The organism is Micromonospora sp. NBC_00860, assembly GCF_045207375.1.
Lineage (GTDB): Bacteria > Actinomycetota > Actinomycetes > Mycobacteriales > Micromonosporaceae > Micromonospora > Micromonospora vinacea.
Window position 1 is genome coordinate 2,858,889 of sequence record NZ_CP108825.1, and the last position, 223,864, is coordinate 3,082,752.

The 223,864-nt window shown below is 71.6% G+C and carries 229 protein-coding genes and 6 pseudogenes (2 of these 235 only partly in view); 113 read left to right on the plus strand and 122 right to left on the minus strand.

The window, feature by feature from the left end:
• Together OH804_RS13140 and OH804_RS13145 are read right to left on the minus strand one after the other, a co-directional pair.
• Positions 1-68, minus strand: the start of a protein-coding gene (locus OH804_RS13140; RefSeq protein ID WP_196922839.1) for a zinc-binding alcohol dehydrogenase. The gene continues 1,021 nt to the left of window position 1, outside the view; 68 of the gene's 1,089 nt are visible here — the first part of the coding sequence; it begins with the start codon at positions 66-68; the stop codon falls past the left edge of the window.
• Positions 61-1,071 carry a Gfo/Idh/MocA family protein gene (locus tag OH804_RS13145; protein ID WP_406065345.1) on the minus strand — a complete coding sequence of 337 codons (1,011 nt, stop codon included), beginning with the start codon at positions 1,069-1,071 and terminating at the stop codon, positions 61-63. Before OH804_RS13145 ends, OH804_RS13140 begins: the two co-directional genes overlap by 8 nt.
• Positions 1,072-1,298: 227 nt before the next feature.
• Between OH804_RS13145 and OH804_RS13150 the strand changes: the two genes are divergently transcribed.
• The 5 genes from OH804_RS13150 (at position 1,299) to ctaD (ending at position 7,015) form a co-directional block, all read left to right on the plus strand.
• Entirely contained in the window at positions 1,299-2,282 is a 984-nt protein-coding gene (locus OH804_RS13150; protein ID WP_307788837.1) for a glucosyl-3-phosphoglycerate synthase, read from the plus strand.
• 79 nt (positions 2,283-2,361) lie between these two features.
• Complete coding sequence (locus OH804_RS13155; protein ID WP_406065347.1) at positions 2,362-3,519, plus strand: glycosyltransferase; 1,158 nt, start codon at positions 2,362-2,364, stop codon at positions 3,517-3,519.
• An 84-nt stretch (positions 3,520-3,603) separates the two neighbouring features.
• Complete coding sequence (locus OH804_RS13160; RefSeq protein WP_406065349.1) at positions 3,604-4,062, plus strand: DUF4383 domain-containing protein; 459 nt, start codon at positions 3,604-3,606, stop codon at positions 4,060-4,062.
• Positions 4,063-4,170: 108 nt separating this feature from the next.
• Positions 4,171-4,899: an ATP-binding protein gene (locus tag OH804_RS13165; RefSeq protein ID WP_196922834.1), complete on the plus strand. Its 729-nt coding sequence runs from the start codon at positions 4,171-4,173 to the stop codon at positions 4,897-4,899.
• Positions 4,900-5,023: 124 nt separating this feature from the next.
• Positions 5,024-7,015, plus strand: a complete 1,992-nt coding sequence (gene ctaD / locus OH804_RS13170) for a cytochrome c oxidase subunit I (RefSeq protein ID WP_196922833.1) — start codon at positions 5,024-5,026, stop codon at positions 7,013-7,015.
• Between the two features lie 64 nt (positions 7,016-7,079).
• On the opposite strand, the gene OH804_RS13175 is transcribed toward ctaD, so the two are convergent.
• Both OH804_RS13175 and OH804_RS13180 read right to left on the minus strand, forming a co-directional pair.
• A complete protein-coding gene (locus OH804_RS13175; protein WP_196922832.1) occupies positions 7,080-8,222 on the minus strand; it encodes a SigB/SigF/SigG family RNA polymerase sigma factor in 1,143 nt (380 codons plus the stop codon).
• 222 nt (positions 8,223-8,444) lie between these two features.
• A complete protein-coding gene (locus OH804_RS13180) occupies positions 8,445-9,887 on the minus strand; it encodes a hypothetical protein (RefSeq protein WP_406065352.1) in 1,443 nt (480 codons plus the stop codon).
• A gap of 145 nt (positions 9,888-10,032) precedes the next feature.
• On the opposite strand from OH804_RS13180, the gene OH804_RS13185 reads away from it, so the two are divergent.
• A complete protein-coding gene (locus tag OH804_RS13185) occupies positions 10,033-10,263 on the plus strand; it encodes a CDGSH iron-sulfur domain-containing protein (RefSeq protein WP_406065354.1) in 231 nt (76 codons plus the stop codon).
• A 185-nt stretch (positions 10,264-10,448) separates the two neighbouring features.
• On the opposite strand, the gene OH804_RS13190 is transcribed toward OH804_RS13185, so the two are convergent.
• Genes OH804_RS13190 through OH804_RS13200 form a run of 3 tightly spaced genes read right to left on the minus strand, consistent with a single transcriptional unit; the run spans position 10,449 to position 14,467 of the window.
• Complete coding sequence (locus tag OH804_RS13190; protein WP_406065356.1) at positions 10,449-11,546, minus strand: iron-containing redox enzyme family protein; 1,098 nt, start codon at positions 11,544-11,546, stop codon at positions 10,449-10,451.
• A gap of 49 nt (positions 11,547-11,595) precedes the next feature.
• Complete coding sequence (locus OH804_RS13195) at positions 11,596-13,350, minus strand: thiamine pyrophosphate-binding protein (RefSeq protein WP_406065358.1); 1,755 nt, start codon at positions 13,348-13,350, stop codon at positions 11,596-11,598.
• Positions 13,343-14,467: a Vms1/Ankzf1 family peptidyl-tRNA hydrolase gene (locus OH804_RS13200; RefSeq protein ID WP_196922827.1), complete on the minus strand. Its 1,125-nt coding sequence runs from the start codon at positions 14,465-14,467 to the stop codon at positions 13,343-13,345. The genes OH804_RS13195 and OH804_RS13200 overlap by 8 nt, the downstream gene beginning before the upstream one ends.
• 142 nt (positions 14,468-14,609) lie before the next feature.
• Between OH804_RS13200 and OH804_RS13205 the strand changes: the two genes are divergently transcribed.
• The gene (locus tag OH804_RS13205; RefSeq protein ID WP_196924934.1) at positions 14,610-15,158 is read left to right on the plus strand and encodes a hypothetical protein; all 549 of its coding nucleotides are present in this window, start codon (positions 14,610-14,612) and stop codon (positions 15,156-15,158) included.
• 77 nt (positions 15,159-15,235) lie between these two features.
• On the opposite strand, the gene OH804_RS13210 is transcribed toward OH804_RS13205, so the two are convergent.
• Positions 15,236-15,574 (minus strand): DUF3817 domain-containing protein, encoded by a 339-nt coding sequence (locus OH804_RS13210; RefSeq protein WP_112602008.1) that lies wholly within the window; start codon positions 15,572-15,574, stop codon positions 15,236-15,238.
• A 153-nt stretch (positions 15,575-15,727) separates the two neighbouring features.
• On the opposite strand from OH804_RS13210, the gene OH804_RS13215 reads away from it, so the two are divergent.
• Positions 15,728-17,206 carry a glutamate--cysteine ligase gene (locus OH804_RS13215; protein ID WP_406065360.1) on the plus strand — a complete coding sequence of 493 codons (1,479 nt, stop codon included), beginning with the start codon at positions 15,728-15,730 and terminating at the stop codon, positions 17,204-17,206.
• Between the two features lie 30 nt (positions 17,207-17,236).
• Here the strand turns inward: OH804_RS13215 and OH804_RS13220 are convergent, their stop codons facing one another.
• Positions 17,237-17,623: a DUF2267 domain-containing protein gene (locus OH804_RS13220; RefSeq protein WP_196922825.1), complete on the minus strand. Its 387-nt coding sequence runs from the start codon at positions 17,621-17,623 to the stop codon at positions 17,237-17,239.
• Between the two features lie 327 nt (positions 17,624-17,950).
• On the opposite strand from OH804_RS13220, the gene OH804_RS13225 reads away from it, so the two are divergent.
• Entirely contained in the window at positions 17,951-18,964 is a 1,014-nt protein-coding gene (locus OH804_RS13225) for an LD-carboxypeptidase (RefSeq protein WP_406065362.1), read from the plus strand.
• On the opposite strand, the gene OH804_RS13230 is transcribed toward OH804_RS13225, so the two are convergent.
• Positions 18,961-19,536: a GNAT family N-acetyltransferase gene (locus tag OH804_RS13230; protein WP_406065364.1), complete on the minus strand. Its 576-nt coding sequence runs from the start codon at positions 19,534-19,536 to the stop codon at positions 18,961-18,963. The two genes, OH804_RS13225 and OH804_RS13230, sit on opposite strands and share 4 nt — an antisense overlap.
• A 222-nt stretch (positions 19,537-19,758) precedes the next feature.
• Between OH804_RS13230 and OH804_RS13235 the strand changes: the two genes are divergently transcribed.
• The 6 genes from OH804_RS13235 to OH804_RS13260 all read left to right on the plus strand — a co-directional run bounded on the left by OH804_RS13235 (position 19,759) and on the right by OH804_RS13260 (position 25,055).
• Complete coding sequence (locus OH804_RS13235; RefSeq protein WP_406065366.1) at positions 19,759-20,769, plus strand: carboxypeptidase-like regulatory domain-containing protein; 1,011 nt, start codon at positions 19,759-19,761, stop codon at positions 20,767-20,769.
• A gap of 71 nt (positions 20,770-20,840) precedes the next feature.
• Positions 20,841-21,260, plus strand: coding sequence for an RNA polymerase sigma factor (locus OH804_RS13240; RefSeq protein ID WP_406065368.1), 420 nt, complete (start codon positions 20,841-20,843; stop codon positions 21,258-21,260).
• Entirely contained in the window at positions 21,191-21,352 is a 162-nt protein-coding gene (locus OH804_RS13245) for an RNA polymerase sigma factor (protein WP_406066530.1), read from the plus strand. The genes OH804_RS13240 and OH804_RS13245 overlap by 70 nt, the downstream gene beginning before the upstream one ends.
• Positions 21,339-22,541 carry a WD40/YVTN/BNR-like repeat-containing protein gene (locus OH804_RS13250; protein ID WP_406065370.1) on the plus strand — a complete coding sequence of 401 codons (1,203 nt, stop codon included), beginning with the start codon at positions 21,339-21,341 and terminating at the stop codon, positions 22,539-22,541. The genes OH804_RS13245 and OH804_RS13250 overlap by 14 nt, the downstream gene beginning before the upstream one ends.
• A gap of 79 nt (positions 22,542-22,620) precedes the next feature.
• Positions 22,621-22,983 carry an SCP2 sterol-binding domain-containing protein gene (locus OH804_RS13255; RefSeq protein WP_406065372.1) on the plus strand — a complete coding sequence of 121 codons (363 nt, stop codon included), beginning with the start codon at positions 22,621-22,623 and terminating at the stop codon, positions 22,981-22,983.
• Positions 22,984-23,003: 20 nt separating this feature from the next.
• Positions 23,004-25,055 (plus strand): glycogen debranching N-terminal domain-containing protein, encoded by a 2,052-nt coding sequence (locus OH804_RS13260; protein ID WP_406065374.1) that lies wholly within the window; start codon positions 23,004-23,006, stop codon positions 25,053-25,055.
• 8 nt (positions 25,056-25,063) lie between these two features.
• Here OH804_RS13260 and OH804_RS13265 read toward each other — a convergent pair whose 3' ends face one another.
• Together OH804_RS13265 and OH804_RS13270 are read right to left on the minus strand one after the other, a co-directional pair.
• Positions 25,064-25,600 (minus strand): hypothetical protein, encoded by a 537-nt coding sequence (locus OH804_RS13265; protein WP_406065376.1) that lies wholly within the window; start codon positions 25,598-25,600, stop codon positions 25,064-25,066.
• Between the two features lie 123 nt (positions 25,601-25,723).
• Complete coding sequence (locus tag OH804_RS13270; protein WP_196922820.1) at positions 25,724-26,377, minus strand: TetR/AcrR family transcriptional regulator; 654 nt, start codon at positions 26,375-26,377, stop codon at positions 25,724-25,726.
• Between the two features lie 79 nt (positions 26,378-26,456).
• Between OH804_RS13270 and OH804_RS13275 the strand changes: the two genes are divergently transcribed.
• Together OH804_RS13275 and OH804_RS13280 are read left to right on the plus strand one after the other, a co-directional pair.
• A complete protein-coding gene (locus tag OH804_RS13275) occupies positions 26,457-27,131 on the plus strand; it encodes a maleylpyruvate isomerase family mycothiol-dependent enzyme (RefSeq protein ID WP_406065378.1) in 675 nt (224 codons plus the stop codon).
• A 158-nt stretch (positions 27,132-27,289) separates the two neighbouring features.
• Positions 27,290-28,036 (plus strand): SDR family NAD(P)-dependent oxidoreductase, encoded by a 747-nt coding sequence (locus OH804_RS13280; RefSeq protein WP_406065380.1) that lies wholly within the window; start codon positions 27,290-27,292, stop codon positions 28,034-28,036.
• A 75-nt stretch (positions 28,037-28,111) separates the two neighbouring features.
• Here the strand turns inward: OH804_RS13280 and OH804_RS13285 are convergent, their stop codons facing one another.
• Complete coding sequence (locus OH804_RS13285; RefSeq protein WP_406065382.1) at positions 28,112-29,050, minus strand: helix-turn-helix domain-containing protein; 939 nt, start codon at positions 29,048-29,050, stop codon at positions 28,112-28,114.
• Positions 29,051-29,144: 94 nt separating this feature from the next.
• Here OH804_RS13285 and OH804_RS13290 point away from each other — a divergent pair, with 94 nt between their 5' ends.
• Both OH804_RS13290 and OH804_RS13295 read left to right on the plus strand, forming a co-directional pair.
• The gene (locus OH804_RS13290; RefSeq protein WP_406065384.1) at positions 29,145-30,158 is read left to right on the plus strand and encodes a saccharopine dehydrogenase family protein; all 1,014 of its coding nucleotides are present in this window, start codon (positions 29,145-29,147) and stop codon (positions 30,156-30,158) included.
• A 249-nt stretch (positions 30,159-30,407) separates the two neighbouring features.
• Positions 30,408-31,916, plus strand: a complete 1,509-nt coding sequence (locus OH804_RS13295; protein WP_406065386.1) for a DUF1996 domain-containing protein — start codon at positions 30,408-30,410, stop codon at positions 31,914-31,916.
• 86 nt (positions 31,917-32,002) lie between these two features.
• Here OH804_RS13295 and OH804_RS13300 read toward each other — a convergent pair whose 3' ends face one another.
• A complete protein-coding gene (locus OH804_RS13300; protein WP_406065388.1) occupies positions 32,003-32,509 on the minus strand; it encodes a hypothetical protein in 507 nt (168 codons plus the stop codon).
• A gap of 123 nt (positions 32,510-32,632) precedes the next feature.
• Between OH804_RS13300 and OH804_RS13305 the strand changes: the two genes are divergently transcribed.
• Positions 32,633-33,349 carry a carbonic anhydrase gene (locus tag OH804_RS13305; RefSeq protein ID WP_406065390.1) on the plus strand — a complete coding sequence of 239 codons (717 nt, stop codon included), beginning with the start codon at positions 32,633-32,635 and terminating at the stop codon, positions 33,347-33,349.
• Positions 33,350-33,354: 5 nt separating this feature from the next.
• Here the strand turns inward: OH804_RS13305 and OH804_RS13310 are convergent, their stop codons facing one another.
• On the minus strand, positions 33,355-34,011 hold the full coding sequence (locus OH804_RS13310) for a hypothetical protein (RefSeq protein WP_406065392.1): 657 nt from the start codon (positions 34,009-34,011) through the stop codon (positions 33,355-33,357).
• Positions 34,012-34,198: 187 nt separating this feature from the next.
• On the opposite strand from OH804_RS13310, the gene OH804_RS13315 reads away from it, so the two are divergent.
• Both OH804_RS13315 and OH804_RS13320 read left to right on the plus strand, forming a co-directional pair.
• Positions 34,199-35,386, plus strand: a complete 1,188-nt coding sequence (locus OH804_RS13315) for a DUF418 domain-containing protein (protein ID WP_406065394.1) — start codon at positions 34,199-34,201, stop codon at positions 35,384-35,386.
• 9 nt (positions 35,387-35,395) lie between these two features.
• Positions 35,396-36,487: a winged helix DNA-binding domain-containing protein gene (locus OH804_RS13320; RefSeq protein ID WP_406065396.1), complete on the plus strand. Its 1,092-nt coding sequence runs from the start codon at positions 35,396-35,398 to the stop codon at positions 36,485-36,487.
• Positions 36,488-36,502: 15 nt separating this feature from the next.
• On the opposite strand, the gene OH804_RS13325 is transcribed toward OH804_RS13320, so the two are convergent.
• The 5 genes from OH804_RS13325 to OH804_RS13345 form a co-directional block, all read right to left on the minus strand.
• Positions 36,503-36,946: a DUF5990 family protein gene (locus tag OH804_RS13325; RefSeq protein ID WP_406065398.1), complete on the minus strand. Its 444-nt coding sequence runs from the start codon at positions 36,944-36,946 to the stop codon at positions 36,503-36,505.
• Between the two features lie 14 nt (positions 36,947-36,960).
• A complete protein-coding gene (locus OH804_RS13330) occupies positions 36,961-37,614 on the minus strand; it encodes a TMEM175 family protein (RefSeq protein WP_196922808.1) in 654 nt (217 codons plus the stop codon).
• 20 nt (positions 37,615-37,634) lie between these two features.
• Positions 37,635-38,162, minus strand: coding sequence for a pyridoxamine 5'-phosphate oxidase family protein (locus OH804_RS13335; protein WP_406065400.1), 528 nt, complete (start codon positions 38,160-38,162; stop codon positions 37,635-37,637).
• 67 nt (positions 38,163-38,229) lie between these two features.
• Positions 38,230-38,976, minus strand: a complete 747-nt coding sequence (locus OH804_RS13340; protein ID WP_406065402.1) for an MBL fold metallo-hydrolase — start codon at positions 38,974-38,976, stop codon at positions 38,230-38,232.
• A gap of 33 nt (positions 38,977-39,009) precedes the next feature.
• Positions 39,010-39,414, minus strand: a complete 405-nt coding sequence (locus OH804_RS13345) for a nuclear transport factor 2 family protein (protein WP_406065404.1) — start codon at positions 39,412-39,414, stop codon at positions 39,010-39,012.
• A 67-nt stretch (positions 39,415-39,481) separates the two neighbouring features.
• On the opposite strand from OH804_RS13345, the gene OH804_RS13350 reads away from it, so the two are divergent.
• From OH804_RS13350 to OH804_RS13365, 4 genes and pseudogenes are all read left to right on the plus strand, one after another.
• Positions 39,482-40,078, plus strand: coding sequence for a TetR/AcrR family transcriptional regulator (locus tag OH804_RS13350; RefSeq protein ID WP_406065406.1), 597 nt, complete (start codon positions 39,482-39,484; stop codon positions 40,076-40,078).
• Between the two features lie 31 nt (positions 40,079-40,109).
• Positions 40,110-40,811 carry a DUF4396 domain-containing protein gene (locus tag OH804_RS13355; protein WP_406065408.1) on the plus strand — a complete coding sequence of 234 codons (702 nt, stop codon included), beginning with the start codon at positions 40,110-40,112 and terminating at the stop codon, positions 40,809-40,811.
• A 183-nt stretch (positions 40,812-40,994) separates the two neighbouring features.
• On the plus strand, positions 40,995-43,640 hold the full coding sequence (rph, locus tag OH804_RS13360) for a rifamycin-inactivating phosphotransferase (RefSeq protein WP_406065410.1): 2,646 nt from the start codon (positions 40,995-40,997) through the stop codon (positions 43,638-43,640).
• A 33-nt stretch (positions 43,641-43,673) separates the two neighbouring features.
• A pseudogene (locus OH804_RS13365) lies at positions 43,674-43,994 on the plus strand (serine hydrolase); the annotation flags it as partial.
• Positions 43,995-43,998: 4 nt separating this feature from the next.
• Here the strand turns inward: OH804_RS13365 and OH804_RS13370 are convergent.
• Entirely contained in the window at positions 43,999-44,679 is a 681-nt protein-coding gene (locus tag OH804_RS13370) for a dihydrofolate reductase family protein (RefSeq protein WP_406065412.1), read from the minus strand.
• 75 nt (positions 44,680-44,754) lie between these two features.
• Between OH804_RS13370 and OH804_RS13375 the strand changes: the two genes are divergently transcribed.
• The 3 genes from OH804_RS13375 (at position 44,755) to OH804_RS13385 (ending at position 46,465) form a co-directional block, all read left to right on the plus strand.
• Entirely contained in the window at positions 44,755-45,429 is a 675-nt protein-coding gene (locus OH804_RS13375) for a helix-turn-helix domain-containing protein (protein ID WP_196922801.1), read from the plus strand.
• A 115-nt stretch (positions 45,430-45,544) separates the two neighbouring features.
• Positions 45,545-45,802: a hypothetical protein gene (locus OH804_RS13380; RefSeq protein ID WP_196922800.1), complete on the plus strand. Its 258-nt coding sequence runs from the start codon at positions 45,545-45,547 to the stop codon at positions 45,800-45,802.
• A 33-nt stretch (positions 45,803-45,835) separates the two neighbouring features.
• Positions 45,836-46,465: a VOC family protein gene (locus OH804_RS13385; RefSeq protein WP_406065414.1), complete on the plus strand. Its 630-nt coding sequence runs from the start codon at positions 45,836-45,838 to the stop codon at positions 46,463-46,465.
• Between the two features lie 22 nt (positions 46,466-46,487).
• On the opposite strand, the gene OH804_RS13390 is transcribed toward OH804_RS13385, so the two are convergent.
• Positions 46,488-46,955 carry a DUF3592 domain-containing protein gene (locus OH804_RS13390; protein ID WP_406065416.1) on the minus strand — a complete coding sequence of 156 codons (468 nt, stop codon included), beginning with the start codon at positions 46,953-46,955 and terminating at the stop codon, positions 46,488-46,490.
• A 51-nt stretch (positions 46,956-47,006) separates the two neighbouring features.
• On the opposite strand from OH804_RS13390, the gene OH804_RS13395 reads away from it, so the two are divergent.
• Positions 47,007-47,393 carry a hypothetical protein gene (locus tag OH804_RS13395; RefSeq protein WP_406065418.1) on the plus strand — a complete coding sequence of 129 codons (387 nt, stop codon included), beginning with the start codon at positions 47,007-47,009 and terminating at the stop codon, positions 47,391-47,393.
• Between the two features lie 68 nt (positions 47,394-47,461).
• Here the strand turns inward: OH804_RS13395 and OH804_RS13400 are convergent, their stop codons facing one another.
• Entirely contained in the window at positions 47,462-48,376 is a 915-nt protein-coding gene (locus OH804_RS13400) for an SDR family NAD(P)-dependent oxidoreductase (protein ID WP_406065420.1), read from the minus strand.
• Between the two features lie 101 nt (positions 48,377-48,477).
• On the opposite strand from OH804_RS13400, the gene OH804_RS13405 reads away from it, so the two are divergent.
• From OH804_RS13405 to OH804_RS13415, 3 genes are all read left to right on the plus strand, one after another.
• Complete coding sequence (locus tag OH804_RS13405) at positions 48,478-49,143, plus strand: TetR/AcrR family transcriptional regulator (RefSeq protein ID WP_196922795.1); 666 nt, start codon at positions 48,478-48,480, stop codon at positions 49,141-49,143.
• Positions 49,144-49,319: 176 nt separating this feature from the next.
• Complete coding sequence (locus OH804_RS13410) at positions 49,320-49,505, plus strand: hypothetical protein (RefSeq protein WP_406065422.1); 186 nt, start codon at positions 49,320-49,322, stop codon at positions 49,503-49,505.
• Between the two features lie 308 nt (positions 49,506-49,813).
• On the plus strand, positions 49,814-50,698 hold the full coding sequence (locus OH804_RS13415; RefSeq protein WP_196922793.1) for a S41 family peptidase: 885 nt from the start codon (positions 49,814-49,816) through the stop codon (positions 50,696-50,698).
• A gap of 174 nt (positions 50,699-50,872) precedes the next feature.
• Here OH804_RS13415 and OH804_RS13420 read toward each other — a convergent pair whose 3' ends face one another.
• Entirely contained in the window at positions 50,873-51,205 is a 333-nt protein-coding gene (locus tag OH804_RS13420) for a hypothetical protein (protein ID WP_196922792.1), read from the minus strand.
• 116 nt (positions 51,206-51,321) lie between these two features.
• Here OH804_RS13420 and OH804_RS13425 point away from each other — a divergent pair, with 116 nt between their 5' ends.
• From OH804_RS13425 to OH804_RS13435, 3 genes are read left to right on the plus strand one after another with little or no spacing between them, the layout of a single operon-like run.
• On the plus strand, positions 51,322-51,699 hold the full coding sequence (locus OH804_RS13425; protein ID WP_196922791.1) for a DUF2089 domain-containing protein: 378 nt from the start codon (positions 51,322-51,324) through the stop codon (positions 51,697-51,699).
• The gene (locus OH804_RS13430; RefSeq protein WP_196922790.1) at positions 51,699-51,956 is read left to right on the plus strand and encodes a hypothetical protein; all 258 of its coding nucleotides are present in this window, start codon (positions 51,699-51,701) and stop codon (positions 51,954-51,956) included. The genes OH804_RS13425 and OH804_RS13430 overlap by 1 nt, the downstream gene beginning before the upstream one ends.
• Positions 51,957-51,967: 11 nt before the next feature.
• Complete coding sequence (locus OH804_RS13435; protein ID WP_196922789.1) at positions 51,968-52,390, plus strand: SHOCT-like domain-containing protein; 423 nt, start codon at positions 51,968-51,970, stop codon at positions 52,388-52,390.
• A 228-nt stretch (positions 52,391-52,618) separates the two neighbouring features.
• On the opposite strand, the gene OH804_RS13440 is transcribed toward OH804_RS13435, so the two are convergent.
• A complete protein-coding gene (locus tag OH804_RS13440; protein ID WP_196922788.1) occupies positions 52,619-52,960 on the minus strand; it encodes a GlsB/YeaQ/YmgE family stress response membrane protein in 342 nt (113 codons plus the stop codon).
• A gap of 309 nt (positions 52,961-53,269) precedes the next feature.
• Between OH804_RS13440 and OH804_RS13445 the strand changes: the two genes are divergently transcribed.
• Positions 53,270-53,824 carry a hypothetical protein gene (locus OH804_RS13445; protein ID WP_406065427.1) on the plus strand — a complete coding sequence of 185 codons (555 nt, stop codon included), beginning with the start codon at positions 53,270-53,272 and terminating at the stop codon, positions 53,822-53,824.
• Between the two features lie 62 nt (positions 53,825-53,886).
• Here OH804_RS13445 and OH804_RS13450 read toward each other — a convergent pair whose 3' ends face one another.
• Positions 53,887-54,396: a DUF523 domain-containing protein gene (locus OH804_RS13450; RefSeq protein WP_196922787.1), complete on the minus strand. Its 510-nt coding sequence runs from the start codon at positions 54,394-54,396 to the stop codon at positions 53,887-53,889.
• A 148-nt stretch (positions 54,397-54,544) separates the two neighbouring features.
• Between OH804_RS13450 and OH804_RS13455 the strand changes: the two are divergent.
• The 3 genes and pseudogenes from OH804_RS13455 to OH804_RS13465 form a co-directional block, all read left to right on the plus strand.
• A pseudogene (locus OH804_RS13455) lies at positions 54,545-54,694 on the plus strand (VOC family protein); the annotation flags it as partial.
• 333 nt (positions 54,695-55,027) lie between these two features.
• Positions 55,028-55,495, plus strand: a complete 468-nt coding sequence (locus OH804_RS13460) for a peptidase inhibitor family I36 protein (RefSeq protein WP_196922786.1) — start codon at positions 55,028-55,030, stop codon at positions 55,493-55,495.
• Positions 55,496-55,704: 209 nt separating this feature from the next.
• A complete protein-coding gene (locus tag OH804_RS13465; protein WP_406065429.1) occupies positions 55,705-56,445 on the plus strand; it encodes a hypothetical protein in 741 nt (246 codons plus the stop codon).
• A gap of 28 nt (positions 56,446-56,473) precedes the next feature.
• Here the strand turns inward: OH804_RS13465 and OH804_RS13470 are convergent, their stop codons facing one another.
• From OH804_RS13470 to OH804_RS13490, 5 genes are all read right to left on the minus strand, one after another.
• Positions 56,474-56,953, minus strand: a complete 480-nt coding sequence (locus OH804_RS13470) for a hypothetical protein (RefSeq protein ID WP_196922784.1) — start codon at positions 56,951-56,953, stop codon at positions 56,474-56,476.
• The gene (locus tag OH804_RS13475) at positions 56,878-57,717 is read right to left on the minus strand and encodes a helix-turn-helix domain-containing protein (RefSeq protein WP_406065431.1); all 840 of its coding nucleotides are present in this window, start codon (positions 57,715-57,717) and stop codon (positions 56,878-56,880) included. Before OH804_RS13475 ends, OH804_RS13470 begins: the two co-directional genes overlap by 76 nt.
• Entirely contained in the window at positions 57,704-57,865 is a 162-nt protein-coding gene (locus OH804_RS13480; RefSeq protein WP_406065433.1) for a hypothetical protein, read from the minus strand. Before OH804_RS13480 ends, OH804_RS13475 begins: the two co-directional genes overlap by 14 nt.
• Positions 57,866-57,987: 122 nt before the next feature.
• Positions 57,988-59,178 (minus strand): helix-turn-helix domain-containing protein, encoded by a 1,191-nt coding sequence (locus tag OH804_RS13485; protein WP_196924926.1) that lies wholly within the window; start codon positions 59,176-59,178, stop codon positions 57,988-57,990.
• Between the two features lie 102 nt (positions 59,179-59,280).
• Positions 59,281-59,859: a hypothetical protein gene (locus tag OH804_RS13490; RefSeq protein ID WP_196922783.1), complete on the minus strand. Its 579-nt coding sequence runs from the start codon at positions 59,857-59,859 to the stop codon at positions 59,281-59,283.
• 1,113 nt (positions 59,860-60,972) lie between these two features.
• On the opposite strand from OH804_RS13490, the gene OH804_RS13495 reads away from it, so the two are divergent.
• Entirely contained in the window at positions 60,973-61,764 is a 792-nt protein-coding gene (locus OH804_RS13495; RefSeq protein ID WP_196922782.1) for an SDR family NAD(P)-dependent oxidoreductase, read from the plus strand.
• A 152-nt stretch (positions 61,765-61,916) separates the two neighbouring features.
• On the opposite strand, the gene OH804_RS13500 is transcribed toward OH804_RS13495, so the two are convergent.
• Entirely contained in the window at positions 61,917-62,108 is a 192-nt protein-coding gene (locus tag OH804_RS13500; RefSeq protein ID WP_231392632.1) for a hypothetical protein, read from the minus strand.
• A gap of 193 nt (positions 62,109-62,301) precedes the next feature.
• On the opposite strand from OH804_RS13500, the gene OH804_RS13505 reads away from it, so the two are divergent.
• Positions 62,302-63,042: a hypothetical protein gene (locus OH804_RS13505; protein ID WP_196922781.1), complete on the plus strand. Its 741-nt coding sequence runs from the start codon at positions 62,302-62,304 to the stop codon at positions 63,040-63,042.
• A gap of 143 nt (positions 63,043-63,185) precedes the next feature.
• Positions 63,186-63,476: pseudogene (locus OH804_RS13510) on the plus strand (transposase family protein); the annotation flags it as partial.
• A 105-nt stretch (positions 63,477-63,581) separates the two neighbouring features.
• On the opposite strand, the gene treZ reads toward OH804_RS13510, so the two are convergent.
• From treZ to glgX, 3 genes are read right to left on the minus strand one after another with little or no spacing between them, the layout of a single operon-like run.
• Positions 63,582-65,306 carry a malto-oligosyltrehalose trehalohydrolase gene (gene treZ / locus OH804_RS13515; RefSeq protein ID WP_406065436.1) on the minus strand — a complete coding sequence of 575 codons (1,725 nt, stop codon included), beginning with the start codon at positions 65,304-65,306 and terminating at the stop codon, positions 63,582-63,584.
• Positions 65,303-67,609: a malto-oligosyltrehalose synthase gene (treY, locus tag OH804_RS13520; protein ID WP_196922779.1), complete on the minus strand. Its 2,307-nt coding sequence runs from the start codon at positions 67,607-67,609 to the stop codon at positions 65,303-65,305. Before treY ends, treZ begins: the two co-directional genes overlap by 4 nt.
• A 1-nt stretch (position 67,610) precedes the next feature.
• The gene (gene glgX, locus OH804_RS13525; RefSeq protein WP_196922778.1) at positions 67,611-69,728 is read right to left on the minus strand and encodes a glycogen debranching protein GlgX; all 2,118 of its coding nucleotides are present in this window, start codon (positions 69,726-69,728) and stop codon (positions 67,611-67,613) included.
• A gap of 315 nt (positions 69,729-70,043) precedes the next feature.
• Between glgX and OH804_RS13530 the strand changes: the two genes are divergently transcribed.
• Both OH804_RS13530 and OH804_RS13535 read left to right on the plus strand, forming a co-directional pair.
• The gene (locus OH804_RS13530; protein WP_406065439.1) at positions 70,044-71,483 is read left to right on the plus strand and encodes a glycosyltransferase family 4 protein; all 1,440 of its coding nucleotides are present in this window, start codon (positions 70,044-70,046) and stop codon (positions 71,481-71,483) included.
• 515 nt (positions 71,484-71,998) lie between these two features.
• The gene (locus tag OH804_RS13535; RefSeq protein WP_406065441.1) at positions 71,999-72,643 is read left to right on the plus strand and encodes a maleylpyruvate isomerase N-terminal domain-containing protein; all 645 of its coding nucleotides are present in this window, start codon (positions 71,999-72,001) and stop codon (positions 72,641-72,643) included.
• 327 nt (positions 72,644-72,970) lie between these two features.
• Here the strand turns inward: OH804_RS13535 and OH804_RS13540 are convergent, their stop codons facing one another.
• From OH804_RS13540 to OH804_RS13555, 4 genes are all read right to left on the minus strand, one after another.
• Positions 72,971-74,254, minus strand: a complete 1,284-nt coding sequence (locus tag OH804_RS13540) for a citrate synthase (protein WP_091408199.1) — start codon at positions 74,252-74,254, stop codon at positions 72,971-72,973.
• 209 nt (positions 74,255-74,463) lie between these two features.
• The gene (locus OH804_RS13545) at positions 74,464-76,467 is read right to left on the minus strand and encodes a sulfatase-like hydrolase/transferase (RefSeq protein ID WP_406065444.1); all 2,004 of its coding nucleotides are present in this window, start codon (positions 76,465-76,467) and stop codon (positions 74,464-74,466) included.
• The gene (locus OH804_RS13550; RefSeq protein WP_406065446.1) at positions 76,460-77,890 is read right to left on the minus strand and encodes a class I SAM-dependent methyltransferase; all 1,431 of its coding nucleotides are present in this window, start codon (positions 77,888-77,890) and stop codon (positions 76,460-76,462) included. Before OH804_RS13550 ends, OH804_RS13545 begins: the two co-directional genes overlap by 8 nt.
• A gap of 18 nt (positions 77,891-77,908) precedes the next feature.
• The gene (locus OH804_RS13555) at positions 77,909-78,058 is read right to left on the minus strand and encodes a hypothetical protein (protein WP_165947858.1); all 150 of its coding nucleotides are present in this window, start codon (positions 78,056-78,058) and stop codon (positions 77,909-77,911) included.
• Between the two features lie 200 nt (positions 78,059-78,258).
• On the opposite strand from OH804_RS13555, the gene OH804_RS13560 reads away from it, so the two are divergent.
• Complete coding sequence (locus tag OH804_RS13560; protein ID WP_406066532.1) at positions 78,259-79,107, plus strand: arginase family protein; 849 nt, start codon at positions 78,259-78,261, stop codon at positions 79,105-79,107.
• Between the two features lie 12 nt (positions 79,108-79,119).
• Here the strand turns inward: OH804_RS13560 and OH804_RS13565 are convergent, their stop codons facing one another.
• From OH804_RS13565 to OH804_RS13585, 5 genes are all read right to left on the minus strand, one after another.
• On the minus strand, positions 79,120-80,367 hold the full coding sequence (locus tag OH804_RS13565) for a glycosyltransferase (RefSeq protein ID WP_406065449.1): 1,248 nt from the start codon (positions 80,365-80,367) through the stop codon (positions 79,120-79,122).
• Positions 80,364-82,580, minus strand: a complete 2,217-nt coding sequence (locus OH804_RS13570) for an ArnT family glycosyltransferase (protein WP_406065451.1) — start codon at positions 82,578-82,580, stop codon at positions 80,364-80,366. The genes OH804_RS13565 and OH804_RS13570 overlap by 4 nt, the downstream gene beginning before the upstream one ends.
• 44 nt (positions 82,581-82,624) lie before the next feature.
• The gene (locus OH804_RS13575; RefSeq protein ID WP_406065453.1) at positions 82,625-84,130 is read right to left on the minus strand and encodes a sensor histidine kinase; all 1,506 of its coding nucleotides are present in this window, start codon (positions 84,128-84,130) and stop codon (positions 82,625-82,627) included.
• Positions 84,108-84,848: a response regulator transcription factor gene (locus OH804_RS13580; RefSeq protein WP_372433046.1), complete on the minus strand. Its 741-nt coding sequence runs from the start codon at positions 84,846-84,848 to the stop codon at positions 84,108-84,110. The genes OH804_RS13575 and OH804_RS13580 overlap by 23 nt, the downstream gene beginning before the upstream one ends.
• Positions 84,849-84,967: 119 nt before the next feature.
• Entirely contained in the window at positions 84,968-85,198 is a 231-nt protein-coding gene (locus OH804_RS13585) for a hypothetical protein (protein WP_091408172.1), read from the minus strand.
• A 200-nt stretch (positions 85,199-85,398) separates the two neighbouring features.
• Here OH804_RS13585 and OH804_RS13590 point away from each other — a divergent pair, with 200 nt between their 5' ends.
• The 3 genes from OH804_RS13590 (at position 85,399) to OH804_RS13600 (ending at position 88,096) form a co-directional block, all read left to right on the plus strand.
• Positions 85,399-86,346: a serine/threonine-protein kinase gene (locus tag OH804_RS13590; protein ID WP_406065455.1), complete on the plus strand. Its 948-nt coding sequence runs from the start codon at positions 85,399-85,401 to the stop codon at positions 86,344-86,346.
• 70 nt (positions 86,347-86,416) lie between these two features.
• On the plus strand, positions 86,417-86,842 hold the full coding sequence (locus OH804_RS13595; protein ID WP_196922768.1) for an OsmC family protein: 426 nt from the start codon (positions 86,417-86,419) through the stop codon (positions 86,840-86,842).
• Between the two features lie 405 nt (positions 86,843-87,247).
• Positions 87,248-88,096 (plus strand): hypothetical protein, encoded by an 849-nt coding sequence (locus OH804_RS13600; protein ID WP_406065457.1) that lies wholly within the window; start codon positions 87,248-87,250, stop codon positions 88,094-88,096.
• A gap of 24 nt (positions 88,097-88,120) precedes the next feature.
• On the opposite strand, the gene OH804_RS13605 is transcribed toward OH804_RS13600, so the two are convergent.
• The 5 genes from OH804_RS13605 to OH804_RS13625 all read right to left on the minus strand — a co-directional run bounded on the left by OH804_RS13605 (position 88,121) and on the right by OH804_RS13625 (position 92,536).
• Positions 88,121-88,636, minus strand: a complete 516-nt coding sequence (locus tag OH804_RS13605) for an ATPase (RefSeq protein WP_406065459.1) — start codon at positions 88,634-88,636, stop codon at positions 88,121-88,123.
• 113 nt (positions 88,637-88,749) lie between these two features.
• Positions 88,750-89,196: a response regulator gene (locus tag OH804_RS13610; protein WP_196922765.1), complete on the minus strand. Its 447-nt coding sequence runs from the start codon at positions 89,194-89,196 to the stop codon at positions 88,750-88,752.
• 84 nt (positions 89,197-89,280) lie between these two features.
• Positions 89,281-89,628: an STAS domain-containing protein gene (locus OH804_RS13615; RefSeq protein WP_196922764.1), complete on the minus strand. Its 348-nt coding sequence runs from the start codon at positions 89,626-89,628 to the stop codon at positions 89,281-89,283.
• Between the two features lie 116 nt (positions 89,629-89,744).
• On the minus strand, positions 89,745-90,782 hold the full coding sequence (locus OH804_RS13620; protein ID WP_406065462.1) for a cobalamin-dependent protein: 1,038 nt from the start codon (positions 90,780-90,782) through the stop codon (positions 89,745-89,747).
• Positions 90,779-92,536 (minus strand): PP2C family protein-serine/threonine phosphatase, encoded by a 1,758-nt coding sequence (locus OH804_RS13625; RefSeq protein WP_406065464.1) that lies wholly within the window; start codon positions 92,534-92,536, stop codon positions 90,779-90,781. Before OH804_RS13625 ends, OH804_RS13620 begins: the two co-directional genes overlap by 4 nt.
• A 221-nt stretch (positions 92,537-92,757) precedes the next feature.
• Here OH804_RS13625 and OH804_RS13630 point away from each other — a divergent pair, with 221 nt between their 5' ends.
• Complete coding sequence (locus OH804_RS13630; RefSeq protein ID WP_196922761.1) at positions 92,758-93,096, plus strand: STAS domain-containing protein; 339 nt, start codon at positions 92,758-92,760, stop codon at positions 93,094-93,096.
• 73 nt (positions 93,097-93,169) lie between these two features.
• Here the strand turns inward: OH804_RS13630 and OH804_RS13635 are convergent, their stop codons facing one another.
• On the minus strand, positions 93,170-93,484 hold the full coding sequence (locus OH804_RS13635; protein ID WP_196922760.1) for a hypothetical protein: 315 nt from the start codon (positions 93,482-93,484) through the stop codon (positions 93,170-93,172).
• A 201-nt stretch (positions 93,485-93,685) separates the two neighbouring features.
• On the opposite strand from OH804_RS13635, the gene OH804_RS13640 reads away from it, so the two are divergent.
• The 3 genes from OH804_RS13640 to OH804_RS13650 all read left to right on the plus strand — a co-directional run bounded on the left by OH804_RS13640 (position 93,686) and on the right by OH804_RS13650 (position 96,717).
• Entirely contained in the window at positions 93,686-94,663 is a 978-nt protein-coding gene (locus OH804_RS13640) for a DUF2267 domain-containing protein (RefSeq protein WP_406065467.1), read from the plus strand.
• 115 nt (positions 94,664-94,778) lie between these two features.
• Positions 94,779-95,573 (plus strand): spermidine synthase, encoded by a 795-nt coding sequence (locus OH804_RS13645; RefSeq protein WP_406065469.1) that lies wholly within the window; start codon positions 94,779-94,781, stop codon positions 95,571-95,573.
• Positions 95,574-95,631: 58 nt separating this feature from the next.
• Positions 95,632-96,717, plus strand: a complete 1,086-nt coding sequence (locus OH804_RS13650) for an AI-2E family transporter (protein WP_406065471.1) — start codon at positions 95,632-95,634, stop codon at positions 96,715-96,717.
• Positions 96,718-96,764: 47 nt separating this feature from the next.
• Here the strand turns inward: OH804_RS13650 and OH804_RS13655 are convergent, their stop codons facing one another.
• The 3 genes from OH804_RS13655 to OH804_RS13665 all read right to left on the minus strand — a co-directional run bounded on the left by OH804_RS13655 (position 96,765) and on the right by OH804_RS13665 (position 100,896).
• Positions 96,765-98,066, minus strand: coding sequence for an NAD(P)/FAD-dependent oxidoreductase (locus tag OH804_RS13655; protein WP_406065473.1), 1,302 nt, complete (start codon positions 98,064-98,066; stop codon positions 96,765-96,767).
• Between the two features lie 54 nt (positions 98,067-98,120).
• The gene (locus OH804_RS13660; RefSeq protein WP_406065475.1) at positions 98,121-100,274 is read right to left on the minus strand and encodes a glycogen debranching N-terminal domain-containing protein; all 2,154 of its coding nucleotides are present in this window, start codon (positions 100,272-100,274) and stop codon (positions 98,121-98,123) included.
• Between the two features lie 94 nt (positions 100,275-100,368).
• A complete protein-coding gene (locus OH804_RS13665) occupies positions 100,369-100,896 on the minus strand; it encodes a GNAT family N-acetyltransferase (RefSeq protein ID WP_406065477.1) in 528 nt (175 codons plus the stop codon).
• A 172-nt stretch (positions 100,897-101,068) separates the two neighbouring features.
• On the opposite strand from OH804_RS13665, the gene OH804_RS13670 reads away from it, so the two are divergent.
• Positions 101,069-102,451 (plus strand): RNA-guided endonuclease InsQ/TnpB family protein, encoded by a 1,383-nt coding sequence (locus OH804_RS13670; RefSeq protein ID WP_406065479.1) that lies wholly within the window; start codon positions 101,069-101,071, stop codon positions 102,449-102,451.
• A gap of 11 nt (positions 102,452-102,462) precedes the next feature.
• Here the strand turns inward: OH804_RS13670 and OH804_RS13675 are convergent, their stop codons facing one another.
• On the minus strand, positions 102,463-103,185 hold the full coding sequence (locus OH804_RS13675) for a VOC family protein (protein ID WP_406065481.1): 723 nt from the start codon (positions 103,183-103,185) through the stop codon (positions 102,463-102,465).
• Positions 103,186-103,282: 97 nt separating this feature from the next.
• A complete protein-coding gene (locus OH804_RS13680; protein WP_406065483.1) occupies positions 103,283-104,047 on the minus strand; it encodes a group II truncated hemoglobin in 765 nt (254 codons plus the stop codon).
• A 71-nt stretch (positions 104,048-104,118) separates the two neighbouring features.
• Between OH804_RS13680 and OH804_RS13685 the strand changes: the two genes are divergently transcribed.
• The 4 genes from OH804_RS13685 to OH804_RS13700 all read left to right on the plus strand — a co-directional run bounded on the left by OH804_RS13685 (position 104,119) and on the right by OH804_RS13700 (position 106,625).
• Positions 104,119-104,463: a winged helix-turn-helix transcriptional regulator gene (locus tag OH804_RS13685; RefSeq protein ID WP_406065485.1), complete on the plus strand. Its 345-nt coding sequence runs from the start codon at positions 104,119-104,121 to the stop codon at positions 104,461-104,463.
• A 77-nt stretch (positions 104,464-104,540) separates the two neighbouring features.
• Positions 104,541-104,948 (plus strand): pyridoxamine 5'-phosphate oxidase family protein, encoded by a 408-nt coding sequence (locus tag OH804_RS13690; protein WP_238682779.1) that lies wholly within the window; start codon positions 104,541-104,543, stop codon positions 104,946-104,948.
• A gap of 23 nt (positions 104,949-104,971) precedes the next feature.
• Positions 104,972-105,616 (plus strand): hypothetical protein, encoded by a 645-nt coding sequence (locus tag OH804_RS13695; protein WP_406065487.1) that lies wholly within the window; start codon positions 104,972-104,974, stop codon positions 105,614-105,616.
• Between the two features lie 79 nt (positions 105,617-105,695).
• Entirely contained in the window at positions 105,696-106,625 is a 930-nt protein-coding gene (locus OH804_RS13700; RefSeq protein ID WP_406065489.1) for an alpha/beta fold hydrolase, read from the plus strand.
• A 66-nt stretch (positions 106,626-106,691) separates the two neighbouring features.
• Here OH804_RS13700 and OH804_RS13705 read toward each other — a convergent pair whose 3' ends face one another.
• From OH804_RS13705 to OH804_RS13735, 7 genes are all read right to left on the minus strand, one after another.
• A complete protein-coding gene (locus OH804_RS13705; protein WP_406065491.1) occupies positions 106,692-107,078 on the minus strand; it encodes a hypothetical protein in 387 nt (128 codons plus the stop codon).
• Positions 107,079-107,154: 76 nt separating this feature from the next.
• Positions 107,155-107,805 carry a hypothetical protein gene (locus OH804_RS13710; RefSeq protein ID WP_406065493.1) on the minus strand — a complete coding sequence of 217 codons (651 nt, stop codon included), beginning with the start codon at positions 107,803-107,805 and terminating at the stop codon, positions 107,155-107,157.
• Positions 107,806-107,886: 81 nt separating this feature from the next.
• A complete protein-coding gene (locus tag OH804_RS13715; protein WP_196922747.1) occupies positions 107,887-108,180 on the minus strand; it encodes a DUF6510 family protein in 294 nt (97 codons plus the stop codon).
• A 35-nt stretch (positions 108,181-108,215) separates the two neighbouring features.
• Positions 108,216-108,995 (minus strand): ferredoxin reductase, encoded by a 780-nt coding sequence (locus OH804_RS13720; RefSeq protein ID WP_406065495.1) that lies wholly within the window; start codon positions 108,993-108,995, stop codon positions 108,216-108,218.
• A complete protein-coding gene (locus tag OH804_RS13725) occupies positions 108,988-109,587 on the minus strand; it encodes a sulfite oxidase-like oxidoreductase (RefSeq protein WP_091408112.1) in 600 nt (199 codons plus the stop codon). Before OH804_RS13725 ends, OH804_RS13720 begins: the two co-directional genes overlap by 8 nt.
• Positions 109,588-109,662: 75 nt before the next feature.
• The gene (locus tag OH804_RS13730; RefSeq protein ID WP_196922745.1) at positions 109,663-110,688 is read right to left on the minus strand and encodes a TerC/Alx family metal homeostasis membrane protein; all 1,026 of its coding nucleotides are present in this window, start codon (positions 110,686-110,688) and stop codon (positions 109,663-109,665) included.
• A 217-nt stretch (positions 110,689-110,905) separates the two neighbouring features.
• The gene (locus OH804_RS13735) at positions 110,906-111,316 is read right to left on the minus strand and encodes a DUF2267 domain-containing protein (protein ID WP_406065498.1); all 411 of its coding nucleotides are present in this window, start codon (positions 111,314-111,316) and stop codon (positions 110,906-110,908) included.
• A 155-nt stretch (positions 111,317-111,471) separates the two neighbouring features.
• Here OH804_RS13735 and OH804_RS13740 point away from each other — a divergent pair, with 155 nt between their 5' ends.
• A complete protein-coding gene (locus OH804_RS13740) occupies positions 111,472-111,744 on the plus strand; it encodes a DUF2795 domain-containing protein (protein ID WP_030332551.1) in 273 nt (90 codons plus the stop codon).
• A gap of 42 nt (positions 111,745-111,786) precedes the next feature.
• The gene (locus OH804_RS13745) at positions 111,787-112,452 is read left to right on the plus strand and encodes a DUF1345 domain-containing protein (RefSeq protein WP_196922743.1); all 666 of its coding nucleotides are present in this window, start codon (positions 111,787-111,789) and stop codon (positions 112,450-112,452) included.
• 267 nt (positions 112,453-112,719) lie between these two features.
• Here OH804_RS13745 and OH804_RS13750 read toward each other — a convergent pair whose 3' ends face one another.
• The 6 genes and pseudogenes from OH804_RS13750 to OH804_RS13775 all read right to left on the minus strand — a co-directional run bounded on the left by OH804_RS13750 (position 112,720) and on the right by OH804_RS13775 (position 118,257).
• On the minus strand, positions 112,720-113,376 hold the full coding sequence (locus OH804_RS13750; protein WP_406066534.1) for a hypothetical protein: 657 nt from the start codon (positions 113,374-113,376) through the stop codon (positions 112,720-112,722).
• Between the two features lie 63 nt (positions 113,377-113,439).
• Complete coding sequence (locus OH804_RS13755; RefSeq protein ID WP_406065500.1) at positions 113,440-114,414, minus strand: pirin family protein; 975 nt, start codon at positions 114,412-114,414, stop codon at positions 113,440-113,442.
• A gap of 100 nt (positions 114,415-114,514) precedes the next feature.
• Complete coding sequence (locus tag OH804_RS13760; RefSeq protein ID WP_406065502.1) at positions 114,515-115,402, minus strand: hypothetical protein; 888 nt, start codon at positions 115,400-115,402, stop codon at positions 114,515-114,517.
• Between the two features lie 379 nt (positions 115,403-115,781).
• A complete protein-coding gene (locus tag OH804_RS13765; RefSeq protein ID WP_406065504.1) occupies positions 115,782-116,366 on the minus strand; it encodes a hypothetical protein in 585 nt (194 codons plus the stop codon).
• Positions 116,367-117,103: 737 nt separating this feature from the next.
• Positions 117,104-117,892: pseudogene (locus OH804_RS13770) on the minus strand (IS5 family transposase).
• Positions 117,893-117,933: 41 nt separating this feature from the next.
• Positions 117,934-118,257, minus strand: a complete 324-nt coding sequence (locus tag OH804_RS13775) for a MazG-like family protein (protein WP_406065506.1) — start codon at positions 118,255-118,257, stop codon at positions 117,934-117,936.
• A gap of 250 nt (positions 118,258-118,507) precedes the next feature.
• On the opposite strand from OH804_RS13775, the gene OH804_RS13780 reads away from it, so the two are divergent.
• The gene (locus OH804_RS13780; protein WP_406065508.1) at positions 118,508-119,878 is read left to right on the plus strand and encodes an alpha/beta hydrolase family protein; all 1,371 of its coding nucleotides are present in this window, start codon (positions 118,508-118,510) and stop codon (positions 119,876-119,878) included.
• 66 nt (positions 119,879-119,944) lie between these two features.
• Here OH804_RS13780 and OH804_RS13785 read toward each other — a convergent pair whose 3' ends face one another.
• Both OH804_RS13785 and OH804_RS13790 read right to left on the minus strand, forming a co-directional pair.
• Positions 119,945-120,658, minus strand: a complete 714-nt coding sequence (locus OH804_RS13785; protein ID WP_406065510.1) for a hypothetical protein — start codon at positions 120,656-120,658, stop codon at positions 119,945-119,947.
• A gap of 527 nt (positions 120,659-121,185) precedes the next feature.
• Positions 121,186-121,674, minus strand: a complete 489-nt coding sequence (locus OH804_RS13790) for a VOC family protein (RefSeq protein ID WP_406065512.1) — start codon at positions 121,672-121,674, stop codon at positions 121,186-121,188.
• 62 nt (positions 121,675-121,736) lie between these two features.
• Here OH804_RS13790 and tsaA point away from each other — a divergent pair, with 62 nt between their 5' ends.
• Complete coding sequence (gene tsaA, locus OH804_RS13795; RefSeq protein WP_406065514.1) at positions 121,737-122,159, plus strand: tRNA (N6-threonylcarbamoyladenosine(37)-N6)-methyltransferase TrmO; 423 nt, start codon at positions 121,737-121,739, stop codon at positions 122,157-122,159.
• A gap of 67 nt (positions 122,160-122,226) precedes the next feature.
• Here the strand turns inward: tsaA and OH804_RS13800 are convergent, their stop codons facing one another.
• Positions 122,227-122,856 carry an MBL fold metallo-hydrolase gene (locus OH804_RS13800; RefSeq protein ID WP_406065516.1) on the minus strand — a complete coding sequence of 210 codons (630 nt, stop codon included), beginning with the start codon at positions 122,854-122,856 and terminating at the stop codon, positions 122,227-122,229.
• Positions 122,853-123,941: an S-(hydroxymethyl)mycothiol dehydrogenase gene (locus OH804_RS13805; RefSeq protein ID WP_406065518.1), complete on the minus strand. Its 1,089-nt coding sequence runs from the start codon at positions 123,939-123,941 to the stop codon at positions 122,853-122,855. Before OH804_RS13805 ends, OH804_RS13800 begins: the two co-directional genes overlap by 4 nt.
• A 184-nt stretch (positions 123,942-124,125) precedes the next feature.
• Between OH804_RS13805 and OH804_RS13810 the strand changes: the two genes are divergently transcribed.
• Together OH804_RS13810 and OH804_RS13815 are read left to right on the plus strand one after the other, a co-directional pair.
• Positions 124,126-124,545 carry a hypothetical protein gene (locus tag OH804_RS13810; protein ID WP_196922732.1) on the plus strand — a complete coding sequence of 140 codons (420 nt, stop codon included), beginning with the start codon at positions 124,126-124,128 and terminating at the stop codon, positions 124,543-124,545.
• Positions 124,546-124,570: 25 nt separating this feature from the next.
• Entirely contained in the window at positions 124,571-125,743 is a 1,173-nt protein-coding gene (locus tag OH804_RS13815) for a low temperature requirement protein A (RefSeq protein WP_406065520.1), read from the plus strand.
• A 6-nt stretch (positions 125,744-125,749) separates the two neighbouring features.
• On the opposite strand, the gene OH804_RS13820 is transcribed toward OH804_RS13815, so the two are convergent.
• From OH804_RS13820 to OH804_RS13835, 4 genes are all read right to left on the minus strand, one after another.
• Positions 125,750-126,661 carry an SDR family oxidoreductase gene (locus OH804_RS13820; RefSeq protein WP_196922730.1) on the minus strand — a complete coding sequence of 304 codons (912 nt, stop codon included), beginning with the start codon at positions 126,659-126,661 and terminating at the stop codon, positions 125,750-125,752.
• A 22-nt stretch (positions 126,662-126,683) separates the two neighbouring features.
• Complete coding sequence (locus OH804_RS13825; protein ID WP_406065523.1) at positions 126,684-128,192, minus strand: flavin-containing monooxygenase; 1,509 nt, start codon at positions 128,190-128,192, stop codon at positions 126,684-126,686.
• Between the two features lie 73 nt (positions 128,193-128,265).
• On the minus strand, positions 128,266-128,721 hold the full coding sequence (locus OH804_RS13830) for a hypothetical protein (RefSeq protein WP_406065525.1): 456 nt from the start codon (positions 128,719-128,721) through the stop codon (positions 128,266-128,268).
• The gene (locus OH804_RS13835; RefSeq protein ID WP_196922727.1) at positions 128,721-129,200 is read right to left on the minus strand and encodes a hypothetical protein; all 480 of its coding nucleotides are present in this window, start codon (positions 129,198-129,200) and stop codon (positions 128,721-128,723) included. The genes OH804_RS13830 and OH804_RS13835 overlap by 1 nt, the downstream gene beginning before the upstream one ends.
• Before the next feature lie 44 nt (positions 129,201-129,244).
• Between OH804_RS13835 and OH804_RS13840 the strand changes: the two genes are divergently transcribed.
• From OH804_RS13840 to OH804_RS13870, 7 genes are all read left to right on the plus strand, one after another.
• Positions 129,245-130,222, plus strand: a complete 978-nt coding sequence (locus OH804_RS13840) for a helix-turn-helix transcriptional regulator (protein ID WP_406065527.1) — start codon at positions 129,245-129,247, stop codon at positions 130,220-130,222.
• A gap of 92 nt (positions 130,223-130,314) precedes the next feature.
• On the plus strand, positions 130,315-130,947 hold the full coding sequence (locus OH804_RS13845) for an ATP-binding cassette domain-containing protein (protein WP_406065529.1): 633 nt from the start codon (positions 130,315-130,317) through the stop codon (positions 130,945-130,947).
• Positions 130,944-132,221, plus strand: a complete 1,278-nt coding sequence (locus OH804_RS13850; RefSeq protein WP_406065531.1) for a hypothetical protein — start codon at positions 130,944-130,946, stop codon at positions 132,219-132,221. Before OH804_RS13845 ends, OH804_RS13850 begins: the two co-directional genes overlap by 4 nt.
• Positions 132,218-133,984, plus strand: a complete 1,767-nt coding sequence (locus tag OH804_RS13855; protein WP_406065533.1) for a hypothetical protein — start codon at positions 132,218-132,220, stop codon at positions 133,982-133,984. Before OH804_RS13850 ends, OH804_RS13855 begins: the two co-directional genes overlap by 4 nt.
• Positions 133,981-136,365 (plus strand): hypothetical protein, encoded by a 2,385-nt coding sequence (locus OH804_RS13860; RefSeq protein WP_406065535.1) that lies wholly within the window; start codon positions 133,981-133,983, stop codon positions 136,363-136,365. Before OH804_RS13855 ends, OH804_RS13860 begins: the two co-directional genes overlap by 4 nt.
• Positions 136,366-136,405: 40 nt before the next feature.
• Positions 136,406-137,029, plus strand: coding sequence for an ABC transporter ATP-binding protein (locus OH804_RS13865; protein ID WP_196922721.1), 624 nt, complete (start codon positions 136,406-136,408; stop codon positions 137,027-137,029).
• Positions 137,026-138,447, plus strand: coding sequence for a DUF6297 family protein (locus tag OH804_RS13870; protein WP_406065537.1), 1,422 nt, complete (start codon positions 137,026-137,028; stop codon positions 138,445-138,447). The genes OH804_RS13865 and OH804_RS13870 overlap by 4 nt, the downstream gene beginning before the upstream one ends.
• Before the next feature lie 30 nt (positions 138,448-138,477).
• On the opposite strand, the gene OH804_RS13875 is transcribed toward OH804_RS13870, so the two are convergent.
• Positions 138,478-139,509, minus strand: a complete 1,032-nt coding sequence (locus OH804_RS13875) for a PHB depolymerase family esterase (RefSeq protein ID WP_196922719.1) — start codon at positions 139,507-139,509, stop codon at positions 138,478-138,480.
• 385 nt (positions 139,510-139,894) lie between these two features.
• Between OH804_RS13875 and OH804_RS13880 the strand changes: the two genes are divergently transcribed.
• Positions 139,895-140,473: a dihydrofolate reductase family protein gene (locus OH804_RS13880; RefSeq protein WP_406065540.1), complete on the plus strand. Its 579-nt coding sequence runs from the start codon at positions 139,895-139,897 to the stop codon at positions 140,471-140,473.
• On the opposite strand, the gene OH804_RS13885 is transcribed toward OH804_RS13880, so the two are convergent.
• The 3 genes and pseudogenes from OH804_RS13885 to OH804_RS13895 all read right to left on the minus strand — a co-directional run.
• On the minus strand, positions 140,455-141,165 hold the full coding sequence (locus OH804_RS13885; RefSeq protein ID WP_406065542.1) for a helix-turn-helix domain-containing protein: 711 nt from the start codon (positions 141,163-141,165) through the stop codon (positions 140,455-140,457). The two genes, OH804_RS13880 and OH804_RS13885, sit on opposite strands and share 19 nt — an antisense overlap.
• A gap of 41 nt (positions 141,166-141,206) precedes the next feature.
• On the minus strand, positions 141,207-142,205 hold the full coding sequence (locus OH804_RS13890) for a PLP-dependent aminotransferase family protein (RefSeq protein ID WP_406065544.1): 999 nt from the start codon (positions 142,203-142,205) through the stop codon (positions 141,207-141,209).
• Between the two features lie 193 nt (positions 142,206-142,398).
• Positions 142,399-142,623 (minus strand): annotated as a pseudogene (locus OH804_RS13895) (GntR family transcriptional regulator); the annotation flags it as partial.
• Positions 142,624-142,685: 62 nt separating this feature from the next.
• Here OH804_RS13895 and OH804_RS13900 point away from each other — a divergent pair.
• Together OH804_RS13900 and OH804_RS13905 are read left to right on the plus strand one after the other, a co-directional pair.
• Positions 142,686-143,306 (plus strand): LysE family translocator, encoded by a 621-nt coding sequence (locus tag OH804_RS13900; protein ID WP_406065546.1) that lies wholly within the window; start codon positions 142,686-142,688, stop codon positions 143,304-143,306.
• A 7-nt stretch (positions 143,307-143,313) separates the two neighbouring features.
• Positions 143,314-144,054, plus strand: a complete 741-nt coding sequence (locus OH804_RS13905; protein WP_406065548.1) for a B3/4 domain-containing protein — start codon at positions 143,314-143,316, stop codon at positions 144,052-144,054.
• On the opposite strand, the gene OH804_RS13910 is transcribed toward OH804_RS13905, so the two are convergent.
• Positions 144,027-144,629: an MBL fold metallo-hydrolase gene (locus OH804_RS13910; protein WP_406065550.1), complete on the minus strand. Its 603-nt coding sequence runs from the start codon at positions 144,627-144,629 to the stop codon at positions 144,027-144,029. The two genes, OH804_RS13905 and OH804_RS13910, sit on opposite strands and share 28 nt — an antisense overlap.
• Positions 144,630-144,708: 79 nt before the next feature.
• On the opposite strand from OH804_RS13910, the gene OH804_RS13915 reads away from it, so the two are divergent.
• Positions 144,709-145,515 (plus strand): SDR family oxidoreductase, encoded by an 807-nt coding sequence (locus tag OH804_RS13915; protein ID WP_406065552.1) that lies wholly within the window; start codon positions 144,709-144,711, stop codon positions 145,513-145,515.
• A 19-nt stretch (positions 145,516-145,534) separates the two neighbouring features.
• On the opposite strand, the gene OH804_RS13920 is transcribed toward OH804_RS13915, so the two are convergent.
• Entirely contained in the window at positions 145,535-146,143 is a 609-nt protein-coding gene (locus OH804_RS13920) for a hypothetical protein (RefSeq protein ID WP_406065554.1), read from the minus strand.
• A 181-nt stretch (positions 146,144-146,324) separates the two neighbouring features.
• Between OH804_RS13920 and OH804_RS13925 the strand changes: the two genes are divergently transcribed.
• From OH804_RS13925 to OH804_RS13935, 3 genes are all read left to right on the plus strand, one after another.
• A complete protein-coding gene (locus OH804_RS13925; RefSeq protein WP_406065556.1) occupies positions 146,325-147,422 on the plus strand; it encodes a DUF5919 domain-containing protein in 1,098 nt (365 codons plus the stop codon).
• 73 nt (positions 147,423-147,495) lie between these two features.
• Positions 147,496-148,377 carry a pentapeptide repeat-containing protein gene (locus OH804_RS13930; protein ID WP_406065558.1) on the plus strand — a complete coding sequence of 294 codons (882 nt, stop codon included), beginning with the start codon at positions 147,496-147,498 and terminating at the stop codon, positions 148,375-148,377.
• Positions 148,378-148,449: 72 nt separating this feature from the next.
• The gene (locus OH804_RS13935) at positions 148,450-148,686 is read left to right on the plus strand and encodes a preprotein translocase YidC (RefSeq protein WP_196922708.1); all 237 of its coding nucleotides are present in this window, start codon (positions 148,450-148,452) and stop codon (positions 148,684-148,686) included.
• A 7-nt stretch (positions 148,687-148,693) separates the two neighbouring features.
• Here the strand turns inward: OH804_RS13935 and rnhA are convergent, their stop codons facing one another.
• A complete protein-coding gene (rnhA, locus tag OH804_RS13940; RefSeq protein ID WP_196922707.1) occupies positions 148,694-149,167 on the minus strand; it encodes a ribonuclease HI in 474 nt (157 codons plus the stop codon).
• 10 nt (positions 149,168-149,177) lie between these two features.
• Complete coding sequence (locus OH804_RS13945) at positions 149,178-150,458, minus strand: lycopene cyclase family protein (protein WP_406065561.1); 1,281 nt, start codon at positions 150,456-150,458, stop codon at positions 149,178-149,180.
• 123 nt (positions 150,459-150,581) lie between these two features.
• Between OH804_RS13945 and OH804_RS13950 the strand changes: the two genes are divergently transcribed.
• The 7 genes from OH804_RS13950 (at position 150,582) to OH804_RS13980 (ending at position 156,094) form a co-directional block, all read left to right on the plus strand.
• Positions 150,582-151,409: an ArsR/SmtB family transcription factor gene (locus OH804_RS13950; protein WP_406065563.1), complete on the plus strand. Its 828-nt coding sequence runs from the start codon at positions 150,582-150,584 to the stop codon at positions 151,407-151,409.
• Positions 151,410-151,741: 332 nt separating this feature from the next.
• Positions 151,742-152,227, plus strand: coding sequence for a hypothetical protein (locus OH804_RS13955; RefSeq protein ID WP_406065565.1), 486 nt, complete (start codon positions 151,742-151,744; stop codon positions 152,225-152,227).
• Between the two features lie 86 nt (positions 152,228-152,313).
• Positions 152,314-152,925, plus strand: a complete 612-nt coding sequence (locus OH804_RS13960; protein ID WP_196922704.1) for a class F sortase — start codon at positions 152,314-152,316, stop codon at positions 152,923-152,925.
• Between the two features lie 152 nt (positions 152,926-153,077).
• Positions 153,078-154,178 carry a magnesium and cobalt transport protein CorA gene (locus OH804_RS13965; RefSeq protein ID WP_406065567.1) on the plus strand — a complete coding sequence of 367 codons (1,101 nt, stop codon included), beginning with the start codon at positions 153,078-153,080 and terminating at the stop codon, positions 154,176-154,178.
• Positions 154,179-154,383: 205 nt separating this feature from the next.
• On the plus strand, positions 154,384-154,800 hold the full coding sequence (locus tag OH804_RS13970) for a YchJ family protein (RefSeq protein WP_196922702.1): 417 nt from the start codon (positions 154,384-154,386) through the stop codon (positions 154,798-154,800).
• A gap of 188 nt (positions 154,801-154,988) precedes the next feature.
• Positions 154,989-155,711, plus strand: coding sequence for a hypothetical protein (locus tag OH804_RS13975; RefSeq protein ID WP_406065569.1), 723 nt, complete (start codon positions 154,989-154,991; stop codon positions 155,709-155,711).
• Positions 155,708-156,094 (plus strand): VOC family protein, encoded by a 387-nt coding sequence (locus OH804_RS13980; protein WP_406065571.1) that lies wholly within the window; start codon positions 155,708-155,710, stop codon positions 156,092-156,094. Before OH804_RS13975 ends, OH804_RS13980 begins: the two co-directional genes overlap by 4 nt.
• A gap of 46 nt (positions 156,095-156,140) precedes the next feature.
• Here OH804_RS13980 and OH804_RS13985 read toward each other — a convergent pair whose 3' ends face one another.
• The 3 genes from OH804_RS13985 to OH804_RS13995 all read right to left on the minus strand — a co-directional run bounded on the left by OH804_RS13985 (position 156,141) and on the right by OH804_RS13995 (position 159,557).
• A complete protein-coding gene (locus OH804_RS13985) occupies positions 156,141-157,466 on the minus strand; it encodes an MFS transporter (RefSeq protein ID WP_406065573.1) in 1,326 nt (441 codons plus the stop codon).
• A gap of 228 nt (positions 157,467-157,694) precedes the next feature.
• Positions 157,695-158,726 (minus strand): mechanosensitive ion channel family protein, encoded by a 1,032-nt coding sequence (locus tag OH804_RS13990; protein ID WP_406065575.1) that lies wholly within the window; start codon positions 158,724-158,726, stop codon positions 157,695-157,697.
• 360 nt (positions 158,727-159,086) lie between these two features.
• Positions 159,087-159,557, minus strand: a complete 471-nt coding sequence (locus OH804_RS13995) for a DIP1984 family protein (protein WP_196922698.1) — start codon at positions 159,555-159,557, stop codon at positions 159,087-159,089.
• A gap of 207 nt (positions 159,558-159,764) precedes the next feature.
• Between OH804_RS13995 and OH804_RS14000 the strand changes: the two genes are divergently transcribed.
• The 4 genes from OH804_RS14000 to OH804_RS14015 all read left to right on the plus strand — a co-directional run bounded on the left by OH804_RS14000 (position 159,765) and on the right by OH804_RS14015 (position 164,016).
• Complete coding sequence (locus OH804_RS14000; protein ID WP_406065578.1) at positions 159,765-160,874, plus strand: peptidoglycan-binding protein; 1,110 nt, start codon at positions 159,765-159,767, stop codon at positions 160,872-160,874.
• Positions 160,875-160,962: 88 nt separating this feature from the next.
• Complete coding sequence (locus OH804_RS14005) at positions 160,963-162,537, plus strand: FMN-binding glutamate synthase family protein (RefSeq protein ID WP_406065579.1); 1,575 nt, start codon at positions 160,963-160,965, stop codon at positions 162,535-162,537.
• A 373-nt stretch (positions 162,538-162,910) separates the two neighbouring features.
• Positions 162,911-163,432 carry a GNAT family N-acetyltransferase gene (locus OH804_RS14010; RefSeq protein ID WP_406065581.1) on the plus strand — a complete coding sequence of 174 codons (522 nt, stop codon included), beginning with the start codon at positions 162,911-162,913 and terminating at the stop codon, positions 163,430-163,432.
• Complete coding sequence (locus OH804_RS14015) at positions 163,429-164,016, plus strand: GNAT family N-acetyltransferase (RefSeq protein ID WP_406065583.1); 588 nt, start codon at positions 163,429-163,431, stop codon at positions 164,014-164,016. Before OH804_RS14010 ends, OH804_RS14015 begins: the two co-directional genes overlap by 4 nt.
• On the opposite strand, the gene OH804_RS14020 is transcribed toward OH804_RS14015, so the two are convergent.
• Complete coding sequence (locus OH804_RS14020) at positions 163,908-164,885, minus strand: helix-turn-helix transcriptional regulator (protein WP_406065585.1); 978 nt, start codon at positions 164,883-164,885, stop codon at positions 163,908-163,910. The two genes, OH804_RS14015 and OH804_RS14020, sit on opposite strands and share 109 nt — an antisense overlap.
• Positions 164,886-164,946: 61 nt before the next feature.
• Between OH804_RS14020 and OH804_RS14025 the strand changes: the two genes are divergently transcribed.
• The 3 genes from OH804_RS14025 (at position 164,947) to OH804_RS14035 (ending at position 167,153) form a co-directional block, all read left to right on the plus strand.
• On the plus strand, positions 164,947-165,417 hold the full coding sequence (locus tag OH804_RS14025) for a VOC family protein (protein ID WP_406065587.1): 471 nt from the start codon (positions 164,947-164,949) through the stop codon (positions 165,415-165,417).
• A gap of 57 nt (positions 165,418-165,474) precedes the next feature.
• Positions 165,475-166,662: a DNA polymerase IV gene (gene dinB, locus OH804_RS14030; protein ID WP_406065589.1), complete on the plus strand. Its 1,188-nt coding sequence runs from the start codon at positions 165,475-165,477 to the stop codon at positions 166,660-166,662.
• Positions 166,663-166,784: 122 nt separating this feature from the next.
• The gene (locus OH804_RS14035; protein WP_196922691.1) at positions 166,785-167,153 is read left to right on the plus strand and encodes a hypothetical protein; all 369 of its coding nucleotides are present in this window, start codon (positions 166,785-166,787) and stop codon (positions 167,151-167,153) included.
• 29 nt (positions 167,154-167,182) lie between these two features.
• On the opposite strand, the gene OH804_RS14040 is transcribed toward OH804_RS14035, so the two are convergent.
• Positions 167,183-168,604 (minus strand): nitrilase-related carbon-nitrogen hydrolase, encoded by a 1,422-nt coding sequence (locus OH804_RS14040; protein WP_406065591.1) that lies wholly within the window; start codon positions 168,602-168,604, stop codon positions 167,183-167,185.
• 109 nt (positions 168,605-168,713) lie between these two features.
• On the opposite strand from OH804_RS14040, the gene OH804_RS14045 reads away from it, so the two are divergent.
• Both OH804_RS14045 and OH804_RS14050 read left to right on the plus strand, forming a co-directional pair.
• Entirely contained in the window at positions 168,714-169,823 is a 1,110-nt protein-coding gene (locus tag OH804_RS14045) for a sensor histidine kinase (protein ID WP_406065594.1), read from the plus strand.
• Complete coding sequence (locus OH804_RS14050; protein ID WP_406065596.1) at positions 169,823-170,476, plus strand: response regulator; 654 nt, start codon at positions 169,823-169,825, stop codon at positions 170,474-170,476. Before OH804_RS14045 ends, OH804_RS14050 begins: the two co-directional genes overlap by 1 nt.
• A 55-nt stretch (positions 170,477-170,531) precedes the next feature.
• On the opposite strand, the gene htpG is transcribed toward OH804_RS14050, so the two are convergent.
• Positions 170,532-172,460 carry a molecular chaperone HtpG gene (gene htpG / locus OH804_RS14055; RefSeq protein WP_406065598.1) on the minus strand — a complete coding sequence of 643 codons (1,929 nt, stop codon included), beginning with the start codon at positions 172,458-172,460 and terminating at the stop codon, positions 170,532-170,534.
• 150 nt (positions 172,461-172,610) lie between these two features.
• Between htpG and OH804_RS14060 the strand changes: the two genes are divergently transcribed.
• Entirely contained in the window at positions 172,611-173,309 is a 699-nt protein-coding gene (locus OH804_RS14060) for an SDR family oxidoreductase (protein ID WP_196922686.1), read from the plus strand.
• A 60-nt stretch (positions 173,310-173,369) separates the two neighbouring features.
• Here the strand turns inward: OH804_RS14060 and OH804_RS14065 are convergent, their stop codons facing one another.
• Positions 173,370-174,824: a M28 family peptidase gene (locus OH804_RS14065; protein ID WP_406065601.1), complete on the minus strand. Its 1,455-nt coding sequence runs from the start codon at positions 174,822-174,824 to the stop codon at positions 173,370-173,372.
• A gap of 196 nt (positions 174,825-175,020) precedes the next feature.
• Between OH804_RS14065 and OH804_RS14070 the strand changes: the two genes are divergently transcribed.
• The gene (locus tag OH804_RS14070; RefSeq protein WP_406065603.1) at positions 175,021-177,804 is read left to right on the plus strand and encodes an ATP-binding protein; all 2,784 of its coding nucleotides are present in this window, start codon (positions 175,021-175,023) and stop codon (positions 177,802-177,804) included.
• A 14-nt stretch (positions 177,805-177,818) separates the two neighbouring features.
• Here OH804_RS14070 and OH804_RS14075 read toward each other — a convergent pair whose 3' ends face one another.
• On the minus strand, positions 177,819-178,577 hold the full coding sequence (locus tag OH804_RS14075; protein ID WP_196922683.1) for a hypothetical protein: 759 nt from the start codon (positions 178,575-178,577) through the stop codon (positions 177,819-177,821).
• Positions 178,574-179,074, minus strand: a complete 501-nt coding sequence (locus OH804_RS14080; protein WP_196922682.1) for a SigE family RNA polymerase sigma factor — start codon at positions 179,072-179,074, stop codon at positions 178,574-178,576. The genes OH804_RS14075 and OH804_RS14080 overlap by 4 nt, the downstream gene beginning before the upstream one ends.
• A gap of 138 nt (positions 179,075-179,212) precedes the next feature.
• Between OH804_RS14080 and OH804_RS14085 the strand changes: the two genes are divergently transcribed.
• Entirely contained in the window at positions 179,213-180,043 is an 831-nt protein-coding gene (locus OH804_RS14085) for a DUF3152 domain-containing protein (protein WP_406065605.1), read from the plus strand.
• Between the two features lie 21 nt (positions 180,044-180,064).
• On the opposite strand, the gene OH804_RS14090 is transcribed toward OH804_RS14085, so the two are convergent.
• The 4 genes and pseudogenes from OH804_RS14090 to OH804_RS14105 all read right to left on the minus strand — a co-directional run bounded on the left by OH804_RS14090 (position 180,065) and on the right by OH804_RS14105 (position 184,120).
• Positions 180,065-180,712: a hypothetical protein gene (locus tag OH804_RS14090; RefSeq protein WP_406065607.1), complete on the minus strand. Its 648-nt coding sequence runs from the start codon at positions 180,710-180,712 to the stop codon at positions 180,065-180,067.
• A 126-nt stretch (positions 180,713-180,838) separates the two neighbouring features.
• Entirely contained in the window at positions 180,839-181,528 is a 690-nt protein-coding gene (locus OH804_RS14095) for a S1 family peptidase (protein ID WP_406066536.1), read from the minus strand.
• Between the two features lie 18 nt (positions 181,529-181,546).
• Positions 181,547-181,903 (minus strand): annotated as a pseudogene (locus OH804_RS14100) (snapalysin family zinc-dependent metalloprotease); the annotation flags it as partial.
• A gap of 336 nt (positions 181,904-182,239) precedes the next feature.
• Positions 182,240-184,120 carry an FG-GAP-like repeat-containing protein gene (locus OH804_RS14105; protein WP_406065609.1) on the minus strand — a complete coding sequence of 627 codons (1,881 nt, stop codon included), beginning with the start codon at positions 184,118-184,120 and terminating at the stop codon, positions 182,240-182,242.
• Between the two features lie 385 nt (positions 184,121-184,505).
• On the opposite strand from OH804_RS14105, the gene OH804_RS14110 reads away from it, so the two are divergent.
• Complete coding sequence (locus OH804_RS14110) at positions 184,506-185,069, plus strand: hypothetical protein (protein WP_196922677.1); 564 nt, start codon at positions 184,506-184,508, stop codon at positions 185,067-185,069.
• Between the two features lie 77 nt (positions 185,070-185,146).
• Here OH804_RS14110 and OH804_RS14115 read toward each other — a convergent pair whose 3' ends face one another.
• The 5 genes from OH804_RS14115 to OH804_RS14135 all read right to left on the minus strand — a co-directional run bounded on the left by OH804_RS14115 (position 185,147) and on the right by OH804_RS14135 (position 188,318).
• On the minus strand, positions 185,147-185,725 hold the full coding sequence (locus OH804_RS14115) for a dihydrofolate reductase family protein (RefSeq protein ID WP_196922676.1): 579 nt from the start codon (positions 185,723-185,725) through the stop codon (positions 185,147-185,149).
• Positions 185,722-186,921, minus strand: a complete 1,200-nt coding sequence (locus OH804_RS14120; RefSeq protein ID WP_406065612.1) for an RNA polymerase sigma factor — start codon at positions 186,919-186,921, stop codon at positions 185,722-185,724. The genes OH804_RS14115 and OH804_RS14120 overlap by 4 nt, the downstream gene beginning before the upstream one ends.
• Positions 186,922-186,937: 16 nt before the next feature.
• Entirely contained in the window at positions 186,938-187,291 is a 354-nt protein-coding gene (locus tag OH804_RS14125) for a YciI family protein (protein ID WP_406065614.1), read from the minus strand.
• 39 nt (positions 187,292-187,330) lie between these two features.
• A complete protein-coding gene (locus OH804_RS14130) occupies positions 187,331-187,744 on the minus strand; it encodes a DUF6069 family protein (protein ID WP_196922673.1) in 414 nt (137 codons plus the stop codon).
• Between the two features lie 259 nt (positions 187,745-188,003).
• Positions 188,004-188,318 carry an L-rhamnose mutarotase gene (locus OH804_RS14135; RefSeq protein ID WP_307788683.1) on the minus strand — a complete coding sequence of 105 codons (315 nt, stop codon included), beginning with the start codon at positions 188,316-188,318 and terminating at the stop codon, positions 188,004-188,006.
• 165 nt (positions 188,319-188,483) lie between these two features.
• On the opposite strand from OH804_RS14135, the gene OH804_RS14140 reads away from it, so the two are divergent.
• The 6 genes from OH804_RS14140 to OH804_RS14165 all read left to right on the plus strand — a co-directional run bounded on the left by OH804_RS14140 (position 188,484) and on the right by OH804_RS14165 (position 194,734).
• A complete protein-coding gene (locus OH804_RS14140; protein ID WP_196922671.1) occupies positions 188,484-189,164 on the plus strand; it encodes a response regulator transcription factor in 681 nt (226 codons plus the stop codon).
• Between the two features lie 13 nt (positions 189,165-189,177).
• Positions 189,178-190,647, plus strand: a complete 1,470-nt coding sequence (locus OH804_RS14145) for an ATP-binding protein (protein ID WP_406065617.1) — start codon at positions 189,178-189,180, stop codon at positions 190,645-190,647.
• On the plus strand, positions 190,644-191,540 hold the full coding sequence (locus OH804_RS14150; RefSeq protein WP_406065619.1) for a Gmad2 immunoglobulin-like domain-containing protein: 897 nt from the start codon (positions 190,644-190,646) through the stop codon (positions 191,538-191,540). The genes OH804_RS14145 and OH804_RS14150 overlap by 4 nt, the downstream gene beginning before the upstream one ends.
• Before the next feature lie 136 nt (positions 191,541-191,676).
• Positions 191,677-192,306, plus strand: a complete 630-nt coding sequence (locus OH804_RS14155; RefSeq protein ID WP_196922668.1) for a TetR/AcrR family transcriptional regulator — start codon at positions 191,677-191,679, stop codon at positions 192,304-192,306.
• Positions 192,307-192,339: 33 nt separating this feature from the next.
• On the plus strand, positions 192,340-193,833 hold the full coding sequence (locus OH804_RS14160) for an MFS transporter (RefSeq protein WP_196922667.1): 1,494 nt from the start codon (positions 192,340-192,342) through the stop codon (positions 193,831-193,833).
• 109 nt (positions 193,834-193,942) lie between these two features.
• Positions 193,943-194,734 (plus strand): maleylpyruvate isomerase family mycothiol-dependent enzyme, encoded by a 792-nt coding sequence (locus OH804_RS14165; protein WP_406065622.1) that lies wholly within the window; start codon positions 193,943-193,945, stop codon positions 194,732-194,734.
• A 41-nt stretch (positions 194,735-194,775) separates the two neighbouring features.
• Here the strand turns inward: OH804_RS14165 and OH804_RS14170 are convergent, their stop codons facing one another.
• Positions 194,776-195,975, minus strand: a complete 1,200-nt coding sequence (locus OH804_RS14170) for an RtcB family protein (RefSeq protein ID WP_091406679.1) — start codon at positions 195,973-195,975, stop codon at positions 194,776-194,778.
• 378 nt (positions 195,976-196,353) lie between these two features.
• On the opposite strand from OH804_RS14170, the gene OH804_RS14175 reads away from it, so the two are divergent.
• Positions 196,354-197,361, plus strand: a complete 1,008-nt coding sequence (locus OH804_RS14175; protein WP_406065624.1) for a helix-turn-helix transcriptional regulator — start codon at positions 196,354-196,356, stop codon at positions 197,359-197,361.
• On the opposite strand, the gene OH804_RS14180 is transcribed toward OH804_RS14175, so the two are convergent.
• On the minus strand, positions 197,356-198,666 hold the full coding sequence (locus OH804_RS14180) for an RICIN domain-containing protein (RefSeq protein ID WP_307788682.1): 1,311 nt from the start codon (positions 198,664-198,666) through the stop codon (positions 197,356-197,358). The genes OH804_RS14175 and OH804_RS14180 overlap by 6 nt on opposite strands.
• 159 nt (positions 198,667-198,825) lie before the next feature.
• Here OH804_RS14180 and OH804_RS14185 point away from each other — a divergent pair, with 159 nt between their 5' ends.
• On the plus strand, positions 198,826-200,013 hold the full coding sequence (locus OH804_RS14185; RefSeq protein ID WP_406065627.1) for a spore photoproduct lyase family protein: 1,188 nt from the start codon (positions 198,826-198,828) through the stop codon (positions 200,011-200,013).
• An 18-nt stretch (positions 200,014-200,031) separates the two neighbouring features.
• On the opposite strand, the gene OH804_RS14190 is transcribed toward OH804_RS14185, so the two are convergent.
• Positions 200,032-200,538: a DinB family protein gene (locus OH804_RS14190; protein ID WP_406065629.1), complete on the minus strand. Its 507-nt coding sequence runs from the start codon at positions 200,536-200,538 to the stop codon at positions 200,032-200,034.
• Positions 200,539-200,594: 56 nt separating this feature from the next.
• On the minus strand, positions 200,595-201,437 hold the full coding sequence (locus tag OH804_RS14195; RefSeq protein WP_406065631.1) for a M15 family metallopeptidase: 843 nt from the start codon (positions 201,435-201,437) through the stop codon (positions 200,595-200,597).
• A 321-nt stretch (positions 201,438-201,758) separates the two neighbouring features.
• On the opposite strand from OH804_RS14195, the gene OH804_RS14200 reads away from it, so the two are divergent.
• Positions 201,759-202,796 carry a LacI family DNA-binding transcriptional regulator gene (locus OH804_RS14200; RefSeq protein WP_196922661.1) on the plus strand — a complete coding sequence of 346 codons (1,038 nt, stop codon included), beginning with the start codon at positions 201,759-201,761 and terminating at the stop codon, positions 202,794-202,796.
• 126 nt (positions 202,797-202,922) lie between these two features.
• Here the strand turns inward: OH804_RS14200 and OH804_RS14205 are convergent, their stop codons facing one another.
• From OH804_RS14205 to OH804_RS14215, 3 genes are all read right to left on the minus strand, one after another.
• Positions 202,923-203,771, minus strand: a complete 849-nt coding sequence (locus OH804_RS14205; protein WP_406065633.1) for a peptidylprolyl isomerase — start codon at positions 203,769-203,771, stop codon at positions 202,923-202,925.
• A 70-nt stretch (positions 203,772-203,841) separates the two neighbouring features.
• Positions 203,842-205,050 (minus strand): D-alanyl-D-alanine carboxypeptidase family protein, encoded by a 1,209-nt coding sequence (locus OH804_RS14210; protein WP_406065635.1) that lies wholly within the window; start codon positions 205,048-205,050, stop codon positions 203,842-203,844.
• A 47-nt stretch (positions 205,051-205,097) separates the two neighbouring features.
• Complete coding sequence (locus tag OH804_RS14215; protein WP_406065637.1) at positions 205,098-205,826, minus strand: MerR family transcriptional regulator; 729 nt, start codon at positions 205,824-205,826, stop codon at positions 205,098-205,100.
• A 165-nt stretch (positions 205,827-205,991) separates the two neighbouring features.
• Between OH804_RS14215 and OH804_RS14220 the strand changes: the two genes are divergently transcribed.
• Positions 205,992-208,286 carry an ATP-binding cassette domain-containing protein gene (locus tag OH804_RS14220; protein WP_406065639.1) on the plus strand — a complete coding sequence of 765 codons (2,295 nt, stop codon included), beginning with the start codon at positions 205,992-205,994 and terminating at the stop codon, positions 208,284-208,286.
• 62 nt (positions 208,287-208,348) lie between these two features.
• On the opposite strand, the gene OH804_RS14225 is transcribed toward OH804_RS14220, so the two are convergent.
• The 5 genes from OH804_RS14225 to OH804_RS14245 all read right to left on the minus strand — a co-directional run bounded on the left by OH804_RS14225 (position 208,349) and on the right by OH804_RS14245 (position 213,113).
• Positions 208,349-208,768, minus strand: coding sequence for a protein-tyrosine phosphatase family protein (locus tag OH804_RS14225; protein ID WP_406065641.1), 420 nt, complete (start codon positions 208,766-208,768; stop codon positions 208,349-208,351).
• Positions 208,769-209,255: 487 nt separating this feature from the next.
• The gene (locus OH804_RS14230; RefSeq protein ID WP_406065643.1) at positions 209,256-209,819 is read right to left on the minus strand and encodes a hypothetical protein; all 564 of its coding nucleotides are present in this window, start codon (positions 209,817-209,819) and stop codon (positions 209,256-209,258) included.
• Positions 209,820-210,414: 595 nt separating this feature from the next.
• Entirely contained in the window at positions 210,415-211,059 is a 645-nt protein-coding gene (locus OH804_RS14235; protein ID WP_196922655.1) for a response regulator transcription factor, read from the minus strand.
• On the minus strand, positions 211,050-212,219 hold the full coding sequence (locus tag OH804_RS14240) for a sensor histidine kinase (protein ID WP_406065645.1): 1,170 nt from the start codon (positions 212,217-212,219) through the stop codon (positions 211,050-211,052). Before OH804_RS14240 ends, OH804_RS14235 begins: the two co-directional genes overlap by 10 nt.
• A gap of 111 nt (positions 212,220-212,330) precedes the next feature.
• On the minus strand, positions 212,331-213,113 hold the full coding sequence (locus OH804_RS14245) for a DedA family protein (RefSeq protein ID WP_196922654.1): 783 nt from the start codon (positions 213,111-213,113) through the stop codon (positions 212,331-212,333).
• Here OH804_RS14245 and OH804_RS14250 point away from each other — a divergent pair.
• The 4 genes from OH804_RS14250 to OH804_RS14265 all read left to right on the plus strand — a co-directional run bounded on the left by OH804_RS14250 (position 213,112) and on the right by OH804_RS14265 (position 215,796).
• Positions 213,112-213,894: a carbon-nitrogen hydrolase family protein gene (locus tag OH804_RS14250; RefSeq protein WP_406065647.1), complete on the plus strand. Its 783-nt coding sequence runs from the start codon at positions 213,112-213,114 to the stop codon at positions 213,892-213,894. The two genes, OH804_RS14245 and OH804_RS14250, sit on opposite strands and share 2 nt — an antisense overlap.
• 65 nt (positions 213,895-213,959) lie before the next feature.
• Positions 213,960-214,763, plus strand: coding sequence for an alpha/beta fold hydrolase (locus OH804_RS14255; protein WP_406065649.1), 804 nt, complete (start codon positions 213,960-213,962; stop codon positions 214,761-214,763).
• A gap of 46 nt (positions 214,764-214,809) precedes the next feature.
• Positions 214,810-215,250: a VOC family protein gene (locus tag OH804_RS14260; protein ID WP_406065651.1), complete on the plus strand. Its 441-nt coding sequence runs from the start codon at positions 214,810-214,812 to the stop codon at positions 215,248-215,250.
• A 45-nt stretch (positions 215,251-215,295) separates the two neighbouring features.
• Positions 215,296-215,796, plus strand: a complete 501-nt coding sequence (locus tag OH804_RS14265) for a DinB family protein (protein ID WP_196922650.1) — start codon at positions 215,296-215,298, stop codon at positions 215,794-215,796.
• Between the two features lie 44 nt (positions 215,797-215,840).
• Here the strand turns inward: OH804_RS14265 and OH804_RS14270 are convergent, their stop codons facing one another.
• From OH804_RS14270 to OH804_RS14295, 6 genes are all read right to left on the minus strand, one after another.
• Positions 215,841-216,482 carry a histidine phosphatase family protein gene (locus tag OH804_RS14270; protein ID WP_196922649.1) on the minus strand — a complete coding sequence of 214 codons (642 nt, stop codon included), beginning with the start codon at positions 216,480-216,482 and terminating at the stop codon, positions 215,841-215,843.
• A gap of 33 nt (positions 216,483-216,515) precedes the next feature.
• The gene (locus tag OH804_RS14275; protein WP_406065653.1) at positions 216,516-217,973 is read right to left on the minus strand and encodes a serine/threonine-protein kinase; all 1,458 of its coding nucleotides are present in this window, start codon (positions 217,971-217,973) and stop codon (positions 216,516-216,518) included.
• Between the two features lie 98 nt (positions 217,974-218,071).
• Positions 218,072-218,275 carry a hypothetical protein gene (locus tag OH804_RS14280; protein ID WP_231392625.1) on the minus strand — a complete coding sequence of 68 codons (204 nt, stop codon included), beginning with the start codon at positions 218,273-218,275 and terminating at the stop codon, positions 218,072-218,074.
• Between the two features lie 2 nt (positions 218,276-218,277).
• On the minus strand, positions 218,278-219,321 hold the full coding sequence (locus tag OH804_RS14285; RefSeq protein WP_307788677.1) for a LacI family DNA-binding transcriptional regulator: 1,044 nt from the start codon (positions 219,319-219,321) through the stop codon (positions 218,278-218,280).
• A 135-nt stretch (positions 219,322-219,456) separates the two neighbouring features.
• Positions 219,457-220,344 carry a helix-turn-helix transcriptional regulator gene (locus OH804_RS14290; RefSeq protein ID WP_196922645.1) on the minus strand — a complete coding sequence of 296 codons (888 nt, stop codon included), beginning with the start codon at positions 220,342-220,344 and terminating at the stop codon, positions 219,457-219,459.
• 142 nt (positions 220,345-220,486) lie between these two features.
• Positions 220,487-220,726 (minus strand): DUF397 domain-containing protein, encoded by a 240-nt coding sequence (locus OH804_RS14295; protein ID WP_091406718.1) that lies wholly within the window; start codon positions 220,724-220,726, stop codon positions 220,487-220,489.
• 264 nt (positions 220,727-220,990) lie between these two features.
• On the opposite strand from OH804_RS14295, the gene OH804_RS14300 reads away from it, so the two are divergent.
• On the plus strand, positions 220,991-221,641 hold the full coding sequence (locus tag OH804_RS14300; RefSeq protein ID WP_196922644.1) for a GGDEF domain-containing protein: 651 nt from the start codon (positions 220,991-220,993) through the stop codon (positions 221,639-221,641).
• A 4-nt stretch (positions 221,642-221,645) separates the two neighbouring features.
• Here the strand turns inward: OH804_RS14300 and rox are convergent, their stop codons facing one another.
• Positions 221,646-223,073: a rifampin monooxygenase gene (gene rox / locus OH804_RS14305; RefSeq protein ID WP_406065657.1), complete on the minus strand. Its 1,428-nt coding sequence runs from the start codon at positions 223,071-223,073 to the stop codon at positions 221,646-221,648.
• A gap of 125 nt (positions 223,074-223,198) precedes the next feature.
• Positions 223,199-223,864: the 3' portion of a phosphotransferase enzyme family protein gene (locus OH804_RS14310; protein WP_406065659.1), read on the minus strand. The gene runs 393 nt beyond the window's last position; 666 of the gene's 1,059 nt are visible here — the last part of the coding sequence; its start codon lies off the right edge, out of view; its stop codon occupies positions 223,199-223,201.

The following is a 223,864-nucleotide window of genomic DNA, read 5'->3' on the forward strand; positions in this document are numbered from 1 at the left end:
GGCGCGGCGTCCTGCTCGACCAGGTCGACCCGGCCGGGGCCGGTGACCACGACGACCTTGTCACGCATCGACTGTCACCCCGCTGGCGAGCACCGTCGACGTGGTCGCGGTGGCGAGCCGCACCGTGGTGCCGGTGCGGGCCGAGTCGGCCACCGCGAGGGCCAGGCGCTGGGTGGCGAGGGCCTCGGCGTACGGGACGCGCACGTCGTCGCCGATGCCGAGGACGGCGTCGACGAAGGCACGGTCCACCGCCACCCGGGCGGCTTCCGGGTCGGCGGGGAGGTGTCGTTCGCCGTCGGCGTCGCGGATCGACAGCCCGTCCTCGGTGATCGCGAGGGCCAGCCCGTCGGCGAGGATCTCCAGGCCGGCGCGGTGCTTCCAGCCGAGGACGCAGGCGGCGCTGAGCGTGCCGACCGCGCCGTTGGCGAAGCGCAGTGCGGCGGTGGTCACCGAGTCGATGTCGGCGCCGTCGACCGGCGGTGGGGTGCCGTTGCCGTACGCGGTGACCTCGCTGACCTCGCCGGCCAGCACCCGGATCAGGTCGAGCACGTGGGCGGCCTGCTCGACCACCGGGCCGCCGGAGCGGTCCCGCAGCGACCACCACGCCACCGGGGGCACCTTGTCCAGCCAGGCGCCGCTGACCATCCGCACCGGACGGTCGGCGAGCAGGTCGCGGGCCTGGTCGAGCACGCTCAGGTAGCGCCAGTGGTGGCCGACCGCGGTACGCAGCCCGCGCTGGGCGACCAGGTCGGCGATCCGCTCGGCGGTGCCCAGGTCGACCGCGACGGGCTTCTCCACGAACATCGGCACCCCGGCCTCGATCACCGCCTCCTCGGCGGGGCCGTGCGCGAACGGAGGCACGCAGACGTACACGGCGTCCAGGCCGGCGGCCAGCAGTTCGGCGACGTCGGCGCACGCCCGCCCGCCGTGCTGTGCGGCCAGCGCGGCCGCGGCCTCCGGCGCGACGTCCGTGACGCCGACCAGCTCGACGTCGTCGAACCCGGCCAGTACGCGCGCGTGGCGTTGTGCCACCCCGCCGGCTCCGACCAGACCCACCCGGCAGTTCCGCATTCCGACACCCCTTCGAAGACTTTTCATCTGCGATGGGAGCAGTCCCCTGGGGTGTGCGCAATCAAACGTTCATCCCCCGGGAACGCTGAGATGTCACCGTTGTGATCAAGCTGTTGCCCAGAAAGCGGTTAGCGCGTGGTGAGGAATGGGAACAACCAAATTCGGTTTTTCCACGCACGAACGGAGGGGTGCCCGTGCGGGACGAGACATCGAGCGTGTCACCGGTGGTGGAGGCATGGGCCACGTACCGGACGACGTCGGCGGGGGACTGGCCGGCGCGTCGACTGTTGCGCGCCAAGGGTGAGACCCGGGTCAGCGTGGTGCTACCGGCGCGTAACGAGGAGGCCACCGTCGGCGCGATCGTGTCGACCATCCGGGAGCACCTGATGGATCGGGTGGCCCTGGTCGACGAGCTGATCGTGGTGGATTCCCGTTCGACGGACCGGACCGCGCAGGTGGCCCGCGCCGCCGGCGCGGAGGTGGTCAGCCAGGACGCGATGACCCGGGGGTTGCCCCGGCTCACCGGCAAGGGCGACGCGCTCTGGGCCGGGCTGGCCGCCGCCGAGGGAGACGTGGTGGCGTTCATCGACGCCGACCTGCGGGAGTTCCGACCGCACTTCGTGAGCGGGCTGCTCGGCCCGCTGCTGACCGACCCGTCGGTCGACTTCGTGAAGGGCTTCTACCACCGGCCCCTGGTGGGCACCGCCAGCGTGGAGCAGGACGGCGGGGGCCGGGTGACCGAGTTGATGGCCCGACCGCTGCTGAACCTCTTCTGGCCGGAGCTGGCCGGCTTCGTGCAGCCGCTCGCCGGCGAGTACGCGGGCCGCCGGGACGTGCTGGCCCAGGTGCCGTTCGTCTCCGGGTACGGGGTGGAGACGGCCATGATGATCGACCTGCTCGACCTGGTCGGCCTGGACGCCTTGGCGCAGGTCGACCTCGGTGAGCGCAAGCACCGCCACCAGGACACCGCCGCCCTGGGCCGGATGTCCGCGCAGATCATGTTGACCGCCTGGTCCCGGCTGCAACGGCGCGGCTGGGCGACCCCTGGTCTCGTGCCGGAGGCGTTGCTGACCCAGTTCCGTCGCGGTGGTTCGGACACTCTGCCGAACCTGGACCGCGAGATCGTGGTGAGCGACGTGTCGATCGAGGAGCGCCCGCCGCTGGCCGAACTGCGCCACCGGCTGCCCCGCCGCCGGGTGGCCGCCGCATGAGCGCGAGGAGTGAGCCGGTCCTGCGAGCCCCGCAGTCGCGAACCGTAGGCGCAGCGAGCTGCCGGAAGGGACGAGCCCGATGAGCCTCACCGTGCTGATGAACGCCGGCCCGTGGCTGTCGGTGCCACCGCCCGGCTACGGCGGTATCGAGAACGTGATCGCCACGCTGGTGCCGGAGCTGCGGCGACTCGGCGTACGGGTGGTGCTCGCCTCGGTGGGCAGCAGCACCCTGCCGGTGGACGAGCAGGTCTCGGTCTTCGCCGACGGGCAGTTCGCCGCGTTGCAACGGCCGTACAACCAGGTCTGCGGGATCGCCCAGGCGCACCTGGCCGGAGTGGTCCGGGAGTTGCACTCCCGCGACGACATCGACCTGGTGCACGACCATGTCGAGGCGGTTGGGCTGGCCACCCTCGCCGCGATGGGGCCGGCCGGACCGCCGACCCTGCACACCCTGCACTGGGACCTGGCCAAACACCCGGCGCTCTACGGCAGCCTGGACGGCGGCGACCGGGTCCGGGTCAACGGCGTCTCCGCGTCCCAGCTGGCCCGCGCCCCGCTGGCGCTGCGGGAGCACTCGGTGGGACACGTGCACCTGTCCACGCCGCTCGCCGTCGACGCCGACCGGCAGCCCCGACCGGAGAAGGGCGAGCACCTGCTCATCCTGGGCCGGATCAACCCGGGCAAGGGGCAGGACGTGGGTGCCCGGCTCGCGCACCGGGTGGGTATTCCGCTGGTGCTGGCCGGCCCCGTCGGCCCGTACCATCGGCCGGCCGAGCTGGCCGCGGCCGGCGACGAGGCCCGGCAGAATCCGGACGTGCGGTTCTTCCTCGACGCGGTGGCGCCGCACGTCGACGGTGACCTGGTTCGCTGGGTCGGCACCGTGGCCGGTCAGGAACGCGATGACCTGCTCGCCAGCGCCCGCGCGTCGCTGTTTCCGTTGCGCTGGGAGGAGCCGGGCGGCACGGCGGTCGTCGAGTCGCTCGCCCTCGGTACGCCGGTGGTGGCCACCGCCCGGGGTTGCCTGCCGGAGCTGATCGAGCACGGGCGCACCGGGCTGCTCACCACCGACGAGGAGGAGTTGGACGATCTCGTCCTCGCCGCCGAGTTGCTCGACCCGGACGAGTGCCGGCGGGTGGCCGCGCAGCGCTTCACGCCCGCGGTGATGGCGCAGCGCTACGTCGAGCTGTACGAGCGGGTCCGGCAGTCGGCGCGCGCGCCGAGGTTGCTGCCGGCCTGACCGCTGGCGCGGCTGGGCGGTTTGCCGGTCTTGCCAGCGGGTAGCCGGCAGCGCTCATGCCCGCCGCGCGACGAGGAGCCGGGAATGGTCGGATCGATGGCGCACTCCCGGGCCCGACCCAACCCGGCCGACGGCAAACCGCCGGTCCGTCGTGCGGCGGCGACGGTGGGAGTGTTGTTCCTGCTGGTCGGCGCGCTCGGCTTCGTGCCGGGGATCACCACCGGGATGGACGCGCTGCGCTTCGCCGGCCACGGTTCGGGGGCGTACCTGTTCGGCGTCTTCCAGGTGTCGGTGCTGCACAACCTGGTGCATCTGGCGTACGGGGTGGTGGGTCTGCTGCTGGCGCGGTCGGTCACCGGCGCTCGGGCGTTCCTGATCGGCGGCGGTGCGGTCTACCTGGTGCTCTGGCTCTACGGGCTGGCGGTGGACCACGACACCGGGGCGAACGTGTTACCGGTCAACGACGCCGACGACTGGCTGCACCTGGGGCTCGGCGTCGGCATGATCGCACTGGGCGTCCTGACCGGCCGGGCCCGTCCCTGACCTGGGGTTGCGCGGCGTGACCTGCCTCGCCCCGGCGTCGGTCCGGTTTGGCCGGGAACGGCCTCGGGTAGTTGGCAGATCCCGACCCAGCAGCGAATTGAGGCGCCGATGTCGAGCGGGATCACCTGCGAGGTGCGTACCACGGCACCGGTGGCGGTCGTCCGGCTCACCGGCCCGCTGCACCTCGGCACGATGCGCTCGGTGCACCAGGCGCTCAGCGACGCGCTGGTCGACCAGCCGGAGGCGCTGGTGGTCGACATGGCCGGGGTGAGCGTGGAGGACCGGTTGGCGCTGTCCGTGTTCGCCGCGACCGCCCGCCGGGCCGAGGAGTGGCCGGCTGTGCCGGTGCTGCTCTGCTCCCCGTCGCCGGTTGCCGCACGGTGGCTGGCCGAGTCGACCACGTGTCGGGTGCTCCCGGTCTCCACGGACTGCGCGGAGGCGACCCGGTTGGCCGGCACCACGTCCGCCTTGCGGATGCGGGCCCGACTGGAGCCGGTGGCCGGGGCCTGCCGGCGGGCCCGGGACCTGGTCACCGACGCGTGCGCGCGGTGGAACCTGCCCGAGGCGTCCGGTCCGGCCGCGTTGGTGCTCAGCGAGCTGGTCGGCAACGTGGTGCGCCACGCCGGCACGCCGATGCAGGTGACGGTGACCCTGCGCCGGCCGTATCTGCACCTGGCGGTGGTGGACGGCAGCAGCGCCCAGGCCCGGGCTGGTGGGACGGACCTGCACGCCGAGGGTGGGCGAGGGTTGATGCTGGTCCGGGAGCTGACCCAGCGGTGGGGCAGCGTGCCGGCCGGTCAGGGCAAGGCCGTCTGGGCGATGCTGCCGGCAACCTGAGCGTTCGAGGTGCTTGCGCCGGTACTGGCGATCTGACCGAAATTACCGTCGTTGGCTGGTTACATGGTGTGAGGGTGGGTAGAGCACGCCCGTCCTTTCTGCCGTCACGACGGGGTGAGCAGCCATGCCCAAGCGGGTAACCACAGAACCCGGTCGCGATCGGGGTCCGGCGATCCTGGCACCGGCCCGTTTCGGGGGGTTCCCGGGAGCGGTACGGGCACCGGTCCCCGGAAACTCCCTGATCAAGTTCCTCGCCACGACCGACCACAAGCAGATCGGCCTGCTGTATCTGCTGACTTCCTTCGGGTTCTTCGTGGTGGCGGGGCTTCAGGCGATGGTGATGCGAGCCGAGCTGGCCCGCCCGGGGATGCAGTTCCTCTCCTCCGAGCAGTACAACCAGCTCTTCACCTCGCACGGCGCGGTGATGCTGCTGCTGTTCGCCACGCCCGCCGCGTTCGGGTTCGCCAACTACATCGTGCCGATCCAGATCGGCGCACCGGACGTGTCGTTCCCTCGCCTCAACGCGCTCGCCTACTGGTTGTACCTCTTCGGCGGCCTCATGGTGATCGGCGGGTTCATCACCCCGGGGGGTTCGGCGGACTTCGGCTGGACCGCGTACAGCCCGCTCAGCAGCGTCGAGCACAGCCCCGGCGTGGGCGCGAACATGTGGGTGCTCGGCCTGGTCGTCTCCGGGCTCGGCACCATCCTCGGCGCGGTCAACCTGATCACCACGATCCTGACCCTGCGCGCGCCCGGCATGACCATGTTCCGGATGCCGATCTTCACCTGGAACATGCTGTTCACCAGCGTGCTGGTGATCCTGGTGTTCCCGCTGCTGGCCGCCGCGCTGCTGGCGCTCTCCGCCGACCGGTTGCTCAACGCGCACGTGTACGACCCCGCCACCGGCGGCCCGATGCTCTGGCAGCACCTGTTCTGGTTCTTCGGCCATCCCGAGGTCTACATCATCGCGTTGCCGTTCTTCGGCATCATCACCGAGATCATTCCGGTCTTCTCCCGCAAGCCGCTCTTCGGCTACACCGGGATCGTGCTGGCCACCATCGCCATCACCGTGCTGTCCATGACGGTCTGGGCGCACCACATGTTCGCCACCGGCCAGGTGCTGCTGCCGTTCTTCAGCATCCTGAGCTACCTGATCGCAGTGCCGACCGGTGTGAAGTTCTTCAACTGGATCGGCACCATGTGGAAGGGCCAGCTCACGTTCGAGACGCCGATGCTGTTCGCCATCGGCTTCCTGGTCACCTTCCTGCTCGGCGGCCTCACCGGGGTGCTGTTGGCCAGTCCTCCGGTCGACTGGCACACCCACGACAGCTACTTCGTGGTGGCGCACTTCCACTACGTGGTGTTCGGCACGGTGGTCTTCGCCCTCTTCGGCGGCTACTACTTCTGGTGGCCGAAGATGACCGGGCGACTGCTCGACGAGCGGCTCGGCAAGGCGCACTTCTGGACGATGTTCATCGGCTTCCACGGCACCTTCCTGGTGCACCACTGGCTGGGCAACGAGGGCATGCCGCGCCGGTACGCCGACTACCTGCCCACCGACGGCTTCACCACGCTGAACACGGTCTCCAGCATCTTCGCGTTCATCCTCGGCCTGTCCACCCTCTTCTTCATCTACAACGCCTGGAAGTCCTGGCGGTACGGGGCGATGGTGACGGTGGACGACCCGTGGGGCTTCGGCAACTCCCTGGAATGGGCCACCAGTTGCCCGCCGCCGCTGCGCAACTTCGACCGGATGCCCCGGATCCGCTCCGAGCGCCCCGCCTTCGACCTGAAGTACGGTCCGCTCGTCGCCGACCTGGGCCGCGACCTGCCGCAGCGCACCACCAAGCCACCGCAGCAGTTCTCCGACGAACTGCGGATGGAGCACCACGCACCGGAGTCGCCGGCCGCCGAGGGCGCGCACGGCGCCCGGGACGCTGTCGACTACCGGCCGGCGCCGCGCTCCGGCGCCCGCCCGGTGGACGTGCCGGAGCCTGAGGGCGTCCGCCGGCCGAGCTTCGAGGAGAGCGACCCGCCGCAGGACGCCGAGGACGCGCCGAAGCCGCACGAGCGCTGGCGGCATCCGCACAGCGACGGCAACCCCGAAGAGCACTGACAGGGGTACGCGGAAAGGGCCGACACCTCGCGGGGTGTCGGCCCTTCGCCTGTTTCGGGTGCGGTCAGTCCCGGGCCGGCGCCAGGCCGGCGGCGGTGAGCGAACGGCGTACCGCGGGTTGGACCCGGGTCAGCCGCAACGGCACCCCGGTCCGTTCCGCCGCGTCCCGCCCGGCCATCAGCGCGGCGATCCCGCCTGCGTCGAAGCCGCCGGCGCCGACCAGGTCGACGACCACCTCGCTGGGCTGGCCGGTGACCGCCTCGAGCATGGCCCGGCGCAGCTGGTCCGCGCCGTCGCGGTCGATCTCGCCGCCGACCTCGACCACCACCGTGTCGCCGTTCTGCTTGACCGAGATCCGGGTTTTGCCCGGGTCGGGTTCGGCGGCCCCGTTCTGCCACGGCGGCGGCGCGTCGGCGAGCATCGCCTGACGCAGCCAGGTGAGCGCCCGCGACAGCAGCCGGGACACGTGCATCTGCGAGATGCCGAACCGGGCGGCGATCTCCGCCTGGGTCTGGTTGCCGTAGAAGCGCATCGCGAGGATCCGTCGCTCCCGCCAGGGCAGGCGGTGCAGCAGACCGCTCACCGTCACCCGGTCGTCGACCGATTCCAACGCGTTGTCCGACTCGCCGACCAGGTCCCCGAACTCGGCGGAACTCTCCCCACCCACCGGCGCGTTGAGGGAGGCCGGGCTGTAGCCGGCCGCCGACTCCAGGGCGGCGAGGATCTCCTCCTGCGGGGTCTCCAGCCGGGCCGACAGTTCGGCCACCGACGGGGCCCGGGACAGCTCGCTGGTGAGCGCGGCGGTGGCCTGCCCCACCTCGAGGATGAGGTCCCGCAGCCGGCGGGGCACGTGCACGCCCCAGGTGCGGTCCCGGAAGTGTCGTTTGATCTCGCCCACGATGGTGATCGCGGCGTACGCGGTGAAGGAGCCCCGTTCCGGGTCATAGCGGTCGACGGCGTTGACCAGCCCCAGTCGGGCCACCTGCTCCAGGTCCTCCAGCGGCTCTCCACGTCCCCGGTACCGGCGGGCCAGCCGGCCGGCGAACGGCAGCGCGAAGCGCACCAGGTCGTCGCGGGCCTCCCCTCGCCGCTCCGGTGGCAGCCCGGCGATCCGGGCCGCGTACGCCATCGCCGCCGCGTCGAGATCCTCCAGACCCCGATCGGTGGGTGGTGGTGTGGTCGTGGTCGTGCTCGTCTGTCCGAACATCCGCGCCTCCCTCAGGAAGGTCCCCCGCCCGGATCGGGAAACCGGTCGTGCGCGTGGTCGAGCCACGCACCGGGCCGGAAAGTGGGTCAGTGACTGGGATGCCAGCGGGCGACACCGCCTCTACGCAGCGCAATCAGGCCGTCGCAGCCAGCGATGTTCCCGCTCCGTAGGTACTCAATCACGGGACCCCGGGTTCGCGAGGATGTTTCGGCGTCCTCCGTCTCAGGAGACCAACAACCCCTGGTGGCCGCCGCTGTCGCGGAGCACGGAAAGGGCCTCGGCGACCCCCAGCGGGGGCGGCGCGGGCAGGTCGTACGGCTGGGCACGCAGGACCTCGGTGGCCCGGCGGGTGGGCACCGAGGTGACCGGGTAGCCCCGGGCGGTGGTGCGGTCCAGCGCCCGACGCCGCCGGCCGAACCCGGCGACGGCCAGCCACTGCGGCAGCCCGGCCAGCGCGGGCGAGCGCACCCCGGGCGGCTCGGGCAACACGTCCACCGAGCTGAACGCCTCGCTGCCGGCCAGCCACCACTCGGCCTCGTCGACGTTGCGGCGGGTGGCGTTCTCGCACCAGTACGGCACCAGCCCCGCCCGCACCACCTGCCACGGGTCGAGCAGTCGGCCGCACTCCACCACCAACCGGTCGCCGGTCTTGCCGGCGCGCCGCAGCCACCGCCGGTACAGGTCGGCCACGCCCGCGCTCAGCGCCGCCGGCCGGGGCACCAACACCCGGTGCAGCGGGTGCTGGTGCCGGGCGGACCAGTCCCGAGCGGCCAACTCGAAGCCCGGGTCGACGCCGTGCTCGGCGTACGCCGACGGTACGGACACCTCCGGCGGCTCCCACCGGGTCGCGTCGCCGCCGACGGAGCGCAGCACCTGCCGCAAGGCGTGGCTGTCCGGGTGGAAGTCCACCGGGTCCAGCCCGCTGCCCGGGCAGCCGACCTGGAAGCTGTGCCCCGGACCGCGCTCCAGGACCGGCCAGGTGCGCGCGTCGCGGATCAGCAGCACGGGGGCATCCGGCAGCAGCCGGTCGGCCAGGAACTGCGCGTACGCGGCCGGTAGGGCCCTCCACGCGGCGGTCAGGGACACGGTCGCCCCGGCCAACGCGCCCCCGCTGGCCGGGCAGTGCACCTGGCGCAGGTGCAGATCGGCGTTGCCGGCGAGCAACCGGGTGGCGAGTGCCGCGCCGTGCTCCACGGCGTCCGCCGGGCGGTCCACGCCGCCGTCGGACCAGTGCACTGTCATCTCGAAGCCCGCCGGCAGCCACGGCACGCCGAGGGCGACCGCGAGGTGCGCCGCCGCGCCGTGCGGAGACCCGATCAGCACCCCGGGGTAGCGCCGGCGGGGGTACTGGTCGACGAACCAGCGGGCCACCCGGGCGGCGTCGACCTCGTCGACCTGGGCCACGGTGAGGGCGACCCGGCCGGCGGCGCGGGTGACCGCGGCGCGGCGTACCGGCTCGGGGGCGCCGGGGAACCGCGATGTCGGCCCGGTGTGCCCGAGGTCGGCGCAGTCGACCCCGCGCAGCGCCCGGGCGGTGGCGGCGACCAGCACCCGGGCCGAGCTGCCCGCGGCCACGACCCGGTCGCCGGCCAGACCGGCGCCATCGGCCGTGAGCCCCTTGTGCACCTTGTGCACCGGCCCCACCTTGCCTCGTTCGCTCACCACGCGGCCCGGCTTCCCGTCCCGATGGGGTTCAAACGGGGCATCACCCACCCGGCGGCACATTCCGCTGGTCAGCGGGGTGCCCCGGTCATCACCGTCGTTCTGCGTCTCGGGTTTCGCCAGGGCCAGGACGGGCACTTCCGGGGCCATGCGCACCGACGACACCAGCGAGCCCACCGCCGCCACGATCACCCCGTACGAGGACGGACCGCTGCTGGTCCGCGGCGACTTCGCGTTGGTCACCCCGGACGGTGAGCGCATCGACACGCGTCGGGGCACTGTGGCGCTGTGCCGGTGTGGCAAGTCGGCGCTCAAGCCGTTCTGCGACGGCACCCACAAGGCCATCAACTTCCGGGCGGGCACCACCCGCGAGGGCTGACCGCACGTCGCCGCGTCGCCGCGTCACGCGGCGAGAGCGCACGGACGGGCCGCACCAGAGACACGCCACCTTTGCTCTGCACCCGCCCACGCGCCAGTTACGGACCGTGCGTGGTGCGCGGGCGGGTGCAGAGCAAAGGATGGATTCCGCGCTCACGCCCCACCCAGACAGCCGGGCGGTCTGGATCAGACGAGCGCGGGCGGGGCCGGCGGGGCCACCGCGGGCAATGCGACAAGCGAGACCCTGGGCGGCAGGGCCGGCGGGGCGGGTGTCCGCAGCGAGCTGCGGCCGGCGGCCCACCTGTCCAGCAGGTGCGCGGCGAACAGCCGGTCCACCGCGAGCCCGGCCGCCGCGCCGAAGAGCACGTCCTCGGCCAGGGCCGGCTCGACGCGGACCAGGCCGCCGCACATGTCGTGCGCGGCGATCTGCTCGTGCACCGCGTCGGCCTCGACGTGCTCGTCGTAGAAGCGGGTCGCCACCTCGTCGAAGCCGAGCCGGCGCAGCCCGTTGCCGTAGCGACGGTTGGGCAGCGAGGAGGTCATCTCGAACGCGGCCAGGTGCCCGAGCAACGCGCCGCGCAGCCGTCGGTGCAGCCCGAACAGCGACATCACGTTGTTGGTCGCCAACGTCACCGCCGGCGCCACGTCGACGTGAGCGCCGTAGGCGGTGTCCAGGCCCAGCCGGTCGAGGGTGCATCGGAACAGCTCGGCGTGCATCCGGTCCAGCCGCCCGTTGCCGTACTCGTCGGTCTGGATCTCCACGAGCGCGGCCTTGGCCGGGCCACCGAGGCGGGGCAGCGCCCAGCTGTGCGGGTCCGCCTCCCGCAGGTGGTAGACGGAGCGGTGCACGACGAACTCGCGGAACTGGGTGAGGTCAGCGCGCCGTTGCAGCGTCGCGGCCAGCGACGGCCCGTCGTCGGCCGCGACCAGCTCGGCCAGGCCGGCCGCCACCCCGGCGGCGGGCACCAGCGGTGCGCCGACCAGCCGACGCAGCGCCGCCTCGAAGACCCGTTCGCAGCGGGCGCGCAGGGCCAGCAACGTCGGCTGCCACTCCCACGACTCGTCCACCCCGAGCCAACCCCGGTAGTGCAGCTCGTAGCAGAGGAACAGCGTCAGCTGAAGGTCCTCGTCGGTGATCGGGTCCGCCGGGTCGAGGCCGACACCGAGATCGGCCGGCAGGTCGTGCGGCGGGTGCCGCAGAGCCTCGACGACCGCCGCGGAGAGCGGACCCCGCTCCCTCGGCAGGGTCGCGGGACCGTAGCGGCGGTCGGCGGGCTCGGACATGGGACCTCCAGCGTCGTCGGGCCGCTACTGATGCCCTGGTCCAGGGTGGCTAAACGAGATCGTCGGCGTTCGCGGTGACCTCCACCTGCTCGCGGACCTTGCGGGCCGGGGCGCCCTCGGCGTACAGGCCGCGCAGGTCGGCGAAGGCGGGCTCCGGCGGCGCCAGCGACACCGCCGGGTCGACGACCGCCTCGAATACGCAGGGGCGGTCCGCGGCGAGGGCCTCGTCCCAGGCCGCGCCGACCAGCTCCGGGCGGTCCACCCGCACCCCGTGCAGCCCCAGCAGCCGGGCCCACCCGGCGTACGGCACGTCCGGCCGGCGGTGGGCCGGGTCGGATGACGCTTGCCGTCCGCCACCCATGCCGTTCTGGTCCCGGTTGTTGAGCACCAGCACCACCAGCCGCGGGTCGCGCCACTGCTGCCAGAGGTGCGACACGGTGATCAGTTCGGCGAGCCCGTTGAGCTGCATCGCCCCGTCACCGACCAGGGCGATCACCGGCTGGTCGGGGTTGGTGAGCTTGGCCGCCACCGCGTACGGCAGCGCGCAACCCATCGAGCCGAGGGTGCCGCACAGCTGCGCGTTGACCCCGGGCGGCAGGGTGAGGTGCCGGGCGTACCAGTAGAGGACCGAGCCGACGTCGACGGCGACCGCCCCGGTGCCGGGCATCCGGGCCGACAGCTCCTGGAGGACGAGCTGCGGGTTGACCGGGTCCGCGGTGGCGGCGGCCCGCTCGGCGGCGACCTCCCGCCACCGGTCCACCGAACTCTCCACCGTCGCCCGCCACTGCTGCTCGGGCCGACCACGCAATCGGCTCAGCAGCGCCCGCAGCGTCTCGGCGGCGTCACCGACCAGCGGCACGTCGGCCGGGTACCGGGTGCCGATCCGGCGACCGTCGATGTCGATCTGCACGGTGCGCGCCTGCTCGGGCATCGGGAAGTAGTCGGTCCACGGGTCGTTGGTGCCGACCATCAGCAGCGTGTCGCAGCCACCCATCAGCTCGGCCGCCGCCGGGGTGCCGACCTCGCCGAGCACCCCGGTGTGGAACGGCAGCCGCTCGTCGAGCACCGGCTTGCCGAGCAGCGAGGTGGCCACCCCGGCGCCGAGCCGGTCGGCCATCTCGATGATCTCGGCGGCCGCGTCCCGACCGCCCTGGCCCACCAGGATCGCGGTCCGCTGACCGCCGCTGAGCAGCTGCGCGGCGGCGTCCAGGTCCACCTCGTGCGGCAGGACCCGGGCCAGCGGCTCGCCGGGGGTCGCCGTGATCACCCCGGCGCTGTACGACTGCAGGTCGGGCACCAGCGCCTCCTGCAACTGCCGCGGCAGCACCACGCAGGTCGGGCTGCGGGTCGCCGCCGCCGTCCGGAACGCCTGGTCCAGCAGCGCCCCCACCTCCTCGGGGCGACGGCCGTACCGAACGAACTGGTTGCACACGTCCCCGAAGAGCCGGCTCAGCCCGATCTCCTGGTGCGCGCCACCGAGCGGGCCGGAGATGTCCTCCCCCACGATGGCGACCACCGGCTTGCTGTCCAGCTTCGCGTCGTAGAGGCCGTTGAGCAGCTGGACGGCGCTGGGCCCCTGGGTGGCGAGGCAGACCCCGATGCCCCCGGTGAACTTGGCGTGGCCGGTGGCCATGAACGAGGCGGTCTCCTCGTGCCGGGCCGGGATGAACGCCGGCTCGCCGCCGGTGCGGTCCAGCGCCTCGACCAGTGGAGCGATCGCCTCGCCCGGGTACCCGAAGGCGCGGGGCACCCGCCAGGCCAGGAGCCGCTCCACCACGACGTCCGCGACCGTTCGATCAACCATTGCCGCGCCCGGGCGTGCTGGGGTCGACGTAGCGCAGCACCGCGCCGACGCCGTCGGTGAGGTCGGGCGCCTCCTCGGGGCCGAGCACTGTCAACGCCGCGTCGGTGCCGACGAGCGCCCGGACCAGTGCCGCGTCGGCGCGTACCCGCTGCGGGTCGGCCACCGACATGGCGGCCAGCTGCCCCGGGTCGACGGCGATCTCGGTGGGTTCCGCGCCGATCCACAGCTCACCGTTCGCCGACGGGTCGTCCACGATGATCATCATGTCGACCTGGTTGCGTTGCAGGGCCGAGACGACAGCGTCGAGGCCGCCGCCCACGTCCTCCTGCACACCGAACTTGTCCAGCGCGGCGCTGATCCGCTGGTCGGCGATCTCCGCGATGGTCTGCACGGTGAGGTCGTCCAGCATGGTCTGGTCGGCTCCGCCGGCCCGCGACCCGGCGTCGGTACGGACCACCAGGTCCTGCCAGCGCTCCGGCATCTGGGCGGCGATCATTCCGGTGGCCCGGACGTCACCGGCGACCACCACCACGTCCGCGCCGACCTGGTCGGCCAGCTGCACGGTCGCCGCTGTGACGTCGCCGGCATTCTGGTGCCACGCCTCCATGGCCGCCCGCTGGTAGCGCGACTGGGACCAGCCGCCGGGCTTCGCCCGCCGCAGTGGGAACTCGTCCCGGCCGGCGACGTGCGCCCGCCGGGGCACTCCGCCGGCGCTGACCGCCATCGCGTCGGCGCCGAGCCGGTCGGCGATCACACGTACCCAGGCCACCTGCTCGCCGCGTTGCGCGAGCAGCGGCATCACGTGCGGCAGCGGCCCCACGTGGGCCAGGTCCCGCAGTGGTGGCGCGGACAGGTACTCGGAGAGCACCACCCGGCCGTGACTGGCGAAGAGCGCCAGACCGTAGTCCCCGACCATCGGATCATGACCTCGGACCACCCGGTCCAGCGCGGCGATGTTCGCCTCGTCCGCCCCCTGTTCGGCCAGGCTGCGCTCCAGGGCACGCCAGCGCAGATCCAACGCGGGATGGGCGTCCTCCGTGTCCGCGGAGGCGTCCAGATACACCGAGCACCACGGCCCGGGACGGTCGTAGAGCGGGCGCAGGAAGGACAGCTGCATGCTCGACCCCTTTCCAGCTCGGCCCCCCGCTTACCCGGGTCGCCGGGGATGTCACCTCGCGGCCGTGAGCCCGTGACCAGGTTTCATTCACGTCGTTCAACCGAGGACGTCGATACGATCTGTGAACACAAGCGGACTCTCGGTGGTGGGGATGGACAGCGGACTCGATACCCGACGGATCGTGCACCCGACGGAACGAATCGTCACCGGGCGGCTGATCCGCCTGCTCGACGGTTACACCCGCGAGGTACGCATCGGTCAGCCGGTGCTGGTGGCGGTGCTCGCTGCGGCGGCCTTCGCCCGGTTGCCCGCCCTGCTGCTGCGCTCGCTCTTCTCCTTCGGCGGCGGCGGCACCCGGCGTCGCTGGAAGGAGCTGAAGCAGGGCCCGGAATACCTGGTCACACCGGTGCGGCTGCGCAACACCGCCGGTCAGCTGTGCGAGGTGGAGCTGCACGGTCACCTGCCGCAGAGCGCCCTGCACCCGGCGGACCAGGTGCAGCTCACAGTGCGCCCGCAACGCGACCCGGAGCTGCCGCCCCGGATCGAGCGGATCGTCAACCTCACCACCGGGCAGTTGCTGACCCCGCGTACCGCGACGCTCTGGTCGCATCTCGGGCCGCCGCTGCTGTTGCAGGCGTTCCTGGGCGCGCTGCTGCTGGCCGGCATCGCGGCCTGCTCCGCGCTGACCTGATCCCGGCCAGCCCCGTCAGGGCCGGCCGGTCTGCCTCGGTCCCAGCCGGCCACTCGGCGAGCGGGCGGGTTGGCGGCTCAGCCGACCGGGGCGGGCTCGCGGGCCGGTTGCCGGTCGACGCCGAGCATTCCCCGGCGACGGGCCCAGCGCTCGAAGGCCAGGGTGGCGAACGGCGGCACGGCGCTGGCCAGGGCCACCGCCGTGGCCAGCAGGCTCCACCGGTGCAGCCGGGCCACGGCCAGCACCAGCAGGACGTACGCGACGAACAGGCCGCCGTGGATCGGCCCGAAGATCTTGACGCCCAGCTCGTTGTCCGGCGGGCCGTACTTGACCAGCATGCCGACCAGCAGGGCCAGCCAGGAGCAGGCCTCGGCAATCGCCGCCGCGACGAACAGCCGGGTCACCTTCTCGCGCATCCGCACGCCACCACCTCTCGGGGCGCAATGCTATCGGTCTGCCCTGGCTGGGCTAACAGGGCGGGCAACTGGGTAGGAAAGGGTCCTCGGGTCTTCCCCCGCCCGCCGATCACGTGCGAGGTTAGGGGGACCAGCGGTGACAGGGTGGTGACCATGGGCGAGGACGTCGGCGTACGAACCTTCAGTCGAGAGGATCGAGCCCGCTACCGCGACAAGGTCCGCCGCTGCCTGGATGTCTTCGCCGAGATGCTGCGCGAGTCCCGCTTCGACCTCGACCGGCCGATGACCGGCGTGGAGATCGAGCTGAACCTGGTCGACGAGGCGTCGAATCCGGCGATGCGCAACGCCGACGTGCTGGCGGCCATCGCCGACCCGAGCTTCCAGACCGAGCTGGGCCAGTTCAACATCGAGATCAACGTGCCGCCGCGCCGGCTGACCGGCACCGGCACTGCCGACTTCGAGGAGTACGTGCGGGCCAGCCTCAACGCCGCGGAGGTGAAGGCCCGGGCGATCGGCGCGCACATGGTGATGATCGGCATCCTGCCGACGCTGCGCCCCGAGCACCTGACCGCCGAGACGTTGTCGGCCAACCCCCGCTACAAGCTACTCAACGAGCAGATCTTCGCGGCCCGCGGCGAGGATCTGCCGATCGCCATCAGCGGGGTGGAGCGCTTGGCGGTCACCGCCGACACGATCACCCCGGAGGCGGCGTGCACCAGCACCCAGTTCCACCTCCAGGTCAGCCCGGCCCAGTTCGCCGACTACTGGAACGCCGCCCAGGCGGTGGCCGGCATCCAGGTCGCGGTCGGCGCGAATTCGCCGCTGTTCTTCGGCCGGGAGCTGTGGCGCGAGACCCGCATTCCGCTGTTCCAGCAGGCCACCGACACCCGGTCGGAAGAGATCAAAGCCCAGGGGGTACGCCCCCGGGTCTGGTTCGGCGAACGGTGGATCACCAGCGTGTTCGACCTGTTCGAGGAGAACGTGCGCTACTTCCCGGCGCTGCTGCCGGTCTGCGACCCGGAGGACCCGGCGCAGGCCCTCGCGGCCGGCGAGGTGCCCAATCTGGCCGAGTTGCGCCTGCACAACGGCACCGTCTACCGGTGGAACCGCCCGGTGTACGACGTGTCGCGGGGCCGGCCGCACCTGCGGGTGGAGAATCGGGTGCTGCCTGCCGGTCCGACCGTGTTGGACACCATCGCCAACGGCGCCTTCTACTTCGGGTTGGTGCGCGCCCTCGCCGAGTCGGACCGGCCACTGTGGTCGCAGATGTCGTTCAGCGCCGCCGAGGAGAACTTCACCAGCTGTGCCCGGCACGGCATCGACGCGCAGGTCTTCTGGCCCGGTCTCGGCTACCTGCCGGTCACCGAGTTGGTGTTGCGCCGGTTGCTGCCGTTGGCGCATCACGGCCTGGACCGGTGGGGGCTCGACCCGGCCGAACGGGACCGGCTGCTCGGCATCATCGAGCAGCGCTGCCTGACCAGCCGCAACGGCGCGACGTGGCAGGTGGAGACGCTGCACCGGTTGGAGTCGGCCGACCACCTGGACCGGCCGGAGGCGCTGCGCGAGGTGGTCCGGCACTACGTGGACCTCATGCACAGCAACCGCCCTGTGCACGAGTGGCCGATCCCGTGAGCGCACCGGGAAGCCCGATCGGCGCAGGGCTCAGCCGCGTGGGGTGGGGACACCGAAGAGGTCGATGATGCCGCCGGGAAGCTGGGCGAGCAGGTCGTGTCGCTCGTCGTCGTTCAGCGCCTCCGCGACGGTACGCAGCACCGCCTGGGCGTGCTGACGCACCTGGTCGGCGTTCGCGACCTGTTCGCGGTCGCCGACGTGCTTCAGGAACTCACCAATGTCCCACCGGCGGCCCTGCGGATTACGGGTGACCGACGCGTCCAGCCGATCCGGCAACTGTGCCGCCAGGTTGTCCGCCTCCTGTCCGGCGAGCCGTTCACCGAGCACCGACAGGACGGCCTGTACGGACCGCACGGCCTCGTTCTCACCCAGGCCCGCGCGCTGTCGTACCGTGGCGATCATCTGCTCGTAGTCCATGCCTGCTCCTTCGGTCTCGTCGGCATGCCGTCTGGCCTGCCTGCTGACGAACGGGGCGAGTTCCCACGGTCTCTGGCGACAAACGGGTCACGCGCGGACCCGGACTTTCCCGCCGTCGGCGGGCGACCCTCGCAAACATCCGCGAACCAGGCGCGATGGCCGCGACGGACACTGTCCCTTGTGGACCCCGCCCGACATCGACGATTGTCGTAGGCTGTGGCGGCTCGCACATCGTCTGATCACGATGAGGGGACGCCGGTGACCACTTCTGGAACAGACCCAGCCACGATCCAGGGGGCCGCGCGGGTGCCCCTGTCCCGTCGACACATGCTGCGGATGGGAGCTGCGGCGGCCGGCGGCGCGGTGCTCGTCGGCTCAGCGGAGGCCGCGCAGGCCGCGCCGGCTGGTGCGAAACGCGCCCTGCGGGCGCCGGCGTTGGCACCCGGTGACCGGGTTCGGGTCGTGTCGCCCGGCGGCACCCCCAACCCCACGAACATGGCCCGCGGCATCGAGATCCTGCGCAGCTGGGGCCTGGAGGTCGAGCTGGGCGCACACGTCTTCGCCACGTACGGCTACCTGGCCGGCACCGACGCACAGCGGCTGGCCGACCTGAACGCCGCGCTCACCGACCCTGGGATCCGTGCTGTCTTCGCCGCCCGCGGCGGCTACGGCACCCAGCGGATCGTCGACCAGATCGACGTCTCCGGTCTGCGCCGGGATCCTCGGGTGGTGGTCGGCTTCAGCGACATCACCAGCATCCACGGCAAGCTCTGGCGCGACGCCGGTCTGGTCACCTTCTACGGCCCCATGGTCAACTGGAACGACGCCCGCACCGGCCCGGAGTCGGCCGAGGCGCTCCGCAGGGCGGTGATGACCACCGCGCCCGTGACGATCGTCCGGGACCCGGCCGAGACAGCGGCCCCGGTGCTGGTGCCGGGGACGGCATCGGGGCCGCTGCTCGGCGGCACCCTGACGATGATCTCCACGTCGCTCGGCGCGGGGGACGCGCCACGGTTCGACGACGCGATCCTGTTCTTCGAGGACGTGGACGAGGCTCCGTACAGCATCGACCGGATGCTGACCGAGCTGCGTCGGGTGGGGGTGCTGGCCAGGGTCGCCGGGGTGGCCATCGGTCAGATCACCAACAGCGTCGGTGGACCGGGTGAGTGGGACGCTGCGGCGGTGCTGAAGGATCGCCTGTACGACCTGGGCGTGCCGGTCCTGGGTGGGCTGCGACTGGGCCACGGCAACGGACAGCTCACCGTTCCGCTCGGCGCGCGAGCCACCATCGACGCCGAGGCGGGGACCTTGACGGTGGAGCCGGGAGTCCGCCCGCGCTAGCCGTTCGTCGCCGGCCCCCAGGGGGACGGGTCGTCGCGCAACCGGCTGTAGAGGTAGGCGTCGCGCCACTGGCCAGCGCGAAACTCGCTGGCCCGGATGATCCCCTCCAACTGGAAGCCGGCCTTCTCCAGCGCCCGCTGCTCGGCGACGTTCTCCGGGTGGGTGCCGGCCTGGATCCGCTGCGCCGGGCTGTGCTGGAACAGGTAGTCGCAGAGCAACGCCTGCGCGCGCCAGCCGATGCCCCGCCCGCGCCATGGCGGCAGCAGGACGATGCCGATCTCCCAGTACGACGCCCGTCCGGCGTAGCGCCCGGAGAGGTAGCTGACGAGGCCGGCAGCGGACCGTTCCTGCTCGACCTCGACGATGAGCCGCCCGTCGTCCTCGCCGAGGTAGCCGTCGACAGCGAACCTCCGCGCCGGCGCCCCGGCGTCCCGGAAGCCGGCCCAGTCCAGGCCGATCAGGCCGGGCTCGGTGCAGAGCCGCCGGAACATCGCCAGGTCGGGCTCGGCAACCGGTCGCAGCCGGACGGTGAGGTCGGTCGAGACCGGCACCGACGCGCCGCCACTCTCCATGGCGACACGATAACTCGCCACGGCTGGTGGCTGGTGCCCGTGACGCACTCCCCCGCCGGCAGCGCCCACCCGGTCAGACCTCGAGCAGCACCTTCGTACAGTCGTCCTGCGGGTGCGGCGGTGACCGCAGGGAATGGTCGACATCGCGACATTGACAGATTTGGATCAGCTGAGCGCCGATACCGTCGGCCCAACCCGCCGCGCCGCCGGAAGGACACCCCGATGAGGCACGCTCTCCTGCGCCACCTGACCGCCACCATCGCCGTCGCACTGCTCGTCGGGGAGGCCGCCGCGCCGGCCACCGCGCGTACCCCCGGGTCGCCCGCGCCCGGCGGCGTCCGCACCGTGGTCCGCGACGCGGCGACCGGCGCGCCGGTCCCCCGGGCCTGCGCCGCGCTCGTCCCGGTGGACGCCGCGGCGTTGGCGGCGGTCACCCTCGGCGAGGACCAACTCGGACGGTACGGGGGCTGCGCCGACGAGCAGGGCGTCCTGGTGACCGGCGACGTCGCCCCGGGGAGGTACCGGCTGCTGGTGCACCCCTACGACACGACGGTGCACGGCTTGCAGTGGGTCGGCCGGCACGGCGGCACCGGTGAACGCGAGCGGGCACAGGTGATTCAGGTGCGGCCCGGCGTGGTGACCAGCGCGCCGGCCATCCGGCTCGACCCGCCGGGCACCGTCGTCGGAGTCGTGACCAACGCGGCGACGGGCGCACCGATCCCCCGTGCGCTGGTCATGGTGGTGCCCTACGTGCCGCACCCGAAGTACGACGACCACGGCCCGACCACCGACGAGGACGGCCGTTACACGATCACCGGGCTCGGCCCGTACCACTGGCCGGTGCAGTTCGCCGCCGCCGGGCTGGCGACCGTCTGGTCCGGCGGGGTGGGCGGTCGGCAGCAGGCGCGGCCGGTGCGGGTCCGCGCCCGGCAGACGGCGACCCTGAACCAGGCGCTGCCAGCCGGAACGCCGCTGACCGGGACGGTACGGGTCGACGAGCTGCTCACCTACGCCCAGGTGATCGCGTTCGACGCGACCACCGGGGACCTGGCCGGCGTGGCGGACGTGGGCAGCGGTTACGCCCTGCGCCTGCTCCCCGGACAGCGGGTGAAGGTGCGCTGCGACTGCGCGTACACACCGCCGGTCTGGCACCCGGACGCCACCGGCTTCGACGCCGCGCTCCCCGTGCGGATCCGGCGGACGCCGGTCGTGGTGGACTTCAACCTCGGCTGACCGGATTCTGCCCGGCCATTGGAACCTTCTTCCCGGCCCGTTGGTGGGAATGGTGGAGAAGGGGGGTGACGGTGTCCGACGGCGATCTGATCTCCGAGCTCTACGCCGGCTGTTTCCGACGCCTGGTCGTGCAGCTGTACGCGGTGACCGGCGACCTGACCGAGGCGCAGGAGGCGGTGCAGGAGGCGTTCACCCGGGCGCTGATGGCGCCGGGGCGGTTCGCCGGGCTGGAGAACCCGGAGGCCTGGTTGCGTCGGGTCGCTGTGAACTGGGCCCGCAGCCGGTTCCGCCGTCGGCGGATGCTCGACGGGCTGCTGCGCCGGATCGGTCCGCCGCCGGCCGTCGCCGACCACTCCCCGGAGCACTCGCCCTGCTCGCGGCGCTGCGCGTGCTGCCGGAGGGGCAGCGTGTCGCGCTGGCCCTGCACTACCTCGTCGACCTGCCGGTGGACGAGATCGCGGCCACGCTGGGCGTGTCGTCCGGGACGGTGAAGTCCCGGCTGTCGCGGGGCCGGGTCGCCCTGGCGGCGCTGCTCGCCGACACCGACGCTACGGAAACCGGGAGGATCGATGTCCGATCGTGAGTTCTCCGGATTCGACGTGGACACCGTCACCGAAGCCGTCTCGCCGCCGCCCCTCGACGAGCTACGGAGCACCGCCCGGTCCCGTCGACGCCGGTCGGTCGCGATGGTGACGGCCGCACTGGTCGTCCTGGCCGGGCTGACTGTCGTACCGCTGGTGGTCGAGCCGGACCGGGCCGCGCCGGCCGACCCGCCGACGCCGTCGGGTGCGCAGTTCAGCCAGTTCACGCTGACCGGGCCCAACTCCGCTGTCGACGTGCGGCAGGACGGCTGCGTCGTGCGCTTCGCCTACACCGGCGACAACGGCCACAGCTGGTCGGACTGGGACGCGGCGCGTTTCGAGGGCACCCGATGTGTGGCCGGCACCGCCGCCGGGACGCCGGGCAGCGGCACCAACTTCTTCGTCCTCGGTGAGCGGTCCTACCTGGTCACCGACTCGGGGCTGCCCCACCTCTCCACCGACTACGGCCGCACCTGGCGGGACGCGGATTCCGCGATCGTCGCCGTACCCGCGTTCCCGGCGACGGCCCGACCGGTCCTCTGCGGGTTCGGCTGTGCGCCGGTGTCGGAGCCGCTGGCGGTGGACCCGTCGAGCGGAACGGTGTACCGGCTCACCGCCACGGCACCCTCGTGGCGTCCGCTGTTCAGCCTCTACCCGGCAGCCGACGGCAGCATCTGGGCCACGTACCAGATGAGCGGCGGCCAGGGTTCGACAGTCGCGCGCAGCGCCGACCGAGGCGCGACCTGGACCTCCTGGAAGGTGGGCGACGACGCGACGGTGGTCACGGCGGCCGGGCTCGACGATCGGGAAGGGTACGTGCTGACCCAGTCGTCGGAAGGCAGGGTGCGGCTGCTGCGGACCACTGACGGCGCGAAGACCTGGACGGCCACCGGCGCCGACCTGGCGGGCCAACTGCCCTACGACCTCACCGTGGGGTCGGACGGGTCGCTCCTGGCGATCGCGCCCGGCGAGGGCACCGACGACGACCGCCCGGGGCGGCTGCTGGTCAGCCGGGACGACGGGGAGCATTTCACTGTCGCCCGGGAGTACGGCCAGCTCGTCGGTGCGGTCAGTGTGGCGCCCGGGTACGCGTGGGTCTTCGGGCGCGACGACGGGTCGACGGGCGAGCCGGACCACGTCCTCGTCACCACTGACGCGACCACCTGGACCCGCTTTTCACTCGCACCGTGAACAGGGGCACCGCCCTGCGTTAGGAGTGACTCGCACCGGGTAGCCGGCATCCGCTCTTACCAGCGCCGGAGGAGGTGGGATGTCGGCGACCAGCGCCTTCTTCGAGCGGTTGACGGTTGCTGGCCAGGATCCTCGGTTCAGCAAGGTCTGTGGGAGCGTGCGATTCGACATCCGCGACGGGGGCCACCTGGAGCAGTGGCTGCTGGACATCGACCATGGCCGGATGCGGGTGACCCGAAGCGGTGGTCCCGCCACCACTGTGATCCAGGTGTCTTCGCAGCTCGCGGAGGCGATGGCGCGGGGCGAGGTGAACGGGCTGGCGGCGATCACCCGGGGCGAGATCATGGTCGACGGCGACCTCGCCCTGGCGCTGCGCATCGGACGGCTGTTCCCGCGCGAGCCCGGGCCACCTCAGCGCGACGACCCCGACAGTGGGGCGTGACCGACAGTGGGGCGTGACCGATGAGGGACATCGCGGGCACCGTGGCGTGCATCGACGGGAACACCTTCATGGTGTCCGACGCCAGCGGCGACGTGGAATCCTCCCCGAGCACCCCGGTCGGTCTCTTCGCCGCCGACACGCGCTTCCTGTCCCGCTGGCGGCTCACCGTCAACGGCGAGTGCATGACCGCGCTGTCGGTGGACGACAGCCAGTACTTCGAGGTCACGTTCTTCGTGGTGCCGGGCGCGGCGGTGGACTACGTGGAGGCCGACGTGTCGGCCATTCGGCGTCGGCGCATCGGCCCGGATCTCACCGAGTCGCTGACGATCTTCAACTACGGCGAGCGGGACATGACGCTCGACGTGCGCCTGGAGGTGGCGGCCGACTTCGCCGACATCTTCGAGATCAAGTTCGACAGCGGTGACAAGACCGGCGCCCGTTACACGCACGTCGGCCCGGACGAGTTGCGCCTGGGCTACCGGCGCGACACCTACCGACGTGAGGTCGTCGTGTCGGCGAGTGAGCCCGCGGAGTTCGACCCCGGCGGCCTCCGGTTCGCGGTCCGGCTGCCCCCCGGGAAGCAGTGGTCGACCCGGTTGCAGGCCGTCATGCTGGCGCTGCGTCCGGACGGCGTCGACCTGCGCGCCGCCCTGCGCGCCCAACGGCCGGACGACTCCACACTGCCGGAGAGCGTGCAGGCCTGGATCGCGGCGGCCCCGACCCTGGACACCGAGAACGTCGGCCTTCAGCAGGTCTACCGCCGCAGCCTGGTGGACCTGGCGGCGCTGCGCTTCGCCCCGCTGTCGCTCGGCGGCGCGAGCGTGCCCGCCGCCGGGCTGCCCTGGTTCATGACCCTGTTCGGCCGGGACAGTCTGTTGACCTGCTTGCAGACCCTGCCGATCGCCCCGTCGCTGACCCCACCGACCCTGCGGATCCTCGCGTCGTTGCAGGGGGTTCGGACCGACGACGTGTTGGAGGAGGACCCGGGTCGGATCCTGCACGAGCTGCGCTACGGGGAGTCGGCCGCGTTCGAGGAGCAGCCGCACTCCCCCTACTACGGCACGGTGGACGCCTCACCGCTGTTCGTGGTGCTGCTCGACGAGTACGAGCGGTGGAGCGGCGACACCGCGTTGGTGATGGAGTTGGAGCAGGAGGTCCGCGCGGCGCTGGCCTGGATCGACCTGTACGCGGACCTGAACTCCACCGGCTACATCTGGTACCAGCGACGCAACCGCGCCACCGGCCTGGACAACCAGTGTTGGAAGGACTCCTGGGACAGCATCTCCTACGCCGACGGCCGGCTGCCGGGCTTCCCGAGGGCCACCTGCGAAACCCAGGGGTACGCCTACGACGCCAAGATCCGAGGAGCCCGGCTGGCCCGTACCTTCTGGGGTGATCCCGCCTTCGCCGATCGACTGGAGAGCGAGGCGGCTGCCCTGTACGAACGGTTCAACCGGGAGTTCTGGCTGGAGGACCGCGGCTTCTACGCGCTCGCGCTCGACCACGACGGCACTCCCGTGGACAGCCTGTCGTCAAACATCGGGCACCTGTTGTGGAGCGGCATCGTGCCACCGGAGCGGGCACCCCGGGTGGTCGAGCACCTGATGGGTCCGGCGCTCTTCTCGGGTTGGGGGGTGCGGACGTTCGCCGAGGGGCAGCGCCGCTACAACCCGCTCGGCTACCACAACGGCACGGTCTGGCCGTTCGACAACTCGTTCATCGCCTGGGGTCTGCGCCGGTACGGGTTCGGCAACGAGGCGGCCCGGATCGCCGAGGGCATCCTCTCCGCCGCCACCTACTTCGAGGGCCGGCTACCCGAGGCGTTCGGCGGGTTCGACCGCGACACCACCCGGTTTCCGATCCGGTACCCGACCGCCGGCAGCCCGCAGGCGTGGTCCAGTGGAGCCTGCATGCTGCTGATCCGCACCATGCTCGGCATCAACCCGCACGAGGATCACCTGGCCGTGGACCCGGCGCTACCCGCCACCTTCGGGCAGATCGCGCTCCTGGACGTCCCCGGCCGTTGGGGCAAGCGAGACGCGTTCGCCCGGCACCGCCCCGACCAGCGTTAGCGGCACGTTCAGCTGACGATGAAGCCGCCGTGGGCGCGCGTCTCCCTCAGCCAGTCGAGCCAGGACACCCACAGCTCGTCGGTCTCCCACTCGGCGCGCAGGCTCGTCGGCGACGCGTCGTAGAGAATCAACGCCTGCTCGATCTCGGTCTCGCCCACCACCCAGGGGCCGTTGCTCGTCAATTTGAACTCGGGAATCCCCACCTTTCCGGGGCTGGTCTGCGCGGCTGCCGCCCGTTCGGCCGCGTTGTAGGCGTCACGTCGGTGCTGATCGTTGCGCCAGTCGTCGAAGCTGTCGAATGGCCAGTCCGGAAAGGGCTGCGGCGTTGCCTGGTAGGTCATGCCGGCCCACCGCATGCGTTCCCGACAGAACTCCATGCCGGCAATGTTCAGAGCGAACTGGTAGGCGGCGGCGAGCGACGAGTATTCCTCGTAGCACTGTGGCCAGTTGCCGCACGATCCGTTCAGATCCATGCACGCTTCGGCGTGGGCGCGCGCGGTCGCGGCGGGTTCCGGCAGATCGACGTGTTCGAAGCTGTAGCCCATCGGACCCCCGACCGCCGTGCAGAGCAGAAGTTTGGCATTCTGCCCGACGTCGACCAGCGACGCCCTCCGCGCGTACCCCGCCTCGGCGTCCCACCACGACGCCCGCCCACCACGAGGTCGACGCTAACGACCTGCCTGATCGTGAGGGCTGAACGGGCGGGGAGTGTGCGTGATGCCGTTGAGGATGAGCGTGAGTCCACGCTCGAATTCCTGACCTGTGAACACAGCCCCGACCGGCGCTAGTTCGGCGAGGGTCGGTAGAGCACCTTGCGCAAGCGCTTCGATACGGCGGGCGGCGGCGGCGGGATCTTTCTCGCGGGTGAGCGCGCCGGCCAACTCGTTCTGCGCGATACCCGTGACGAACGCCGAGACGGCGCGGAACGCGACGAACAGGTCGACGCCGTCCAGACCTCCGCGGGCGAGGGCCGCCGCGAGCGCCTCGGCTGGAGCGAGGCTGGCCCGCGAGGAGGTCCGGCGGGTGAGTATGAGCGGGATGACCGCCGGGTGTGCGCGGAAGGTCCTCCACATGGCGGTGGCCACGGCACGCGTGTCGGCCAGCCAATCGTCGGTTGGCTCCGGGATCTGGACGCGGGACGAGACTGCGTCGACCACGAGTTCCTCGAGGGCTTCGCGGCTGTCGACGTAGTTGTAGAGGGTCATGGCGCCTGTTTTCAGGGACGCCGCAAGGGAGCGCATGGTGAGCCCGGCCAAGCCATCCCGGTCGACGATCACCAGCGCGTGCTGCTGGATGTCCGCGAGGGTGAAACGGGCTCTCATGCTGGCTCTCCTCGGATGAGTACGGCGTACGTATCCGACGGTACTATACGTACGACGTACGTATGACCGGAGGAGATTCATGATCACCAGAAGCTCGCAGCGTCTGACAGAGACCGGAGCGGGATGGCGTGACCTGGCTCGTCAGCAGGATGACGACTTCGTCGCCTTCGCCCGCACCCTGACCGACGAAGAGTGGGAGCTACCCAGCCTCTGCGCGGGCTGGACGAACAAAGTTGTGCTCGCCCACCTCGTGCTCGGCCTGCACCTGCCGCCGTCCCGGCTGCTGCTGGCGATGGGACGGCGGCGTTGGTCGTTTGACGCCTCGAACGATCTCCTGAGCCGTGAGTACGCCAGCCAAACCAGCGCCCCGGATCTGATCGACGCGTTCAACCTCTTCCGGGCGCGCCCACGGGGCATCGGACGCCTGCTACCGGCGCCGCTACTGCTCGGCGACCACGTCGTTCACCATCTCGATATCGCATTCAGTCTTGGCAGGTCCGGCGTCTTGGCGCCACCGGTTGCCGACGCGGTCCTCGCCGTCGAGACACGCGTGCCCAACCCGTTCATCCCCGCGGTCGCACGGGCCCGCGGCATCGCGTTCCGCACCACCGACACGGGTTGGTCGCGCCCATCGGCCGGGGCCCCCGAGGTCGTCGGCGCCGCCGAGAGCATCATCTCCGTCCTCGCCGGTCGACCCCACGCCGTCCCGCACCTGTCGGGCAGCGGCACCGCCATCCTGGCGAACCGGCTCTGAGGCGGACGGACTCCGCGCGTCGGACCCGCCGCATTGCCCGACCGGCCGCATCAGCGGCGTGCCCGACATCACTCGACACGTACAACGTACGCATGCAATGGTTACGTACGTTGTACGCATCCGGTTCGGAAGTACAAACCACCCAGCAAGGAGATCCCGTGGGAACCAAGACCGCCCTCATCACCGGCTCGACGAGCGGAATCGGTCGTGCCACCGCCCTCAAGCTCGCCCGCAGGGGCGTCCACGTCGTCGTCTCCGGCCGCAACGTCGACCGGGGGCTGGAAGTAGTCGAGGAGATCCGCACCGAGGGAGGCGAGGCCGACTTCGTCGCCGCCGATCTCCGCGACGCGCAATCCGCGGTGGAACTCGCGGCCAAGGCCACCCAGGTCGCCGAGTCCGCGGGCGCAACTCTCGACATCCTGGTCAACAACGCGGCGATCGGGGCCGGTGGACCAACCGCGGGCACCGAGGAGTCGACCTTCGACGCGGTACTGGGCACCAACCTGAAGGCGCCGTTCTATCTGGTCGCGAACCTTGCACCCGCGATGGCGGCACGAGGCGGTGGAGCGATCGTCAACGTCTCCACCCTTGCCGCCGAAGTCGCCCTTCCGGGCCTGTCGGTCTACGGCGCGAGCAAAGCCGCCCTGGACCTGCTGACCAAGAGTTGGGCAGCCGAGTTCGGCCCGGCGGGAGTGCGGGTGAACTCCGTGCGCCCCGGCCCGACCCGCACTCCGGGATCTGAAGCCCTGGGCGAGGTGCTGGGACAGCTCGCAGCCCAGGCCCCGCTGGGCTTCATCGCCGACCCGGAGGACATCGCCGCCGTCATCGCATTCCTCGTCAGCGACGAGGCACGGTTCGTCACCGGGGTGATTCTGGACGCCGACGGTGGTCGCACCGCCGTCTGAGCGAGTCAGCCTCCGCTGGCCTGACTGGGACCTCCCCGGCCGCCCAGTCCTCGGGCGGCCGGGGAGGCCGTGCGCTCAGGCACTGCGGAAGGTGCGCCGGTACGCGTCCGGCGGCACGCCGACGGTGCGGTGGAAGTGTCGACGCAGCGTCGCGGCGGTGCCCATGCCGGCGGCCTCGGCGATGGCGTCGATGCTGTCGTCGGTCTGCTCCAGCAACTCCTGGGCGCGGCGGACCCGTTGCGTCGACAGCCAGAGCAGCGGGGTCGTGCCGGTGGCCGACCGGAAGTGGCGGGCCAGGTTGCGGGAGCTCATGTTCGCCTGCCGGGCCAGGTCCTCGACGGTCAGCGGCCGGTCCAGCCGGGCCAGCGCCCAGGGGAACAGGGTGGCCAAAGGGTGATCGTCACGGGCGGGCACCGGGGTGGTGAGGTACTGGGCCTGACCACCGGCGCGGTGCGGTGGCACGACCAGGCGGCGGGCGACGGCGTTGGCGACGGTCGAGCCGTGGTCGCGGCGGATCAGGTGCAGGCACAGGTCGAGCGCGGCGGCCTTCCCGGCGGAGGCGAGCACTGTGCCGTTGTCGACGTAGAGCACGTCCGGGTCGACCCGTACCCGGGGATGGCGGGCGGCCAGCGCCTCGGTGTGGGCCCAGTGCGTGGTGGCCCGCAGCCCGTCGAGCACTCCGGCGGCGGCCAGCACGAACGCGCCGGTGCAGAGCGAGACCATCCGGGCGCCCGCCCGGTGGGCCGCGCGGACGGCGTCGAGCAGGTCGGGGGGAAGGTCCGCGTCGACGTCCTCCACCGACGGGACGATCACGGTGTCGGCACGGGCCAGGCGGTCCAACCCGTCGTCGGGCGCCACCAGGAAGCGGCCGACCCGGACCGGGCCGGGGCCGCAGACCACCACGTCGTACCAGGGGTCGGCCATGCCGGAGGGGTCGTGGGCGAAGACCTCGCAGGCCAGGGCCAGCTCGAAGTGCAGCATCCCGTCGGTGGCGGCGATCGCGACAAGGGCCATGTCCGAAACTGTACGGGGGTTGGCGTTACCGACACTGGTCGGTTGCCGACCGCTGCGCGAGGCTGGTCCCAGTCGATCTTTCAAGGGGGCAGCGATGGGTTACCGGGTGGCGGTTTTCGGGGCGTACGGGCACACCGGACGGTTCGTGGTGACGGAGTTGCGCGAGCGCGGGTTCGACGCGCTGCCGGTGGGCCGCGACGCACGCAGGCTGGACGCGTTCGGACTCGCCTACCGGGTGGCGTCGGCCGACGATCCGGCCTCGCTCGACGTGGCGCTGACCGGCGTGGACGCGGTCATCAACTGCGCCGGCCCGTTCGCGTCGACCGCCAGCGGAGTGATCGAGGCCGCGCTGCGCGCCGGGATCCCGTACGTGGACGTGGCCGCCGAGATCGAGGCCAACCTCGACACGTTCGTGCACTTCACCGAGCGTGCCCGCGCGGCCGGTGTCGCCGTGGTCCCGGCTATGGCCTTCTTCGGTGGGCTCGGCGATCTGCTCGCGACGACGGCGATGGGCGACTGGACGTCGGCCGACGAGGCGCACGTCGCGTACGGACTGAGCAGCTGGCACCCGACGGCCGGGACGGTCGCGGCGGGGGCCGTCTCCCGCGAGCGCCGCGCCGGCCGCCAGGTCCGCTACACCGGCGGCCGGTTGGAGTACCACTCCGGGGAGCGGGATCTGCCGAGGCTGGACTGGGACTTCCCCGCGCCGCTGGGTCGGCGCACGGTCCTCGGGGAGTTCACCATGGCCGACGTCGTGACCATCCCCCGGCACCTGGCCATTCCCGAGGTCCGCACGTACATGACCGTCGACGCCGCCACCGACCTGGCCGCCGCGGCCGTGCCGGTCGCGGTCGACGAGCGGGGCCGGTCAGCGCAGACGTTCACCGTCGACGTCGTCGTGCGTCGCGGCGACACGCGCCGCCGGGTCGTGGCCAGTGGCCGGGACATCTACGCCGTGAGCGCGCCGCTGGCAGTGGAGGCGACCCTGCGCATCCTCGATGGTCGGACGAGGGCGAGTGGCGTCGCCTCCGCCGGTGAGATGTTCGACGCGCCCGACTTCCTGCGCGCGCTGTCGCCAACCGTCACCGTCGAACCAGTCAGTGAGTGAGGCCGATGATTCGGCCGCAATTCGTTACTCAAAATCCGTAATCCCGGCACCAGAACCGAACGACAGGACTTAATGGAAACATAAGCCTCTACGCGCGAAAAATTGTCATCCCGAGCCGTCGCGCTGGCTGCCAGGGCACTTGTGGACCGGCCTCCTTAATTCTTTCCCGGCGAGTTGATTACGGCCCCTGACGTGCACATACTCCTTCCGGCAAGAGCTTTATCGTCGACTCGAAGGACATCACTGGTAATGCGGACTCCCCCCGCGCACGTCGCACCGCCGGGCCGGGCGCGAAAGCGTCGTCGCCTCGCCCGCGTCACGCTCGCTTCCGCGGTCATCGCCGCGCTGGCCGGCAGTGGCATCTACATCGCCGGCGCCCAGGCCGAAGAGGTCGCCGTGCCCGGCCGGGTGCAGGCAGAGGCCTTCGCGGCGCAGTCCGGCGCGCAGACCGAGGGCACCGGCGATGCCGACGGCGGTCGGAACGTCGGCTGGCTGGCCAGCGGCGACTGGCTGCGCTACGACGGCGTGTCGATAACGGGCGTCGACCTCACGGCCCGGGTCGCCTCGCTCAACACCGCCGGCGGCGCTGTCGAGTTGCGCCTCGGCGCGCAGAACGGTCCACTGCTGGCCAGCTTCCCGATCGCGGGGACCGCTGGCTGGCAGAAGTGGAAGACCGTCACCGCGAAGGCGTCCGCCGTGCCGGCGGGCCCGCAGACGGTCTTCGCCGTCATGAAGAGCACCTCGACGTCGGACTTCGTGAACCTCAACTGGTTCACGTTCGGCCCCGCGGCGGGCACATCGCCGAGCGCGTCGGCCACGCCGAGCACGTCGGCCGCCCCTTCGACCACGCCGAGTTCGTCCCCGTCCGCGTCCCCGTCGTCGTCCGTCCCGCCGGGCGCACCGGCCGGCGCCTGGGTGCCTGTCGACCAGGCCAAGTGGAGCAGGGAACTGGCCGCCTTCAACGCCATCACGCCGAAGGCGGTGCCGCCGGGCACCACCCGGGTTCCCGAGTTCCACACCGACTGTGGCGTCGCGAACTCGGCCCCGGACGACCCGATCGTCCTGCCTGGTCTCTCGGGCGCCTCACACATGCACACCTTCTTCGGCCCGAAGATCGACGCCTTCACCACCACTGACAAGCTGTTCGCCGCGGCGAACACCTGCAACGCCCCCGGGGACAAGAGCGCCTACTGGACCCCGGAGCTGCGCAAGGACGGCAAGGCCGTGCCGATCAAGAGCATGCGCATCTACTACGGCTCGCGGGTCAAGGACCCGTCGACCGTCAAGCCCTTCCCGCCGGGCCTGGTGGTGGTCGAAGGCGACGCCAAGCGGCAGGTGGACACTCCGAAGAACGCCGGTAGCAACCAGTTCTGGTGCGCGGGCAGCGCCGAGATCGGCCGCAGCGCCGACGGCAACTGGCCGAAGTGCGCCCCCGGTGGCAACCTGATCTTCCAGCTCGTGTTCAAGGACTGCTGGGACGGCAAGAACATCGACTCACCCGATCACAAGTCGCACATGGGCGACCCGGTGAACGGCGTCTGCACCGGCAAGTACCCGGTGGCCGTACCGGATCTCTCCTTCATGGTCAACTATGACTCGCTGGGCGGTGACGGCCTCAGCCTCTCCTCCGGCAAGCCGTCATCCATGCACGGCGACTTCATGAACGCCTGGGAGCCGGAGCGCCTCGGTGACCTGGTGAAGTCCTGCCTCAACCAGAACGCCAAGTGCGGCATCGACACGACCTTCGCGGGCGGCTGACACCGCCTCCGTTGCGAGGGACGGCCCCCACGCCCAGGGCGTGGGGGCCGTCCCTCATCACACCCGACCTGATCGGGCCGTGACGGTCAGAGAACCATGATGACCCCGTGGGCCTTGCACGCGGAGCTGACGTCCTTGCCGGCCTTCTCGAAGGCCGGGTTGTCGGCGGCGGTCGCCGGGTCCGCCGCGGCCGCGGCCTTGGCCGCCTCGGCGGCGAACGTCCGCAGGGCGTCGGCCAGCTTGCCGTCGCCGGTCGAGGCGACGGTGGTCACCTTCTGCTCCAGACCGGTCAGGAGCTTCTTGAAGTCCGCCGCCGACGCGTCCCCAGTCGTGAAGACCTTCACCATCTCGGCCCTCATCTCGTCGTTTGCCTTCTTCACCGCCTCGCAGAGCTTCTTGTCAGTCGCCGCGCCAGCCGCGGGTGACGAAGCCGGCGTCGCGGCGGCGGAGGTGGCCACCGCGGACGGGGCGGCGGACGTCGGCGCGGGCGTGGTGGGTCCGGCGGTCGTCGCCTTGTCACCGTCCCCGCAGGCGGCGAGGGCTGTCGTAACGGCGAGGATCAACATGACGGAAGCAAGACGGGAAGATTTCACGGACGCGGACGATAGCCGATCTCCAAACGATGATCAATTTGCTCGACCTCCCGCGCACGGAGGGCGGCAACCATTGTGGACGGCGGGCTGGTAGGAAGAGGCGAGTTGCCTCACCTCAGGGAGATGATCGTGGCACGTTCCCACCTGTCCCGCCGTTCGCTGCTGACCGCCGGTGGCGCCGCCGCCGTGGCGCTCGGCGCGGCCGCGGCCAGCCCGTCCGCCGCCGCTGCCGCGCCAGCCGACAACCCGGTCGACACGCCGGCCGAGGCGCTGCGCCGGCTGCAGGCCGGCAACCGGCGGTTCACCTCCGGCCACGGACGGCACCCGCACCAGGGCCTGACCGACCTGCACCGGCTCGCCGCCGGTCAGCACCCGTTCGCCATCACCGTCGGCTGCGCGGACTCCCGGGTGGCCCCCGAGGTGCTCTTCGACCAGGGGTTGGGTGACCTGTTCGACAACCGGGTGGCCGGCAACATCGTCGACGACCTGCTGCTCGGCAGCGTCGAGTTCGCCGTGGAGGAGTTCGGCAGCCTGCTGATCGTCGTCCTCGGCCACGAACGCTGCGGCGCGATCACCGCCACCATCGACGCCATCCACACCGGCGGGACGGCACCCGGGCACATCGGCACCATCGTGGACGCCCTGCGCCCGGTCGTCGAGCCGGTGCTGGACCAGCCCGGCGACCCGGTGGAGAACGCGGTCCGGGCCAACATCGCCGCTCAGGTGCGGGCGCTCAGCGCCCGCAGCACCATCATCTCCGAGAAGGTGCACGAGGGCGCGCTGCGCGTGGTCGGCGCCCGCTACGACCTCGACAACGGGCGGGTCTCCCTGGTGGCCTGAGGCCGTCAGCCCATCCTGGGCCACCCGGACGGCGACGCTGGTTGGTCATCCACCGACGCCGACCAGCGCCGCCGGTCGCGTCGCGGCAGACGGGTACGGCGGTAGTAGGACCATCCGGCCAGCGGCAACGCGACCGCCCAGGCCAGCAGGAGCGGGAGGCCGATCAGGACGCCGGTCGGGGTGAAGATGTCCTCCGTGCTGGAATCCGCCAGGTCCGCGGCGAACTGCCAGGGCAGGGTCGCCGAGTAGCCGATCATCAGGGCGGATCCCAGCACCGTCGGCGTCAGCGGCACCCACTGTGGCACCCGACGTCCGCGCAGCCACGGCACCCACCGGGGAAAGACCGTTCCCCAGTCACTGATGAGCCCCAGCGCCAGGACGCCTCCGAGCGCGGCGAGGACGCACAGCAGACCCAGGTAGAACGCGCCGGCCGGCAGGCCCAGGAAGCCATCGACCGGATGATCCCCCACCCCGGGCCCGCGACCGTGGTACCACTCGCGAAACGGACCGGGATTGGCGAACAGCGGGATGCCCAGGATCCACGGCACGTGCAGCGGGATGAAGCCCAGCACGGGGGCGATCCACGCCACGTGACCGGCTCGGCGGGCCCAGGACGGCGGTGGCGGCGCGGGCGTGGTCCTTGCGCGTGGTGGTCGACTCACAGCTTGTCTCCCTCTCAACGGTGGGCGTTGGCACATCCGAGATCACCGTCCCCGAACGGCGAGGCGGGCGGATCGCCGCGCGGAGGGAACCACCTCCCCCGGACCGGGGAGCGGGCCTTTTCGTCACGACAGCGCGTGTGACGAAAACACTTTCCGGCAGTGGGCCACGGTCCGGAGGCTGGACACCATGAATGTGACAGGGCTCGACCGACCCGGCGACAGCCACCCACCGCCGTCGCCCGGGAACACCCTCGCCCGAATCACCGCCGTCGACGCACTGCGCGGAAGCGCGCTGCTGCTCATCCTGCTCGTGAACATCTCGTTCTTCAGCTCCGGCTACGACTTCCACCTGGTCGACGATCCGACGCGCGGCACGCTCGACCTGCTGATCTCCGGCGCGGTGGAGCTGTTGTTCGCGATGAAGGCGTACCTGCTGTTCGCCTTCCTGTTCGGCTACAGCTTCACACTGCAACTCGACTCCGCGGCCCGGCGCGGCGCGGCATTCCGCCCGGCCTTCCTGCGCCGGCTCACCGGGTTGTTCGTTCTCGGCGTGCTGCACGCGGTGCTGCTGTTCCACGGCGACATCCTCACCACGTACGCGCTGCTCGGTCTCGCGCTGCTCGCGGTCCGGCGGATCGAGCCCCGCACCGCGCTGGTCGCGGCGGCGGCCATCATCGGCGGCATCGCCGTCGTGGTCGGGATCGCCGCGGTCCTCGGTGCCACACTGGTCCCGGACGAGGCCGCCGCTGTCGACGCCGGTGCGCGTTCCACGCTGGCGCTCGGCGGTGGCCTCGGCGATGTCGTCCTGGAGCACCTGCGGTCGATGCCGGCGATGATCGGTGGCCTGGCCGTGCAGGGCCCCCTGGCGTTCGCGGCGTTCCTCGTCGGGCTGGCCGCCGGCAAGCACCGGCTCCTCGCCGCCGTGCCCGCCCACGAGGACCTGCTGCGCCGGTGCGAGAAGGTGGGGTATCCGGTCGGTCTGGCCGGCGCCGTCGTGTTCGCGGTCGGTGGCTCCACGGCGAACCTGACCGGGCTGATGGTCAGCATCGTCACCGCGCCGTTCCTGGCCGCGGCCTACGCGGCGACGCTGCTGCGCCTGTTCACGCGGCGGCCGCGCGTCGCGGACGTGTTCGCGCCCGCCGGGCGGATGGCCCTGACGAACTACCTGGCCCAGTCGCTCGTGTGCGTGCTCGTCTTCACCGGCGTCGGGTGGGGCCTGGTCGGCCGCACCTCGCCGGCACAGACGCTGCTGATCGCACTGGTGATCGTCGCGGTCCAGCTGGTGGCCAGCGCGTGGTGGCTGCGGCGGTTCCGGTACGGCCCCGTCGAATGGGCGCTGCGCGCCTGGACCCACCGGGCGCGCCGCCCCCACTAGGGTGCAGACATGGTCGATCGGCACCAGGTGATGAACTTCCGGGTCCAGGCCCAGCAACTGGACCGGACCGAGGGCACGCTCGCCGACACCGCCGTCCTGGACCTCGGCGTGCAGAACACCGGCCCGGACGGCGCCCGGTGGGCGCTGGCGGTACGCGGGGTCGACGTGACCGCGTTGTCCGATACCGAGCTGGTCCTGCTGTGGACCGTACGGGGCGCTCCCCACCTCTACCGTCGGGCCGACGTCGCAAAGGTGGCGGCCGCCGTCGAACCCTTCTCCGAGGCCGACGCGGGCAAGCGCATCTACGACGCCGCCAAGCCGTTGAAGGCTGCCGGCATCGACACCCTCGCGGCCCTGGACGAGATCGCCGCCCGGATGCGGGCCGTCGTCAGCACACCGACGGTCAAGGGGGATCTCTCCGGACGCCTGGCCACGATGCTGCCGGAGCCGTACCTGCGGTTCTGCCGGCCGTGCGACGCCACGCACCTCTACGAGATGCCGTTCCGGCTCGCCGCCCTGCGGGCCGGACTGGAGTTGCAGCTCGACACCTCACCCCCGGTCCTGCGGCGCATCACCGGGTTCCGGAAGGCGGCCGCTCCGGGTGACCGCTTCGACCTCGTCCGCGCGTACCTTCGCCTGCTCGGCCCGGCCACCCCGAAGCAGGTGGCCGACTATCTCGACGCCCCGGTGAGGGACGTGAAGGCGCACTGGCCCGAGGATGTGATCGAGGTGACCGTCGACCGCGAGGTGCGTTCCCTGCTGGCCGCCGACGAGAAGTCGCTGGAGTCGGCCGACGGCCGGGGCACCCGCCTGCTCGGCCCGTTCGACCTGTTCCTCCAGGCCAAGGACCGGGCAACGCTGGTGCCGGACGCCGCCCACGCCAAGGAGCTGTGGCCGGTGTTGGGTCGCCCCGGCGCGGTCCTGGTCGACGGCGAACTGGTGGGCACCTGGCGCCCCCGCAAGTCCGGCAAGATGTTCACTGTCACCGTCCAGCCGTGGCAGCGGCTGCCGGACGCCACCCGTAAGGCAATCACCGCGCAGGCCGAGCACCTCGCCGCGCACCGCTCCGTCTCCCTCAGCGGCGTCGACTTCGGCGGCTAGCCGGGGCGACGACGCTCACTCCACTGCCCACACGATGGCGGGCGGGTGCACCCGAGCGCGGATCGGCTCACCGGCGGCATCGGTCAACCCGAGCCGGCCGACAAGCGCTCCGTTGCCCTCGTGGGCGGCGCGCAGCTGCTCGGTCGGCACGTCGGTGAACATCAACTTCGCGCGTCGGAACATGGCGAAGCCGTCCTGGGTCACCGCACCCCAACTCAGGTACAGAAAACGTGCCCCGGGGCGGCCGTGCACCCAGGGGCCGCCGACGTCGAGCGTCCCGTCGATCTCGCGGCTGGACACCTCCAAGGACCAGGTGGCGCTGGCCGCGTCGGCCGGCACCTGGTCGACCACCTCGTCCTTGCGCTGAACCCCGACGTGCACGTTGCCCAACCGCAGCGCATCGGCCTCCGCACCGGGGCGCTGACCTGGGAGATCGTTGCCGTCGATCCTGATCCGCATGACACCGACTCTAGTTAACCGGCCGGCTGCTCGACGGCGGTGTCGTCCTCGCCGTACTCGCCGCGGATGGGCAGGTAGTAGGCGGGCAGGAAGGCGGCGATGATGGCGACGCCGGCGATCGGCACGAACGCGCCGACGAGGATGCCGGAGCCGATCCAGAGCAGCGCGAGCGCGAACCGGCGGCCGATGGCCCGAGCGCCGAACGGACCGAGGCCGGGGTCCAGCAGTGTCGCGCGCCGAAGGTGGGCCCACACGATGTTGAAGAGGGCCGCCGCCGTCCACAGTGTCCCGCCGTAGACGACGACCGACGCCCGCAGTCCCTGTTCAGCGCGCAACGCGTCGGCGAGCAGTGACGTGGAGAACGGCAGGAACGCGATGACCATCAGGAGCAACGTGTTGAGGAACAGGACCCCTCGGTCGACGTGCCGGACGCGGTCGAACATGACGTGGTGATTCACCCACACCTGCCCGATGAGCAGGAAGCTCAACGTGTACGCCAGGTACGAGGGCCACAGCGCGGCGAGCCCCTGGACGAGGTTGCCGAAGTCGTGGGGCGGTTGGATCTCCAGCACGAGAAGCGTCACGGCGATCGCGAAGACACCGTCGCTGAAGGCCAGCAGACGGCCCGGGCTACGGGTGAGCCGCGACGTTTCCCTTGTGGGAGGCATATAGCGAATTATGCAATAGGTCAGCTTTCGTCACTGGCGGAGCGACGCCAGAACTGGCGTGGCGCGAACCCCTCACGTCGCAGCCAGTGCTCGGTGTAGACGATCCGCTCCGCCTCGACGACCACGAGCGTGTCCTCGGGCGGCTCGGACAACGCCCGCCCCCGCTCGGCGTGCTCGTTCTCCCATCGAACCGCCGCCCAGTAGTGCGCGCGATCCGGATGCTCCGCAGAGAGCACAGTGGCCGTCCCGAACACTTGGGCACCGCGGCTGCTGGCCAGTCCGACCAGCGGCGCGAAGATGCCGATGGACACGCGCGGGTCGGCGGCGATGTTGCGCATCTTCGGTGACCGTGGCGCGGCGGTGAAGAGCACCGCGAAGCCGAGCGGGAAGTACCGCACCGGCGTGGCCACCGGCCCGTCCGGACCCGTGGTCGCGAGCACACACATGTTCTGCGACGACAACAGGTTGAGGAGGCGCTCTTCGAGCCGTTCCCGGTCGAGCCGTTTCGCTGGCGTGGGCTCCGACAGCCATGGATTCGTCAACGGCATACGACGTCCTCGATCATGGCGAGCACCCTAACCGCGCGACCCGCCGTCAAGATCGGCAGGGCGTGGCCTACACCGTCCTGCGCAGGTAGGTCTCGGCCAACTGGCGAAGGCGCGTCCGGTCGAAGCTGTCCCCGTGGCCGGGATGGACGACGGACACGTCGAGGTCGACGAGGACCTGCATGCTTCGCCGGTACGCGGCCACGTCGGAGTTCGGCAGATTGTCGATCAGGGCACCCTCGTAGATGATGTCGCCCGAGTACAGGGTGCCGGTGTGTTCCTCCAGCAGGGCGATGCTCCCGGGCGTGTGGCCGGGAAGGTGCAGCACGGTCAGCGCCCGCCCGCCCAGGTCGATGCGGTCGCCGTCGTCGAGCAGGCGGGTCAGGGTCATCGGTTCGACGCGGTAGGCGGCCGGGTCGTAGCCGGGGTCGGGCAGGACGTCGATCATGAGCTCCGGGACGGCTTCCCCGGCGGCGTCGATCCCCAGTTTCTCGAAGAGTTCCGGGCCGTACAGGCTCGCCGGTACGCCCGCCGCAAGGATCCCCGCCTCGGCGGGGTGGGCGGCCCGGTCATCGAACTCCGCCGCCGCACCGACGTGATCCAGGTGCGCGTGGGTGAGCACGACCATCGGATCGCGCTCGAACAGGCCCGGAATCGCCTCCCGCACTGCGACGACACCCAGCCCGGCGTCGATCACGATGTCCCGATCGGTGCCCCGCAACCACCAGAAGTTCGCCGACAGCAGCTCGTTGACGTGCGGTTCCGAGATCCGGACGACGTTGCCGTCCACGTCGGCCCGCGTATACCAGTCGACCATGCCCGAGAGTCTGCCAGCGCGACGGTGCCGCTTCTATGCCTGACCGACGGCCTGGGCGATGGCGAGGGTGTGCTGGTACTCGCGCCAGTGGACCAGTTTGCCGTCCCGAGTCTGGAGCACCCCGATGAACGGCGCCGAGGCGGTCACCCCGGTCGCCGTATGGGTGCCGACCAGTTCGTATTCGACCACGATCACCTCGGGGTCGGCGGTTTCGTGCAGGACCAGGTTGCGGCAGTCGTCGAACCGGACCGGGAACGCCGCGCGGCCCGCCTGCGTGTACTTAAGGACCCGTTGCTTTCCCTCGATACGCGTGGGGCGGCCGGGTTCGGCGAACGGTGTCTCGATCACCACATCGTCGGCGAGCGAGTCGGCCTCGTAGGTGGGCAGGTTCGCGAGCCAGCGGGCACGCATGCTGTCGAAGATCTCGCTTGGTGTCATGTCGTCCTCCTGGATAATGAGTCGTAACTCGACTTATCCGACTGATAATAATGAGTGGAGACTCACTTTGGTAGAGGGGTCGTCGCTGCGTGCCGACGCGCAGCGCAACCGGGCACGCATCCTGGACGCCGCCGAGGCGGTGTTCGCCGAGTTCGGCTCCCGCGCCTCCACCGAGGAGGTGGCCCGGAGGGCCGGCGTTGCCATCGGCACGGTCTTTCGGCACTTCCCCACCAAGGACGACCTGCTCGCCGCGATCATGAAGCGACTGCTCGCGCAGCTCGTCGAGGAGGCCGGAAAACATGACCTCTTCGCGTTCTTCACGCACATGGTGGCGCAGGCCGCCGCGAAGAAGACCGTCGTCGACCTGCTCGCCGGGTCCGGGGTGGACATCCGACTTCCGGACGCGGTAGGTCACCTGGAGGAGGCGGTGGGCCTGCTGCTGGAACAGGCCCGGGCCGCCGGAGCCGTCGCCGACTCGGTACGGCTACCCGAGACGATGGCGCTCCTCGCCAGCCTGTGCCAGGGCGCCCTGCACGGCGGGTGGGACCAGCAGCTGCAAGCCCGCACACTCGCGGTCATCTTCACCGGCCTGAAGCACGACCGACCAGCACCGCGCCGGCAGGCGGGAACGCCCGAACCGCCAATCCGGACGAGTGCGACATGAGAGACTCGCCCGGCGCGCGAAAGGGGCGGGGATGCAACCAACCTGGCTGGTGGCGCTCTCGTGGGCCTCGCTCGCGGTCGGGGTCGTCAGCTTCGCTGTCGTCCTCGCCGACACCTATCTTCGCGGACACCGGCAGCCGGTCCGGGTCATGGAGATCGTCTGGCTGGTGACAGTCCTCTACGTCGGCCCGGCCGCCGTGCGCCTCTACTGGAACTGGGGCAGACCCGAGGCGTTCTCGCGACGGCGGCAGGAGGGTCAACAGCAACGGCCCCGCCGGGGCATCGTCGTCACCCACGTGTCCCGCTGCGGCGCCCACTGCGCTCTCGGCTTCATCGTCGCCGAGGTCGCCCTGTACGCCGTGAGATTCGACCCGGCCGAGGACCCGATGTGGGTCGGCTACGCCGGCGACTATCTGATGGCGGTGACGATCGCCGTGCTCTTCCGGTACTTCGCCGGGCCGGGTCGCAGCCTGACGAAGGTCGGGCAGGCACTGTCGAGCGTCGGCAGGATCGAGCTGCTGACCATCACCGTGTTCGAGGTGGCGTTGTTCGCGTGGCTGACGCTCGCCCATCGCGTGGTCTTTCCGGAGCAACACCTGGGACCCGACAGCCCCACGTTCTGGTTCGCCGGTCAGCTCGGGCTGATAGCCGGCTTCATCGCGGCCTGGCCCACCGCCTCCTGGCAGCTCGGCCGAGCGCAGAAGATCGAACCGCGCCGACTCCCCTACGACTGAGCAGGGCCCGCTCGCCGGCTCGGCCGCCCCGACAAAAACAAGCGGCAAGGAGATCACTCTCCCTGCCACTTCTAACGTATACCGCACCTGGGGGCTTGCGGCAAGACCCCGGTCGTGGCGCAGAATCGGCGGCCGGACCAGCACAAACGAGGTGACGGGGGGCGCGACGTGGGTGTGTTGTCGATGGGTGAGGGCCGCGGCGACCGGGTACCGCTGTTGGATCTTCGAGAGGTCGACGAGACGCAGGTGTCGCTCGTCGGCGGTAAGGCCGCGCACCTGGGCGCGCTGTCGCGGATCGACGGCATCCGCGTGCCGGACGGGTTCTGCGTGACGACTGACGCCTTCCGACGGGTCCTGACGCGGACGCCGTCGATCGACGAACAACTCGATCAGCTGTCGCGCCTGAGCCCGGACGACCGGGAGGCGATTCGCACGCTCAGCGCGGAGATCCGCCGCAGCGTCGAGGGGACAGCGATTCCGGATGACCTGGCCGCCGCGATCACCGGCGCACTCGCCGCGTTTGGTGAGCAGGCCGCCTACGCCGTGCGGTCCAGCGCGACGGCGGAGGACACGCCCACGGCGTCCTTCGCCGGCCAGCAGGACACCTACCTGAACGTGGTGGGGCCGGAGGCCATCCTGCGGCACATCAGCAGGTGCTGGGCGTCGCTGTTCACCGAGCGGGCCGTCATCTACCGCCTGCGCAACGGCATCGACCACCGTACGGTTCAGATGGCTGTCGTCGTACAGCTGATGGTTTTTCCGGATGCCTCGGGCATCCTGTTCACGGCGGACCCGGTGACCGGCAACCGGACTGTCGCGACAGTGGACGCCAGCTTCGGCCTCGGCGAGGCCCTGGTGTCCGGCCTGGTGAACCCGGACGTCTTCACGGTGCGCGACGGCGAGGTCGTCGCCGGGACGGTCGCCACCAAGCAGCGCGCCGTCACCGCGCTGCCGGGCGGCGGCACACGGGAAGTGGCGATCGACAGGCAGCGACAGGAGCAGCCGGCACTGACGCAGGCGCAGGTGGTGCGGCTCGTGCGGCTCGGGCGACGGATCGAGACGCACTTCGGCAGCCCGCAGGACATCGAATGGTGCCTGGTCGACGACGACTTCCAGATCGTGCAGAGCCGGCCGATCACCACGCTGTTCCCCATCCCGGCGGCCGACGACCAGGAGAACCACGTCTACCTCTCGGTCGGTCACCAGCAGATGATGACCGACGCCATGCGGCCGCTGGGACTCTCCATGTGGCAGTTGACGGCGATGGCTCCGATGCTGGAGGCCGGCGGGAGGTTGTTCGTCGACGGCACCCGGCTGCTGGCCGCACCGGCCAGCCGCGCCAGGTTCCTGGAACTGGCGGGCAAGTCCGATCCGCTGATGCGGGACGCGCTGGAGACCCTGCTCGACCGCCAGGACTTCGTTCCGACGCTGCCGGACCAGCCCGGTCCGGGCAAGCCGACGACCGGCGGCCCGTCCGCCTCGACCGAGACCGACCCGGCCATCGTGACCGAGCTGATCGAGCGCAGCGAGGCGTCCATCGCCGTCCTGAGGCGCGACATCGCGCCGGTGACCGGTACGGCGCTGTTCGACTTCCTGCTGGAGGCCTTCCAGGAGCACAAGCGGGTCCTCGGTGATCCGCTGAACATGCAGGCGATCATGGCCGGCATGGAGGCCACCTGGTGGCTCAACGACCAGCTGCACGAGTGGCTGGGCGAGAAGAACGCCGCGGACACCCTCACCCTCTCCGCCCCCGGCAACGTCACGTCGGAGATGGGGCTGGCGCTGCTCGACGTCGCCGACGTGATCCGTCCCCATCCGGAGGTGGTGGCGTTCCTCCAGGGCGTCGCACACGAAAGCGTCGCGGACGACGGTGTGACGCACGACGACTTCCTCGACGAACTGCCGAAGGTAGCGGGCGGGGCCGAGGCGCGCGCCGCCATCGAGGCGTACCTCGACCGGTACGGCATGCGCTGCGTCGGCGAGATCGACATCACCCGGCCGCGGTGGAGCGAACGCCCCGGCACGTTGGTGCCCGTGCTCCTGGACAACGTCAGGCTCTTCGAGCCGGGCGCGGCCCGGCGGCGCTTCGAGCAGGGTCGGCAGCAGGCGCAGCAGCGGGCGCAGGAGGTGTTGACGCGCCTGCGGGCGCTGCCGGACGGGGAGCAGAAGGCCGACGAGACCGCGCGGATGATCAACCGGGTACGGAGCTTCACCGGCTACCGGGAGTACCCGAAGTACGACATCATCCGCCGCTACTTCGTCTACAAGCAGGCCCTGATGGCAGAGGCCGAGCGACTGGTGCACGCCGGCGTGCTCGCCGAGCGGGACGACGTCTTCTACCTCACGTTCCAGGAGTTCCACGAAGCCGTGCGCACGCACCGGGTGGACGACGAGCTGATCCGGCAGCGCCGGGACGCGTTCCGGTCGTACCAGGCGCTCACCCCGCCCCGGGTGCTGACCTCCGACGGCGAGGCCATCACCGGGGCGTACCGACGCGACGACGTGCCAGCCGGCGCCCTGGCCGGTGTGCCGGTGTCCGCCGGGACTGTCGAAGGGCGCGCCCGCGTCATCCTGGACATGGCGCAGGCCGACCTCGAAGCCGGCGACATCCTCGTCACGGCCCACACAGACCCCAGCTGGACGCCCCTGTTCGTCGGCATCGCCGGCCTGGTGACGGAGGTCGGCGGGTTGATGACCCACGGCGCGGTGATCGCGAGGGAGTATGGCCTGCCGGCTGTCGTCAGCGTGCTCGACGCCACCCGACTGATCCGCGACGGGCAACGGATCCGCGTGCACGGCAGCGACGGGTACGTCGAGATCCTGTCCTGACCGACGGCACCTCGGGAGGAACGACGATGGTGATCGCGTGCCCTGGCCGGCGACCTCCGGGCGTACACGGTGGGGGTTGCCCTGGAACCGGCGGACCGTGACGTGCTGCGCGGCTGGCTGCGGGGCAACACCACCGGCGCGGGGCTGGTCCGCGCCGGGGTGCCGGCCGGCTGGGTGGTCGGGGACAAGACCGGGACCGGCGGGTACGGCACCCGCAACGACATCGCGGTGATCTGGCCACCCGACCAGGCCCCGATCGTCCTCGCCGTGCTGTCCAGCCGGGGCAAGAAGGACGCCACCCCCGACGACACCCTCATCGCCCAGGCCACCCGGGTGGTCGTCGCCCAGCTGTGAGCAGCTAGGCGGGGTGGTACTTCAGGAGGACGACCCCGGAGGCGAAGGGTTCGGCGGACACCAACTCCAGTCGTGCCGGCGGCTGACCACCGTCGAACAGCGCCTTGCCCTGGCGAAGGAACACGGGATGCACCAGGAGGTGCAGCTCGTCGATGAGCCGCAGATCGGCGAGGGATCGGATCAGTGTGAGACTGCCGTAGACCACGATGTCGCCACCGGGCCCACGCTTGAGTTCGGCGATCTCGTCGGGGTCGAGGCGGGCGAGCCGGCGGGTGTTCGTCCAGGTGGCGATGTTTCCGGAGGCGGAGACGACGATCTTCTCCAGCGCGTCGAGTCGTTGGGCATACCCGCGTACGTCGTCCGGCTGGTCGGGGTTCTGGGCGGTCGACGGCCAGTGGCCGGCGAAGTCGGCGTGCGTGATCCGGCCCAGCATCAGGCTGCCCGCGTTGTCCACCAGCGCCCGCTCGTACTTCTGCAGGTGGTCGTCGACCAGCAGCCAGTCCATCTCGTCGTCGGGGCCGGCGACGAACCCGTCCACTGTGGTCCACATCGACACGACAATCTTGCGCAACGTCGTCCTCGCCCTCGTGGTGTGGTGAGCCCCGGGAACCCGGCCCAGGTGGGTCGCAGGCCCCGCCGCCAACGGGGCGTCCAGGAGCTTCACGTCACCTTGCGGCAGGCTCATGAGAACCACGCTAGGGGTCTAACTCCTAAAGAACAAGCGACACTCCTGAATTAGGATCCGGGTAGGGTGGACGCCATGAGCGGCATGCGTAGTTACGGGGATCCGTGCGGTGTCGCGCGTGGACTGGACATCATCGGCGAGCGGTGGGCGCTGCTGGTTGTACGCGACCTCCTGCTCGGCCCCCGGCGGTTCAACGACCTGCTCGGCGGCCTACCCGGAGTGAGCCCGAACGTGCTGAGCCAGCGGCTGCGCCAGTTGACCGAGCACGGCGTGGTGCGTCGGCGGGACCTTGGCCCGCCGACGCGGGTCCACCTCTACGAGCTCACCGAATGGGGTCGCGCCCTGGAGCCGATCCTCCTCCAGTTCGGGCGCTGGGGAAGCCAGTCCCCTCAGTCACCCGACGGCGCTCTCGGCATCGACTCCCTGCTGCTCAGCATCAAGGCCGCCTTCGACCCGGCGCGAGCCTCGGCACTCGCCGGCAGCTACGCGTTCCACATCGACTCCGACACGTACGTCGCCGACGTCGCCGACGAGACGGTGCAGCTCCGGCGCGACACGGCGTCCGACCCTGACGCGGCGCTCACGACCGACCTCGGCACCCTCCGGGCCGTCTGTGGCCAGGAGATCACCATGGCGGCGGCGGTGGAGTCGGGCGCGCTGCGGTTGAGCGGCGACGAGGACGCCAGGCGGCGCCTCATCGATCTGCTCCTTGCCCCGTTCACCCCCGCACCCCAGCCCGCCACACCCTGACGCCCACCCGCCCGGGCCACCACGCCTCGCCGTCCAACCGTCTCGGCCGGTCGATCATGGAGTCGTGGTGGGCCACAAAAGCGGCGGTCCACTGCCAAACCGGCACCACAACTCCATGATCGACAGAGCGCGGTCGCCCGCGACGGCCCAACGCCGATCCGATCGCTTCCCTGGCGTCGAGGTGACCGCGCCGGACATGACCGAGGAGGAGGCGGTCGCCGCAGGAATGCCGGAGTGGGCCGGCATCTCCCACGAGCAGATGCACGTGGCCGGGCAACCCGCCCGCCTCGGGTACGCGCGCGCTCTCGGCATTCCGCTCACCACGTTCGCCGAGTGGGCGCGCGAACACCTGCCCGAGCCGTCGCGGCACTGAGGGCGCAACACCACCGATGTTAGGTTCGCTGCCATGACTGCGCAGATCAGGGCCGCTGATTTCCACGCGGCCGACGGTGTCGAGGACTGGCGCTGCCTCTACCACCTGGTCTCGGCCTCTTTCCCGACCGGCTCACTGGCCAAGGGCATCGCGCTCGTCGACGAGATCGGCCGGCTCGCCGACGAGGCCCAGCAGCAACACCTCAGCGTCGACCTGCGCGACACCGGCGTCACCGTGAGCCTGACCCGGCGCGACATCGCGTTGGCCCGGCGCATCTCGGCCGCCGCCAAGGAGCTGGACATCCCCGCCGACCCGACCGCCGTCCAACTCATCAACATCACCCTCGACGCACTCGCCGGCGCGGACGTGCTGCCGTTCTGGCAGGCGCTGCTCGGCTACCGGCAGATCGGCGACGACTACCTGTTCGACCCGTCGCGCCGCGGCCCGGGCTTCGGTCTGCAACCGATGGACGAGGCGCGCCCACAACGCAACCACATGCACCTCGACATAGCCGTCCCCCACGATCAGGCGGAGGCTCGCATCGCCGCCGCCCTGGCCGCCGGCGGCCACCTGGTCTCCGACGCCCACGCACCCAAGTGGTGGGTCCTGGCCGACGCCGAGGGCAACGAGGCGTGCGTCGCCACCTGGGTCGGCCGCGACTAGCAGAATCTTGAGGCGGCCCGACCTACGCCCGGGCGGTCACCTGCCGTCGGCGGCGCCGTTTGAGAAGCTCGTGGATGACGCCCCACAGCCCGACGATCGCGAGCGCTATTCCGCCGAGCGCGGGCAGAAACTCCGCCCCGCCTCGGGACACCCACAGCCGGCCCTGCTCCGGGGCATCCGGCGAGTAGAGGACCGTGACGGAGTCACCGTCACGGTAGAGGGAGCCGCTGCTGGTGACCATCTCACTGAGGACGACCTGCCGTCCATCGGGTACGGCGTACTGGAATTCGTAGTACGTCCCCTGGCGGTTCGCGCGTAACGGCGTCTCAGATGAGCTGATCAGCCTGGCGGTCGTGTAGACCTCCCCCGGCCAACCTCGACCATCCCAAATGACGGTGACGCCGATACCGGTCACCAGGATTCCGCACATGACTGCCGTCAGTGCAGCCCTCAACGCCGAGACACCTGTGGGGTTGCGGTACTCAGCCATGGCCGAGAGGATATCCGTGGCCTGCAAAGGGATTGTGGCACCATCGCTCCGGTGAACGTTCGTCGTCTGGCGGCCGTCGACATGTACGGCAGCCGAGGAACCACCCGCCGACGGTGGATCATTCTGGCCGAATTCCTCGTCGGCGTGGTTGTCATGGTGACGTGGGGCAGCTGGCTGCTGTCGTCGTCGAACGACCTCGGCGGCCGGGCGTTCGGCCTGTGGCTGACCGGCGCAGGTCTCAACTACGCACCGCTGTCCGCGTACGCGCTCATGCTGATGCGACGCGGTGCCCTCGACGCCGAACTGACCGGCGTCGACATCAACCGGGAACTGCGCCGCTACACCGTGCTTCAGCTCTGGGTCTTCGTGCCGCTCTCGCTCGTCGTCTTCACCGTCCGCGACACAATGGCCCGGCGGAACAACTCCTTGACCCCCTGACCGCCGCCGGGCCGCCGCCTGTGAGTTCCTTGGCCGCGCCCCGGCCACGTGCCGGCCCTGTGGCGCGGTCACGCCGCGACGGCTGCCCGAACCAGCGGGAACCGCACGCCGGTGAGGTCTTCCGAGACGGCCCAGAGACGTTGCTGCACGCTGACGTCGTAGGAGTCGGGGCTGGACGCGACCAGCTTCGGGTAGCCGCGCGACTCGGCCAGGCCGTCGGGGCCGTAGTACTGCCCGCCGAGGACGGACGGGTCGGTGGCGGCCCGCAGGGTGGGCAGCGCGCCCGCCGTCGCGGGCTGGGTGATCGCCGGGGCGAGCCAGGTGAGCGGTCGGCGGACGACCGCCGGGACGTTGCGGGGCAGTTCGGTGTTGGAGATGCCGGGGTGTGCGGCCACCGCGACGGTGGTGCCGTGCGCGGCGAGCCGACGCTGCAACTCGTAGGTGAACATCAGGTTGGCGAGCTTCGACTGGCCGTAGGCGGCGACCCGGCCGTAGGAACGTTCCCATTGCAGGTCGTCGAAGTGGATGGCGGCACGGATGCGGTGGCCGTTGCTGCTGACCGTGACCACCCGGGAGCCGGGCACGGGCAGCAGCAGGTCGAGCAGCAGGCCGGTGAGCGCGAAGTGGCCCAGGTGGTTGGTGCCGAACTGCAGCTCGAAGCCGTCGCGGGTGGTCCGCCTCGGGGTGTACATCACGCCGGCGTTGTTGATCAGCAGGTCGATCCGCGGGTGGCTGGCGCGCAGGCCGGCCGCGGCGGCGCGCACCGATTCCAGCGAGGCCAGATCCAGTTCCCGTACGGAGACGTCGCCGTTGATCCGGGCGGCGGCCAGCCTGCCCTTCTCCGTGTCGCGCACGGCCAGCACGACCGATGCCCCGCGCTCGGCGAGCCGCCGGGCCGTCTCGAAGCCCAGCCCGGTGTTGGCGCCGGTGACCACTGCCACCCGGCCGTCCTGGCGCGGAATCTGCTGCTCGGTCCAGTTCATCTCAGGCTCCCTTAGGTACCGCCGGTAACTTATGCTGAAACGGTAAGGTACCGGCGGTACGCTGTCAAGGGACCGCCGGTACCTAAGCTAGGGTTGGCGTCATGACGTTCCAGCGGGCGCGCAGCGAGGAGCAGCGTGCGGTCCGGCGCCGGGCAATCCTGGAGACGACCTCGGCGATGCTCGACGAGATGCCGGTGGCCGAGGTGACCCTGAACGAGCTGAGCCGGCGGGTCGGTCTGGCCAAGACGGCCGTGCTGCGCTATTTCGAGTCCCGCGAGGCGATCCTGCTCGACCTGCTGGACGACCGGACGACGACCTGGCTGGCCGAGCTGGAGCAGGAGCTGGCCCACGGCGTCGACCTGAGCGGGTCCGCGCTGGAACGGGCGGAGCAGGTGGCAGACGTGCTCAGCCGGTCGCTCGCCGCCCAGACGGTGCTCTGCGATCTCTTCGGCGCGCAGGGCGGGGTGCTCGAGCACAACGTCTCGGTCGAGGTGGCCCGCCGGCACAAGCGGGCCGCACTGGGCAAGCTCGCGGTGATGGCCAGCCTCGTCCGGCGGCACCTGCCCGAGGTCGGCGACAACGCCGAACTGTTCTGCCTGAACACCTTGATCATGGGTGGCGCGCTGTCCGCCTACACGTCGCCGCCACCGAGCCTGCTCGCCGTCTACGAGTCCGAGCCGGCGCTCGCGGTCCACCATGTCGACCTGCGGTCAGCCCTGCGACTCGCGATCATCACGTCGCTCGTGGGCATGCTGCCGCGCTCCTGAGCCAGAACTCGCTCGTCGCCGCTCGAATCACTCCCGCACCTGCTGCTGCCAAAGCGAGGGGTGGTCGTTGCCGGCTTCGTACCGTCGGCACGGTGACGCGACGTCGGAGGTTTGGCCGACGAGAACTTCGAGCACAACAAGAGGGTCAGGTGGGAGTCCCCGAAGGAGTGAGGCCAGTGAAGCGACGGACTCTCGGCATACTCCTCATGGTCTTGGGCACCATCATCGGGTACATGCTCGCCAGCACCGTCGGCGAGCGCAATCCGGACGCATTCGTGGGCACATCCGCCGTGATCATCATCCTGGTTCTGGCTGCCGTGCTCGTGCACCTGCTGCGTCGCCGGCGGCAGCAGCGGGATTGAGGAAGCCGCGGAAGTTCGCAGGGGGAGGTTCACGATGCTGCGTCGTCAAGCAACAGGTGCGCTGGTCGTACTCGCATTCTTCGTGTTGATCGCCGCAGTGCAGTTCGCCTGGCCGGAGGTGCAACCAGCCCTTCGGTACCTGGCCGGCGGATTGATCGCGGTTGGGTTGCTCCTCGTGGCCGTGGGCTTCGTGCGGAGAGAACGACGGCGACGCGCTGACACCTGACAGCGCGGCCACACCTCGTGGCACCTGGGTCAGTGCGAAACCCGGTGGCCATAAGGCTGTTTGCGGTCTACCGTGGCCCGCCGTGCTCTCAAACGAACAGATAATCGGGCAGGCCCTGGACCGGATCGAGGCGGGGTACGTCTTTCCTGAGAAGGTCGCGGACATCGACGCCGCGATCCGGCGCCGTCTCGTGGCAGGCGAGTACGACAACCTGGACGGGCCGGCGCTCTGCGAGACGGTGACCGCTCACCTTCAGAAGGTGTGCCCGGACAAGCATCTGCGGCTGCTGTGGTCGGACCAGCCGCAGTCGCTGGATCCAGCGGACGAAGACGGCGGGCGGGCCGCCTTCCTCGCGCTGCTCAGGGCGGAGAACCAGGGGATTCGCCGGGTCGAGCACCTGGACGGCAACGTCGGGCTCATCGACGTGCGGCGCATCGCGTACGCCGACGAAGGCGCCGCCGCGATCGGCGCGGCCATGCAACTGGTCGCCCTCAGCTCAGCGCTCATCCTGGACCTGCGCGCCTGCTCCGGCGGAACACCGGAGGGAGCCGCGATGTGGTGCAGCTACTTCTTCCGCGACGACCAGGTGCACCTCAACGACTTCTACGAGCGGTCCACCGGCGCCACCCGCCAGTTCTGGACGACAGCGCACCTGCCCGCGCCCCGCTACGCGGACCGCCCGGTCCACGTGCTCACCAGCGCGATGACGTTCTCCGGGGGCGAGGATGTGGCGTACACCCTTCAGGCGCACGGCCGGGCGGTCGTCGTCGGTGAGACGACGCGTGGCGGCGCGCATCCGACGGCCCGCCACCCGGTCACCGAACACATCCTCGTGACCGTGCCGACCGCGCGCACCATCAACAGCGTCACCGGCACCAACTGGGAGGGCGTCGGAGTGATCCCCGACGTACCCGTGCCGGCAGACCAGGCACTCGACACGGCCCTCAAGGCCATCCTGGGCGCATAGGCGCGGCTGCGTCGGCGGCAAATGATCGACTCGGGTTTCGTGAAGTCGGGGTGTCTACGGAGCCGAGACACCCCGACTTCCGTGAAGGCGAGTGGATCGTGCCGACCGCCGGCGAGGCGCAGCGCGAACCCGCGGTCGGGCAGCCTAATCGTCCCCGACGAGCGGCGTTGAGTGTCAGCTTGGCGGCGGCGGACACTCCAGGACCGCTATCGAGTTTCCGGCGAACAGCGCCAGGTGCGGGTGCCCGGAGAAGATCTGGACCGCCTCGTCGTGCGAGCCCGCTTCCACAATGGTGTAGGCGATCAGGGAATCGGTGAAGTCCTCGACACCGCGCGCCGTGACCAGCTTCTTTGCGTACAGGGGAGCGCCGGGGTCGACGATGGCCTTCTCGTTGGCCTGCGCCCACGACGCCCACGCGTCCATGAACTCGGTCTGCTGCTGTTCGGTGAGGTCGGCCTTGTCGGCCTCGTCAGCCGCGCCGTTGAAGAGCGCCAGGAACCTGCCCATCCCCGCATCATACCGACGGCCTGCTCCTGCCACCGAGCCATGATCACGAGAGCGCATCTTAAGAAAATTAAGGTCCAGCTCTTGGAAGTTAAAGATTTCTGAGTTACACATTACATATGACAGAACAGGCGATGGACTGGCAGGAACTCACCAGCCTGACGCGGGGGCAGCCGTTCGTCGTCGAGCGGGTGCGCCTGGCGAGCAACGGCGTCGCGATCGAGGGCGAGTTCGAGCCACCGCAACTGGCTCAGCTCAACGTCGATGATCAGGTCTTCGTCACGGCGTTCGTGCGCTGCCACGGTTCGATCAAGGAGATGGAACGCATCTTCGGGGTGAGCTACCCGACGATCAAGTCCCGGCTCAACCGGATCACGCAGATGCTCGACTTCGTCGAGACCGACCCGGCGCCCTCGCGAGCCGACGTCATCGACCGGTTGCGCCGCGGTGAGATCACCGCACAGCAGGCGTTGGCCGAGTTGGACGGCCGGCCGTGATGCCGCAGTTGGTGACCGTCAAGGTCAACCGCCCGGACCGCCGGCCCATCCGCGTCTGGGTTCCGGTGCTCCCTGTGGCGCTTCTGCTCTTCCCGGTCGTGGTCCTGGTCGTGTTGGCGGCGATCGTGGCCTGCGTCGTGTTCCGCATCGGTGTGGTGCGGGCACTCGGCGCCGTTTGGCGTGTCATCTCGGCGCTGCCCGGCGCCCGCTTCGACATCGAGCACTGCCGCACGGCCGTGCTCGTGGCTATCCGATAGGAGAGGTTCGAATGACCGAACAACGCAAGGACATCCTCGACATGCTGGCCGCCGGCAAAATCACCGCCGACGAGGCGGAGCAGCTCATCGCCGCACTCGAACGGGACCAGGCACCGGCGACGGCGAGTCACGACGCCCGGCCGAAGGGCAAGGTGAAGTACCTGCGGGTGCTGGTGGACGCCACCGACAACGGCGAGCCGTCGCGGGTCAACGTACGGGTGCCACTGCAACTGCTGCGCGCCGGCGTACGGCTGGCGGCGCTGGTCCCGCCGCAGGCCCTGGCCAAGGCCAATGCCTCACTCAGCGACTCGGGTGTGCCGATCGACCTGACGCAGCTCAAGCCCGAGCAGTTGGAGGCGCTCGTGGAGCACCTCGACGAGATGACAGTGGAGGTGGATTCACCCGATGCCACAGTGCGGGTCTTCTGCGAGTAGGCGCCGTCTGATGGGGCGGGCCCTCGAGAGGGTGCGGGAACACCCTCCCGAGGCTGCGCCCGCCGCAGCAGAGCACAGGAACTGCCAACCGGAAGTTTAGCCACTCACCAGCAAACCAGCGGAGGGACCACTCGGACGGGTGGTCCCTCCGCTGGCATCCCGGACAGGTCGGCTGGGACAGCCGACGACAGGGCAGCGCACGTTGCGGCCCCCGGGGGGCTCGCTCGTTCAGCCCTTGGCCTGGCTGCGGCGGACCCGCCGACGGGGCTTCTCGTCGCCGCCGGCAAGCCGGGTGAAGGTGAGCATGTTCGCCAGCGCCACGGCGATGATCGCGACGCCGACCTGGATCGCGAGCACGACCCAGTCCCAGCGCAGCACCCACACCTTCACGCCGGCTCCGTCGTCGATATCAAGCGCCCTGGCGACCACGGTGCCCAGCACCGCCGAGCCGACGCCGATGACGAACGTGGCGAAGAAACCGATCCGCTGCCTCCCCGGCAGGATGAGTCGGCCGAGCAGGCCGACGAGAGCACCGATGAGCACCGCGCCGAGATAACCAGTTACCAGCATTGCCGAATCTCCCCTCCAGCAGTGCCCAGGTACATGCCCGAACCTCACGTTCCCGGAAACCCCGCTCGATCGCGGTCTGGTTCAGGGCTTGCGGGCGGCTGGTCGCTGGCGCAGGGTAAGCGCGCACAGCACGCCTCTGATCAGGGCCGCGGACATGTCCCCTCGGTCCACTACGCTGGCGGATCTATCCCACGTGACCGAAGGACGCACATGGCCCGCCCCTACAGTCCCGGACCGAAGCAGTTCGTCTTCGCCGTCGGTGATGGCAACGATCAACACGTCTCCGTGGGCGACCCGCAGGAGGCCTACGTGGCGTTCTCCGCGTTCTTCCAGGGTCGAGAGTCTGACACCTACACCATCACTGACGAAGCGGCGAGGCAGAGTCTGGTACTCATGCCCCGTCTGGGTGTGATCTCCCGGATCAAGGATGCGGACCAACCTCGGTCGGAACACCTCCGGGTCGAGAGGGCCAACCGCTACCTTCCGAGCGCGATGCTGTTCTTCGAGAACGGATATGCCGGCCTCGACCACTTCGGTCAGTGGTTCTCCGACCTCTCCGACCTCGACGCGTCGCCGGAGACCCGCGGTGCCGCCCGCGCCGCCACGTTCACGACGGAAGCAGCGGCGATCGAAGAAGTCGGACGGATCTGGGCAGATTCCGGCATCGTCGACCCGAGCGACAAGTACTACGTCTTCTTCGACTCGCATGATGTCGACGATGACCGGGCCGAACGAGCCGAACTTCTCCAACTGATCGAGTTCCTCGGGCTCGAACGGGTCGACGCCCCGGCTGGGGCCGTCGGGGGCGAAGTCTGGGTGCGTACCGACCCACGCCTCGACGTCGAATGTGCACGGTGGTCGTGAAAGATGAGAGACATCTTCCGGACCTGTGGCCGACTTACCGACCGCTGACGGCGCTGGGCTCGCTACCCGGTGCAGCGCTCTGACTTCTCCAGGTCAGCGAGCATCGCTGCGGCTTGCGCAAGCTGCCCTTCGTGGAACACCGGTATGCCGTGACGTAGCAGTTCCTCTGCGGCTACTCCCCGTCCGGGCACGGTACGCCCGGTGAACGAGCCGTCATAGATCACGCTACTGCCGCAGGTTGGGCTGCCGTCGACAAGGATCGCGAGCGCGACGCCTGCCTCCACCGCCCGATCCAGTGCTCGTCGAGCGGCGAGCCTAAACAGGTTGGTGACGTCTGCGCCGGTGGCTTCTTCAACCCGCGCGGAACCCGCGAGAACGTCCCCCGCAGTCCCCCCTACTATCTCGGCGGGCGGGCGAGGAATCGGGAATCCCACCGCGACCTCCGGACAGAACCGCACGAGGCGTCCTTCGGCCGACCAGCGGTCCCAGATCAGCGAGTTCACCGGCACATATGTCGCGTTGTAACGCAGCGCCCGCCCCTGCAAGCATCCGCTGACAAGCACCTTCAGCACGGGCCGAACCGTAGCACCGGGCCGACACGATTGACGGAGAAGCTGACCCAGGAGCAGCATCCGCCACGGCCTGGCGGAGATGGCTGACCGACACCGCAGCGTCCAAACCAAGACCAGACGCGAGAATCTGCCGCAATCCATGCGACCTGTCGCGCACGATCAGGCAGAGGCTCGCATCGCCGCCGCCCTGGCCCTCGGCGGCAACCTGGTCTCCGACGCGCACGCACCCATGTGGTGGGTCCTGGCCGACGCCGAGGGCAACGAGGCGTGCGTCGCCACCTGGGTCGGCCGCGCATAGCAGGACGGCGACCTTTCATCTCGTGAGCCCGACCAGCGTGGCGAGTCGCGCCACGCCGGCCGGCGCCGGCTGCGCGCGGGCAACTTCGGCGATCACGGTACGCGCCAACGGCCGCCCACCGACCACCCCCGCGCGGACGCACCTGGGCGCCCCTCACCAAACCCGGGCGGACCCTCAGCGGCAACCCGGGAACGCGGGACAGGGTCGAGATTCGAACTGGTTCGAATGTCTCGGCTGCGCCGCTATCCCCGAGGTTGACTGACGCCGTCCACACCGGTGCCACCAGCACAACCACTCAGCTCCGGCGGAAAGATCCCCCAGCTAAGGAGACTCATGAAGCGACAAATCCTGGCGTTCTTCGGTGCGTTGGCGCTGGCGGCCGGCGGGCTCCTGGCCGTGGCCAGCCCGGCCCAGGCGGCGACGTCGCGCAACGGCGTGTGCGAGAGCGGCGAACTGTGCATGTGGCAGAACAACGACCTGCGCGCCGGTCGCTACGACACCCTCTCGACCACTGCGAACTTTCGGCAATGGTCGTTCGTGGCTGCCTGCACCTCGGACTGCTCGCTGCACGACAACGTCAGCTCGTTGCGCAACTACGACCCGGTGAACCCGGTCCGCCTCTTCGAGCACGAGAACTACCAGGGCCTCTACTTCTGGCGCCAGAAGGCAAACAGCGGCCAGTCCGACGAGGCCCTGAACCTGACGCTGGACCGGGACCAGAACGGGAACGACTGGAACGACCGATTCGACTCGTTCTGCTTTGTCTGGGCCGGCCAACCGCAAACCCGCTGCCGCCCCTAGGACCGCATCGAGGGGCTCGCGTCGGCCGTGAGGTAGCGGGCGACGCGGGCCCCTCCACCCTGAGCGAGGTCTTCATGCCCACAATCCATAGGCAATTCGCGGCCCTGGTGCTGGCCTGTCTGACCGTCGGTGCCGGGGCCGCCTGTGACTCGAGCGGGCCCGCGCGGCGGGCCGCAGGGCCAGCACCGGTGGCGACCACGAGCCTTCCGTTGGACCGACTGTTTCCGTCCGGGGATGAGGACCTGCTTCTCCAGCGGGCCGAGGCGAAACTTGTCGTGGCCTGCATGCGCCGGCTCGGCATCTCCTACCGGCCGCCGGATCCGCACCACACCGACCCGGCTGCCACACGCGACGGGTTGTACGGGCTGGTCAAGCACGACCAGGCGCAGCGCCTCGGTTACCACGCCGCACCCGGCGGTGAGGCGGCTGAGGACAAGCCTCCACCGCCTCCGGAAAGGACGGCGCTGGCACTGACCGGCACCCGGTTCGGCACCGACGGACCCGAGCCGGCCGGCGGCCGGATCCCTGAGGGCGGCTGCCTCGGCGAGGCGAGCCGGCGCCTGACCGAAGGCGCGCCACCGGTCGGCGAATCGCTCCTGTACGACATGGCCCTCCGAGCCGGCCAACAGGCAGAACAGGACAGTCGCGTTCAGGCCGCCTTCCGGGCCTGGTCGACGTGCATGGCTGACAAGGGGTTCACCTACGCCGACCCCTGGCAGGCCAATGACGACCCGAAGTGGAGCACCGACCATCCCAGCGACGTGGAGCGCCGGACCGCGGTAGCCGACGTCGCGTGCAAGGACAGCACGGATCTCGTGACGATCTGGCAAGCCGCGATGGTGGAGCACCAACAGCGCACGATCGCGACCCGCTCCGCCGACATCGAACGCTACGAGCAGGCCAAGAGCGCCCGGCTCGCCAACGGCCGACGCGTGCTGGCGACGAGGTGAGACAAGCCGCAACCAACAGGTAGGTCGGTCAGCGGGTGAGGCCGACCAGGTTGGCCAGTCGCGCCACACCGGCCGGCGCCGGCTGCGCGCGGGCAACATCGGCGATCACGGTACGCGCCAACGGCCGGCACCGGACCTCAGCCGGCGCGACGCTGTCCGCGTCCACGACTGCGCGGGCAGCGCCGCGCACGTCACCCACCTGGAGGTACGCCCGCGCGACATCCACCAGATACGCGCCCCGGTACTCGGCCGGCAACCGCCGCCACGCCTCCCGCCGCACAATCACCGGATGTCGCCGCACCGCCTCAACGGCGTCACCCCGTGAGGCCGCCACCAGCACCCGCGCCAGCTCGACGGCGATCGGCCCGAAGCTGGTGTGGTGCTGATCGTCGTACCCCCGAAGGTTGGCGGCGACGGCCGCGGCCCGGTCGGTCAGCTCGTCGGCGCGGCGGCTCTCGCCGCAACCGACGGCGGCCAGGGCAGCCTGGAGCAGCAGCGTCCCACCCACGGCCCACTCCCCCCCGACCGATGCGGTGCGACCCTGCCTCCGCCCCGGTGATCATGAGGTTGACGGTGGCTTTGATCTTCATGAAGTCCGTCAACCTCATGATCACGGGGGTGGGCTGGTGTGGGGGTGATGCGGTTGGCGGCGGTTAGGGCCGCTGTTAGGGCCAGGTGGTCGCGGCTGGAGGCGCGGAGCGCCTGGGCTACCGAGATGGTCGCCGTTGCGGCCAGGATCGGGTCGTCGCCAGCGGCGGACATCGCCCGGTCGGCGGCCAGCCAGCCGAGGTCGGCCTCGCCGAGCTTCACCAGCAGCGACGAGGTGATCCGGTACGCCTGCACCAGCGACTCTTGTGATCGCGTCGCCTGGGCGGCGTCGAGCAGACCCGGCAACACCCGCACCAACTGCCCGTAGTGCGCGTGCTGGTAGCTCAACCAGGCGTACCCGACCTGCCTTCTCAGCTCGTCCGTCTCCTGTGGGGCTTGCGAGGTGTCGTAGCAGGCGAGCGCGGCTCGGATGTCGTCCACCCCGTCCAGAGGGCCGGCCGGCGTTGGCCGCTGCTGGCCGAGCAGCACCTCCGGGTCGACCCGCAGAACGTGGGCCAACTCCTGGATCACCGAGTACCGGTCCAGGGCGCGCACGCCGCGCTCCACCTTGTCCACCCAGCTCTTCGACCTGCGTAGCCGGTCGGCGAGCATCTGCTGGGTCATCGACCGCCGGACCCGCCAGCGGGCGACGCGGCGGCCGATCGGGACGTCATCGTTGGTCACGCCGCCACCGCCGGTCCGGGACCGCACGGGTCGTGTCGTTTACGGGTACGCGGTCCGCCTCGGCCTGGGCCAGGAGGCGCTGCTTGGCAGCCTCCCGCTCGGCCGCTTCACCGTTGTTGTCCAGAACGGTGTCGTCCAGACCGCTCATCCCCGCCTCCTCCGGTAGAGGCCGGACGGCTCGCTATCAACCACTGCCGCACCAGGCCGTCGGGACTCCCACGTCCCAAACCGGACAGTAGAGCGGATTGGTGATGGCGTGATTACTGGCAGTTATGCGGCCAGGTTGATGCCGATGCGGCCGGCGAGCAGGCGCAGCTCGTCGGGGATGGCTCGACGTTGCGCGCGCTGGGCCAGGGTCACCAGGGCATCGCGGGCGAGGGGGTTGATCGCGAACGGGATCGGTGCGGCTCGCTCGGCCTGCACGAATGCGGCGAGGGCTTCGACGTCCCGACGACCGCCGTCCGCCAGGGCGCGACCGAGGTCGAGCCAGTAGGACTGCTGGCGGATTGACGCTGCGAGCACCTGCGGTCGGACCGTCCGAGACAGCTCGATGACCCGGCCCGACTCGCCCTGCTCGGCGGCGATGGACATCTCCCACAGCCCGACATTGGTTGGTCCGAACCCGCAGCCGTTGAAGCCCGCACCATCGGCCGGATCCCCGAGGGTCGCCGCTTCGCGAGCCGCCTCTGCAAGGTGGTCGCGCGCGACGTCCAGGCGTCCACTCACCGCCGAGGTCAGCGCCGCCGAGAGGTGGAGCTGCCCGAGCATCTGTCGCACCCGCTCATCGGCGGCGTCAGCTTGCAGCTCGATCAGTGACCGGTCGGCGGCGCGGGCCGCGACCGGTGCTGATTCGATCGGCAGACTCTGCGCATAGGCAAAGCGCGAGGCCGCGATCCATGCCGGATCTTCGGTGTCGTCAGCGACCGCCCCGGAAAACCGGGCGGCGTTGAGGGCCAAATGGCGGTAGCCGAGGTTCCGCAGGCAGGTGGCGGCCTGGTAGGCGACCTGGACGAGCACGGTGCCGCCTACGGCGGCGGCTTCTAGCAGGAGGCTGGGCAGCATGCGAGCCATCGCCGGATAGTTGCAGGAGGTGCGAAGCTGCTCGGCGCGCGCGACCTCGCGCGCCAGGTGGTCCTTGGTGAAGGTCGACGGGCGGCGCTCGCCGTCCTCGATCTCGATTAGGGCTGACCAGATCGCCGGAACACACTCGGCGGCGCTCTCACGGGCCGGATCACCGGACTCGGTGCCCTGGCCCAGCAGGTCGGCCACGGTGACCTGAAGCGCGGCGGCGAGAGTGACGAGAGTGGAGCGACGATCGATGGTCTTCCGGCCCGACTCGACCTGCGAGATGTAGGACTGGGTGACACCGGCGAGCCCGGCGAGGACGGCCTGGGTCATGCCACCCCGGCGCATCCGCCAGTAACGGATCCTGGCACCGATGGTGTCCGGCTTCGTCACCATGCCTTCGCCAACCCCCAGGTAGAGGACCAGGACAGCGGCCACACCCTGCTGCCCCCGCACCTCGGACGGTACACCGAGAGTGTGTACGAGTGGCGGCAGCCACTACAGATATTGGCTTGGCTCGGTTTGCGCATCGTTATTTATCGAAGATTCCGCATCATCCCTTTCGTGCGAAGGAAGTTCAATCTGATGACGGGGGGACCCTTCGAACCACGCCTCCTGCCGCTCGTTGCCATATATCGATTCATACTGCACATGAATCCTGATCCGCTGGGTCACCGCCGTCCAAAATTCGGCATCTCTCGCTGGCTGGTAGTCCTCTACCGCAAGGATCATCAGTTCCTGGCCAACCGGGATGGGCTTACCTGGGCGAAGGGTTGAGAAGTTTGGCCAGACCGCGAACGTGCCGCGCAGTGGATCGACAACCTGCTTCTCCCACGGCCCGACTTCATCGCCGTCGAGATACAGCGTAGTTACCCGAATGATAGCCGGGCCAAGGCCGGCATTTCGGATTCGAATGCCGGCCAGGCCGCTATTCAACCGGAGGCAGTCCAGGCTCAACAATGGACGAATCGATTGGAAGTTGTGCCTTCGGCTTGCTCTTGCCTCCGTAATCGAAACCACAAGTGAAGCGACGGCGATCACAGTTGCGCAGATGGCAGTAACCGAATTCGCGTCCACAGCTCTCCTCGTCCAACGGTGAGTCGGGCATGCCATCGATCAGGAGGCACCGTCCTCCAAGCTACGTCGCTCGGGCAACCGGAAACGGTCGCGTTGTCAGTTCGCGGTCGGCCAGCTACCGGGACCAAAGTCCGGTGCGGCATGCAATACCCTTCACACGATCCGACCTTGACGTCACACCTCCACGATCGCCGCAGTCTCCGATCGACCGCCGCTCCCGCCAGCGCGCCACCCGACGGACCGCCCATCCCCGCCTCCTCCGGTAGAGGCCCAGCTGCTCAGGAGCGACCGTTGCCGCGTCGACTATCAGGACGCGTTCACGTTCCAAACCGGACAGTAGGACGAGATGACGATGTCGTGATTACCGGCAGTTATGCAGCCAGGTTGATGCCGATGCGGCCGGCGAGCAGGCGCAACTCGTCGGGAATGGCTCGGCGCTAGGCACGCTGGGCCAAGGTCACCACGGCATCGCGGGCGAGGGGAGTGCACCATCACCCCTCCGGTCATCGGCCAGCACAACACAGCCTGATCCAGCGACGAGCCGCCCGCGCAATCCTCGTACCCTCGCTCGCCTTCCGCTTCTAGCCGCGATCCGCGCGCATCCCCCTCCACGCGATTCGACATCAACGTCACACCGCCACGAATCGCCGGTCCCGGGCAGAGGCGCGTAACGCCGGGGCTACCGAGATGGTTGCCGCTGCCGCCAGGATCGGGTCGCCGCCGGCAGCGGCCAGTCGCCCGGGTGGCGCCCAGCGATGAACGATCCGGCCAAACCGCCGTCGTTCACAACGGCACCGACCCACAATTTGGAGTGCGGAGGCGGTATCCGCAGCCGCCGTGCGGAGCGCCCGGTTGCGGGTGGGTCAACACCACGGCTCGGTACGGCAGACCCAGGAACCCCCGAGGCGGGACTTTCGTCGCAGTCAGATCAATCGGCCGTGGCCGCACGTACCAACGGTCCGACCACACCAGCGTCAGCCACTGACGCCGTGCTCATCAGATGCTCATCAGATGCTCATCGGTCTGCGGCAAGGTCGAGAGGAACGCCTGCCGACGTTGGGCAGGTGCACCGTTCTGGCACCAGTCGGCGACCACTCACTAGGAGAACAGCACGTGGACCTGCAGCTCAGCGGCAAGACCGCATTCATCAGCGGATCCAGTCAAGGCATCGGTTACGCAACCGCGAAGGCCCTGGCCGGCGAGGGTGTCAACGTGGTCCTCAACGGCCGCGACCCGGAAAAGCTGGCCGAGGCTGTCGACGTGTTGCGTCGGGAGACGCCCCGCGTATCCGTCACTGGTATCCAAGCCGACTTCTCCGTTGCCGATGACGTCGACAGGCTGTGCGACGAACTGCCCACCGTTGACATTCTCATCAACAACGTCGGGCTCTTTGAGCTCAAACCTTTCGACCTCATTTCCGACGAGGACTGGCGGCTCTACTTCGAGGTGAACGTGCTCAGCGGGGTCCGGCTTGCGCGGCACCTCATGCCGGCAATGCTCGATCGGGGGTGGGGCCGGATCGTGTTCGTGAGCAGCGAGTCGGGCGTCAACATTCCCGCCGACATGCTTCACTACGGCACGTCCAAGACGGCGATGCTCGCAGTGGGCAACGGCCTGGCGAAGCTTACGAAGGGCACTGCGGTGACCGTCAACTCGGTGCTGGGCGGCCCCACATATTCCGCCGGCGTCGCCGAAACGGTCAGGTCGCTGGCTGATGCTCAATCCCTCCTCGAGGACGACCTGAAAGTGGCGATCATCGGCGCCAACCAGACCTCCCTACTGGGACGCTTCATCGAACCAGATGAGATCGCAAACACCGTGACCTTCCTCGCCAGTCCCGCCGCATCGGCAATCAACGGATCGGCGGTACGCGTCGATGGAGGTGTGCTGACAACGATTCTGTGAGTCCGCGGGGCGGCGAAGCTGCTTCCGTCGCCGGTCGAGCAGGACCCGGGCTGCGGTCCTGACCGCGATGCCGGGCACCGGGGTCAGGACCGCGCATCATGACGCTTCGGCGTAGCCACGCACCATCGTCCTGCGCCGGAGCAGCCGGCCAGTCAGCGGGTGAGGCCGACCAACGTCGCCAGTCGCGCCACGCCGGCCGGCGCCGGCTGCGCGCGAGCAACCTCGGCGATCACGGTACGCGCCAACGGCCGGCACCGAACCTCAGCCGGCGCGACACTGTCTGCGTCCACCAGGGCGCGGGCAGCCCCGCGCAGGTCACCAACCTGGAGGTACGCCCGCGCCACGTCAACGAGATACGCGCGAGGATGGCCTGTTTCTCGGCGGGGATGGCGGGGCGAAGGTCTGTGTCGTGCCATTGATCGCGATGGTCGCCGAGCCCAGCGGCCGCGGCTGCTTGACAACGTTGCGGATCGCCAGCTGAGTCGGCAACCGAGACCTCGCCGCCGACGCTGGTGACTCTCTGCAAGGATGGTGGCCGTGGTGAGCTTCCACGCCCGGTACGTGTCCGGTGATCCCGACGACGTATGGCGCAACCTGCGCGGTCTTGGCCTACGGGTCTTCGACGCCCCGTACCGCGAGGACGCCGAGGCGGTGGCGCGCGAGTTCGCCGACCGTGCCCGCAGGAACGTCGAGACGCTCGTTGAGCGGCTGCAGGCGCGGGGCTTCCGTGCGGAGGAGAACGACGACGAGGGGACGCCGTGTCGCGCCCACGTTCCCCCGTCGCCGGGCGCGCCCGCGCTGGCCGACTGGCTGGAGGTGACGTTCGCGCCGTTCCCGATGACGATCAGCGCGTGGATCCGGCAGGTGGGCGATGTGTGGCTCGTCGGGGAATTGCCGGGTTGGCCGGCCAGCGTGCTCGCGGACCCGTTGGTGGTGCAGCTCGAGTGGGCCGAGCGGGGCGGCTCGCGCTCCTACTACGAGGCCGAGCAGGCCGCGTACCTCAGGGACACCGCGCGCCGGGACGCCGGCATCCCGTTCCAGCTCGACTACGCGCCCGACGAGCTCCACAAGGCGAACATCAGCGGCGACGCGCCCTACGGCATCGACCTGCCCGGCCCCGGAATCGACGGGAAGGTGGGGCCCGCGATCTGGTTCGTCGACGATCTCAACACTGCGTTCGCGGCCGGCGGCTTTCCCGGTGCGTTGTGGGACGAGGGCTACCAGGAGCCGCCCGCCGGATTGCGTGAGTCGCTCGCCGCGGGGCTGCTGCGGCTCTGAGGCCGCCAGACGGCTGGCCGGTCAGACCCAGTTGACTCATTTCGGTTAGTGCGTGAAAACAGCCCCACCTGCAGGCATCACCGCAGACGGAGCCCGCCACGTGGTACGCGAACCTGGCTTCCTTCTACGCCGCCGCTGCGGCCCTCGCGGCCGGTTTCGAGGTCGGCGTCGCCACCGCTTGGCGCGACGCCCAAGAGGCGGTAGCCCTGCTCAACTCGCCAACCGACGACCTGGACACCCCGATGCGGCGCATCCGGCTGCTGGCGCGCGGTGCTGGACAGGACGCTGATTTCGATCGACCGGATCACGAGCAGAAGCCGTACTACAGCAGCAAGCACACACGCCACGGCGTGAACGTGCAGGTCATCGCGGACGCAGCCGGCCGGCTCGTGCGGGCATCACCGGCACTGCCCGGTTCGGAAAACGACCTGACGAATCATGCGCATCCTGTTCCGCAGATCGGTCAAGCCGTGGCGACTGCTTCGGCGCTGGATGGTGCCCTGGTACACGACACGGGTGTTTCTGAGGTCGCACCTTGGTCAGAGCGCCACGATCGCCGCAGTCTCCGCCGGCAACTGGATCCGGTCCCGCATGACCGTGACCCCCTCCCCCGTAGCCAGCAACACCCGTCGAACCACCCCAGGCAGCGAAATCCCCTGCCCCCGCCCCGCAAGGTTGGCGACAACAAGCGTGTCCCCCCGCCGCATCACCAGGAACTGGTCCCCATGCTGCACAGAGACAGCGTTCAACCGAGGATCCGAAAGATCAGGAAGAGACCGACGCAGGGCGATCAACCGCTGGTAGAACGCCAACATCTCCCGATGCTCAGGCTTGTCCAGCTCCGCCCAGTCCAACCGCGACCGCACGAACGTCTCCGGGTCCTGCGGATCCGGCACGTCCCCCTCCGGCCACCCGTGCGCAGCGAACTCCCGCCGCCGCCCGGTCCGCACCGCAGCTGCCAACTCCGGCTCGGGGTGCGAGGTGAAGAACTGCCAGGGCGTTGAGGCAGCCCACTCCTCCCCCATGAACAGCATGGGAGTGAACGGCGCCGTCATCAGCAGCACGGCCCCGACCCGCAGCAGCGAGGGCGACAGCGAGGCGGAGATCCGATCCCCGGTGGCCCGGTTACCGATCTGGTCGTGGTTCTGCAGGTAGGCCACGAACCGGTGCCCCGGCACCCGAGGATCGACAGGCCGCCCGTGGTGCCGGTTGCGGAAGCTGGACCAGGTGCCGGCGTGGAAGATCCCGCCGGTCAGCACGTCCGACAGCGTTTCCAGGGAGCCGAAGTCCCCGTAGTACCCCTGCCGCTCCCCCGTCAGCAACGTGTGGAGCGCGTGGTGCGCGTCGTCGTTCCACTGGGCGTGCAGCCCGAACCCACCCGCCTCGCGCGGCGTGATGAGCCGCGGGTCGTTGAGGTCCGATTCGGCGATGAGCGACAGCGGCCGCCCCAGGTGCGTCGACAACGATTCGACGGAAACAGCCAGCTCTTCCAAGATGGGCACCGCCCGCGAGTCGCGCAGCGCGTGCACGGCATCCAACCGCAGCCCGTCGACGTGGTAGTCGCGCAGCCACATGAGCACGCTGTCGATGATGTAGCGGCGTACCTCGTCGGAGTGCGGGCCGTCCAGGTTGATCGAGCGGCCCCAACTGTTGCTCTGCTCGGCGAGGTAGGGCCCGAACCGCGGCGCGTAGGCCCCGGAGGGCCCGAAATGGTTGTAGACAACGTCGAGGATCACCCCCAACCCCTTGGCATGGGCGGCGTCGACGAACCGTTTCAGGCCGTCGGGGCCGCCGTAGGGCTCGTGTGGGGCGTACCAGCAGACGCCGTCGTACCCCCAGTTGTGTTCGCCGTTGAAGGCGTTGACCGGGAGCAGCTCGATCAGGTCGACGCCCAGGGAGACGAGGTGGTCGAGGCGGTCGATGGCCGCGTCGAAGGTGCCTTCCGGGGTGAAGGTGCCGATGTGCAGCTCGTAGAGGATGCTGCCGGGCAGTTGCCGGCCGGTCCACAGGCTGTCGGACCACGCGAATTCGGCGTGGTCGTAGCGGCGGCTGGGCCCGTGCACTCCCGCAGGCTGCCACGGTGACCGGGGGTCGGGCAGTGGGGTTTCGTCGTCGTTCAGCAGAAAGGAGTAGTCGGGGCCGGCGTCGGGCACCTCGACCCGCCACCAGCCGTCGGCGGCGGCGCGCATCTCGTGGTCGGTGTCGCCGGCCAGGCGCAGCCGCACCCGCTCGGCGTCCGGTGCCCAGACGGAGAATTCGGTCATGAAACGGCCTCCTCGGCAACGGTGAGAGGAGCCAGCAGAGCCACGGGATAGTCGGCCAGAAGGTCGTCCAGTGGGGTCTCCCCGCCACTGTAGACCCGGCCGGTGAACAGGTCCTTCACCTCGTGAACGGGAAGTGACAGGGCTGTGTCACACCACCCACCGGCGCGGGCCAGGCCCAGGGGCAGCCGGGTCGCCACGGCGATCACGCCGCCCCGGTCGAAGGCCACCACGTGCCGGCCCACCGGCCCGTGCGCGGGCACCGGCCGGTAGGTGGTGAACAGCTCCGGGTGCGCCCGCCGCAGCCGCAGGGTCCGCGACACGACGAGCAGCTTCGCCGCTCCGTCGGTGTCGACCGGGGGACGCCAGCCGCCGTCGATGCGTGCCAGCAGCTCTCGGCGTACGTCGAAGTCGACCGGGCGGCGGTTGTCCGGGTCGACGAGGGAGTTGTCCCACAGCTCGGTGCCCTGGTAGGTGTCCGGCACCCCGGGCATGGTGAGCTGGATGAGCTTCTGCCCGAGCGAGTTGCACCAGCCGGCCGGGGTGATCGCGGCGGCGAGTTCGGTCAGCTCGTCGTGCAGGCTCGGGTCGTCGTACATCCGGTCGACAACGGCGTGCACTGCCTGCTCGAAGGCCGGGTCGGGGTTCGCCCAACTGGTCGAGGCCCCGGCCTCCCGGGCGGCCTTCTCGACGTACGCGTGCAGCCGTTCCCGTTCGATCGGCCACGCGCCGACGGCGGTCTGCCAGAGCAGGTGGGCGAAGGCCGGGTCGGGCAGCGGCGCGTACTCCATCCAGGCCTTGACCTGCTCGGCCCAGCGGCCCGGCAGTTCGCTGAGCACCGCGAGCCGGGCGCGGACGTCCTCGCTGCGTTTCGTGTCGTGGGTGGAGAGGCTGGTCATGCTGGCGGGCCAGCGGACCTGGTGGGCAGAGGCGAAGCGGTGGAACTCCGCCGGCGGCACCCCGAAGTGGGCGGGGCTGCCGCCGACCTCGTTGAGCGCCACGAACCGGGTCCAGCGGTAGAACGCGGTGTCCTCCACGCCCTTGGCCATCACCGCGCCGGTGAGCTGCGGGAACCGTTGGGCCAGCTCGTCGGAGGGGTCGCGCAGTCGGCGGGTGACCGCGTCCAGGGCACCGGCCAGGTCGGGGCGGCGGCGGCCGGCCTCGGAGCGGGCGGCGGCGAGGTACCGGGCGCCGTGCGGCGGGTAGCCCCGGTAGACCGGGAACGCGGCGGCCAGTTCGGCGAGCGCCGCGCCAGCCTGCTCGGTGGGCACCTCGGGGGCGAGGGCGGCCAACCGGGTGAGCTCGGCGGCGAGCAGTTGGGTGGCGGCGGCCAGTTTCGTGGCGTGGGTCAGGTCCTCCCAGGAGGTGTGCCGCCCGGTGAGGCGGTTGTCCAGCGCGGTGAAGTCGCCCTCGGCGTCGGTGTCGACGAAGAGCCCGCTGACCGCGGCCAGGGCGTCGTATCCGGTGGTGCCGTCCACCGGCCAGTCCGGCAGCTCCTCGCCGTACTCCAGGATCTTCTCCACCACGAGCCAGGCGTCGGGCGCGGCGGCCCGCAACCGGGCCAGGTAGCCGGCCGGGTCGCGCAGGCCGTCCGGGTGGTCGACGCGGATGCCGTCGACCTCCCCGGCGGCCGCCCAGCGCAGGATCAGCTCGTGGGTGGCGGCGAAGACCGCCGGGTCCTCCACGCGCAGACCCGCCAGGCCCGCGATGGCGAAGAATCGGCGGTACGTCAGCTCGGCGTCACCGCGCCGCCAGGAGACCAGCTCGTAGTGTTGCCTGTCGTGCACCTCTCGGGCGCTGCCGTCGCCGGTGCCGTCGGCGACCGGGAAGCGGTGCTCGTGGTAGCGCAGCTCCCCGTCGACCACCTTGAGGTCGTCGAGGGCGGCGGGGTCGTCGGCCAGCACCGGCAGCAGCAGCCGGCCCCGGTCCCAGTCGATGTCGAACCAGTCGGCGTACGTCGAGTCGCGCCCCCGGCGCAGCACGTCCCACCAGGCGGGGTTGGCGGCGGGGACGGCGACCCCGGCGTGGTTGGGCACGATGTCGACGACCAGGCCGAGGTGCTTGTCGCGTAGCGCTGCCAGCAGCCGCTGCCGGGCGGCCTCCCCGCCCAGCTCCGGGTTGACGGCCCGGTGGTCGACCACGTCGTAGCCGTGCTGGGAGCCGGGGGTGGCGGTCAGCAGCGGGGCGCTGTAGAGGTGGCTGACGCCGAGGTCGTCCAGGTAGTCGACGATCGCGGCGGTGGCGTCCAGGTCGAAGCCTGGGCGGACCTGGATCCGGTAGGTGGCCTTGGGAGGGGTGGCCGGCATGTCAGATCGTCCTCTCCAGCACGACGAGGGAACGGTCCGGCACCCGGATGGTGCCGCCCGCGCTGATCACCGTGGCGTCGCCGGGCTCGGGTTGGGCCGTGCTGATCACCCGTTCCCACTTCTGGCCGTACTCGCTGCCGGGCATGGTGAAGTCCAAGGGCGCGTCGTGGGCGTTGAAGCAGAGCAGGAACGACGCGTCGTGGTGCTTCTGGCCGTACTGGCCGCGCTCGCGGATGCCCTCGCCGTTGACGAAGAGCGCCACCGAGCGGCCGAAGTCGTTGCCCCAGTCCTCGCCGGTCATCTCCCGCCCGTCGGGGGTGTACCAGGCCAGGTCGGGCAGCGGCTCGTCGATGCCGCGCCCGTTCACCGGCAACCCGGTGAAGAACCGGCGACGGCGGAACACCTGGTGACGTTTGCGGAACGCGGTGAGCGTGCGGACGAAGTCCAGCAGCTGTTCGTCGGCGTTGTCCCAGTCGACCCAGGCCAGCTCGCTGTCCTGGCAGTAGACGTTGTTGTTGCCGTGCTGGGTGCGGCCCAGCTCGTCACCGTGGCCGATCATCGGCACGCCCTGCGACAGCATCAGGGTGGCCAGGAAGTTGCGCCGCTGCTTGGCCCGCAGGGCGAGGACCGCCTCGTCGTCGGTGTCGCCCTCGACGCCGCAGTTCCAGGACCGGTTGTGGCTCTCGCCGTCGCGGTTCTCCTCGCCGTTGGCCTCGTTGTGCTTGTCGTTGTACGACACCAGGTCGTTGAGGGTGAACCCGTCGTGCACGGTGACGAAGTTGATGCTGTGGAACGGCCGGCGGCCGTCGTCCTGGTAGAGGTCGGCGGAGCCGGAGATCCGGGACGCGAACTCGGCCAGGGTGGCCGGCTCGCCGCGCCAGAAGTCCCGCACGGTGTCGCGGTACTTGCCGTTCCACTCCGTCCACAGTGGCGGGAAGTTACCCACCTGGTAGCCGCCGGGGCCGACGTCCCACGGCTCGGCGATGAGCTTCACCCGGCTGACCACCGGATCCTGCTGCACCACCTCGAAGAAGGTGGAGAGCCGGTCCACCTCGTAGAACTCCCGGGCCAGGGTGGCCGCCAGGTCGAACCGGAAGCCGTCGACGTGCATCTCGGTCACCCAGTAACGCAACGAATCCATGATCAGTTGCAGCGAGTGCGGGCTGCGCACGTTGAGGCTGTTGCCGGTGCCCGTGTAGTCGACGAAGTAGCGGGGGTCCTCCTCGCTGAGCCGGTAGTAGCTCGGGGCGTCCACACCCTTGAAGCTCAGCGTCGGGCCGAGGTGGTTGCCCTCGGCGGTGTGGTTGTAGACCACGTCGAGGATGACCTCGATGCCGGCCGCGTGCAGCGCCTTCACCATGCCCCGGAACTCCTGCACCTGCTGGCCGAGCCGGCCCAACGCGGAGTAGCCGTGGTGCGGGGCAAAGAAGCCGATGGTGTTGTAACCCCAGTAGTTGCGAAGCCCCAGGTCGACGAGCCGGTTGTCGTGGATGAACTGGTGCACCGGCATCAGCTCGATCGCCGTCACCCCGAGCCGGGTCAGGTAGTCGATCATCGGCGGGGAGGCGATGCCCGCGTACGTGCCGCGCAGCTCCTCCGGGATGTCCGGGTGGCGCATGGTCAGCCCGCGCACGTGCGCCTCGTAGATCACCGAGTGGTGGTAAGGAGTGCGCGGCGGCTTGTCGTTGCCCCAGTCGAAGTACGGGTTGACCACCACCGACTTCGGCATGAACGGCGCCGAGTCGGCCTCCGACATCCGCTCCGGCTCGTCCAGGTCGTAGTCGTAGACCGCCGGGTCCCACTCCACGTCACCGTCGATGGCCTTGGCGTACGGGTCGATCAGCAGCTTGTGCGGGTTGCAGCGCAGCCCGTTCGCCTGGTCGTACGGGCCGTACACCCGGTAGCCGTAGCGCTGGCCCGGCTCGATGCCCGGCAGGTACGCGTGCCACACGTACGCGTCGACCTCGCGCAGCTCGACGCGGCGCTCCGCGCCGGTGTCCCACTCGTCGAAGAGGCACAGCTCGATCCGCTCGGCCACCTCGGAGAAGATGGCGAAGTTGGTGCCCATCCCGTCGTAGGTGGCGCCCAGGGGATACCGCTCGCCCGGCCAGACCTGCATGTCGCTCCTTAGACCATGGTTATGTGCGCACCGGCCGAGATCGCCCGCGCGCACGCAGGTAGTGCCCCCGGCCCGGGCGCGCCAATCCATCCTTTCAGGCGGTGGGCGGAAACCACCTGTCTGATGCGCGCTACACCCATCGGGTGTCCTCCGTCACGATGACCCTTTTCGAGGTGCGTTCTTGGGTCCGATGCACTTTCCTTGACCGGGGACAAGCGTTCGCGCGTGCCCGCCAGGCCCTCGGCCACCCCTTACACCTCTCGCTCCGCCGCCACTGACGCCGGCGCGTACCACCATGCATGGACGGAGATTGATGTGACGACCCTGCGGGTCGACGAGCAGCTCGCTGCCACCAAGGACCGGGCCCACCGGCCCACAGTGACCTCCCGCCCCCCGGCGCAGCCCGGTCCCGCCGCGCAGCCCGGCACGCCCGTGCCGGCGCAGCCCGGCCCCGGGGTGCCCCCGCAGACCCGCCGCATCCTCATGCTGTCGTGGGAGTACCCGCCGGTGCTCGTCGGCGGTCTCGGCCGACACGTGCACGCCCTCTCCGTCGCCCTCGCCGCCGCCGGCCACGAGGTCACCGTCGTCACCCGCCACACCGAGGGCGCACCCCTGGAGGAATACGCCGACGGCGTGCGCATCCTGCGCGCCCCCGAAGACCCGGTCACCTTCCCCCTCGCCACCAACTCCCTGCTGGCCTGGACCATGGCCTTCAACCACACCCTCACCCGCACCGCCCTACGCGCCACCCAGGCCGGCTCCTACGACGTCATCCACGCCCACGACTGGCTCGTCGCGCACACCGCGATGACGGTGCGCGACCACCTGGACATCCCGCTGGTCAGCACCATCCACGCCACCGAGGCCGGCCGGCACCAGGGCTGGCTGCCCGAGGAGATGAACCGCACCATCCACGGTGTCGAGCAGTGGCTCAGCAGCGAGTCCAACCGGGTGATCGTCTGCTCCGGGTACATGCGCGACGAGGTGAACGCGCTCTTCGGCGTACCGGCCGGGCGGGTCGACGTGGTCGCCAACGGCGTGGAGCCGCACCGCTGGCGGGTGCCCGCCCGTGCCGTGGCCGCCGCCCGCGCCCGCTTCGCCGGAAACGGCCCGCTGGTCACCTTCGCCGGCCGCCTGGTGTACGAGAAGGGCGTGCAGCACCTGATCGCCGCGCTGCCCCGACTGCGCGAGCGGCACCCCGGGCTGCGTGCCGTGATCGCCGGCGACGGCCCGTACCGCGCCGAGTTGGAGGCCGAGGTGCACCGCCGCGGCCTGGGCGGCATGGTCACCATGCCCGGCTTCCTCGGCGGCACCGACCTGCCGGCGCTGATGGCCGCGTCCGACTGCTTCGCCGTGCCGAGCATCTACGAGCCGTTCGGCATGGTCGCCCTGGAGGGCGCCGCGGCCGGCGCTCCCCTCGCCGTCGCCGCGACCGGTGGCCTCGCCGAGATCGTCGAACCGGGCGTCGCCGGGATGACCTTCCGCCCGCACGACCCGGACAGCCTGACCGACGCCGTGGACGCCCTGCTGTCGGACCCCGACCGCGCCCGCGTCATGGCCCGCCGAGCTCGCCGGCTGGTCCACGACCAGTACGGCTGGGCCGCCATCGCCCACCGCACCGCCGCCAGCTACGCCGCCGCCATCCACCACGACGCCGCGTTCACCGCCGAGCGCGCCGAGCAGCGGATGTCCCAGGGCCGCGCCCTCCCGGCGCTCCCCGAGGGCAACCTCCTCGCCGCCGCCGGCCTGCGCTGACCTTCGTCGTCCAGGCCCGACTCCGGCTTGGGCTCGGGCTGACCTCGGACCGGCTCGGGCTGACCTCGGACCGGCTCGGGCTGGCCTCGGGCTCGGGTTGGCCTCGGGCTCGGGCTGGCCTCGGGCCCGGGCTGGCATCGGGCTGGCCTCGGGCTCGGACCCGGGCAGGGTTGATCGACTCGGTTTTCATGAAGTCGGGGCGTCCCGGTGCAGGGGATGCCCCGACTTACGGTTGATCGACTCGGTTCTCTTGAAGTCGGGTTGTCCCGGTGCCGGGGACCCCGCGACTTCCGGAAAGCCGAGTCGATCATGCCGTGACGAGTGCGCCGGGCAGTTCCACGCTGGGAGCTGAGCGCCGGAGCGCCGGAGCGCCGGGCGAGTAGAGCGCCGCCGAGCCGCCCAGTGTCAAGCCGTCAGGCCAGGGCCCGCAACTCGCCGCCGAGCCGCCCAGTGTCAACCCGTCAGGCTGGGGCCGCAGCTCGGCGGCTGCCGGCCGGGGCTGTCAGAATGTGCGAATGTCTCGCCCTGTCGACGCCCTGGATGCCAGCTTTCCGGTCGCCGCCTCGATCGCGCTGGACCTGATCCGACGCCCCGAGGTGACCGAGCGGTGGTCGAACCCGAGTGCGCTGCCGCACCTGTCCGTTGGTGGCCTGGCGTGCCACCTGGGACGTCAGGCGGTCCGCGCGGCGGAGCTACTGCCGATGCCGACCGACCTGCCGGTCCTGGAGTCGGCCGACAACCATTACGAGCGGGCCGCCTGGGTCTCCGAAGGATCCCCGGACAGGGACACGGTCGCCTCCGGCCCAGACGAGGCCGACGCCGCACGCGGGCCGGCCGACCTGCACGCCCGTTCCGCCCGGGCGGTGGAGGAGGTCGCTGACTTGCTCTCGCGGGGTGCCGCCCGTGAGGTCGTGCCGATCCCGTGGCAGGGCTGGTCGCTGCGGCGCGGTGACTTCCTGCTCACCCGTCAGCTGGAGATCGTGGTCCACTCCGACGACCTCGCGGTGAGCGTCGGCGTACCCACGCCGGAGTTCCCGGCGGACGTCTTCGAGCCCGTCCGCGACCTGCTGGTCCGACTGGCAGTGCGCCGCCGTGGCCAGTCCGCGCTGATCAGCGCGTTCAGCCGCAGCGAGCGGGCCCAGGACATCTCCGCCTTCTGACCGCCCACCCGGTCGCCGATCACCCGCCGCCGCCCGTGATCGACTCGGTTTCCCGAAAGTCGGGGCGTCCCGGCCCGTGATCGACTCGGCTTCCTGAAAATCGGGGTGCCCAAGCGCGAGGAACACCGCGCCTTCAAGGAACCCGAGTCGATCATGCCGGGGCGGGCCGGGGCGGGGCGGCGCGGGGCGGGGCGGGGCGCGCCGGGGCGGGGCGGGGCGCGCCGGGGCGGGGCGGGGCGGGGCGGGGCGGGGCGGATCGGACTGCGGGAACGCGGCAGGCCGCCGACCCGGAGGGGTCGACGGCCTGCTGGTGAGGCGAGGAGCGGGTCAGCGCTCGCCGAAGGGGACGTAGTCCCGCTCGGCGGAGCCGACGTAGACCTGCCGCGGACGGCCGATCTTGGTCTCCGGGTCGCTGATCATCTCGCGCCACTGGGCGATCCAGCCGGGGAGCCGGCCGAGCGCGAAGAGCACAGTGAACATCTTGGTCGGGAAACCCATGGCCTTGTAGATCAGGCCGGTGTAGAAGTCCACGTTCGGGTAGAGCCGACGGGAGACGAAGAAGTCGTCGGCGAGGGCGATCTCCTCCAGCTCCATGGCGATGTCCAGCAGCGGGTCCGGCTTGGCCATCCGGCCCAGCACGTCCTGCGCGGCCTTCTTGACGATCGCCGCCCGCGGGTCGTAGTTCTTGTAGACCCGGTGGCCGAAGCCCATCAGCTTGACGCCGTCCTGCTTGTCCTTGACCTTGCGGACGAAGGACCGGACGTCGCCGTCGCCGGCGTGGATCTGCTGGAGCATCTCCAGCACCGCCTGGTTCGCGCCGCCGTGCAGCGGGCCGAACAGCGCGTTCACGCCGGCCGAGACCGAGGCGAACAGGTTGGCGTTGCTGGAACCGACCAGGCGGACGGTCGACGTGGAGCAGTTCTGCTCGTGGTCGGCGTGCAGGACGAAGAGCATGTCCAGCACCTTCGACATCACCGGGTCGACCTCGTACGGCTCCGCCGGCACACCGAACGTCATCCGCAGCAGGTTGTCCACGTACCCCAGCGAGTTGTCCGGGTACAGCAGCGGCTGACCGATGGACTTCTTGTAGGCGTACGAGGCGATGGTGGGGACCTTCGCCATCAGCCGGACCGTGGAGATCTCCACGTGCTCGGAGTCGAACGGGTCCAGGCTGTCCTGGTAGAAGGTGGACAGGGCGCTCACCGCGGACGAGAGCACCGCCATCGGGTGGGCGTCCCGGGGGAAGCCGTCGAAGAAGCGGCGCATCTCCTCGTGCAGCAGCGAGTGCCGCCGAATCCACTCGGTGAACTCGGTCAGCTGCTGCTCCGTCGGCAGCTCACCGTAGATGAGCAGGTAGGAGACCTCCAGGAAGGAGGACTTCTCGGCCAACTGCTCGATCGGGTACCCCCGGTAACGCAGGATCCCCGCGTCGCCGTCGATGTAGGTGATCGCGGATGAGGCAGCGGCGGTGTTGACGAAACCGGGGTCGTACGTGGTCATCCCGGTTTCCTTCAGCAGCTTGCTCACCCCGATACCGGCGGGGCCCTCGACCGCAGGATGCACCGGCATCGACAGCTGCCCACCGGGGTGATCGAGCTTGACTTCCGTCATGTGGTTCCTCGCTTCGCCGGCAGATCTACGTTGAATTGCCTTCGCTTCTACCGTAATTGCGGCTCGGGGGACAACGCCCGCCGTGGTTCGGCGGTGAGGTATGCGTCACCCGATTCCCGACCGGGCGGCCGGGAAACCCGGCATCCCGCCAGACGGGACCGGACCGGACCGACCCCGAAAGCCAGGCCGGACCGACCCCCGGAGCCAGGTCACGACAGGGCGAGGCGTCGCAGCGTACCGTCCGTCGCGACCTGGAAGACGTCGAGCTGGTTGGTGCCGGCGTGGAACAGCTTGTCGTCGGCGAGCAGCGCGGCGAACCGGCGTCCGCCGGGGTCGGCGGGCACCACCGGGACGACGGCCCCGATGCGGCCGTTGACGGCGACGGCAAGGAGGGTGCCGTCGGGGATCCGGTCCGGGACGTCGCCCCAGACGAGCGCCGGGAGGGTGCCGGTGTCCGGGTCGGTGGCGGTGAACGCGGCCAGGTCGGCGACGCGGGCGCTGCCGGCGGCCGGGCCGGCGCGTACCTCGGTGCCGACCAGGGGGTGCGGGGTCGGCTGGGGTGGCTGGGTGGGTACGCCACCGGGGAAGGTGACCGGTTCGCCGGGGCGGTCGTAGAAGTGCTTCGTCCCGTCGGTGCGGGGGGCCTGCCGGGCGGAGCGCCCGTCGACCCGCCAGGGCAACCTGATGCCGGCCTCGTCGGCCACTGTCGGCAGCAGGTCGACGTGTTCCCAGTTGCGGTCGTCCACCCGGCCGGCCTGCTGCCGGGGCTCCTTGACGAACGTCGGCACCCAGGCGACCTCGCCGGCGGCGGCCTTGATGGCGTCCATGCCCCGGCCCTGGGCGCCGGGGCGGAAGCTGACCCCGTGGTCGGCGGTCACCACGACGAGCGCCTGGTCGTAGAGGCCGTTGGCGCGCAGCGTCCGCAGCGTCTCGCCGATCAGCCGGTCGGTGTAGCCGAGCTGGGCGAGGTGCCGCTGCCGGGCCAGGTCGACCCACCCGGCGCCGTCGTTGGGCAGGTCCTCCGGGGCGTCGTAGCGCGCCCCGGACGGCAGGTACGCCCACGGTGAGTGCGGCATCAGCAGGTGCAGGAAGTGCAGGGTGGGCCGGGTCGTCGGCTTCAGCCCGGCGAGGAAACTGGTGAACCGGGCCGGTTGGTTGTCGTCCAGGCTGTCCCAGCGGAACTTCGGGTCGGCCGGCACCGGTTCGGCGGCGTCCAGGCCGGCCTCGGCCCGGGTCTGCTCGCGGTAGGAGTCTTCCGGGTCGACGGCGCTCTCCGTCGGCCCGGCGACCCGGCCGAGCAACTTGCCCGTCTCGCGGACCAGCACGCCGAGGCCCTGTTCCGGGGTGACCGGCTGCTCGCAGCGACTCGGTGGGCAGAGCCGGGTGATGCTCTCCTCGGCGCGAATGTCGTACAGGCCGCCGAACGCGGTGAAGATGTTGTCCGGGTACTGCGAGTAGTGCGGGGCGACCGGCTTGGCCGGGTAGCGGCCGGTGAGCATCGCCGGCAGCGCGTTGGGCGTCCACCCGCTGACGCCGGTGGAGTTGCGGTACCAGGTGGATCCGCCGGCCAGTTCGGCGAAGTGCGGGTACCGCGCGGCGTCGATCTTCCCGTCCGCGCCGAGCAGGCTGACCAGTGGCAGCTCGTCGAGGATCAGCATGACCACCGGCGGGTGCACGGCCGAGCCCTGCGCGGTGCCGGCCGCGCCGCCGTCGCCGCGCGGCAGGACCACCGCCGAGGTGGGTGAGGCGAGCAGGAAGAGCGCCACGAAGGCCGCCGGGCCGGCGGCGGCCAGGCGCAGCACCCGGCCCGGCGCCCGCCACCGCCGGTGTGCGGCCGCGCCGGCGGCTCCGGCGAGGGCGGCCACCAGCAGCAGCGGTACGCCCCGAAGTGGCGTCACGTGTCGGCCCACCTGCACGGCGAGGGCGGCGACCAGCAGCCCGACCAGCGCGGTGTGGGTGATGGCGCGGACGGTCCGGCCGGCCAGTCGGCTGAGTGCGGCCGGCAGCGCCACCGCGACTGTGGGGATCACCGTCACCAGGGCAACGAGCAGCAGGATCTGGGCCGGGTCGGCGCTGTGGAAGAGGAAGAAGTCGGGGCTGCGGCCGAGCACGTCCAGCAGCGGCTGGGTGACCACGAGACCGACCAGCGCGACGATCTCCAGCAGCCGACCCAGCTCGCCTCGCCAGCCCTGGTCCCACAGCGGTTCAGCCACCCATCACCGTCCGGTAGAGCGTGCGGGTGCCGGAGGGCAGTTCCAGCCGGTCGGTGATCCGTCCCCGGGCGGCGAGCAACGTCTCGAAGGTGTCGCGTCGGTAGTCCGGGAAGAGACCGGCGGGCTTGTTGGCCAGCAGCCGGGTCGCCATCGGGTCCTCCGGGTGGACGAACTCCACCACCACCGCGCCGCCCGGCGCGGTGAGCCCAGCGAGCCAGTCGATGACCTCCGGCAGTGGCACGTTGCGTCCGATCGCCAGGTGGTGCACCACGGCCAGGGCGAGCACCACGTCGGCGGACGCCCGCTCGGCGAAGCCGGCCCGCTCGACGCCCCGCCAGCCGCCGCCTGGCGAGGGATCGGCGAGGTCCAGCACCAGCGGGAGGATGCGGCGCTGCCCCTCGGCGCGCAGCTGTCGATACAGCTCGTCGACGACTGTCGGGTCCTGCTCGACGGCGACCACGTAGTCGGCGTGCCCGGCCGCCAGCCGGGAGTACCGGCCGTCGTTGGCGCCGAGGTCGAGCACCAGGCGCGGGCGGGTGCCGGCGGCCACCGCGGCGGCCACGAACTGTTCCTTCGCCACCCGGTCGCGGGCCGAGTAGCCGCAGGTGCGTTGGTAGTCCGACCAGTGGCTCCCGGGCGGGCGGCGGTCCAGCTTGCGGACCAGTTTCTCGATGCCGCGTACGGTGGCGAGCAGCAACTCCCGGGAGAAGCCGGCGGCCCGCAGTTGGTCGCGGACCTCGGTGGTGCTGGCGGCGGCGTTGCGTTGCTGCATGGCCCCGTGCAGGTGCAGGTGGGTCAGCACGCCAGGGCGCAGCCGGCGGGCCCCGTTGAACAGCGGCCGCAGCTCGTCGGCCTCGATGCCGTCGACCCGGGCGCGCAGCCACGGTTGGAAGTCGACGCCCAGGTGGGCGGTGAGCATCAGCGGGTAGAGCACCGTCTGGCAGAACTGCCGGTAGCCGGCCCACGGTTCGCCGTCGCGGACCGGCTCGAAGGAGCCGATGTCGATGAAGACCGGTTCGGCGCCGCGCCACTGGAGGTTGTAGGCCGAGCCGTCCTTGGTGGTGAAACCCTCGCCGAGCGCGGCGTTCAGGATCTCCAGGTGCAGCAGGGCGGCGTCGCGCAGCATGCTGAACGACCACTCGTACGGGTGGGAGACGAACGGGATGCGTTCGTGGCGCAGCACGGCGGCCCACGGCGTCCCGGCTGCGGCGGGCACCAGGGTCGGCGGGGCATCCTCGGTGGCGCAGACCTTGCGCGCGGCGACGAGCGCCGGGAAGAACGTGCTGCCGGTCAGTGCACGCCAGTGCTCGGCGGCCTGCGGGTCCAGCCCGCGCAGCACCTCGTCGCCGACGTGGAAGACCCGGTTGGCCGGGTCGCGGAAGGAGGCCGGCTCGGGCCGTACCTCGGTGGGTGAGATCGCCATCGTCGGAACTGGCCCCACTCAGCGCTGGTCGGTGGGTTGCCGGCGGAACCGGTCGACCAGCCGTCGCCAGTAGAGCTTCGCGGCGACCGCGGCGCCAGCCACCCCACCGACGACCGCCTGCACGATCAGGCTGCCGGACCCCGCGTCCAGGTAGGCCAGATGTTCCACCGATCGCTCCTTGCCCTCGCCGCCTCGACACCGGCGTCCCAGGCGTACACCAATGAGGCTTTTAACCCAGAAAGCCGGACTTGTCCATCACCGTACGCCGGTCCCTGTCGCCGTCGCGGGCACATCGGCGTACTCCCAGCCTCACCACAGAATGTGGCCGGACCGGCCGATCCCGCCGGTACGCTGCGGACGTGCGCTGGATGATCGTGGACGCGCCGCTGGACTCCTCCGGCGCCGGGCGCGGCGAGGAGCGGGCCCCGGCCGCGCTGCGCCGGGCCGGCCTGCGCGAGGCCCTGGCCGCCGACGACGACGGGCGGATCGACGAGGCGCGGTTGCGCGACCCGAACCGGGACCCGGCCAGCGGTGTGATCGGCGCGGCGGGCCTGGTCCGGGCCGGCGGCGCCATCGCCGCGCGGATCGGCGCGCTGATCGCGGACGGCCACCGACCACTGGTGCTCGGCGGCGACTGCGCGATCCTGCCCGGCATCTGCCGGGCCCTGCCCCCGGCGACCGACCTGTGGTTCGTCGACGCCCACCCGGACTTCCTCGACGGCACGACCTCGCCGACCGGTGAGGCCGCCGACATGGACCTCTCGGTGGTAACCGGGCACGGCCCCACCGCCGCCGTCGGCCCCGACGGCACGCTGATCGAGCCGAACCGCGTCCACCTGCTCGGGCACCGCCCGCCCACCGACGAGAGCAGCCAGGTCGAGGCGGCCCGGATCGACCCGGCGATCCACCAGGTCAACGCACCCGAGCTGCTGCGCCGGGGCGCGGCGACGGTCGGCGCGGGCCTGGCCGCCGACGGCGACGGACCGACCTGGCTGCACCTCGACCTGGACGTGGTGGACCCGCGCGACCTGCCCGCGGTGACCTACCCCGAGCCGGACGGGCCACGCTGGGCCGACCTGATCGCGCTGGTCACGCCGCTGGCCCGCGCCGACCGGCTGCTCGGGATGAGCGTGACCGACCTGAACCCCGACGAGGACCCCGACGGGCGGCACACCCGCCGCGTCGTCGAGGTCCTCACCGAGATGCTGAGCGGCTGACCGGCCGGTGCCTCAGGTACGGCGGTGGTGCATGCCCAGGCGTAGCAGCACGAACCGCAGCACTGTGGCGGCCAGGTTCGCGGCCACCAGCACGGCCAGTTCCACCGGCCGGGCCGGCACGGCCGAGACGGTGTGCAGCGCTGCCAACGCGCCACTTGTCAACGCCAGGCCGAGGGCGAAGGCCAGCAACCCCTGCGCGTGATGCCGGGCGGCGTGCCGGCGTCCGCTGATGCCGAACGTCAGCCGCCGGTTCGCGGCCGTGTTCGCCACTGCTGTCACCAACAGCGCCAGCAGGTTCGCCGGCTGCGCGCCGAGCAGGCCCCGGGTGGCCACGAACAGCAGCAGGTACGCGAGCGTGCTCGCCACCCCGACCGCCGCGAACCGGACCAGCTGCCGGGGCAACCCGACCGGCACCTGCCCCGGCAGCGCCGGGCCGCGCCGGGCACGCGGCCCGGTCAGCGGCGCCCGGCCGAGCTGGGCGCGCAGGTCGGCCAGGGGCAGCGCGCCGGTCAGCAGCGCCCGGCCCAGCCGGCCCACGCCACGCAGGTCGGCCAGGGCGGTGGCGACGATGTCCACACGGCTGTCCGGGTCGTCGACCCAGTCCACCGGCACCTCGTGGATGCGCAGCCCGGCCCGCTGGGCCAGCACCAGCAGCTCGGTGTCGAAGAACCAGCCGGTGTCCCGCACCAACGGCAGCAACTCGGCGGCCACGTCGGCGCGGATCGCCTTGAACCCGCACTGCGCATCGGAGAACCGCGCCGCCAACGCGCCGCGCAAAAGCAGGTTGTAGGCGCGGGAGATCACCTCCCGCTTGGCGCCGCGCACCACCCGGGAGGTACGCGCCAGCCGGGTGCCGATCGCCAGGTCGGAGTGGCCGGAGATGAGCGGCGCGACCAGCGGCAACAGCGCTGCCAGGTCGGTGGAGAGGTCCACGTCCATGTACGCCAGCACCGGCGCTGACGACGCCGACCAGGCGGCGGAGAGCGCCCTCCCCCGCCCCTTGGCGTCCAGGTGCAGCACCTCGACGCCGGGCAGCTCGCCGGCGAGGCCGTCGGCCACCTTCAGGGTGTCGTCGACGCTGGCGTTGTCGGCGATGGTGATCTGGAACGGGTACGGGAAGTGCGCGCTCAGGTGGGCGTGCAGTCGCCGTACGCACGGCCCGAGATCGACCTCCTCGTTGTAGACCGGGATCACCACGTCCAGCACGGCGGCGGTGGGTCGGGCCTGGATGGCGGCCCGTGGTCCGCCCAGCGCGGTCATGACGCCTCCGTGCCGGCACTGAGGTCGTAGACGGTGACCCCGTCGACGGTCTGCGCCGTGAACGTCTCCGCCACCCAGGCGGCGATCTCCTGGGACGCCGAGCTGCCGCCGTTGGCCCGGAAGCCACCACCACCGACGAAGTAGTGGATCTTCCCGTCGGCCACGTACCGCTGGAACTGCGTGAGCGTCGGTGACGGGTCACTGCCGTTGAACCCGCCGATCGGCATCACCGGTTCGCCGGTGGCGAGCTGGTAACCGGACGCGTTGTTCGAGCCGATGGTCGCCGCCACCCAGGTGTAGTCGGCACTGTCGCGCTCCAACAGCTCGCGCAGTGCGGCGCTGGGCTCGCGGGCGTCGAGCAGCCCACCCATTCCCCCACCGGCCGTGCGCCCCTGGCCGCCGGGGACCTGGCCGCCGCCCGGGACACCGGGCACGCCGTTGCGGCCGCCGCCGGGGAAACCTGGCCCCTGACCGCCGTTGCGGCCCCCACCGTTCTGGCCGCCGTCGTTCTGGCCGCCGCCGGGGAGTTGGCCGCCGTCCGGGAAGCCGCCCGGGAACTGGCCGCCGCCGGGGAGTTGACCGCCGGTCGGCAGTTCCATGCCGCCGGGCGGTCGTCCGCCGGGGAAGCCGCCCCGGCCGAACCCGCCCGCCACGAACGGGCCGGCGCTCGGGATCGACCCGGTGTGCGGGGTGGCGGCGGTCTGCACCGCGTACGCCACCTGGCCGGCGAGGGCCACCGCCGCGCCGAGGCCCAGCACCACCGGCACCAACCGGCGGGGCAGCCGGGTGACCAGCAGCAGCAGCGCCGCACCGACCAGGCCGGCGACGAGCACAGTGGTCCGCAGCCACGGGTACCAGTCGGGGCTGCGCCCGAGCAGCACCCACGCCCACCAGACGGTGACCGCGAGCGTGCCGGCGAGCGTCGCCGTGGCGGCGAGTGGACGCCACCGCTGCCAGCGTGTGCCGGCACCTTCCGCGGACGCGGGCAGCAGTCGGCGTTGCCGCCAGAGCAGCGTCACGCCGATGCCGACGAGCGCGCCGATCGCCGGTGCGAGTGCCACCGTGTAGTAGGCGTGGAAGATCCCGGACATGAAGCTGAAGATCAGGGCGGTGACCAGCAGCCAGCCGCCCCACAGCAGCAGCCCGGCCCGGGTGCGGTCGGTGCGGGCCGCTCTTCCGACCAGCAGCAGGCCGACCACCAGCAGGATCAGTGCGGCCGGCAGCAGCCAGGAGACCTGACCACCGATCTCGCCGCCGAACATCCGCAGCACGCCGCTCTGCCCGGAGAACGGGCCACCGCCGCCACCCGGCCGCGCGCCACCGCCGCCGACGCTGCCGACCTCCTCGCCGGTGATCCGGCCGAGACCGTTGTAGCCGAGGGTCAACTCCAGGATGCTGTTGCCCTGCGAGCCGCCGATGTACGGGCGGGCGCTGGCCGGCACCAGCTCGACCAGTGCCATCCACCAGCCGGCGGAGACCACCACCGCCAACCCGGCCAGCAGCAGTTGCCGGACCCGCCGCCACAGCCCGGTCGGCGCGGCCAGCAGGTAGACGCCGGCGAAGACCGGCACCACCAGGAACGCCTGCAACATCTTGGTGAGGAAGCCGAACCCGACCAGCACACCGACCAGCACGATCCATCGGGTGCTGGCCGTCTCCAGCGCGCGCACTGTGGCGTACGCCCCGGCGACCAGCAGCAGGACCAGGAGCGCGTCGGGGTTGTTGAACCGGAACATCAGCGTCGCCACCGGGGTGACAGCGAGGACCGCGCCGGCGATCAGACCGGCGGCCGGCCCGTACCAGCGCTTCACCGTCGCGTGCAGCACGCCGACCGAGGCGACCCCGCAGAGCGCCTGCGGCACGAGCATCGCCCAACTGTTCAGCCCGAAGACACGCACGGACAGGGCCATCAGCCAGAGCGACGCGGGTGTCTTGTCGACGGTGATGGAGTTTGCGGCGTCCGACGAGCCGTAGAGGAACGCCTTCCAGCTCACCGAGCCGGCCTGCACGGCCGCCGCGTAGAACGAGTTCGCCCAGCCCGACGCGCCCAGGCCCCACAGGTAGAGCAGGCCGGTGGCGAGCAGCAGGATCACCAGCGCGGGCCGGGCCCAGGCCGGCGAGCGGCGCGTCTGCGGTGAGTGCTCGTCGGGGCGGATGGCCGGCGGCGGCTCGGGTGCGGCGGGTGCCGTCGGCAGGGTCTCTGTTCTGTCCATGCGGCCAGCCTCGGGGGCGGGGCTGGCGCGACCCCGTGCGCCGACTATGCGTCAGCTGTGGGATTGGGCAGCCGGACGGTGAACAGTGTCCGACCTGGATGGCTCTGCACCTCGACAGTGCCGTGGTGGGCCTCCACCACGGCCGCGACGATGGCGAGGCCGAGGCCGGTGCTGCCGTGCGCGCGGGACCGCGAGCTGTCGCCCCGGGCGAACCGCTCGAACATCTCCGGTTGCAGCTCCACCGGCACCCCGGGCCCGTCGTCGGCGACGGTGAGCACGGCGCTGGCGGCGTCGACGGCCAGCGTGGTGGTGACAGTGCTGCCGGGCGGGGTGTGCACCCGGGCGTTGGTGAGCAGGTTCGCCACCACCTGGTGCAGTCGGGCGGCATCGCCGGGCACCCGGATCGCCACCTCGGGCAGTTCGAGCTGCCAGCGGTGCTCGGGTCCGGCGACGTGCGCGTCGCTGACCGCGTCCACCACCAGGGCGGTCAGGTCCACCGGTTCGACAGCGAGCGGCCGACCGGTGTCGAGGCGGGCCAGCAGCAGCAGGTCGTCGACGAGGCTGGTCATCCGGGTGCTCTCCGACTCCACCCGGCGCAGCGCGTGCGCCACGTCGGCGGGAACCTCGTCACGGCCACGCCGAGCCACCTCGGCGTAGCCGCGGATCGCCGCGAGAGGCGTCCGCAACTCGTGGCTGGCGTCGGCGACGAACTGGCGTACCCGGGTCTCGCTGGCCTGCCGGGCGGAGAGCGCGTCGGCGACGTGGCCCAGCATCCGGTTCAGCGCCGCGCCGACCTGACCGACCTCGGTGCGCGGGTCGGTGTCGGCGGCCGGGACCCGGACGGCGAGCGCCACCTCCCCCCGGTCCAGGGGAAGTTCGGTAACGCGGGTGGCGGTGGCGGCCACCCGGTTGAGCGGTCGCAGGGTCGCCCGCACGATCAGCGCGCCGGCGGCTCCGGCGATGACCAGCCCGACGGCGGCCACCCCGGCCTGCGCGGCGATGAGCGCCCAGACGGTCTCCTGGACGCCGGAGAGGGGGACCGCGACGACGCGTACCCGGCCGTCCCAGTACTGGCGGGCCACGGCCCGGTAGTCACCGCGATCGCCGAGGTCGACGGTGCGCGGTCTGGCGTCGACCGGCAGGTCCGCCAGCACGGCGACCTCCCCCACCGGGACGGACTGCTCGTCGGGGAACGGATCGGCGCTGGAGACGCTCCTGGTCAGGGTCCGGGCGCTTGTCACGCGGCCGTCGGTGATCTCGGCGACCACCGCGCCGGACGGCAACCCGGGCGGGATGCCAGGTCCGTTGCCGGGAAACGCCGGCCGTCCCGGCCGGTCGCCCCGCATGGCCGTCGCGGGGGCCAACTGGGCGTCGAGCCGGTCGATCAGGAACTGCCGCAGCGCCACGGTGGTCAGGCCACCGATGGCGACGCTGACCAACGCCAGCAGCGCGAGCAGGGCGAACACCAGTCGGGTACGCAGGGAGCGCCCGGCCAGCCACCCACGGACGGCCCGCAGCGGGCGGCGGCTACTCGGCGGGTTTGAGGACATAGCCCGCGCCGCGCAACGTGTGGATCATCGGCGCCCGGCCGGCGTCGATCTTCTTGCGCAGGTACGAGATGTACAGCTCCACCACGTTGGCCTGGCCACCGAAGTCGTAGTTCCACACCCGGTCGAGGATCTGCGCCTTGCTGAGCACCCGGCGCGGGTTGCGCATCAGGTAGCGCAGCAGCTCGAACTCGGTCGCGGTGAGGGTGACCAGTTGGCCGGCCCGGCGGACCTCGTGGCTGTCCTCGTCGAGGCTGAGGTCACCGACGGTTAGCACCGCCTCCTCCCGGGCGGCGATCGCCAGCCCGGAGCGGCGCAGCAGCGCGCGAAGACGGGCGATCACCTCTTCCAGGCTGAACGGTTTGGTGACGTAGTCGTCGCCGCCGACGGTCAACCCGGCGATGCGTTCCTCGACCGCGTCGCGGGCGGTCAGGAAGAGCACCGGCACTGTGGGGGCGTGCTCGCGCAGCCGGCGCAGCACCTGGAAGCCGTCCAGGTCGGGCAGCATCACGTCGAGCACCACGGCGTCCGGCTGGAACTGTCGGGCGGTGCTCAACGCCGCCATGCCGTTGCCGGCGGTGCGGACCTGCCAGCCCTCGTAGCGCAGGGCCATCGACAGCAGGTCGGTGAGCGTGGGTTCGTCGTCGACCACCAGCACCCGGACGGGTTCGCCGTCGGGGCGACGCAGCTCGATCCGGCTCGGCGCGGCCTGCCCGTTCATGACCATGCGCCCCATCGTGGTCGCCACGCCTGTGCCACGCCCCTGCGGAAGCTGTGCGCCAGCTGTGCGGCCGGGCCGACGCGACGCCGGCGACCCCACCGGTCAGCCCCGCCTCGTGGTCACTCGGACACCCCGTAGGCGTCGGTGCGCACGAAACGCATGCTCCAGCCGCCCGCCTCGTCGGGCCGGTCGCGTTCGTAGAGGTGGTCGGGGCCGGGCTGCACCGGGCCCGTGCCGTCCGGGTGCCGCATGATCCAGCGCTGGGGTGGGGCGCCGTCCGACCCGGCCGGCAGCAACCGGACCAGGCCGTCCGCGGGCCCGCCGACGAAGCGTACGGTGACCTCGCTCATCGCGGCGTCCCCTCGGTGACCGTGCCGGCACAATGGGTGACACCGGCTCTGGCTCGCAAGCTACCGCACCCGCCGCTTCGGCGCAGCGAGGTGCGCGGGGCCGCCTGCCCCCGAATCCGGCTCCGGTTTGCCCAGCTCGGCGCCCGGGTACCGCCACCTCAGCACCCCGCCGCCGGCGGGGCGAGGGCGAGGAGCGGTCGATGCGGATGCTGGACGGGCGGTACCGGCTCGAACAGCGCATCGGGGTGGGCGGGATGTCCGAGGTGTGGCGGGCGTACGACCAGGTGCTGGACCGGCCGGTCGCGGTGAAGCTCATCTCGCCCGGCCGCGAGGATCGGGACGGCCCGGTGGACCGGATCCGCGCGGAGGCCCGGTCGGCGGCCCGCCTGGAGCACCCGAACGTGGCGAGCGTGCACGACTTTGGCACCTCCTCGACGTGGCCCGGTCGACCGGTGCCCTACATCGTGATGGAGTTGGCCGAGGGTGAGACCCTCGCCGCGCACCTGCGCGCCGGGCCACTGGACTGGCAGATCGCGGTGCGGGTCTGCGCGGAGGTCGCCGCCGCGCTGGCCGCCGCGCACGCCGAGGGCATCGTGCACCGGGACGTCAAACCCGCCAACGTCATGCTCACCCCGGCCGGGGTGAAGGTGCTCGACTTCGGCATCGCCATCGCCGCCGGAGCACCGGACCCGATGCCGAGTGGCATGGTGCTGGGCACCCCGGCGTACCTGGCGCCCGAACAGCTCGACGAGGCGCCGGCCACTCCCGCCGCCGACATGTACGCCCTCGGCGTGCTGCTCTACTACAGCCTCACCGCCCGCCTGCCGTACCGGGCGGCGACCGCCAGCGAGCTGCTGCTCGTACGGCGCCGGCAGCCCCCGGAGCCGCTGCCCGACATCGCCGGGCTCCCGCCGGAGGTTGCCGAGCTGTGCCACTCCTGCCTCGCCGACGACCCCGAGCAGCGTCCGACCAGTCTGGTCGCCGCTCTGCTGCTGGCGGAGGCGGTGGACGCCCGGGTGTACGTGCCGATGACGATCCCGACGACCCGCCGACTGGCCCCGATGTCGCCCTGGACCGAACGGGCCGCCGCTGAGGCCACCGAGGCGGTGGCCGTGGCCCACGAGCCGAACCTGCCCGCCGGGCGCTGACCGGACGGCAGGCGGCGTTTCGTCGGGCAGCGAAGGGGAAGCCGGCCTGGTGAGCGACGGGAGAAACGCGATGCCGGATCAGAGTTCCTGGCTGCGTGAGGCCACAGCGACCGCCGAAGGCGGTCACGTACGCACCGACGATGGCGGGCTCTCCACAGCGCTGGCCTCACCGCTGGCGCCGCACTGCACCGGGCTGACCCCGGAACAGTTGCTGGCCGCGGCCTTCGCCTCCTGCCTGCACCACGCGGCGGTGGAGGTGGCCGGAGAGATCACCGACGAAGCCCACACCGTGCAGGTCCGGGCGGAGGCGAAGCTGGGCCGGGACAACGACGGCCGATACCGGGCAGACGTGCACGCGGAGATCTCCTCAGCCGGCCTGAGCCGAGATCAACTAGCCGATCTGGTCGAGTACGCCGACCGACTCTGGCCGTTCTCCAGCAGCGACACCAGCCGGCACCGGCTGACCGTCACCCCAGCCGAGAACGGCCGGCACTAACCCACCGCCCGCACGCCCGCACGCCCGCACGCCCGCACGCCCGCACTCCACCGCGCCGATCTTGCACTTTCGGTCGTCGATATCAGGGTTGATGCCCCCTATGTCGCGACAGCAAGTGCAAGATCGCGTAGCAGGGAGGGGATCCTGGGGTCAGGGGGGCCGGTTGGTGGAGGTATGCCTCGGTTGTTCGGGTGAGTCCGGAAGATGGCCGGCGGTGACGCCGGGAGGGTGGCGGAGGGACCGGATTCGCCCGGCAAGTCGGGAATAACCGTCTGGTGTGATCCGCGTGGTTGATCGTCTTCGCTCAGGCTTTGCCCACTAAAGTCACCATGATCAGGGCAAATTGTGGCGCATGCCACCGTACGGGCTGCTGGCATCGGGCATTTGGTTCTTTAACCTCGGCAGGTGCATCCCGCCGACCCCTCCTCCCAGAAGCTGACCGACGCGCGCCCGACCACCCCCTCGGACGACGCCGCATCAACCGAACGGACGATCGGCCGCCACCGCGTTCCCGAGCCGCCGCAGCGTGCCCTGCTGGGCTCGACCCCGCTGCGGGTGGCGCTGGCCACCGGTGTCACCTGCTGCCTGAGCCTCGTAGCCGTCGCCACCGCGCGAGGCAACGACGAAGCCCCCCGTACGGTCGAGCCGCTCGCCGAGGCGGTGGCGGACCGCGCCGCGATCGCCGACGAGCGCGCCTCCCGGTCGTTGGACCGCGACGTCGCCCCCGCCCGGATCCTGCCCAGCCCGACCGCGAAACCCACCCCCACTCCCACCGCCGTCCGCAAGGCGCCCAAGAAGCCGGTCAAGCCCCGCCGCCCCCGGCCGGTGGCCGGCCTCGACCAGGCCCAGATGGACAACGCGAAGATCATCGTGGACGTCGGCCTGGAGATGAAGATGCCCCGCCGTGCCCTGGTGGTGGCGCTGTCCACCGCCATGCAGGAGAGCAACCTCTACAACCTGGCCAGCGACGTCCTCCCGGAGTCGGCGGAGTACCCGAACCAGGGCAGCGGCTCCGACCACGACTCGGTCGGGCTGTTCCAGCAGCGGCCCAGCAGCGGCTGGGGCACCGTCGCCCAGCTGATGCGCCCGTCGTACGCCGCGCGGGCCTTCTACACGGCGCTCAACGAGATCCCCGGCTGGCAGGACATGAGCGTCACCGCCGCCGCCCAGGCCGTGCAGATCTCCGCCTACCCCGACGCGTACGCCCAGCACGAGGACCGGGCGACCACAGTCGCGGCGGCGCTCACCGCCTGAGCCGGGCACCCGCGCCAGCGCGGCTCAGCGACGGCCGGGCGGGGGCTCCGCGTCGAGGCCGCCGACTCCGACCCGACTGCCCGGTACGCCCGCAGCTGCGGTCGGGGTGTCGACGGGCACCTGGTCGGCCGTCAGCTGGTCGAGGATCTCGTCCACCCGCTCCTCGCGCCGCCGGCGGGCGTCCAGCGCCGCCTCGACGTCACGTCGGGTCTGCACGGCCTCCGCGTACGCCCGCTCCCGCACCCGCCGGGCCTCCTCGCGGGCATCGTCCAGCTCGGCGCGGGCCTGGGCCAGGATCTCGGCGGCCTCCCGCCGCACCGCCTCACCGGCGGGCCTGGTGGTGGTGGCGTCGCCCAGGTCCAGTCGTTGCAGGAGCCCGCTGAGCCAGGCCGCCTCCTGGCGGATCTCGTCCCACTCCCGGGTCGCCCCGGCCGCGCCCTCGGCTCGCGCCGCGAGCCGGGACAACCGGATCCCCAACTCGTCCAGGCAGTAATCCACCTGCCGCTGGTCGTAACCGGTCTCAACGACGGAGAACCTCATACTGTCGCCCCCCAGGCAGCTGCTGTTACTTCCCCACCTGGATCCTCGGCCGCGACCGCTCGCGCCGAGGGGGTTCGGGAAAAATGTTCAGCATGCGCCGGGCGGCGCCGGCGTCAGCTCCGCTTGGGCAGCACGACGACCCGGCCGAAGAACTCGTCGATGCGGCGAACCACGTCGTTGAAGTCGTCCAGGTCGATCGGCTTGGTGACGTACGCGTTGGCCTGCAACGTGTAGCTGCCCACGATGTCGGTGTCGGCGTTGGAGGTCGTCAGCACGACGATCGGGATGGTCCGCAGATCCTCGTCCTGCTTGACCGCCCCGAGCACCTGCCGACCGTCCATGCGCGGCATGTTCAGATCCAGCAGGATCACGTCCGGGCGGCGGGCCTGCTCGTGCCGGCCCTCGGCGCGGAGAAACTCCATCGCCTCCTCGCCGTCACTGACCACGTCGATGATCTTCTCGACGTCGGAGTCCGCCAGCGCCTCCTCGATCATGAGCACGTCACCCGGGTCGTCGTCGACCACCAGGATGCGTACCGGCTGCGGGCTGTCTACGCCCATCACTACCTGCCTCGGAGTCGGCGGGGACGGGACCCTGACGGTCACCGCGTTGGCGGGGAAATGCTGGCGGGGAAATCTAGCCCATCAGGAAGCACTACGGGACGCGGGGTCGACCGACTCCGGTTCGTAGCGCAACACGTCGGCGAGGCCGGTCACCCGTAGCACCCGCTCGACCCGCCCGTTGGCCCCGGTGAGCCGGAGCCAACCCCCGTCGGCCGCCGCCTGGTTGTCGCCCCGGACGAACACGGCCATCCCGGTGGAGTCGCAGAACGTGAGGTCGGTCAGGTCGAGCAGCACCCGGGTCTCGCCCGCCGCGGCCAGTTTGTCGATCGCGGCGGTCAACTCGGGGGCGGTGCTCAGGTCCAGCTCGCCCGCGAGCCGCAGGCAGGCGCCACCACCGTCGCGCTCGACGTAGCTGACGCTGAACGTCACCGTTCTCCCCCTCGCTCCACCCTCGGGTGGGACGTTTGCAGTCCGGCAAGTATACGCAGAGCTGACTGTGGCGCCCACGAGCGCGGTGATCGCCCCGGGTGCCACCGGCGGGTCGGTCAGCGGGACGCGCCGGGCAACGCCGCACATCCCAGCGCCAGCGTCCGCGCCGCCCGGGGGAAGTCCCGCAACGCGGCGGCGTAGTGCTCCAGCGGCAGGACGACAGCCCCGGCGGGCACCCCACGACTGCCCAGAATCCCCGACAGCCACTCCACGAACTCGGTGAACAACGAGGCGTCGTCGACGTAGACCGCCGCGGCCAGAAAATCCATTATGTGGCCCAGGTCGCTCACTGTCGCGTCGAGCTGAGCGGCGGTGTAAGCCCGGGCCGACGGCACCCGCTCCCGCAGCTCCGCCAACGCGCTGTCGATCAGCTCGCCGCGACGGCGCACCAGGCTGGCGTACTCGTCGTCGGCCAGGTGGGCCAGCCTTGCCGGCGGCGCAGCGCGCAGCGCCCGTTCGTCGGCGATCAGCTCGGCCGCCGAGGGCGCGTCCGGCGCCCAGGCCACCCCGAGCCGACGCGCCCACCGGCCGTCCGCGCCGAAGCCCCGCCCGCCGACCACCACCGGCACGTCCGAGCGGTGGCAGGCCTCGATCATCCGGTGGGCGTACGGCAGGCGCATCGGCAGCGCACACGCCAGCGCGACAGCGTGCGCGTCGTAACGGTGCAGGTACGACACCAGGTGCGCCGCCGGCACGCTGGCGCCCAGGAAGGTCACCTGCCACCCGCGCAACCGCAGCACCTCGGCCACCAGCCGGGGCGGCAGCGCGTGCCACTCGCCGTCCATGCAGGCGACCACCACCCGGCCGCCGGTCGGCCGTGGCTTGACGTGCGCCGACACCGCCGCCACCACCTGCTCGCTGATGTGGGTGGCCGCGTGCTCCTGGGCGACGCTCCACTCGTTGCGCGCCCACCGTTCGCCCACCTCGGCCTGGGCGGGCGCGACCAGGTCGAGCAGCACCCGCTCCGCCGGAACGCCCGCGTCGAGCAGGCCGATCGCCAGGTCGGTCGCCGCGTACTCGTCGGCCTCGGCGAGGTGGTCCAGGTAGCCGGAGTACGCCTCACCGAGGTCGGTGGTGGCCGTGGCGGCGGTCACGCGTCAGTCTCCTCTGTCTGGTCGATGCCGGCGGGCACCGAGTGCAGGTGCCGCACACTGCGCCCGCTCACGCCGGCCGCGCGCAGCGCCAGCACGGCGATGTCGTCGTGGTCGCCCTGTGCCAACCAGTCGCAGGTGACCTGCTCGACCCGTTCGGCCAGGGCCGGCGCGGGCATCCGCTGGCAGCCGGTCAGCGCGGTGACCAGCCGCTCGGGGCCGAACAGCTCGTCGCCGCGCCGGCCGCCCCGGGCCTCGGTCACGCCGTCGCTGTAGAGCAGACAGGTCTCGCCCGGCGCCAACCGCACGGTGACCTCCCCGACGCGGGGATCGGGCACCACGCCGATCAGCATGCCGCGCAACGGCACCGTCTCCACCTCGCCGGAGGCGCGCAGCACCAGTGGCGGCAGGTGCCCCCCGCCGGCCATGGTGAGGGTGAGGCCGCCGTCGCGCTCCGGGCGGGCCACGCCGAGCACTATCGTGGCGAAGCGGCCCTGGCCGTGCGCCTGGGTGGTCTCCAGCAGCGCGTCGTTGAGCAGCCGCAGCAACCGCGCGGGGTTCGACTCCAACCGGTGCAGCGCCTGGAGGCACTGGCGTAGCTGACCGGTGAAGACGGCCGCTTCGACACCCTTGCCCGACACGTCGCCGAGGAAGAACACCGAGCCACCGTCGGTGAGCCGGTGCGAACCGTAGAAGTCGCCGCCAATGCGCAGCCCCGCCTGCGCGGGCCGGTACGCGGTGCCCCACTGCACACCGGTGGCCTCGACCGGCTCGACCGGCAGCAGGCTGGCCTGGAGGGTGTCGGCCACCTCGGCCTGGTCGCGGTAGAGCAGCGCGGTGGTCAACGCCGCGCCGGCGCGGGCCGCGAACGCGCGGACCAGCTCCACGTCGTCGTCGTCGTACCAGCGGGTGGCGCGGCGGGCCACCAGCAGCACACCGACCGGCGCGTCGCGGCCCGGCAGCGGGACGACCCGAGCGGCGCTCTCGGTGCCGGCGAGCCCCGGCAGCCAACCGGCGTCGACCGCCTGCTCGACCAGCCAGTCCACCGCGTGCGGCTCGGCGCCGGTCAGCCCGTCGGCGATGGCGGTCGGTAGTTCGCCGCCGCCCAGTACGCCGCTGTCCACAGTCGGCGCCTCGTCGTCGGTGCGCGTCGCCCGCCACCAGCGGGCCCGCCCGCCCCGCGGGGCGAGCACCAGCACCGCCACCTCGGCCAGGGTCGGCACCGCCAGTCGGACGACAGCGGCGGCGGCCCGGTCGGGGTGCAGAGGGTTGCCCAGTTTGTCGCCGACCACGGCCAGGAACGCCGACCGCGCCCGTTCGGCGAGCAGCGCGTCGGCCCGGCTGACGCTGTCGGTGACATCTTCGACGTACCAGCAGCAGCGGGCGCCGGAGAGCGGCACCTGGCGCGCGGTGAGCCGACGCCCGCGGTGGGTGAAGCCGCCGGGAACGGCCTGGCTCAGGCCGGGCACACCGGCGGCGCTGAGCAGTTCACCGGGCGTCACCTCGGGCAGCAACCGCTCGGCCACCGGGCTGACGTGTCGCACGACGCCGTCGGCGTCGCAGACCACCAGGCCCTCGCGGAAGTGCTCGACGACCTCGAACCAGTCGGGCGTGGCCTGACCCCGGTCGGGGGCCAACGGCGGCAGAGCGGCAGTGGGGCGGCGAACGTCGGCGGACCACGCCGAGGGTCGTGTCGTGCTCGGCGTGGAGAGCCGTCCGTCGCCCGGGTCGAAGTCCCTGACGTCGGAAGCAGTCACCAGCTGAGCCTCACTCCTTGTCGTTCACCGAACCCGTGCCGGAACCGGCGTCCACTGTCAAAAACTCTCCAGGCCACCCTACGCCGGAACCCGGATAGCGGCATCTCACGGCAGGTGGCGGGCATCGCCACCACCCTCTGCGGCGAGGGCTGCGTGACCGCCACGCCTGCGGGTCACAGCCCCCGCTTTGCGTTTTGTCGCTCGACCGGGAAAATGGTGGGATGCCCGACCAGCTGTTGACCATCGAGACAACCCGGCTCGCCGCCGGGCACGTCCGACTCCGGCTGACCGGCGAACTCGACTACGACAGCGCGCCCGAGTTGATCGCCGCGGCGGCCGAGCTGCGCGGCAACGACGACGCCCCGGTCCTGGTGGACCTGACCGGGGTGACCCTCTGCGATTCCTCCGGGCTCAGCGCGTTGCTGGTGGTGCACCGCGCCGCCGGGACGATCCAACTGACCGGGGTCAGCCCTCAGCTCCAGCGGATGCTGGACCGCACGGGCCTGAGTGAGTTGCTGGCCGTGGCGTACGCCGACGACGACGTGCGCGCCATCGGCTGACCGGCAGGCCACCCCGAGTGCGAACGGGGTGGCCCCCGACCCTGGGACCTGGGGTCGGGGGCCGGAGGAATGTCTAGGGTGCCGTCATCGGCTGGAGCCGGGGTCCGTCCTCCCGCAGCTCGCCGGTCGGGGTCGCGTCGATGTCCTCGGGTTCCCCCGAATCGGGCGTCTGGTACAGATAGCGGACGAACTGCCCACCCGCCTCGTTGTCGTCCGCGCCGGGCCACTGGCCTATGCAGTCCATGCCGATCACCTCCCGGCCGGTCCCGTCGGCCTCCTCCAACAACGCCCACAGGCTCACCGGGTAACACCTGGTGACCTCAGGGGTGAGTTGCCAGCGCGCGTACCAGCCGGGCCGAGCGGGGACGATCTCGACAACTTCCTTCATGACGGCCTTCCTCCCGCGTACCTCGGAAGAACTCCGGTCCTGACCCCATCCTGCGGGCCGTGCGGGTGAGCACCCCTCACCCCCGCCGGATGAAGCGTGGCGCAGGCCGCTGCGACCCGGCCGGCGGCCTCCGTTTCCTTCTCCGGGACGGCGGGAAGGCGACTGGCGCAGCCACGATCCCCAGCGGAAAGGGATGCCACCATGCGCAAGCAGATGGAGGGCGACAACCAGCGGCGCCGGGCACTGGCCCGGCAGGCCCGGGAGCAGAATCGCCAGCCCAGCGAGATCGGCGCCAGCCTGAGCGCCTCCAAGCAGCTCACGAGCCTCGATGCGGGTAAGCGGGCGGGCCCACCACCGGCCGGAGTGCACAAGTCGGACACCACGCGCGGCGGGCCGGCACCACCGCCGGTCGGTAGCGCCGACAACCCGCGACCGCAGCCGTCCCCGCCGAGCGGCGCGGCCGGTGTGAACAGCATGGGCTACCACCAGTTGGTCGACGAGGTCCGGCGTCGCGCCGGGGTCGACTTCAAGACGGCCAAGGTGGGCACCGAGGCGACTGTGCTGGTCCTCGCGTTCGCCCTGGAGGCCGCCGAGCGGCAGCGGCTGCTCGCCGCGGTGCCGTCGTCGCTGCACGACGTGCTGCCGGTCGACGGCATCGAGCGACACCAGGACCTGCCCGGCTTCCTGGCCGAGGTGGGCCGGATCAGCGGCAACACCCCGGAGCAGGCCCGGTACCAGGCGGAGGCGACGATGGCCGCGCTCGCCGAGCAGGACGGCGACCTGGTCGAGTCGCTGCACGTACCCGACGGGTTGCGCGACCTGCTGAACCCGCCGGAGGTCGGCGGCGGCCTCGTGGGCGCCTCCACCACCACACCCACCCTGGACGCCGACGAGATCGACGCGGCGCTCGACGACCTGCCCTACTGGGCCGGCGACAGCCAGGGCCTCTACCGGGTGGTCGCGCTGCCGCCCGACAACCTGGACCGGGTCCTCGCCCGGCTCGACCAGCTGCGCCGGGACAACGGCCGCGGCCCGAGCATCGGGCGTCCCGGAGACACCGCCGCCGTGTTGACAGTGCGGACCAACCAGGCCAACGGGGTGACAGCGCTCGACGTGGACCTCGCCCGCCAGATCGACGACGCGATCGACGAGGTCGGGGCCGGGATGGCCGGCGGCTGACGGCCACCGCGACATCAGGCGGGCCGGCGGACCGGGGGCAACCCCGCTCCGCCGGCCCGTCCGCCGTGCCGGGCCACGGGCCGGACGTACCGTGGGCTCGGCTAGCGTGCCGGATATGAACCGCGCCGCCGACCGGCTGGAACTGGTCGCCGACCCGGTCCGCCGGACCGGGCGGACACTGCTGTCCGCCGGGGTCGAGCAGTCGTACGTGGATGTCGAGGATCCCCGGTACCTGCATTTCGAGTACGTCCGGCGGATCGCCTCGGCGGTGGACGTGGCGGCCCCGGCCGGCGCCCCGCTGAACGTCCTGCACCTGGGCGGCGGCGCGTTGACGCTGCCCCGCTGGCTGGCCGCCACCCGGCACGGCTCCCCGCAACGGGTCGTCGAGCGGGACGCCGCGGTGGTCGAATTGGTAGCCCGGGAGTTGCCGCCGCTGCCGGCGGAGGTGCGGGTGGAGGTCGCCGACGCCCGGGACGCCCTGACCGCCACCGCGGACGGCCGGTACGACCTGGTGATCGCCGACATCTACCGGGCGGCCCGGATGCCCCGGCACGTCCGCACCGTCGAGTTCGCCGCCGAGGTGGCCCGCGCCCTGCGCCCCGACGGGTTGTACCTTCTCAACGTCACCGACCTGCCGCCGCTGGTCGGCACCCGGGTGCAGGTGGCCACGTTGCGGGCGGTCTTCGCCGACGTGTGCGTGGTCGGCGACCGGCGAATGCTGCGCGGCCGCAGGTACGGCAACCTGGTGCTGGCCGCGACCTCCCGCCCCGGCGGGCTGCCGGTGGCCCGGCTGGCGGTAGGCGCCCTGCGCGACCCGGTGCCCGGCGGGCTGCTGCACGCCGCCGCGCTCGACACGTTCGTCGCCGGCGCACACCCCGTCACCGACGCGGACGACCACTCCCGCCACTGAACGCCGTTGCGCCCGCGATGCCGGGTTTCCGACGGCACGCGCGGGGAAGGCCCGCCGGATGAGCGACGTCGACCAGCGGGCGACCGCCCGCCGCACCCTGATCGTGATCGGTCTGGTGCTGGCGACCGCGCTCGCGCTGGGCTTCGTGTACGCGACCCGGCGGGTGCTGGTCTGGGCGGTGGTGGCCGCGTTCTTCGCCGTCGCGCTCAAACCCCTCGTCGACCGGTTGCAACGCCGCTTCGTCCGGCGTCGGGCGCTGGCCACCCTGCTGGTGTTCCTCGCCGCGTTCGTCCTGCTGGCGATCCTGGCCGCGCTCATCCTGGTGCCGTTGTTCGGCGAGCTGGGCCGCTTCGCCGACCGGGCGCCGGACCTGCTGCGGGAGGCTCGCGCCGGACGGGGCCCGGTCGGGCAGGTGCTGGAGCGCACCGGCGCACGACGTTACGTCAGCGAGCACTCCGAGCAGCTGCGCGACCTCGGCGGCCGGCTGCGCCAACCGGCGGTCGGTGTGCTGCGCGGCGTCGTCGAGTCGGTCGCCGGGCTGGTCACGGTCATCGTGCTGGCGTACCTCATGGTGTTGGAGGCCCCGCGGATCACCCGCGGCCTACTGGCGGCGGCCGGGGACGGTCAGGGCGAGCGGCTACGCCGGGTGGGCCGGGAGGTGTCGCGGACCGTCACCGGCTACCTCACCGGGAACCTGCTGATCAGCGTGATCTGCGGGGCGTTGACCTTCGTGGTGCTGACCCTCACCGGCGTGCCCTTCGCGGCCGTGATCGCCCTCCTGGTGGCGGTCGCCGACCTGATACCGCTGGTCGGGGCGACCCTCGGCGCGGTGATCGCGGCCGGCGCCGGCTTCCTGCACTCCCCCACCGCCGGGGTGGTGGTGCTGGTCTTCTTCGTGGTCTACCAACAGTTGGAGAACCACCTGCTCCAACCGCTCATCCTGTCCCGCGCGGTCCGGCTGAACCCGTTGACCGTGCTGGTCAGCGTGCTGCTCGCGGCGGAGCTGGCCGGTCTGCTCGGCGCGCTGCTGGCCATCCCCGCCGCCGGCATCATCCAGACCCTGCTGCGCGAGTACGGCCCGCTCCGGCTGCGACCCGCAACGCCGGCCGGCCCGGACGCGCGACCGGCCGGCCCGACCGACTGACCGACCGTCGCGGTCGGCCTGCTCCGCGACGGCCTGGCCGGGCCTGCTCAGCGGGACCGGGTCGCGACCTCGGGGGTGGTGCTCTCCAACGGCACCGCGTTGGCCGGCACCAGCCCCAACTGGACCGCGGACCGGGTCAACGCGGCGTCCAACGCCCAGTCGGCGCTCACCCGTGTGCGGTTTCCCGGCATCGCCATCAGGTGGTATGCCCGGGTGACCGCCTTGGCCGGCAGCCCGGACAGGTTGACCTGCAACGGGTTCGCCGCCGCGTCCTTGCCACCCAGGTCGACGACCCAGCCCAGATCGTGGTGCTTGTACGGCTTACGCCGGCCGAACCCGTACGACGCGGCGATGTTGTACGCCGCGCGCTTGCCCTGCCGCTGCGCGTGCTGGGCGGTCATCCCGCACACCTTGCCCGGGTTGACCAGGTCGGGCACCGCGGCGGCGTCCCCGACCGCGAAGACCTCCGGGTAGCCGGGAACGTTGAGGAACTCGTCGGTGACCAGCCGACCCCGGTCGGTCCGCAGGCCCAGCTCGTTGACGAACGGGTCGGGGCGCACCCCCACACACCACACCAGGGTGCAGGTCGGCACGTACTCGCCGTCGGTGAGCTTCACCCCGTCGCAGGTCGCCTCGGCCACCGAGGTGCCCATCCGCACGTCCACCCCACGCCGGTTGAGCACCTTGTGCGAGGTGTCCGACATCCGCTTGTCCAACTCCGGCAGCACCCGCGACGCCACGTCGAGCAGCATCCAGCGGGGCCGCACGGTGAGCCGGGGCCGCTGGGCGTGCAGCGCGTCGGTGAACAGCTGCCCGTGCGCCGCCACCTCGGTGCCGGTGTAGCCCGCCCCGACCACCACGAACGTGGACCGGGCCCGCTGCTCGGCAGGGTCCTCGGCCTGCTCGGCCAACTCGACCTGCCGGACGATGTGATCATGCAGGTAGACGGCCTCGGGCAGACCGCGGAAGCCGTGCGCGTACTCGGTCACCCCAGGGATGGGCAGCAGCTTGTTGACGCTGCCCACGGCGAGCACCAGCCGGTCGTACGCCAGCCGGTTCTTCTCCCCCTCGGCCTGGGTGAAGCCGACCCAGCGGTTCTGCAGGTCGACGTGGTCGGCCTCGCCGATCACCACCCGTACGCCCTTGAGCGTCCCGGTCAGCGGCACGGCGATGCGTCTGGGCTCGACCACCCCGGCCGCCACCTCCGGCAGCAGCGGCAGGTACAGGAAGTAGTCGGTGGAGTTCAGCACCACGATCTCGGCCCGGTCCCGGGCGATCCGGCTCAACGTCTTCGCCGCGTGGTAACCGGCGAACCCGGCCCCCACGATCACCACACGAGGTTTCGTCATTGCGCGCCGTTTCCCGTCGAAGGCCGCGACAAACGTCCGAGGCGCCAGCCGCACTCAGCTGGGCTGGAGCCGAACGTGGCCGCTGCGACCGATCGCCTCCAACTCCCACTCCTGGCCGAACGCCCGCACCCGCTCGGCGGCGATCCGGCCTAGTTTCTCCGGGACGTCCGGATCGAGGACCAATCGGCCGTTGACCGGATTGACGCCGAGCATGGCGCGGATCAAGGCCAGCGGCGTGCCGGCCGCCCACGCCTGCGGGCTGCACGCGGTCGGGTACGGCACGGCGAAGAGCAGTCGTTTCCGGTCGAAACCGCTGAGCGCCTCCGGCAGCCGGTAACCGAACTGGTCGGCCGCCTCGATCATCGCCAGACTGATCCGGTTCGACTCGGTTCGGTAGCCATAGCGGGCCAGGCCGAGCGCGGCGATCGAGTTGTCGTGCGGCCAGACCGTGCCCAGGTGGTAGCCGAGGGCGTTGTAGAGCTGCTCCTCCCGCGACAGCGTCCGGATGCCCCAACCGGAGAACATGTCCGGCGACATGAGTTGCCCCACCACCGCCCCGGCCCGCTCCGGCGGGACGATTCCGCTCCACAGCAGGTGACCCATGTTCGAGGTCTTGGAGTCGACGCGGTTCTTGTCGCCGTCCAGGGCGACCGCGTAGTAGCCGCCCCGTTCCTCGATCCAGAAGTCGTGGTTGAACCGCTCGTACAGGGTGCTGGCCTCGTCGCGGAGGCGGCGCGCCAAGGTGGGGTTGTCCAACGGCCCGTCGAACAACTCGGCCAGCCGCAGTTTGGCGTCGTAGGTGTAGCCCTGCAGGTCGGACGTGGCCAGCGGGAGCACGGGGATCCGGCCGTCGGCGAAGCAGACGCCATCCGGTGAGTCCCGCCAGCACTGGTTGCCCAGCCCCTCGGGCGAACGGGTGCCGTACTCGACGTAGCCGTCGCCGTCCCGGTCGCCGTACTCGTCGATCCAGCGCAACGCGGCCACCGCGTTGTCCCGCAGGTGCCGGACGGTCTCGTCGTCGCCGGTCCAGCGCCAGTACTCGGAGAGCAGGATCAGCCAGAGCTGGGTGGCGTCGGCGCTGCCGTAGTACGGCCCGAACGGCTTCTCGCCACTGCGGGTCAACTCGCCGCTGCGCACCTCGTGCAGGATCTTGCCGGGTTCCTCGTCGGTGAAGTCGTCGCACGTCTCACCCTGGAGCCGGGCCAGGGCGAGCAACGTCCCCTTCGCCAGCGCGGGCCCAGCGACAAGCGTTTGATACGCGGTGATCAGGGTGTCCCGGCCGAAGACGGTGAGGAACCACGGCAACCCGGCACCGGGCAGCATGATCCGCTGGCCCTTGACCTCCAGGTCGAGCCGCAGAGCCGCCAGGTCGCTGCGGGACTGCCGCACGGTGCGCTCCAACGCCTCGCTGTCACTGTGCAGCACCGCCCGGTCCTCGATCCACCGGCGCAGCGGGTCGTCGGCCCGGCCGTGGATGACGTCGGCGATGTCGCCCCGGACCGGCTCCACCACCCCCATCCCGGGCGGCAGTGGTACGTGCAGGTCGACCTGCCACTCCTCGCCCTGACCCAGCTCCAGCTCCCAGACCAGGTCGTCGCCCTCGATACGGTCGGCGGGCTTCGCGCAGCACACCCGGGTCTGCGCGGAGAACTCACCGCGCTGGTAGGAGAAGCACAGCTCGGACCCGTCGGCGGCGTGATCGCGGCTGATCTCGGCGGAGCGGTCCCGGACCCTCGACTTGACCTCGAACAGGTCGGCGAAGTCGGCGGCGACGGCCAGCCGCAGCTCCACCCGGACCGACTCCCGCCCGAAGGAGATCAGTTCCACGCGCTCGTGAAACCCGTCGCCGACGTAGCGCAGGCGCCGCACGCCCAGCGTGTTCGGCGGCAACCCGGGCAACTCCGGGTTGGTGAGCACGTACTGCGCGGAGTAATGGTCGATGGTCTCGGCGCGCAGCAGCAACAGCTCACCGCCGTTGACGGTCAGACTCCAGCCGCTGATCAGACGGGTGTCCAGGTGGACGAGCCCACCGATACTGCCCGTCGGCACATCCCCGCACGCGTTGGAGTACAGGAACGTGGGCCCGCTGAGCACCGCCAGGGAGTCGGGGCCCAGCTCGGGCGGGATGGCCCGCTGGTCGGCGCTGTCCGTATCCGCGACGGACAGGCCGGGGATGGGATTGGCAGGGGTCGCGCGCACGACAGCCATGACACCCACCGTAGGAAGCAGGGTACGGAGCGTCATCACCCGGTCCGGGTGAAACTTCCGGTGCTCCTTCGGCCCGGCGCGGCCGGGTCGACGGTCAGGCGGGGGTCGGCGCGGTGATCGCCCAGCGCTCGTGGTCGCGCCAGGCGCCGTCGATGAACAGGTAGTCCGGGGAGAAACCCTCCAACCGGAAACCCAGCTTGCGGGCCACCCGCCGCGACGGCTCGTTGCCCGGTTGGATGTTCGCCTCCAGCCGGTGCAGGCCCACCGCTGTGAACGCGTGGTCGATCACCAGGGCGACACCCGCCGACGCGTGCCCGGTCCCGCTGTACGGCAGGAACGCCGCGTACCCGAGGAAGCCACCACGCAGCGCGCCCAACACGATCCCGCTGATGTTCACGTAGCCGGCGATCTCGCCGTTGGCCCGGTCGCAGATCAGGTAACCGGCGCTGTCGCGGCGACGGATCCGGCGCAGATAGAGCTCGTACTCCTCCGAGTTGGCCGGCGCGGCCAACCACGGGTGGTGCAGGTCCCGACTGCGCAGCGAGGCGGCGACGAACTCGTCCGAGTCGGTGGGCCGGGGTCGCCGGATCGCGGCGGGACCACCGGTACGCAGGTATCTCACGGCGGATCACTCTGACCGACCGGTGCCGTCGTTGTCCAACCGGGCGCCGAGAGCGCGTCATGGCGCGCCAGGATCGGGCTAGTGCTGTGTCCACTAACGTTGGCCGGGTTGTGTCAGACCCTCGTGGTTGGCTTCGGGTATGCCCAGACGTAGGGATTCGGGAGCGCCGCGGGTGGTGCATCGCACCGCCCGGGTCGGCCTGCGCCTGACCCGGGCGCAGCGGCAACGCTGCTTCGGTCTGCTCCGCGCGGCCGGGGATCTTTGGGCGTGTGTATTGGAATACAACAGCTGGCGGCATCGTCGTCACGATCGGCCGGTCGCGAGCTATCAGGAGTTGTGTCGACTGCTCGCCGCGTCTGGTCCGGGCACGTTCGGTGAGCTCGACTCGACCGGCGCCCGGTCGGTGTTGCGTCGCTATTCTGATGCGTGGTTCAGCGCTGCCGCCCGCCGCAGGGCGGGGCATGGTGAGGTGCGGTATCCGCGGCGGCGACGGTCGTTGATGCCGGTCCGCTGGTATCACGGCACGTTCGGTCTGAGTGAACGGCGGCTGCGGTTGCCGACCTCGGCCGGGAGCCCGCCGCTGGTGGTGCGCCTGGACCGGGCGGTTCCCTACCCCCATGATGCGGTGCGGTCAGTGACGCTGGTGTTCGATCAGGGGCGGTTGTGGGTCGAGGTCACCGCGGAGCTTCCGGTCGCGACCTACCCTGCAGGTCAGGAGCCGCAGCGGGGGCGGGTCGCCGGGGTCGACCTGGGCATCATTCACCCGTACGCGGTGGCAGCCGGTGACGGGCAGATGTTGCTGGTGTCCGGGCGGGCGATCCGCGCCGAGCACCGTCAGCACCTGGCCGACACGAAAGGCCGCCGCCGGGCGACCGCCGCCCGTGCGCCGAAGAGGGGCCAGCGGGGTTCGCGGCGGTGGCGCAAGACCCGCCGGCGGGCTCGGCTGATGGAGGGGCGGCATCGGCGTCGGGTACGGCAGGCCGGACACGAGGCCGCGAAGACCGTGATTGGCTGGGCAGTGCAGCACCGGATCGGGACGCTGACCGTCGGTGACCCGCGTGGTGTCCTCGATCTGCCGGCGGGTCGGCGGCACAACCTGCGGTTGCGTCAGTGGCAACTCGGCCGGGCGATCGCGGTCCTGAAGGACAAGGCGGAGCTGGCCGGGATCACCGTGCATCTGGTCGATGAGCGGGGCACGTCGTCGACCTGCCCAAAGTGCCGGCGCAAAGTGGCCAAGCCCCGCGGACGGACCATGACGTGCAGGAGTTGCGGGTTCGTCGGGCATCGTGATGTTGCCGCGGCGTTCACCATCGCCACCCGGACCCCGGGCGGCGTCACCACCACCGCACCCGACATGGGTGCGGTCATCACGCACCGTCGAGCAGGCCGACACCTTCCCGGTGCCGGGCTGTCCCGGCGTGACCCACGCCGCCCACCAGCGGTGTCAGGGTCGGTTGGCCGGCTGAGGCCCGCCCCACTACCGGTGGGGAGTCGCTCGCTCCGACAACGTCTGGGCGAGGAACCACAACACCACCGACAACCCGGTGAACGTTAGTGGTCACAGCACTAGCGGGACGTCAGCAGGCTGAACTCCTGACCATCGGGGTCGGCCAGCACGACTCGGCCTGCCCCATCCTGGTCGGAGTTGACTCGGGTCGCCCCGAGCGAGAGCAGCCGGTCGACCTCGACCTGCCAATCGACGTCGGCAGCCGGGGCCAGGTCGAAACGGACCCGGTCCCTGCCGCCGTTCGGCATGTACGGCGGACCGCCCCAGGAGATCTTCGTGCCGCCGTTCGGTGACTGGATCGCGGTCTCCTCGTCCTGGTCCCAGACCAGCGGCCACCCCAGCGCCTGGCTCCAGAAGTAGCCGACCGCCTGCGAACCGTCGCAGGCCAACGCGCCGACGAAGCCGCAGCCGGCGAGGAACCTGTTGCCCGGAGCGATGACGTCGAACTCGTTGCCCTCAGGGTCGGCGAGCACCACGTGATCGATCTCCGGGCCCTGCCCGATGTCGGCGTGCCGCGCGCCGAGTTCCAGTGCCCTGGCCACCGTCTGCCGCTGGTCCTCCAGCGAACTGCTGGTCAGGTCGAAGTGCATCCGGTTCTGGACGACCTTCGGCTGCTGGTTCGGGGCGAAGCGGAGGTGGAACTCGTTGTCGTTTGTGGGTAGGAGCAGGACGCCGTCGTGTGGATCGTCGACGATCTCCCGTCCCAGGAGACCGGACCAGAACTGCGCGAGCCGCAGAGGCTCGCTCGCGTCGAAGCTGATCGCGAACAGGTGTGCGGTCATCGCTGCGCTCATCTCCCATCGGACGGACGCCGTGCCAGCCGTCGCAGCGGGAGCCTAGGGGTGCGCCAGGTAGGCCGCACCCGAGTTTCGGCGGGGGTCATCCCCGGTAGGGCGGGGCCACACCCCAACCCCAGCGTGGGACCGGTGCCTGCCGGACCGGGTCCGCGTCCGGTCGAGAATTGCCCACCGCCAACCGGGTGCCCCACTCCAGGTAGCTCGTGAAGGCGGCGCGAAACTCCGGATCATCGGGTAGGCCGACCTCGTCGGCAGCGTCCATCATCAGGTTGACCCACCGCCGACGCTGCGCCTCGGTGATCGCCCTGCCCAGGTGCTGGCCGAGCATGTGGCGGTAACCGCCGTGCTCCATCGTGTAGGTGGCCGGTCCGCCGAAGACCTCGGCAAGCCATACCGCCACATGCCGGGCGTGGTCGGGGTGCATGTGGGCGAACATCGGCGCGAGCAGGTCGTCGGAGCGGACCAGTCGGTAGAAGGCATCGCAGAGTTCCCTGAACGCGTCGGTGCCGCCGGCCCACTCGTGCAGGCTCGGCGGCGCAGCGCCACCAGGGCCGGCAACCGACGTTGGGGCGTAGTGCCGCATCTCCTGGATGTCCTCGACGTACGGCTTGATCGCGGCGAAGAACTGCCCGAACACCGGGCCGCCCCGAAACCCCAACAGGTGCTCGTCCACCGATGTCCAGGTGATGCGCAGCAGGTAGCAGGCGGGGTCGTCCAGGCAGCGACTCAACTCGTAGTCCACACACTGCGGCGCGGCGCGTAACGCGCCTGCGGCCCGCTCGTACGCCGCCTCGAAACCGTCCAGCCGTTCCTGCGGCACGCGGTACCTGATGTACTCGATCACCATGGACACAGCTGAACACCCGCAGCGGCGATGATCAAGTACGCACCTTTTGGTACGTGCTGAGGGAGGCCCCGATGCCCAAGCGATACCACTGCCCGGTGGAGCTCGCCGTCGATGTTGTCGGCGGAAAATGGCGACCGGTGATCCTGGCCCATCTCAAGGAGGGCGTACACCGCTACGGCGAACTGCGCCGCCGGATGCCAGGGATCAGCGAGAAGATGCTGACCCAGCGTCTGCGCGAGTTGGAGGCCGACGGGCTCGTCCTGCGACACGACCACGAGACCACACCACCCCACGTCGAGTACCGGCTCACCGACGAAGGGCTCAGCCTGGCCCCGGTGTTGCAGGCCCTGTACGACTGGGGCGCCGCGCGGGCCGCACGTACCGGCACCACCATCGACGAACCCTCCGCTGCCTGATTCGACGAGCCACACGCGACCCCGCAGCAGTTGAAACACCGTCGTCGGGACGTGCGGCGTTGTGATCCACTGGCCCGGTGAGCCGAACCCCCTCGATCCCCCCGGCCGATGTCGACGAGCGACTGTCGCGGGAGCTGAACGTCTGGCTGTGCACGGTGCGGCGCGACGGATCCCCGCACCTGACGCCAGTCTGGTTCGTCTACCTCTCGGCGACGTTCTGGGTCGGTTGCGAGAGTCGCAGCGTCAAGGTCCGCAACGTCGTGGCCGACCCACGGGTGTCAGTGGCCTTGGAGAGCGGCGACGCCCCAGTGGTGGCGGAGGGTGACGCCCACGTGCACCGAAGTGGATTCCCGAGCACTGTCGTCGAGGCGTTCGCGCGCAAGTACGACGGCTGGGACGTCGGCCGGCAGGTCGGTCCGGACGGCGAGCGAGCGCTGCTGGAGATCCCCGTCCGACGGTGGCTGCTCGCGGGCACCGCCCAGTGAGCCGTCGATGCGAGAATCGGCCGGTGGAGAACGAGCTGACGACGGCCCTGGCGGGCGTACGGGACGCGTTCGCCCGGTATCCGCGCCGTGCGGTGCTCGACGGCTGCCCGCACTGCGAGGGCTCGGTGCCGGTCGACGAGCACGACCTCTTCTCACTGACCATCAGCCTCGGCAACACGGTCGGAAGCCGTGCGGACGTGAAGGCCCTGCTCCCCGTACTCCTGGAGAGCCTGCTCGGGTCCGACGACCTCGACCCCGACATCGTCCTGGGCAAACTCCCCCATCAGGAGTGGCGCACCTGGCCGCGGGTCGAGCAGGAGGCCATCGACGCGTACCTCGACGTAGTGTGGCGGGCGTTGCTGGCGGATCATCCGTCGCGGCTCGGGTCGTTCACCGATCCGACGGACTTCCTCGACGCGGCCCACGCGGCCGGCGAGCGCGTCGAACGATTCCTCGACGTCTGGGACGCCACGCTCACCCCGTCGGCAGACCGTCACCTGGCCGAGCTGGTCAGCAGACTCAACTTCACCAGTCAGAAGCCGAGCGCCCTGGGCGACTGGTTACGCCGAGAGGCGACCCGCGACCGCCTGCACCGCGCGTGGGAACGTGACTACGACTCACAGTGGGCCGACGACCTCGCCCGGGCCTACGACCTCCTCCGCCACTGAGAGGCTCCTCGCTTCGCGACCAGACCACGTGCACCCGACCGAGCCGACGTCGATCAGAAGCGCCTGACAAGGAGGCCGAATGGATGCCGAGTCGCAGGACCCTGTCGTCGTCGCGCTGTCCAGCCTGGTACCAACTGGTGTCGACAGTGGCCGGCTGACCCGGGAGTCCGACCGACAGTTGCGGTGGGTGGCAGCCGGCAGCGCCACACCACCGGTCGTCCTGGTCTCCGGAGCCGGCGAAGTCGGGCTGGACTGGGCCGTCGTCCTCCCTTCGCTGGCCGAGAGGGCCCGCGTCATCGCCTACGACCGGGCCGGTCTGGGAGCCAGTGATGCCGACTCGCGGCTGACACTGGGCTCCCAGGTACGCGACCTCGTGGCACTCCTGGACGACGTCGGTCCCGCAGTGCTGGTCGGTCACAGCTGGGGCGGACTGCTCGCCCAACTAGCCGCTTTCGCCCGTCCCGACCAGACGCTCGGCCTGGTCCTGCTCGATCCGTTCCACGAGGACAGCACGGCAGAGGTGCCACTGCCTCTGCGTGTCTCATCGAACCTCCTGCTCAACGCCATCCCGGTGCTCAAGGCGATCGGGCTCTTCGATCGGATCGCGGCGACCATGGGCCGCACGCTCGCGGAGCGCTGCACCGACGACCCGGAGACCCAGGCATTGATCACCCACGCGTACCGGGCCAGCTATCGCACGTTCGCTCAGGTCACGACCATTCGGGCGGAGAACCGCCTCGCCAACACGTGCACCCGGGAGGTGCGGGCCGCGCGCGCGACGTCGACCGCCCCCGACGTACCGATGAGAATCCTGACCGCGACCCGCGGCAAACCGGCGGCCCTGCGACAGCGCTCCGATGACCTCGCCGACCAGACCGCCGCGGTCTTCGCACACGGCGTCCACGTCGTGGTGCCCGACAGCGGCCACTACATCCACAAGGACCAACCCGCCGCCGTGGTCGAAGCCGTGCGCGCCGTCCTCGCCCAGACCGACCGGGATACGCCGTAGCGGACCCTCGGTTCGTCGGCTGGGCCCCGTTCCGCCTCCCCATCATCTCGCCTCCACCGGACTGACTCAGCGGCGCTGGACCTTGGACCGGGCGAACCACGGGACCAACCACGGGGTCAGCGCGACGAGCGCGACAGCGAGGGCGGTGATGACCGCCTGCCCGATCCGGCCCGGGGTGACGCCGACCGCCGGGTCCAGCACGTAGTTGGCGTACCAGTTCGCGGCCGCGTCCGTTGTCAGCACGACGCAGCCCAGCGGCAGGCCCTCCACCCGGCGAGCGGCCAGGAGCAGCGCCGCCAACGGGTCCCAGAGCGTCAGCGACGCGAAATAGACGGTGAGCCACCCGGGCAGGGCAAGCTGCGGCCCGAACTGGGGCATGAGCAACTGGACCACATGCACCACCGCGCCGTAGGCGAAGACCAGCACGGCGATCGACACGACCAGCCGGACCACGAGGGGCGTATCCCGCCATCGACCGGCGCACGACGATTCCTCGGCGGCGGGACGTCGGCCAGTACCGGTGAACACATCAATCCTGGCTGGCGTCGGCAGACAGCGCGCGGCCCGATTCCTGGCTCAACTCTTCTCGCCTGCTCAGGTTGCCCAGCGCCAGGGCGCAGTAGATCAAGACGGTCACGACGCCGATGATCGGAAGTCTCTCCGCGAGGCTTCCCACCGGGATGGTGCCGCGGTTCTGGGAATAGGCAACGGCCACGGGGTGCAGCGCGATTGCGACCAGGGCCGGGGCCACGGAGATCATCGCGAGCCACCGGAGGGGTTTCCCGACGGCCAGCCACGTCCCGGACAGACGTCCGATCTGAAAGATGATGATCAGGATGATGGGCAGCGCCACGGTCGTGTGCAGGCGAGCGGCAAGGGCGGTAGCGTCATCAGGAGAACCGCCGGGCGGAGTCAACGGCACGAAACCAGCAACGAGGCCACCCACCATGGCGTTGCTGAACCAGGTGAGGGCCGCCAGCGCCAGCAGGCGGCGTGCCAGCCTCGAGCGCGGCGCAGGCTCCATTGTCAACACATCGCTTTTCCGCACGGCACGCCACAGCACCAACACGGCGACCAACGCCGCCGACGCGTCCGCCCAGTCCGCCGCAGGGTCCTCGGCAACACCGAACTGTCGCAGGACAAGGTAGGTGGCCAGCAGAGTCGAGATGCTTGCCCACACAACCGCAGTATCGTGACGGCACCCACGCGCCACAAGGCCGCCGACGGCCTACCGACACGTCATTCTCGGGCGAGCGTTCTGTCAGAGCGGGCCGGGGAACGTCTGCTCCATCGGCATCGGCACCTGGAGGAACGTGGTGCCGCGCATGTCCAGCCAGGCCCGGTCCGGACCACGCACCAGACGCACCATCACCTCCTCGCAGGAGGGGCAGCGGGCGACGAGACCCGGGGCGTGCGAGTAGACGTGCAGGCTGGCCATCGAGCCGGTCGTCCCGCAGTTCTCACAGCGGCCCATCGCGCTGCTCAGGTCGACGGTGAACAGCTCCCGCATCGGGCCGTCGAGCATGTTGCCGTCCAGGTACGACATCTCGGTCATCGAATCTCCTCGACACTGCGTGAGCGAGCGGGTGGTCAGCCGGTGGGGCCGAAGCGTTCGGTCTTGACCCGACGCGACGGGTGACCCAGCCCCACCAGAAGGTCGGCCACGGTCTCCACGAACGCGGTCGGGCCACAGACGTAGGTGAGCGGCTCCAGGTCCGGTGGCCACCCGTGCGTGTTGACATCGGCCAGCCCGATCCGGTGCGGCTCACCGCGCCAACCCTCGGGCGCCTCACGGGTGTAGACGTACGCGACGTCCAACCCGAAGTCGTCGCGGACCCGGCGGCGCAGCTCGTCGGCGTAGATCACGTCGCCGGGGGTGCGCACCGAGTAGATCAGCCGGAACGGCGCCTTGCTGCCCACCGCCCGCCGGGCCCGGATCATCGCCATCAGCGGCACGACGCCGGAGCCGCCAGCGACGAGCTGCACCGGCGCGGTCTCCTCGGGCCGCCAGATGAACCAGCCACCGAGCGGTCCGCGGACCTCCACCGGGTCGCCGGCACCAAAGACATCAATGAGGTACGGGGACACCTCGCCGTCGTGCACCCGCTGCACTGTCACCTCGATGCGCGGGCCTCCGGGCCCGTCCACGGCCGGCCCGGCGATCGAGTACGACCGGGCCGCCTGGTAGCCGTCCGGGGCGGTGAGCCGCAGGTCGACGTGCTGCCCGGGCAGGTGCCCCGGCCAGTCCGGCACCTCCAGCACCAGGGTCTGCGCGGTGGATGTCTCCACCCGGCGCTCCACCAGGCGGCCAACCTGCCAACGGTTCGGCGTCCGACGCTGGGTGCTCGTCGCCGCTGCGCGCTCAGTCACCCTGGTACCGCTGTTCGCGCCACGGGTCGCCGTAGTCGTGGTACCCGGCGGTCTCCCAGAACCCCGGCTCGTCCATCGTCTTGAGCCGGAGGCCGCGCACCCACTTGGCGGACTTCCAGAAGTACAGGTGCGGCACCAGCAGTCGCGCCGGCCCGCCGTGCTCGGCGGGCAGCGGGGCGCCGTCGAAGGTGTGCACCACCCAGGCCTGACCGCCGCGCAGGTCGTCGAGGGGCAGGTTGGTGGTGTACCCGCCGTAGGAGTGCGCCAGCGCGAAGTGCGCCCCCGTGTCGACGTCGGCGAGCAGTGTGTCCAGTGAGACGCCCTGCCAGTTGGTGCCCAGCTTGGACCAGCGGGTGACGCAGTGGATGTCCACCATCGGCGTCTCCTGCGGCAGGGCCATCAGCTCCTGCCACGACCAGCGGTGTTCGCTGCCGTTCTCGGCGGAGATGACGAATTCCCAGGTGTCCAGTGACACCCGGGGCGTCGGGCCGGCCGAGAGCACCGGAAAGTCCTCGGTCAGATACTGACCGGGCGGCAGGGCCGGCTCTTGCGTTCGGGGCCGACCCTGAAAGCCCGGTGACACGATTCCCATTGCACAGTCGTACCACCCGCGCAGGCCGGGGCGGGACCTTTCCCGCTTACCCCCTCGTCAGCCGGCGCGGCGCGGTCAGTGCCGTTCCGCGACGACCTTGCGGTCCTCGGGCAGGTCACCGCCCCGGGTGGCGCGCAGGCTGGTCAGGGTGACGACCACCAGCACACCGATGATCACGCCGAGCGAGGCCAGGGTGGGGATCTGCGGCACGCTGTCCCAGATGCCGTGCGCCCAGTGCAGACCCAGCTTGAGGCCGATGAACGCCAGGATGATGGCCAGGCCGTAGCTGAGGTGCACCAGCCGGCTCAGCGCCGCGTGCAGGACGAAGTAGAGCGCCCGCAGGCCGAGCAGGGCGAACGCGTTGGTGGCGAACACCAGGTACGGGTCCTCGGTGATGCCGTAGACCGCCGGCACCGAGTCGACAGCGAAGACGACGTCGGTGGCCAGCACCGCGACCACCACCAGGGCGAACGGCGTGAGTGCCCGCTTCGCGCCCTGCCGGACGGTCATCTTGGTGCCGTGGTAGTCGTCGACCACCGGCATGACCTTGCGCAGCAGCTTCACCGACCGCATGTTGTTGATGTCGACTTCCTGCTGATGCCCGGACATGGCATCGCGCAGCAGCTTCACCGCTGTGGCGATGAGGATGATCGCGAAGAGCAGGAAGGCGAAGTCGAGGGTCTGCAACGCCGCCGCGCCGAGGGCGATGAAGACGGCCCGCAGCACCAGCGCGCCGGCGATGCCGTAGAGCAGCACCCGCTGGGCGAGCACCGCCGGCACCGCGAACGCCGCCAACAGCAGCATGAAGACGAAGAGGTTGTCGACCGAGAGTGACTTTTCCACCAGGTAGCCGGTCAGGTACTCGACGCCCTGCTGGGAGCCGTAGCGGGCCCAGAGCCAGCCACCGAACGCCAGCGGCAGCGCTATGTAGAACGCCGACCAGCCGATGGCCTCCCGCATCGACACCTCGTGCGGGCGACGCGTGACCAGGAAGTCCAGCACCAGCAGCAGGATGACGCCGACGATGGTGACCGCCCACAATGTGGGCGTGCCCACCGACGACAGGTCGCTGGCGGCGGACAGATACGACACGTGACTCATGTGGGGTCTCCTCGAACACCGTCATGTTCGAGGTCTCCTTCACCCATCACCTGATGGGCAACCACCCGAGGCACGCCGGGCGCGCCGTACTGACCGGAATGGTTCGTGGGAAGTACTCCCCTCGCACGACAAGGTTAGGCCAGGCGGAATCGCCACGCCAAGCGGGACATCGATGGTTGCCCTGGTAAACCGCTGTGTTTCACCGGGGCGAGCGCTGTCAGCCGCGGCGCAGCGTCGCGCCCGGGGCCATCGCCGGCTCGATCAGGCCCCGATAGTCACGCGGCAGTTGAGTCGCCACGTCATCGAACTCACCACCGGTGATCGCCTCGCGCAGGGTGATGAAGACCGCCCGGCTGGCGTCCTCGGCGGCGCGCTCCCGCACACCGGCACGCAACGCGACCCGGGCGACGAACTCCGCGGCGCCGAACCGGTCCGCCTGCTCGGTGCTCGGGCTCGGTTTGAGCACGAGTTGCAGCGGTTGGGGCAACTGGGCGGCCAGGTCCAGGACCTCCCCGCCGGTCAACCGCTCGGCGAACGTCTCCAACACCGCCCGGGTCAGCTCGACCGCCTGCTCGGACGACGTGGCGGTGCGCTGGGAAACCTGGTCGATGAAAGTGTCGTAGTTCATCGCGTACCCCCTTGGCTCGCGTCGGCGTCTGCGGGTACCCGCGGCGGCCGGGGAGAAACGGCGCCGGGAATCCTTCGCGGGGTGGGCGTGACCGGCCGGCGGGCGGGTAACCGCCGCCGGTCGTCACCACATCGATGCCCGAGGGAGCCCACGCCATGGCGAGCTACGCCGACGTCCTGCAGTACCTGTCGAGCCTGGACTACCCGGCCGAGAAGGACGACGTGGTCCGCGAGGCCGAACGGGAGGGTGCCCCGCCGGACGTGCTGAAGGCGCTGCGTGCCCTGCCGCCGGTCGACTACGCCAACGGGACCGAGGTGGCCCGGTCGGCCGGGATCGAGGCGGCGCCCGAGGTCGGCCCCGCCCAGCGGGCCGAGCAGGCCCGGGACAAGAAGCACAACAGGGTCTCGCAGCACCTGCGCGGCATCTGACCCGGCGGTGACGCCCACCACCCCGACCCGGGAGCGTCCCGAATGACCCAGACCGGCCCCGACCGGCCAGCGGACGTGCGTTTCCCGGCGGCGAAGCAGCTCGCCGTCGTGGCGGTGGTCGGCGTCGTCGCGGGCTTCGCCTTCACGCTGCTGCTGCCCCTACCGCTCGCCGCGCTGGCCGGCTGGGACGTGGGCGCGCTGAGCTGGCTCGTGCTGGTCTGGCACAAGATCTGGCCGATGGACGCCGAGCGGACCGCCCACCTGGCCGTCCACGAGGACCCGAACCGGGCGATCCGGGACGCCCTGCTGCTCGTCGCCTGCCTGGCCAGCCTGCTGGCCGTGGGACTGGTGGTGGCCAGTGCGCAGAGCGCGCCCCCCGGTACGGCCCGGGAGCTGCACAGCAGCCTGGGGGTGCTCAGCGTGGTGCTCTCCTGGTTCGTGGTGCACACCGTGTTCGCCGCCCGGTACGCCCGGATCTACTACACCGGCCCGGACGGCGGGGTGAACTTCAACCAACCCGAACCGCCGCGGTACTCCGACTTCGCGTACGTCGCGTTCACCATCGGGACGACGTTCCAGATCTCCGACACCAACCTGACCAGCAACGAGATGCGTCGTACGGTGCTGCGGCACTCGATGGTGTCGTACCTGTTCGGCGCGTTCATCATCGCCGTGACAGTGAACCTGCTGGCCGGTCTGGCTCGGTAAGCGGGTTTTCCCGGCCGCGCTGTCCCCCGGAGTGCGACACGGGGGCGGGGCCGATCGAAGGGCCGGGACAGGCGGGCGCCCCTGGTCACGAACCGCGACCCAGGGCGCCACGCAAGCCTGCCCAGGCGGTGAACCGCATCCGAACCGGTCGCGGTCACCAGGCGGTGGAGGTCCGCCCGAACCGAGCGGCCAGCACTGCCGGGTCCAACCATACGGCAGAACATCCTCCGTTTGGTCAGAATTTGGGGAAGTGTGGGCCAGGGCACGTCACGGCCGACGGGTCACCTCCGCGTACCGATGCTCCAGGTCGACCCGGGCCAACGCCCCCACCAGCCAGGCCAACTGCTCCGACTCGCCACTGGCCAGGCCGGCCAGGTCGTCCGCCGACCTACCCAGCCCGAGCCGACGCGCCGCAGCCAACGCCCGCCGGTCGGCGACCGGGGCCACCTCCCGCCACAACGCCTGCGCCTCCCGGAGAAACAGCTCGACGACCTGTTCGTCCACGCCCGGAAGCTCGGTCAGCAGGGCCCGCTCCCGTTCCGGGTCGTGGTGCGCCACCGCCCGCAACCGGCGCAGATCACCCCGGTACCGCTCGACCACCGTCCGGGCCAGGTCACCCAGCACATCGGCTACCGCGGCCACGTCACCACGCTGACCGCTGGCGCGCAGCACCCGTACCCGGTCCTCGTGCAGCGAACGGGCCAGCCGGGCCGCGCTGTCCCACCCCTCGTCGCGCAACGCCCGCGCACCGTCCAACGCCCGTCGGAAGTCACCGCGACGGGCCAGCAGTACCGACAGGTAGAGCACCTGGAACAGGCTCGCCGGGTTGTTGGTCACCCGGAACCCGTACTGCTCGGCGAAGCCCCGCCCGGTACCGGCGAGCCGGCGCGCCAGGCGTTTACGGTCCTCCATCGGAGTGATCAAACTGGTCGTCATGCCGGCGACTACCCGCGCCGCCGGGGGTCACACGCCGGCCGCGCGTGCCCGTCACCCGTGCAGGCCGCCGGTGCGGTCGCGGGCCTTGAGGCGGGTCGTCGGCAGGGCGGGGGCTGGCAGCGGCGGCGCCGGATCGTCGGCGACCACACCGAAGCGTCCGTCGCCGGCCATCCAGTCCTCCCGGGCCGCGGCGATCTCCTCATGTGACCGGCCCACGAAGTTCCACCACATCACCAACGGCTCCTCGAACGGCGTACCGCCCAGCAGCAGCAACCGGGCTCCGGCGCCGCCACGCACTGTCAACTCCCGGCGGCCCGAGCCCAGATACAGCAGCGCCCCCGGCTCGAACCCCACCCCGGCCGCCTCCGCCGACCCGGACATCGCCAGCACGGCGTACTCGAAATCGGGCCGCAACGACATCGTCGCCGGCGCCTCGCCGCGCAGCTCCAGCTGCACCCCCACCAGCGGGGTGTGCACCACCGCCGGCGACCGCTCGCCGGCGAACTCGCCGACCAGCAGTGTGAAATCCAGATCGCCGTCCCGCCAGCGCGGCAGGTCGGCGTGGTGCGCGAAATCGGCCGCCCCGGCCCGCGCCGGGTCCGGCAGCGCCACCCAGAGCTGCACGCCGTGCATCACCGGCGGGTGGGTGGCCGGCGACCGCTCCGAGTGGGCGATGCCCTTGCCGGAGGTCATCACGTTCAGCTGGCCGGGCACGATCGGCTGCACGTTACCGAGGCTGTCCCGGTGCAGAATCTCCCCGTCGAGCAGCCAGGTCACCGTCTGCAGCCCGGTGTGCGGGTGCGGCGGTACCTCCATCCCGGGCCGCTGCGCCACATCGTCCGGGCCGAAATGATCCACGAAACACCACGCGCCAACCATCCGCCGGGCGCGCTGCGGAAGCAGCCGCCGCACCGTGGTGTACCTACCCAACGGCACGTCGTGGCCGGGCAACAACACGCTGCCGGGATCGACGTCGGCCACGCCAGGCGGTCGGGTCTGCGCCAGCATTGATTCAGTACGCTCCACCGCCCGACTGTACGCGCCCACCGACCCGCGACCGCGTCGCTTCCAGCCAGCCAGGCGGTTCACCAGCTCGTGGTGATCAGGGCGGGCTGGCCGGCGTGGTTCACCGGTTGCTGGAAGACACCAGCACGCTGTTGGCGCCGGCAACCAGGTCCAGGTACAGGCGCTCCGCCGACCGGTCCCAACCCGGTGTACCCAGCACCGAACCCGCGGCCACCCCATCCCAGCGTTCGTCACGTACCACCACCGAGCCCGCACCGACTCCCGCCCGAACCCGAACCGGGGTCTCCCCCGGAACCCGGACGTCGAGCTGGCTGGTCCCGCCGGTGAGTCGTACGGTCAGGATGCTGGCGGGGTTGTCTGAGCGCGGGCCGGTGGGGTTGCCAGAGCCAGCAGCGGTGATCGGTGGCAGGAGAATCTCGGTGCGGCTGGAGCCGCCAGCGAGTTCCACGCCCAGCAGCCGGGCCCGGGTCAGGTCCAACACCTGACTACTCACCCCGCCAACGAGGTGGAGACGCCAGGCGACCCGCTCGTTGAGCAACACCCGCGCGGTCCGCGGTCCGCGCGCACCGGACTCCACAAGGTCGAGCCGCACGGTCTCCCCCTGCACCGCCGGTCGGGCCGCCACACTCGAGCCGGCCGGGGTACTGATCCGGTACAGGTCATCGCCCAACTCGGCCACCCGCAGCTCGAACGCTGACAGCCCGTCCGCGAGCACGAAGGTGCCCTTCTGCCGCCCCGCCAGCGGCGCTGTCGACAGTTGCTCGGCAGCAGCACCCGCACCACCGCGGCGACCCCCAGCCCCGTCCGGATCGGCGACGCCCCCTGGACGGCCGCCATCACCCTGCCGGGCGCCGTCGGGACGGGTGCCGTCGGGACGGGTGCCGTCGGGACGGGTGCCGTCGGGACGGATGCCGTCGGGACAGGTGCGGTCGGCTTGGCCGGAGTAGGTCATGCCGAGGCGGTCGGGGTCCGCAACGATCACGGCCACCGCCGCCGCACCCAGGAGCAACACGACGGCAGCGGCAGCCACCAACAGGCGAGAACCGGTGGACCACCGCCGTGGTGCGGCCCCACCGGGGGGTTCCGGCTCTGACTCCGGTTCGCGATCCGCGCCGTACCCCACTGCGGCCATGCCTCTATCCCTCCGCCGGTCCCCGGTCAGGGGTACGTACCCGCCAGCCGATCGGATCACTCGGCGCCGATCGCGTCGCTCCGCTGCGTCGCCGACGTAGATCTTGGACAGTTTCCGTTCGGATGCAGCGGAAAGACCGGCTGGCCGGCACCCCGAATATCGGGTGCCGGCCAGCGGTCGGTGGTCGTGCCGGGTAGTGCGGTGGTGCGTGCGGGTGGCTCCGCTCTGTTGCAGGTCAGCTGTTCCAGTACTGGCCGACCAGGTCAGCGGCCTGCTGCTCCCACTGGGCGTACGCGTCCGGGTACGCCGAGACCTGGACGGTCTGCGCGGCGTCGGTCAGGGGCATGTCCTGCCACCCGTCGACCTGCTTGAGGCCCTTGAGGAACGCGGTGGTCGAGTACTCGGGGTCGGTGATCTGCTCCGGGGTGCCCCAACCCGAGCTCGGGCGCTGCTGGAACAGGCCCAGCGAGTCGTGGTCATTCATATCGCCGAGGTGGCCGAGGTTCTCCAGCTTCGACTCCTGCAGGCTCGTCGCGATCGAGATCACCGCGGCCCGCTCCGGCAGACCGGCCTTCTTCGTGGCGGCAATGATCGCCTTGACGTTGGCGGTCTGCTCATCGTTCAGGGTGATCCGGGACTGGTCGCCCTGGGTGCCGTGCGGGATCAGCTTGCTGATGTCGGGCTTGTCAGCCTGCACCGCGACTGCCACGGGCTTGGCGTCGACCGAGTTGGACATGTGGGCGACCGGGCCGGCGAAGACACCGCCGGCGAACGCGAGACCAGCAACAGACAGCATGCTCTTACGGAAGATCGTGTTCATGGGGGTAGCTCCTTCGGGGGTAGGAACACCCGCACCACCAAAGGGGGAAGGTGGCGGGGTGTGAGCACCTCGTCCGGCGCTGCACGTACAAGGGGAAAAGTCTGGGGGGTGACGCCCTGTTGGGCGTCGGGTCGGCGGCCTGCGAGCGGGCTCGTGGCGCCGGGTCCATGTGTAACGACCGGCGGGCCGGGGTCATTCCGGGGTTGGCCCATCCATCGGCACCCTCAACAAGGCGATGCCTGCGGTCGTTCGTGGGGACTGCAACGACCGGGCGGAGGCTGGCATTCCAACCCGCGCGACCTGCATCCCAACCCCATGCGAGGCGGGCGGCGGGTCGTGGTGCTGCGATCGTCAGGGTATGTAACGACCCCCGACCGCCCACGATTCCAGCCCACCGGTGCACCCGGTCACAACCCAGAACTGCCCAGCGTGGCACAAACCGCCCAGCCAGCGTCGGACCTAGCGCGTCCAAGCACCCCACACCCGCGTGATCCACTCGGGTTTACGGAAGTCGGGGCATCCGGGACGGTGGGTCACCGCGTTATCAAGGAACCCGAGTCGATCACGAATGCATCGGCGGGGGGCGGCGCAACCCAAGTGCGGGCAGGGTTCACATATCGCATGGGCCATCCCCCGCGCAGCAAGTGGCTGCTGCGTGCCGGGCTGAGCAATCGGATGGCGGCTGGCGATAAGCGCGGACCGGGCATGACTGGGCGCTAGGCCGTGTCTTCAAAGGTTCACAACCACTGGAGTAGCGCGGCGATAGTGACGGTGGCCCGGTACGACGTCGCGGTCTTGTCGTAGCGGGTGGCGACGCTGCGGCACTGCTTGAGCCGGTTGAAGCAGCGCTCCACGACGTTGCGCCGCTTGTAGAGCTGCTTGTCGAACACCGGCGGTCGGCCGCCTCGACTGCCGCGTCGGCGGCGGTTGGCCTGCTGGTCGGCGCGCTCAGGGATCGTGTGCCCGATGCCGCGCCGGCGCAGGTCAGCCCGGATGGCTTTCGAGCTGTAGCCCTTGTCGGCGATGACGTGGTCCGGGCGGGGTGCAGTCGTTGACGTTGCCGCCGGAGAGCACGAACGCCAGGGTCCGACCCAGGCCGTCGCAGGCGAGGTGAATCTTGGTGGTCAGTCCACCTCGACTTCGACCGAGGGCGTGATCTTGTGGTTCGTCCGATTCTCGCCGCCCCCTTTAGCGCCGGCGGCGTGCTGGTGGGCTCGCACAATGGTCGAGTCGACCGACACCAGCCAGTCGATGTCCCCGGCGGCGTCCGCGTCGGCCTGGACCCCGGCGAGCATCCGCTCGAACGTGCCGTCGAGAGCCCACCTGCGAAAACGCGTGTAGATCGACTGCCAGGAACCGTACCGGGCTGGCACATCCCGCCACGCCGCCCCGGCCCGGATCTTCCACACGATCCCGTTGAGCACCCGCCGGTCATCGGTCCGGGGCCGACCACCGGTTACTGCCGACGGCAGATACCTCGACAGGGCTTCCCACTCGACGTCAGACAACTCGTAGCGACGACCCACGCCCTACATCATCCGACATCAAGATCCTTTGAAGACACCGCCTAGGGACGTGCTTGGTTTCCCAGGCGGGAGCGGACCTTTGCGGCGCAGGCGTCCATGCTCGTTCGCGCGTCCAGCCCCAGGCTTTCGATGGCCACCAACGCGGTGAAGGCCACGTCGGCCAACTCCGCCGCGACGTCCTCGCGGGTGTGGGTGACACCCTTGCGCGGATTTTGCCCGAGAAGACCGATCCAGGCGGCCGACGCCTCCCCCGCCTCCTCGGTCAGCTTGAGGATGCGGCAGGTCAGCTCCGTCTGCCCGGTGCCGTTCGCCGCGTCCAGCCAGCTGCGCGACGCACGGGCCGCCTCCCAGATCGACTCGTCCACGGCGACCAGTCAACCCGATCGGCCCACCGGCCCGAACGCCCGGGTACGGCACGACCAGGCCGAGTGACGGCGGCATCCGTCCGGGAGGCGTCTCGGCGGACTGACCGGCTGGACAGTCGTGCTTGACCGGCTGCTCAGCGTACCCATTGACACTGGTCGACGGCGGTTCTAGGTTCAGGACGCTACCGGCCGGTAGGCAACCGTCCCGCTGGTCGCCCCCCGGGCGACATCCGTCCGATGGGGAGCATCGATGCTGTCCACACCCGTTCGTACCCTCCGCCGGCTACTCGCCGCCGCCGCGACGCTGACCCTCGCCGTCGGGCTGGCTGGTGCCGCGCCGGCCAGCGCCACCGGTCGCGACGCGAGGGGCGGCCAGCCGCTGCCCGGCTACACCATCGAGAATCCGCCGTTGGCCCCGCTGGTCGTGGGCGGCAGACCGACGACGGTACGCCAGGGCGTGCACCGGCACGCCGGGTACATCATCGAGGTCCCGGCCCGGTGGAACGGTGACCTGGTGTTGTGGGCGCACGGCTACCGCGGTCAGGGCACTGTGCTCTCGCCGGAACCGCCGGCCTTCGGGCTGCGCCAGCGCCTCCTGGAGCAGGGGTACGCCTGGGCGTCGTCCTCGTACGACCGGAACGGCTTCGACATCCGCTCCGGTGTGCTGGGCACGAAGGATCTCGCCGACCACTTCGGGCGGACGGTCCGTCGACCGCAGCGCACCTACGTCGCCGGGGTGTCGATGGGTGGGTACGTCATCGGTCGTTCGCTGGAGCAGTATCCCGGCTTCTACGACGGCGCGTTGCCGATGTGCGGGGTGCTCGGTGATCAGACGCTGCTCGACTTCTACCTGGACTACAACCTGGTCGCGCAGACGCTCTCCGAGGTGCCGGCGTATCCCACGCCGGCCGACTACCTGACCAACGCGGTGCCCCGCATCCAGGTGGCACTCGGGCTGGCCGGGCTGACGCCCACCGGGCCGGACACCACCACCGAGCGGGGCAAGCAACTGCGGGCGATCACTGTGAACCGTTCGGGCGGGCCGCGTCCGGGAGCCGACGCCGCGTTCGCGGTCTGGAAGGACTTCCTGTTCTCGATCAGCGTGCCCACCGGGAGCGGCAACTCCCCCGCCCAGCGGCCCGGGCAGCTGTCCACCAACCTGCTCACCCGCTACACCCCGAACAGCCCGGTCAACGTCAACGCGACAGTGCAGCGGGTCGCACCGGAGAACGTGTGGCAGCGCCTCCTGCCGACGCTGACCGAGGTGCCGCGGATAGCCGGTCGCCCCAGCGCGCCGGTGCTCAGTCTGCACGGCCTCGGCGACCTGTTCGTACCGTTCAGCATGGAGCAGGCGTACGCCACCGACGTGGCGCGGCACGGTCGCAGCACGTTGGTGGTTCAGCGGGCGATCCGGGCCACGCAACACTGCGAGTTCACAGCGGCGGAGGCCGGCGCCGCCTGGGACGACCTGGTGTCCTGGGTACGCACCGGCAAGCGTCCGGCCGGCGACACCGTCACCGACCCGGCGGTGGTGGCCCGACCCGACTACGGCTGCCGGTTCAGCGACCGGGCCGCGTACGCGGCCGGGGTCGGCACCCGCCGCCTCTACCCGGCCTGCTGAGGTACGCCTACACGAAGAACCGGCCGGCTCCCGTCGAAGGGAGCCGGCCGGCCTCGTGTGCGGGTGTCACCAGAGCTGCTGGACGATGTCCGCCGCCTGCTCCTCCCACTGCGCGTACGCGTACGGGAAGGCGGAGACCTGCACGGTCTGCGCGGCGGTGGTCAGCGGCAGGTCCTGCCAGCCGCCGACGTTCTTGAGTGCGGTGAAGAACGCCGTCGCGGCGTACTCCGGGTCGGTGATCTGGTCGGGCGTGCCCCAACCGGACGACGGACGCTGCTGGAACAGGCCCTGCGAGTCGTGGTCGTTGTACGCGCCGAGGTGACCGAGGTTGTACAGCTTCGACTCCTGCAGCGAGGTGGCGACGCCGATCACGGCGCCCCGGTCACCGACGCCGGTCTTCTTGGCGGCGTCGACGATGGCCCGGGCATTGGCCAGCTGCGCGTCGTCGAGGGGTACGCGCGACTGGGCGCCCTCGATGCCGTGCGGGATCAGCTGGGCCCGGCTCGGCTTGCCGGCCGGCGGCTTGCCGGTGGCGGAGCCGGTGGTCAGACCCGACTCGACGGGCTGTTCGTCCTGGCGTGCTGAGGTGGCGGCCTTGCCGGTGGCGAGGTCGATGGCGGCGACGGCGCCCTGGTGCGGTCCGGAGGTGACCGGGGCGGCGGCTGCGGTCGGCGCGAGCGCCAAACCGCCGAGGGCGGCCACACCCGCCACGCTCAGCGCGGTCTTGCGGTACGAGTCCTTAGCGATGGCGGGGAGCCATCGAGTGAAGTCGGCCTTCACGATGGTTGCCCTTTCGATCGTGCGGAGCGCTCCGGGGTGAACGCTCCTCGGGAGATGACCGCGGAAAAGGGTTTGGGCTCCGGCGGTACGGGGGACACAACCAGGTTCACCTGTCGGTCATTCCGGAAATGCCCGACGGTCAGCTCGCTGCGGTGCCGGTCACGGCGCGGAGTCGGACATGGCGGCTCTGCCCGCATCAGGCCAGACAGCCGTGACGGAGGGTGTTCTCGGACCCTGGGGGCACGGTCCGGAAGTCAGCCTTTGCTCTGCTTACCTATACGCACCGGCCACGTTCCGTGGCGATCCGGGCGTATGGGGAGAGACCTCCGCGGCTGGCGGAAAGCGCCCATTCGCAGGTCACGGGCCGTGGTGCGTATAGGTAAGCAGAGCAAAGGGGCCATGCGGCGTCAGGGGAGGCAGGTAGTTGGCGGCTTGCCGCTACTGTCAGTGAGCCTCTAGGCCCCAGCACTCTGGCTCAGGGTGCCACCGCAACGGGAAACCGTGCCGCCGGGCAATCAATTCCACCGTCAGGTGTCGCCGTCACGTCCGGGCTTCGCGTCCCCCGTCCCGACACCCTGGTCCGGCGTGGCGAGTTCCTGGAAGACGGTGATGTGCAGGCCGGCGGGGGCGTCGAGGCGGGAGTTGAGCGACTGCCACGGCGTACGCGTCGGCGGCGCGACCTCGCTCGCCCCGGCGGCCACCAGACGGGCGGTCGTCGCCGCCGCATCGTCCACCTCGAAGGCCACCCGGATGCGCGGCGCGACCTGCCGCCCCACCTCGACCTCGTCGATCAGGCGTTTCTGTGCGGGGTTGGCGATCTCCAGGGTGGCGCGGCCGGCGTCCAGGATCACCACCCGGGCGTCCCCCTCGCCGCTGAACGCCGCCTCCTCCGGCAGGCCCAGCGCGTCGCGGAAGAACGCGACGGCGGCATCGTGGTCGGCGGCCTCCACCACGAGGCGCAACTGACGGACCACGGGCACGGGCGGATCGGCGGGGACGAGCTGGTCGGCGGCCATGAGCAGGATCCTAGCGGCGCGGCGGGGCTAGGTTGGGACCGTCCAGGAGGGAGGGAGCGAGGATGGTGGAGAGCGAGAATGCGTACCTGCTGCACCCGGTGGGTCGGGTCGCCTCGTCGTTGACCGACGCGGCGAGCGCGCCGCGGCAGGGCGACGAGGGTGCGCCGGCGGCGTGGCTGGTCTTCGACCCGCAGGTCGAGCGAGCCCTGCGTGACCTGCGGGTCGGCGCGGAACTGCTGGTGCTGACCTGGCTGGACCGCGCCCGGCGCGACGTGCTGGCGGTGCACCCACGCGGCGACGAGAACCGGCCGGAGACCGGGGTGTTCAGCACCCGCTCCCCGCACCGGCCCAACCCGATCGGGCTGCACCGGGTGCGCGTCCTGGCGGTGGACGGGCTGCGCGTCGAGGTGGCCGACCTGGAGGCCCTCGACGGCACCCCGATCCTGGACGTCAAACCGGTGCTGGGCGCGGCCGACGAACGCTGAGTTCGTCGACCACGCACCACCACGTCAGCAGTACGACGCGTCGGGCCGACCGGAACGCCCACAGCGGTCAGTGGCCGCGGGCCAGCCACTCCTGCAGGTGCGGGGCCTCCGCGCCGATCGTCGTGTCGTCGCCGTGGCCGGTGTGCACGACCGTCTCCGCCGGAAGGGTCAGCAGGCGGGTGCGGATGGACCCGACGATGGTGTCGAAGTCGCTGTACGAGCGGCCCGTCGCGCCCGGACCACCGGCGAAAAGCGTGTCGCCGGTGAACACCGCGCCCAACTCCGGTGCGTGGAAGCTGCACGCACCGGGGCTGTGCCCGGGGGTGTGCAGCACCCGCAGCGTGGTGCCGCCCACCTCGATGCTCTGCCCGTCGTGCAGCTCGCCGTTGGGCGGCAGGTGCGGGTGGACCATGTCCCAGAGGACCCGGTCGGCGGCGTGCAGCAGCACCGGCGCGCCGGTGGCCTCGGCCAGCTCGGGCGCCACCCGGACGTGATCGTCGTGGGCGTGGGTGGCCAGGATCGCCCGGACCTGCCGGTCGCCCACCAGGGCGAGGATCGCCGCCACGTCGTGCGGCGCGTCCAGGACGACGCACTCGCGATCGTCACCGATCACCCACACGTTGTTGTCGACGTCGAACGTCTGCCCGTCCAGGGAGAACGTGCCCGAGGTGACCGCGTGGTCGATCCGGGCGGTCACGGGAAAACCACCACCGAGCGGAGCACGTCGCCGTTGTGCATCCGGTCGAACGCGTTCTCGACCTGGTCGAGCGCGATCTCCTCGGTGACGAACGCGTCGAGGTCGAGCCGGCCCTGCAAATACAACTCGGTGAGCATCGGGAAGTCCCGGCTGGGCAGGCAGTCGCCGTACCAACTGGACTTGAGGGCCCCGCCGCGCCCGAAGACGTCGAGCAACGGAAGCTCGACCTGCATCTGCGGGGTCGGTACGCCGACCAGCACCACAGTGCCGGCCAGGTCGCGGGCGTAGAACGCCTGCTTCCACGTCTCCGGTCGGCCCACCGCGTCGATCACCACGTCGGCGCCGAAGCCGCCGGTGGCGGCACGGATCGCCTCGACCGGGTCGGTCTCGGAGGCGTTCACCGTGTGCGTGGCGCCGAACTTGCGGGCCCAGTCGAGCTTGCGGCTGTCGGTGTCCACCGCGACGATCGTGGTGGCGCCGGCGAGGAGCGCACCGGCCACCGCCGCGTCCCCGACGCCGCCGCAGCCGATCACCGCGACCGAGTCGCCCCGGGTCACGTTTCCGGTGTTCATCGCCGCGCCCAGCCCGGCCATCACCCCGCAGCCGAGCAGGCCCACGGCGGCCGGTCGGGCCGCGGGGTCCACCTTCGTGCACTGCCCGGCGTGCACCAGGGTCTTCTCGGCGAACGCGCCGATCCCCAGCGCCGGCGCGAGTTCGGTGCCGTCGGTGAGGGTCATCCGCTGGGTGGCGTTGTGGGTGTTGAAGCAGTACCAGGGCCGACCCCGGCGGCAGGCGCGGCAGACCCCGCAGACCGCCCGCCAGTTGAGGACCACGAAATCGCCCGGGGCGACGTCGGTGACCCCCTCGCCGACCTGCTCCACGATGCCCGACGCCTCGTGACCGAGCAGGAACGGGTAGTCGTCGTTGATGCCACCCTCGCGGTAGTGCAGATCGGTATGGCAGACACCGCACGACTGGATCCGGACGATCGCCTCACCGGGCCCGGGATCGGGCACCACGATGGTGGTGACCTCGACCGGCGCGCCCTTGCTGCGGGAGATGACTCCCCGGACTTCCTGGCTCACTTCGCCTCCTGCTGGTGGTCTGCGGCAGGGCCGGGCGCCGGGTGGGCGGGTGTGCCACGGGCTCGGCGGTGGGCCCCCGGCGAACCTACCGCGACCACCACGGCCAGCCCAGCCGGCCCGGCGGGTTATCGCGGGCGGTCCGGGGTACGCGGGCCGCATTCGACCACGGCCGACGGGAGTGACAATGAAAACCGCGCACCTGCCACTGCGGGTCAGTATCGGCGCGTACTTCCTCAACTCGGGTCTCGGCAAGCGCACCCTGGAGGGCACCGCCGCCGAGGGCTTGCACGGGATGGCGGTCGCCGCCATGCCCCAGCTCGGTCAACTCGAACCGGCGCGCTTCGCCAAACTGCTGTCGTACTCGGAGATCGCCCTGGGGGCGGCGCTGATCGCGCCGTTCGTCCCGGCGCCCCTGGTCGGGCTCGGCCTGACCGCGTTCGGCGCGGGCCTGGTGCAGCTGTACCTGAAGACGCCGGGGATGCGCGAACCCGGCAGCATCCGCCCGACCCAGCAGGGCGCGGGATTGGCCAAGGACGTCTGGCTGGTCGGCGCGGGGCTGACCCTGGTGCTGGAAGGGCTGACCCACGGCCGTCGGCGCGGCTGACCGGCGGGCGGCCTGAGGAACTGCGGTGAGCCAGCCTCGGTCGGTGCGGCCGTTCTACCGGCCGATGCGGCCACGTCGTCGCGACGAGCCGCACCGTACTGCCACGCCGCTGGAACTCTTCTTCGACCTGTGCTTTGTGGTGGCCGTGTCGCAGGCCGCCACCAACCTGCACCACGCCGTCTCCGAGGATCAGCTCGGCCACGCGCTGACCAGCTACCTGATGGTCTTCTTCGCGATCTGGTGGTCGTGGATGAACTTCACCTGGTTCGCCTCGGCCTACGACACCGACGACGACCTCTACCGGATCACCACGCTGGTCCAGATCGCCGGCGCGCTGATCATCGCCGCCGGAGTGCCCCGGGCGTTCAACGACGGCGACTTCAGCGTCATCACGTACGGCTATGTGGTGATGCGGATCGCGCTCGTGGTGCAGTGGTGCCGGGCCGCCGCCGGTGACCCGGCGCACCGCCGGGCGGCCCGGCGGTACGCGATCGGCGTCACCATCGTCCAGCTCGGTTGGCTGCTCCGGCTGGTCCTGCCGCCGGATTGGGGTACCGCGGCGTTGCTGCTGCTGGTCGTGGCCGACCTGCTGGTGCCCGCGGTGGCCGAGCGGCCGGGGATGACCCCCTGGCATCCGCGCCACATCACCGAACGGTACGGGCTGTTCACCCTGATCGTGCTCGGTGACGTGGTGCTGGCCACGTCGGTGGCCATCCAGACCGGGGTGGATGCCGGCGACCGTCACCTCTGGTCGCTGGCGGCAGCGGCCACCGTGATCGTGTTCGCTCTCTGGTGGCTCTACTTCGACCGTCCCATCGACGCGCCCGACCGGATGCCGTACACGCTGGTGTGGGGCTACGGCCACTACCTCATCTTCGCGGCGGTCGCCGCTGTCGGCGCGGGTCTGAGCGTGTCGGTGGACCACGAGCGGCACCTCGCGCACATCTCGGGAAGGACCGCCGGGTACGCGGTGGCCGTCCCGACCGCCGTCTTCCTGCTCACGGTCTGGGTGCTGCACGTACGCCGGCAGCAGCACGGCGCGGTGGTCGTCGCCTTCCCGGTCGTCGCGCTGCTGGCACTGCTCACGCCGTTCGGTCCGGCGCCGGTGTACGCGGTGGCGGCGCTGCTGGTCGCCCTCGTGGCGTTGACAGTGGTGCTGCGTCGTCGCGACGTGGGCCCGAGGGCGACGGTGGTCTGACCGCTGTCACGCCACCTCGCGGGCTGGGTCGGCGAGGGCGTCGGCGGTGCGGGGCACGGGCACGCCGGGGGCCGGCGGCGCCGGACGCGCCACTCCCCGGTTCAGGCCGGTGACCAGGACCCGGTTGTACGAGGCTGGCATGACCCGGGCCAGCAGGTCGGGCAGCTTCGCCGACCAGCCGATCAGCACCCGGCCCCGACGCCGCTCGACGCCGCGCAGGATCACCTCGGCGGCCCGCTCCGGCGCGATGGTCAGCAGCTTCTCGAACTGCGCTCGGCCGGCCGCGTACTCGTCGTGGGACACGCCGCTGCCGATCCGGGCGTTCTCGGTGATCCGGGTCCGGATGCCGCCGGGATGCACCGAGGTCACCCCGATGCCGTCGTCGACCAGCTCGTGGCGCAGCGCCTCGGTGAAGCCGCGCACGGCGAACTTGCTCGCCGCGTACGCGGTCTGCCCGGCCGGCGCGATCAGCCCGAACAGACTGGAGATGTTGACCAGGTGTGCCCCCGGCTCGGCCCGGAGGGTGGGCAGCAGCGCGTGGGTCAGTTGCGCCACGGCCCGGAAGTTGACGTCGATCACCCAGCTGAACTCGTCGAACGTCACCTGGTCGAACCGACCGCCGAGGCCCACACCGGCGTTGTTGATTAGCAGGCGTACGCGTGGGTGCCGCTGGCCGATCTCCGCGGCCACCTGGGCGGTGGCGGTCTGGTCGGCGAGGTCCACGAGGTACGTGGCGAGCTGACGATCCGGGTGGTCGGCGCGGATCGCGGTGGTGACCGCGTCCAGCCGCTCGGCGTCGCGGTCCAGCAGGACCAGATCGCTGCCTCGGCGGGCCAGCGCGTGGGCCAGCGCCGCGCCGATGCCACTGGCCGCCCCGGTGACCACGGCGGTCGCGCCGGCGAAGTCGAACCTCTGCACGATCGTGCTCCTCTGCTGGCGGTTACCGACGCTCGGACGCGACGGGACGTGAGGTGCGGTCAGGCGCGGTCATCCCGCGGGCGCGCGAGAACCGCACCCCCTCGTCGGTGAGCCGGCCGTACCGCATCAGCAGCACGTCGCGGGCGTAGTTCTGGTGCAGCCGCCACGGCGCTGTCGCACCCTGCTTGGGCAGCGTGTCGACGGCCCGCAGCACGTAGCCGGAGCGCAGGTCGATCAGCGGCACCCGCTCGGCGTCGGGCGGCGGGAGCGCTGTGACGACCTGTTGGCCGGTGCGGTCCAGGTGCCGCAGCAGTCGGCAGACGTAGCCGGCGACCAGGTCGGCCTTGAGCGTCCACGACGCGTTGGTGTAGCCGAGGGTCAGCGCGAAGTTCGGCACACCGGAGAGCATCATGCCCTTGTAGGCGACGGTGCTCGGCAGGTCGACGTCGACGCCGTCCACCCGCAGCGTCAGGCCACCGAGGGCGAGCAGGTTGAGCCCGGTGGCGGTGACCACGATGTCGGCGGGCACCTCCGCGCCGGAGGTCAACCGGACACCGGTAGCGGTGAAGGTGTCGATGGTGTCGGTCACCACCGACGCGGTGCCGTCGCGCACGGCTGCGAACAGGTCGCCGTCGGGTGCCACGCAGAGCCGCTGGTCCCAGGGGTCGTAGCGGGGCGAGAAGTGCCTGTCGACGTCGTACCCCACCGGGAGCCGGCCCCGCGCGGCCCGGCGCAGCACCCGCTTGACCAGGCTGGGCGCACGCCGGCTGAGCTGGAAGTTGACTGTGGACAGCAGCACGTTCTTCCAGCGCACCACCGGATACGCGGCCTTCGCCGGCAGCCAACGCCGCAACGCGTCGGCCAGCCGGTCGCGGGCGGGCAGCGCCAGAAGGTACGTCGGCGAGCGCTGGAGCATAGTCACGTGCGCGGCCCGCTGCGCCATCGCCGGCACCAGGGTGACAGCTGTGGCGCCGCTGCCGATCACCACCACCCGCTTGCCGGTGTGGTCCAGGTCGTCGGGCCAGTGCTGCGGGTGCACCAGCCGCCCCGCGTACGCCTCGACGCCGGGCAGGGGCGGGGTGTAACCCCTGTCGTAGCGGTAGTAGCCGGCGCAGGCGAAGAGGAACGAGCAGGTCAGCACCACGGTTTCGGCGGTGTCGGTGCGCTGGGCGTGCACCGTCCAACGGGCGGTGTCGCTGTCCCACTCGGCGCGCAGCACCCGGTGGCGGAAGCGGATGTGCCGCGGCACGTCGTACTCCCGGGCGGTCTCCCGCACGTACTCCCGGATGGTGGTGCCGTCGGCGATGGCCTTCGGCGCGGTCCACGGCATGAACGAGTAGCCGAGGGTGAACATGTCCGAGTCGGAGCGGATGCCCGGGTAGCGGAACAGGTCCCAGGTGCCACCGATGGCGTCGCGCGCCTCCAGCACCGCGTACGTCTTGTCGGGGCAGTCACGACGCAGGTGGCAGGCGGCGCCGATGCCGGACAGGCCGGCACCGATGATCAGCACGTCGACGTGGTCGGAGGCCATCGCGTTCCTCCATCCGGGGCGGTGATCGGACCCTAACACCGCCTCCGGATGGCCGACAGTTGTCGCGAGAGCGCTAGGACGCCCGGGTGAAGGTCATGATCCAGTTGGTCTCCCAGGTCTGCTCGCCGTCGACCGAGAACGCCTGCTCCCAGCGGGCGGTCGTCGCGCTGATGCCCGACCAGATGAACCGGCACCGGACCGGGCGACCCTCGTGCTGGTCGTCGGCGTAGAAGCGGCCGACCCCGTCGACGAAACGGCCCACCATCGGCGGCAGCCCCAGCGCCCCGGTGTCGCTGCTCATCCAGTAGATCGACCACTCCTGTCGCGCCGGGTCGAAGATCCGGACCGTGGCGCCAGCGGAGCCCTTGGTCGGGAACGTGATCTCGTCGAAGTGACCGCCGCCGGCGAAGAAGCCGTGCGCCACCGACACCCCGGGGAACTCCTCCCACTCGTCGGAGCCGACCAGCCGCTTGCGCAACCGCCGGTTGACGACGTTCCAGGTGCCCACAAAGAAGTCGAAGTCGCCCATCAGCGGCCCACCGGCCCTTCCGCTCGCGTGTCGTCCAGATATCCAGGCAGGTTGGGAGCGTCCGGCGCAAGCACGTGCCGAACCCAGGCTGCCCGTTCGTGCTCCAACACCGCCAACTCCCAGACGCAGCCGACGGCGGGTCGGCGTACCTCGACGAAGTTGGTCGGATCGTCGTCCGGGCAGTCCAGCGCCGGTTGACCGGCCGCGGCGACGCGGACCTCCACCGCGTTGTCCCACACCCAGGTGTACGCCAGCAGGTAGGCACCGGTGTCCGCGCCCCGGTGCAGCACCACCCACCCGGCGGCCGGGGTGCCGTCGTCGACGAGGTCGACCAGCAGGAGGGGCAGCTGCTCGTACGCGGCCTTCTCCACCTCGGGTTCGATGGGTCGCTCGGGCTGGTCGATGTGGTAGCGCTTGAGGTGCCGGCCGTTCACCAGCACCGGGCCGGGCGTTCGTAGTTCCTTGTCGCGAAATGCCATGCCGGGACGGTAGGACGGGTCCCCTGACAACTAGTGTCAGTGAAGTGCGGGCTTCTCGACTTCTCTCCGTCCTGCTGCTGCTCCAGTCGCATGGGCGGTTGACCGCCGCGCAGCTCGCCGAGCGGTTGGCCGTCTCTCCCCGCACCATCTACCGGGACGTCGAGTCGCTGCACGCCGCCGGCATCCCGCTCTACGGCGAGGCCGGGCACGCCGGCGGCTACCAGCTCGTCGACGGGTGGCGGACCCGACTGACCGGGCTGACCGCCGAGGAGGCCGACCGGCTGTTCCTGGCCGGGCTGCCCGGCCCGGCCGACGAGTTGGGCTACGGCGACGTGGTGGCCGCGCTGCAACTCAAGCTGCACGCCGCGCTCCCCGCGCCGCTGCGCGACCGGGCGACCCGACTGCAACAACGCTTCCACCTGGACACTCCCGGGTGGTACGCCGACGGCGACGCCTCCCCCGAGCTGGCCCGCACGGCCGAGGCGGTCTGGCGGCAGCACCGCGTCGAGGTGCGCTACCGGGGCTGGAACGGTGAGGTGACCCGCGTGCTGGAGCCGTACGGCCTGGTGCTCAAGGGCGGCCGTTGGTATGTGGTGGCCGACCAGCCCGGCCGGGGCGCTCCGGCGACCTACCGGGTCAACCAGATCCTCGCGTTGACCCCACTGGCGCAGGAGTTCGACCGCCCCGCCGACTTCGACCTGCCGTCCTGGTGGCGGGCGCACGTGGTGCAGTTCCGGGCCCGGCTGCACCGCGACGAGGCCCACGTCCGGCTCTCCCCCGCCGGGCGGGAGCGGCTGCGCGAGATCGGCAGCGATCCGGTGGTGAGCGCGATGGACGCCAGCGCCGGGCCACCGGACGCACGGGGTTGGGTGACCGCGGTGCTGCCGATCGAGTCGCTCACCCATGCCCACGGCGACCTGCTGCGCCTCGGCGCCGACGTCGAGGTGCTGACCCCGGCGGCGCTGCGCGAACGGCTGGCCGCCACGGCGGCCGGGCTCGCCGCGCTCTACTCCCCCGCCTGAACAGCCCTCGACGTCTCCACAGTGGAAGAGTCGGGGGCGTCGATTGTCGTCACGGTGTGCCACCCTGGGACGGTCATCGATGGTCACCGGAGGTGAGGGTCACGTTACGGCTACGCGCACTGGTCGCCGTCCCCGGCACCGGCCCGGTGACCCTCGACGTTCCCGCCGGCACGCTCGCCGCCCTGGTGGCGCCGCCCCGGTTCGGCACGGCGGTGGCCCGGGTGCTGGCCGGGCTCGCGCCGCCGGTGACCGGTCGCGTCCTCGTCGGCGACCGGGACGTCACCGCCCTGCCGCCGCCCCGCCGGCAGATCGGCTACGTGCCCGCCGGTGGCGCGCTGCTGCCGCAGCTCACCGTGCGGCGCAACATCGAGTACGGCCAGCGCAAACGTGAACGGGTGCACGAGGTGGCCAACGACTGGACGGCCACCGTCGTCGACCGGCTCGAGTTGGGGTTGTCCCTCGCCCTGCTTCCGCACCAGATCTCCGCCGCCCAGCGGTTCCGGGTGGCGCTCGCCCGAGCGGCGGCCTGCCTGCCCGAGGTGCTGGTGGTCGACCTGCCGGCCGGTTCGGCGGGCGACAGCCGCCTCGGTGACCTGATGCCCCGGCTCTCGCCACCGGACGCCCCCGGGGTGGCGGTGCTGGTCTGCACCGCCGACCCGGCCACCCTGGCCGAGATTGCGGTGCGGCACGAGCTGGTCACCGAGCCGACCGAGGCGACCCGATGAGGCCGCCCGCCGGAGTGAGCCGTCGTACGCTGCTGCGCGCCGCCGCCGCGGGCTCCACCGCGCTGGCCGCCGGCTGCTCCGGCGGACCCCGGTCGGTGCAGGTCGCGGTGGTCTGGAGCACCAGCGAACTGGACCGGTTCCGCGAGGTCGTCGCCGGCTACCCCGCCCCGGTGCAGGTGGTCAGCGCCGGCAACGACATCGACGCGTTCCTGCGCGCCCGACACCTCGCCGGCACCAGCCCGGACGTGGCGATCCTGCCGCGCCCCGGCCTGGTCACCGAGTACGCCCAGCGCGGCTGGCTGAGCCCGGTGCTCGCGTCCACCGAGTACGCCGTACCCGCCGGGTTGGGCGAGCTGCTGACGGCCGAGGGCCAGCGCTACGGCGTCTGGGTCAAGGCGGCGCACAAGTCGCTGGTCTGGCACCTGCCCTCCATGTTGCCCGTGCAGCCGGCCAACTGGGACGCGCTGGTCCGGCGGACCCAGGAGCTCGGCGCGCTCGCCCGGCGCGACGGCGGGCCGGCGCCCCTGGCCATCGGGGCCGCGGACGGTTGGGTGCTCACCGACTGGTTCGAGAACGTCCTGGCCGACGTGGCACCCGAGAGCTACAACGCCCTGGCCCGACCGGACGCCGACTGGCAGGGCGGGCCGGTGCGCGAGGCGCTGGACCGGCTCGCTGGGCTCTGGAGCATCAACGGGGCGTTCGTCGGCGGTGGCCGTCGCGCCCTGCTCACCCAGTACGAGGAGTCGGTGATCCAGGTGGTGCACACGAAGCGGGCGGTGATGCTCGTCGGGGCCGACTTCACCGCCGACGTCGCCGACCCGTTCCAGCGCGGCCCGGAGGCGCCTGTCACGTTCCGGTTCCCGGGCGCCCAGCCGGGCGGCGGCCCACTGATCGTCGGTGGGGACGCGGCCGTGGCGTTCACCGACGCCCAGGGCGGGGTCGAGCTGGTCGAGTGGCTCACCCGGGTCGACTCGTTCCAGCCGTGGCTGCGCGCCGGCGGCTACCTCTCGCCCAACACGAACGTCGCGATCGGCAGCTACCGGGACCGCGTCGGGCAGGGGCTCGCCGCGGAGATGCGAACGCCCGGCACCCTGCGTTTCGACCTCTCCGACCAGTTGCCGGGCGCGTTCACCGGCTCGGACGGGGTGGGCATCTGGCGGATCATGCAGGGCTTCTTCGCCGACGTCACCGACGGGGTCCGCGCCAGCGAGGCGATCCGCCGGGCCACCGGCCTGCTCGCCGCCGCGGCGCGTAGCGCGGGGGGCGGCCGATGAGCCAGGTGCGGGTCCTCGGCGAGCTGGCGGTCCTCGACGACGTCGGTCCAGCCCGACGGGGTCGGGCCTACCCGGCGGCGGGGGCGACGTCGGCCCTGCTGCTGCCGGCTGCGGTGCTGCTCGGCGGATTGGTGCTGTGGCCGGTGCTGCGGACCATGCACGCCAGCGTCACCACCGACGGTCGCTGGGTCGGCGCGGCGCACTTCCGGACCGCGCTCGCCGCCCCGGGCACCGGCGCGGTGGTCGGCCGGACGGTCCTCTGGGCCCTGCTGGTGCCGGCGGTGGTGACGGCACTGGGCTATCTGCTCGCCGCCGCGTCCCGCCGCTCCGAGGAGGGCGGCCTGGTCCGGCTGATCCTCCTGGTGCCGGTGGCGTTGCCGCTTGTCGTCACCGGGGTCACCTTCCGGCTGATGTACGACCCGGACCCGAGCCGGGGGTTGGCCACCCTTGTCGCGACCCGACTGGCCGGCCGCTCGGTGGAGGACGCCCCACAGTTGCTCGGGCCGGGAATGGTCACCGTCGCGTTGATGTCGGCGTTCGTCTGGGCCTGGGTCGGGTTGGCGGTGCTGGTCTTCCGGTCCGCGCTGGACGCGGTGCCACCGAGCCTCGCTGACGCGGTCCGCGCCTACGGCGGCAAGCGTCGCCATGTGCTGTGGGACGCGCAGTGGCGGCCACTGCTGCTGCGGACGACCGCTGTGGTCTTCGCGTTGGTCGCCGTCGGCACCAGCCGCACGTTCGACCTGATCCTGGTGATGACCCCCGGCTCGGTCCGCGACGAGGCCTCGGTGCTGGCGCTGCGGATCTGGCAGACCTCCGGGGGCACCACCACCGGCGACGGCGCCGCGCTCGGCGTGGTGTGGCTCGTGGCGGTGATCGGCGGGATCATGGTGGCCGCGCTCTTCGTCCGGCAGGCCTGGCCTCCACCGCCGGTCGAGGCGGCACCGGAGCCCGCTCCGGTCGCCCCGCCCCGGCGGGTGTTCCGGCTGCTCGCGGCGGGTGCCGCGATCGCCTGGCTGGTGCCGCTGGCGGTGCTGGTCGCCACGTCGGCGCATGGCCGGGTGGACGCCGCCGCGCGCGGCTGGTGGTCGGCGCCGCCAAACGGCGAGTCCTACCGCAACCTGGTCACCGGCACGGAGCTGTGGCGCACGCTGGGCTTCACCCTGCTGCTGGCGACCGCGGTGACCGCCACGGTGCTGGTGGTCGCGCTGCTGGCCGCGTACCCGCTGGCCTGGTTGACCGGGCCAGCCGCGCAGGCCACCGGTCTGCTGCTGCTGGCCGCCAGCGTCGTGCCGATCCAGGTCATCGCCGGGCCGGTCAACGAGGTGCTGGGCCTGGTGCTCTCCTCCGGCACGGCTCAGGGCCTGGCCCTGGTGCACATCGCGCTGGGCGTGCCGTTCGCGGTGCTGGTGCTGCGCAACGCGTTCGCCGACCTGCCGGTCGAGCAGGTCCGCGACGCCCGGCTGGGCGGCCGGCGGTGGTGGCACACCCTGCGCCGGTTGGCCCGGCACAACCGGTCGGCGGTGGTGGCGGTCTCCGTGCTGGAGTTCGTCCAGGTCTGGAACGACCTGGTGGTGGGTCGGCTGTTCGGTGGGCCGGGGTCCTTCCCGCTCGGGCCGTTCCTGGCCGAGCAGACCCGCAGCTTCGTGAGCAACAGTGGCGCGCTGGCCGCCAGCTCGGTGCTCGCCTCGGTGCTGCCGGTGGTGCTCGTGGTCCTGTCGCGGCGGCACCTGGTCGCCGGGCTCGTCTCCGGGGGCGTCCGGTGACCGGGCCGGGCGGTCCGCGCGGTGGCTCGCGCTGGCCCGCGCTGATCGCGATCGCCGGCGTGGTCGGCAGCATCCTCGCCAACGTGGCCAGCAACCTGGCCGGCAACCTCCTCTCCGAACTGGCGGCCAGCGTGCTCGGGCCGGTGACCATCGTGCTGGCCTCCGGTGGCGTCGTCGGTTACGTGGTGTACGAGGTGCGCCGCCGCCGGGCCGGTCGGGAGGTCGGCCCCGAGCCGACGGAGGTGCTCACCACCCCGGCCACCGGGGCGCCCAACTTGCCGTACACGGCGGAGTTCACCGGTCGCGACGAGCACGTCGACGCGCTGGTCGGTCTGCTCGCCCGGGAGCACGCGGTGGCGGTCCTGGGCCGACGCGCCGTAGGCACCTCCGCGTGCGCCGTGCAGGCCGCGAACCAGTGCCGGAACGACTTCCCGGACGGGCAGTACTACCTGGACCTGCGGCGGCGCGGCCGACCCCGCTCGGCCCGGCAGGTGCTCACCGCGCTGGCCCGGATCCTGGGCACCGCCCCGCCGACCTCCGGACGTCCGGACGCGCTCGTCGCCGCCGCCGACGCGCTGCGCGGCCAGCTCGACGGTCGCAAGATCCTGCTGGTGCTGGACAACGTGGACCGTCCCGACCAGGTCCGGCCGCTACTGCCGCCCACCGCGCGCACCTGCCGCCTGCTGCTCGCCGGTGGTCCGGCGCTGGTCGGTCTGGAGGGTGTGGTCGCGCACTGGATCGCCGAACCGGGCACGTCCGAGGCGGTGGAGTTGTTCGCCACGGCGGGCGGGGCCGCGCCCGCCGCCCGGGTCCGCCGCGCCGACCCGCGCACCGACCCAGCGGTACGCGACATCGTCGACCTGTGCGGGCGGCAACCGCGTACCGTCCGTGCGCTCGGTTACCGCACCGCCCAGCACGGCTGGCGGCACTCCGACGTGCTGGACGCGCTGCGCCGGGCGGTGCAGACGCCACCGCACCAGCGGCTCGCCGTCTCACCGGTGGCCCGTCTGGTCACCGAACGGGACATCGCGTACCGGGTGTTGCCCCGCCAGGCCCGCCGGTTGTACCGGCTGATGTCGCTTGTCCCCGCCCCGGTGGACCGGCCCACCATCGCCGCGCTGGCCGGGCGGCACCCCGAGCTGGTGACGGCGCTGCTCGACCGGTTGGCCGCCGCGGCGTTCGTGGTCGGCGCGCCCGGCGACCGGTACGAGATCCGTCCCCTACTGGCCGGCAGCGCCCGACTGCACCTGCGGGACGCGGACCCGGCCCGGGCCCGGGTCGCCGCGCAGGCCCGGTTGACCCGGCACCTGGCCCGCCGGGCCGAACGGCACGCGGCCAACCTGGCGGTGCTCGGCTCCCCACCGGACCGGGAGTGGTCGCTGCCGCTGGACGACGACCCGTACGGCTGGTTCGACCTGCACCAGGAGCTGCTGCTGGCGGTGGTGCGGGTGCCGGCGGGCGCGAAGGAGACGCTGCCCCGCCGGGTCCGCCGGTGGTGGTTCCGGCTGGCCGTGGCGCTGTGCGGTTGGCTGGCGTACGCCGACCGGCTCGACGAGTGGGAGCAGGTCTGCCGCACCGTGCTGGCCACCCCGACCGCCGACGACCGCCCGGAGATCGCGGGGTGGGCGCACAACGAGCTGGGGGTGTTGCGCCGACGCCGGCACGACCCGCAGGGGGCGGCGGCCGCGCTCACCCTGGCGGTCAACGAGCGGGGGCGGCGGGGCAACGCCCAGGCGCGGATGAACCTCGGCCTGGCCCTGCTCGACCTGGGGCAGCTCGACGACGCGGTGGAGCACCTGGAGATGTCGCGCCGACACCGCTCCGGCGCCGACCGGGCCGGGCACGCCCTCACCGAGCTGGGCCTGGGCGCGGCCCAACTGGCCCGGGGCGAACCGGACACCGCGCACCACCACCTGGTGCGGGCGGCCAACACGTTCCGGTCGGTGGGCGACGCGCGCGGGTACGCGGCGGCGCTGACCAACCTGGTGCTGGTGCACGCGGCGCTCGGTGAGCACCTGGACGCCGCCCAGGCGTGGCGGGCCGCGCTGCGCGAGTACGAGTCGGTGAACGACCCGACGAGCCGGGCGACGGCGCTGCTGAACGCCGGGGCGACGCTGCTGAGCAGCACCCCGGGGCAGGCGCGCACGGCGTACGAGCTGCTGGCCGAGAGTCGCCGGCTGCGGGAGGAGACCCGGCCGACCGCCGGGCTGGCGCGCACCCTGCTCTATCTGGGTGACGCCTGCGCCGCGCTGGGCGACCGGGCCGACGCGCGGCGGCACTGGGCGGACGCGGCGGCGGTGGCCGAGGAGGTCGCCGACGCCCAGGGGTTGGCCGCCGCCGACGCCCGACTCGAGGATGATGCCGACAGCCGGGTGACGTAGGTCGCTCGGGTTGGTCGGTGGCACAGCTCTGGGAGACTCTGTGATCGTGGACGCGCTCTCGGTACGGGGACTCAGTCGCAACTTCGGCAACCTGGTCGTGCTCGACGAGGTGAGCTTCACGCTCCCGGCGGGCCGGATCGCTGTGGTGCTGGGCCCCAACGGCAGCGGCAAGACCACACTGCTGCGCTGTGTCGTGGGCGCCGACCGGCCGGACGCGGGTGAAGTGCTGGTGCAGGGCCGCCGTGCCGACGAGACCGATCCTCAGGTGCGGGCGCTGGTGGCGGCCGCCCTGGACGACATCGACTTCTTCCCCGACCTGTCGGTGGTCGAGCATCTGGAGTTGGTGGCGTACGCCCACGGGGGTGACGCCGAGCCGGTCGAGGAGGTCCTCGCCGAGCTGGGCCTGGAGCCGGCCCGCGACCAACTGCCGGTGACGCTGTCCAGCGGGCAGCGCCGCCGGCTGGCGCTGGCGTCCTGTTTCGTCCGGCCCCGCCGGGTGCTGATCCTGGACGAGCCCGAGCAGCGGCTGGACGTTCGCGGGCGACAGTGGCTCGCCGACCGACTCCTCCGGGAACGGGCGGCGGGTGTTGCCGTGCTGTTGGCCTCGCACGACCCGGAGCTGATCGACGCGGTGGTCGACGAGCGCATCGAGATCGGCAAGTGACCGCCGCGCCGGCCACGATCGCCGACGCGCCGGCCGGGGTGCCGACCGCCCGGCAGGTGCGAACGCACCTGCGCAAGGCCCGCAGCCGACACCACGACCATTCCCTGGGCGACGTGCTCGGCGACGCGTACGTCATGGTCCTGTTCGTGGGCATGTACGGCTGGTTCGCGATCAGCGCCAGCCGCGACCTGCTGGACTCCCCCACCGTGGGGCAGGCCGAGCCGGGGGTGCGCTGGTGGCTGGCGGTCGCCGCGCTGCTGGCCGGCGCGGGGCTGGCCTGGCGTGGTCTGCGCGCGCTCGGCCCGCTGCTGGTCACCCCGGCGACGCAGAGCTGGGCGACCAGCGCGCCGATCGACCGGCGGGCCTGGCTGGCGCCGCGCTTCGTCCTGCTGCTGCTGGGCTCGGCGGCCGGCACCGCGGCGCTCGGAGTGGCAGTGGCGGCGCTCGGCGGGGTCAGCGAACCGTCCGCCCTGGGCTGGGCGGCGGCGGCCGGCGCGGGGTGGGGCGCTGCCGCGCTGGCGCTCAGCGTCGTCGCCCAGAGCAGCCGGTCGGGTCGGCGCTGGCCGACAGCGGTCGGGGCGGCGCCGATGGTGGCCGCGGCCGGGATCACCGCAGTGGTGGTGCTCGTCGGTCGCTTCGGCGACGGGCTGCCCCGGCCGGCGACGACGCCGGCCGCCGCGGTGTTCGCCGCCTCGGTGCCCCTCGTGGGCTTGGGTGTGATCCTCGCGGTACGCGCGCTGCCCCGGGTCGACCGGGCCACCCTGACCACCGGCGCGCAGTTCGCCAACGCCGCCGCCACGGCCACCATCCTGCTGGATCCGAGCCTGCTCGCCGGCCTGGTGGAGAGCCGCCGCTGGCGCACGATCGGCAGGGTCCACAGCCGCCGGTTCCGGCCCGGCCCCGGCTGGTGGGCGTTGCTCCAGGCCGACGTCCGCCGGTTGCGCCGCCACCCGAGCGCCGTGCTGATCTGGGCGGCGCTGATCGGGGTGCAGTACGCTGCCGCGCTCGCCCTGCCCGGGTTGGCCGGGGCCGCGCAGGTGGTGTTCGCGTACCTCGCCGCCGGCCGGCTGACCGGCGGCCTGCGGTCGGTCAGCCGCTCACCCGGTCTGCGTCGGGCGCTCGGCGGCAGCGACAACCTGCTGCGCGGGATCCACGTGGTGGTGCCGGCGGTCGGTGCGGGCCTGTGGTGGTTGCTGACCCTGCCCACGGTCGACCCGGGGCCGGCCTGGCTGGCGCCGACGCTGGCGCTCGGGGTGGTGGCCGCCGCGTTCCGGGCCGGCACCCGCCCGCCCATCGACTACGGCGGCGCGACGGTCAACACACCGTTCGGGATGATCCCGGTCGACCTGATGCGTCAGGGGTCACGGGGGCCGGCGCTGCTCGCCGTGCTGGTCCTCGTCCAGCTGTTCCTGGGCTGACCGGCCAACCGTCCGGCCAGCCCGGGGCACTCAGCCGTCCAGCCGACGGACCATGTTCATGATGGTCTCGACCTGCGCGCCGCCCTTGATCGGGAAGTTGGTCGCGCCCAGGTAGCCCCACCAGTCCCAGCAGCCGTTCGGGTTGCTGAGGGAGGTGCTCGCCTGGGGGTACAGGACGATCAGGTTGTTGGTGTCGGCGTACTGGTTGAGGTTGGCCCGGTCGACGAACGCCGTGCCCACCGCGCCGGAGGACTGCACGCAGCCGTGCAGGGCGACCAGCAGGCGGCACGACTGGCCGGCCGCGCAGGCCGATGGGACGTAGGCGAAGCCGTTGGCGTCCATGCTCAGCCCGTTGGCCCAGCCGTTGACTGCGAAGGTGTTCTGGCTGAACCTGATGAGCGAGCCGCCGAGCGTCCCGGTGTTCGGTGCGGTCACCCCGCCGAGCAGCTTGCGCAGGAGGACGTTCTGCGGGTCGGTGCCGCAGTCGTTGAGGTACGGCGACGCGGTCGCCGCGCATCCGAGCGTGCCGTACGGCGTGACCCAGGAGTGACCGGCGGCGGAGCCGCTGTCGTACTGCACGCTGGCCCCGAAGTGCTGGTAGTACCGGACCAGGTCGTCGGTGACGGACTTCTTGACGGTGGTGTCGTTGCCGCCGTGGAACACGTACACCGGGTCGCCGGACAGGTTGCCGACCGGGTCGACCCAGCCGTACGACGCCCAGGTCCGGGTGTACGTCTGCAGCGCTGACACGTTTGTCGGGTACCGGTTGTCGCCGCAGCCGTAGAGCGCCTGGGCGACGGTGTTCTGGGAGCAGTAGTACGGTCCGGCGGCGAAGACGGCCGCTCCCCGGATCCGGGACGAGTAGGCGACGTGCAGTTGGGTGGCCATGTAGCCACCGGAGGAGACCCCGGCGACGTAGACGCCGGAGACGTTGTAGGTGCCCAGCGACCCGGAGACCGGGGGCTTGGTGGGCGGGTTGGCGGCCTGGGCGGGTGCCGCCGCGGTCAGGATCAGCAGGAACAAGGCCGCGAGGGTGGTGGCGGCTTTCAGCGGTGTGGGCATGGGCGCTCTCCTCGGCAGCGCCAACGGGGGCGTCGGCGTGCGCCGAAGCTACCGTGACATAGACCACACCAGATATGAGCGTAACCGCCACGTCCAACCGCGTCGAGGTGTCCCCCACGCCCACGTCTGCATCGGGGAAAGCGCGGCTACTCCAGATCGCCACCTTTGCTCTGCTTCAACCGAGGCAACATCCGCGTCCGATATCCGGACAACGGGTGTTGCCTTCGCTCCAGCAGAGCAAAGCGGGTTGACCACACTTGCCGACCGGGCGCACCACCATGCCCGGCAGCGCGTCTGGACCCGATGTCGTTTCCGTCCAAGACAGCGCCGCGACCGCCATCTAGCGTGGACCCAGCAGCCCGCCCGAGCATGAGGAGACACCACAATGCGCAACCTGGTCTACACCGGTTTCATGTCGCTCGACGGCGTCGTGGACTCGCCCGGCGGCGGGCCGGGTGAGGAGCACCGCAGCGGCGGTTGGGTGTTCAAGGACCTCGAGTTCGTCCCGGAGGCCTGGTCGCTGAAGGGCGAGGAGCTCACCGACACGACGGCGCTGATGTTCGGCCGTCGCAGCTACGAGGCGTTCGCGCCGGTCTGGCCCGGTTCGGAGGACCACGCCGACTACAAGGAGCTGCCCAAGTACGTGGTGTCGAGCACGCTGCCCGACGACGCGCTGGTCGACGGGTGGGGGCCGACGACGATCCTGCGCTCGACCGGGGACGTCGCCGCGCTCAAGCAGGGCGAGGGCGGGGCGATCTTCATCCACGGGAGCGCGGAGCTGGCCCGGCGGCTGTCGGACGAAGGGCTGATCGACCAGTACAACCTGCTCGTCTTCCCCGTGCTGCTCGGTGCCGGGAAGAGCCTTTTCGGCCGGGCCGACCGGGACAAGCACATGCTGATGCTGCGGGAGTCGGAGAGCTACTCGAACGGCATCCTCAAGCTCGTCTACGACGTCAAGCGCTGATCCAGGTCGAGGCCGATGGCGCCGCCGGTGCCCTCGCGCAGTTGCCTGACGGTGCGTCCGACGTAGCAGCGCAGTGCCCGGGCCAGGTGCGGCTCGTCGAAGTAGTCGAGCTTGGCGACCACGTCGGCGGCCGGGTCGCCGGTGGCCAGCAGCTCCGCCGCCGTACGGGCCCGCTCGACCTGCCGGATCGCGCCGCGCGTCAGGCCGGTCGCGGCGCGGAACCGGCGTTCGACGGTACGCCCCGAGACGGCCGGACGGTGGCCCCGCAGCAACTCGGCGACGAGCGGGTCACGGACCACGGCCCCGGCCCGGACGAGGCTGTCGACCAGGGCCTCGGCGTCGTCGGGGCCGGGCGTCTCCCAGCGCGCGCCGTCCAGCCGGAACGTCCGGCGTGTGGTGTCGGGAAGCTCGATGCCGCCGTCGACGAGCGTCGGCGTGGGCACGGCCCGCAGCGAGGTGCCGACGGCGAACTCGATGCCGGTGAAGGTCGCGCCCTCCGGCACCGGCGCCGTGCCGGTCCGGGTCTCGGGACCGGTGATGCTCGTGTACATCCGGCCGGCCTGCTCCCAGAACACCAGGCCCCAACGCACCCCTGCCACGGACGTCATCGTGGTGACCTGCTCGCTCGTGCAGGTCCACACGGCGTCGACCCAGGGCGAGTCGGACCCGCGCGTCTCGAACCGCAGTCCCACTGGCGAAGGATACGCCAGCGAGCACGGTGGACCGGACGGTCCTAGCCGGAGCGGAGAGCGGCGGCGACAGCGGCGACGCCGTCGGCGATCTCGGTGGGCGTACGGGCCGCGTAGCCCAGCACGAGGCCCGGCCGGTACGGCCGCTGGCAGTGCCAGGACAGCGGTTGCACCTTCACCCCGCGCGCCAGCGTCGCCGTGGCCAGTTCGGTGTCGAGAACCGCGTCGTCCAGCGTGATCATCAGGTGCAGGCCGGCGGCGGCGCCGTGCACCGTCGCCGATGGCAGCGCGCGGGCCAGCGCGGCGATCATGGCGTCCCGCCGGCGGATGTGTCGACGGCGCAGCAGCCGCAGGTGCCGCTCGAAGGCGCCGGAGGTCATCAGCTCCGCCAGCACCAGTTGCGGTAGCACGGCGTTGCCCAGGTCGGCGTTGCGCTTGGCGGCCACCACCGCCTCGCGCAGTCGCGCCGGCACGAGCAGCCAGCCGACCCGCAGGGCGGGGGCGAGCAGTTTGGAGACGCTGCCGGCGTAGCAGACCTGCTCGGGCAGCAGTCCACGCAGCGCGGGCACCGGAGGACGGTCGTAGCGGTGCTCGGCGTCGTAGTCGTCCTCGATGATCAGACCGCCGGCCCGCGCCCAGGCGACGAGGTGGCGGCGGCGGTCACCGTCGAGCACCACGCCGGTCGGGAACTGGTGCGCGGGGGTGAGCATCACGGCCGGTGCGCCACTGGCGACCAGCTCGTCGACCCGCAGCCCGGCGTCGTCGACGGTGATCGGCGGGGTGTCCATCCGCCAGTTGTTCAGGTGCTGTCGCACCCCGAGGGAGCCCGGGTCCTCGACCGCGATCCGGTCGACGCCGGCAGCGGTGAGTGCCTGGGCGAGCAGGCCGAGCGCCTGGGAGACGCCGGCCACGATGATCACCTCGGCGGGGTCGACGCTGATGCCGCGGTTGCGGGCCAACGCGGCGGCGACGGCCTGCCGCAGCGCGGGCGTGCCACAGGGGTCGCCGTAGCCGAGGTCGGCCGCGGCGAGGCGACGCAGCACGGGGCGTCAGGTCGATTGACGCGTGCGCCGCGCGTACCGCGTCGAAGATGTCGGTGCCCGGTGCCGGCGGGAAGGTCGCGACCGGTGCCGGCGCGGCGGCCGGGGCGGGTGTGGGCGCGGCCGGCGCGGCGACGACCACAGTGCCGGCCCGCCCGCGACCGGCGACGTGCCCCTCCTCGGTCAGGCGCTGGTACGCCTCGGTGACCACGCCCCGGGACACACCGAGGTCGGCGGCGAGCACCCGGGTCGGCGGCAACCGGTCGCCGACCGGCACCCGACCCTCGGCGATGGCCTGCCGCAGCCGGTCGGTCAGCCAGTCGGCGCGCCCACCCGGCGCCGCGTCGGCGATGGTCAGGTGCAGGAAGTCGGACCCGGCCGATATGGACCTCTCGGACGCCGTCGGTTTGGCTCTGCCCATCGGACCATTGTGGCAGCAGAGTGAGCAGGAGCCAGACCTGCCCACTCCGCCGGAGGATCATCGTGACCATCCCGTTCCTGATCACCACGCTGATCGTGGTGGTCACCCCCGGCACCGGGGTGATCTTCACGCTCTCCGCCGGCCTGTCCCGGGGCGCACGGGCCGGGGTGCTGGCCGCGTTCGCCTGCACGCTGGGCACGCTGGGCACGCTGCCGCACCTGCTGGCCGCGATGACCGGGCTGGCCGCGCTGATGCAGACCAGCGCGGCGGCGTTCGAGACCGTCCGCTACCTCGGCGTCGGCTACCTGCTCTACCTGGCCTGGTCCATGGCGCGCGACCGCGACGCCTTCGCGGTAGCCACCGATGCGCCACCCCGCTCGGCGATCCGGGTGATCGTCTCCGGGGTGCTGGTCAACCTGCTCAACCCGAAGCCGACGATGTTCTTCGTCGCGTTCCTGCCGCAGTTCGTGGACACCACGGCACCGGGCTCGACCCGGGCGATGCTCGGCTGCGGCGCGGTGTTCATGCTGCTCACCTTCGTGGTGTTCAGCGGCTACGGCATCTTCGCTGCCCGGGTGCGCGACCGGGTGCTGACCCGGCCCCGGGTCACCGACTGGCTGCGCCGATCCGCCGCCGGCACGTTCGTCGCGCTCGGCGTGACCCTCGCCCTCACCGAACGATAGGACCACAGTGCAGTTCGAACATGCTCCGCAGCTTCGTGACGCGTACCCCGACCTGGTCGCCGGTGTGGTGCGGGCCGACGGGATCACCGCCACCGTCGACGTGTCGGCACGCACGGCCGGCTATCTCGCCGAGGCGCGACGGCGGTTGGCCGACGGGGCCGAGAGCGGGTTCCCGGAGATCCAGGCCTGGCGGCGGGCGTACGCGGCGATGGGGTTGCGGCCCACCAGGTACCGGTGCGCGGCCGAGGCGCTGCTGCGCCGGCTGCGACTGGACGGCGAGCTGCCCCGGGTGCACCCGCTCGTCGACCTCTGCAACGCCATCTCGGCCGCGTACGCCATCCCGGTCGCGGTGCTCGACCTGGACCGGGTCGACGGCGACCTGGTGGTCCGGCCGGCGCACGGCGACGAGGCGTACCTGAGTTTCGCTGGCGACACCGAGCATCCCGAGCCGGGCGAGGTGACCTTCGTCGACTCCGCCGGGCGGGCCCACGCACGACGGTGGACGAACCGGCAGAGCGGCTGGTCGGCCGTGCGGGCGGGCACCTCGTCGGTGCTGATCGTCGCCGAGGCGCTGCACCCGGGTGGTGAGCCGGCCGTGACCCGGCTGGTCACAGAACTCGTGACGGAACTGACCGACGGGTGGTCCGCCCCGACGGCCGCCGCGGTGCTCACCACCGCCGCACCCCGCTTCCGCGCCCCAGCGGCGGATGACGACCGGGGTCAGGCGGTGTCGCCGGGCACCAGGTGACGGTAGCCGGGGATGGTCTCGGCGAACCAGCCGGCGACACTGGCCAGGCCGCGGTCGTTGAGCTGCGCGTCGTGGATCGGGTACGCCGCCGCCGCGCCCACGGCGCCGGCGAACCGGATCGCCTCGTCGAGGCGCAGCCAGGACCCCTGGGCCGGGACGAGCAGGGTACGCACCGGCTCGTCCGGCACGTGCAGGGCGTCGCCCGGGTGGTACAGCTCGCCGCCGATCAGGTAGCCGAGGTTCGGGCAGTCGGGCTGTCCCTCGTGGATCGCGGCGTGCCGGCCGCCGTGCGCGCTGACCGGGATGCCGGCCGCCGTGAAGCGTTGCCCGGCGCGGACCCGGGTCACCGGAAGCGGGGCGAGATCCGGCAGTCGGGCGCCTTCGGGGGCGTACACGGGGACACCGAGACCGGCGAGCCGCAACACGTCCACGTGGTCGGTGTGTTCGTGGGTGACCAGGACGGCGTCCGCTCCGACCAGGGCCCTCGGCTCGCTCCACGTCCCCGGGTCGACGACCAGCACCCCGCCGTCGTGTTCCACGCGCACGCACGAGTGGGTGAACCGGGTGATCCGCATCAGGCGACGGTACGCCGTCGGCGGACAGGTCGTGGTCCCCGTGGCGGTTGGGCCGGCCCTGCCGGGGTAGTGCGCCAGCATGCCGCAGCGATACGAGAACTACCCGAGGATCGCCGTCGTCACCGGCGCGGACTCCGGCATCGGCAAGGCCTGCGCGGTGGCACTGGCCACTGCCGGCTTCGAGATCGGCATCACCTGGTACGGCGATCCCGACGGCGCGGAGCGGACGGCCGCCGAGGTCCGCGCGACAGGGCGGCGCTGCGAGGTCGCCGAGGTGGACCTGACCCGCCTGCCGGACGCGGCGGCTGTGGTGGACGAGTTGGCCGACCGGCTGGGCGGCATCGGGGTGCTGGTCAACAACGCCGGCACCGGGGCCTCGACGCCGTTCGTCGACACCGGGTGGGAGCAGTGGCGCGAGGTGCTCGCCGTCGACCTGGACGCGCCCTTCCTGTGTGCCCAGCGGGCCGCGCGACGGATGCGGGCCACCGGCGCCGGCGGGCGGATCATCAACATCACCAGCGTGCACGAGCACGCGCCCCGGGTGGGCTCCGCCGCGTACTGTGCCGCGAAGGGCGGGCTCGGGCTGTTGACCCGGGTGATGGCTCAGGAGCTGGCCGCCGACGGGATCACCGTCAACGCCGTCGCCCCGGGCGAGATCGCCACGCCGATGACCGGCCAGGAGGATGTCGAGCCGTTCACCCAGGAACGGCCCGGCGTGCCGCTGGGACGGCCCGGCGACGCCCGGGAGGTGGCCGCCGTGGTCGCGTTGCTCGCCTCCCCCGCCGCCAGCTACGTCAGCGGCGCGTCCTGGCCGGTCGACGGGGGCATGTTGCTGATGGGCCCCCAGGCGGCGGCGTTGCCGAACGACGACTGGCGGTCGGTTTGACCGACACCGGCGGGCGTGGTCAGCGCATCGGCGCGGCCGACGCCCGGACGATGTACGCGAACTGCACACCGAATGCCACCACCGCGACCAGCACCCCGACCGGGACCGCCACCTCGCCCCCGGCCCCGACGGTTGTGGTCACCAGGGCGATGCCGAGCCCGCTCAGCACGGCGTTGACCGCGCCCACGAGCGCGGCCGTGGTCAGCAGGAACTCCCACCGCCCCGGTCGCGTGCCGACCAGGTTCCAGGCCGTGCTCATGGCGTCGTCGGTCACCACCGCGTCGGCGAAGAAGTCGTGCTCGCCGGCGAGCTGGTGTTGGTAGTAGGCCCGGATGCGTTGGATCCGCCGCAGGTCCAACGAGTTCTCGACTGTGGTCTCCACCAGCCGCAGGAACGTCAGCACCCCGATGATGATCAGGGTCGGCAGCACCGCGGCCAGGTACGGCCGGACCAGCGTGTCGTTGCTGGCGACGAAGCCCAGGCCGATCAGCGCCGCCGACAGGACGGACAGGAAGATGGTGGCGCGGCCGGTGGCCTCGGCGATGGTGCCGGCGCGGGACGTCTGCAACGCGTAGTGCTCGGTGGTCAGGACGGTGAGAAGCGCCTGCTCGCGCTCGCTCTCGTCCACCCCGCCACCCTCCGTGGTCGCATGACTCCGTTACCGTCACTCTATGAGCGGCGGGGCGGGTCGGAACGGCGAACCGACCGCTCGGAGAACGGGACAGCGCCCAGCAAAGCGGGCACGTATCCTCCGAATTTCGGTGATCAGCAAGCGGCGGTGGGGCCGACCGACGGCGGAAGGGGACCGGATGCCCGGGTGGGCTGGTCGGGGCGGGCGGCAACGACGCGCCTTCGTCGTCGGCGGGGCACTGTTAGCGATCGCCGTCGTCATGCTGCTGGCCGCCTGGCGCAGCACCGGCTTCCTCAGCGACCTGCTGCTCAACCTCGGGGCCAGCGTGGTCCTCGCGGCCATCTCGTACGTCATCTTCGACCCGTTGTTCGAGGAGGCCCGCAAGGCGCGGGTGCAGGAGCACCTCAGCTTCGACCAGCAGGCGTTCGTGACGCGGCTGCAGCGCTCCGGACGCCGGGTGCGCATCCTCGACACCTGGACGATCCTGCTGGAGCAACGGCACCGCGAGGAGACCCTGAGCGCGGTGCGAGCGGCGCTCGCCAACGGCGCCCAGGTGCAGTTGCTGCTGCTCGATCCCGACTGCACCGCCGCGCAGCAACGCTCCGAGGAGCTGGAACGGCAACGGGTGGACGTGCCGCGGCAGATCCGCACCAACCTGCGCCACCTGGCGGCGTTCGCCGACGCGCTCGACTCGCGGCTGCGGCACCGCCTCCAGGTCCGGCTCTACGACGCGTCCCCGTCGATCCAGCTCTACCAGTGGGACGGGCGGGCGCTGATCTCGTTCTTCCCGATCGGGAAGTTGTCGTTCAACGTTCCGCAGCTCGAGGTGGACATGGACAGCCCGTGGGGTGGGTTCGTGCACGCCCGGTTCGAGGAGCTGTGGGAGCACGAGCAGGCCACCCTCGACCTGGAGCGGTACTGGTCGGTCATGGTCACGCTGCGCCACGACGAGTCGGACGTGGTCGAGGTACGCGTGCCGTACGTGACGGTGGACGGGCAGCACTACGTCGACTGCCGGGGGTTCCGGGTCACCGGGCCACTGACCGTGCGAGCCGTGCTGCCGCCCCGCGCGCCCGGGGCGGCCTCCGGTGTGTTCGCGCTGGCCGAGCCCGCCGACGGGGACCGCACCCCGGCCGACGTGGTGAAACGGCACTTCGACCAGAAGTACGGCCACGGCGACGGCGAGCGGGACATCCGCCGACTGGTGCCGCCGCCGGTCGATGCCCGCGCCCCGGCCCCCCGGCCCGCGACGGCCGGTGACACGCACGCACGGTGACCCCCGAACGGGCCGTCGGCTCGGCCCGGGAAACAATGGTGGCCCAACCCTGATCGCCAGGAGGACCGTCGGCGTGTCGCACCCCACCGCACCGCCGTCCGGGGCGGCGCAGCTGCGCGCCGACTGCGGACGCTGCTTCGGGCTGTGCTGCGTGGTGCCCGCCTTCGCCGCGTCGACGGACTTCGCCATCGACAAGCCGGCCGGCTCGCCCTGCCCGAACCTGCGCCCCGACCACCGCTGCGGCATCCACACGGAGCTGCGGGAGCGCGGGTTTCCCGGCTGCACGGTGTTCGACTGCTTCGGTGCCGGGCAGCAGGTCGCCCAGGTGACCTTCGGCGGGCGGGACTGGCGGGACGCGCCGGAGACGTTGCCGGCGATGGCGGAGGCGTTCGCGGTGCTGCGACCGCTGCACGAACTGCTCTGGTACCTCACCGAGGCGGTGGCGTTGGACCCGCCGGCCGACCTGCGCGCCGAGTTGGAACGCGCCCGCGCCGAGACGCTGACGCTCACCGAGGGTGACCCGACCCGCCTTCGCGCGGTGGACGTCGCCGGCCATCGGAACCGGGTCAACCCGCTGCTGTCCCGGGCCAGCGACGCGGCCCGGGCCCCCGCCGGCACCGACCGGCGGGGTGCGCACCTGCTCGGGGTGGACCTGCGCCGTGTCGACCTTCGGCGGGCCAACCTGCGCGGGGCGCTGCTCATCGGCGCCGACCTGCGCGGAGCGGACCTCGGCCTGGCCGACGTCACCGGCGCGGACCTGCGCGGGGCCGACCTGCGGGGCGCGGACCTGCGGGGCACCCTCTTCCTGCACCAGACGCAACTGGACGCCGCCCGGGGCGACACCCGCACCGAACTGCCGCAGACGCTCACCCGACCGGCACACTGGACGGCGCTACCGCTCACCCCGGTCCGTCAGCCGGCCCGGTCCCCGGCCCGTCGGGGCCGCCGCCGCTGACCGCGAGGTTTCGGCCGGGACGACGCCGGGTAGCCAGCGCCGACGCGGACCGGCATCGACGGGGGGCACGGCGTGGGCTACCGAAATCGCCAAGGTGAGCAGCCGGGCGACCCGCAGCACAGTGAGGACGAGGCCGGCCAGGTGCCGTTGGTGCAGGTCGAGGCGGACACCGACGTCCCCGCACCGGCGGACACCGACGTCCGGCCGGACATCGTGACCGAGCCCGACAACTCCGGCGTCGCCGGTGGTTCGTCGGGCAGCAGCGGCGGTGGGTCCAGCATGCCGAAGCACCCCGACGCGACCCGCTGACCCGGGCTCAGCGGCTGGTCAGCGCGCCCCGGGCCTCGGTCATGCCCTTGTTGGCGAGCCCGTCGGCCCGCTCGTTCTCCGGGTGCCCGTTGTGCCCCTTGACCCACAGCCAGGTGACCTCGTGCCGTTCGCAGGCCGCCTCCAACCGCTGCCACAGGTCGGCGTTCTTCACCGGCTGCTTCGCCGCGGTCCGCCAACCGTTGCGCTTCCACGACGCCAGCCAACTGGTGATGCCGTTACGCACGTACGTGCTGTCGGTGTGCAGCTCCACGGTGACCGGCCGGTTCAGGCTCTCCAACGCCTGGATGGCCGCCATCAGCTCCATCCGGTTGTTGGTGGTCGGCGTGGCCTCACCGCCGCACAGCTCCCGCTCGTGATCGCCGTAACGCAGCAGCGCGCCCCAACCACCCGGCCCGGGGTTGCCACTGCACGCCCCGTCGGTCCAGATCTGCACGCCCCTGCCGGCCACCGCGTCCACCATGCCCGGCAACCTACCGGGCGCGGACGTCGTCCTCCCCGCTCGGGGGGCCGGCGCGCCGCGCCGTCGGCGCCGAACCCACCACCGCGGGAGGGATGGCCGGCGCGGGTCGGGTGGGGCGCAGCCGGTCGCGGACCCGGTGTACGGCGTCACCGGCGGTCGCGGCGATCATCGGCACCAGCCGGGTCGAATTCATGATCGCGACCTCCTCGGCCGCAGTGGTGCCCCCGTCGAGGAAGCGCAGCACCCGCTCGGCCGGGTTGCGGTCGAAGAGCCGGTCGAAGAAATCGGGACCACCCACCCCGCCCCGGTCCAGCGCCCGCAGTGCCACAGCGTCCATCCAGCGGTGCCGGCTCGGGTACGCCGGCGCGGGTACCGGCGCCCGTCCCACGGCGAGGGCGCGAGCCACCTGGTCGGCCTGGCGGTACATGGCGGAGAAGGTGAAGCCGGTCGAGGGACGGGTCGCGCCACCGGCCGTGCCGAGCCGCACCACGCGAGGGGTGGGCCGGGCCGGGAACGGCGCGTCGGTCATCGGGATCACCCCGTTCTCCACCTCACGCACCCGCAGCCCGGCCGGATCCAGCCCGAGCAGGTCCCGGTAGCCGGCCAGCGCCGCGTCGTACCCGGCGTCGGTGAGCAGGTCCGGCGAGAACTCGGTGTACTCGACCAGGGCGTAGCGGTCGCTGACCGGCAGCACGTACCCGAAGGAGACGCCCCGGGGCGGCTGCGGGGTACGGAAGTCCATCAGCACCGCCCGCGTCGGGTCGAACACCGGCCGGTCCGCCTCCAGCCACCACCCCCGGAAGTGCTGCAACCAGGTGGTTCGTCCCGCTCGCGCTGGCGGGCGGGGGCGGGAGTCGAGCACCCAGCCAGCCCGTACGCTGCGCCCGTCGCTGGTGCCCACCAGCACCCGGGCGCCGTCGTCGCGCACCGTCTCGGCGGGCGCGACGATCCGGGTGGCGTCGAGGCGACGCTCGGCGTCGGCAGCCCGGTCGTAGACCGGGCCGGAGCGGAGCATGGCGTACCGCAGCGGGGTGAGGTCCAGGACGCGGCGTCGCGCCGCCGTCGCCACCTCGACCTGCTGCCAGCTCGCGCTGAGCAACGGGTCCAGGTCGCTGTCGGGGTGGCCCCAGAACGCCCAGGTGCGGTCCTGACCACGTCGGCGCACCGGGTCGACGATGGCGATCCGTAGATCCCTGACGCCGTGCCGGTCCAGTGCGGCGAGCAGCAACGACGCCGCACCGCCGCCACCGAGCAGCGCGAGGTCGACGTCGAGCGGCGCGGAGTCGGTCACCCGCACCACGCTGCCACACGATCGCACCGGTCGCCTGCCGCCACCGCCGCCAGGTTGACACGCAACCCATCGGTTGCCTAACGTAATAGGCAACCGACTGGTTGCCTATTCGGGGGAAGGTCGATGGACGACGCGTTTCGGGCGCTGGCCGACCCCAGCCGGCGACGACTGCTGGACCGGCTCAACGAGCGCAACGGCCAGACCCTGCGGGAGCTCTGCGACGGGCTGGCCACCACCCGACAGGCCGTCAGCAAGCACCTCACGGTGTTGGAGGAGGCCAATCTCGTCACGACCGTGCGGCGCGGCCGGGAGAAGCTGCACTACCTCAACGCCGCCCCGATCAACGCCATTGCCGACCGGTGGCTCAGCCGCTACGACCGCGAGCGCGCCGCCACACTGGCCGACCTGACCACCGCATTGGAGCGACAACCCATGGAGAGCCCGACCTTCGTCTACACCACCTACGTCACCACCACCGCGCAGCGACTGTGGTCCGCGCTCACCGAACCGGAGTTCACCCGTCGCTACTGGGGTGGAGTCGCGCTGGTTTCGGACTGGCAGGTCGGGTCACCAGTGCTGTGGCAGGACGCACCGGACGGCGAGCCTCGCGACCTCGGCCAGCGGGTGCTCGTCGCCGAGCCGTACCGTCGCCTCTCCTACAGCTGGCACGGCTTCCAGCCCGAGCACGCCGAGCACTTCGGCTGGTCCGCCGAGGAACTGGCCGCCCGGCTCGGTGAGCGCCGGTCGACGGTGACCTTCGAGATCGAGCCGCACAGCGGGTCGACCGTCCGGCTGACCGTCATCCACGACGACTTCTCCCCGGACAGCGAAATGCACCGGGCGATCAGCGGCCAGCTCGACGGCAGCGGCGGCTGGCCGGAGCTGCTGGCCAGTCTCAAGACCCTGCTGGAGACCGGCGAGCCGATGCCCGACCCGACCCGGGCCAGCTGACCCGAGCGCGCATCCGTCGCGCGGCCCGGCGGGGATCGTGCCGACCAGGCGGTGCATTTCCGCCGTCTCTGGCAATACCTCGCCATCGGCCCAGCGACGACAGCCCGACCGGATGGACATCGATCGGAGCACCGGTGCCGGTCGGGCCGTCCGGGCCTTTCCGCAGCTCTCCCCGCCTTCGGGTGGACACGTGACGGCAACGAGGATTTCTCATTTTCACCTGATCGAGGACCCAACCCACCTAGTGTTGGGCACACCGGTGCTAGTCACGGAGTTGGCCACCCGAACGACGTCCCACGCAGTCAGCGGACGAAAAGTGAGGGAAGACGCGTATGAAGGTCTCAACAGCACTCTGCTCGGCGGCGCTCGGCGTGGGCCTCGGCACGCTCCTGCTGCCAGGCGCCGCACTGGCCGACACCACTGTGTCACCGGCCACCACCCCGGTCGGTGGGACCGTCGTGCTCACCGCGACGACCTGCAACCCGAAGTCGGGTGACGCCATCTTCCGGGTCACCGGCCCCAACCGCGACCAGAACGTCCGATCCACCACGGCCGCCGCCGGCGGCGGGCTGAGCGCCGAGCTCTTCACCGCCGGGTTCACCCTGGGCACGTACACGGTGGCGGCGACCTGCGGCGACGGCAGCTCGGCCGGCACCGCCACGTTCGCCGTCACCCCGATCGGCGGCGCGCCGGCCGGCTCCGGCGGCGACAACCGTGACACCGGCGCTCTCGCCGCCGGCGGCACGCTGCTCGGCACCGCCCTCGCCGGCGCGGTGATCCTGGTCCGCCGGCGCCGTCCGGTGTCCACTGTCGCCTGATCGGCGACCGCTCCATCCCTGAGACGGGTGCCCGCGCCGGTGACACCGGTGCGGGCACCCCGACGATCCGGTACGGAGGTGCACACGTGTGGTGGCGGCGGACCCTACCGGCAGTGGTCGCCCTGCTCGGCGTGACCGGGCTCGGGCTGATCACCGTCGGACTCACCGCCGACCCGGCGCGGCCACCACGACCGTCGGCCGACGCGCCGACCCGTACCCACCCCGCACCGGACCTGGCGCCGCTGCCACCGGCCGCGCCGGTCCGGGTGCAGATCCCCGCCATCGACGTACGCGCCGACATCGTCCCCGTCGGCGCCGACGCGGCAGGGGTGCTGGAGGTGCCGCCACTGGATCGGCCCACCCTCGCCGGCTGGTACCGGCACGGCGTCAGCCCCGGTGAGACCGGCAACGCCGTCCTGGTGGGACACGTCGACTCGCCGGCCGGCCCGGCGGTCTTCTTCGACCTCGGTCGGCTCCGCGCCGGGCAGCAGGTACAGGTCACCCGCGCCGACGCGCGGGTCGCCACGTTCACAGTGGACGACGTCCGGGCGTACCCCAAGGAGCATTTCCCCACCACACTGGTCTACGGCCCGGCGGACGCCGCCGGGCTGCGCCTGATCACCTGCGGCGGCCGGTTCGACGCGGCGACCGGCAACTACGTCGACAACGTCGTCGTCTTCGCCACCCGCACGGCCTGAACCGAACCGCCCGCCTGAGCCCGGGCCGCAGGCCCGCGCCGCCCGCACCGCCCAAGCCGCCGCCCCGCTGTCGGGAGCCGGACCCTGCTCGGCAGAATGCGGTGGCACCATCCCCTGATCGGGGCGGTGCGCCGGCGACGGGGAGGCACGCGGTGGATCAACGACCGGTACGGGACCGGACCGGTCGGGGCGTACGAGCCCTGGCCCGTCGACTGCTCGGACGCGTCGAGGACGGCTCCCCCACCCCCCGCCGGTCCAACCCGGACGCCGTGGTCGACTGCGCCGTCTACGTCAACGGCCGCCGGGAGCCCGGTCAACCGCACTACGCCGACGCGTACGCCAGGGCGCGGCACGGCCGCGACGCCTTCGTCTGGTTGGGGCTGCACGACCCCGGCCCGGCCGTGCTCGCCGCGGTCGGCCAGACCTTCGGCCTCGACGAACTGACCGTCGAACAGGCGCTCGCCGACGGGCACCGGCCCACAGTGCAGCGCCACGGGCCGGTCACGCTGCTGGTCCTGCGCACCGCCGGGTACGTGGAGCACGACGAGCTGACCGACACCTCCGAGGTGATCGACACCGGGGACGTCATGGTGCTGCTCGGTGACCGCTTCGCCATCACTGTGCGGCACGGTGCCGCCGGGGCGCTGCGCAGCGTCCGCGCCGACATCGAGCGCCGCCCCGCGCTGCTGGCCGCGGGCCCGTGGGCGGTGGCGTACGCGGTCTGCGCCCGCATGGTCGACTCCTACCTGGAGGTGGCCGGGCACGTCGAACGGGACCTGGAACGGGTCGAGGAGGCGGTGTTCGCCCGCGACCGCGCGGCCGACATCCAGCACATCTACCAGCTCAAACGGGAGGTGGTGGAGTTCAAGCGGGCGGTCCTGCCGTTGCAGGCGCCGATGCGGACGCTGCTCGAACCCGACGGCCCGCCGCGCGCCCTGCACCGCTGGTTCGTCGACGTCGACGGCCGGCTGAGCCGGGCGGTGGACCGGGTGGCCGCGTACGACGACCTGCTCACCTCGATCGTCCAGTCGCGCCTGGCGCAGCTCGCCGTGGAGCAGAACAACGACATGCGCAAGATCGCCGCCTGGGCGGCCATCGCGGCCACCCAGACCGGCATCGCCGGCATCTACGGCATGAACTTCGACCACATGCCCGAGCTGGCCTGGCGCTACGGCTACGCCGGCGCCCTCACCCTGATGGCGGCGGCAGCCCTGTTCCTGTACCGCCTGTTCCGCCGCTCCGGCTGGCTCTAACCCCCGCACCCCCGCACCCCGCACCCCCACCCCACCCCGGCCCCGGCCCCGGCCCCGGCCCCGGCCCCGGCGATCTTGCACTTTGTGTTGTGGATACGCACCTTTTTACTGCTTATGTCGCAGCAGGAAGTGCAAGATCGCGGGAGCGAGGGCGGGCGCGGGGGCGGGGTGGGGGTGGGTCGGCTCTCTGCGGCAGGATGGTGACGTGGGTAAGGGTGCGGGACGTCGGCGGGCGAACGCGACGACGGGACGGGTGTGCCCGTGCGGCTCCGGCCGGGCGTACGCGGACTGCTGCGCCCCGGCGCACGGCGGCGACGCCCCGGCGACGGCCGAGGCCCTGATGCGCTCCCGGTTCAGCGCCTTCGCCCTCGGCGACTCCGGTTACCTGCTGCGCAGCTGGCACTCGTCGACCCGGCCCGCCTCCCTGGAGCTCGACCCGGGGCAGCGGTGGACCCGACTGGAGATCGTGGAGACCGAGCGGGGCGGCCTGCTCGACGCCACCGGCACCGTGACGTTCCACGCCCACTACCGGGACGCGGGCCGGCCCGGCACGTTGACCGAACACAGCCGGTTCGTCCGCGAGGACGGCCGGTGGGTCTACCTCGACGGTGACCAACCCTGACGGGCGTTTGGGCGTAGGATGACGTCGGCGTAGTCCTGCGCCGCACCTCCCTCCCGGCGCTCACGCCGCCGGCAACGCGGAGGCAAAGGGGGCCTGGAGCCCTCGGGACGTGGTGCCACATGCCCCACTCCGGCGGGGTCGGCGGGAGCGTGAGTCCCGGTGACCGTGCCGTTGACCGGGAGCATGTGATGACCACCCAGAGATCGTTCAAGGCCCGGGTCCGGACCCGGATGGAGAAGACCGGCGAGAGCTACACCACGGCCCGCCGGCACCTGATCAATCGGGCAGAGCCGGCGTCCAGCGCCGCGTCCCCTCCAGCGCCTACCGAACCGACCGTCACGGCTGCCGCTGCGCAGACCGAGCGGATCGCCGACGACCTGATCCGCGCCCGGACCGGCCGTGGCTGGGCCGAGTGGTTCGCAGTGCTCGACGCCGCGTCCGCCACCGGGTGGACGCACACCCGCATAGCCCGTCACCTGGGCACCGAACACGAGGTGCCGGGTTGGTGGGCGCAGACCATCACCGTCGGGTACGAGCAGGCCCGCGGCCTGCGCGCGCCGGGTCAGCGACGCGGCGGTGGCTTCGAGGCAAGCGCGAGCCGGACGGTTGCCGTGCCGGCGCGCCGACTGTTCGAGGCGTTCGCCGACGAGACGGCACGCGCCCGCTGGCTGCCCGACGTCGAGGTGCGCGTCCGCACCGCCACCGCGCCGCGCAGCTTCCGGGCCGACTGGGCCGGCGGCCCCACCCGGATCGTCGTGGGCATCGACGCTGTCGGCGAGTCGAAGGCCCGGGTCAGCGTCCTGCACGAGAAGCTGACCGGGGCCGAGCAGGCCGCGGAGCTGAAGGCGTACTGGCGGGAACGGCTCGCCGCACTGAAGGCACTGCTCGAAACGGACGGAGACCACCGATGACCATGACGTTCATCAACCTGCCGGTGCGCGATCTGACCACCGCCAACGAGTTCTACCGGGCGATCGGCTTCACCAGCGACCAGGCCGAGCCGGACGGCGACAGCATGGTGCTCACCGTCTCCGACACCACCCGCCTGGTGCTGCACCTCCGCTCGGGCTTCGAGGCGTACACCGGGGTCGCCACGCCGGACACGGCGACCAGCCGGGAGGTGATCATCGGGCTGTCGGCGTCGAGCCGGGGGCAGGTCGACGAACTGGTCGACCAGGCGGCGGTTGCCGGTGGGGAGTCGCTCGGGCCGGGGATGGCCAACGGGCCGATGTACATGCGCGGCTTCCGGGACCTCGACGGCCACCAGTGGTCGTTCCTCCACATGGCCGGCTGACAGTGCGGCCCGGCGGCGGCCGGAGAAGGCCGTCGCCGGGCCCCGGTCAGTCCGGGCCGCCGGGCACCGTCGCGACGACGCCGGTGGGCACGGCCGTCCGGCGCTCGCGGCGGGTCAGCAGCACCATCGCCACCACGACGTACGCCCCGGCGGTCAGCGCGAACGCCACCGCGTTGCCGGCCGCCGTGGCGAGCAGGCCGTAGCCGGCGTACGTCACGATGATCAGCACGTCGGTGGCCATCCCCGCCAGGGAGGTGACGGTGGCGCGGCTGGTGCCGGTGATCCGGGCCTGGAGCCGCGCGTCGGCCAGCACGGTGGCCAACTGCGCCGCGCCGAAGGCCACCGCGATCAGCACGAACCCCGACGGGTGTCGGAGCAGGGCACCGCCGGCCAGCGCGACGCCGACCAGCCCCAACAGCGCCGCGTACCCTCGGCTGCCCAGCCGCTCCCCCGCCGGGGCGAGCAGCCCGCCGACTGTCACCCCGGCCCAGAGCAGCAGGAGCAGCAGGGGTACGGCCTGCGCGCCGACGCCGGTGTCCAGGGCCAGCAGCGGCGTGTACTCGTCCAGGGCACCCCAGTCGGCGGCGACAACGGCCACCAGCAGCACGGCGCCCCGCACCGGCGGACGGGTGCGGACCTGCGCCACTCCGGCGCGCAACGTGTCCCACCACCCCAGGTCACCATCGTCGTCCGGGCTCGCGGGCTCGTCCTGCCGGGGTGGTGCGGCGCCCAGCGGCCGGGCGGCCATCGCAGGCTCGGCGACCGGGACGCGTACGGCGGCGAGCGCGCGGTGCTCCGGAAGCCGGGTGGCGACGAGCGTGGCGAGCAGGCAGGCGAGCACGCTGGCCGCGCCGACCGCCGGGTACCCGCCGGCCGCGAGCACCGGGCCGGCGAGCACTCCGGAGAGCACCACGCCCAGCACACCCGCCGTCCGCGCGCGGCCGAGCACCCGGGCGTACCGGCCGACCGCGCCGAGCCGGTCCAACTCGGTCCAGACCAACGCCTCCAGTGCGCCGGAGACCAGTGCGCCACCGGCGCCCCAGAGCAGGAAACCGACGGCGAACGCCGGGTACGACGGCACCAGCACCCAGAGCGCGAAACCGGCGGCGGCCACCAGCGGCGCGAGGCACAGCAGCAGCCGGCGGGACAGCACGTCGGCCCAGGCGCCGGAGGGCACCTCGAACAGGATGCCGGCGGCCGACCAGATGACGAAGAGCGACGCGATCTGCCCCACCGACAGCCCGGTGTCGGCGAAGAACACCACGTACAGCGGGTAGAGCAGGACGAGGTCACTGAGGAACGCGTACCCGTAGAGGGTCGCCGTCAGCCGACGGACCGCCGGGTCGGGCACACGCGAAGCGATGGGGGTCATGGGGCCTTCCCGTGGGAGTGGAGACGGACACCGGAGGTGCGGTGCCCGTGGTGGCCCACGGGATCGGCCGACGCTGCTGGATCAATGTCGCCAGGTCATGCCCGCGATGCTAGACAACCGGCGCGGCTGCGGCCAGCGCTTTCAGCGCGCCGGGCGGGCGAGGCGGGACCGCCAACGCGCGGCGGGGCGGGATCAGATCGATCCCGCCCCGCTGACGTACCGCTGGTGTCAGCGCCGGTCGACCGGCGGAATGACAGTGGTGGTCTCGCTGTCGTCACTGGTGCGCTGCCCGGGCACCGCGTGGTCGGTGCCGCCCCGGACCACCTGGGTCGCGTCGGGGTCGACACCGGCGCCCACCACCTGGGTGACCTCCGAGCCGCTGACCACCTGGGTGGCGTCGGAGGTGGCCGGGAAATGGACGACCTGGGTGGCCTCCGGGTCGGTGGGCCGGGTCACCACCTGGGTGGCGTCGGCATCGGCCGGCCGGGGCACCACCTGGGTGGCCTCCGCGCCGCTGCTGGTGGTGGTCGACGCGCGCGCCAGCTCCGCCTCGGCATCGCGGCGACCGGCCCGGTACGCCTGGGCGTGCTCGGCGATCAGCTGCGACTCCTGCTCGGCGCGGGTCAGCCACGACTCCCAACGGCTCTGCATCGGACGGATCAGCCCGCCGCCGACACCGACGACGAGGATGCCACCGATAGTGGCCAGCACGGCGATCAGCACCGGAGTGGTGACCGCGGTGGCCACGCCGATCTGATTCAGGGCGGCGATGACACCGAGGCCGAGGATGAACACCGAGGCGATGGTGGCCAGCACCCGGCCGTACGACAGACCGCCGAGCGCGCCGCTGATGATGTCCTTGACCGCGTTGGCGATGGCGGCGGCGACCACGACGATGACGATCGCGACGAAGGCCCGGGGCAGCCACGCGATCACCGCGCCGAGCAGGTCGGAGATCGGGTTCGGCCCCCAGATGCCGAAGGCGAGCTGAAGGGTGAACAGCAGCACCGCGTAGTAGACGAGCTTCGCGACGATGTCGCTGGCGTCGTACCGGGAGCGGCTCAACGCGCGGCGGATGCCGCCGCGTTCGACGGCGCGGTCGAAGCCCACCCGTTCGAGGATCTTCTCCACGATCTTCAGTACGGCCTTGGCGATCAGCCATCCGGCCACCAGGATCGCCAGGAAGGCGACGGCCTTGGGCAGGAAGAGCATCACCGAGCGGAGAGCGTCGCCCACCGCGTCGCTGACGTTGTCACTCATCTGGTCATTCCTTAAAAGGGGCAGCCGGAACGGTCAGCCCCGGACCTACCCCCGACCCGACGCGCGGAAACGCCGACCAGGAAGGGCCGCCCCTCACGACCGGGTGTCGGTGAGCGAACAGCACGCGGCCGCGCGGATGTGGAGTGCCCCGAACCCGCCCTCGCCGTCGAGGATCTGTACGTGGTGATGAGGTGTGCATGTTGCGGTGTTACCTGTCCTCGGTGCTGGGCTGCATTGTTCTTGGGGAGTCGAACCCCGCGCTGCCCACCGCGCGCCAAGAAGGGTTCCGGGGTTACAGCCCGGACCTGTGTGTACACGCCTCCACGACGGCTACCTGCTCCACATCGCTGCTGGGATGGGTCAGTCCAGCAGGTCAGCCTCCCAGTTGGTGCGCTGAATCCGCACCTCGAGCTCGCGGAGCTGCCCCGCGAGCCCGTCGGCGCGTTCCCGAAGCTCGGCGACCGGCAACGCCGCGAGCATCTTCAGCTCGGAGCGGAGCTGCCGGGCCAGGTGACCACGGCCGCTACCGGCGGCGGCGTCGGCGGCCGCCGTGATGGCGGCGTGCCGCAGTCGCAGGACGTCCCGCCGGGCCAACGCGTCCGTGAGCGTGCCGAGGTCGTCGACCGGCACCGCGGCGTTGGTCCGGTTGATGCGCCGGATCAGCGTCTCCAGGTTGTCGAGGACCTGGTCCAGCTCGGTCAGGAGCACCGTGGCGTCCTCCGGAGGCAGTTCGCCCTCCTGGTACCGGGCGCTGCCATTGATCCGGGTCCGCAGCTGCTCGACCCGTCGTGCGGCCTCGGCGCGTTCGGTCAGCGCCTCACCAAGTTTCATCTTCCACCCCCGAGTCAGCGGCCAGGTTAGCGGGACATTGATCTTTTGGTCGATCGCTTTTCCAGCTGCCCGTCGGGGGTGGACGCCCTCTAGCGCGCGGGCGAGTCTTGGCAATATTCTCCGAAGTACGTGCGGCCACTGGAGCTATTTTTCATCCCCCCGCCGTCGGCCGCAGGAGGAGATGCAATGCACGTCGACCATTCCGAAGTGGATCGCCGGACGCTGCTGCGGGCCGGTCTCGGCGCCGCCACTGTCGCCGTCGTCGGAAGCGAACTCGCCTTCCCGAACGCGGCGCAGGCCGCGCCGGGCACCGACCTGGACTGGATCATCAGCTGTGACGAGTGGGCCGCCCGCCCACCGAAGGACCCGCTGTCGGTGAGCGCCATCGCCACCAACAAGATCATCGTGCACCACATGGCGTTCCCGAACGTCACCGACTACTCCCGCGAGCAGGCGGTCAAGCTGGCCCACGACTGCCAGGACCTGCACATGGACGGCAACGGCTGGTCGGACACCGGCCAGCACTTCACTGTGAGCCGCGGCGGTTACGTGCTGGAGGGCCGCCGGGGCAGCCTGGAGCGCCTGGAAGCCGGCGACCGACAGATGATCTCGGCGCACTGTCCGGGTGAGAACGGCCGGGCCATCGGCATCGAGAACGAGGGCACCTACGTCACCGAGACGCCACCCGAGGCGTTGACCGACTCCCTGGTCAAGCTCTGCGTCGCGATCTGCCGGCAGTACGGGCTGCACGCGCACGACATCTTCGGCCACTGGGACTTCCGCACCACCGAGTGCCCGGGCGCGGCCTTCTACCGGCAGTTCCCCGACCTGCGGCGGCGGGTGCACGCCGCCCTTGGCACCAAGCTCGGTGACGTGCCGGCGCGCCGCTGGCCGGACCTGTGGCGTTTCGTCAACTCCCCGTCGGTCCGGGTGGTGCAGCACCTGCTCGCCTACCGGGGTTACCCGGTGACCGTCAGCGGCACGTTCGACGCCGCTACCGTCGCGGCGGTGCAGGACTGGCAGGCCCGCAACGGCATCGCTGTGGATGTGGACGCCACACTCACCACGCCGACCTGGGAGACCCTCGCTCCGGAGCTGGACCAGCACGCCGCCGGAGCGCCGGTCACGGCCGTGCAGGAAATCCTCGCCACCAAGGGGTACGCGGTCACCGTCACCGGAGCGTACGACCACGCCACCCGGAGGGCGGTGCAGGACCTTCAGGCGCTGCACGGGCTGCCGCGCAACGGCAAGCTCAGCACGAGCACGTGGTGCACGATCGTCGGCGGATCGGTCCGGGAGTCGTTCCGACACCGCTGAGCGAGTGGTGGCGGTGCGGGGCGCACCCGTACCGCCACCAGCCAGCTCACCGGTTTGATCCGCCGCCTCGGCGGAAAGAGTCCCGGGCATGACCTGGGCCCGTCGAGCCGTACCCGCCGTCGCCGCCGCCGTCGCGGCCCTCGCCGCGCGGGACCTGATCCAGCGCGACCACGCGCTGCGGCGCAACTTCCCGGTCCTCGGGCGCGCCCGCTACCTGTTGGAGACGATCGGGCCGGAGCTTCGGCAGTACATCGTGGCCGGCAACAACGAGGAGCGGCCGTTCACCCGTGACCAGCGCCGCTGGGTGTACGCGTCGGCCAAGCAGGAGAACAACTACTTCGGTTTCGGCACTGACAACGACATCGAGTACACCCCCGGGTACCCGATCATCAAGCACCGCACGTTCGGTCGCGCCGTGCCGCCGTCCTCACCGACCGCCGGGCACGACGTGCGGTTGCCCTGCGCCAAGGTGCTCGGCGCGGCACGGGGTCGCGCCCGGGCGTTCCGACCGGAGTCGGTCGTCAACATCTCCGGGATGAGCTTCGGCTCGCTCTCCGGCAACGCCATCACGGCGCTCAACAAGGGCGCGGCGCTCGCCGGCTGCCTGCAGAACACCGGCGAGGGCGGCCTGTCGCCGTACCACCGCAACGGCGGTGAGCTGGTCTTCCAACTCGCCACCGCGTACTTCGGCTGCCGTGACGAACACGGCCGGTTCAGCCTCGACCGGCTGAAGGACCTGGTCTCCGGCGCGCCGGTGCGGGCGCTGGAGATCAAGCTGAGCCAGGGCGCCAAGCCGAGCCTCGGTGGGCTGCTGCCCGGGGCGAAGGTGTCCGCCGAGATCGCCGCCACCCGGGGCATCCCGGCTGGTCAGGACTGCGTCAGCCCGTCCCGGCACGCCGAGTTCTCCGACTGCGACAGTTTGCTCGACTGGGTGGAGTTGCTGGCCGCCGAGACAGGACTGCCGGTCGGCATCAAGTCGGCGGTCGGTGACCTGGACTTCTGGCAGGAACTGGCGACCCTGATGCGGGACACCGGCCGGGGTGTGGACTTCGTGACGGTCGACGGCGGCGAGGGCGGCACCGGCGCCGCACCACTGATCTTCACCGACTCCGTGTCGCTCCCGTTCCAGCAGGGCTTCTCCCGGGTGTACAAGATCTTCGCCGAGCACGACCTGCATGAGCAGGTGGTCTTCGTCGGCGGCGGCAAGCTCGGACTGCCGGACAACGCCATAGTGGCGTTCGCGCTCGGCTGCGACCTGGTCAACGTCGGTCGCGAGGCGATGCTGGCGATCGGCTGCATCCAGGCGCAGAAGTGCCACACCGACACCTGCCCCACCGGCGTCGCCACCCAGAACGCGTGGCTCGCCCGGGGCCTGGACCCGACGTTGAAGTCGGTCCGGGCGGCCAACTACCTGCGGACGCTGCGCCGGGACCTGACCAAGGTCGCCGAGGCCTGCGGCGTCGAACACCCCGGCCTGATCGGCACCGAGGCCGTGGAGATCCTGGACGGCCGCACCGGCTCCACCCCACTGCACGAGGTGTACGGCTACCGGCCGGAATGGGGGCTGCCCTCGCCCGCCGACCAGGCGGAGATCATCCGGTTGATGACCCCGGAGGCACCCCAGGGCGGCAGCGCCCCGCCCTCCGCGACCGCCGTCGGCTGAGATCACGCCCGGCCAGCCGGCACGGGCCGCACGCGCGGACCAGAGAGGCCCCAGGCCCGGGGGCGGCCCGCAGGCCCTGGCTGGGCCACGGCCGCTCGGATCGCGGATCGCGGATCGCTTGATGACTGGGCGGCATCTTGATGACTCACAGACATCAGCCGTTTCCCCGTCATGTCCGCGAAGTGCCGCCGCCGGCCACCACGACCGCCAGCCACCACGACTGTCAGGTACGACGACCGCCAGGCACAGCAGCCACCAGGCACAACCATCGCCGTTGCACGTCGGTCGGCCGGGCGGCCGACGCGACCGCCGGCACATCGGTGCCTGCGATAAACGCGTGGAGCCGGCGACTCACCGCGAATATGGTGGCGCGGTGCTGATCAGACGCGAGACACCCGCCGACGTCGACGCCATTCGGGCGGTGCACTCCGCCGCTTTCGCCAAGGCCGACGGCGACGCCGTGCCGGTCGAGGCGACGCTCGTCGACGCGCTGCGCGCCGACGAGGGCTGGCTGCCCGCGTACTCCCTGGTGGCGACCGATTCGGACGGCCAGGTGGTCGGGCACGTGGTGGCCACCCGCGGCCTGGTGGGCGGTGCGCCCGTCGCGCTGGGCCTGGGGCCGCTGGGCGTGCTGCCCGACTGGCAGCGGCGTGGGGTCGGCAGCGCGTTGATGCACGCGGTGCTCGGCGCGGCCGACGCGCGGGACGAACCGCTCGTGGTGCTGCTCGGGCACCCCGACTACTACCCGCGCTTCGGGTTCCGGCCCGCCGTCGAGCTGGGCGTGACTCCGCCACAGCCGTGGGGGCCGCAGTACTTCATGGCTCGACCGTCGCACGCGTGGCGTGAGTCGGTCCGGGGCGAGTTCCGCTACGCCGGCCCGTTCGACGACCTGTGAACCGACCCGCTGTCCGTCGGCGGCGCGCCACCGATCTGGACGGCTGCGTCGCAGCGCTCGCCGAGGTTCACCGGGTCGACCGGTACCCGCTGAACTGGCCCGCCGACCCGCACCGTTGGCTGCGCGAACCGCACCCGGCGCGGGCCTGGGTCGCCGTCGACGCCGACGCGGCCGTCGTCGGGCATGTCGCCGTGCATCGGATCCCCGATCAGGTGGACGGGCGGCCTACGGCCGAGGTGGCTCGTCTCTTCGTAGCGCCGAAAGCCCGGGGGTTGGCGTTGGGCAGCGCGCTGCTGGACCGGGCCCGCCGGTGGGCGGAGAAACGTGGCACGGACCTGGTGCTGGAGTTGGCCGCTGATGGCACCGCGGCCGCTGCGCTGTACGAGCGCGCGGGCTGGCGGTGCCTCGGCACCAGCACGGCGCCCTGGGCCGCTCCCGACGGCAGCCCGGTGTCGCTGCGCCACTACACGCTGCGTCACCGCGCGCCGGGCTCCGACGTCGCACCGGCCAACACCGCGAGGCGACGGGCGAGCCGACCCGCGGCCTCGCGCAGCTCGGGAGGCTCCAGCACCTCCATCTCGTGATCCAGGCGGCCAAGGTGCGCGGCGAGCCACTCCAGGTCGTCGCCGCCGACGACCAGCACGGACCACCCGTCGCTGTCGTCCTCGACCCGCCCCACCTGGGGCGGAACCACCTCGCGCACCCGCTCGGCCGGGGCGTGCACCCGCACCCGGGCGAGGTACCGGTACGGCGCCCCGGTAACGGCCCGCTGCACGAAGGCGACCGGATCCGGGTGCTCGCGTGCCGGGAAGCGCCAGGTCGTCGCCATCGCCGCCCGCATCCGGTCCAGCCGGAACGTCCGCCAGTCGTCGCGGTCGACGTCCCAGGCCATCAGATACCAGCGACGGCCCGTCGTGACCATCCGGATCGGCTCGACCGTCCGTTCCTGCTCCACAGCGCCCCGGTCGGGGTAGTGGAATCGAACGCGTACCCCGTCCCGACAGGACCGGGCCAGTGTCACCAGCAGTTCCGCGTCGATCTCGGCGACCGGGCCGATGAGCGTGTCGGTGGAGCCGTGCACCGCCCGTACCTCGGCGCGGAGCCGCGACGGCATCACCTGGTCGAGCTTCGCAAGTGCCCGCAGCGCCGCCTCGCTCGCCCCGGCGACAGTGCCCCCGGAGGCGAGACGCAGCGACACCGCCGTGGCGATCGCCTCCTCGTCGTCCAGGAGCAACGGCGGCAGCCGGGTGCCCGCACCGAGTTGATAGCCGCCGCCGACGCCCGACACCGCGTGCACGGGATAGCCGAGCGTCCGCAGGCGCTGCACGTCGCGGCGCACGCAACGGTCGGTGACCCCCAGTTCGGCGGCGAGTTCGGCGGCCGTCCAGGACAGTCGTCGTTGCAGCAGCGCCAGCAGGCGCAGCACCCGCTCGGTCGTCGCCTCGACGGTCACCCGTCGATCGTTGCACGGATAGCGGAACGACCCTGTCCGCTATCCGGGGGAGGCTGGGATCATGACCGACCAGATCAGGAAGCAGGGACCCACAGTGACCCGCGACGTCCAGATCACGTTCGACTGCGCCGACCCGGCCCGGTTGGCCACGTTCTGGGCCGAGGCGCTCGGCTACCAGGTGCAGGCCCCGCCCGGAGACTTCGAGTCCTGGGACCAGGCGTTGGAGGCGATGGGTGTGCCGCCGGAGAACCGCAACGACGCGTCGGCGGTGGTCGACCCCGAGGGCACGCGACCGCGGCTGTTCTTCCAGCGGGTGCCGGAGCACAAGCAGGTGAAGAACCGCGTCCACCTCGACGTCCGTGCGGCCCCCGGGTTGGAGGGTGACGAGCGGATGGCGGCCCTGGAGGCGGAGGCCGAACGGCTCGTCTCGCACGGCGCCGAACGGCTCAGTCGACACGAGCCCGCTCCCCCGTTGGGCGCCGGTCATCTCATCATGGCCGACCCTGAGGGCAACGAGTTCTGCCTCGACTGATCGGGCGTTCGCCCAGCTCACTGCCGCGTCGGCCGGGCGTCATGCGAACATGTGTACGTGTCGCCCGGCGCCAGCATCCTGCACGCCGACCTGGACGCGTTCTACGCGTCGGTCGAGCAGCGCGACGACCCGCGCCTACGCGGGCGGCCGGTGATCGTCGGCGGCGGCGTGGTGCTCGCGGCCAGCTACGAGGCGAAGGCGCGCGGCGTCCGCAGCGCGATGGGCGGCCAGCAGGCGCGTCGGCTCTGCCCGGACGCGATCGTCGTGCCGCCACGGATGTCGGCGTACACGGCGGCGAGTCGCGCGGTCTTCGAGATCTTCCGGCAGACCACACCGCTGGTCGAGGGTCTCTCCATCGACGAGGCGTTCCTCGACGTGGGTGGCCTGCGGCGGCTGGTCGGGCCACCGGCCGAGATCGCCGAACGACTGCGCCGGGAGGTCAGCGACCGGGTCCACCTGCCGATCACGGTGGGGGTGGCCCGCACGAAGTTCCTGGCCAAGGTGGCCAGCGGAGTGGCGAAACCGGACGGCCTGCTGGTGGTCGCACCGGACGCCGAGCTGGCGTTCCTGCACCCACTGCCTGTGGAACGGCTCTGGGGCGTCGGCCCGGTCACGGCCGCCAAGCTGCGCGAACGCCGGATCCGTACCGTCGGGGAGGTGGCCCGCCTCGGTGAGGCGGCGCTGGTGTCGCTGCTCGGTGCGGGCGCCGGCCGGCACCTGCACGCGCTGGCACACAATCGCGACCCCCGGGCGGTGCAGGTGGGGCGGCGGCGCGGTTCGATGGGCGCGCAGCACGCGCTGAGTCGTACCCCGCACGCCTCGACGGAGCTGGACGCCATCCTCGCCGGCCTTGTCGACCGGGTCAGCCGGCGGATGCGGACGGCCGGGCGGTCCGGCCGCACTGTGGTGTTGCGGCTGCGCTTCGGCGACTACACCCGGGCGACCCGCTCGCACACGGTGGGTAAGGCGACGGCGGACACCACGCCACTGCTCGCCGCCGCGCGTGCATTGCTGCGCGCCGCGCTGCCCGAGATCGATCGCCGTGGTGTCACACTGATCGGTATCTCGGTGGGCAACCTCGACGACAACCCGGTCCAGCCGGAGCTGCCGTTCCAGCCGGACGTCGGGTCCGATCTGGACGCTGCTGTCGACGCGGTCCGCGACCGGTTCGGATCAGCGGCGCTCACCCGGGCGGTGTTGCTCGGTCGGGAGCCGGGCGTGGAGATGCCGCTCCTGCCGGACTGACCGATTCGCGTGCGGCGTCCGCGGTCGAGCTGCGACCAGAGACACATCACAGCAGGTCGGCGGTTTAGCCGGCGGCTGACGGGTGACCCTTGGGGGGTACAGCCTGACGAGGGGGGCCCACGATGTCCGACGACACCAGCAACCGACCTAGCCGCACCGCCGAGCGCCCGCACGACGTGACCGACCCGCTGCTGTGGCAGTTGGCTGTCGACGTGCTGAGCGCACACGAGCCGGACGACGAGGGCCACTGCCGCAACCTCCAGTGCGCCGGGCAGTCCTGGCCGTGCGCGGCCCGCACCGGCGCCGAGCACTCGCTGCGACTGGCCCGCAGCACACCCGGCTCCGTCGAGCTGACCGTCGACGGCACCGACAGCGAGGACGTCGACACGGACGGGCGCCGCGACGCCGCGGTACCGGCCCCCCGCTGGGGCTGGAACGCCGGCCCGGCGGCGACGCACCGAGGGCCGAAGGCGTCCGCCTCCGCGGCGTGACGGGCCACCGACACCTGAACTGATCCGCGCTACACGGACGAACGCTCGGCCGGTTGTCCGGCCGAGCGTTCAGCTGTCGTGGCGGAGCCAGGCCACCGGCCGCCACGTGCCCCACCCACGGCCAGGACCAACAGGGCCACTGACAACAGCGGAAACCAGTCTCCGGTACGCGAATAGACAGTGCCCCAGCCCGATGTCGGGGCGGCGAGCAGCAGCTCCGCGTCACCGGCGGTGGCCTCGCCCACCATCCTGCCGCCGGGGTCGGTGACCGTCAGCCGGCCGAACGCCGCGGCCCGGACCACGACGAGCCCGTTCTCCACACCCCGGACCACTGCCATCCGACCGTGCAGCCAGCCATCGGAGGTGAAGTCCAGGGCGGGGACGAGCAGCACCGAGGCGCCCTGCGCCCGATACCGCCGGACCAGGTCGGGATGGTCGAGGTCCTTGCAGATCGCGACGCCGAACCGCCCGTCCACGAGCACCTCGCCGTCACCCGGCGTCAGCCAGTCCTCCAGGCCCGGGATGAGATGCTGCTTCTCGTACGTCGTGACGGTCCCACCCGGTTCGAGCACCAGCGCGACGTTGCTCGCCCCGCCGGCCCGTTGCCGCACCGCACCGACGACGACCTGAGCCTCGGTCTGCCGGAGCGCGGCCACGAGCACGGGCATCGTCGTGTCCGACACGGCGAACACCTTCTCCGGCAGAACGACGATCCGTGCCCCACGGGCGACCAGGCCCTCGACCCGCGCGGCGTAACGGGCGAGCAGGTCACGGCCTTGCGGCTCGTCGACCGGAAGTCCGTCCTCGGGCTGGCGCAGGGCCACCAGGCCGACGGTGAGCCGCGCGGCCGGGTCGGGGGAACGGCCCAGCGACCAGGCCGACCACCCGCCGGCGCCGAGCAGGAGGACGAGCAGGCAGGTGAGGGCGGGGCGTGGGCTTGCGCGCAGGGCGGCGAGGGCGATCGGGACGGCGAGCAGCAGGTAGGTGACGCCCCAGACTCCGGTGAGCGCGGTCAGCTGGATGACCGGACGGACGTCGGCCTGGGTGTAGGCGAGGCTCCACCAGGCGCCGTGCGGCAGCAGGCGGGACGCGGCGTACTCCCCCAGCACCCAGAGCGATGGCACGGCGAGGACGGCGAGGGCGGTTCGTCCGCGTAGCAGCAGTACCTGGGCGAGCAGGACCGTGCCGGTCGCCAGCCCGAGGCCGAGCAGGACCACGCCGGCGACCGCGGGGACCGGTAGTCGCAGGGTGCCGAGGTAGTAGCCGACCACGCCGCCCTGACCGATCGACCAGGCGAGGGCGGTCGCGCAGAGCGCGGTCCGCGGGCGTACCCGCGTCGAGGCGAGGATCAGCGGGAGCGGGGCGAGCCAGGTCAGCGCGGGGATCGGGTGCAGCCCGGTGCCACCGAGCCAAAGCAGGCCACTGAGGAGCGTGGCGAGGATCGTCATCATGGGTCGAGCGTGCGGCGCGGGCGGCCGGGGCGGATCACCGTGCGGGCCGGGATCGATCTGGTCCCGTGGAGGGAGGCGTCGGCGCGCCGGCTCGGACGATACTGCCGACGTGAAGCAGTACGTCAATCTCGCCGTCACAGTGGCCGCCGTCGCCGCGACAGTGCTGCCCGCCCTGGTCGGTGGGCCACGTGCCTGGTGGGTGCTGCCGCTCGCGGTCGCGTCGTCGGTGCCGGTGCTGTGGCGGGACCGGGCGCTGATCCGGGTCGCCCTCGTCGTGGGCGTCGCCACGACCGTGTCCGCCTCGCTCGGCGCTCCCCCACTGCTGCCGGTCGGACCGCTGGTCTGCCTCTACACGTTCGCGGCGCGGGCCTCCCTGCCGATCCGCCTGCTCGGCGTCGCGCTCACCGCCGCCGGCCTGCTGGTCTCGCTGCTCTACCCCCGCCCGGACGTGGAGGTGCTGCGTTACCTGTCGGTCGCCTACCTCTTCGCGTATTTGCTGGGCACCAGCACCCGGGCCCGCCGGACCCAGGCCGCGGCCCTCGCCGAACGCGATCGTCGCATCGCCGGTGAACGGACGGCGGCGGTGCTGCGCGAACGCACCCGGATCGCCCGCGACCTGCATGACATCCTCACCCACGCGGTCGGCGTCATGATCGTCCAGGCGGAGGCGGGTCCGCTGCTGGTCCGCCAGCAGCCGGATCGCGCTGATGCCACGTTCGCCACGATCGCCGCCACCGGCAGGGACGCGGTCGTTCAGCTCCGCCGCGCGGTCGGCAGCCTGTACGAACCCGCCGACCAGCCACTTGACCAGCCGGGTCTGGGCCACCTTCCCGTCCTCGTCGAGCGGGTCCGTGCCGCCGGCCTCGATGCCGTGCTCAGCGTCTCGCCGTCCGGAGGTGCCGTCGAGCCGCCGCCCCCGGACGTCGGGGTGGCCGCCTACCGGATCGTGCAGGAGTCCTTGACCAACGTGGTGCGGCATGCCGGGGCCCGATCGGTTCGGGTCCGACTGGACCACACGGCGAACTCGCTGACCGTGTCGGTCACCGATGACGGCTGCGGCTACCGCGGGTCCGACGCGGGCCTGCCCGGGTACGGGATCGTCGGCATGCGCGAGCGCGCCCACGCCTGCGGCGGCACCCTGCGCGCCGGCCCGGCCTCCGGCGGTCACGGCTTCACGGTGGCCGCTTCCCTGCCGCTGTCGGCACCGGCGGTGGTCTGATGCTGCGGGTCGTGCTCGCCGATGACCAGGATCTGTTCCGGGCGGGGTTCGCCACCATCCTCGGCGCCGAGCCGGACATCGAGGTGGTCGCCGACGTCCCGGACGGCGCGGCGGCCGTGCGGGCTGCCCTCGAACACCGTCCCGACGTCGTCCTGATGGACATGCGAATGCCCGTCCTCGACGGTGTCGCCGCGACCCGCCAGGTCTGCGCGCTCACGTCGAGCCGGGTCCTCGCTCTGACCATGTTCGACACCGACGACCACCTGTACGCGGCCCTGCGGGCCGGGGCCAGCGGCTTCCTGCTCAAGGACGCTCCCCGCGCCGACCTGGTGAACGCGGTCCGTGTGGTCGCCGCCGGGGACGCGCTGCTCGCCCCCGCCGTCACCGCCCGGGTCATCGGGGAACTGCACCGGCGCGGCCATCCGGACCCCGCCCGGGCCGCCGCGGTGACCGGCCTGACGCCCCGGGAGACGGACGTGCTGCGCCTGATCGCGGCCGGTCTGTCCAACGCCGAGATCGCCGCCCACCACCACCTCAGCGAGCACACGGTGAAGACCCATGTCGGCAACCTGCTCACCAAACTGCACCTGCGCGACCGCGCCCAGGCGGTGATGATCGCCTACGAGTCGGGTCTGGTGATCCCCGGCCGCTGACGGGACCGGCCGGCGGGCCGCCGCTCGGGCGGGCCGCCGGCCGGTGGTACGCCAGTTACAGGGTGCGCGCCAACCGATCGGCGAGCGTCCGGGTGAAGCGGGCCGGGTCGGTCAGCTCACCGCCCTCGGCGAGCACCGCCAGGCCGTAGAGCAGCTCGGCGGTCTCGGTCAGCGCGGTGGGGTCGCTGCCCTGCTCGTGGGCCTTGCGCAGCCCGGACACCAGCGGGTGGCCCGGGTTGATCTCCAGGATCCGCTTGGTGGTGGGGAGCTCGTGCCCCATCGCCCGGTACATCTTCTCCAGGGTCGGGGTGAGGTCGTGGGCGTCGCCGACGACGCAGGCCGGTGAGGTGGTCAGCCGCGACGACAGGCGGACCTCCCGGACGCTGTCGGTGAGGGTGGTCCCCAGCCAGTCGAGCAGGCCGGCGAACTCCTGTCGCTGCTGCTCGCGCTCGGCCTCGGCCTGCTGCTTCTCCTCGTCGGTGTCCAGGTCGATCTCGCCCTTGGCGATCGAGCGCAGTGGCCGGCCGTCGTACGTGCCGACCCGCTCGACCCACACCTCGTCGACCTGGTCGGTGAGGAGCAGCACCTCGTGCCCCTTGGCCCGGAACGCCTCCAGGTGCGGGGAGTTCTCGATGGCGGCCCGGGACTCGCCGGTGGCGTACCAGATGTCGCTCTGGCCGTCCTTCATCCGCGACACATAGCCGGCCAGGTCGGTGGGCTCGGCCGGGTCGTTGGTGGAGGCCACCGACAGAATGTCCAGCAGGGTGTCCCGGTTGTCGGTGTCGTCGATCAGCCCTTCCTTGACCACGGCGCCGAACTCGGTCCAGAAGGTGCGGTAGCGCTCGGCGTGGTTGGCCTTGAGGTCCTTGACCGTGGCGAGGACCTTCTTGACCAGGCGGCGGCGGACGATCTGGATCTGCCGGTCCTGCTGGAGGATCTCCCGGGAGATGTTCAGTGACAGGTCGTGCGCGTCGACAACGCCCTTGACGAAGCGCAGGTAGGTCGGGACCAGGGCCTCGCAGTCGTCCATGATGAAGACGCGCTTGACGTAGAGCTGGACGCCTCGGCGGCCCTGCGGGGAGAACAGGTCCAGTGGGGCGTGGCTGGGCAGGAAGAGCAGCGCCTCGTACTCGAAGGTGCCCTCGCCCTTCATGTGCACGACCTCGAGCGGGTCGGCCCAGTCGTGGCTGACGTGCTTGTAGAACTCGTTGTACTCGGCGGCGTCGACCTCGTCGCGGGGCCGCGCCCAGAGCGCCTTCATCGAGTTGAGGGTCTGCACCTCGCGGGTGGCGGCCTCACCGTCGGCGCCGGCGCGTTCGACGCTCATCCGGATCGGCCAGGCGATGAAGTCGGAGTAGCGCTTGACGATCTCGCGGACGGTCCACTCGGCGGTGTAGTCGTGCAGGTTGTCCTCGGTGTCGGCCGGCTTGAGGTGCAGGGTCACGGTGGTGCCCTGCGGCGCCTCGTCGACCGCCTCGATCGAGTAGGTGCCCTCGCCGGTGGACTCCCAGCGGGTGCCGCCGGTCTCGCCGGCCTTGCGGGTCAGCAGGGTGACCCGGTCGGCGACCATGAACGCGGCGTAGAAGCCGACGCCGAACTGGCCGATGAGGTCCTGCTTGGCGTGGGCGTCGGCGGACTCGCGCAGCTGGCGCAGCAGCTCGGCGGTGCCCGACTTGGCGATGGTGCCGATCAGCTGGACGACCTCGTCGCGGGTCATCCCGATGCCGTTGTCCCGCACGGTGAGGGTGCGGGCGTCGCTGTCGATCTCCAGGGCGACGTGCAGGTCGTCGGTGTCGGCGACGAGGTCCTTGTCGACGAGGGTGGCCAGCCGGAGCTTGTCCAGTGCGTCGGACGCGTTCGAGATGAGTTCCCGCAGGAAGACGTCCTTGTTCGAATAGATCGAGTGGACCACCAACTGGAGGAGCTGACGCGCCTCGGCCTGGAATTCCAACGTTTCGGCCTGGTTGCTCACACCGTCTCCCATCTCGGCTCGTGCGGAGGTTCGCGGAAAGGATACGAGTCGTCACCGGTCCGGCTGTGGGCGCGTCCGGGTCGTATTCCCGATCCGGTCGGCCCAGCGTGGTGAGATAGCTGACTTTGCCTGACAGAAGTCAGGTCGGATAGCGTGACGGCCATGAAGATCGCTGGAAGCACCGCCCTCGTCACCGGCGCCAACCGTGGCTTCGGCCGACACCTGGCCGCCGAACTCCTCGCCCGGGGCGCCACCGTCTACGCCGGCGCCCGCAACCCCGACAGCGTCGACCTGCCCGGCGTGACGCCGGTACGGCTGGACATCACCGACCCCGCCTCGGTGGCCGCCGCCGCGAAGCTGGCAGGCGACGTGAACCTGCTGATCAACAACGCCGGCATCGAGACCGGCACCAACCTGCTCGACGGCGACCTGGACCTCGTCCGGCTGGAGCTGGAGACCCACTACTTCGGCAACCTGTCAATGGTCCGGGCGTTCGCGCCGATCATCGCGGGCAACGGCGGCGGAACGATTCTCAACGTGCTCTCCGCGCTGTCCTGGGTGAACTTCCCCGGCGTCGGGGCGTACGGCGCCGCGAAGTCGGCCGAGTGGGCGATGACAAACGCGCTGCGCGTACAGCTCGCCGAGCGGGGCGTCCGGGTCTCCGGCCTGCACGTCGGCTACATGGACACCGACATGACCGCCGGGGTCGACGCCCCGAAGTCCGACCCGGCGGTGATCGCCCGGATCGGGGTGGACGGCATCGAGGCCGACGCGTACGAGATCGTCACCGACGAGACCAGCCGCCAGGTGCAGGCCGGGCTGGCCGGCGGCGTCGCCGCTCTCTACCCACAGCTCCCCTGACCCACGACGCGACGGGCCGCCACCGGTAGAAACCAGTGGCGGCCCTTCCCGGGTACGCGGTCAGCTCGCCTGCAACGTCACGTCGTCGATCACGAAGGTGGTCTGCAACGACGAGTCCTCGGTGCCGGTGAACCGCAGCGTCACCGCCTGCCCGGCGAACGCGGCCACGTTGAGGGTGCGCTGCACGTAGCCGGTTGCGGCGTTGAGATTCGAGTACGTCGCCAGCGTGGTCGAACCCGCCTGTACGGTGAGCCGGTCGTACGCCGTGGAACTGGTGGTCTCGGCGGTGTCGATGTGCAGCCAGAACGACAGCGTGTACGTGGCGCAGCCGGCCGGCAGTGACACCGACTGCGACAGGCTCTCGGTGCGGGTACTGCCGTACCCGTTGAGCCACGCCTTGTACGACCCGGTCCGGGCCGGCTGGCCGCTGGCGTTGGTGATCACGCCGGAGGACGCGGTCCACGGCGTGCTGCCGCTCTCGAATCCACCGTTTGCGACCACTTGACCGCCGGTGCAGCTCGGGGTCCCGCCGCTCACGGCGAGCTGCCACAGCGCGTACGCGACACCGTCGGCCGCCCGGTTCAGCACTGTGGCGCTGACGTTTGCGGTGGTGTCACAGGACCGGTGGTAGCACGGGTCGTACGCGGCGTTGGCGGTGCCGCCCCACTTGGCCGCCTGGGAGCTGGTCTTGCGGGCGCTGGCGCCGGCGGCGTAACCCGAGGTGGGGATGCCGGCCTGCTGGAAGTAGTAGTCGTCGGAGCGGCCCTGACCCTCGACGTTCTCCTCCGGTTGCAGGCCCAACGAGTCCCAGTACGCCTTCAGCGGCGCCGCCGTGGTCGAGCTGACCCGGTTGATGAAGTAGCCGCCGTTGGTCGAGCCGACCATGTCGAAGTTGTAGTAGCCCTTGATGTAGCCGCGCTGGGTGGTGCTGAGCGAGTTGACGTAGAACCGGGAGCCGTTGAGCCCCTGCTCCTCGTCGGTCCACCAGGCGAACCGCACCCGCTTGGTCATGGTCGGGTTCCGCGAGGCCAGGACCAGCGCGTTCTCCAGCAGGGTCGACGAGCCGGTGGCGTTGTCGTTGATGCCCGGACCGGCCGAGACGCCGTCCAGGTGCGCGCCGAACATGACCACCTGGTCAGCCGGGCCGCCGGGCCACTCGGCGATCAGGTTGTTCGAGGGGTACGTGCAGCTGGAGCAGTACTGCTCGCTGACGGTGTAGCCGGCCGCCTGGAGCCTGGTCTTGACGTAGGCGAGCGAGGCGGTGTAGCCGGCGGAGCCGGCCCGTCGGTTGCCACCGTTGCTGGTGGCGATGGTGTTGAACTGGGTCAGGTGCGCCTGGACGTTGGTGACGGAGATGTCCGGTGCGGCCAACGCGGCGGCGGCCGCGGCGATCGGCCGGGTCACCGCCGTCGTCGCGGTCGAAGGTGACGCGGTCGCCGGCTGGGCGGCCAGCGTCACCGTCATCCCGGCGAACACGGCGAGCGCGGTTCCCGCGCTCAGCGTTCTGCCTCTCATGGGGGCTCCTCGGGGGGTTGGAGAGATACCCGAGACACTTACAGATATCTATTTCTTGAGCATCGGTCGTTCGTCCCGAACCGCCGCCGGTTCGACGGTGGGTACCGGCGTCGGCACAGGTGAGTAGAGGTGTCAGGATGGGTAGGTAACGCGGCAGGGTCGTCGGGCCCGGAACGGGGGCTTGCGATGGGGTCGGATGAGCGTGACGCGACCCACCACTGACCTGTTCCTCGGTGGCGGCGACACCGGGCGGTTGATGGCACAGCTGGACTGGGCCCGCACCCCCCTCGGCCCGGTCGACGGATGGCCGCAGAGCCTGCGCGCCGCCGTGCGGATGGTGCTCTCCTCGCGGTACCCCATGCTGCTGCTCTGGGGCGAGAGTTACTCCCAGCTCTACAACGACGCGTACTCGGCACTGATCGGCGACAAGCACCCGGGCGCGCTCGGCGACGACGTACGGGTGACCCTGGCCGAAGGCTGGGACGTGCTCGCCCCGCTGATCGAGGAGGCCATGGCGACCGGGGTGGCCAGCTGGGTCCCGGCGCTGCAACTGCTGCTCGAGCGGGCCGGCTACCGCGAGGAGGCGTACTTCAGCGTTTCGCACGCCCCGGCCCGCGACGACGACGGCCACACCGTCGGCGTGCTGACCGTGTGCAGCGAGGTCACCCAGCAGGTGGTCGGCGAACGCCGGCTCCGCCTCCTGCGCGACCTGTCAGTGCTCGGCGACGGGCGCACCGTCGACGTGGACGCCACCGCCACTCGGCTGATCGACGTGATCGACGGCCATCCCCTGGACGTGCCGTTCGCCGCCATCTACCTGCGCGACGGCACGGCGCTGCGACGGGTGGCCTGCACCGGCGGCGACCGGGCGCACGCTCGGGCCCTGCCGGACGCCGTCGAGCTGACCGATCCGAGCCCGCCCGCGTACGCCTGGGGGCTGGCGGACGCCGCCGAGGGTCGGGCGACCCGGGTGACCGACGTCGCCGACCGGCTGCCGCTGCCCGCCGGCCCGTGGAACGACCCGGTCCGCACCGCGCTGGCGCTGCCGCTGCCCTCCGCCGACGAGGATCAGCCCCTCGGCGTCCTGCTCGCCGGGGTCAGCCCCAGCCGAGGGCTCGACGAGGCGTACCGCTCCTTCCACCAACTGCTCGCCCAGCAGATCTCCGTGGCGGTGCGCAACGCCCAGGAGTACGAGGAGGAGCGGCGCCGGGTCGAGGCGATGGCGGAACTGGACCGGGTCAAGACCGACTTCTTCGCCAACGTCAGCCACGAGTTCCGTACCCCGTTGACCCTGATCCTCGGCCCGCTGACCGACGCCCTCACCGACGCCACCGCGCCGCTGGCGGCGGTGCAGCGGGAGCGGGTGGAGACCGGCTGGCGTAACGCCACCCGACTGTTGACGCTGGTCAACAGCCTGCTCACCTTCTCCAGCCTGGAGGCCGGGCGCGCGCGCAGCGACGCCCGGGTGGTCGACCTGGCCGCGCTGACCGCCGAGCTCGCCGGGGTGTTCCGGGCCGCCGTCGAACGGGCCGGGCTGACCCTCGAGGTGAGCTGCCCACCGCTGCCCCGGCCGGTCTCGGTCGACCCGGTCAACTGGGAACGCATCGTCACGAACCTGCTCTCCAACGCACTGAAGTACACGTTCATCGGCCGCATCCGGGTCACCCTCGACGCCGACGACGAGGAGGTGCGCCTCACCGTCGCCGACACCGGCATCGGCATCGCGGAACGGGACCTGCCGAAACTGTTCGAACGCTTCCACCGGGTACGGGGCGCCCGCTCGCGCAGTCACGAGGGCACGGGCATCGGCCTGGCCCTGGTGCACGAGTTGGCCCGGCTGGAAGGCGGTGACGTGCGAGTGACCAGTCAGGTGGGCGTCGGCAGCAGGTTCACCGTGGCGCTGCCCTGGTCGGCGGCGCACCGCACCGCGGTCACCGGCCCGGCGGTGGACGGGCGGGGTGACGCGGCCCGCGCCGCCGTCGAGGAGGCGATGGGCTGGCTCACCGAGCAGGGCGACGCGGTGACCGAGCCCGATCCCGCGTCCGGGCCGGCCACCGACGACCTGGCCGGGGCCCGGATCCTGCTCGCCGACGACAACGCCGACATGCGGGCGTACCTCACCCGACTGCTCACCGGGCAGGGCTGGCGGGTGCGGGCCGTCACCGACGGCCGGCAGGCCCTCGACGAGATCCACCGCGACCCGCCCGACCTGGTCCTGACCGACGTGATGATGCCGGTACTGGACGGCTTCGACCTGGTGCGCCGGCTACGCGCGGACCCGGCGACCCGGGCGCTGCCGGTGCTGGTGCTGTCCGCCCGGGCCGGCGGGGAGGCCAGCGTGGAGGGCCTGAGCCTGGGTGCCGACGACTACCTGGTGAAACCGTTCGCCGCGGCCGAGTTGCTGGCCCGGATCCGGGCCAGCATCCGCCGAGCCCGCGACCGTACCCCCGCGGCGGCGATCGGCGGCGACCCGGCGACGGTCGCTGCCCCGACGCCGCCGACCCGACCCGCCCCGGTCGGCCCCGTTCCGCCGACCCCGATGGTCGAAACCGTCAGCGACGTGTCAGTGGTGGTGGAGGCGCCGCTCGACCCGGACGGGCTGGGCGACCTCCTGGACGTCGGATGGACGTACCCGTCCGCACCCACCTCCGCCGCCGCGATGCGTCGGGACGTCCGGGGCGCACTGGGCGAACTGGACGTCGACCCGGACGTGCTCGAAGATCTCCTGCTCGCCGCCTCGGAGGCCATGAACAACGCCGTCGAGCACGCGCAGCGGCCCAGCCGACCGGAGGTGCGGGTGCGCGTCCAGGTGGGTGGCGGGCTGGTCCGGATCTCGGTACGGGACTTCGGCACCTGGCGGGACCGCCGGCCGGCGATGGACCGGGGACGCGGCGCGCTGCTGATGAACGCCTACGGCGACGTGCGGCTGGTCTCCACCGCCGAGGGGACGACGGTGACCATCGAGCGTCGACTGGCCTGAGCGCCGGCAGCGCGTCAGAGTCGGCCGCCGCCGGCGTCGCGGGCGATGATGCCGTCCAGCCGCTCCCCCGGAGTGAGCCGGGCCGGGTCGAACCAGAAGATCAGCACCTGCTTGTCGCCACTCCATGGCGCCACTCGGGCGTCGACCTGCCGACCATCGACGGTGCCGATGATCCGCTTGGCGGGGCCGACGAAGTAACCGAAGGTGGGCACCGGCGAGGCGAAGCGCTCGTCGTAACCGATCTGGTGGAACCCGGCGCGACGGTCGCTGCCCTCCACGTCGTTGACCAGGAGGTCGGTGCTCAACGAGCCGTCCGGAGCCTGGCGACCGGCGGCCAGTCCCATGGACACCTTGGGTTCGCCGGGCACGGACACCCGGACGAAGTAGTAGACCCGACGCTCGGCGCCGTGCCGCACCCCGCTGTCCACGATCTGGCCGAGGGGCTTCGGTGGCGGCTCGTCGCGGCCCACCGTCGGCGGTGGCGTGGAGCCCGGCGACTTCTCCGCCCACGGCGAGACACCGGCCGACGGTGGAGCGACGGCGACCGGCGGCGGGTGCTCGGTCGGCGCCGGATCGCCCGGACCGGACGCGCCGACCGCCACCACGACGACCACTGCGGCCAAGCCGGTCGCGAGCGTCGCCGCCCCGGCTCCGGCGACGCGCCGACGGGTACGCAACCGGCGTCCCTCGCGCATGACGGTGGCCAGGTCGAGCACGGCGTCGGGGCGCTCGGTCGCCCGCATGGCGTGGCGGAGCCGGTCCAACTCGCTCATCGGCGCGCCTCCTCATCGGCCGTGCGGGGCGTGGCGCTGCGCAACTTCTCCAACGCTCGCGAGCTGGTGCTCTTGACGGTGCCGACGGAGACGGCGAGTTCCCGGGCCACCTGTGCCTCCGGCAGGTCGAAGTAGTAGCGCAGGACGACGATGGCGCGCTCCCGGGGGCTGAGCGCACCGAGGATGGTGATCAACCAGCGCCGGGTGGTCACGTCGTCGGCCACGTCGCCCCGCCGCTGCTCCGGCACCTCGTCGGTCGGGTACTCCCGCATCGGTCGTCGCCACCCGTCGACCAGGTGGTTGACCAGCGTGCGGCGGGCGTACCCGTAGGCGTCGTCGTCGTGGATCCGCGACCATGACGCGTAGGTCCGGACCAGGGCGGTCTGCGCGGCGTCCTCGGCCTGGTGGTGGTCGCCGGTCATCAGGTACGCGGCGTGCACCAGTCGCGCAGACGCCGCCCGCGCGAACTCGACGAATTCCGCGTCACCCCGCGCCACCGCGAACCCTCCCCGTGCCACAGAGCTAGAGACGGGCGGGGCCGGCAAAAGGTTGAGCCCTGGGTCACATCAACTTTTCGCCACTGTCACCCGTCTTCTCCTCCGCGCCGCCGCCGAGCGACGCGCGAGGGGAGAGACATGTCGACGAAGGCTACCCGCCGCTGGGGTCCCGCCTGGATGGCGTCGCTGCTGGTGGTGGCGCTGCTCACCGGATGCGGCCTACCGGCCGCCGGGCAACCCGCCACCGACCCGGTCGCCGCCGGACCGCTGACCGGCGCGGCGGCGACACCGACCGGTCGGCCGACGGCGACCGTCGAGGTCCGACCCAGCACCCCGCCCGTCATCCCGGTCAGCTACCCCGCCACCGGTGGTAACCGCTGGTCGGTGGCGCCCGGCGAGAACACGCCCGGGCGTGCGACGACCGGCCGGTTGATGCGCTACCGGGTCGCCGTGGAACGCGACATCCGGGGCCTGCCGGCGAAGGACATCGCCACAGCGATCACCGCGACGTTGAACGACCCGCGCGGGTGGACGGCCGGCGGGGCGTGGCGGCTGCGTCGGGTCGGTGCCGGCGAACCGACCGACTTCACCATCTACCTGGCGACCCCCGGCACCCGTGACACCCTTTGCCAGGACGTGCCGGACGCCTACACCTCCTGCCGCAACGGTGCCCGGGTGGTGCTCAACGTGGCGCGTTGGGTCAAGGGTGTACCGGGTTACGGGGCGAGCCTGGGCACCTACCGGCAGTACATGGTCAACCACGAGGTGGGGCACAAGCTCGGGTACGGCCACGAGCGGTGCCCCGGGCGGGGTCGGCCGGCGCCGGTGATGCAGCAGCAGACGCTGGGCCTGCACGGCTGCACCGCGAACGCCTGGCCGTACCCGAAGGGCAAGACCCGGTACAGCGGGCCGGTCGGGGCGTACGACGACGGGATCCCCCGGCGTGAGGGCGCCTACTCGGCAGCCTGAGACCGACGGCGGGGCGTGCCCTCAGGTGCGCCGGCGTCGCTCCTGTTCGAGTCGCTCATCCTGGCGGCCCATCTCGTAGATGGCATTGAGGCTGGTCGGCAAGCGGCTGACGTTCTCCGGCACCGGGCCGGGATCCGGTGCCGGGTCGGAATCCGGTACCGGGCCGGGGTCGGGTGCGGCGGCGGGGACCGGGGCCCGGCGGCGCACGAACAGCAGTGCCAGGGCCGCGAGGACCGCCACGACCAGCAGGTACGACGTGGGTGGCCAGGCACTCCGGCTGGGGTCGGCGAGGGCTGGCGGGGCGGTCGGTGCGGGGGTGTCGCTGTCGGGCCTGGGCACGGCGGCCTCGCGGGTGCCGGTGCCCTCGTCGGCGGTGCGGCGATCGGGCGCGGCGGGTGCGGGGAGACCGCCCGCCGATCCGGCGGGCACCGGGATCGCGCTGGACTCCGCCGGGCTGGGCTGACCGGCGACCGGTGGCCGACTCGGCGTGGACGCCCCGGTGGGGGTGGCGCTCGACGGCGGAGCGGCACTCGGCGTGTCGCCGCCGAGCAGGTCGTCGACGATCTGGCCGACGCCACCGATGATGTCGCCGAGCGGATCCGAGGTGGCCGACGGGGACGGCGCCGGCGCGAGGGCGAGGGTCAGCGCGAGGACGACGACGGTAGGCATGACGCCACCTCCGATGTGCCGGATATGCCACGCACCGTATCGCATCGTGAGATGGCGTGGGTGGCACCGGCACACCGGGACGGGGGCGCGTCTGGCGCTCGCCCCCGCCCGCGGTGTCGCTGATGGTCAGACGGGCAGCCCACCCACCTGAGTGGAGATCCACGAGCGGATCGACGGCAGGTCGACGTAGATGGACGGGCCGGTGGCGCAGGTGGAGTTGTTGTTGCCGGCCCGACTCGTCGCGCCGATCAGGTTCCACACCCCGTTGACCCGGCGCACCTGCGGCCCGCCCGAGTCGCCGTAGCAGGCGCCCGAGTTGCCGTTGGTGTTGTTGGTGCAGATCTCGTACGGGCCGTTGATGCCGGAGCACCGGCTGTCGGCCACGATGGACGTGTCGAGCTCGTTGGCCACCGCCGGAGCCGACCCGCAGCCCCGCGGGGCGCAGGTCTGGCCCCAGCCGATGATCCGGGTGGCGGTGCCGACCGCGCCGGAGGTGCTCGGGATCGGGGCCGGCGCGTACGTGACCGAGCTGGCCAGTTGCAGCAGCTTGACGTCGACGCTCGGGTGGTTGACCGCACGGGTCACCCGCACCACCGTCCCGCCGCTGGTGCGGTTGATGCTGCCCACCCGCACCGAGGACGGCGTCGAACAGTGCTTGGCGGTGACCGCCCAGTTGCCCTTGATCAGGGTGCCGGTGCAGCCGGAGACGTACACCATGAAGGGGTAGTTTTCGGTGGCCGGCCGGCCACCGACCACAGTCGGGCCGATGTCCGAGGCGCCGTTCCAGGTGTACGTCGTGCTGGCCGGCGCGGCCAGTGTGCCGGCGAACAGCGAGTTCACCCGGCTCGCCTCTGCGGCGCTGGGGTTCGCGTTGCGGCAGGAGACCGGTGCGCTGCTGCCGGACATCAGGTCGGAGCAGAGGCCGGTGCGCCGGTCCGGCAGGCCCAGGATGTGGCCGACTTCGTGGGTGGCGATGCGGGTGCGGTCGTAGCCCTGGTTGACGGCCGTGCGGCCCATCCAGATCCGGCCCGAGCCGAGGCCGGTCGGCTGCGCGCGGGGCCAGCCGTCGTCGACGTAGATGGTGATGCTGGCCGGGGTGCCGGCCAGGAGTCGGACGTTGCTGACCCGGCTGTTCCAGATCTGCGCCGCCTGGTCGAAGTTGGTGCGGAACTCGCCGGTCCGGCTGGCGTCGTAGTAGACGGTCCGGACGGCGGCGGCCGGCGCACCGGTGGCGAGCTGCGTCCCGGCCGCCGCCAGGATCGCCACCAGCATGGCCAGCGCCACACGTCGCACTTGTCGTCGGAACATCGGGTACTCCCCTACTGTCGTCCGGCGACCATCGGCCGCCAGTCATCGATGTACGCCGATATTAGTGTGACGGCGTTCGATGTTCGGCATAGCGGAAGCGTCATACCGGCGACGTCGACGGCGGTTGGGCACCCGGCACCTGCCACGGCGCCCGGACAGCGGCGCGGCCTCCGCTTTCCTTCTGCGGAGGCCGCGCCGTGGGCAGGCCCGGATCAGTGCCTACCAGTTGCCGAGCACCAGGCGCCCGCCAACCTGACTGAGGCTGAACGGCCCGCTGTCGTACCAGACACGGGCGGCGAAGTTGCCGTTGCGCCAGACGTAGTACGAGAACGTGCCATCGCCGTGCTGGTAGGCCATCACGATGTCGTCCCTGCCGTCACCATCCACGTCACCGGACGCCATCCGGTCACCGACGACGCTGAGCCGGAAGGCCCCGGAGTCGTAGTCACTGGTGCGGTTGAACGAGTCACCGTCGGACAGCCACCGGTAGGTCCGCATCGTGCCGTCACCCTGGTCGTAGGCCATCGCCGGTTCCGCCTTGCGGTCACCGTTGAAGTCACCGAGCACCAGGCGCCCGCCGACCCGGCTGAGACCGAACGGCCCGCTGTCGTACCAGACGCTGGCTGCCGAGTTGCCGTTGCGCCACACGTAGTACGAGAACGTGCCATCGCCGTGCTGGTAGGCCATCACGATGTCGTCCCTGCCGTCACCATCCACGTCACCGGACGCCATCCGGTCACCGACCGCGCTGAGCCGGAACGGCCCCGAGTCGTAGTCACTGGTGCGGTTGAACGAGTCACCGTCGGACAGCCACCGGTAGATCCGCATCGTGCCGTCACCCTGGTCGTAGGCCATCGCCGGTTCCGCCTTGCGGTCACCGTTGAAGTCACCGAGCACCAGGCGCCCGCCAACCTGGCTGAGGCTGAACGGCCCGCTGTCGTACCAGACACGGGCAGCCGAGTTGCCGTTGCGCCACACGTAGTACGAGAACGTGCCATCCGGCTGCTGGTAGGCCATCACGATGTCGTCCCTGCCGTCACCATCCACGTCACCGGACGCCATCCGGTCACCCACGGCGCTGAGCCGGAAGGCTCCGGAGTTGTAGTCACTGGTGCGGTTGAAGGAGTCACCGTCGGACAGCCACCGGTACATCCGCATCGTGCCGTCACCCTGGTCGTACGCGACGGTCGGGGCGGCGCGCCCCGCCGGCTTCGGCGGGGATGGCGGCGTGGAGGATTTCACGATCTTCGTGTACCGCCGCGCCACGTAACTGGTGGCCCGGTGGCTGTCGATGGTCCCGGTGTCGATCGCGGCCGTCCGGATCTTCACCGGCGTCGACCCGAAGGTGTAGTAGGTGAAGTGCCGACGGTCGGTCTTCCAGCTCTTGAAGAGGACGACGTGCTTCGCGGCGAGGTTGAGGATGTCGCCGGCCTGTAGGTCCGCCTTGCTGATCTGGGTGGAGAACTGGTGCAACGTGTGCGTGCTGGGGTCGGCATTCAGGTGCCAGGCCATGCCCACGTAGCCGGAGCAGTCCCGCCGGTACTTGCGGGTGTGCGTGGGGTCCCAGGAGAACGCCCGCTGGCTGTACGGGCCGGGCTGATGGTCCACCCAACCCTGGGCGCGTTGCATGACCTCGGCTCGCGTGATCGACCCACCGATTGAGGAGGCCGACGCGGACATCTGACCACCGTCGGAGCCCTGAGAGGGATCCTCGGTCTCGTCACCCGGATCGTCGTCGGGCAGCTCGTCGCCGGGGTCGTTCAGTTGGCACCCGTCGAGCTGGGCCGTGATCTCGGTCGGCACCGACTCGTCGCAGACCCCGCCCGAGCCGACGTTGAGCGGCTTCCACTGCTGCGCCACATCCTCGTAGCGGAACAGCACGAACGACGCGTCGTACTCGCCCTCCGCCGGAACGACAGCGGTGGCCCAGGGCAGGGCGCAGCTCACGCTCTCCAGGACGGCCGGGTTCCCGGCCGCCTCGTCGGTGAATGGGTCGGCCCGCAGACCGGCCAGCAGGGTGGCCGGCGTCGGGCACACCGGAGCCTCCGCCGCAGCGGCCTGGGACGGGATCCCACCCGGTATGGCGAGAACACCCGTCATCATCAGTACTGTCGCGAGCCTTCGCCCGCCTGATTCACGCACAGCCTTCCTCCCCGTTCGTTCGTTGATGGACGTCGGCACGTCGGATGGTCGAGGGCGAACTGCCCGCACCGCGACGGACGTCAGTGGCTGAACGCACGTGTCACCCCGGATGCATCCGGAGCGCAACTCCCGACGGTGGCCACCCGCCGGGGAAGCGTCCGGAATGGAGGCTACGACAGGAGTCGATGTCCGTCTGTCCCCGATCTGACGGTCAGACCACCCGCTGTTACCCGGCGGTTACGTCGCAGCGAAGCTCCTGTGCCGGGGTAGGACGACGGTGGCGGCAGAGGGTCACCGGCAGCGCCGCCGCGGCGTGACCCCGACACCGAACGGAGAAAACACCATGAGGATCAGGAGCGCACTGACCGCGTTGGCGGTCGTCCTCGCCGGGCTGGTCGCCAGCGCCGGCAGCAGCACCGCCGCGGGCACCACGACCACTGCGGCGTACTGCGGGATCACCTGGGGCAGCGCGGAGAAGACGGCCGGCGCGCTGAGCGGCGCCCCGCTGGTCGACGTACGGACCGGCCGGCACGACTGCTACGACCGGGTGGTGTTCGAGTTCGCCGGCCCGGTCGACGGTTACGCGATCGGTTACGGCGAGACGTGGACCGAGGGCGAAGGGCTGGCGCTGTCGCCGTACACCGCCGGGGGCGCGCTACTGCGGGTCTCGCTGCGGGCCCCGGCGTACGACGACGACCACCTGGGCACGGTGCCCTACGCGGTCGGTGAGCACGTGGCGAACCTGCTGCGCTACCCGACGCTGCGCGACGTGGTCTTCGGCGGCAGCTTCGAGGGCTACAGCACCTTCGCGGTCGGAGTACGGGCCCGGTTGCCGTTCCGGGTGCTCGTACTCGCCGGCCCCGGCACCCACAGCCGGGTGGTGCTCGACGTCGCCCACCAGTGGTGATCGGAGCCGGCCGAACCGCGTGGCCGTCCGCCCGGGGTAGGGCGGATGGCCTGGCGGGGCACTGACCCGGGTCTCAGTCAGACGTGCAGGGTCGGCCGGTAGACGAGTTCCTGGGTGCGGCCGTCGAGGGTACGGCTCTCGACCAGCTCCAGGTCGAAGTCGGCCGCGCCCTGGAAGATCGGCTCGGTGCCGGTCTGTCCGGTGACCACCGGGAAGAGCGTCACCTGGACGAGGTCGACCAGCCCGGCGGCCATCAGCGCCCGGTTCATCGACAGGCTGCCGTGCGATCGCAGCGGCACGTCGGACTCCTCCTTGAGCCGGGCGACGACGTCGACGGCGTCGCCGCGCAGGACGGTCCCGTCCGGCCAGTCGAGGGGGCCCTCCAGCGTGTTCGACACCACGGTCGCCGGCAGGTTCCTCATCCGGGTCACCCAGGCGTCGCGGACCTCGGACTCCTCGGTGCTCGCGGCCAGCATCCGCGCGAACACCCGGTACGTGTTGGCCCCGAAGACCATGCGCTGCTCCGCGCTGTAGACGGACAGGCGGTGCGCAAGCAGTTCGGGGCCCTGCTTACCCCAGTAGCCGCCCCAGTTTCCGCTGGTGGTTCCGAAGCCGTCGAGGCTGGAAAAGACGTCGACGGTGTAGGTGGCGGTCATGATGCTCTCCATTCACGGGTGAGTTCGGTGCGACGCTTCTGTAGGTAGGCCCGCTCGGTCTCATTGGTGGCCAGGGCCGCGGCCTGGTCGTAGGCGGCTCGGGCCTCGTCGTCCCGTCCGAGCCGGGCCAGCAGCTCGGCCCGGGTGGCGGGCAGCCGGTGATAGCCCGGGAGGTCGACGTCCTCCAACGCGGCGAGGGCCACCGCCGGTCCGTGCACCTCGGCGACGGCGACCGCACGGTTGAGCGCGACGACCGGGGTTGGCGCGAGCGCGTGGAGCTGGTCGTACAGCGCCAGGATCTGTGGCCAGTCGGTGGTTGCGCCGTCGGTGTGCACAGCGCTGATCGCGGCCTGGATCTGGTACGGGCCGGGCCGGTTGCGGCGCAGGCACCGGCGGACCAGGCCGTGGCCCTCGGCGATGAGCGACCGGTTCCACAGTGACCGGTCCTGGTCGGCCAGCAGCACCAGTTCGCCGTTCGGGTCGAGCCGGGCCGGGCGGCGCGCCTCGGTCAGCAGCAGCAGGGCGAGCAGACCCAGGACCTCGGGCTCGTCGGGCATCAACGTGGCGAGTTCGCGGGCGAGCCGGATCGCCTCGCCGCACAGGTCCGTTCTGATCAACGGGCCGGCGGTGGCCGCGTAGCCCTCGTTGAACATCAGGTAGAGCACGGCGAGCACCGGCGGCAACCGGTCCGGCAGCTCGTGTTCGGCCGGTACCCGGTAGGGGATGCCGGCGTCGCGGATCTTCTTCTTGGCGCGCACGATCCGCTGGGCGACTGTCGCCTCCTGGACCAGGTAGGCCCGGGCGATCTCCGGTACGTCGAGGCCGCCGAGCAGGCGCAGCGTGAGGGCCGTCCGGGCGTCCGGTGCGAGCGCCGGATGGCAGCAGGTGAAGATGAGTCGCAGCTGGTCGTCCCGCACCGGTCCCACCTCTCGTGGCTCGTCGGGGTGATGCAGCAGCAGGGCCTGGGCGTGCCGGGCCTCGCGGGTCGACTCCCGGCGAAGCCGGTCGACGGCACGGTTGCGGGCGGTGGTCACGATCCAGGCGCCCGGATTCGGCGGCGGGATCTGCCACTTCTGCAGCGCCGTGGTGAAGGCGTCCTGGACCGCCTCCTCGGCGAGGTTGATGTCACCGAGGAGGCGGGTCAGCGTGGCGACGCAGCGGCCGTACTCCGCGCGGTAGATGCTCGCCAGGTCCATGTCGGGAGACCTGTGGTCAGGCCTGGGACAGGTCGTCGAAGGGACGCACCTCGATCGGGCCGCAGGCCGCCGCGCACCTCTCGGCCCAGGCCAGCGCCGCGTCCAGGTCCGCGCACTTGATGACCCAGAACCCGGCGATGTGCTCCTTGGTCTCGGCGAACGGCCCGTCGCTCATGGTGGCGGTGCCGTTGTCGACCCGGACGACTGTGGCGCTGTCCGGTGACGTGAGCCCTCCGCCGAAGACCCAGGCACCCGCGGCCTGCATGTCGTCGTTGATCCGGCCGGTCTCCCTGAACATGGTCTGCGTCTCCTCGTCGGACGGCGTCGGCGCGCCCTCGACGAAGTGCACTGACAACAGGTACTGCTTCATGACGATCCTCCGGTGGCTCGATGGTGGGATGGCGACAGGTCAGACGGCCAGGCGGCGCGCGACAGCGGGGATCACGATCGCGGCCGCGACCAGGTGGGTGAGCATGAGCAGCGCCTTGGTGGCCGTCCCGGCGTCGGCGATCACGTCCGGCACCAGGGACAGGACGGTCAGCACCACTGTCGTGCGGACGAACGTGCGCCGGGGCCGTCGGGCGAAACGGGCCAGCAGCGCGGCGATGACCACGCCGATCAGCGAGAAGACGGCGGTCAGCACGCCGAACCCCGTCACGGGGATCGGGGCTCCGGCCAGTTCGAGGCTGATCCCGGCCAGGTGGCCGACGGCGGCTACGGCCATGGTGGCGGCGCTCGCGGCGGCCGTGGCGGCGACACCGGTCCGGATCACCGCACCGACTGTCGACGCGGTGGCGTGGGTCGTGTTCGCAGTGGCGGTCATCGTGCCCTCCAGTGGGTGTGCGGCCCGTTGCGATGCCGGGCTCTCACCAGGGCTACGAACGGAACCGATCCCAATCGACAGCACGCCCGGAATTTTGTCGAAGAATTTCGACTCCGACGGAAGGCGAGACAGTTTCGGGACATAGCGGGCGAGCCGGACCACCGATTCTCGCAGCTCGCCCAACCCGCGCGCTGAAACGAGCCGTCAAACCCTCCCCACCTCGCACCCTCCCCCTCTCGTCGATCTGGGCCTCGTCGACCTAGGCCTCGTCGGGCAGGTGCCAGACCTCGCGCATCGGGGCCCACCAGTCCCCCGAGCCGGGCTCGGCGATCGACTCCTGACACGGATCGGTCAGCTTCCACCACTCCTGCGTCTGCGGGTCCGCGGCGATCAGCCGCAGGTCGGCCTCGTAGTCGTCGCCGACGTACTCGTAGTAGCCGAAGAGCAGGTCGTCGTGGAGAAAGATCGTGTAGTTACTGAAGTTCGCCTCGCGCAGCGTCTTCTCGACGCTCGGCCAGACCGCGGCGTGCAACCGCAGGTAGGTCTCTCGCTGCTCGGGGCGGAGTCGGATCACGCAGCCATGACGTTGCACGTCGTGCCCTTTCGTATGAACTGGTTTCAGGGGTGCCGAAGGCACTGACCGTAGCGGTTGGACGGTGCCCTCAGGGGGCCAGCCGGCCGCCGATGTCGACCGTTCTGCCAGGACTACGCACTGTGGCGCCGGGTCTACCCTCGGGTGATGGACGGCCGTGTGCTGGTGGTCGAGGACGACTTCTCGATCCGGGAGGTCACCGCCCTCGGTCTGCGCCGCGCCGGCTTCCGGGTCGACACCGCCGTGGACGGGCGGCAGGCCCTGGCCGCGTTCCGCGCTCACCCGGTCGACCTCATCGTGCTCGACATCATGCTGCCTGGCCTGGACGGTCTGGAGGTCTGCCGGGAGATCCGGCGAACCAGTCAGGTGCCGATCCTGATGCTGACCGCGCGCACCGACACCATCGACGTGGTGGTGGGGCTGGAGTGCGGTGCGGACGACTACCTGCGTAAACCCTTCGACCTGCCGGAGCTGGTGGCCCGGGTCCGCTCGGTGCTGCGCCGGGTGAGCGTGCCGGCCCCGTCGACAGTTCTCGAGGTCGACGGCCTGGAGATCGACCCGGGTGCCTTCGTGGTCCGCCGGCACGGCCGGGAGGTGACGCTCACCGCCACCGAGTTCCGCCTGCTACTGGAGCTGGCCCGTCGACCCGGTCAGGTCTTCACCCGGGAGCTGCTGCTGGACCTGGTCTGGAACCACGACTTCCTCGGCGACTCCCGCCTGGTCGACGTGGCGGTGCAGCGGCTACGCGCCAAGATCGAGGACGACCCGGCGCAGCCTCGGCTGATCCGGACCGTGCGCGGCGCCGGCTACAAGTTGTCGACGGGCTGACGGGGGGTCGGCGATGGCCGGACGCGCGGTGCTTCCGGGCCGCCTGCGGCGCCGGCTGACGATCGCGTTCGTCCTGGTCGCCGGCGTCTCGGCCGGTCTGCTCGCCGGCGGGACCGGGCTGCTGCTGCGACAGTCCTGGCTGGACGCGTCGCTGCGCGAGGCGGCCGCCGACGCCCGCTACCAACTCGTGCTCGCTGGGCAGTTCCTGCCGCTGACCGAGCAGCGCAGCACCGAACTGCTCACCAGCTTCGAGGCCAGCGGTCGGCACGTGCTGCTCGTCGACGGTCCGGCCCGCGCCTCACACCCCGCGTACGCCCCGGTGCTGGGCACCCGGCTGCGGGCCGTCGTCGCGGACGGGCGGCTCGGCTACCAGCGCTCCGCGCCGACGGAGCGGCCTCGGCTGCTGGTGATCGGCGGGCGCATCCCCGGCTCGACGGCCGAGCTGTACGTCCTGACCGTGGAGGACGACGTCGCCACCGACCTGGGTCAGCTGCGCACCGCGCTGGTGGCCGGCTGGGTGTTCGTGGTGTTGCTCGCCGCCGCTGTGGGTCACGCGTTGGCCCGCCGCACGTTGGAGCCGGTGGGCCGGGCCAGCCGGGCCGCCCGAGCGCTCACCGAGGGCCTGCTCGCCACCCGTCTGCCGGTACGCGGGCGCGACGAGTTCAGCGTCTGGGCGACGACGTTCAACGAGATGGCCGAGGCACTGGAGTCGAAGATCGCGGCGCTGTCGGCCGCGCAGGCCCGCGAGCGGCGGTTCACCGCCGACGTCGCGCACGAGCTGCGTACCCCGGTGACCGCGTTGGTGGCCGCGGCGTCGCTGCTGCGCGAGCACCTCGACCAGTTGCCCGACGACGCCCGGCCGGCGGCCCGGCTGCTGGTCGGCGACGTGGTCCGGCTGCGACGGCTGGTCGAGGACCTGATGGAGATCTCCCGGCTGGACGCCGGGCGGGAGCAGGTGGCCGTCGGGCCGGTCGACGCGTTGGCGCTGCTGCACGGTGTCGTCGCTGCGCGCGGCTGGTCGCCGCGGGTGCGGGTCACCGGTGATCCGGTCACGGTGCGCACCGATCCGCGTCGGCTGGAGCGCGTGCTGGCCAATCTGGTCGCCAACGCGGTCGAGCACGGCGGTGGAGAGATCACGGCCACCGTCGCGGGCGCGGGCCGGCTTGTCGTCTTCGAGGTCACCGACCAGGGGCCCGGCATCCCGGCCGAGCACCTGTCCCGCGTGTTCGACAGGTTCCACCAGGTCGACAGGTCCCGATCCACTCCGGGCAGTGGGCTCGGGCTGGCCATCGCGCGGGAGCACGCCGAGCTGCTCGGCGGCGCGCTGGGCGTGCGCAGCGAACCGGGCGAGGGCACCCGGTTCCGGCTGGAGCTACCCGCCGACGGCCCCCCCGGTCCGCACTGTGACGTGCCGCGCCCGGACGACCACGCCGACCCGGGACGGGTTGGGCCTGCCGCTGGCCCGGCGGGCGGTGTGGGATGAGCCGCCGGGTCGGGCCGGTCGTACCGGTGCTGGTCGCGGCGCTCCTGCTCGGCGGCTGCGGCACTCCCCGCTCCGGTGACCTGGGCCCGGCGCCCACAGCGCCGCCGCCGAGCGGCGCACCCACCACCGACCGTCCGGTACCCACCCCGAGCCGGACCGCCGAGCCGACGCCATCGCCCACGAACCGGCCGCCGGGTCCGTCGGCGGCGGCGTCCACCGGCACGCGTCGGCCGGACCCGGTGAGCATCGAGCTGTGGTACGTCCGCGCCGGGCAGCTCGTGCCGACCCGGCGCACCCGGCCGGCCACTGTCGCGACGTCCCGGCTGGCGCTGACCGAACTGGCCGCCGGGCCGAGCCCGGCCGAGGCCGCCACCGGGATGACCACGGTGCTGTCGGACGACGTCGAGGTCACCCGCATCGCCGACGGCGTGGCGACGCTGCGGGTGCCGTCAACCGGCGACCCGGCCACCCGGCGGCTGTGCGAGGCGCAGGTGGTGTGGACGCTCACCCAGTTCCCCACGGTGCGTCAGGTCCGCTTCGACGGCGCGGCCCCTGTCGATCGGGCGGACTACACGGACCTGCTGCCACCGATCGTGGTCACCGGCCCGATCCCCGGCGAACGCGTCGCGGCCCCGCTCGTCGTCACCGGCACCGCCACCGTGTTCGAGGCCACTGTGAGTGTCCGGGTGCTGGACGCCGCCGGCCGGGAGGTGGCCACCGGTTTCGGCACCGCCAGTTGCGGCAGCGGCTGCCGGGGTGGCTACCGGGTGGTGGTCGGCTGGCGCACGGTCCGGGAACAGAAGGGCACTGTCGAGGTGTACGAGGTGTCCGCCGAGAACGGCGCGCGGATCAACACGATGGCGGTGCCGGTGGTCCTCGCCCCGGGCGGCTGACCACCCCGTTCACCCGCCGGACCCCGCTAGAAACGCAATCGTTTCGTCGACCGAGTGCGAGGCAACTCACGAAAGCCTGCACGATCAGCCAATCGCGAACTAGGGTCAGTACGACATCGTTTCGCGGGGGGTCGGGATGCTGGGTGGTCAGCAGGTGGGCGCGGGTGCCGGGGTGCCGGCAGCCCGGGGTCCGCGCTGCACCGACAGCGCCCTGTTCACGGTCGTCATCGACACCCTGCGCGAGGTCGGCTTCGACCGGATGACCATCGACGCCGTCGCCGCCCGCGCCCACGTCAGCAAGGCCACCATCTACCGACGCTGGGACGGCAAGGCGGAGCTGGTCGTCGCCGCCCTGCGTGACCGGCACGTCGGTGTGCACAACCCGCCCGACACCGGCTCCCTGCGCGGGGATCTGATCGAGTTGCTGCGGGCCACGGCCGCGATCTGCACGGCCGACTGCGACCTGATGCAGGCGTTGACCTTCGCCATGCGGACCAACCCCGAGCTGGAACGCCTGGTGCGTCACCAGGTGCTGCCGGCCGGGCGGGTGGCCAGCACCGCCATCCTGGTCCGGGCCGCCGCCCGCGGGGAGATCCCGCCGGAGGCCGGCGAGCGGGAGTTGTTCCACGATCTGGCCCCCGCGCTCACCATGTCCCGCATCGTCGCGCACGGCCTACCCGCCGATGACGCGTTCCTCACCCAGGTCGTCGACCAGGTGCTGATCCCGGTCCTCCGCTATCAGCACGACCGTCCGTCTCCGGCCTGATTCACCGATATTCGCAACACGGAAGGCTTCACCATGCCCGGAACCACCTCGACCGCGCCCGGCGCGCCCAACGCCGGGACGTCGACAGGCGCACCGCACCCGCGGCGCTGGATCGCGCTTGCGGTCATCGCGGTCTCACAGCTGATGGTCGTCCTGGACGCCACCATCGTGAACATCGCGCTGCCGCAGGCCCAGGCCGACCTGGGAATCACCGACGCGAACCGGCAGTGGGTGATCACCGCGTACACGCTGGCCTTCGGTGGTCTGCTGCTGCTCGGCGGTCGCATCGCCGACTACTGGGGGCGCAAGCGCACCTTCCTGGTCGGCATGACCGGTTTCGCGCTCGCCTCCGCCCTGGGCGGTCTGGCCACCACCGGTGAGATGCTCTTCGCCGCCCGCGCGTTGCAGGGTGCCTTCGGCGCGCTGCTCGCCCCGGCCGCGCTGGCGCTGCTCACCGTCCTGTTCACCGAGGCCACCGAGCGGGCCAAGGCCTTCGCCGTGTACGGCGCGATCGCCGGCGGTGGATCGGCGGTCGGCCTGCTGCTCGGCGGGGTGCTCACCGAGTACGCCGACTGGCGCTGGTGCCTGCTGGTCAACATCCCGGTCGCTGCCATCGCCATCGCCTTCGCGCTTCCGCTGGTGCCGGAGAGCCGGGCCCACGGCAACACCCGCTACGACGTACCCGGTGCGATCGTGGTGACCGCCGGCCTGGTCTCCCTGGTGTACGGCTTCACCAAGGCCGCCGAGGACGGCTGGGACGCCACCGCGACGCTCGGTTTCATCGCCGCGGGCGTGGTGCTGCTCGCCGCCTTCGTGGTGATCGAGCTGCGCTCCAGCCACCCGCTGCTACCGCTGCGGATCCTGCTGGACCGCAACCGGGGTGGGGCGTTCCTCACCTCGACGCTGATCGGCGCCGGCCTGTTCGGGGCGTTCCTCTTCCTGACCTTCTACTTCCAGGTGGTGTTGCAGTACAAGCCCCTCGAAGCCGGTCTCGCGTCCCTGCCGGTCACCGCCGGTGTGCTCATCGCCGCCGGTGGCGCCAGCCAGCTGATGCCCCGGTTGGGTGCCAAGCCGCTGATGGTCGCCGGTTCGGCCCTCGCCGCCCTGGGCATGCTGGTGCTGACCCAGATCGACGTGGACACCCCGTTCCTCACCCACCTGCTGCCCGCGCAGGTCATCCTGGGCCTGGGGCTCGGCTTCACCTTCGTCCCGCTGTCCAGCCTCGCCCTGGTCGGGGTGCCGGAACACGACGCCGGGGCGGCCAGCGCGACGCTCAACGCCACCCAGCAGATCGGTGGCTCGCTCGGCACCGCGCTGCTGAACACCTTCTACACCAGCGCGGTCGCCGCCTACCTGGTCGGCCGGGCGCCGAACCCGGTCAACCAGGTCGAGGCGCTGGTGCACGGCTACCGGGTGGCCTTCGCCTGGGGCGCCGCGCTGATCGTGCTCGCCGGACTGGCGACCCTGGTCCTGGTGAAGGTCCGCAAGGAGGACATCCCGACCGGCAACACAGTGCACATGGGCTGAGCTGACCGACGTGGCCGCCGGCCGGAGCGCCCCGACCCTGGGGTGGGCCGGCCGGCGGTCACGTCCGGTAACGTCCCGACCATCGTCGAAAATCCGTTTGAGGAGATCCATGTCGACCCCTGCTGACCAGATCATCACCGCTCTGCGCGCGGGCCACGAGGAGCTCGCCGCGCTCGTACGGGACCTCAAGGAGGACGACCTGCTCCGGCCGTCGGGGGCCAGCGAGTGGCAGGTGTCCCAGGTGCTGAGCCACCTGGGCAGCGGCGCCGAGATCAACCTGGCGACGCTGGACGCCGCCCGTTCCGGGGCGCCCGGCCCGGACGGGGACTTCAACCGTGGCGTCTGGGCACGCTGGGACGCCATGTCCCCGGCCGAGCACGCCGCCGGGTTCCTCGCCACCAACGAGCGCCTGGTCGAGGCGTACGAGGCGCTGGACGCCGACACCCGGGCCTCGATGCGGATCGACCTCGGCTTCCTGCCGGAGCCGGTCGACGTGGCCACCGCGGCCCGGTTCCGGCTCAGCGAGTTCGCCCTGCACCAGTGGGACGCTGAGGTGGCGTTCAACAGGTTCGCGGCGGTGACGCCGGGTGCGGTGGCGCTGCTGCTCGACCAGATCGGCGGCATGCTGGCCTGGACCAGCCGACCGCAGGAGCTGGCGGGGCGGGAGGCCACAGTGCTGGTTCGGCTACACGCGCCGGAGCGCACGTTCGGGCTGCGGCTGGGCGAGAAGGTCGAGGTCGTCGACGCGCCGGAGCGTCCCGACGGGGAGCTGGTGGCACCGGCCGAGGCGTGGCTGCGGCTGGCCACCGGACGGCTGGGCCCGCAGCACACCCCCGACGGGGTGCAGGTGAGCGGTTCGGTGACAGTCGACGACCTGCGTCGGGTCTTCGTCGGCTTCTGACACGGTGCCGCGCGGGCCGGTGACCCGGTCCGCGCGGCCTCTCAACCCTTCACGCAGACCACCTGCTTGAGGTGCGCGACCACCTCGACCAGGTCCTCCTGCTGGGCCATCACCTCGGTGATGTCCTTGTACGCGCCGGGGATCTCATCGACCACCCCAGCGTCCTTGCGGCACTCCACCCCGGCGGTCTGCGCCGCCAGGTCCTCGGTGCTGAACGTCCGCTTGGCCTGCGCCCGGGACATCCGACGCCCCGCCCCGTGCGACGCCGAGCAGTACGCGTCAGTGTTTCCCCGCCCCCGCACGATGTACGACCCGGTGCCCATCGACCCGGGGATGATGCCCAGGTCACCCCGACCGGCCCGGATGGCGCCCTTGCGGGTCACCAGCACGTCCACCCCGTCGTAGCTCTCCTCGGAGACGTAGTTGTGGTGACAGCTGATGGGCTCGTCGTAGCCGACCTGCGGGAAGTGCTCGCGCACCACGCCGCAGAGCAGGGCCAGCATGACTGCCCGGTTGCGCCGCGCGTACTCCTGCGCCCACCACAGATCCCGCCGGTACGCGTCCATCTCCGGCGTCCCGGCGAGGAACACGGCGAGGTCCCGGTCCGGAAGGTCGGCGTTGTGCGGCAGCCCCCGGGCCACCCCGATGTGCCGCTCGGCCAGTTCCTTGCCGATGTTGCGGGACCCGGAGTGCAGCATCAGCCAGACCCGCCCCTCGTCGGCGCCGCCCTGCTCCAGGCAGACCTCGATGAAGTGGTTGCCCCCGCCGAGGGTGCCGATCTGCCGCTGCGCCCGCGTCTCCAGCTGCGCCACCCGCCGGTCCAGGCCGGCGAACCGGCCCCAGAAGTCGTCCCAGCCGGCCTGCTCCAGGCCCCGGATCCGACGCGTGTCGACCGAGTCCTTGCGCTGGGCGAAGCCGACCGGAATGGTGGCCTCGATCGCGGAACGCAGACCGGCCAGGTCGTCCGGCAGGTCGGCGGCGGTCAGCGAGGTACGGACCGCCGACATCCCGCAGCCGATGTCGACGCCGACCGCTGCCGGCGAGACGGCCTGCCGCATCGCGATCACCGAACCGACCGTGGCGCCCTTGCCGAAGTGCACATCGGGCATGACGGCGACACCCTGTACCCAGGGCAGCGCGCCGATGTTGCGCAGCTGCTTGGCGGCCTGCGGCTCGATGGCGTACGGGTCGGTCCAGACCCGGACCGGTGCCCGGGTACCGGCGAGAGGGGTGAATCCCATGGTGGACTCCTTCAGTCGTGCCGTGACCGTTAATGATCAGATTTTGGTCGCCAGCGGCGGTGCGCGGATACGAAAGGGCCGCCCGATCCCGATGGGATGGGCGGCCGGCGGACGCGTCAGCGTCGGCGTCAGTCGCGCCACCCCGGCTCGTAGCGCCGCAATAGGCGGCAGGCACGGGTTTTGGCGGTGGTCCGCAGAGGGGTGCCGGCGGGGAGCAGGCACCAGCGGGCGGCGGTGCGGACGCGTCGCGACATGGCGTACTCCCTCCGGTTTCGATCGGTTGACGTTGCACCGACGAGACTAGGAGGGCCCCGGCGCGTCCGCAATGGATATCCCCACGGACCGCCCTCCACGCGGCGGTAGGGCAGACTCGCGGGCATGGTGGAGACCTCCGTGCGCCTGCTGCGGTTGCTGACTCTCCTTCAGGTGCGCCGGGACTGGTCCGGCGCCGAGTTGGCCGAACGGCTCGCGGTCACCACCCGCACGGTGCGCACGGACGTGGAGCGGCTGCGGGTGCTGGGCTACCAGATCGAGTCACACCCGGGGGTCGCCGGCGGCTACCGGCTCGGTGCCGGGTCGGCGCTGCCACCGCTGCTGCTCGACGACGACGAGGCGGTGGCGGTGGCTGTCGGGCTGCGGGCGGCGGCGGGTGGCTCGGTGACCGGCATCGAGGAGACCTCGTTGCGGGCGCTGGCCAAGCTGGAGCAGTCGCTGCCGTCCCGGCTGCGGCACCGGGTGGACGCCCTGCGCTCGGCGACCGTCTCCGCCGCCGGCGGTGGCCCGACAGTGGACGCCGACACGCTCACCGCCGTCTCCACCGCCGTGCACCGCCGGGAGCGACTGCGGTTCGACTACGCCGGCCATGACGGCACGGTCAGCGTGCGCGACGTCGAGCCGTACCGGCTGGTCTACACCGGGCGGCGGTGGTACCTGCTGGGGTGGGACACCGACCGGGCCGACTGGCGGACCTTCCGCGCCGACCGGATCCAGCCCCGGGTGCCGACCGGCCCGCGCTTCGCGCTCCGGGAGCCGCCAGGTGGCGACGCGGTGGCGCACGTGCTGCGCGGCGTCGGCTCCACGGCCTGGCCCCACCCTGCCCGGGTACGCCTGCACGCGTCGGCCGAGACCATGGCGCAGCGGATCCCCAGCACGGCGGGCCTGCTGGAGGCGATCGACGAGCGGGCCTGTCTGCTGCACACCGGTGGGGAGTCGCTGGGCAATCTGGCCGCCTTCCTCGGCACCCTGGCTGTCGACTTCGACGTGCTCGACCCACCGGAGCTGCGCGCCGTCATCCGGGACGTCGCCGCCCGGTTCGGTCGCGCCGCCGGCTGCGCGCCGGGGCGAGTCGCGGTTCACCCCGGCGCGGACACGGCAGTGGAGCTATGACTGCGGCACCAGCCGGAAGGACTGCGCCGCGGTGCCGTTGCAGGTGTACTGGATGAGCTGGACGCTGTCGGCGGTGGACGCTCCCGGCACGTCGAGGCACTTGCCGCTGAGGCGGTTGACCAGGCGGTAGTACCCGCCGCCCTCGGGCTCGGCCCGCCACTGCTGGTTGTTGCCGCCGCTGTAGGACCAGAGCTGGATGCGTGCCGAGTCGGCGGTCGACCGGTCGGTCACGTCGATCACCTGGGCGCTGTTGTTGCGGTTGTTGACCCGCAGGTACCCGCCGCTGGTCGGCGCGAACTGGTACTGCTGCGCGGTGCTGCTGTTGCACGTGTACTGTTGGATGGCAGTGCCGTTCGCGCTGGCTGCGGCCCGCGCGTCCACGCACTTGCCGTTGCCCCGGTTGACCACCGTGTGCCAGGCGGTGGGCGAGATCGGGCCGTCGGTCGGCGGGGGCGTGGTCGGGGGGACGGTGCCGACGCCGGCCAGCCAGTGCAGCCCGTCGATCAGCAGCTGGTTCTGCTGCGGGCTGTCGAAGGTGGAGGACAGCCCGGTGTTGGTGCTGTAGTTCATCGCGTTGTGGCCGAAGTTGGCGTAGAGCATCTTGTACTGCCTGTTGCTCCAGACGAGCGGGTAGTAGCCGCCGTACCAGGACTGGTTGGGGTCCGTGCCGACCGGGAAGCTGGACGGGTCGATCGAGGCGAGGATGTCGATGTTGGGGTTCTGCCGCAGGTCGTTGCTCCAGGAGTACCACTCGCTGATCGACGACGGGAACGTCGCCGGGAGGTTCCGGGTGGCGGCGTGGGTGCGGTTGTCGGCACGCATGGTGACCCGGGTCGGTCCCCAGGTGTTCGTCTGGAACGAGCCGGTGCCGAGGAAGGTGTTGTAGTACCAGCTCCAGCTCGACGGGTTGTCGGTCCACGCGCTGACGTGGAAGCCCAGCCAGGCCCCGCCGTTCTGCATGTACTGCTGGAACGCGCCCCGCTGGGCGGCGGGCGGCGCGTCGTCCAGGAACATGACGACCTTGTACTGGGCCAGGTTGGCGGTGTTCAGCAGACCCCAGTTGTTGGTGGCCTCCCAGGAGAAACCGTGCTGGGCGGCGGCCTGCGGGAACCAGGCCCGGGCGTCCTTGACGAAGTCGATGTGCGCGGCGTCCCAGGTGCCGTTGTAGAAGGCCAGCACCTTGAACGTCGGCGCGGCCTGCGCGCTTCGCGAGGCGTTGACCGCGAGACCGGCGGTCACCGCGACGACCAGGGCGACGAACAACGACAGGATCCGTCTGGTACGGGAGGAGAGTTCTGCGATCACCTGATCGTCCCTTCGGTCGGGACGCGCGCCGCCGCGTCGATGTGCATCTGTTCACAAGGTTTACAGATAGATGAGAGGTTATGCGCTCCGGTTGGGCGGCGTCAATCGCGGGGGCGGCCGATCGGGTGGGATTCCTGCGGCAACGGGTACCCCGGCCGGATGACCAGCCCGGACGCCGTCGACGTCGACCAGCCGCTCGCCGTGGACGTGCCCGCCGCGCCGCACGACGCCAGCGGCGAGCGGGTGCCGACCCACGACCTGGCCGGCCTCGCGCCGCCGGCCCGGTCGGCGCGCCGCTGGACCCCGAGCCGAGTGGTGGCCACCCCCGCCGCACTCGACCACCCGCACGGCCAACGGATCGTCGAGCGGGTGCGGGCGCTCGGTATCGAGGTGGAACACCTGCGCGCCAACCGGCTCACCGGGGTACGCGGGCAGACCGACCGGGAGACGTACACCCGGGCCAAATCGACGATGGCGATCGTGGTGAGCCCGCCCTCACGGCGCGTCCTGCAACCCATCGCGCCCAGCGCCGACTGGCGGGTCGACCTGGCCGAGGGCTGCCCGGCGCACTGCCAGTACTGCTACCTGGCCGGATCACTGTCCGGCCCACCGGTGACCCGGGTGTACGCCGACCTCGACGACATCCTCGCCGGGCTGGCCGCGTACGCCGGGCGGGGGACGGTGACCAGCCGCAACGCGCGACGGGCCGACGAGGGCACCACCTTCGAGGCGTCCTGCTACACCGATCCGCTCGCCCTGGAACACCTGACCGGCAGCTGGCGGCGCGCGGTGCAGCACTTCGCCGACTGGGACGCGCCAGTGCAGTTGCGCTGGACCACCAAGTACGCCGATGTGGACACCTTCGTCGGGTTGCCGCACGCCGGCCGGACCCGGGTCCGCTTCAGCGTCAACTGCGCCCCGGTCAGCGACCGGTTCGAGGGCGGCACCGCCCGGGTGCCGGACCGGCTGGCCGCGCTGCGCCGGCTCGCCCTCGACGGCTACCCGGTCGGGCTGACCATCGCGCCGATCATCGCGCTGCCGGACTGGCGGGAACGCTACGGCGAACTGCTCGACCAGGTCCGCGCGGCGGTCGACGGCGTGCCGGACCTGGACCTGACCGCCGAGCTGATCACCCACCGGTTCACGCCGGGCAGCAAGGAGGTGCTGCTCGGCTGGTATCCGCGTACCCGGCTGGAGATGGACGAGGAGTCCCGCACCCGCAAGCACGGCAAGTTCGGCGCGGTGAAGTACGTCTACCCCCGTGAGCAGATGGCCGAGCTGCGCGACTGGTTCACCGCCGAGCTGACCGCCCGCGTCCCGGCCTGCCGGGTCCTCTACTGGACCTGACCGGTCGTATGGGGCGGGCTAGACGCCGACGGCCCCGTCGATGCCCTCGCGCAGGAAGTCGGCGTGACCGTTGTGCCGGGCGTACTCGTGGATCAGGTGCAGCATCACCAGCCGCAGTGACACGGTCTCGCCGGAGCGGACGTTGCGGCCGGTCACGTCGAGCGACGCGGCCGCCCGCTCGATCCGGCGGGCATGCTCGACCTCCCGCTCCCAGGCGGCGAACGCCTCGGCGCGGGTGGCCGAACTGGCGTCGTACGCCTGCTGGAAGTCGCCGGTCTCCGACCAGACCAGGCCGATGTCCTCGCCGTCGATGACCCGCCGGAACCAGGCGCGCTCCACCTCGGCCAGGTGTCGTACCAGACCGAGCAGGGACAGCGTGGAGGGCGGCATCGACTGCTGGCGCAGCTCCTCGTCGGAGAGACCCTCGCACTTGAGGGCCAGCGTCGCGCGGTGAAAGTCGAGGAAGGCGCGCAGGGTTTCCCGCTCGTCGCCGGTAACCGGGGGGCCGATCCGTTCGGTGCTCATTGAAACGATCATGCCGGATGGCGGCGGCGGTGCTGTCGGTGAGGCCGGGCCGCGGGTCAGCCGACCGAGGAGCGGGCGACCGGCGCTGCGAAGAACGTGTCCGGGTACGGCTCGTCGCGCAGGCTGTAGTGCCACCACTCACGGTCGTAGTTCACGAACCCGGCGTCGGTCATCAGCCGCTGCAACAACCGACGGTTGTCCCGCGCCGTCCCGGTGATGCGGGGGTCGGCGGTGTGTGCCCGGGGGTCGAAACAGTCGAAGCCCGTACCCATGTCGATGCTGTTGTCCGGGAAGCGCTGCCCGCGCGGCGCCGTGCAGGCGACCAGCTGTTGCCCGACCCGGTACGGAGGTTGGCTGGCGGCGGGCTCGTCGACCAGTGTCAGGTCCAGGGTGCTGCCGCGGCTGTGCGCGGTGGGCGCGCCGATGTAACCGTCGGCGAAGAGCCGGTTCTTGGCCAGGTCCGGGTAGAACTCTGCCTTGGTCTGTTGCTCACCGGGGCGCTTCGACCAGGCGACGAAGTCGTCCACGGCCGGTTGGGGGCGGTAGCAGTCGTACACCTTGAGGCTGTGCCCGCCGGCCAGCGCGGCGTCCTGTACGCGGCGCAGCGCCTCGGCCGCCTGCCGGGTGAGCAGGCACAGCGGCTCGCGGTAGCCGGTGATCGGACGGCCGACGAAGTTGTGCGGTGTGGCGTACCGGATGTCGGCGTGGATCCGCGGGTCGCTGTCGGTCAGGACCACGAACCCCGGCAGCGGGGCCGCCACGGAGGTGGACGGGGTCGGCGCGGGTGTGGGGCTCGCCGACGTCGGCTGCGGCGTGGCCGGCGCGGGGCGGGGCTCCGGCCGTGAGCAGCCGCCGAGCAGCGTGGCGAGCGCGAGCACGACGGCCAGGCGGTAGCGCACGACTCCTGTCTATCAGCCCAGCCGGTGCCGTCATCCCGGGATCCACCCGGTTCGCCGAAAGTCGGCAGGTCCCCGGCCACCGGACAACCCCGATGTCGGGAAAGTCGGGTCGATCGAGGGCCGTCGACCGCACCGACGAGCGAAAGTGACCGAAAATACTCCGGAACTTTTCCGCAAATGCAGCGAAGCTTCGGTCGGTCTGGCATGTCGTCAACCCCCGCCGGTGAGGCAAGATGACCCGTGGAACGGGCACGCCGTTTCGGGACACACGGTGGGCGACGCCTTGTGGGTCGTTCCTCCGGCTCGGTGAAGGAGACGCGGGTGGGCGCGGACGACGGACGCAGGGTGACCATCACCGCGATCGCACGGGAGGCCGGGGTGTCGGTGCCGACCGTGTCACGGGTGCTCAACGGTCGCTCCGATGTGGCCCCGGACACCCGGGAACGGGTCGAGGAGTTGTTGCGCCACCACGGCTACCGGCGTCGCACCAGCCGCAGCGTTCGGCGTGCCGGTCTCGTCGACCTGGTCTTCAACGACCTGGACAGCCCCTGGGCCGTGGAGATCATCCGAGGCGTGGAGGATGTCGGGCACGGCGCCGGCGTCGGCACTGTGGTCTCCGCGATCCACCGGCAGCCCACCGCGGCCCGGCAGTGGCTGCAGAACCTGCGCACCCGGGCCACCGACGGCGTCATCTTCGTGACCTCGCACCTGAGCCCGCCACTGCACGCACAGCTGCGTCGCCTCAACGTGCCGGTGGTGGTCGTCGACCCGGCCGGGGTGCCGGCCATGGACGTGCCGACGATCGGCGCCACCAACTGGGCCGGTGGGCTCGCCGCGACCGAACATCTGCTCGCGATCGGGCACCGGCGCGTCGGTTTCGTGGCCGGGCCGACGCACCTGCTGTGCAGCCGGGCGCGGCTCGACGGTTACCGGGCCGGGTTGGAGGCCGCCGGGGTGCCGGTGGACGACGCGCTGATCTACCCGGGCGACTTCTACCACGCCTCCGGGTTCTCCGGCGGGACGGCGCTGCTCGACCTCGCCGACCCGCCGACCGGCATCTTCGCCGCCAGCGACCAGATGGCCTTCGGCGTCTACGAGGCCATTCGACGCCGCGGGCTGCGCGTACCGGACGACGTGAGCGTTGTGGGTTTCGACGACCTGCCGGAAGCCCGCTGGGCCTCACCGCCGCTGACCACCGTGCGCCAACCGTTGGTCGAGATGGGACGGTTGGCGGCCCGAACCGTGCTGCGTCTGGCCCAGGGCGAGGGCATCGACTCGCCCCGGGTGGAACTCGCCACCGAATTGGTGGTTCGGGACAGCACCGCCGCCCCGCCGACCGGGTCGCCCGCCTCGGCGTGACGGCCGGACCCGCGCCGGAAACCGGTTGGACCGGTTCCGGTCCGTTCCCGGAAATTACGGCCAGGGGCGTGCGCGACCCCCGGCGGGCGCGGTGAGCGACCGACGGTCACCCACCGCGCCGTACGGTCAGTGGTGGTGGTGCCAGCGGACGGCCTTGCGGATGGTCACCGGCAGGGCGGGCGCCCCGTCGACCGGTGCCGGGTCCTCGGCTGTCGGCGCCACTCCCCCGGCGGCGATCCGGTCCAGGGTGGCCAGGCCGACCGCGTCGACCTCGCCGAAGATCGTGTAGTTGGGGCGCAGCGCGGAGTTGGCGTAGACCAGGAAGAACTGGCTGCCGTTGGTGTCCGGCCCGGCGTTGGCCATGGCCAGCACGCCACGGGCGTACACCCGGCGCTCCCCGGTCGGGTCGGTGGGCGCGGGCGGCAGGTCGGTCGGCAACTCGTCGCGGTACCGGTAGCCCGGGCCGCCCTCGCCGGTGCCGGACGGGTCACCGCACTGGAGCACGCTCAGCGTCGGGTACGCGGTGAGCCGGTGGCACGGGGTGCGGTCGTAGAAGCGCTTGCCGACCAGGTGCAGGAAGCTCTGCACAGTGCACGGCGCTGCGGCCCGGTCCAGTGTCAACCCGATCGGACCGTGGTTGGTCGCCACTGTCACCCGGACGCTGCCCCGGGCCGGGGTGCGCCGCGGGTCGGGCGGCAGCGGCACCGGCCGGGCCGCGGGTTCGTCCGGGGTCTCGGTGTACGCGCACGGGCCGTGGGTGGTGCGCGGCGGCCGGGTGGCGGTGTCGACAGCGGTCAGCGGCGCGGCGGAGACGCGCTCCGCGTCGGCCGACGGGCCCGGCGCGGCGAGCGCGGTGGCGGACGCGCCGACGACCAGCGCGCCGGCGAGCACTGTCACCCCCGCGAGGCGGGTCAGGGCGCGCACCGGCCGGCGGGGTGCCGCCACTGCGGGGCGCGGTTGGAGTTCACTCGACACAGGGATCCTCCTGGACTGGTGGTGCCAGAAAGACCGGAGTCTATGGATGGCAGCGCCCGATGTCGATCCGTCAGGGCATCCGACGGCGACGCCGCCACAGCAGGCCGCCCAACAACGCCACCACCGTCGCGCCGCTCACCGCGGTCACCGACCAGAGCCACCCCGAGCCGGTACGCGCCGGCCCGCTGGCCGCCGCCGGCCGGGGCGCGCCGGGTGCCGCCAGCGCGGACGGCGCCGCCGACGGGGTGGCGGTCAGCTCGCCGGGCTCGACCAGCCGGCCGACGGCGGCGTCCCGGGGCAGCCTGAAACCCCAGTCCAGCAGGGCCGCACCCTGCTCCCAGCCGCGTGCCGGTGCCGATTCGGCGCCCAGCAGGGTCACCACCAGCCGCCGCCCGCCGCGTTCCGCCGCACCCACGTAGGTGTGCCGGGCCAGGTCGGTGAAGCCGGTCTTGCCGCCGAGCGCCCCCGGGTACCGGTAGATGAGCTGGTTCTCGTTCTGGATCTCGAAGCCCTTGGTGCGTTGCGCCGGCTGGGCCGGAATCGACGTCTGCTCGGTCAGCGCGTACCGCCGGAAGGTCGGCTGGGCGAAGCAGGCCCGGGCGATCAGCGCCAGGTCGTACGCGCTGGTGAACTGCCCCCTACCGTCCAGCCCGGACGGGGTGACCGCGTGCGTCTGGAGCGCGCCGAGGTGGTGCGCGTGCTCGTTCATGGCGCGGACGCCGGCGGCGCTGTCCGTCCCGCTGCCGAGTCGGGCCAGCGCGTTGGCGGCCTCGTTGCCGGAGTTGAGCAGCAACCCGAGCCAGATCGTCTCGATGGTGTACCGGCCGCCCGCGACCAGGCCCACGGCCGAGGACCCGGGTTCGATGTTCATGTCAGCGTCGGTGACGGTGACCGTCTGCTTCGGGTCGAGCCTGGGCAGCATCGTGGCCGCCAGCAGGAGCTTCTGCACGCTCGCCGGTGTGCCGTACTCGTGGGGGCCGCAGCCGCCGAGCACCTGGCCGCTGTCCAGGTCGGCGACCAGCCACGACGTGGCGGTGACCCTCGGTGGCGCGGCGACGCCGGCCGGCACGACCAGGCCGGCCGTGTCGAGCGCCCCGCCGCCGACCATCCGCTGCGCGGGAACGGCGGGCGGGGGCGACGGCCGGGGCGGGCGGGACGCCGCCGGCGCCGGCAGTCGGGGGCAGCGCATCGTCGGCGCGGCGGACGCTCCCGTCGCACCGACCGGCACGGGAGCGAGCAGGACGGCGGACGTCGTGGCCGCCAGCAGCGCAGCTCTCATGTGCCCGACCCTAGTCACGACGATCGCCCGGCGGGACGGGATGCCGGTCAACTCGCGTCGCCCCGAGCGAGCAGGTAGTCGTGCAGGGCGGCACTCCCCCGCAGCCGACGCAGGCTGCGGGTGTGCAGCTCCTGCTCGCGGCGGCCCAGCTCGGCGCGGACCCGCGCAGCGCTGCCGGTGGTCCGCAGCTCGCCCAGCACCGCGGCGATGATCTCGAACGGGTACGCGCCTCGGCGCAGCAACGCGATGACCTGCGCGGCGCGTAGCTCCGCCTCGTCGTACACCCGGTAGTTGGTGCCCGGGGTGCGGCCCGGCCGCAGCAGCTCGCGCTCCTCCCACAGCCGCAGCTGCGAGGTCCGGACCCCGACCAGGGCGGCGACCTCGCCGATGCGGGCGCCGTGGCGTGGTGCGGGTCGGGCCGCCGGTGGGCTGGCCAGCACGGTCTCGAAGGCGCCGAGCACCCGGCGGATCTCGGCGCGTTCCCGGTCCAGCTCGGCATGGCCGCCGTCGAGCGCCGCCAGGGCCGCCGGCAGGTCACCCCGGTGCACCGCCGCCATGATCTCCCGGGTACGACTCCAGCCGTGCCCCTCGGCCAACCGCCGCGCCACGGTCAGCGCCCGGGCGTGCTCGGCGGTGAAGATCCGGTAGCCGCTCGTGGTGCGGCGCACCGGCGGCAGCACGCCCAACTCGACGTAGTTGCGCACCTGCTGCACCGAGATCCCGACGGTGGCCGCCAGGTCCACGGCGCGCAGCCGATCCTTCGAGGCGACGTCCACGCGAGCCACCGTACCGCTTACGACGTGATTTGAGACTTTCCCGGACGTACTGCCGGAACCAGCGCTCGGATCTCGGCGAAAGTCTCTACATGGGGATGAATGAGACAATGGAACCCGCCAGTGCTCGGCGGGCGAAGTCCCGCCACGATTCCGTGAAGGGTTCGCATGTCGCAGCCAGCATGGTCCGCCGCCGACAGCCACGACATGATCGAGGTACGCGGAGCGCGGGAGAACAATCTCGCCAACGTCTCGGTCGACATCCCCAAACGCCGGTTGACCGTCTTCACCGGTGTCTCCGGGTCGGGCAAGTCGTCGCTGGTCTTCGGCACCATCGCCGCCGAGTCCCAGCGCATGATCAACGAGACCTACAGCGCGTTCCTCCAGTCGTTCATGCCGAACCTCAACCGGCCGGACGTCGACTCGTTGCGCAACCTCAGCGCGGCCATCGTCGTCGACCAGGAGCGGATGGGGGTCAACTCCCGCTCCACCGTCGGCACCGCCACCGACGCGTACGCCATGCTGCGGATCCTCTTCAGCCGACTGGGTCAGCCGTCCATCGGCGGCGCCGGGGCGTTCAGCTTCAACCTGCCCGAGGGCATGTGCCCCACCTGCGAAGGGCTGGGCCGGGTCTCCGACCTCGACGTCAACGAACTGGTGGACGTCGAGCGCTCCCTCAACGACGGCGCGATCACGGTGCCCAACTTCGCCGTCGGCTCCTGGTACTGGCAGACCATCGTCGGCTCCGGCCTGTTCGACCCGGACGTCAAACTCCAGGACTTCACCCCGCAACAGTGGGAGGACTTCCTGCACAAACCGCCCACGAAGATCAAGGTGGGCAGCAACAACTGGACCTACGAAGGCCTGGCGGTCAAGGTCAAGCGGCTCCTGCTGGCCAAGGACCGCGAGTCGATGCAACCGCACATCCGCGCCTTCGTCGACCGGGCCGTCACCTTCACCAGCTGCGGCGACTGCGGCGGCACCCGACTCAACGCGGCGGCCCTGTCGTCGCGGATCGCCGGGCACACCATCGCCGACTGCTCGGCCATGCAGATCAGCGACCTGGCGACCTTCGTCCAGGGCATCCACGACCCCGGGGCCGCGCCGCTCGTCGCCAACCTTCGCGACCTGCTGGACTCCCTGGTCGAGATCGGCCTGGGCTACCTCAGCCTGGACCGTGAGTCGGCGACCCTCTCCGGCGGCGAGGCGCAACGGGTGAAGATGGTCCGGCACCTCGGCTCCAGCCTCTCCGACGTCACGTACGTCTTCGACGAACCCACAGTCGGCCTGCACCCGCACGACATCGCCCGGATGAACGACCTGCTGCTGCGGCTGCGCGACAAGGGCAACACAGTGCTGGTGGTCGAACACAAGCCGGAGACCATCGCCATCGCCGACCACGTCGTCGACCTCGGACCGGGCGCCGGCACCGACGGCGGTCGGATCTGCTTCACCGGCGACATCCCCGGCCTGCGCCGCTCCGACACCCTCACCGGGCGACACCTGGACCACCGGGTGACAGTGCGCGACGCGGTACGCCAGCCCACCGGGCAACTCGCCATCCGCCAGGCCGACCTGCACAACCTTCGCGACGTGGACGTGGACATCCCCCTCGGGGTGCTCACCGTGGTCACCGGCGTGGCCGGTTCCGGCAAGAGCTCACTGATCCACGGCTCGCTGCGCGGCCGGTCCGGGGTCGTCATCGTCGACCAGTCCCCGATCCGTGGCTCCCGACGCAGCAACCCGGCCACCTACAGCGGGCTGCTCGACCCGATCCGCACCGCCTTCGCCAAGGCCAACGGGGTCAAGGCCGCGCTGTTCAGCGCCAACTCCGAGGGCGCCTGCCCGGCCTGCAAGGGGATCGGGCTCATCTACACCGACCTGGCGATGATGGCCGGCGTCGCCAGCGTCTGCGAACGCTGCGAAGGGCGACGCTTCACCGACGAGGTGCTCACCTACACGCTGCGCGGCAAGAACATCAGCGAGGTGCTGGCCATGTCCGTCACCGAGGCGTACGCGTTCTTCCCTGGCGGTCCGGCGCACCTCATCCTCGGCCGGCTGGTCGACGTCGGGCTTGGCTACCTCAGCCTCGGCCAGCCACTGACCACCCTGTCCGGCGGGGAGCGGCAACGACTCAAACTCGCCATCCACCTGGCCGAGAAGACCACCACGTACGTCCTGGACGAGCCGACCACCGGCCTGCACCTGGCCGACGTGGACCAACTCCTGGCCCTCCTCGACCGGATGGTCGACGCCGGAAACACGGTGATCGTCATCGAGCACCACCAGGCGGTCATGGCACACGCCGACTGGCTCATCGACCTCGGCCCCGGCGCCGGCCACGACGGCGGCCGCATCGTCTTCACCGGCACACCAGCCGAGCTGGTCGCCACCGGCGACACCCTCACCGCCACCCACCTCCGCGAGTACGTCACCGACCCGGCGGTGGTCGACCACGGCTGACACCGAGGCCAGCGTGCGTCGCCACGGGCGGGCCGACACGAGCGGCGGTGGTCCGGCGGCGGTCAGGTGACGCGGCGCAACCAGCGCCGCTGCCAGGGGGTCTCCACCGCCTTCGGGTGGTAGCCGGCCCGAACCCACGGCACCGCCCGCTCCACCGGCAGACCGTCGAGGATCGCCAGCGCGGCCAGGGCCGTTCCGGTGCGACCCACCCCACCCCGACAGGCCACCTCGACGCGTTCCCCGTCGTGCGCGCGCCGCAGCGCCTCCCGCAGGGCGTCGAGGGCGTCGGCGCGGTCGAGCGGCACCCAGAAGTCGGGCCACCGGATCCGCCGGTGCGGCCAGGCCGGGTCCGGACCAGGGGCCAGCAGCACGGCGAAGTCGGCGGGCGAGGTCGCGGCAGCGACGCGGCGTCCGCGCACCGTCGCCCCACTGGGGAGTACGAGTACGCCCGGCTGCTCGGACCACGGCTGTGCGTCAGTCACCCGCACATTGTGCCGCTGTTCCGCCCACGGACAGGTACAGACAGCGCCGCCCCCGGCCGGTGGGCCGGGGGCGGCGCTGGTGTCGGTGTGCAGGTCGCCTCTCGGCGAGTGGCACGACGCGGCTCCAGCCGAACGGTATTCCGCGAAGGCGATATTAGGTGAGGCCCGGGGACACTGAGTCACACCGACACTGTCCACAACCAGCCTTGCCCCGGCGTTGTTCCCGCACCCGCCACGCCACCCAGCCGACCAGACCGTTTGCCCGTCGGCGTCGGCGTGCACGGCATCCGCTGTTGGCGGCCCGCGCCATGTGCCCGCTGCACCGACGTGGAAACGCCGCTGGCCGGCACCCCGGGTTGCGGGTGCCGGCCAGCGGTCGGTGTTCTGCTGTTCTGCTGTTCTGCTGTTCTGCTGTTCTGCTGTTCTGCTGTTCTGCTGTTCTGCTGTTCTGCTGTTCTGCGGTGGTGCGGTGGTGCTGTGGTGTGGGTCAGCTGTTCCAGTGCTGGGCGACCAGGTCGGTGGCCTGCTGCTCCCACTGGGCGTAGGCGTCCGGGTAGGCGGAGACCTGGACGGTCTGCGCGGCGTCGGTCAGGGCCATGTCCTGCCACCCGTCGACCTGCTTCAGACCCTTGAGGAACGCGGTCGTCGAGTACTCCGGGTCGGTGATCTGTTCCGGGGTGCCCCAACCACTGGAGGGGCGCTGCTGGAACAGGCCCAGCGAGTCGTGGTCGTTCATGTCGCCGAGGTGGCCGAGGTTCTCCAGCTTCGACTCCTGCAGGCTCGTCGCGATCGAGATCACCGCGGCCCGCTCGGGGAGGCCGGCCTTCTTCGTGGCGGCGATGATGGCCTTGACGTTGGCGGTCTGCTCGTCGTTGAGGCTGATGTGGGACTGGTCGCCCTGCGGCTTCGGCGCGTTGGTCTGCACGGCCACGGCGACGGGCTTGGCATCGACCGGGGTGGCGGCGTGGGCGGCGATCGGACCGGCGAACACACCACCGGCGAACGCGAGACCAGCAACAGACAGCATGCTCTTACGGAAGATCGTGTTCATGGGGGTAGCTCCTTCGGGGGTAGGAACACCCGAACCACCAAGGGGGAACAGCGGCAGGGTGTGAGCACCTCGTCCGGCGCTGCAACAAAACAAAGGGGAAAAGTCTGGGGGGTCGGCGACCTCGCGAGCCGGGGGCTCGTGGCGCCGGGACCCTGTGTAACGACCGGCGGACCGGGGTCATTCCGGGGGTGGCCCATCCATCGGCACCCTCGTGGTGGCGGTGCCTGCGGCCGGTCGTGGGGAGTGTAACGACCGCGCGCGGGTCGGCATTCCAACCCGCCGGACCTGCATCCCAACCCCATACGAGGCGGGCGGCGGGTCGTGGTGCTGCGATCGTCAGGGTATGTAACGACCCCCGCCCGCCCACGATTCCAGCCCACCGGTGCACCCGGTCACAACCCACACCGCCCACCAGCGGCCAAACCGCCCACACGGACACGCGGCCTACGGTGCCAATCCACCCCTCACCGGGGTGATCCACTCGGGTTCACGGAAGTCGGGGCATCCCGGACGCCAGGACACCCCGACATCAAGGAACCCGAGTCGATCATCGCCGGCCCCGCCCGCGCGTGCCCGGCCTTCGATTCTCGGTGGGTCAGGTGCCCAAATAGCGCAGCACCGCGAGGATTCGCCGGCTGTAGCCGGTGGTATGAGCGAGGTCGAGTTTGTCGAAGATGGCGTTGACATGCTTCTCGACCGCGCTCTGCGACACGTGCAGCCGCTGGGCGATGGCGAGATTCGTGTGCCCCTGGGCCATCTCGTGCAGTACGTCCCGTTCCCGGGGTGTGAGCCGACCGAACGGGTCTTGCCGTTCCGAGCCGGCCACCACCTGACGGACCACCTCCGGATCGAGGGCGGTGCCTCCGGCGGCGACCCGGTCGAGGGCGTCGAGGAAGTCGTCCACCTGGGCGACCCGGTCCTTGAGCAGGTAGCCGACCCCCTCGGGGCGGTCTGCGAGCAGCCGCCCCGCGTACCGCCGCTCCACGTACTGGGAGAGTACGAGGACGCCGGTGTCGGGCCACCGACGACGGATCTCCAGGGCGGCCCGCAGCCCATCATCGGTGTGGGTGGGTGGCATCCGGACATCGGTGACGACCACGTCGGGACGGGATCGGCCGACCGCCTCGACGAGCTGGTCAGCGGTCCCGACCGCCGCGAGCACCTCGTGGTCCTCGTCGGCGAGCAACCGCGTCAGGCCCTCCCGGAGCAGCGTCGAGTCTTCGGCGAGGACTAGTCGCACGGCAACTCGGCCAGCACTGTCGTCGGACCGCCGGTCGGGCTGGTCACCAGCAGCCGGCCGTCCAGTGCGGCGACCCGCCGTGCCAGCCCGGACAACCCGCGCCCGGTCGGTTCCGCCCCGCCGACGCCGTCGTCGTGCACGCGCATCCGGATCCACCCATCCTGTACCCCGATATCGACCGTGACCAGGGTAGCGGCGGCGTGTTTCGCGGCGTTGGTGAGCGCCTCGCAGGCCACGAAGTACAGCACCGTCTCGACCTGCCGGTCGGGGCGGACCGGCAGGTCGCAGCGGATCCGCACCGGCACCGCGGCGCCGCGGGCGACGATGGCCAGCACCTCGCCCAGATCATTGCCGTCCAGTGCCGACGGGTAGACCCGCCACGCGACCTCGCGCAACTCCTCGATGGCCCGCTGCACGTCCTCGTGTGCCTGGGTGAGCAGCGCGTGCGTGCGGTCGGCGTCGCGCGCACGCCGGGCCCGGCCGAGCAGCATGCCGAGGGCGACCAGCCGCTGTTGGAGGCCGTCGTGCAGGTCGCGTTCGATGCGCTGCCGTTCGGCGTCGATCGCGGCGATGACCCCGGCCCGACTGGTGGTCAGCTCGTGGACCCGCCGGGTCAGCTCCGCACGACTTCCCTGGCCGAGCAGGCGTCGCGCCAGCCGGATGTCCAGCGCGGCGATGCTGGCTACGGCCTGGACGTTGAGCAGTAGCAGCACCGCCCCCACGGCGATCTGGGACAGGGTGTCGAGCACTGTCAGCTCTCCGCGCACCGCCGCGCTCAGCACGATCCCGGCCAGCACCACGCCGACGCCGAGCACGGCGTACGCCAGCAGGCCGAGTGTGCCGGGTAGCAGTCGGGCGGCCAGGTAGCCGACCTGCCGGCGGGTCGTCACAGCGTTCGGCGCGGGCAGATCCGCTGCGGCGAGCAGCCTGGTGAGGCGGCGATGTTCCATCCGCACCAGGAGCCCTCCGTACCTGCCGGTCAGGGCAGCGACCCGACGGCTGGCCGCGGGCGCGAACACGCGCACGCTGAACGCGGCGGCCGCGACGGCGAGGAAGGCGAGCTCGACGGCGGCCGTCGCGATTCCGATGGCGACGCCGACCGGTAGCCGGAGCCGGCCCCACCACCCGCCGGTTCGCCGTTCCCCCACCACCTCGCCCACCTTTCCGCACCGCGCCTGCTACCCCTTGCCCCGCGTCAGGTGACACGCCCGCAGGCGACCTCGGGTGACGCCTGGGGTGAAGCAGAGCAAAGGAAACCAGAGAGGGGTCGACTAGCGCTCGTCGGAGGCCCACGATCCGCTTCGGTAGAGGGTGCCGCGACCGCCCGGATCGGGCATCGCGTTCAGTGCGCTCTGCTCGGGTTCGGTCGGCTCGGGGTTCCGCGCGGCGCGACGGGCCTTCAACACGCGGGACCCGACGAACCAGGCGGCTGCCGCCACGCAGACCACAATCACCACTTTCTGCAGCGTGCCGACGTACCCCTCGACGAGGTGCCAGTTGTCGCCCAGCAGGTAGCCGGCGAGCACGAAGGTGGTGTTCCAGATCAGGCTGCCCAGCGTGGTGTAGAGCAGGAACGTGGTCACCGGCATCCGCTCCACGCCGGCCGGGATGGAGATCAGGCTCCGGAAGATCGGGATCATCCGGCCGAAGAAGACGGCCTTCACGCCGTGCCGCAGGAACCACGCCTCGGTCCGGTCCACGTCGCTGAGCTTCACCAGTGGGAGTCGGGAGACGATGGCGCGCATCCGGTCGCGCCCCAGCGCCGCGCCGATCAGGTACAGCGCGAGCGCGCCCAGCACCGAACCCAGCGTGGTCCAGAAGATCGCACCGACCAGACTCATCCGACCCTGGGCGGCGACGAAGCCGGCCAGCGGCAGGATCACCTCGCTGGGGATCGGCGGGAAGAGGTTCTCCAACGCCACCGCCAGGCCGGCGCCCGGCCCGCCGAGTCGTTCCACCAGGTCAGTGACGTAGCCGACGATCCCGTCCTGCGGTGGTTCCGCTGCGGCGGCGGGGGTTCCGGTGGCGAACACGGCGTGGGACGTTCGAATCATGCGCCCACGTTACGAAGTCATCCTGAGAGTCGACCATGAGGCCGACCGCCCGGCCGCGCGGGTCGACCACACCGGTGGGGGTGCGGAAAGCCGCACCCCGCTGCGGCTCGCGGTGGTGCAGCCGCCGTGCGTACCCCTGGATGTCGCGGCGAACGCGCGGGCGCACGCCGCCGCGGTCCGCGCGGCGCGCGCCCGGTTGGTGGTCTTTCCGGAGCTGTCGCTGACCGGGTACGAGTTGGAAGCGCCGGTCGTGTCGGTCGACGACCCGCGGTTGGCGCCGCTGGTCGAGGCGTGCGCCGAGACTGGCGCGTTGGCCCTGGCCGGTGCGCCGATCGCGGGCGACCACATCGCGATGCTGGCGGTGACCGGCGGCGGTGCGACGGTGGCGTACCGGAAGATGTGGTTGGGGGACGCGGAGGCCCGTCGCTTCCGGCCCGGCGACGCGCCGGTCGTGCTCGATGTGGACGGTTGGCGGGTGGGGCTGGCGATCTGCAAGGACACCGGCGTGGCCGCGCACGCGGACCGGACGGCCGCGCTCGGGATCGACGTGTACGCGGCGGGCGTCCTGGAGTTGGCGCGCGACGCCGCCGTGGTGGACCAGCGGGCGCACCGGGTCGCCACCACGCACCGGGTCTGGGTGGCGACGGCGAGTTTCGCCGGGTCGACCGGCGGTGGCTACACCGAGGCGGCAGGGCGGTCGGGCGTCTGGACGCCGGACGGCGAGGTGTACGCCCGCGCGGGCACCGACCCGGGCGAGTCGGTCACCGTCAGCGTCGGCTGACTGGGCAGTCGACGTCGGACCCATCCCCTAGCGTGGGGCAGTGTCATCGACACGAGGAGGAGCGCATGGCCGAGGCGGCGACGACCGGCACGGTCCGCTCGGCGGACGGCACCATCATCGCCTACGAGCGCAGCGGCGCCGGTCCCGCGGTGATCCTGGTGGATGCGGCTGGCGGGTTCCGCGAGATGGGCCCGATGAGGTCGCTGGCGGCCCACCTGGCCGAGGAGTTCACTGTGCTGACCTATGACCGGCGGGGCCGGGGGCAGAGCTCCGACACGTCGCCGTACGCGCCGCAGCGGGAGGTGGAGGATCTACGGGCCCTGATCGAGGGCCCGTCCGGCGGTTCGGCAGCCCTCTACGGTTTCTCCTCCGGGGCGGTGCTGGCGCTACTCGCCGCGGCCGGCGGCCTGTCGGTCACCCGGCTGGCCCTGCTGGAGCCGCCGTTCGCGCAGGACGAGCAGTCGACGGACGATCCGGGCCTGGCCGCGGACATCACCGAGCTGGTCGCCGCCGGCCGCCCGGGCGATGCGATGCTGCATTTCCAGCGCAGCATCGGTGTGCCCGCGGAGTTCGTCGACGGGATGCGCGACGGGCCGGGCTGGCCGGCCATGGAGGCCCTGGCGCACACTCTGGTGTACGACCTCACCCTGCTCACGGCCCTACCTGCCGAGGCACTGACCACACTCACGATCCCGACGTTGGTGCTCGACAGCGCGCAGAGCGATGCACGGCTGCACGGCTGGGCACAGGGGGTGGCCGAAGCGTTGCCAGCTGGGCGGCACCGGACGCTGCCCGGCGAGTGGCACGGCGTTTCTGATGAGGTGCTGGCACCGGTGCTCGCCGACCATTTCTCCGGCCGCGCAGACTGAACGGCGACGCCTGGCACCTGTCGTACGTCTCGGGCAGGATCGGCCCATGAGCACCATCCCCTCCCGACTGTCCGTCGTCACAGTGGGAGCACGCGACATCGCCGCGCTGCGCTCGTTCTACCGGTCGTTGGGCTGGCCGGAGCTGCCGGCCAGTGACGACGGCTGGTCGGCCTTCCTGCTCGGTGGTGTGCTGTTGGCGCTCTACCCGCTGCCGGAGTTGGCCGCCGAGGCGGCGCCGGGCGTGCCCGCGCCGGCCGGTGGCTGGTCGGGGGTCACCCTGGCCTGCAACGTCGACAGCCGCGACGAGGTCGACACGGCGTTCGAAGCGGCCGTCGCGGCGGGCGCGACGGTGGTGGCGGAGCCGACCGACCGGTCCTGGGGCGGGCGCTCCGGCTACATCGCCGACCCGGAGGGTAACCGCTGGGAGATCGCGTGGGCGGGCACCGCCCGCTTCGACGAGCGCGGCGCTCTGATCTCCTTCGGCTGAGCAATGGTGTTTGCGCGTCGACGATGACCTTGGAATGCTTCGGGAATGACCTCCTTTCCCCCGACCTTCGCCGATGATGTCGTCGGCCAGCCAGCTCAGGCGCAGTTCGAGGCGTTCATCGACGAGCACCGCAGGGCGCTCAACGGCTACCTGGACGGGCTGACCGAGGAGCAGGCGCGCCGGTCGTTGGTGCCGTCCCGGACCACGCTGCTGGGTCTGGTGAAGCACGCCGCGTTCGTGGAGAAGGTCTGGTTCGACGAGGCCGTCACCTGTCGACCCCGCTCGGAGATCGGCATTCCCGCCACGCCGGACGAGTCGTTCATCCTCGACGACGCCGACACGATCGCCACCGTCCAGCGCGCGCACCGGGAAGCCTGCGAAGCCTCCCGCCGCGCCACGTCCAGCCTGGGCCTCGACGACCTGCTCCGCGGCAACCGGCGCGGGCCGCTGCCGCTGCGCTGGGTCTACCTGCACGTGCTGCGCGAGTTCGCCCAGCACTGCGGGCACGCGGAGATCCTGCGCGAGCAGATCCTGGCCGCCGAATAGCCGCGGCGCCGGGCCTGAGCTGGTCGCGCACGGCATGGCCTGGGTCACCCTCTGGGCCACCCGGCGGTGTCGGCGAAGCGGCGCAGCGTCCAGCGGGCCGGCGGCCAACCGCCCGGGTCGTGGTCGGTGGTCCATTCGGTGATCGAGGCCGGGGGCACGTCCAGGTCGAACGCCCGGAAGACCGGCTGCGCCGCGAGCGCGTGGAACCCGCCCTCGACTGTCTCGCTGTGACCGACCAGGATCACAGTGGAGCCCCGGTGCCGGTGGGCGATCTCCATGATGGCGCGGCTGACGCGGACCACCAGTTCGGCCCAGCTCTCGTTGCCCTCCTCGAATGGTCGGAACACGCCGCCACCTGGCACCGCGTGGTCGGTGCGGAAGAGGGCGGTCGGCAGGCCGTCGGCGTACGGAGGTGTGTGCCAGGTGCAGAGACCACAGTCGGCCACCGGCCGGACGCCCAACGCCGCGCCGATCGGTTGCGCGGTCTCGACCGCCCTGCGCAGCACGGACGAGTAGACCGCCACCGGTCCGTCGGCGGCGACCTCCCCGGTGAGCCGGTTGGCCAGGTTGTGGGCCTGCTCGTGGCCGAGGGCGGTGAGGCCCCGACAGCCACGCGGCCCACCGACGATTCCTTCGAGCTGGTGGACCGACTCGCCGTGTCGCACGAAGATCAGACGTGTCCGCATCGGGACATCATGCCAGCGGTATTGACGGGAGTATCAGTCGTCCGTACGGCCGGTGGAGAAGCTGCCGGCCCGGCTGAGCAGAGCGTCCAGTTTCGCGCCCGTCTGCGCTGGTAGGCGGTCCCGCCGCACCAGCTCGGCGATGTGGTCCCGCAGGTCGGCGACGCGCTTGGCGCGGTCCCGGGTGCGGCGGTCGAGGTCGGCGAGGTCGTCACGCAGATCCTCGGCGGTCCTCGGGTCGACGTCGCCGCGGGCGACGGCGGTGGCCAGGACGGCGGCGAACTCGCTGCTCACCTCCCGGAAGCTGACCGGTATCTGCTGCCCGACGCTCGGGGGCGCGGTGCTGGTGGCAGAGGGCGAGGGAGGTGCGGCCGGCGTCGGCGAGAGTGTCGTGGGCGTGGGCGCCGCCGGGGCGGAGGTCGACGGTGCGTCGGCGACCTCGGCTGGGTCCGGGGTGCCCGGCCTGCCGAGCGGATTCTCCACGAGCAGGGCGCCGACGCCGACCAGTACGGCGAGCACGGCGGCGACGAGCGCGGCGAGAGGCCGACGCGTTCGGCGTCGGGCCGGCGGGGCGGCAACCGGGACGGGGCGGGCGGCCACCGACCTGTCGATCAGGGTGGGCGGGTGGGCGGCTGGCCGGATGCGCAGCAGCTCGGTGGGTGGCTCCACCGGCTGACCGGCGCCGAACCGGCGGGCCAGGTGCGCGGCGCTCGGCCGGTCTGCCGGGTTGGCGGCCAGGCAGGCGACGGTCAGCTCGGCGATGTCGGCGGGGAGGCCGGGCACCCGCAGCGGCGGCACCGGGGTGCCCCGCCGGTGCACCTCCAGCGCGTCCTCCCAGCTCTGCACGGGCAGTGGCGCCCGCCCGGTGAGGGTGCGGTAGAGCAGTGCGCCGAGGGCGTACACGTCGCTCGCCGGGTCGGGCGGGCCTGCGGTCAGCCGTTCCGGGGCGAAGTAGGCGGGGGTGCCCATCAGCGGTTCGCCGGACTGGCTGTCGAGGCCGCCGAGCGCGGCGATGCCGAAGTCGAGCACCTTGGCGCCGGTGTCGGTGAGCATGACGTTGCCGGGCTTGACGTCGCGGTGCACGACGCCGATGCGGTGCGCGGCGGCCAGCGCGGCGGCGATCTGCCCGGCCACCCGGACCGCCTCCGGCCAGGGCAGCGGCCCGGACCGGAGCCGGTCGGCCAGGTTGTGACCGTCGACAAGCTCCATCACCAGGTACGGGACCACGACGCCGCCGGCCAGGGTCGCCTCGGCGTAGTCGTACACCTGGGTGACGTGTGGGTGGGTCAGCCGGGCGGCCGCGCGGGCCTCGCGTTGGATGGTGGCCCGCAGCTGTGGGTCGGTGGCGAACTGCCCGGCGAGCACCTTGATCGCGACCGGCCGTCCGAGCACCTCGTCGTCGCCTCGCCACACCTCGGACATGCCACCGAGACCGATCCGCTCGTGCAGTACGTAGCGGTCGTGGAGGCGGAGAGTGGGCATGAGCGGTGACATGGCTTCACCAGTCTGCCTGGCAACGCCGCCCTCGACCACTCTCCGTGCCCGGCCCCACACTGTTCGTCCCGTGCGTACCGGAATGGGATTGGTGCGGGTCAGGAGCAGCGCGGGGTGCTGGGCAGCGGTCGCGGCTGGATGCGGTCGGCGAGCCGGCGCAGGGCGAGGGCGGTGACCTGCCGGGTCGGGGCGAGCAGGGCCCGGCGGGGGTGTTCGACCTGGACCGGAGCGTCCGGTCGGGCCGAGTTGACGTGCCGGTTCATGGCGTCGAGGGCGGTGATGTATCCGGTGGGAAGTTCCATGGTCAACTCCTCGGGACAGGTCCGGTGGAGCCCCGGACGACGAGTGCGGTGGGCAGCAACACGTGACCGGCCGCGGCGTCCGCGGGCGGGTCGAGCAACAGTTCGGCGGCGATCCGGCCCTTCTCCTCGGCCGGTTGCCGGACGGTGGTGAGGCCGGCCGCGGCGGCCCCGGGGATGTCGTCGAAGCCGGTCACCGAGACGGTGGGACGGTCATGCGCCGGTCGTGCGGCCAGGGCGTCGAGCACGCCGAGCGCGAGGACGTCGGAGCCGGCCAGCACGGCCGTCGGTGGCGCGGGTTGGTCGAACAGCCCGGCGACGACGGTGGCCGCCGCCGGGCGGCTGTTGCCGGGGACGTTGACCACTGTCAGCTCGGCCCAGTCGACGCCGACCTCGGCGAAGGCGTCGGCGAACCCGCTGAGCCGACCTCGGGTGGTCGGATGCGGCACCTGGTCGACCCCGGCCAGGCTGAGCGGGCCGGGCGGCGCGTCCGGCAGCACGGAGTCGGCGAGCAGCGCAACCCGACGGTGCCCGAGCCCGGCGACGTGCGCGGCGACGCTGCGCGCGGCGGCCCGCTCGTCGATGCCGACGAACCGCTCGTCGGCGCCGGCGTCGTCGCGGGCGGCCGTGCTGACGAACGGCAGCCCACGTTGGCGGATCACGTCCAGCGCCCATTCCTCGTCGGCGACGCAGTAGACGCAGAACCCGTCGACGGCGGCGTTCTCCACGGCCCGCCGGGCGTCGGTCACCGCCGGAGGCAGCGGCACCAGCAGCATGCTCGTGCCGTGCCGCTCGGCGGCCGCGCCGACACCGGCGAGGAAGCGGACCGCGAACGGGTCGGTGAAGGCGTACGACAGTTGCGAGGTGAACAGCACTCCGATCGACCCGACGAAGCCCCGGCGCAGGGAGCGCGCGGTGGGGTTGGGGCCGGGGTATCCGAGTTGCCGGGCGGCGTCCAGGATCCGCTCGCGCAGGGCTGCGGAGAGCTGGTCGGGGCGGCTGTAGGCGTTGGACACCGTGCTGCGGGAGACGCCCACGGCGTCGGCCACGGCTTGCAGTGTTGGCTTCACCGGCACCCCTCTGCATCGATTCAGTCTGTATCGATACAGAGACTAGCCCGACGGGTCCGCGTCGGTCAATACGTCAGCTGAGAATCCGCCCTGTGGGGCCGGCGCGGTCGAGAGTCAGGCCGGGTAGGTGTCGTCCAGAAGGCGGCTGAGGATCTCCGCCGTACGCTCCGGCGGCTCGGCCTCGACGCAGAGCCGCTCCATGGCCACCGCGTAGTAGTCCAGGTCGTCGCGCTTGTCGAGGTAGATGGCGCTGGTGAGCTGTTCGATGTAGACGATGTCGGGAAGCTCCTGGTCGCCGAAGCGCAGGATGGTGAAGGCGCCACCAGCGGCGGCGTGGCCACCGGCGGCGAATGGAATGACCTGGAGCCGGATGTGCGGCGACTTGGTCGCCTCGATGAGCGCGGTGAGCTGGCCCCGCATGACCTCGGCACCGCCGATGGGTCGGCGCAGCGCCGCCTCGTCCACCACGGCCCAGAGCTGCGGCGGATTGCTCCGCTGGAGCAACTGCTGACGCTGCATCCGCAGCGCGACACGCCTGTCGATCTCACCCGGGCCGGCCGCGCCGTGCCCGAGCAGCACGACCGCCCGGGCGTACTCCCGGGTCTGCAGGAGGCCGGGCACGAACTGCACCTCGTAGCTGCGGATCAGTGCGGCGGCGGCCTCCAGGCCCAGGTACGACTGGAACCAGGACGGCAGCACGTCGCCGTAGCGGTGCCACCAGCCGGGGCTGTTCGCGTCCCGCGCGAGCTTGAGCAGCGCGTCACGCTCGTGTTCCTCGGTGACGCCGTAGAGCGTCAACAGGTCGGCGACGTCGCGCTCCTTGAAGCCGACCCGGCCCAGCTCCATTCGACTGATCTTGGATTCGGAGGAGCGGATCTCCCAGCCGGCGCCCTCCCGGGTCACCCCGCTGGACTCCCGCAGACGACGCAGTTGAGCGCCGAGCAGCATGCGCAGCACGGTCGGCCCGGTTGTCGGGCCACCCTCGGCGGGAACCATCGTCACGTGCGGACCTCCGGACACCGACCCACGACGGCCGGGCGCCCCGGCCCGGCCGACGTGTAAGCATGCCATGGACCGACAGTGAGGTGAACTCCTCCGCGCCGGTGAATCGGTCCCGTCGCCGGGACGACCCACCCCCGGCCGGTCAGTTGATCAGATGGTCGAAATCTCCGTCCCGCGCACCGAGAACGAAGGCGGCGATCTCGTCGACCGTGTAGATCAGCGCCGGCCCCTCCGGGTGTCGTGAGTTCCGGACCGCGATGCCCGCTCCCTCGGGCAGTTCGGCCAGTTCGACGCAGTTGCCGCTGGGGTTGCTGCGGCGACTCTTCTGCCAGCTCAGCGGAGGCAACTGGTGGATCGGTACGCCATTGGGTGGCTGCTGCATGAAGGCGTCTTTCTGTTACGAGCCCGCCGGTGGCCGTGGGAGGAGCGGTAACGGCGAGGGGGTGCGGTATCGACATTGGACGGTTCTGCACGTGCATCTGCTATTGCATCTGCACCCGACGGCGAGTATGATAACGCACATGATCGGTGCCCATCCGTTCACTTTGTGTTACCCCCAGACGGGCGACGATCAGGCAAAACTGGGCCCGACGCGGCGCGCCGCGTCAACCGAAGGCTGGAGGCGGTCGCGGCGATGGGAGGGTTCGTGCCGGATCCGATGAGTGTCGCCTCCGGCGTCTGCGCAGCCGGCGCGCTGCTCTCCTCCTGGCAACTACGCCGACGGGCGGTGCGCGCCGAGGCCGAGATCAGCCACCTCCAGGCAGAGCTGGCCGCCGAACGGCACGCCGCCAGTCACGACCCGCTCACCGGGCTGCCCAATCGCCGCGCCTTCTACCGCCTGGCAGCCGCCCTACTCACCGACGCCGCCGGCCAGCCGCTGATCGCCGTGGTGCTCGACCTGGACGACTTCAAGCAGATCAACGACCGGTACGGGCACGCCGCCGGCGACCAGGTGCTGATCAGCGTGGCCGAACGGCTCGCCGGCTTCGCCGGTGACAATCTCGTCGCCCGCCTCGGCGGCGACGAGTTCGCCGGCCTGCTCTCCAGCCCCACCGTCGACCGGCGCTGGATCGATCACTCCACCCGCCGGCTCGCCGAGACCGTCGCCGCGCCGATCCGGTTGAGCGGGTGCAGCGTACGGGTCACCGCCTCCGTCGGGCTCGCCCCGGTGACCGGCCCGGCCCAGCTCACCGACGCGCTCAGCCGCGCCGACGCGGCCATGTACCAGGCGAAGAGCCTCGGTGGCGCCCGGTCGCCCCGCCAGTTGGTCGACAGCGCGTTCCTCGCGGAGCGCTGACAGTTCAGGTGACAGGCGCGCCAAACCACCTGGGCAGTTGGCTGAGCAGGTCGGTCTGGTCGTCGCCGACCCACGCCACGTGACCGTCGGGCCGTAGCAGCACGGCAGGGACCGCCAACTCCTCGCTGACGTCGACGACGTGGTCGACCCGCTCCGCCCAGCCGGAGACCGAGAGCTGGCCGGTCTGGTCGAGCAGCAGGCCGCGGCCGCCGTGCATCAGCTCGTAGAGGCGCCCCAGCTTCAGCCGTACGTCACGCATATGGCGCCCGAGCATGTCGTGGCCCGCGCCGAGGTCGTAGCGGACCCCGATCGCGGTGATCTTCTCGATCAGGTACCGGTTGACGTCCTCGAAGTCCAACAGCTCCGACAACAGGTGGCGCACCGACCGCGGCCCCGGCTCGGGTGAGAGCAGCAGCATCTGCGCCCTGGTGTTGTTCAGCACGTCAGCGGCCACCGGATGCCGTTCGCTGTGGTAGCTGTCCAGCAGCCCCTCCGGCGCCCAGCCGTTGAGCTCGGCGGCCAGTTTCCAGCCGAGGTTGAACGCGTCCTGGATGCCGAGGTTGAGCCCCTGCCCGCCGGTCGGCGGGTGGATGTGCGCCGCGTCGCCGGCCAGCAGCACCCGCCCGACCCGGTAACGCTCGGCCAGCCGCGTGGCGTCACCGAAGCGGGAGAGCCAGCGCGGTGAGTGGACACCGAAGTCGGTGCCCGCGTACACCCGCAGTTGGTGTTTGAAGTCGTCGATGGTCGGTGGGACCGTGCGGTCCTCGACCACCCCCTCGGCCGGGACGAGGACGCGGTACACCCCGCCTCCGAGGGGCCCGAGACCGAATCGGAGGTGGGTCCTGCGGACCTCGGCCACCACGTCGGCCACCGTCTCCGGCGGCACGCCCACCTCCATCTCGCCCAGCAGCGTCTCGACGCTGCTGGGCTCGCCGGGAAAGCCGACACCGAGCAGCCCGCGTACGGTGCTGCGACCGCCGTCGCAGCCGACGAGGTAGCGCGTACGCAACTGCGTGCCATCTGCCAGCCGCACTGTCACCCCGTGGTCGCCCTGGCTCAGCCCGACGAGTTCGCTGCCGCGCCGTATCTCGACGCCGACCTCGCTGGCGTGCTCGCTCAGGAGACGGTCGGTGGTGGTCTGCGGAATGCCGAGGACGTACGCGTGTGCGGTGTCCAGCCCGCCCGGCGACGGCTTGGGAATCGCGGCGAAGAAGCCCCCGACCGGGTGTTGCTGCCCGAGGGCGAGGAACCGCTCCAGCAGACCTCGCTGGTCCAGCACCTCGATGCTGCGGGCATGCAGGCCGAGCGCGCGGACGTAGCTGGTCGGCTCGGTCTCCTTCTCGATCACGAGTGGGTGCAGCCCGTGCAGCCGCAACTCACTGGCCAGCATCAGGCCGGTCGGTCCGCCGCCGGCAATGATGACATCGATCATGGAATCCCCCGATTTTCCCAGATTTGGGCGTCGGCTGGAGATTCTGCGGCACCACCCGGGTCTTGCCGCAAGGCCCCCGGTGCGATATATGTTGGAGGTGGCAGAGAGCGAATCCGCTCTTTGCCTTACTTTTTGTCCGACGTAGACGACGTGGTCGCCGCTCGGCCCCGCCGGTCACTGTCGCGCAACGCCGTATCGGCGAGAGTGACCAGACCCACCGGTGACACCAGCCCCCGCACGATCCGCGCCGCCCGGCCCCGGTCGGCAGCCGCCGCGTCGAGGTCCACCGCCTGGCGGGTCCAGTCGCTGAGGTCGTCAAGCGCGCGGACCGCGAGGAACCAGGCCAGGCGCACCCTGTCGACATCGGTCCTGCCATAGCCGGCGAGCACGGCCTGCTGCTGCTCGGGAGTGATCGGCGCGAAGGCGAGCACCCCACCGAGGACGAACATGAGGTCGCACTCGGGCGGGGCGAGCACCGCGTCGTCCCAGTCGATCAACCAGACCTGCCCGTCCGCGCCGAGCAGCAGGTTGCCCAGATGCGGATCGCCGTGGCAGACGACGTTCGGGTCGGGTCGGTCGCGCTGGTCGACGGCGCGGCGCTCGACCTCACGGGTCAGCACCCCCAGCCGGTCGGCCAGCGCGGACCACACCCCCGCCAGCTCCGCGACAAGCGGGTCCGCGAGGTCGGCCGAGGCCGGGTCGCGCAGCCGCGCGGCCATCGCCCGGGTCGCGGTCACGATCGAGGGGTACGCGGCACCGCCCGCCGGTAGCAGCCGGCTCAGCTCGTCGGT

Bases quoted from the DNA above. Each gene is read 5' to 3' on its own strand.
- OH804_RS13145 (WP_406065345.1), bottom strand. From the start codon at position 1,071: ATGCGGAACTGCCGGGTGGGTCTGGTCGGAGCCGGCGGGGTGGCACAA.
- OH804_RS13155 (WP_406065347.1), top strand. From the start codon at position 2,362: ATGAGCCTCACCGTGCTGATGAACGCCGGCCCGTGGCTGTCGGTGCCA.
- OH804_RS13160 (WP_406065349.1), top strand. From the start codon at position 3,604: ATGGTCGGATCGATGGCGCACTCCCGGGCCCGACCCAACCCGGCCGAC.
- OH804_RS13165 (WP_196922834.1), top strand. From the start codon at position 4,171: ATGTCGAGCGGGATCACCTGCGAGGTGCGTACCACGGCACCGGTGGCG.
- ctaD (WP_196922833.1), top strand. From the start codon at position 5,024: ATGCCCAAGCGGGTAACCACAGAACCCGGTCGCGATCGGGGTCCGGCG.
- OH804_RS13175 (WP_196922832.1), bottom strand. From the start codon at position 8,222: ATGTTCGGACAGACGAGCACGACCACGACCACACCACCACCCACCGAT.
- OH804_RS13185 (WP_406065354.1), top strand. From the start codon at position 10,033: ATGCGCACCGACGACACCAGCGAGCCCACCGCCGCCACGATCACCCCG.
- OH804_RS13190 (WP_406065356.1), bottom strand. From the start codon at position 11,546: ATGTCCGAGCCCGCCGACCGCCGCTACGGTCCCGCGACCCTGCCGAGG.
- OH804_RS13195 (WP_406065358.1), bottom strand. From the start codon at position 13,350: ATGGTTGATCGAACGGTCGCGGACGTCGTGGTGGAGCGGCTCCTGGCC.
- OH804_RS13200 (WP_196922827.1), bottom strand. From the start codon at position 14,467: ATGCAGCTGTCCTTCCTGCGCCCGCTCTACGACCGTCCCGGGCCGTGG.
- OH804_RS13210 (WP_112602008.1), bottom strand. From the start codon at position 15,574: ATGCGCGAGAAGGTGACCCGGCTGTTCGTCGCGGCGGCGATTGCCGAG.
- OH804_RS13215 (WP_406065360.1), top strand. From the start codon at position 15,728: ATGGGCGAGGACGTCGGCGTACGAACCTTCAGTCGAGAGGATCGAGCC.
- OH804_RS13220 (WP_196922825.1), bottom strand. From the start codon at position 17,623: ATGGACTACGAGCAGATGATCGCCACGGTACGACAGCGCGCGGGCCTG.
- OH804_RS13225 (WP_406065362.1), top strand. From the start codon at position 17,951: ATGCTGCGGATGGGAGCTGCGGCGGCCGGCGGCGCGGTGCTCGTCGGC.
- OH804_RS13230 (WP_406065364.1), bottom strand. From the start codon at position 19,536: ATGGAGAGTGGCGGCGCGTCGGTGCCGGTCTCGACCGACCTCACCGTC.
- OH804_RS13235 (WP_406065366.1), top strand. From the start codon at position 19,759: ATGAGGCACGCTCTCCTGCGCCACCTGACCGCCACCATCGCCGTCGCA.
- OH804_RS13250 (WP_406065370.1), top strand. From the start codon at position 21,339: ATGTCCGATCGTGAGTTCTCCGGATTCGACGTGGACACCGTCACCGAA.
- OH804_RS13255 (WP_406065372.1), top strand. From the start codon at position 22,621: ATGTCGGCGACCAGCGCCTTCTTCGAGCGGTTGACGGTTGCTGGCCAG.
- OH804_RS13260 (WP_406065374.1), top strand. From the start codon at position 23,004: ATGAGGGACATCGCGGGCACCGTGGCGTGCATCGACGGGAACACCTTC.
- OH804_RS13265 (WP_406065376.1), bottom strand. From the start codon at position 25,600: ATGGGCTACAGCTTCGAACACGTCGATCTGCCGGAACCCGCCGCGACC.
- OH804_RS13270 (WP_196922820.1), bottom strand. From the start codon at position 26,377: ATGAGAGCCCGTTTCACCCTCGCGGACATCCAGCAGCACGCGCTGGTG.
- OH804_RS13275 (WP_406065378.1), top strand. From the start codon at position 26,457: ATGATCACCAGAAGCTCGCAGCGTCTGACAGAGACCGGAGCGGGATGG.
- OH804_RS13285 (WP_406065382.1), bottom strand. From the start codon at position 29,050: ATGGCCCTTGTCGCGATCGCCGCCACCGACGGGATGCTGCACTTCGAG.
- OH804_RS13290 (WP_406065384.1), top strand. From the start codon at position 29,145: ATGGGTTACCGGGTGGCGGTTTTCGGGGCGTACGGGCACACCGGACGG.
- OH804_RS13295 (WP_406065386.1), top strand. From the start codon at position 30,408: ATGCGGACTCCCCCCGCGCACGTCGCACCGCCGGGCCGGGCGCGAAAG.
- OH804_RS13305 (WP_406065390.1), top strand. From the start codon at position 32,633: ATGATCGTGGCACGTTCCCACCTGTCCCGCCGTTCGCTGCTGACCGCC.
- OH804_RS13315 (WP_406065394.1), top strand. From the start codon at position 34,199: ATGAATGTGACAGGGCTCGACCGACCCGGCGACAGCCACCCACCGCCG.
- OH804_RS13320 (WP_406065396.1), top strand. From the start codon at position 35,396: ATGGTCGATCGGCACCAGGTGATGAACTTCCGGGTCCAGGCCCAGCAA.
- OH804_RS13325 (WP_406065398.1), bottom strand. From the start codon at position 36,946: ATGCGGATCAGGATCGACGGCAACGATCTCCCAGGTCAGCGCCCCGGT.
- OH804_RS13330 (WP_196922808.1), bottom strand. From the start codon at position 37,614: ATGCCTCCCACAAGGGAAACGTCGCGGCTCACCCGTAGCCCGGGCCGT.
- OH804_RS13335 (WP_406065400.1), bottom strand. From the start codon at position 38,162: ATGCCGTTGACGAATCCATGGCTGTCGGAGCCCACGCCAGCGAAACGG.
- OH804_RS13340 (WP_406065402.1), bottom strand. From the start codon at position 38,976: ATGGTCGACTGGTATACGCGGGCCGACGTGGACGGCAACGTCGTCCGG.
- OH804_RS13345 (WP_406065404.1), bottom strand. From the start codon at position 39,414: ATGACACCAAGCGAGATCTTCGACAGCATGCGTGCCCGCTGGCTCGCG.
- OH804_RS13355 (WP_406065408.1), top strand. From the start codon at position 40,110: ATGCAACCAACCTGGCTGGTGGCGCTCTCGTGGGCCTCGCTCGCGGTC.
- rph (WP_406065410.1), top strand. From the start codon at position 40,995: ATGGGTGAGGGCCGCGGCGACCGGGTACCGCTGTTGGATCTTCGAGAG.
- OH804_RS13370 (WP_406065412.1), bottom strand. From the start codon at position 44,679: ATGAGCCTGCCGCAAGGTGACGTGAAGCTCCTGGACGCCCCGTTGGCG.
- OH804_RS13375 (WP_196922801.1), top strand. From the start codon at position 44,755: ATGAGCGGCATGCGTAGTTACGGGGATCCGTGCGGTGTCGCGCGTGGA.
- OH804_RS13380 (WP_196922800.1), top strand. From the start codon at position 45,545: ATGATCGACAGAGCGCGGTCGCCCGCGACGGCCCAACGCCGATCCGAT.
- OH804_RS13385 (WP_406065414.1), top strand. From the start codon at position 45,836: ATGACTGCGCAGATCAGGGCCGCTGATTTCCACGCGGCCGACGGTGTC.
- OH804_RS13390 (WP_406065416.1), bottom strand. From the start codon at position 46,955: ATGGCTGAGTACCGCAACCCCACAGGTGTCTCGGCGTTGAGGGCTGCA.
- OH804_RS13400 (WP_406065420.1), bottom strand. From the start codon at position 48,376: ATGAACTGGACCGAGCAGCAGATTCCGCGCCAGGACGGCCGGGTGGCA.
- OH804_RS13405 (WP_196922795.1), top strand. From the start codon at position 48,478: ATGACGTTCCAGCGGGCGCGCAGCGAGGAGCAGCGTGCGGTCCGGCGC.
- OH804_RS13420 (WP_196922792.1), bottom strand. From the start codon at position 51,205: ATGGGCAGGTTCCTGGCGCTCTTCAACGGCGCGGCTGACGAGGCCGAC.
- OH804_RS13425 (WP_196922791.1), top strand. From the start codon at position 51,322: ATGACAGAACAGGCGATGGACTGGCAGGAACTCACCAGCCTGACGCGG.
- OH804_RS13430 (WP_196922790.1), top strand. From the start codon at position 51,699: ATGCCGCAGTTGGTGACCGTCAAGGTCAACCGCCCGGACCGCCGGCCC.
- OH804_RS13435 (WP_196922789.1), top strand. From the start codon at position 51,968: ATGACCGAACAACGCAAGGACATCCTCGACATGCTGGCCGCCGGCAAA.
- OH804_RS13440 (WP_196922788.1), bottom strand. From the start codon at position 52,960: ATGCTGGTAACTGGTTATCTCGGCGCGGTGCTCATCGGTGCTCTCGTC.
- OH804_RS13460 (WP_196922786.1), top strand. From the start codon at position 55,028: ATGAAGCGACAAATCCTGGCGTTCTTCGGTGCGTTGGCGCTGGCGGCC.
- OH804_RS13480 (WP_406065433.1), bottom strand. From the start codon at position 57,865: ATGAGCGGTCTGGACGACACCGTTCTGGACAACAACGGTGAAGCGGCC.
- OH804_RS13485 (WP_196924926.1), bottom strand. From the start codon at position 59,178: ATGGTGACGAAGCCGGACACCATCGGTGCCAGGATCCGTTACTGGCGG.
- treZ (WP_406065436.1), bottom strand. From the start codon at position 65,306: ATGACCGAATTCTCCGTCTGGGCACCGGACGCCGAGCGGGTGCGGCTG.
- treY (WP_196922779.1), bottom strand. From the start codon at position 67,609: ATGCCGGCCACCCCTCCCAAGGCCACCTACCGGATCCAGGTCCGCCCA.
- glgX (WP_196922778.1), bottom strand. From the start codon at position 69,728: ATGCAGGTCTGGCCGGGCGAGCGGTATCCCCTGGGCGCCACCTACGAC.
- OH804_RS13535 (WP_406065441.1), top strand. From the start codon at position 71,999: ATGTCTCGCCCTGTCGACGCCCTGGATGCCAGCTTTCCGGTCGCCGCC.
- OH804_RS13540 (WP_091408199.1), bottom strand. From the start codon at position 74,254: ATGACGGAAGTCAAGCTCGATCACCCCGGTGGGCAGCTGTCGATGCCG.
- OH804_RS13550 (WP_406065446.1), bottom strand. From the start codon at position 77,890: ATGGCGATCTCACCCACCGAGGTACGGCCCGAGCCGGCCTCCTTCCGC.
- OH804_RS13560 (WP_406066532.1), top strand. From the start codon at position 78,259: ATGATCGTGGACGCGCCGCTGGACTCCTCCGGCGCCGGGCGCGGCGAG.
- OH804_RS13565 (WP_406065449.1), bottom strand. From the start codon at position 80,367: ATGACCGCGCTGGGCGGACCACGGGCCGCCATCCAGGCCCGACCCACC.
- OH804_RS13570 (WP_406065451.1), bottom strand. From the start codon at position 82,580: ATGGACAGAACAGAGACCCTGCCGACGGCACCCGCCGCACCCGAGCCG.
- OH804_RS13575 (WP_406065453.1), bottom strand. From the start codon at position 84,130: ATGTCCTCAAACCCGCCGAGTAGCCGCCGCCCGCTGCGGGCCGTCCGT.
- OH804_RS13580 (WP_372433046.1), bottom strand. From the start codon at position 84,848: ATGAACGGGCAGGCCGCGCCGAGCCGGATCGAGCTGCGTCGCCCCGAC.
- OH804_RS13585 (WP_091408172.1), bottom strand. From the start codon at position 85,198: ATGAGCGAGGTCACCGTACGCTTCGTCGGCGGGCCCGCGGACGGCCTG.
- OH804_RS13590 (WP_406065455.1), top strand. From the start codon at position 85,399: ATGCGGATGCTGGACGGGCGGTACCGGCTCGAACAGCGCATCGGGGTG.
- OH804_RS13595 (WP_196922768.1), top strand. From the start codon at position 86,417: ATGCCGGATCAGAGTTCCTGGCTGCGTGAGGCCACAGCGACCGCCGAA.
- OH804_RS13605 (WP_406065459.1), bottom strand. From the start codon at position 88,636: ATGAGGTTCTCCGTCGTTGAGACCGGTTACGACCAGCGGCAGGTGGAT.
- OH804_RS13610 (WP_196922765.1), bottom strand. From the start codon at position 89,196: ATGGGCGTAGACAGCCCGCAGCCGGTACGCATCCTGGTGGTCGACGAC.
- OH804_RS13630 (WP_196922761.1), top strand. From the start codon at position 92,758: ATGCCCGACCAGCTGTTGACCATCGAGACAACCCGGCTCGCCGCCGGG.
- OH804_RS13635 (WP_196922760.1), bottom strand. From the start codon at position 93,484: ATGAAGGAAGTTGTCGAGATCGTCCCCGCTCGGCCCGGCTGGTACGCG.
- OH804_RS13640 (WP_406065467.1), top strand. From the start codon at position 93,686: ATGCGCAAGCAGATGGAGGGCGACAACCAGCGGCGCCGGGCACTGGCC.
- OH804_RS13645 (WP_406065469.1), top strand. From the start codon at position 94,779: ATGAACCGCGCCGCCGACCGGCTGGAACTGGTCGCCGACCCGGTCCGC.
- OH804_RS13650 (WP_406065471.1), top strand. From the start codon at position 95,632: ATGAGCGACGTCGACCAGCGGGCGACCGCCCGCCGCACCCTGATCGTG.
- OH804_RS13655 (WP_406065473.1), bottom strand. From the start codon at position 98,066: ATGACGAAACCTCGTGTGGTGATCGTGGGGGCCGGGTTCGCCGGTTAC.
- OH804_RS13660 (WP_406065475.1), bottom strand. From the start codon at position 100,274: ATGGCTGTCGTGCGCGCGACCCCTGCCAATCCCATCCCCGGCCTGTCC.
- OH804_RS13675 (WP_406065481.1), bottom strand. From the start codon at position 103,185: ATGACCGCACACCTGTTCGCGATCAGCTTCGACGCGAGCGAGCCTCTG.
- OH804_RS13680 (WP_406065483.1), bottom strand. From the start codon at position 104,047: ATGGTGATCGAGTACATCAGGTACCGCGTGCCGCAGGAACGGCTGGAC.
- OH804_RS13685 (WP_406065485.1), top strand. From the start codon at position 104,119: ATGCCCAAGCGATACCACTGCCCGGTGGAGCTCGCCGTCGATGTTGTC.
- OH804_RS13700 (WP_406065489.1), top strand. From the start codon at position 105,696: ATGGATGCCGAGTCGCAGGACCCTGTCGTCGTCGCGCTGTCCAGCCTG.
- OH804_RS13715 (WP_196922747.1), bottom strand. From the start codon at position 108,180: ATGACCGAGATGTCGTACCTGGACGGCAACATGCTCGACGGCCCGATG.
- OH804_RS13725 (WP_091408112.1), bottom strand. From the start codon at position 109,587: ATGGGAATCGTGTCACCGGGCTTTCAGGGTCGGCCCCGAACGCAAGAG.
- OH804_RS13730 (WP_196922745.1), bottom strand. From the start codon at position 110,688: ATGAGTCACGTGTCGTATCTGTCCGCCGCCAGCGACCTGTCGTCGGTG.
- OH804_RS13735 (WP_406065498.1), bottom strand. From the start codon at position 111,316: ATGAACTACGACACTTTCATCGACCAGGTTTCCCAGCGCACCGCCACG.
- OH804_RS13740 (WP_030332551.1), top strand. From the start codon at position 111,472: ATGGCGAGCTACGCCGACGTCCTGCAGTACCTGTCGAGCCTGGACTAC.
- OH804_RS13745 (WP_196922743.1), top strand. From the start codon at position 111,787: ATGACCCAGACCGGCCCCGACCGGCCAGCGGACGTGCGTTTCCCGGCG.
- OH804_RS13765 (WP_406065504.1), bottom strand. From the start codon at position 116,366: ATGAACACGATCTTCCGTAAGAGCATGCTGTCTGTTGCTGGTCTCGCG.
- OH804_RS13780 (WP_406065508.1), top strand. From the start codon at position 118,508: ATGCTGTCCACACCCGTTCGTACCCTCCGCCGGCTACTCGCCGCCGCC.
- OH804_RS13790 (WP_406065512.1), bottom strand. From the start codon at position 121,674: ATGGCCGCCGACCAGCTCGTCCCCGCCGATCCGCCCGTGCCCGTGGTC.
- tsaA (WP_406065514.1), top strand. From the start codon at position 121,737: ATGGTGGAGAGCGAGAATGCGTACCTGCTGCACCCGGTGGGTCGGGTC.
- OH804_RS13810 (WP_196922732.1), top strand. From the start codon at position 124,126: ATGAAAACCGCGCACCTGCCACTGCGGGTCAGTATCGGCGCGTACTTC.
- OH804_RS13825 (WP_406065523.1), bottom strand. From the start codon at position 128,192: ATGGCCTCCGACCACGTCGACGTGCTGATCATCGGTGCCGGCCTGTCC.
- OH804_RS13830 (WP_406065525.1), bottom strand. From the start codon at position 128,721: ATGGGCGACTTCGACTTCTTTGTGGGCACCTGGAACGTCGTCAACCGG.
- OH804_RS13835 (WP_196922727.1), bottom strand. From the start codon at position 129,200: ATGGCATTTCGCGACAAGGAACTACGAACGCCCGGCCCGGTGCTGGTG.
- OH804_RS13850 (WP_406065531.1), top strand. From the start codon at position 130,944: ATGAGGCCGCCCGCCGGAGTGAGCCGTCGTACGCTGCTGCGCGCCGCC.
- OH804_RS13855 (WP_406065533.1), top strand. From the start codon at position 132,218: ATGAGCCAGGTGCGGGTCCTCGGCGAGCTGGCGGTCCTCGACGACGTC.
- OH804_RS13875 (WP_196922719.1), bottom strand. From the start codon at position 139,509: ATGCCCACACCGCTGAAAGCCGCCACCACCCTCGCGGCCTTGTTCCTG.
- OH804_RS13880 (WP_406065540.1), top strand. From the start codon at position 139,895: ATGCGCAACCTGGTCTACACCGGTTTCATGTCGCTCGACGGCGTCGTG.
- OH804_RS13910 (WP_406065550.1), bottom strand. From the start codon at position 144,629: ATGCGGATCACCCGGTTCACCCACTCGTGCGTGCGCGTGGAACACGAC.
- OH804_RS13915 (WP_406065552.1), top strand. From the start codon at position 144,709: ATGCCGCAGCGATACGAGAACTACCCGAGGATCGCCGTCGTCACCGGC.
- OH804_RS13925 (WP_406065556.1), top strand. From the start codon at position 146,325: ATGCCCGGGTGGGCTGGTCGGGGCGGGCGGCAACGACGCGCCTTCGTC.
- rnhA (WP_196922707.1), bottom strand. From the start codon at position 149,167: ATGGTGGACGCGGTGGCCGGCAGGGGCGTGCAGATCTGGACCGACGGG.
- OH804_RS13950 (WP_406065563.1), top strand. From the start codon at position 150,582: ATGGACGACGCGTTTCGGGCGCTGGCCGACCCCAGCCGGCGACGACTG.
- OH804_RS13955 (WP_406065565.1), top strand. From the start codon at position 151,742: ATGAAGGTCTCAACAGCACTCTGCTCGGCGGCGCTCGGCGTGGGCCTC.
- OH804_RS13975 (WP_406065569.1), top strand. From the start codon at position 154,989: ATGACCACCCAGAGATCGTTCAAGGCCCGGGTCCGGACCCGGATGGAG.
- OH804_RS13980 (WP_406065571.1), top strand. From the start codon at position 155,708: ATGACCATGACGTTCATCAACCTGCCGGTGCGCGATCTGACCACCGCC.
- OH804_RS13985 (WP_406065573.1), bottom strand. From the start codon at position 157,466: ATGACCCCCATCGCTTCGCGTGTGCCCGACCCGGCGGTCCGTCGGCTG.
- OH804_RS13990 (WP_406065575.1), bottom strand. From the start codon at position 158,726: ATGAGTGACAACGTCAGCGACGCGGTGGGCGACGCTCTCCGCTCGGTG.
- OH804_RS13995 (WP_196922698.1), bottom strand. From the start codon at position 159,557: ATGAAACTTGGTGAGGCGCTGACCGAACGCGCCGAGGCCGCACGACGG.
- OH804_RS14005 (WP_406065579.1), top strand. From the start codon at position 160,963: ATGACCTGGGCCCGTCGAGCCGTACCCGCCGTCGCCGCCGCCGTCGCG.
- OH804_RS14025 (WP_406065587.1), top strand. From the start codon at position 164,947: ATGACCGACCAGATCAGGAAGCAGGGACCCACAGTGACCCGCGACGTC.
- OH804_RS14035 (WP_196922691.1), top strand. From the start codon at position 166,785: ATGTCCGACGACACCAGCAACCGACCTAGCCGCACCGCCGAGCGCCCG.
- OH804_RS14040 (WP_406065591.1), bottom strand. From the start codon at position 168,604: ATGATGACGATCCTCGCCACGCTCCTCAGTGGCCTGCTTTGGCTCGGT.
- OH804_RS14050 (WP_406065596.1), top strand. From the start codon at position 169,823: ATGCTGCGGGTCGTGCTCGCCGATGACCAGGATCTGTTCCGGGCGGGG.
- htpG (WP_406065598.1), bottom strand. From the start codon at position 172,460: ATGGGAGACGGTGTGAGCAACCAGGCCGAAACGTTGGAATTCCAGGCC.
- OH804_RS14060 (WP_196922686.1), top strand. From the start codon at position 172,611: ATGAAGATCGCTGGAAGCACCGCCCTCGTCACCGGCGCCAACCGTGGC.
- OH804_RS14065 (WP_406065601.1), bottom strand. From the start codon at position 174,824: ATGAGAGGCAGAACGCTGAGCGCGGGAACCGCGCTCGCCGTGTTCGCC.
- OH804_RS14070 (WP_406065603.1), top strand. From the start codon at position 175,021: ATGAGCGTGACGCGACCCACCACTGACCTGTTCCTCGGTGGCGGCGAC.
- OH804_RS14075 (WP_196922683.1), bottom strand. From the start codon at position 178,577: ATGAGCGAGTTGGACCGGCTCCGCCACGCCATGCGGGCGACCGAGCGC.
- OH804_RS14085 (WP_406065605.1), top strand. From the start codon at position 179,213: ATGTCGACGAAGGCTACCCGCCGCTGGGGTCCCGCCTGGATGGCGTCG.
- OH804_RS14090 (WP_406065607.1), bottom strand. From the start codon at position 180,712: ATGCCTACCGTCGTCGTCCTCGCGCTGACCCTCGCCCTCGCGCCGGCG.
- OH804_RS14105 (WP_406065609.1), bottom strand. From the start codon at position 184,120: ATGACGGGTGTTCTCGCCATACCGGGTGGGATCCCGTCCCAGGCCGCT.
- OH804_RS14110 (WP_196922677.1), top strand. From the start codon at position 184,506: ATGAGGATCAGGAGCGCACTGACCGCGTTGGCGGTCGTCCTCGCCGGG.
- OH804_RS14115 (WP_196922676.1), bottom strand. From the start codon at position 185,725: ATGACCGCCACCTACACCGTCGACGTCTTTTCCAGCCTCGACGGCTTC.
- OH804_RS14120 (WP_406065612.1), bottom strand. From the start codon at position 186,921: ATGGACCTGGCGAGCATCTACCGCGCGGAGTACGGCCGCTGCGTCGCC.
- OH804_RS14125 (WP_406065614.1), bottom strand. From the start codon at position 187,291: ATGAAGCAGTACCTGTTGTCAGTGCACTTCGTCGAGGGCGCGCCGACG.
- OH804_RS14130 (WP_196922673.1), bottom strand. From the start codon at position 187,744: ATGACCGCCACTGCGAACACGACCCACGCCACCGCGTCGACAGTCGGT.
- OH804_RS14140 (WP_196922671.1), top strand. From the start codon at position 188,484: ATGGACGGCCGTGTGCTGGTGGTCGAGGACGACTTCTCGATCCGGGAG.
- OH804_RS14145 (WP_406065617.1), top strand. From the start codon at position 189,178: ATGGCCGGACGCGCGGTGCTTCCGGGCCGCCTGCGGCGCCGGCTGACG.
- OH804_RS14150 (WP_406065619.1), top strand. From the start codon at position 190,644: ATGAGCCGCCGGGTCGGGCCGGTCGTACCGGTGCTGGTCGCGGCGCTC.
- OH804_RS14155 (WP_196922668.1), top strand. From the start codon at position 191,677: ATGCTGGGTGGTCAGCAGGTGGGCGCGGGTGCCGGGGTGCCGGCAGCC.
- OH804_RS14160 (WP_196922667.1), top strand. From the start codon at position 192,340: ATGCCCGGAACCACCTCGACCGCGCCCGGCGCGCCCAACGCCGGGACG.
- OH804_RS14165 (WP_406065622.1), top strand. From the start codon at position 193,943: ATGTCGACCCCTGCTGACCAGATCATCACCGCTCTGCGCGCGGGCCAC.
- OH804_RS14170 (WP_091406679.1), bottom strand. From the start codon at position 195,975: ATGGGATTCACCCCTCTCGCCGGTACCCGGGCACCGGTCCGGGTCTGG.
- OH804_RS14175 (WP_406065624.1), top strand. From the start codon at position 196,354: ATGGTGGAGACCTCCGTGCGCCTGCTGCGGTTGCTGACTCTCCTTCAG.
- OH804_RS14185 (WP_406065627.1), top strand. From the start codon at position 198,826: ATGACCAGCCCGGACGCCGTCGACGTCGACCAGCCGCTCGCCGTGGAC.
- OH804_RS14190 (WP_406065629.1), bottom strand. From the start codon at position 200,538: ATGAGCACCGAACGGATCGGCCCCCCGGTTACCGGCGACGAGCGGGAA.
- OH804_RS14210 (WP_406065635.1), bottom strand. From the start codon at position 205,050: ATGAGAGCTGCGCTGCTGGCGGCCACGACGTCCGCCGTCCTGCTCGCT.
- OH804_RS14220 (WP_406065639.1), top strand. From the start codon at position 205,992: ATGTCGCAGCCAGCATGGTCCGCCGCCGACAGCCACGACATGATCGAG.
- OH804_RS14230 (WP_406065643.1), bottom strand. From the start codon at position 209,819: ATGAACACGATCTTCCGTAAGAGCATGCTGTCTGTTGCTGGTCTCGCG.
- OH804_RS14250 (WP_406065647.1), top strand. From the start codon at position 213,112: ATGCGCCCACGTTACGAAGTCATCCTGAGAGTCGACCATGAGGCCGAC.
- OH804_RS14245 (WP_196922654.1), bottom strand. From the start codon at position 213,113: ATGATTCGAACGTCCCACGCCGTGTTCGCCACCGGAACCCCCGCCGCC.
- OH804_RS14255 (WP_406065649.1), top strand. From the start codon at position 213,960: ATGGCCGAGGCGGCGACGACCGGCACGGTCCGCTCGGCGGACGGCACC.
- OH804_RS14260 (WP_406065651.1), top strand. From the start codon at position 214,810: ATGAGCACCATCCCCTCCCGACTGTCCGTCGTCACAGTGGGAGCACGC.
- OH804_RS14265 (WP_196922650.1), top strand. From the start codon at position 215,296: ATGACCTCCTTTCCCCCGACCTTCGCCGATGATGTCGTCGGCCAGCCA.
- OH804_RS14270 (WP_196922649.1), bottom strand. From the start codon at position 216,482: ATGCGGACACGTCTGATCTTCGTGCGACACGGCGAGTCGGTCCACCAG.
- OH804_RS14275 (WP_406065653.1), bottom strand. From the start codon at position 217,973: ATGTCACCGCTCATGCCCACTCTCCGCCTCCACGACCGCTACGTACTG.
- OH804_RS14280 (WP_231392625.1), bottom strand. From the start codon at position 218,275: ATGGAACTTCCCACCGGATACATCACCGCCCTCGACGCCATGAACCGG.
- OH804_RS14295 (WP_091406718.1), bottom strand. From the start codon at position 220,726: ATGCAGCAGCCACCCAATGGCGTACCGATCCACCAGTTGCCTCCGCTG.
- rox (WP_406065657.1), bottom strand. From the start codon at position 223,073: ATGATCGATGTCATCATTGCCGGCGGCGGACCGACCGGCCTGATGCTG.